The sequence below is a fragment of the Seinonella peptonophila genome, from assembly GCF_900129355.1.
In the GTDB taxonomy this organism is placed as follows: Bacteria; Bacillota; Bacilli; order Thermoactinomycetales; family Thermoactinomycetaceae; genus Seinonella; species Seinonella peptonophila.
In genome coordinates, this window is sequence record NZ_FQVL01000001.1 from 230,687 (window position 1) to 461,372 (window position 230,686).

The 230,686-nt window shown below is 38.3% G+C and carries 211 protein-coding genes and 6 pseudogenes (2 of these 217 cut by a window edge); 55 read left to right on the forward strand and 162 right to left on the reverse strand.

Annotated elements, in window-relative coordinates; all coding sequences use genetic code 11:
* On the reverse strand, nt 1–839 hold the beginning of the coding sequence (locus tag BUB71_RS01115; RefSeq protein ID WP_073150609.1) for an ATP-binding cassette domain-containing protein. 1,438 nt of this gene lie to the left of the window's left edge; only the first 839 of its 2,277 coding nucleotides appear in the window; its start codon is at nt 837–839; its stop codon lies beyond the left edge, outside the window.
* Nucleotides 840–1,640: 801 nt separating this feature from the next.
* Complete coding sequence (ilvD, locus tag BUB71_RS01120) at nt 1,641–3,311, reverse strand: dihydroxy-acid dehydratase (RefSeq protein WP_073152623.1); 1,671 nt, start codon at nt 3,309–3,311, stop codon at nt 1,641–1,643.
* A gap of 326 nt (nt 3,312–3,637) precedes the next feature.
* Between ilvD and pepF the strand changes: the two genes are divergently transcribed.
* Nucleotides 3,638–5,479 (forward strand): oligoendopeptidase F, encoded by a 1,842-nt coding sequence (pepF, locus tag BUB71_RS01125; protein ID WP_073150613.1) that lies wholly within the window; start codon nt 3,638–3,640, stop codon nt 5,477–5,479.
* 24 nt (nt 5,480–5,503) lie between these two features.
* Here the strand turns inward: pepF and BUB71_RS01130 are convergent, their stop codons facing one another.
* Both BUB71_RS01130 and BUB71_RS01135 read right to left on the reverse strand, forming a co-directional pair.
* Nucleotides 5,504–7,045 (reverse strand): protein kinase domain-containing protein, encoded by a 1,542-nt coding sequence (locus BUB71_RS01130; protein WP_073150617.1) that lies wholly within the window; start codon nt 7,043–7,045, stop codon nt 5,504–5,506.
* 401 nt (nt 7,046–7,446) lie between these two features.
* Nucleotides 7,447–7,776, reverse strand: a complete 330-nt coding sequence (locus BUB71_RS01135) for a hypothetical protein (protein ID WP_073150622.1) — start codon at nt 7,774–7,776, stop codon at nt 7,447–7,449.
* 233 nt (nt 7,777–8,009) lie between these two features.
* Here BUB71_RS01135 and BUB71_RS20150 point away from each other — a divergent pair, with 233 nt between their 5' ends.
* Nucleotides 8,010–8,141 (forward strand): helix-turn-helix domain-containing protein, encoded by a 132-nt coding sequence (locus tag BUB71_RS20150; protein WP_281248154.1) that lies wholly within the window; start codon nt 8,010–8,012, stop codon nt 8,139–8,141.
* 582 nt (nt 8,142–8,723) lie between these two features.
* On the forward strand, nt 8,724–10,013 hold the full coding sequence (locus BUB71_RS01140; protein ID WP_175552240.1) for a tetratricopeptide repeat protein: 1,290 nt from the start codon (nt 8,724–8,726) through the stop codon (nt 10,011–10,013).
* Between the two features lie 162 nt (nt 10,014–10,175).
* Here BUB71_RS01140 and BUB71_RS01145 read toward each other — a convergent pair whose 3' ends face one another.
* The 4 genes from BUB71_RS01145 to BUB71_RS01160 form a co-directional block, all read right to left on the reverse strand.
* Nucleotides 10,176–10,496 carry a hypothetical protein gene (locus tag BUB71_RS01145; RefSeq protein ID WP_073150630.1) on the reverse strand — a complete coding sequence of 107 codons (321 nt, stop codon included), beginning with the start codon at nt 10,494–10,496 and terminating at the stop codon, nt 10,176–10,178.
* A gap of 160 nt (nt 10,497–10,656) precedes the next feature.
* Nucleotides 10,657–11,487: a phosphoenolpyruvate hydrolase family protein gene (locus tag BUB71_RS01150; RefSeq protein WP_073150634.1), complete on the reverse strand. Its 831-nt coding sequence runs from the start codon at nt 11,485–11,487 to the stop codon at nt 10,657–10,659.
* A 47-nt stretch (nt 11,488–11,534) separates the two neighbouring features.
* Complete coding sequence (locus tag BUB71_RS01155) at nt 11,535–12,743, reverse strand: Tm-1-like ATP-binding domain-containing protein (RefSeq protein ID WP_073150637.1); 1,209 nt, start codon at nt 12,741–12,743, stop codon at nt 11,535–11,537.
* A gap of 320 nt (nt 12,744–13,063) precedes the next feature.
* Complete coding sequence (locus BUB71_RS01160) at nt 13,064–13,777, reverse strand: hypothetical protein (protein ID WP_073150640.1); 714 nt, start codon at nt 13,775–13,777, stop codon at nt 13,064–13,066.
* Between the two features lie 199 nt (nt 13,778–13,976).
* On the opposite strand from BUB71_RS01160, the gene BUB71_RS01165 reads away from it, so the two are divergent.
* Complete coding sequence (locus tag BUB71_RS01165; protein WP_245815485.1) at nt 13,977–14,294, forward strand: magnetosome magnetite crystal formation protein family; 318 nt, start codon at nt 13,977–13,979, stop codon at nt 14,292–14,294.
* A gap of 34 nt (nt 14,295–14,328) precedes the next feature.
* On the opposite strand, the gene BUB71_RS01170 is transcribed toward BUB71_RS01165, so the two are convergent.
* Both BUB71_RS01170 and BUB71_RS01175 read right to left on the reverse strand, forming a co-directional pair.
* The gene (locus BUB71_RS01170) at nt 14,329–14,667 is read right to left on the reverse strand and encodes a metal-sensitive transcriptional regulator (protein WP_073150643.1); all 339 of its coding nucleotides are present in this window, start codon (nt 14,665–14,667) and stop codon (nt 14,329–14,331) included.
* 124 nt (nt 14,668–14,791) lie between these two features.
* On the reverse strand, nt 14,792–15,715 hold the full coding sequence (locus BUB71_RS01175) for a cation diffusion facilitator family transporter (protein ID WP_073150646.1): 924 nt from the start codon (nt 15,713–15,715) through the stop codon (nt 14,792–14,794).
* A 218-nt stretch (nt 15,716–15,933) separates the two neighbouring features.
* Between BUB71_RS01175 and trpS the strand changes: the two genes are divergently transcribed.
* On the forward strand, nt 15,934–16,917 hold the full coding sequence (trpS, locus tag BUB71_RS01180; RefSeq protein ID WP_073150651.1) for a tryptophan--tRNA ligase: 984 nt from the start codon (nt 15,934–15,936) through the stop codon (nt 16,915–16,917).
* On the opposite strand, the gene BUB71_RS01185 is transcribed toward trpS, so the two are convergent.
* On the reverse strand, nt 16,914–18,236 hold the full coding sequence (locus BUB71_RS01185) for a hemolysin family protein (protein ID WP_073150655.1): 1,323 nt from the start codon (nt 18,234–18,236) through the stop codon (nt 16,914–16,916). The genes trpS and BUB71_RS01185 overlap by 4 nt on opposite strands.
* Nucleotides 18,237–18,380: 144 nt before the next feature.
* Here BUB71_RS01185 and trhO point away from each other — a divergent pair, with 144 nt between their 5' ends.
* Together trhO and BUB71_RS01195 are read left to right on the forward strand one after the other, a co-directional pair.
* Complete coding sequence (gene trhO / locus BUB71_RS01190; RefSeq protein ID WP_073150660.1) at nt 18,381–19,286, forward strand: oxygen-dependent tRNA uridine(34) hydroxylase TrhO; 906 nt, start codon at nt 18,381–18,383, stop codon at nt 19,284–19,286.
* Complete coding sequence (locus BUB71_RS01195) at nt 19,287–20,372, forward strand: tyrosine-type recombinase/integrase (RefSeq protein ID WP_073150663.1); 1,086 nt, start codon at nt 19,287–19,289, stop codon at nt 20,370–20,372. It abuts the gene before it with no gap.
* 19 nt (nt 20,373–20,391) lie between these two features.
* On the opposite strand, the gene BUB71_RS01200 is transcribed toward BUB71_RS01195, so the two are convergent.
* The gene (locus BUB71_RS01200; RefSeq protein ID WP_084730896.1) at nt 20,392–21,432 is read right to left on the reverse strand and encodes a sugar phosphate nucleotidyltransferase; all 1,041 of its coding nucleotides are present in this window, start codon (nt 21,430–21,432) and stop codon (nt 20,392–20,394) included.
* 534 nt (nt 21,433–21,966) lie between these two features.
* On the opposite strand from BUB71_RS01200, the gene lexA reads away from it, so the two are divergent.
* Nucleotides 21,967–22,590 (forward strand): transcriptional repressor LexA, encoded by a 624-nt coding sequence (gene lexA, locus BUB71_RS01205; protein ID WP_073150666.1) that lies wholly within the window; start codon nt 21,967–21,969, stop codon nt 22,588–22,590.
* A gap of 95 nt (nt 22,591–22,685) precedes the next feature.
* On the opposite strand, the gene BUB71_RS01210 is transcribed toward lexA, so the two are convergent.
* The gene (locus BUB71_RS01210; RefSeq protein ID WP_073150669.1) at nt 22,686–23,636 is read right to left on the reverse strand and encodes a PIG-L family deacetylase; all 951 of its coding nucleotides are present in this window, start codon (nt 23,634–23,636) and stop codon (nt 22,686–22,688) included.
* Nucleotides 23,637–23,867: 231 nt separating this feature from the next.
* Here BUB71_RS01210 and BUB71_RS01215 point away from each other — a divergent pair, with 231 nt between their 5' ends.
* Nucleotides 23,868–24,059, forward strand: coding sequence for a hypothetical protein (locus BUB71_RS01215; protein ID WP_073150672.1), 192 nt, complete (start codon nt 23,868–23,870; stop codon nt 24,057–24,059).
* A gap of 102 nt (nt 24,060–24,161) precedes the next feature.
* Here the strand turns inward: BUB71_RS01215 and BUB71_RS01220 are convergent, their stop codons facing one another.
* From BUB71_RS01220 to BUB71_RS01230, 3 genes are all read right to left on the reverse strand, one after another.
* A complete protein-coding gene (locus tag BUB71_RS01220; RefSeq protein WP_073152635.1) occupies nt 24,162–25,424 on the reverse strand; it encodes an amidohydrolase in 1,263 nt (420 codons plus the stop codon).
* Nucleotides 25,425–25,523: 99 nt separating this feature from the next.
* On the reverse strand, nt 25,524–26,423 hold the full coding sequence (locus BUB71_RS01225) for a zeta toxin family protein (RefSeq protein ID WP_073150675.1): 900 nt from the start codon (nt 26,421–26,423) through the stop codon (nt 25,524–25,526).
* Nucleotides 26,423–26,707: a hypothetical protein gene (locus BUB71_RS01230; RefSeq protein WP_073150678.1), complete on the reverse strand. Its 285-nt coding sequence runs from the start codon at nt 26,705–26,707 to the stop codon at nt 26,423–26,425. The genes BUB71_RS01225 and BUB71_RS01230 overlap by 1 nt, the downstream gene beginning before the upstream one ends.
* A 255-nt stretch (nt 26,708–26,962) precedes the next feature.
* Between BUB71_RS01230 and BUB71_RS01235 the strand changes: the two genes are divergently transcribed.
* Complete coding sequence (locus BUB71_RS01235; RefSeq protein ID WP_073150682.1) at nt 26,963–27,781, forward strand: CPBP family intramembrane glutamic endopeptidase; 819 nt, start codon at nt 26,963–26,965, stop codon at nt 27,779–27,781.
* 22 nt (nt 27,782–27,803) lie between these two features.
* On the opposite strand, the gene BUB71_RS01240 is transcribed toward BUB71_RS01235, so the two are convergent.
* A complete protein-coding gene (locus tag BUB71_RS01240) occupies nt 27,804–28,769 on the reverse strand; it encodes a GAF domain-containing protein (protein WP_073150685.1) in 966 nt (321 codons plus the stop codon).
* A gap of 130 nt (nt 28,770–28,899) precedes the next feature.
* On the opposite strand from BUB71_RS01240, the gene BUB71_RS01245 reads away from it, so the two are divergent.
* Both BUB71_RS01245 and BUB71_RS01250 read left to right on the forward strand, forming a co-directional pair.
* Nucleotides 28,900–29,628, forward strand: coding sequence for a polysaccharide deacetylase family protein (locus BUB71_RS01245; RefSeq protein ID WP_175552241.1), 729 nt, complete (start codon nt 28,900–28,902; stop codon nt 29,626–29,628).
* Nucleotides 29,629–30,281: 653 nt separating this feature from the next.
* Nucleotides 30,282–30,485: a hypothetical protein gene (locus tag BUB71_RS01250; RefSeq protein WP_073150688.1), complete on the forward strand. Its 204-nt coding sequence runs from the start codon at nt 30,282–30,284 to the stop codon at nt 30,483–30,485.
* Nucleotides 30,486–30,571: 86 nt separating this feature from the next.
* On the opposite strand, the gene BUB71_RS01255 is transcribed toward BUB71_RS01250, so the two are convergent.
* The 3 genes from BUB71_RS01255 to BUB71_RS01265 form a co-directional block, all read right to left on the reverse strand.
* A complete protein-coding gene (locus BUB71_RS01255) occupies nt 30,572–31,834 on the reverse strand; it encodes an ammonium transporter (RefSeq protein ID WP_073150692.1) in 1,263 nt (420 codons plus the stop codon).
* A gap of 155 nt (nt 31,835–31,989) precedes the next feature.
* Nucleotides 31,990–32,694 (reverse strand): DnaD domain protein, encoded by a 705-nt coding sequence (locus BUB71_RS01260; protein ID WP_175552242.1) that lies wholly within the window; start codon nt 32,692–32,694, stop codon nt 31,990–31,992.
* Nucleotides 32,695–32,914: 220 nt separating this feature from the next.
* Nucleotides 32,915–33,961 carry a hypothetical protein gene (locus tag BUB71_RS01265; RefSeq protein ID WP_073150695.1) on the reverse strand — a complete coding sequence of 349 codons (1,047 nt, stop codon included), beginning with the start codon at nt 33,959–33,961 and terminating at the stop codon, nt 32,915–32,917.
* 170 nt (nt 33,962–34,131) lie between these two features.
* On the opposite strand from BUB71_RS01265, the gene BUB71_RS01270 reads away from it, so the two are divergent.
* The 3 genes from BUB71_RS01270 to BUB71_RS19335 all read left to right on the forward strand — a co-directional run bounded on the left by BUB71_RS01270 (nt 34,132) and on the right by BUB71_RS19335 (nt 36,943).
* Nucleotides 34,132–35,292: a CapA family protein gene (locus BUB71_RS01270; RefSeq protein ID WP_073150698.1), complete on the forward strand. Its 1,161-nt coding sequence runs from the start codon at nt 34,132–34,134 to the stop codon at nt 35,290–35,292.
* Nucleotides 35,293–35,358: 66 nt separating this feature from the next.
* Nucleotides 35,359–35,985, forward strand: a complete 627-nt coding sequence (locus tag BUB71_RS01275; RefSeq protein WP_073150701.1) for a class D sortase — start codon at nt 35,359–35,361, stop codon at nt 35,983–35,985.
* A gap of 94 nt (nt 35,986–36,079) precedes the next feature.
* A complete protein-coding gene (locus BUB71_RS19335) occupies nt 36,080–36,943 on the forward strand; it encodes a hypothetical protein (protein ID WP_245815486.1) in 864 nt (287 codons plus the stop codon).
* Between the two features lie 52 nt (nt 36,944–36,995).
* Here BUB71_RS19335 and BUB71_RS01290 read toward each other — a convergent pair whose 3' ends face one another.
* Nucleotides 36,996–37,346, reverse strand: a complete 351-nt coding sequence (locus tag BUB71_RS01290) for a hypothetical protein (RefSeq protein WP_073150711.1) — start codon at nt 37,344–37,346, stop codon at nt 36,996–36,998.
* A gap of 343 nt (nt 37,347–37,689) precedes the next feature.
* Here BUB71_RS01290 and BUB71_RS01295 point away from each other — a divergent pair, with 343 nt between their 5' ends.
* Nucleotides 37,690–38,100, forward strand: a complete 411-nt coding sequence (locus BUB71_RS01295; RefSeq protein WP_073150714.1) for a hypothetical protein — start codon at nt 37,690–37,692, stop codon at nt 38,098–38,100.
* Between the two features lie 194 nt (nt 38,101–38,294).
* On the opposite strand, the gene glnA is transcribed toward BUB71_RS01295, so the two are convergent.
* The 16 genes from glnA to BUB71_RS01375 all read right to left on the reverse strand — a co-directional run bounded on the left by glnA (nt 38,295) and on the right by BUB71_RS01375 (nt 57,652).
* Complete coding sequence (glnA, locus tag BUB71_RS01300; RefSeq protein WP_073150717.1) at nt 38,295–39,635, reverse strand: type I glutamate--ammonia ligase; 1,341 nt, start codon at nt 39,633–39,635, stop codon at nt 38,295–38,297.
* Nucleotides 39,636–39,687: 52 nt separating this feature from the next.
* Complete coding sequence (locus BUB71_RS01305; RefSeq protein WP_073150720.1) at nt 39,688–40,095, reverse strand: MerR family transcriptional regulator; 408 nt, start codon at nt 40,093–40,095, stop codon at nt 39,688–39,690.
* 64 nt (nt 40,096–40,159) lie between these two features.
* Nucleotides 40,160–41,446 (reverse strand): methionine gamma-lyase family protein, encoded by a 1,287-nt coding sequence (locus BUB71_RS01310; protein WP_073150724.1) that lies wholly within the window; start codon nt 41,444–41,446, stop codon nt 40,160–40,162.
* Nucleotide 41,447: 1 nt separating this feature from the next.
* Nucleotides 41,448–42,713 (reverse strand): GTPase HflX, encoded by a 1,266-nt coding sequence (gene hflX, locus BUB71_RS01315; protein WP_139278948.1) that lies wholly within the window; start codon nt 42,711–42,713, stop codon nt 41,448–41,450.
* A gap of 41 nt (nt 42,714–42,754) precedes the next feature.
* Nucleotides 42,755–43,681: an AAA family ATPase gene (locus tag BUB71_RS01320; RefSeq protein WP_073150731.1), complete on the reverse strand. Its 927-nt coding sequence runs from the start codon at nt 43,679–43,681 to the stop codon at nt 42,755–42,757.
* 792 nt (nt 43,682–44,473) lie between these two features.
* Nucleotides 44,474–45,133 carry an SDR family NAD(P)-dependent oxidoreductase gene (locus BUB71_RS01325; RefSeq protein WP_073150734.1) on the reverse strand — a complete coding sequence of 220 codons (660 nt, stop codon included), beginning with the start codon at nt 45,131–45,133 and terminating at the stop codon, nt 44,474–44,476.
* A 150-nt stretch (nt 45,134–45,283) separates the two neighbouring features.
* Nucleotides 45,284–45,529, reverse strand: coding sequence for an RNA chaperone Hfq (hfq, locus tag BUB71_RS01330; protein WP_073150737.1), 246 nt, complete (start codon nt 45,527–45,529; stop codon nt 45,284–45,286).
* Between the two features lie 38 nt (nt 45,530–45,567).
* Entirely contained in the window at nt 45,568–46,500 is a 933-nt protein-coding gene (gene miaA / locus BUB71_RS01335) for a tRNA (adenosine(37)-N6)-dimethylallyltransferase MiaA (RefSeq protein ID WP_073150741.1), read from the reverse strand.
* A 6-nt stretch (nt 46,501–46,506) separates the two neighbouring features.
* Nucleotides 46,507–47,277, reverse strand: coding sequence for a class I SAM-dependent methyltransferase (locus tag BUB71_RS01340; RefSeq protein ID WP_084730902.1), 771 nt, complete (start codon nt 47,275–47,277; stop codon nt 46,507–46,509).
* 8 nt (nt 47,278–47,285) lie between these two features.
* Nucleotides 47,286–49,172: a DNA mismatch repair endonuclease MutL gene (mutL, locus tag BUB71_RS01345; protein WP_073150746.1), complete on the reverse strand. Its 1,887-nt coding sequence runs from the start codon at nt 49,170–49,172 to the stop codon at nt 47,286–47,288.
* Nucleotides 49,173–49,191: 19 nt separating this feature from the next.
* Nucleotides 49,192–51,822 carry a DNA mismatch repair protein MutS gene (gene mutS, locus BUB71_RS01350; RefSeq protein WP_073150748.1) on the reverse strand — a complete coding sequence of 877 codons (2,631 nt, stop codon included), beginning with the start codon at nt 51,820–51,822 and terminating at the stop codon, nt 49,192–49,194.
* 63 nt (nt 51,823–51,885) lie between these two features.
* A complete protein-coding gene (locus BUB71_RS01355; protein ID WP_073150750.1) occupies nt 51,886–53,256 on the reverse strand; it encodes a putative amidoligase domain-containing protein in 1,371 nt (456 codons plus the stop codon).
* Nucleotides 53,257–53,352: 96 nt separating this feature from the next.
* Nucleotides 53,353–53,934 carry an outer spore coat protein CotE gene (gene cotE / locus BUB71_RS01360; protein ID WP_073150754.1) on the reverse strand — a complete coding sequence of 194 codons (582 nt, stop codon included), beginning with the start codon at nt 53,932–53,934 and terminating at the stop codon, nt 53,353–53,355.
* A gap of 111 nt (nt 53,935–54,045) precedes the next feature.
* Nucleotides 54,046–54,474: a YlbF family regulator gene (locus BUB71_RS01365; protein WP_073150758.1), complete on the reverse strand. Its 429-nt coding sequence runs from the start codon at nt 54,472–54,474 to the stop codon at nt 54,046–54,048.
* The gene (gene miaB, locus BUB71_RS01370) at nt 54,471–55,958 is read right to left on the reverse strand and encodes a tRNA (N6-isopentenyl adenosine(37)-C2)-methylthiotransferase MiaB (protein WP_073150761.1); all 1,488 of its coding nucleotides are present in this window, start codon (nt 55,956–55,958) and stop codon (nt 54,471–54,473) included. Before miaB ends, BUB71_RS01365 begins: the two co-directional genes overlap by 4 nt.
* Before the next feature lie 221 nt (nt 55,959–56,179).
* Complete coding sequence (locus BUB71_RS01375) at nt 56,180–57,652, reverse strand: UDP-N-acetylmuramoyl-L-alanyl-D-glutamate--2,6-diaminopimelate ligase (protein ID WP_073152646.1); 1,473 nt, start codon at nt 57,650–57,652, stop codon at nt 56,180–56,182.
* Nucleotides 57,653–57,865: 213 nt separating this feature from the next.
* Here BUB71_RS01375 and BUB71_RS01380 point away from each other — a divergent pair, with 213 nt between their 5' ends.
* The 4 genes and pseudogenes from BUB71_RS01380 (at nt 57,866) to BUB71_RS01395 (ending at nt 62,099) form a co-directional block, all read left to right on the forward strand.
* Nucleotides 57,866–58,258 (forward strand): RidA family protein, encoded by a 393-nt coding sequence (locus tag BUB71_RS01380; RefSeq protein WP_073150764.1) that lies wholly within the window; start codon nt 57,866–57,868, stop codon nt 58,256–58,258.
* A gap of 258 nt (nt 58,259–58,516) precedes the next feature.
* Nucleotides 58,517–58,918: an ArsR/SmtB family transcription factor gene (locus tag BUB71_RS01385; protein ID WP_073150767.1), complete on the forward strand. Its 402-nt coding sequence runs from the start codon at nt 58,517–58,519 to the stop codon at nt 58,916–58,918.
* Nucleotides 58,893–61,034, forward strand: a complete 2,142-nt coding sequence (locus BUB71_RS01390) for a heavy metal translocating P-type ATPase (RefSeq protein WP_073150770.1) — start codon at nt 58,893–58,895, stop codon at nt 61,032–61,034. The genes BUB71_RS01385 and BUB71_RS01390 overlap by 26 nt, the downstream gene beginning before the upstream one ends.
* 35 nt (nt 61,035–61,069) lie before the next feature.
* A pseudogene (locus BUB71_RS01395) lies at nt 61,070–62,099 on the forward strand (flavin-containing monooxygenase).
* 460 nt (nt 62,100–62,559) lie between these two features.
* Here BUB71_RS01395 and BUB71_RS01400 read toward each other — a convergent pair.
* The 25 genes from BUB71_RS01400 to BUB71_RS01520 form a co-directional block, all read right to left on the reverse strand.
* A complete protein-coding gene (locus tag BUB71_RS01400; protein ID WP_073150773.1) occupies nt 62,560–66,321 on the reverse strand; it encodes a non-ribosomal peptide synthetase in 3,762 nt (1,253 codons plus the stop codon).
* Between the two features lie 706 nt (nt 66,322–67,027).
* Entirely contained in the window at nt 67,028–67,930 is a 903-nt protein-coding gene (locus BUB71_RS01405; RefSeq protein ID WP_073150777.1) for a sugar phosphate isomerase/epimerase family protein, read from the reverse strand.
* Complete coding sequence (locus BUB71_RS01410) at nt 67,918–69,045, reverse strand: Gfo/Idh/MocA family protein (RefSeq protein WP_073150780.1); 1,128 nt, start codon at nt 69,043–69,045, stop codon at nt 67,918–67,920. Before BUB71_RS01410 ends, BUB71_RS01405 begins: the two co-directional genes overlap by 13 nt.
* 91 nt (nt 69,046–69,136) lie before the next feature.
* A complete protein-coding gene (gene gucD / locus BUB71_RS01415; protein ID WP_073150783.1) occupies nt 69,137–70,609 on the reverse strand; it encodes an alpha-ketoglutaric semialdehyde dehydrogenase GucD in 1,473 nt (490 codons plus the stop codon).
* A 57-nt stretch (nt 70,610–70,666) separates the two neighbouring features.
* On the reverse strand, nt 70,667–71,548 hold the full coding sequence (locus tag BUB71_RS01420; RefSeq protein ID WP_073150786.1) for a fumarylacetoacetate hydrolase family protein: 882 nt from the start codon (nt 71,546–71,548) through the stop codon (nt 70,667–70,669).
* 35 nt (nt 71,549–71,583) lie between these two features.
* Nucleotides 71,584–72,726, reverse strand: a complete 1,143-nt coding sequence (locus BUB71_RS01425) for an extracellular solute-binding protein (protein WP_073150789.1) — start codon at nt 72,724–72,726, stop codon at nt 71,584–71,586.
* 58 nt (nt 72,727–72,784) lie between these two features.
* Complete coding sequence (locus BUB71_RS01430) at nt 72,785–74,005, reverse strand: CaiB/BaiF CoA transferase family protein (protein WP_217653523.1); 1,221 nt, start codon at nt 74,003–74,005, stop codon at nt 72,785–72,787.
* Entirely contained in the window at nt 73,998–74,999 is a 1,002-nt protein-coding gene (locus BUB71_RS01435; RefSeq protein WP_073150797.1) for an aldose 1-epimerase, read from the reverse strand. The genes BUB71_RS01430 and BUB71_RS01435 overlap by 8 nt, the downstream gene beginning before the upstream one ends.
* Nucleotides 75,000–75,018: 19 nt before the next feature.
* A complete protein-coding gene (locus tag BUB71_RS01440) occupies nt 75,019–75,780 on the reverse strand; it encodes an SDR family NAD(P)-dependent oxidoreductase (RefSeq protein ID WP_073150801.1) in 762 nt (253 codons plus the stop codon).
* Nucleotides 75,781–75,796: 16 nt separating this feature from the next.
* Nucleotides 75,797–76,768, reverse strand: a complete 972-nt coding sequence (locus tag BUB71_RS01445) for an MBL fold metallo-hydrolase (RefSeq protein ID WP_073150805.1) — start codon at nt 76,766–76,768, stop codon at nt 75,797–75,799.
* A 20-nt stretch (nt 76,769–76,788) separates the two neighbouring features.
* Nucleotides 76,789–78,300, reverse strand: coding sequence for a sugar ABC transporter ATP-binding protein (locus BUB71_RS01450; RefSeq protein WP_073150809.1), 1,512 nt, complete (start codon nt 78,298–78,300; stop codon nt 76,789–76,791).
* Nucleotides 78,301–78,314: 14 nt separating this feature from the next.
* Complete coding sequence (locus tag BUB71_RS01455; protein ID WP_073150812.1) at nt 78,315–79,340, reverse strand: sugar ABC transporter substrate-binding protein; 1,026 nt, start codon at nt 79,338–79,340, stop codon at nt 78,315–78,317.
* Nucleotides 79,341–79,353: 13 nt separating this feature from the next.
* The gene (locus BUB71_RS01460) at nt 79,354–80,349 is read right to left on the reverse strand and encodes an ABC transporter permease (RefSeq protein WP_217653524.1); all 996 of its coding nucleotides are present in this window, start codon (nt 80,347–80,349) and stop codon (nt 79,354–79,356) included.
* A 29-nt stretch (nt 80,350–80,378) separates the two neighbouring features.
* Entirely contained in the window at nt 80,379–81,146 is a 768-nt protein-coding gene (locus BUB71_RS01465; RefSeq protein WP_073150815.1) for an enoyl-CoA hydratase/isomerase family protein, read from the reverse strand.
* Between the two features lie 49 nt (nt 81,147–81,195).
* Nucleotides 81,196–82,221 carry a LacI family DNA-binding transcriptional regulator gene (locus tag BUB71_RS01470; RefSeq protein ID WP_073150820.1) on the reverse strand — a complete coding sequence of 342 codons (1,026 nt, stop codon included), beginning with the start codon at nt 82,219–82,221 and terminating at the stop codon, nt 81,196–81,198.
* Between the two features lie 344 nt (nt 82,222–82,565).
* Nucleotides 82,566–83,675 carry an ABC transporter ATP-binding protein gene (locus BUB71_RS01475; protein WP_073150824.1) on the reverse strand — a complete coding sequence of 370 codons (1,110 nt, stop codon included), beginning with the start codon at nt 83,673–83,675 and terminating at the stop codon, nt 82,566–82,568.
* A gap of 18 nt (nt 83,676–83,693) precedes the next feature.
* Nucleotides 83,694–84,608, reverse strand: coding sequence for a ribokinase (gene rbsK, locus BUB71_RS01480; RefSeq protein ID WP_084730908.1), 915 nt, complete (start codon nt 84,606–84,608; stop codon nt 83,694–83,696).
* Entirely contained in the window at nt 84,605–85,219 is a 615-nt protein-coding gene (locus tag BUB71_RS01485) for a KpsF/GutQ family sugar-phosphate isomerase (protein ID WP_073150831.1), read from the reverse strand. Before BUB71_RS01485 ends, rbsK begins: the two co-directional genes overlap by 4 nt.
* An 18-nt stretch (nt 85,220–85,237) precedes the next feature.
* On the reverse strand, nt 85,238–86,329 hold the full coding sequence (locus BUB71_RS01490; RefSeq protein ID WP_073150835.1) for a glycoside hydrolase family 172 protein: 1,092 nt from the start codon (nt 86,327–86,329) through the stop codon (nt 85,238–85,240).
* A 27-nt stretch (nt 86,330–86,356) separates the two neighbouring features.
* Entirely contained in the window at nt 86,357–87,166 is an 810-nt protein-coding gene (locus BUB71_RS01495; RefSeq protein WP_217653525.1) for a carbohydrate ABC transporter permease, read from the reverse strand.
* An 18-nt stretch (nt 87,167–87,184) separates the two neighbouring features.
* Entirely contained in the window at nt 87,185–88,069 is an 885-nt protein-coding gene (locus BUB71_RS01500) for a carbohydrate ABC transporter permease (RefSeq protein ID WP_073150839.1), read from the reverse strand.
* A 44-nt stretch (nt 88,070–88,113) separates the two neighbouring features.
* Nucleotides 88,114–89,388 (reverse strand): ABC transporter substrate-binding protein, encoded by a 1,275-nt coding sequence (locus BUB71_RS01505; protein ID WP_073150843.1) that lies wholly within the window; start codon nt 89,386–89,388, stop codon nt 88,114–88,116.
* Nucleotides 89,389–89,470: 82 nt separating this feature from the next.
* Nucleotides 89,471–90,775 carry an ABC transporter substrate-binding protein gene (locus BUB71_RS01510; RefSeq protein ID WP_073150848.1) on the reverse strand — a complete coding sequence of 435 codons (1,305 nt, stop codon included), beginning with the start codon at nt 90,773–90,775 and terminating at the stop codon, nt 89,471–89,473.
* A gap of 2 nt (nt 90,776–90,777) precedes the next feature.
* Complete coding sequence (locus BUB71_RS01515) at nt 90,778–91,512, reverse strand: response regulator transcription factor (protein ID WP_073150853.1); 735 nt, start codon at nt 91,510–91,512, stop codon at nt 90,778–90,780.
* A complete protein-coding gene (locus tag BUB71_RS01520) occupies nt 91,490–93,292 on the reverse strand; it encodes a cache domain-containing sensor histidine kinase (protein WP_073150856.1) in 1,803 nt (600 codons plus the stop codon). Before BUB71_RS01520 ends, BUB71_RS01515 begins: the two co-directional genes overlap by 23 nt.
* A gap of 263 nt (nt 93,293–93,555) precedes the next feature.
* On the opposite strand from BUB71_RS01520, the gene BUB71_RS19340 reads away from it, so the two are divergent.
* Both BUB71_RS19340 and BUB71_RS01525 read left to right on the forward strand, forming a co-directional pair.
* Complete coding sequence (locus tag BUB71_RS19340) at nt 93,556–93,729, forward strand: hypothetical protein (RefSeq protein WP_175552245.1); 174 nt, start codon at nt 93,556–93,558, stop codon at nt 93,727–93,729.
* A 386-nt stretch (nt 93,730–94,115) separates the two neighbouring features.
* Nucleotides 94,116–94,712: a CAP domain-containing protein gene (locus BUB71_RS01525; protein ID WP_073150860.1), complete on the forward strand. Its 597-nt coding sequence runs from the start codon at nt 94,116–94,118 to the stop codon at nt 94,710–94,712.
* Between the two features lie 237 nt (nt 94,713–94,949).
* On the opposite strand, the gene BUB71_RS01530 is transcribed toward BUB71_RS01525, so the two are convergent.
* On the reverse strand, nt 94,950–96,308 hold the full coding sequence (locus BUB71_RS01530) for a TcaA 3rd/4th domain-containing protein (protein ID WP_422785127.1): 1,359 nt from the start codon (nt 96,306–96,308) through the stop codon (nt 94,950–94,952).
* A gap of 114 nt (nt 96,309–96,422) precedes the next feature.
* Here BUB71_RS01530 and BUB71_RS01535 point away from each other — a divergent pair, with 114 nt between their 5' ends.
* Nucleotides 96,423–97,016, forward strand: coding sequence for a TetR/AcrR family transcriptional regulator (locus tag BUB71_RS01535; RefSeq protein ID WP_073150867.1), 594 nt, complete (start codon nt 96,423–96,425; stop codon nt 97,014–97,016).
* A 2-nt stretch (nt 97,017–97,018) separates the two neighbouring features.
* On the opposite strand, the gene BUB71_RS01540 is transcribed toward BUB71_RS01535, so the two are convergent.
* From BUB71_RS01540 to BUB71_RS01550, 3 genes are all read right to left on the reverse strand, one after another.
* A complete protein-coding gene (locus BUB71_RS01540) occupies nt 97,019–97,348 on the reverse strand; it encodes a DMT family transporter (protein ID WP_073150872.1) in 330 nt (109 codons plus the stop codon).
* Nucleotides 97,349–97,468: 120 nt separating this feature from the next.
* Entirely contained in the window at nt 97,469–98,101 is a 633-nt protein-coding gene (locus BUB71_RS01545) for an O-methyltransferase (protein WP_073150875.1), read from the reverse strand.
* 353 nt (nt 98,102–98,454) lie between these two features.
* Nucleotides 98,455–99,213, reverse strand: coding sequence for a peptidoglycan recognition protein family protein (locus BUB71_RS01550; RefSeq protein WP_175552246.1), 759 nt, complete (start codon nt 99,211–99,213; stop codon nt 98,455–98,457).
* Between the two features lie 168 nt (nt 99,214–99,381).
* Between BUB71_RS01550 and BUB71_RS19010 the strand changes: the two genes are divergently transcribed.
* The 4 genes from BUB71_RS19010 (at nt 99,382) to BUB71_RS01565 (ending at nt 102,596) form a co-directional block, all read left to right on the forward strand.
* Entirely contained in the window at nt 99,382–99,540 is a 159-nt protein-coding gene (locus BUB71_RS19010) for a DUF4291 family protein (protein ID WP_139278949.1), read from the forward strand.
* A gap of 80 nt (nt 99,541–99,620) precedes the next feature.
* Nucleotides 99,621–100,415, forward strand: a complete 795-nt coding sequence (locus tag BUB71_RS01555; protein WP_073150883.1) for a hypothetical protein — start codon at nt 99,621–99,623, stop codon at nt 100,413–100,415.
* Between the two features lie 472 nt (nt 100,416–100,887).
* Nucleotides 100,888–101,169 carry a hypothetical protein gene (locus BUB71_RS01560; protein ID WP_073150888.1) on the forward strand — a complete coding sequence of 94 codons (282 nt, stop codon included), beginning with the start codon at nt 100,888–100,890 and terminating at the stop codon, nt 101,167–101,169.
* 179 nt (nt 101,170–101,348) lie between these two features.
* Complete coding sequence (locus tag BUB71_RS01565; protein WP_073150892.1) at nt 101,349–102,596, forward strand: MFS transporter; 1,248 nt, start codon at nt 101,349–101,351, stop codon at nt 102,594–102,596.
* 177 nt (nt 102,597–102,773) lie between these two features.
* On the opposite strand, the gene BUB71_RS01570 is transcribed toward BUB71_RS01565, so the two are convergent.
* The 4 genes from BUB71_RS01570 to BUB71_RS01580 form a co-directional block, all read right to left on the reverse strand.
* The gene (locus BUB71_RS01570) at nt 102,774–103,346 is read right to left on the reverse strand and encodes a hypothetical protein (protein ID WP_139278950.1); all 573 of its coding nucleotides are present in this window, start codon (nt 103,344–103,346) and stop codon (nt 102,774–102,776) included.
* 101 nt (nt 103,347–103,447) lie between these two features.
* Entirely contained in the window at nt 103,448–103,570 is a 123-nt protein-coding gene (locus BUB71_RS20155; protein ID WP_281248155.1) for a hypothetical protein, read from the reverse strand.
* 332 nt (nt 103,571–103,902) lie between these two features.
* Nucleotides 103,903–104,460 carry a DUF1259 domain-containing protein gene (locus BUB71_RS01575; RefSeq protein ID WP_084730916.1) on the reverse strand — a complete coding sequence of 186 codons (558 nt, stop codon included), beginning with the start codon at nt 104,458–104,460 and terminating at the stop codon, nt 103,903–103,905.
* A gap of 204 nt (nt 104,461–104,664) precedes the next feature.
* Nucleotides 104,665–105,144 carry an anthrone oxygenase family protein gene (locus BUB71_RS01580; protein ID WP_073152661.1) on the reverse strand — a complete coding sequence of 160 codons (480 nt, stop codon included), beginning with the start codon at nt 105,142–105,144 and terminating at the stop codon, nt 104,665–104,667.
* A 352-nt stretch (nt 105,145–105,496) separates the two neighbouring features.
* Between BUB71_RS01580 and BUB71_RS01585 the strand changes: the two genes are divergently transcribed.
* The gene (locus BUB71_RS01585) at nt 105,497–105,766 is read left to right on the forward strand and encodes a spore morphogenesis/germination protein YwcE (RefSeq protein ID WP_073150901.1); all 270 of its coding nucleotides are present in this window, start codon (nt 105,497–105,499) and stop codon (nt 105,764–105,766) included.
* A 71-nt stretch (nt 105,767–105,837) separates the two neighbouring features.
* On the opposite strand, the gene qoxD is transcribed toward BUB71_RS01585, so the two are convergent.
* From qoxD to BUB71_RS01610, 5 genes are all read right to left on the reverse strand, one after another.
* Nucleotides 105,838–106,158 carry a cytochrome aa3 quinol oxidase subunit IV gene (gene qoxD, locus BUB71_RS01590; protein WP_073150905.1) on the reverse strand — a complete coding sequence of 107 codons (321 nt, stop codon included), beginning with the start codon at nt 106,156–106,158 and terminating at the stop codon, nt 105,838–105,840.
* Nucleotides 106,151–106,777, reverse strand: a complete 627-nt coding sequence (qoxC, locus tag BUB71_RS01595; RefSeq protein WP_073150910.1) for a cytochrome aa3 quinol oxidase subunit III — start codon at nt 106,775–106,777, stop codon at nt 106,151–106,153. Before qoxC ends, qoxD begins: the two co-directional genes overlap by 8 nt.
* 2 nt (nt 106,778–106,779) lie before the next feature.
* On the reverse strand, nt 106,780–108,717 hold the full coding sequence (gene qoxB / locus BUB71_RS01600) for a cytochrome aa3 quinol oxidase subunit I (protein WP_073150913.1): 1,938 nt from the start codon (nt 108,715–108,717) through the stop codon (nt 106,780–106,782).
* Complete coding sequence (gene qoxA / locus BUB71_RS01605; protein ID WP_073150918.1) at nt 108,717–109,649, reverse strand: cytochrome aa3 quinol oxidase subunit II; 933 nt, start codon at nt 109,647–109,649, stop codon at nt 108,717–108,719. Before qoxA ends, qoxB begins: the two co-directional genes overlap by 1 nt.
* A 317-nt stretch (nt 109,650–109,966) precedes the next feature.
* Nucleotides 109,967–110,986, reverse strand: a complete 1,020-nt coding sequence (locus tag BUB71_RS01610; protein ID WP_073150921.1) for an NADP-dependent oxidoreductase — start codon at nt 110,984–110,986, stop codon at nt 109,967–109,969.
* A gap of 1,507 nt (nt 110,987–112,493) precedes the next feature.
* On the opposite strand from BUB71_RS01610, the gene BUB71_RS01615 reads away from it, so the two are divergent.
* From BUB71_RS01615 to BUB71_RS01625, 3 genes are read left to right on the forward strand one after another with little or no spacing between them, the layout of a single operon-like run.
* Nucleotides 112,494–112,967, forward strand: a complete 474-nt coding sequence (locus tag BUB71_RS01615; RefSeq protein WP_073150925.1) for a MerR family transcriptional regulator — start codon at nt 112,494–112,496, stop codon at nt 112,965–112,967.
* 14 nt (nt 112,968–112,981) lie between these two features.
* Nucleotides 112,982–113,437, forward strand: coding sequence for an SRPBCC family protein (locus BUB71_RS01620; protein ID WP_073150929.1), 456 nt, complete (start codon nt 112,982–112,984; stop codon nt 113,435–113,437).
* Nucleotides 113,434–115,020 carry an MFS transporter gene (locus tag BUB71_RS01625; protein WP_073150932.1) on the forward strand — a complete coding sequence of 529 codons (1,587 nt, stop codon included), beginning with the start codon at nt 113,434–113,436 and terminating at the stop codon, nt 115,018–115,020. Before BUB71_RS01620 ends, BUB71_RS01625 begins: the two co-directional genes overlap by 4 nt.
* Nucleotides 115,021–115,646: 626 nt before the next feature.
* Here the strand turns inward: BUB71_RS01625 and BUB71_RS01635 are convergent.
* The 5 genes and pseudogenes from BUB71_RS01635 to BUB71_RS19015 all read right to left on the reverse strand — a co-directional run.
* The gene (locus tag BUB71_RS01635; RefSeq protein ID WP_073150937.1) at nt 115,647–116,045 is read right to left on the reverse strand and encodes a DUF1801 domain-containing protein; all 399 of its coding nucleotides are present in this window, start codon (nt 116,043–116,045) and stop codon (nt 115,647–115,649) included.
* 458 nt (nt 116,046–116,503) lie between these two features.
* A pseudogene (locus BUB71_RS01640) lies at nt 116,504–116,847 on the reverse strand (VOC family protein).
* Nucleotides 116,848–117,003: 156 nt separating this feature from the next.
* Nucleotides 117,004–117,282 (reverse strand): ArsR/SmtB family transcription factor, encoded by a 279-nt coding sequence (locus BUB71_RS01645; RefSeq protein ID WP_073150940.1) that lies wholly within the window; start codon nt 117,280–117,282, stop codon nt 117,004–117,006.
* 170 nt (nt 117,283–117,452) lie between these two features.
* Nucleotides 117,453–117,602 (reverse strand): hypothetical protein, encoded by a 150-nt coding sequence (locus BUB71_RS19345; protein WP_175552247.1) that lies wholly within the window; start codon nt 117,600–117,602, stop codon nt 117,453–117,455.
* Between the two features lie 205 nt (nt 117,603–117,807).
* Nucleotides 117,808–117,984: pseudogene (locus tag BUB71_RS19015) on the reverse strand (manganese catalase family protein); the annotation flags it as partial.
* A 504-nt stretch (nt 117,985–118,488) separates the two neighbouring features.
* Here BUB71_RS19015 and BUB71_RS18785 point away from each other — a divergent pair.
* Both BUB71_RS18785 and BUB71_RS01660 read left to right on the forward strand, forming a co-directional pair.
* Nucleotides 118,489–118,638, forward strand: coding sequence for a MarR family transcriptional regulator (locus BUB71_RS18785; RefSeq protein ID WP_084730920.1), 150 nt, complete (start codon nt 118,489–118,491; stop codon nt 118,636–118,638).
* Between the two features lie 431 nt (nt 118,639–119,069).
* Nucleotides 119,070–119,489: a hypothetical protein gene (locus BUB71_RS01660; protein ID WP_073150946.1), complete on the forward strand. Its 420-nt coding sequence runs from the start codon at nt 119,070–119,072 to the stop codon at nt 119,487–119,489.
* Nucleotides 119,490–119,802: 313 nt separating this feature from the next.
* Here BUB71_RS01660 and BUB71_RS19350 read toward each other — a convergent pair whose 3' ends face one another.
* On the reverse strand, nt 119,803–119,976 hold the full coding sequence (locus BUB71_RS19350) for a hypothetical protein (protein ID WP_175552248.1): 174 nt from the start codon (nt 119,974–119,976) through the stop codon (nt 119,803–119,805).
* 1,166 nt (nt 119,977–121,142) lie between these two features.
* Between BUB71_RS19350 and BUB71_RS01665 the strand changes: the two genes are divergently transcribed.
* Complete coding sequence (locus BUB71_RS01665; protein WP_073150951.1) at nt 121,143–122,345, forward strand: hypothetical protein; 1,203 nt, start codon at nt 121,143–121,145, stop codon at nt 122,343–122,345.
* A 580-nt stretch (nt 122,346–122,925) separates the two neighbouring features.
* Here BUB71_RS01665 and BUB71_RS01670 read toward each other — a convergent pair.
* From BUB71_RS01670 to BUB71_RS01685, 4 genes and pseudogenes are all read right to left on the reverse strand, one after another.
* Nucleotides 122,926–123,291 (reverse strand): annotated as a pseudogene (locus BUB71_RS01670) (manganese catalase family protein); the annotation flags it as partial.
* 921 nt (nt 123,292–124,212) lie between these two features.
* Entirely contained in the window at nt 124,213–125,133 is a 921-nt protein-coding gene (locus BUB71_RS01680) for a DUF7638 domain-containing protein (RefSeq protein ID WP_073150957.1), read from the reverse strand.
* 783 nt (nt 125,134–125,916) lie between these two features.
* Nucleotides 125,917–126,069: a hypothetical protein gene (locus BUB71_RS19355; protein WP_175552249.1), complete on the reverse strand. Its 153-nt coding sequence runs from the start codon at nt 126,067–126,069 to the stop codon at nt 125,917–125,919.
* A 710-nt stretch (nt 126,070–126,779) separates the two neighbouring features.
* Nucleotides 126,780–127,100 (reverse strand): hypothetical protein, encoded by a 321-nt coding sequence (locus BUB71_RS01685; RefSeq protein ID WP_073150960.1) that lies wholly within the window; start codon nt 127,098–127,100, stop codon nt 126,780–126,782.
* Nucleotides 127,101–127,773: 673 nt separating this feature from the next.
* On the opposite strand from BUB71_RS01685, the gene BUB71_RS01695 reads away from it, so the two are divergent.
* Nucleotides 127,774–128,163, forward strand: coding sequence for a GntR family transcriptional regulator (locus tag BUB71_RS01695; protein WP_073150968.1), 390 nt, complete (start codon nt 127,774–127,776; stop codon nt 128,161–128,163).
* A gap of 8 nt (nt 128,164–128,171) precedes the next feature.
* A complete protein-coding gene (locus tag BUB71_RS01700) occupies nt 128,172–128,489 on the forward strand; it encodes a UTRA domain-containing protein (protein WP_175552250.1) in 318 nt (105 codons plus the stop codon).
* 380 nt (nt 128,490–128,869) lie between these two features.
* Here the strand turns inward: BUB71_RS01700 and BUB71_RS01705 are convergent, their stop codons facing one another.
* On the reverse strand, nt 128,870–129,073 hold the full coding sequence (locus tag BUB71_RS01705) for a hypothetical protein (protein WP_073150977.1): 204 nt from the start codon (nt 129,071–129,073) through the stop codon (nt 128,870–128,872).
* 48 nt (nt 129,074–129,121) lie between these two features.
* Between BUB71_RS01705 and BUB71_RS01710 the strand changes: the two genes are divergently transcribed.
* Nucleotides 129,122–130,690, forward strand: a complete 1,569-nt coding sequence (locus BUB71_RS01710; protein ID WP_073150981.1) for a recombinase family protein — start codon at nt 129,122–129,124, stop codon at nt 130,688–130,690.
* Between the two features lie 632 nt (nt 130,691–131,322).
* Here the strand turns inward: BUB71_RS01710 and BUB71_RS01715 are convergent.
* Nucleotides 131,323–131,913: a GNAT family N-acetyltransferase gene (locus BUB71_RS01715; protein WP_073150984.1), complete on the reverse strand. Its 591-nt coding sequence runs from the start codon at nt 131,911–131,913 to the stop codon at nt 131,323–131,325.
* An 860-nt stretch (nt 131,914–132,773) separates the two neighbouring features.
* Between BUB71_RS01715 and BUB71_RS01720 the strand changes: the two genes are divergently transcribed.
* The gene (locus BUB71_RS01720) at nt 132,774–133,523 is read left to right on the forward strand and encodes a TerD family protein (RefSeq protein WP_073150987.1); all 750 of its coding nucleotides are present in this window, start codon (nt 132,774–132,776) and stop codon (nt 133,521–133,523) included.
* 560 nt (nt 133,524–134,083) lie between these two features.
* On the opposite strand, the gene BUB71_RS01725 is transcribed toward BUB71_RS01720, so the two are convergent.
* Nucleotides 134,084–134,665 (reverse strand): hypothetical protein, encoded by a 582-nt coding sequence (locus BUB71_RS01725; protein WP_073150990.1) that lies wholly within the window; start codon nt 134,663–134,665, stop codon nt 134,084–134,086.
* A 555-nt stretch (nt 134,666–135,220) separates the two neighbouring features.
* Here BUB71_RS01725 and BUB71_RS01730 point away from each other — a divergent pair.
* A complete protein-coding gene (locus BUB71_RS01730; RefSeq protein WP_073150993.1) occupies nt 135,221–138,172 on the forward strand; it encodes a Tn3 family transposase in 2,952 nt (983 codons plus the stop codon).
* 326 nt (nt 138,173–138,498) lie between these two features.
* Here the strand turns inward: BUB71_RS01730 and BUB71_RS01735 are convergent, their stop codons facing one another.
* The 7 genes from BUB71_RS01735 to BUB71_RS01770 all read right to left on the reverse strand — a co-directional run bounded on the left by BUB71_RS01735 (nt 138,499) and on the right by BUB71_RS01770 (nt 145,532).
* Nucleotides 138,499–140,841 carry a PEP/pyruvate-binding domain-containing protein gene (locus BUB71_RS01735; RefSeq protein WP_073150997.1) on the reverse strand — a complete coding sequence of 781 codons (2,343 nt, stop codon included), beginning with the start codon at nt 140,839–140,841 and terminating at the stop codon, nt 138,499–138,501.
* Between the two features lie 92 nt (nt 140,842–140,933).
* Entirely contained in the window at nt 140,934–141,731 is a 798-nt protein-coding gene (locus tag BUB71_RS01740; RefSeq protein ID WP_073151000.1) for an ABC transporter permease subunit, read from the reverse strand.
* 17 nt (nt 141,732–141,748) lie between these two features.
* Nucleotides 141,749–142,555: an ABC transporter permease subunit gene (locus tag BUB71_RS01745; RefSeq protein WP_073151003.1), complete on the reverse strand. Its 807-nt coding sequence runs from the start codon at nt 142,553–142,555 to the stop codon at nt 141,749–141,751.
* 11 nt (nt 142,556–142,566) lie between these two features.
* Nucleotides 142,567–143,448 (reverse strand): ABC transporter ATP-binding protein, encoded by an 882-nt coding sequence (locus BUB71_RS01750; protein WP_073151006.1) that lies wholly within the window; start codon nt 143,446–143,448, stop codon nt 142,567–142,569.
* Between the two features lie 921 nt (nt 143,449–144,369).
* Nucleotides 144,370–144,546 carry a carboxymuconolactone decarboxylase family protein gene (locus BUB71_RS20325; RefSeq protein ID WP_175552251.1) on the reverse strand — a complete coding sequence of 59 codons (177 nt, stop codon included), beginning with the start codon at nt 144,544–144,546 and terminating at the stop codon, nt 144,370–144,372.
* Nucleotides 144,506–144,730 (reverse strand): hypothetical protein, encoded by a 225-nt coding sequence (locus BUB71_RS19360; protein ID WP_073151013.1) that lies wholly within the window; start codon nt 144,728–144,730, stop codon nt 144,506–144,508. Before BUB71_RS19360 ends, BUB71_RS20325 begins: the two co-directional genes overlap by 41 nt.
* Nucleotides 144,731–144,812: 82 nt before the next feature.
* Nucleotides 144,813–145,532: a TetR/AcrR family transcriptional regulator gene (locus BUB71_RS01770; protein WP_139278952.1), complete on the reverse strand. Its 720-nt coding sequence runs from the start codon at nt 145,530–145,532 to the stop codon at nt 144,813–144,815.
* 362 nt (nt 145,533–145,894) lie between these two features.
* Here BUB71_RS01770 and BUB71_RS01775 point away from each other — a divergent pair, with 362 nt between their 5' ends.
* Nucleotides 145,895–146,926 (forward strand): alpha/beta fold hydrolase, encoded by a 1,032-nt coding sequence (locus BUB71_RS01775; protein ID WP_245815487.1) that lies wholly within the window; start codon nt 145,895–145,897, stop codon nt 146,924–146,926.
* Between the two features lie 76 nt (nt 146,927–147,002).
* Here the strand turns inward: BUB71_RS01775 and BUB71_RS01780 are convergent, their stop codons facing one another.
* The 3 genes and pseudogenes from BUB71_RS01780 to BUB71_RS01790 form a co-directional block, all read right to left on the reverse strand.
* The gene (locus BUB71_RS01780) at nt 147,003–147,800 is read right to left on the reverse strand and encodes an IS5 family transposase (protein ID WP_073151018.1); all 798 of its coding nucleotides are present in this window, start codon (nt 147,798–147,800) and stop codon (nt 147,003–147,005) included.
* A gap of 152 nt (nt 147,801–147,952) precedes the next feature.
* Nucleotides 147,953–148,270 (reverse strand): annotated as a pseudogene (locus BUB71_RS20330) (DUF4158 domain-containing protein); the annotation flags it as partial.
* Between the two features lie 300 nt (nt 148,271–148,570).
* The gene (locus BUB71_RS01790) at nt 148,571–149,302 is read right to left on the reverse strand and encodes a hypothetical protein (RefSeq protein ID WP_073151024.1); all 732 of its coding nucleotides are present in this window, start codon (nt 149,300–149,302) and stop codon (nt 148,571–148,573) included.
* Nucleotides 149,303–149,678: 376 nt separating this feature from the next.
* On the opposite strand from BUB71_RS01790, the gene BUB71_RS01795 reads away from it, so the two are divergent.
* On the forward strand, nt 149,679–150,806 hold the full coding sequence (locus tag BUB71_RS01795) for a hypothetical protein (protein WP_073151028.1): 1,128 nt from the start codon (nt 149,679–149,681) through the stop codon (nt 150,804–150,806).
* 194 nt (nt 150,807–151,000) lie between these two features.
* On the opposite strand, the pseudogene cotJC reads toward BUB71_RS01795, so the two are convergent.
* From cotJC to BUB71_RS01810, 3 genes and pseudogenes are all read right to left on the reverse strand, one after another.
* A pseudogene (cotJC, locus tag BUB71_RS01800) lies at nt 151,001–151,237 on the reverse strand (spore coat protein CotJC); the annotation flags it as partial.
* Nucleotides 151,238–151,267: 30 nt separating this feature from the next.
* A complete protein-coding gene (locus BUB71_RS01805) occupies nt 151,268–151,519 on the reverse strand; it encodes a spore coat protein CotJB (protein ID WP_073151031.1) in 252 nt (83 codons plus the stop codon).
* Complete coding sequence (locus BUB71_RS01810) at nt 151,516–151,746, reverse strand: spore coat associated protein CotJA (RefSeq protein ID WP_073151034.1); 231 nt, start codon at nt 151,744–151,746, stop codon at nt 151,516–151,518. The genes BUB71_RS01805 and BUB71_RS01810 overlap by 4 nt, the downstream gene beginning before the upstream one ends.
* Before the next feature lie 167 nt (nt 151,747–151,913).
* Here BUB71_RS01810 and ligD (BUB71_RS01815) point away from each other — a divergent pair, with 167 nt between their 5' ends.
* Complete coding sequence (gene ligD, locus BUB71_RS01815; protein ID WP_073151037.1) at nt 151,914–152,849, forward strand: non-homologous end-joining DNA ligase; 936 nt, start codon at nt 151,914–151,916, stop codon at nt 152,847–152,849.
* Nucleotides 152,846–153,748, forward strand: a complete 903-nt coding sequence (gene ligD, locus BUB71_RS01820) for a non-homologous end-joining DNA ligase (RefSeq protein WP_245815488.1) — start codon at nt 152,846–152,848, stop codon at nt 153,746–153,748. The genes ligD (BUB71_RS01815) and ligD (BUB71_RS01820) overlap by 4 nt, the downstream gene beginning before the upstream one ends.
* Here the strand turns inward: ligD (BUB71_RS01820) and ku are convergent.
* Entirely contained in the window at nt 153,729–154,595 is an 867-nt protein-coding gene (gene ku / locus BUB71_RS01825; RefSeq protein ID WP_073151043.1) for a non-homologous end joining protein Ku, read from the reverse strand. The genes ligD (BUB71_RS01820) and ku overlap by 20 nt on opposite strands.
* A 178-nt stretch (nt 154,596–154,773) precedes the next feature.
* Between ku and BUB71_RS01830 the strand changes: the two genes are divergently transcribed.
* Nucleotides 154,774–155,358 (forward strand): hypothetical protein, encoded by a 585-nt coding sequence (locus BUB71_RS01830; RefSeq protein ID WP_073151046.1) that lies wholly within the window; start codon nt 154,774–154,776, stop codon nt 155,356–155,358.
* 61 nt (nt 155,359–155,419) lie between these two features.
* Here BUB71_RS01830 and BUB71_RS01835 read toward each other — a convergent pair whose 3' ends face one another.
* The 30 genes from BUB71_RS01835 to yfmF form a co-directional block, all read right to left on the reverse strand.
* Nucleotides 155,420–156,136 carry an ABC transporter ATP-binding protein gene (locus BUB71_RS01835; RefSeq protein ID WP_073151049.1) on the reverse strand — a complete coding sequence of 239 codons (717 nt, stop codon included), beginning with the start codon at nt 156,134–156,136 and terminating at the stop codon, nt 155,420–155,422.
* Complete coding sequence (locus tag BUB71_RS01840) at nt 156,133–157,218, reverse strand: ABC transporter permease (protein WP_073151052.1); 1,086 nt, start codon at nt 157,216–157,218, stop codon at nt 156,133–156,135. The genes BUB71_RS01835 and BUB71_RS01840 overlap by 4 nt, the downstream gene beginning before the upstream one ends.
* Before the next feature lie 82 nt (nt 157,219–157,300).
* On the reverse strand, nt 157,301–158,683 hold the full coding sequence (locus BUB71_RS01845; protein ID WP_073151056.1) for a sensor histidine kinase: 1,383 nt from the start codon (nt 158,681–158,683) through the stop codon (nt 157,301–157,303).
* Nucleotides 158,680–159,357 (reverse strand): response regulator transcription factor, encoded by a 678-nt coding sequence (locus BUB71_RS01850; RefSeq protein ID WP_073151059.1) that lies wholly within the window; start codon nt 159,355–159,357, stop codon nt 158,680–158,682. The genes BUB71_RS01845 and BUB71_RS01850 overlap by 4 nt, the downstream gene beginning before the upstream one ends.
* Nucleotides 159,358–159,452: 95 nt before the next feature.
* Nucleotides 159,453–160,628 (reverse strand): glycine C-acetyltransferase, encoded by a 1,176-nt coding sequence (locus BUB71_RS01855; RefSeq protein WP_073151062.1) that lies wholly within the window; start codon nt 160,626–160,628, stop codon nt 159,453–159,455.
* A 14-nt stretch (nt 160,629–160,642) separates the two neighbouring features.
* Complete coding sequence (tdh, locus tag BUB71_RS01860; RefSeq protein WP_073151065.1) at nt 160,643–161,698, reverse strand: L-threonine 3-dehydrogenase; 1,056 nt, start codon at nt 161,696–161,698, stop codon at nt 160,643–160,645.
* 126 nt (nt 161,699–161,824) lie between these two features.
* Nucleotides 161,825–162,691, reverse strand: coding sequence for a 2-oxoacid:ferredoxin oxidoreductase subunit beta (locus BUB71_RS01865; RefSeq protein WP_073151068.1), 867 nt, complete (start codon nt 162,689–162,691; stop codon nt 161,825–161,827).
* Nucleotides 162,678–164,438 carry a 2-oxoacid:acceptor oxidoreductase subunit alpha gene (locus tag BUB71_RS01870; RefSeq protein ID WP_073151072.1) on the reverse strand — a complete coding sequence of 587 codons (1,761 nt, stop codon included), beginning with the start codon at nt 164,436–164,438 and terminating at the stop codon, nt 162,678–162,680. Before BUB71_RS01870 ends, BUB71_RS01865 begins: the two co-directional genes overlap by 14 nt.
* A gap of 172 nt (nt 164,439–164,610) precedes the next feature.
* Nucleotides 164,611–165,552 carry a dipeptidase gene (locus BUB71_RS01875; RefSeq protein WP_073151075.1) on the reverse strand — a complete coding sequence of 314 codons (942 nt, stop codon included), beginning with the start codon at nt 165,550–165,552 and terminating at the stop codon, nt 164,611–164,613.
* Nucleotides 165,553–165,649: 97 nt separating this feature from the next.
* Complete coding sequence (locus tag BUB71_RS01880) at nt 165,650–165,910, reverse strand: stage V sporulation protein S (RefSeq protein ID WP_073151078.1); 261 nt, start codon at nt 165,908–165,910, stop codon at nt 165,650–165,652.
* Between the two features lie 117 nt (nt 165,911–166,027).
* Nucleotides 166,028–166,822 (reverse strand): TIGR00282 family metallophosphoesterase, encoded by a 795-nt coding sequence (locus tag BUB71_RS01885; protein ID WP_073151082.1) that lies wholly within the window; start codon nt 166,820–166,822, stop codon nt 166,028–166,030.
* Nucleotides 166,823–166,886: 64 nt separating this feature from the next.
* Nucleotides 166,887–168,410, reverse strand: a complete 1,524-nt coding sequence (rny, locus tag BUB71_RS01890) for a ribonuclease Y (protein ID WP_073152669.1) — start codon at nt 168,408–168,410, stop codon at nt 166,887–166,889.
* A gap of 213 nt (nt 168,411–168,623) precedes the next feature.
* Nucleotides 168,624–169,304 (reverse strand): ATPase, encoded by a 681-nt coding sequence (locus tag BUB71_RS01895; RefSeq protein ID WP_073151085.1) that lies wholly within the window; start codon nt 169,302–169,304, stop codon nt 168,624–168,626.
* Nucleotides 169,304–169,552 (reverse strand): hypothetical protein, encoded by a 249-nt coding sequence (locus BUB71_RS01900; RefSeq protein WP_245815489.1) that lies wholly within the window; start codon nt 169,550–169,552, stop codon nt 169,304–169,306. Before BUB71_RS01900 ends, BUB71_RS01895 begins: the two co-directional genes overlap by 1 nt.
* 19 nt (nt 169,553–169,571) lie before the next feature.
* Nucleotides 169,572–170,999 (reverse strand): AAA family ATPase, encoded by a 1,428-nt coding sequence (locus BUB71_RS01905; RefSeq protein ID WP_073151093.1) that lies wholly within the window; start codon nt 170,997–170,999, stop codon nt 169,572–169,574.
* Nucleotides 170,996–171,991, reverse strand: coding sequence for a metallophosphoesterase family protein (locus BUB71_RS01910; protein WP_073152672.1), 996 nt, complete (start codon nt 171,989–171,991; stop codon nt 170,996–170,998). The genes BUB71_RS01905 and BUB71_RS01910 overlap by 4 nt, the downstream gene beginning before the upstream one ends.
* An 8-nt stretch (nt 171,992–171,999) precedes the next feature.
* Nucleotides 172,000–172,650 (reverse strand): regulatory protein RecX, encoded by a 651-nt coding sequence (locus BUB71_RS01915; protein WP_073151097.1) that lies wholly within the window; start codon nt 172,648–172,650, stop codon nt 172,000–172,002.
* Between the two features lie 10 nt (nt 172,651–172,660).
* Complete coding sequence (gene recA / locus BUB71_RS01920) at nt 172,661–173,734, reverse strand: recombinase RecA (RefSeq protein WP_073151100.1); 1,074 nt, start codon at nt 173,732–173,734, stop codon at nt 172,661–172,663.
* Between the two features lie 157 nt (nt 173,735–173,891).
* On the reverse strand, nt 173,892–175,475 hold the full coding sequence (locus BUB71_RS01925) for a DEAD/DEAH box helicase (RefSeq protein ID WP_073151104.1): 1,584 nt from the start codon (nt 175,473–175,475) through the stop codon (nt 173,892–173,894).
* A 9-nt stretch (nt 175,476–175,484) separates the two neighbouring features.
* The gene (locus tag BUB71_RS01930; protein ID WP_073151108.1) at nt 175,485–176,726 is read right to left on the reverse strand and encodes a competence/damage-inducible protein A; all 1,242 of its coding nucleotides are present in this window, start codon (nt 176,724–176,726) and stop codon (nt 175,485–175,487) included.
* A 13-nt stretch (nt 176,727–176,739) separates the two neighbouring features.
* The gene (pgsA, locus tag BUB71_RS01935; protein ID WP_073152676.1) at nt 176,740–177,327 is read right to left on the reverse strand and encodes a CDP-diacylglycerol--glycerol-3-phosphate 3-phosphatidyltransferase; all 588 of its coding nucleotides are present in this window, start codon (nt 177,325–177,327) and stop codon (nt 176,740–176,742) included.
* A gap of 354 nt (nt 177,328–177,681) precedes the next feature.
* Nucleotides 177,682–178,332 (reverse strand): DUF4115 domain-containing protein, encoded by a 651-nt coding sequence (locus BUB71_RS01940; protein ID WP_073151112.1) that lies wholly within the window; start codon nt 178,330–178,332, stop codon nt 177,682–177,684.
* A 107-nt stretch (nt 178,333–178,439) separates the two neighbouring features.
* Nucleotides 178,440–179,762 (reverse strand): helix-turn-helix domain-containing protein, encoded by a 1,323-nt coding sequence (locus BUB71_RS01945; RefSeq protein ID WP_073151116.1) that lies wholly within the window; start codon nt 179,760–179,762, stop codon nt 178,440–178,442.
* Between the two features lie 206 nt (nt 179,763–179,968).
* A complete protein-coding gene (locus BUB71_RS01950; protein ID WP_073151119.1) occupies nt 179,969–180,769 on the reverse strand; it encodes a helix-turn-helix domain-containing protein in 801 nt (266 codons plus the stop codon).
* Nucleotides 180,770–180,883: 114 nt separating this feature from the next.
* Nucleotides 180,884–181,390: a helix-turn-helix domain-containing protein gene (locus BUB71_RS01955; RefSeq protein WP_073151122.1), complete on the reverse strand. Its 507-nt coding sequence runs from the start codon at nt 181,388–181,390 to the stop codon at nt 180,884–180,886.
* A 44-nt stretch (nt 181,391–181,434) separates the two neighbouring features.
* On the reverse strand, nt 181,435–182,202 hold the full coding sequence (locus BUB71_RS01960; protein WP_073151125.1) for a DUF3388 domain-containing protein: 768 nt from the start codon (nt 182,200–182,202) through the stop codon (nt 181,435–181,437).
* A gap of 207 nt (nt 182,203–182,409) precedes the next feature.
* Complete coding sequence (locus tag BUB71_RS01965; protein WP_073151128.1) at nt 182,410–182,667, reverse strand: DUF3243 domain-containing protein; 258 nt, start codon at nt 182,665–182,667, stop codon at nt 182,410–182,412.
* 81 nt (nt 182,668–182,748) lie between these two features.
* The gene (gene ymfI / locus BUB71_RS01970) at nt 182,749–183,465 is read right to left on the reverse strand and encodes an elongation factor P 5-aminopentanone reductase (protein WP_073151132.1); all 717 of its coding nucleotides are present in this window, start codon (nt 183,463–183,465) and stop codon (nt 182,749–182,751) included.
* Between the two features lie 3 nt (nt 183,466–183,468).
* Complete coding sequence (yfmH, locus tag BUB71_RS01975; RefSeq protein WP_073152679.1) at nt 183,469–184,776, reverse strand: EF-P 5-aminopentanol modification-associated protein YfmH; 1,308 nt, start codon at nt 184,774–184,776, stop codon at nt 183,469–183,471.
* Nucleotides 184,769–186,064: an EF-P 5-aminopentanol modification-associated protein YfmF gene (yfmF, locus tag BUB71_RS01980; RefSeq protein ID WP_073151137.1), complete on the reverse strand. Its 1,296-nt coding sequence runs from the start codon at nt 186,062–186,064 to the stop codon at nt 184,769–184,771. Before yfmF ends, yfmH begins: the two co-directional genes overlap by 8 nt.
* Nucleotides 186,065–186,256: 192 nt before the next feature.
* Here yfmF and BUB71_RS01985 point away from each other — a divergent pair, with 192 nt between their 5' ends.
* Nucleotides 186,257–189,013 (forward strand): coiled-coil domain-containing protein, encoded by a 2,757-nt coding sequence (locus tag BUB71_RS01985; RefSeq protein ID WP_073151141.1) that lies wholly within the window; start codon nt 186,257–186,259, stop codon nt 189,011–189,013.
* Nucleotides 189,014–189,063: 50 nt separating this feature from the next.
* On the opposite strand, the gene BUB71_RS01990 is transcribed toward BUB71_RS01985, so the two are convergent.
* From BUB71_RS01990 to BUB71_RS02005, 4 genes are all read right to left on the reverse strand, one after another.
* Nucleotides 189,064–191,376 carry an FtsK/SpoIIIE family DNA translocase gene (locus BUB71_RS01990; RefSeq protein WP_073151146.1) on the reverse strand — a complete coding sequence of 771 codons (2,313 nt, stop codon included), beginning with the start codon at nt 191,374–191,376 and terminating at the stop codon, nt 189,064–189,066.
* Between the two features lie 66 nt (nt 191,377–191,442).
* The gene (locus BUB71_RS01995; protein WP_073151149.1) at nt 191,443–191,664 is read right to left on the reverse strand and encodes a YlzJ-like family protein; all 222 of its coding nucleotides are present in this window, start codon (nt 191,662–191,664) and stop codon (nt 191,443–191,445) included.
* The gene (locus BUB71_RS02000) at nt 191,661–192,374 is read right to left on the reverse strand and encodes a ClpP family protease (protein WP_139278954.1); all 714 of its coding nucleotides are present in this window, start codon (nt 192,372–192,374) and stop codon (nt 191,661–191,663) included. Before BUB71_RS02000 ends, BUB71_RS01995 begins: the two co-directional genes overlap by 4 nt.
* Before the next feature lie 403 nt (nt 192,375–192,777).
* Entirely contained in the window at nt 192,778–193,401 is a 624-nt protein-coding gene (locus tag BUB71_RS02005) for an FMN-dependent NADH-azoreductase (protein WP_073152682.1), read from the reverse strand.
* A 147-nt stretch (nt 193,402–193,548) separates the two neighbouring features.
* On the opposite strand from BUB71_RS02005, the gene BUB71_RS02010 reads away from it, so the two are divergent.
* Nucleotides 193,549–193,869: a winged helix-turn-helix transcriptional regulator gene (locus BUB71_RS02010; protein WP_073151159.1), complete on the forward strand. Its 321-nt coding sequence runs from the start codon at nt 193,549–193,551 to the stop codon at nt 193,867–193,869.
* 715 nt (nt 193,870–194,584) lie between these two features.
* Here the strand turns inward: BUB71_RS02010 and hemQ are convergent.
* Together hemQ and BUB71_RS02020 are read right to left on the reverse strand one after the other, a co-directional pair.
* Nucleotides 194,585–195,331 (reverse strand): hydrogen peroxide-dependent heme synthase, encoded by a 747-nt coding sequence (gene hemQ, locus BUB71_RS02015; protein WP_073151162.1) that lies wholly within the window; start codon nt 195,329–195,331, stop codon nt 194,585–194,587.
* 78 nt (nt 195,332–195,409) lie between these two features.
* Entirely contained in the window at nt 195,410–196,234 is an 825-nt protein-coding gene (locus tag BUB71_RS02020; protein WP_073151166.1) for a Cof-type HAD-IIB family hydrolase, read from the reverse strand.
* A 152-nt stretch (nt 196,235–196,386) separates the two neighbouring features.
* Between BUB71_RS02020 and BUB71_RS02025 the strand changes: the two genes are divergently transcribed.
* Nucleotides 196,387–196,839 (forward strand): NADAR family protein, encoded by a 453-nt coding sequence (locus BUB71_RS02025; protein ID WP_073151169.1) that lies wholly within the window; start codon nt 196,387–196,389, stop codon nt 196,837–196,839.
* A gap of 17 nt (nt 196,840–196,856) precedes the next feature.
* Here BUB71_RS02025 and BUB71_RS02030 read toward each other — a convergent pair whose 3' ends face one another.
* Entirely contained in the window at nt 196,857–198,149 is a 1,293-nt protein-coding gene (locus BUB71_RS02030; RefSeq protein WP_073151172.1) for a dicarboxylate/amino acid:cation symporter, read from the reverse strand.
* Nucleotides 198,150–198,242: 93 nt separating this feature from the next.
* Between BUB71_RS02030 and anmK the strand changes: the two genes are divergently transcribed.
* From anmK to BUB71_RS02045, 3 genes are all read left to right on the forward strand, one after another.
* A complete protein-coding gene (anmK, locus tag BUB71_RS02035) occupies nt 198,243–199,412 on the forward strand; it encodes an anhydro-N-acetylmuramic acid kinase AnmK (protein WP_175552282.1) in 1,170 nt (389 codons plus the stop codon).
* Between the two features lie 125 nt (nt 199,413–199,537).
* A complete protein-coding gene (locus BUB71_RS02040; RefSeq protein ID WP_073151179.1) occupies nt 199,538–199,849 on the forward strand; it encodes a PTS sugar transporter subunit IIB in 312 nt (103 codons plus the stop codon).
* Between the two features lie 14 nt (nt 199,850–199,863).
* A complete protein-coding gene (locus tag BUB71_RS02045) occupies nt 199,864–201,135 on the forward strand; it encodes a PTS sugar transporter subunit IIC (RefSeq protein ID WP_073151182.1) in 1,272 nt (423 codons plus the stop codon).
* Here the strand turns inward: BUB71_RS02045 and BUB71_RS02050 are convergent.
* Together BUB71_RS02050 and nfsA are read right to left on the reverse strand one after the other, a co-directional pair.
* Nucleotides 201,125–202,780 carry an FMN-binding glutamate synthase family protein gene (locus tag BUB71_RS02050; RefSeq protein ID WP_073151185.1) on the reverse strand — a complete coding sequence of 552 codons (1,656 nt, stop codon included), beginning with the start codon at nt 202,778–202,780 and terminating at the stop codon, nt 201,125–201,127. The two genes, BUB71_RS02045 and BUB71_RS02050, sit on opposite strands and share 11 nt — an antisense overlap.
* A gap of 88 nt (nt 202,781–202,868) precedes the next feature.
* Nucleotides 202,869–203,621 (reverse strand): oxygen-insensitive NADPH nitroreductase, encoded by a 753-nt coding sequence (gene nfsA, locus BUB71_RS02055; RefSeq protein WP_073151188.1) that lies wholly within the window; start codon nt 203,619–203,621, stop codon nt 202,869–202,871.
* A 432-nt stretch (nt 203,622–204,053) separates the two neighbouring features.
* Between nfsA and BUB71_RS02060 the strand changes: the two genes are divergently transcribed.
* On the forward strand, nt 204,054–204,869 hold the full coding sequence (locus BUB71_RS02060; protein ID WP_422785128.1) for a putative protein N(5)-glutamine methyltransferase: 816 nt from the start codon (nt 204,054–204,056) through the stop codon (nt 204,867–204,869).
* A gap of 27 nt (nt 204,870–204,896) precedes the next feature.
* Here the strand turns inward: BUB71_RS02060 and prpB are convergent, their stop codons facing one another.
* The 4 genes from prpB to BUB71_RS02080 are packed head-to-tail and all read right to left on the reverse strand — an operon-like array spanning nt 204,897 to nt 209,186.
* Nucleotides 204,897–205,808, reverse strand: coding sequence for a methylisocitrate lyase (prpB, locus tag BUB71_RS02065; RefSeq protein ID WP_073151192.1), 912 nt, complete (start codon nt 205,806–205,808; stop codon nt 204,897–204,899).
* 18 nt (nt 205,809–205,826) lie between these two features.
* On the reverse strand, nt 205,827–207,233 hold the full coding sequence (locus BUB71_RS02070) for a bifunctional 2-methylcitrate dehydratase/aconitate hydratase (protein WP_073151195.1): 1,407 nt from the start codon (nt 207,231–207,233) through the stop codon (nt 205,827–205,829).
* 16 nt (nt 207,234–207,249) lie between these two features.
* On the reverse strand, nt 207,250–207,954 hold the full coding sequence (locus BUB71_RS02075) for a GH25 family lysozyme (protein WP_084730937.1): 705 nt from the start codon (nt 207,952–207,954) through the stop codon (nt 207,250–207,252).
* 56 nt (nt 207,955–208,010) lie between these two features.
* A complete protein-coding gene (locus BUB71_RS02080) occupies nt 208,011–209,186 on the reverse strand; it encodes a MalY/PatB family protein (RefSeq protein WP_073151198.1) in 1,176 nt (391 codons plus the stop codon).
* 388 nt (nt 209,187–209,574) lie between these two features.
* On the opposite strand from BUB71_RS02080, the gene BUB71_RS02085 reads away from it, so the two are divergent.
* Genes BUB71_RS02085 through BUB71_RS02095 form a run of 3 tightly spaced genes read left to right on the forward strand, consistent with a single transcriptional unit; the run spans nt 209,575 to nt 213,618 of the window.
* Nucleotides 209,575–210,024 carry a MarR family winged helix-turn-helix transcriptional regulator gene (locus BUB71_RS02085; protein ID WP_175552253.1) on the forward strand — a complete coding sequence of 150 codons (450 nt, stop codon included), beginning with the start codon at nt 209,575–209,577 and terminating at the stop codon, nt 210,022–210,024.
* A gap of 7 nt (nt 210,025–210,031) precedes the next feature.
* Nucleotides 210,032–211,759: an ABC transporter ATP-binding protein gene (locus tag BUB71_RS02090; protein ID WP_073151201.1), complete on the forward strand. Its 1,728-nt coding sequence runs from the start codon at nt 210,032–210,034 to the stop codon at nt 211,757–211,759.
* On the forward strand, nt 211,756–213,618 hold the full coding sequence (locus BUB71_RS02095) for an ABC transporter ATP-binding protein (RefSeq protein ID WP_073151205.1): 1,863 nt from the start codon (nt 211,756–211,758) through the stop codon (nt 213,616–213,618). Before BUB71_RS02090 ends, BUB71_RS02095 begins: the two co-directional genes overlap by 4 nt.
* Before the next feature lie 41 nt (nt 213,619–213,659).
* Here the strand turns inward: BUB71_RS02095 and BUB71_RS02100 are convergent, their stop codons facing one another.
* Complete coding sequence (locus tag BUB71_RS02100) at nt 213,660–214,691, reverse strand: SAM-dependent methyltransferase (RefSeq protein ID WP_175552254.1); 1,032 nt, start codon at nt 214,689–214,691, stop codon at nt 213,660–213,662.
* 2,292 nt (nt 214,692–216,983) lie between these two features.
* Between BUB71_RS02100 and BUB71_RS02110 the strand changes: the two genes are divergently transcribed.
* On the forward strand, nt 216,984–217,238 hold the full coding sequence (locus BUB71_RS02110; protein ID WP_073151214.1) for a hypothetical protein: 255 nt from the start codon (nt 216,984–216,986) through the stop codon (nt 217,236–217,238).
* Here BUB71_RS02110 and mmgD read toward each other — a convergent pair.
* From mmgD to trpC, 16 genes are all read right to left on the reverse strand, one after another.
* On the reverse strand, nt 217,222–218,313 hold the full coding sequence (gene mmgD / locus BUB71_RS02115; RefSeq protein ID WP_073151219.1) for a citrate synthase: 1,092 nt from the start codon (nt 218,311–218,313) through the stop codon (nt 217,222–217,224). The two genes, BUB71_RS02110 and mmgD, sit on opposite strands and share 17 nt — an antisense overlap.
* A 484-nt stretch (nt 218,314–218,797) precedes the next feature.
* A complete protein-coding gene (locus BUB71_RS02120; protein ID WP_073151222.1) occupies nt 218,798–219,586 on the reverse strand; it encodes a sporulation protein YpjB in 789 nt (262 codons plus the stop codon).
* Between the two features lie 149 nt (nt 219,587–219,735).
* Nucleotides 219,736–220,362, reverse strand: coding sequence for a DUF1405 domain-containing protein (locus BUB71_RS02125; RefSeq protein WP_245815491.1), 627 nt, complete (start codon nt 220,360–220,362; stop codon nt 219,736–219,738).
* A gap of 63 nt (nt 220,363–220,425) precedes the next feature.
* Entirely contained in the window at nt 220,426–221,214 is a 789-nt protein-coding gene (locus BUB71_RS02130; RefSeq protein ID WP_073151226.1) for a menaquinol-cytochrome c reductase cytochrome b/c subunit, read from the reverse strand.
* A 23-nt stretch (nt 221,215–221,237) separates the two neighbouring features.
* Nucleotides 221,238–221,909 carry a menaquinol-cytochrome c reductase cytochrome b subunit gene (qcrB, locus tag BUB71_RS02135; protein ID WP_073151230.1) on the reverse strand — a complete coding sequence of 224 codons (672 nt, stop codon included), beginning with the start codon at nt 221,907–221,909 and terminating at the stop codon, nt 221,238–221,240.
* 29 nt (nt 221,910–221,938) lie between these two features.
* A complete protein-coding gene (locus tag BUB71_RS02140; RefSeq protein ID WP_073151234.1) occupies nt 221,939–222,439 on the reverse strand; it encodes a QcrA and Rieske domain-containing protein in 501 nt (166 codons plus the stop codon).
* Nucleotides 222,440–222,619: 180 nt separating this feature from the next.
* The gene (locus BUB71_RS02145; protein WP_073151237.1) at nt 222,620–223,066 is read right to left on the reverse strand and encodes a DUF2487 family protein; all 447 of its coding nucleotides are present in this window, start codon (nt 223,064–223,066) and stop codon (nt 222,620–222,622) included.
* Nucleotides 223,067–223,130: 64 nt separating this feature from the next.
* The gene (locus BUB71_RS02150) at nt 223,131–223,673 is read right to left on the reverse strand and encodes a ReoY family proteolytic degradation factor (protein WP_073151240.1); all 543 of its coding nucleotides are present in this window, start codon (nt 223,671–223,673) and stop codon (nt 223,131–223,133) included.
* 51 nt (nt 223,674–223,724) lie between these two features.
* Entirely contained in the window at nt 223,725–224,858 is a 1,134-nt protein-coding gene (locus tag BUB71_RS02155; protein WP_073151243.1) for a hypothetical protein, read from the reverse strand.
* 73 nt (nt 224,859–224,931) lie between these two features.
* Entirely contained in the window at nt 224,932–225,393 is a 462-nt protein-coding gene (locus BUB71_RS02160) for a hypothetical protein (protein WP_073151247.1), read from the reverse strand.
* A 360-nt stretch (nt 225,394–225,753) separates the two neighbouring features.
* Nucleotides 225,754–226,869: a prephenate dehydrogenase gene (locus BUB71_RS02165; RefSeq protein ID WP_073151250.1), complete on the reverse strand. Its 1,116-nt coding sequence runs from the start codon at nt 226,867–226,869 to the stop codon at nt 225,754–225,756.
* A 5-nt stretch (nt 226,870–226,874) separates the two neighbouring features.
* Nucleotides 226,875–227,969, reverse strand: a complete 1,095-nt coding sequence (gene hisC / locus BUB71_RS02170) for a histidinol-phosphate transaminase (protein WP_073152701.1) — start codon at nt 227,967–227,969, stop codon at nt 226,875–226,877.
* Nucleotides 227,970–227,996: 27 nt separating this feature from the next.
* The gene (gene trpA, locus BUB71_RS02175; protein ID WP_073151253.1) at nt 227,997–228,800 is read right to left on the reverse strand and encodes a tryptophan synthase subunit alpha; all 804 of its coding nucleotides are present in this window, start codon (nt 228,798–228,800) and stop codon (nt 227,997–227,999) included.
* The gene (trpB, locus tag BUB71_RS02180; protein WP_073151257.1) at nt 228,797–229,987 is read right to left on the reverse strand and encodes a tryptophan synthase subunit beta; all 1,191 of its coding nucleotides are present in this window, start codon (nt 229,985–229,987) and stop codon (nt 228,797–228,799) included. Before trpB ends, trpA begins: the two co-directional genes overlap by 4 nt.
* Nucleotides 229,974–230,627 (reverse strand): phosphoribosylanthranilate isomerase, encoded by a 654-nt coding sequence (locus BUB71_RS02185; RefSeq protein ID WP_175552255.1) that lies wholly within the window; start codon nt 230,625–230,627, stop codon nt 229,974–229,976. Before BUB71_RS02185 ends, trpB begins: the two co-directional genes overlap by 14 nt.
* Before the next feature lie 5 nt (nt 230,628–230,632).
* Nucleotides 230,633–230,686, reverse strand: the 3' portion of a protein-coding gene (trpC, locus tag BUB71_RS02190; protein ID WP_073151263.1) for an indole-3-glycerol phosphate synthase TrpC. 717 nt of this gene lie beyond the right edge of the window; the window shows 54 of its 771 coding nt (coding positions 718–771); the start codon falls outside the window, past its right edge; the stop codon is at nt 230,633–230,635.

Genomic DNA, 230,686 nt, shown 5'->3' on the forward strand with positions numbered 1-230,686 from the left:
TTACAGCTGAGCACAGTCTGATTGAGCCTCGCACCATTACAACTGGAGCAAGTATCTTCTGTAATGAACGGTGCAACTGTTCTTTGTGTACGCTCCGACTTCGTCTTTAAATCCTGTTTTATATATTTATTGGTGAATTTCTCAAGGACACCTTCCACTGTGATATTGGTTGCCTTACCGGCAAAATCCATCTTCACTTTCTTCGCCTTAGCATATAACAATTGCTTCAGTTCTTCATCCGAATAATCGTTCAGCTTTTTGTCGAGGTCAAAGTTCCCCGATTGGACCACCATATTCCATTCCCATCCATTCACTGAATAATCAGGTAGCATAATGGCTCCTTCATTTAACGACTTTGACATGTCCAATGCCTTACGCATGTCTACACTTAAACTGCGACCGATACCATTACATTCGGGACACATGCCTTGCGGATTATTAAAGGAAAACATATGTGCCGGTCCTACATAAGGCTGACCCATTCTAGAAAAGAGCAAACGAAGAATAGGAGAAATATCCGTAATCGTGCCCATCGTGGAGTGGGAACCGCCACCCAATCTTTTTTGATCGACAATAATTGCCATGCTCAAATTCTCAATTGCATCTATATCTGGCTGTGGATAGCGTGGTAAAAATTGGCGCACAAACATACTGAAATTCTCATTCAACAATCGAGTAGATTCCGCCGCAATCGTATCGAAAACAATCGATGACTTTCCAGATCCAGATACCCCTGTAAAAATGGTGATCTTCCGTTTAGGAATCCGCAAGGATACATTTTTAAGATTGTTCTCTCGCGCACCTGTAATAATGATATACTCCTGATCCAATTTGCTCATATACTTAACTTCCTTTCGATTGTTAATTTATCTTGTAATCACTCCATACACTCATCGTGTCAATTTCAATTGATCCTAACAGATGTTGCTATGTAATATCTCTTTTCACAAAAATGCCCCTCACGTGCTCAATTCATTAATCAATCCAATGATAATATGAAATCATCCAAGAGCTTTATAAAGGAAACCTTTTCTACTGTTGTTATTATTATAATAAAGAATTGGATTAAATGCGATCAAACATTCGCTTTTCCAAGACAACCTAAGTCTGTAAAAGAAGTAAAAAACAGTGCTAAATAATAAGAATTGAAAACGGGCAGTTTCATGGCTAACTCAGCTGTTCGAAAGATATTTTTTCGTAAACTTGCTTTTTTAAAATTGCATGCCTCTATCTAAAAAACCAGCCATTTCTTTATGGCTGGTTCTATCCAAATTCGTCCAAGAGTACTCCCGCTTCTACAAGCGGTGAGGTGAATGGGACGTGGTTCGGTATCCCTTTTGCGGGGATACTTAGAACCACCTTTTTTGTTAGAATAGTTGTAGCTCTTTGAAAACTGGAGATATGGGGTTGTTGCTGGAAAGGGTCAGTAACGTAAAACCTTCAACCACCCAGTTCACCGAAGTTGCGAAAACCAAGCGAAAGTAGGGAGCATAGCAGAGCATACTTTGTTTTCACCGCTGGGACGGCGGGTAGAGCCTGCTAAGATAACTGGACGTTGGTCTGGTGTTCGCAGGAATCTACCACCTCTGTAGGTGGTAGTAGTTCAACAGAATCGCTAAAATCCCATTTAAAATTCCCGGTTAAACGTCTCGTAAAACAGCGCCTGTATTTGCTGAAGTAACTAAATGTTGATATCGACGCAAAAATGCTCCTGAGACCTCTTTTTTCACAGGTTGCAGACTTTCTTGCCGCTGAGCTAGTTCTTCCTCAGAAACCAATAAGTCCAATCGCCCCTCTAGCAAATCGATTTCAATCTTGTCCCCATTTTCAATCAGGGCAATTGAACCGCCTTCAGCTGCTTCAGGTGACACATGACCAATACAAATCCCTCTTGTAGCACCGGAAAAACGCCCATCAGTAATTAAGGCCACATCTTTACCTAGTCCCATACCAACAATTGCCGAGGTTGGGGAAAGCATTTCAGGCATTCCTGGTCCGCCTTTTGGTCCTTCATAGCGGATCACAACAACGTCACCTGCTTTGACTTTGCCTAGCGCTATACCAGCCAACGCTGAATCCTGTGATTCAAAAACAATTGCACTACCTACAAATTTTTTCACTTCTGGGTCCACAGCTCCAGTTTTAATTACCGCGCCATCAGCCGCTATATTTCCATAGAGAATTTGAATTCCACCTGTTTCACTGTAGGCGTTTTCTAGCGAATGTATAACTTCAGGATCACGAATTTCTGCATCTGCTATATTTTCTCCTAATGTTTTCCCGGTAACAGTGATCACATCTTCATGGATCAGCCCTTCACGACGGCTAAGCTCATGTAAGATTGCGCTAATGCCGCCTGCACGATCAATATCCTCCATATGCCATTTCCCAGCAGGACTCACTTTGCATAGATTTGGCACACGCTTAGATAGTTCATTGATCCGAGCCATCGAATAATCGACACCTGCTTCATGGGCCAATGCCATCGTATGCAAAATGGTATTGGTTGAACCACCCATCGCCATATCAAGGGTAAAAGCATTATCTAATGATTGCTTGTTTACAATATCGCGCGGTTTTATATCCATTTCAACCAAGTGTATAATCTGCTCTGCTGCTCGTTTGGCCAACTCTTCACGTGCTGGGGTATCCGCGAGAATGCTTCCATTACCCGGTAACGCTAGTCCCATAGCTTCAGCCAAGCAGTTCATCGAATTAGCGGTAAACATCCCTGAACAAGAACCACAACTAGGGCAACTAAACTTTTCAATATCATATAGCTCTTCATCGGTAATTTTTCCTGCTTGATGTGCACCAACTCCCTCAAACACTGAAGAGAGATCTGCCGCTTCTCCATTAGGCAGTCTTCCTGCTGCCATTGGGCCACCACTAATAAAAATGGTTGGAATATTAACACGCAATGCACCCATCATCATTCCTGGTGTAATTTTATCGCAGTTTGGAATGCAAACCAGTCCATCAAACCAATGTGCAAGAGCCACTGTTTCCACAGAATCAGCTATAATTTCACGACTGGGCAAGGAATATCTCATTCCAATATGTCCCATTGCAATTCCATCATCAACCCCAATGGTGTTAAATTCAAAAGGTACACCACCTGCAGCCCGAATCGCATCTTTAATTACTTCTGCAAAACGATTGAGATGGATATGACCAGGCACAATCTCTACAAATGAGTTACATACACCGATAAATGGTTTATTAAAATCGTCTTCTTGCACTCCAGCTGCTCTGAGCAAACTGCGATGCGGAGCACGATCAATACCTTTTTTAATCTTATCGCTTCTCAATTTCATCGTCTCCATCTCGTATTTTTTTGTATCAGTGTATAATAAAATCCTATAGTTGTCCAAAAAACACCCTCTCCTATTTTTTGAATCTGATGAATCAAATAAGGTCAGAACAGTCAAACTCATATCTTTTTATAAGGTTGACAGACATACATATGATTGGTAATATCTAGATATTGATAGTATAAAATCGGTTATTCTTTACTACTATTTTGACAGGTTGTTTCCACTCTTTTACCCTTACAATGGAGTAGATTATGATAACAAGTTAAAGCGTGGTTTTTTAAGCCACGCCATTCTTATGTTTTGCATATAGGAGGATGACAATGGATCATATTACGCAAACAGAAAAAAAATTACCTGAACGACATGAGATCCCTCTCTCGTTTACATGGCGTTTAGAAGATATATTTGCGACTGATGAGAAGTGGGAGCAAGTTTTTAAAAAGATGAAATTATCCCTACCTCAGCTAGCAGAATTTAAAGGAAAGTTGCATGAATCTGCCAATACCTTGCTTAAAGCATTACAATTACGCGATCAATATCTTGAAACTGTAAAGCAACTATATACATATGCACATATGCGCCATGACCAAGATGTTACAAACTCTTTCTACCAAGCGATGAATGAACGTGCGATATCACTATATATGGAAACAGTTCGCTTCATCTCCTTTTTCGATCCAGAAATTTTAGCGATGAAGCAGCAAAAAATAGAATCCTTCTTAGAATCAAACCCAGAATTGCAATTATATAAACATGAATTAGCTAAGTTAAATCGACGTCGACCCCATGTTTTAAGTGAAAAAGAAGAATCTTTACTTGTGCAAGCTTCAGAAGTGATGATGGCCCCCGGCAATATCTATGGATCATTAAATAATGCAGATTTAAAGTTTCCTACAATTGTTGATGAAGATGGCGATCAAGTTGAAATAACACATGGGCGTTACCTTCATTTTATGGAAAGCCGTGATCCCCGCGTTAGAAAAGATGCTTTTCATGCTGTTTATAACACCTATAAACAGTTTCGTAATACTTTTGCCAATACTTTAAATGGCGCTGTAAAGAAGAATAACTTTATCGCTCGGGCTCGAAACTATGACTCTGCCAGACAAGCAGCACTATCTGGAAACGATATTCCAGAAACTGTTTATGACCAGCTCATCGAGACAGTAAACCGTCACATTCCACTCCTCCAACGATATATCAAACTTAAAAAGCAGGTACTCAATCAAGAAGAACTTCATATGTATGATATTTATGCGCCATTGATCGATGCTGGAAAAATCTCTATGACTTATCCTACAGCACAAGAGAAACTCCGGGAGGCTTTACGTCCGTTAGGAGACGAGTACCTACAAATTCTGGAGAAAGCTTTTAACGAGAGATGGATCGACGTATATGAAAATAAAGGAAAACGAAGTGGTGCCTATTCCTCTGGGGTATATGGAACCAACCCTTATATACTCTTAAACTGGCAAGGTGATGTGATTGATTTGTTTACCCTTGCACATGAATTCGGACATTCTGCGCATAGTTACTACTCTCGGACAAATCAACCATTTACCTATGGAGATTATACGATATTTGTTGCTGAGGTAGCTTCTACTTGTAATGAGGCTCTTTTACTCCATTATCTACTTCAAACAACCGATGATCCAAAGCTTCGCCTTTATTTGATTAATCATAGTTTGGAAGGTTTCCGGGCAACCGTATTTCGTCAAACCATGTTTGCTGAATTTGAATATGCTATTCATCAAATGGCGCAAAATGGAGAAGCACTAACACCAGATCAACTTACCAACAATTATCACGAACTAAACAATAAGTATTTTGGTAAAGAAGTGATTGTCGATCCTTTGATTGGGTATGAGTGGGCTCGCATTCCTCATTTTTATTACAACTTTTATGTATATCAATATGCCACGGGCTATAGTGCAGCTGCAGCACTATCACAACAGATAATTGATGAGGGCAAACCTGCAGTAAAACGCTATCTTGATTTTCTAAAAGCCGGTAGTTCTGACTATCCAATTGAAGTCTTGAAAAAAGCAGGCGTTGATATGACTTCTTCTTCCCCCATTGAGCAAGCATTTCAAATCTTTTCCAGAAATCTTAACGAAATGGAACGATTGTTAATCGTAAATACGAAAAACGAAGGATATTAATATCCTTCGTTTTTATTTATACGACTATTTGTTAGCTTTATCAGGCGGTTCTCCCCATTGCTCTAGCATATTATCTGTTGGATCTTTCTTTTTTCGTTTTTCATCGTAACGAAATATCTCAATCTTTAACAATCCAACATGTGGGAGCAGTTGCTTTGGTATTTTCACCTTAAACTTAACAGAAGTATCACCAAACTGATTTGGAGCTGGGTTAAAATTTACTTCTTTCCCATCTAAAATTTTCCTTGAGCTAAAACTATCTACGACATAAATATTGTAATGAAAACGAGTTGCTTTTTTGGGGAGCGGAGCTACTTGAAGTGAAACTTTATAAACTCCAGCTTTTCCATCAACTTGAATCGAATGGAATATTTTATTTTCTAGATAATTAGGTTTTGGAAACTCTCTCCACCATGGATAACTTCCCTCAAATGTTTTTTCAGGTAAATTCTTTTTTTTGTCCACTACTTGTTTTTGGACTTTCTTTTGCTTCTCAACATTTTTCTTGGGAACAGGCGGTTTTGTTTCTTCAGCAAATAGATTCCAACCATAAACAAACATTGCAAGTAAGACACCGATAGATAGAAGCCCTCCACCCCACAATTTCCAGCGAACCCCTCCCTTTTCTTGTTGATGAACTTCTTGACGTGGTGGTAAATCATATGTAGTGGTTTCAAATCGATATGAATCTGTTGAAGGGACGCTCTCCGTTTCTTTACTAAGATATATCATCTCTGTGGGCTGTTTTTGAATCTCTTCAATTGCTTGTTTTACCTCAATAGCGGTTTGAAAGCGAGTTGTAGGGTCTTTTTCGAGTAATTTATTTAAAACCGAAACAAACGACTCAGAAATATTTGGATTAACTTGTCTAGGGTCTGGAACGGGTGCTTGAATATGCATCAATGCAATTGAAACTGAATTTTCCGAGTCAAAAGGAAATTGATCTGTGAGTAATTTAAATAAAAGAACCCCAAGTGAGTATAAATCGGACGGATAACTTACTTTTCCACCAGACGCTTGTTCAGGAGAAAAATAATGTGCCGAACCCATAACAGTACCTGTTTGGGTTAAGTTGGTATTTACATGTGAGAAAAAAGAGATCCCAAAATCGGCTACCTTATATCGATTATCTTTGGCCCGCATTATATTTTGTAATTTTATATCACGGTGTACAATACCATTTTGATGTGCATGATTTAGCCCTTCGCAAACCTGAAGCGCAATCTCCATAACCTCATCTACTAATAATGGTCCTTTTTCTTCTAGATATTCAGCCAGCGTCCCCCCTTCTACATACTCCATAACCATATAGTATATGGATTCTTCTTGCCCAATATCATAAACATTCACTACATTTGGATGTGATAACCTTCCCGCTGCCTTCGCTTCTCTTATAAACCGTTTAATAAATTCATCTTGGTGACGTAACGACTCATTCATCACCTTAATCGCTACCCATCGGTCCAATGCGTGATCGTAAGCCTGGTAGACAGAGGCCATGCCACCTCCACCGATGAAATGAATAATCTCGTAACGCCCCGCGAGTCGCGTTCCATTACTCAGCATTTTAAACTCCTTATAGTAAATAAAAGTATAAATTAAGTGCGCAAAATATATAGACATTATAGCATGATTCAGACTCATCTCTCACGGATGAAGAAGGAAAAAATGATTTGTTATTAAATTCATGCAAATTTCCCACGAGGATCTTCCCTTTTTACAAGTCATGAAATGAATAGGGCATTACTTGGAAGTCCTTTTAGGGGATGCTTAAAACTACCATTTTTGTTAGAATAGTTTAAGATCACTGAGAAATATAGCTAGGAATATTGGAAGACAAATCATTTGAGCTCGGGGAACATTCAGAAACAAAATGAAAGTATGATCGCTTCCGTGTATTCATTTCATTATCCACGAGTAGCCATTCAAATGTGGTTGTTTAATAAAAAAACCCCCTATAAAGGGGTTTAAAGTTTTACAATCGTTGGAGGTGAAAAGATATCATAAGATTTGCCAATGATTGAAATATTTCCACTAGAAACTTCTATTTTTAATGAACTGTCGTTGAGTAATTCAATCGGAACTTTTTGACCATCTTTTGTTTCCAAATGAACGGTTACAACTGGAGATTCACGCTGCTGACACAATTGAAAATCAGCTCCAATCATTTTTAACCCCCTACTTCTTTTACCTTCTTCTGCCAATAGTCGATGTACCTCAAAACGTTTGTCGGTAAGGAAGTCATTTATAAATCGATTTAACTCGCCAGTACAACCCATTACAATTAACTTTAGCAATGGTATTACACCCCTTAGAACAATTAATCCAATTATCATTATATTAATTGAATATAAATTTATCAAATATTCTAAATTCCAAACTTTACTATAAGAAATGATTGGAATATGATTCTAATTAAGGGTTTATTCGAAAAATAGCACACGAATTTTGAGTACTTTTTTGGCAAATAGCGGTAAACAGAATCACAAATGTACATGAAAGCAAAAAAATTTTTTTTGGAGGTTTCAAAATGTACAAATGGACACCCGAATTTGGAGCAATTTTAAGAAAGAAACGAAAGGAACAAGGTATAAAAATGGAAGATCTTGCTGATGAGCAAATCTCCACTTCAACCATCAGCAACAGTGCGACACGTTTCTAGATAAGCAATCATTTGCGAAACTAGACATGCTTTCTATTTTGAAGGCAGAGAACTGGTTTACTGAAAGAGGGAATGAAAGCCGTCATGTTGAGCTTAAACCTCTTCTCTAATCCTCCTGCATGCGCTGACAAGTGGTAGCTTCGAAGTGTATGAAGCCAGGTGAAGTCGGCTGAATTTATCTATATATCGGATAAAGATAGGCCGGGAGGCTGAAAAACGGTCTACGGTGAGAATGTCTATTTTGACTGACGAAGTGGCGAATGAAAGGGTCTATAGATGGGATGAAATGCTACATATGTAAGGTAAGTAACCGTTGAGTACGAATTGTTGCTAGGAAAAACGGGATAGCGAACAACGACGCTATATACTTACAGGCTCAAAGTCACCACCTAAGGATCTGTATGGATAGCTAGGTACAACCGGAACGTGGAAAGCAAGAAACTTCCATAACGTCTACCAGCGGGGAGGTTCATGGTAACATGATTTATTCTTGTGAGAGTAGGGTCAAAGTACTGATGAAACATCTAATCAATGTGGAGGGATCGGCCCAAGTCTAGCATTTTATGTTAGATGGAACGCCGTATGAGGGGAAACTCTCACGTACGGTGTGGGACGGGGGAAAAACAGGAGATTGTATCAAATGTTTACCTATCGTCATTTGAAAAAGGATTCGACATAGTTAGTGAAGAAAAGATAGAGTACCTATGTTCAAAGCTCCATATTGAACGATTACAACTTCCCCAATTACTGCAAATGGAAAAACAGTTAGCAGCGAATCAATTGAGCAAATTACTGTTTATTGAAAATATGATTGACTTAGGAAATGTAAAACGAGGACTCCAATTGCTAAGACAGTTAAATGTAGATGTTCCACATCTTCAAGCAACTGTAGAATATTTAAAGGGACGAGCATTAATTAATAAAAACCATTCTACTACCGCCCAATCTCATTTTCTAAAAGCGATCAAATTATCAAACCAACAATCATTGGTCATTACAAATATTGGTGCTGCCTGCTACAACCAACTTGCTAAGATCGCATATTATGAGAACGACTTTGAATTAGCTCTAGACCTTACAGATAAAGGTATTGGTATATTCGCAGATGATGGAGATCGACAACAATTAATCTACTCTCTTTTAGTGAACAAGGCGATCTATCTTGAAAAGCTAGACTTGCTTGATCGAGCATCAACAATACTTCAAGAGCTGTGGTCCAAAATAACAGAAATTCGCCATGTGGAAGTAATTATTAATATGTATGACGTTCAAGCAACAATATACAAAAAGTTTAAACTCTTTAAAAAAGCAATCTCGTACGCGCAAGAAGGTTTTGAAATCGCTCATATAAACAAGAATAGCCATCGATCTGTTGAGCTCTTAACCAATCTAGGCAGCACTTATCTTGAGACACAACAGTATGATCAAGCAGAAACTTGTTTCTCCACTGCATTATCATTAAAAAGTAAAGTGAAACCAAAGTATCTGTTTCTGCCGATCTATTCAAGATTAGGCCAAATTTACATAGAACTCAATAAATTCGATCAAGCAGAAAAAATATTAGAAACAGCAATCAGAGATAAAACAAATCAAAAAAATATACTTCGATATACAGAAGCCCTCATCACACTGGGAGATTGTTTTTTTAAACAAAAAGAGTATATCAAAGCGACTCAACCATACTTAAAAGCGCGAAACCTTGCTTCTAAGCATGGTTTGATCACACAAGAACACAGAATTCTACGAAATCTCTGTCTTTGTTGGCGAGAAACGAACCAACAAAAATACCAAGAAGGTCTTCATCGATTCTTTGAACTAGATGTCCAAATATGTAAAGGAGGTGATAATTTACTGAATGAAGCGAACAAATGAGAAGGAGGTGAGTATCTGCTACTCAAATAAGATAGTTTTTGTAGCAGATAAATTCTATGAAGCATAAAGTTTCAGCTGATGAGCCCGTTGATTAAATATATAACCCTAATAATGATGAGGCTGCCCCAACTAGCAGCCTCAAAGTATCCGGGACATCATCAACTATCCATACATATAAAGGGATAAATTCGATGGGGCAAAAACAATAAAAAATGCATGTCCAAGTTCTTTTTTTATTCTTTCTGTTAACTCATTCCCCCATTGATTATGACGAGTTTCCAATTCAAAGTACTCTTCTGTAGATTTGAATTTATAATCTACTAACCAAACCGAAAATGCCCGATTCCATTCTTGTAATTCCTGTATTAATTCTTGCTTTATAGGTATATCATCGATAGGAATATTTGATTTACATACACTACACCAAATGGGCTCCGATGCAAAGGCAGCTTCAATCTTAATCTTACGGCCGCAACATAGCATTCATTCGTACCCCCATTTCTGTAACAATGTTGAGCTATATTAAATTATTCGGTATACACCCTATTTTTTGTGTCTATTTTGGCTTTAAAGTAAAAAATTTTTTACACTAAAAAAACAAAAATCAAAAAAAAGAGACTCGTTCTATGAGTCTCTTGAGAATTCAGTCAAGGGTTGATTTAAATTTTTCAACCTGCTTAGTGATCGCAACTTCTGTGGCTAACCTTTCAATGCTTGAGGCGCCAAAAAAGCCGGCCACTCCGTCAGTTAGCTCAAGAATTTTCCTTACATCTCCTGGTTCAGCGATCGGTCCGCCGTGGCAAAGTACAATGATATCTGGATTTACCGATTTTGCACGATCATGCATCTCCTGAACAAGTTTTGCTGATTCTTCTAAAGTTAATGCCGTTTCTGCTCCAATTGATCCTTTTGTTGTTAAGCCCATATGCGGTACAATCACATCAGCTCCTGCTTTGGCCATTGCACCAGCTTGATCCACATCAAATACATAAGGACAGGTTAATAAATCTAGTTCCCTAGCTTGACGAACAAGTTCAACTTCTAGCTGAAATCCCATGCCTGTTTCCTCTAGATTCTGACGAAATGTTCCATCGATCAATCCTACAGTTGGGAAATTTTGAATTCCATCAAAGCCCATTTCTTTCAATTGCTTCAAAAAATGATTCATCTGACGAAAAGGATCGGTTCCACAAACACCAGCAAGTACTGGCGTATCTCTAACAATTGGCAATACTTCAGATGCCATTTCAACCACAATTTGATTTGCATCACCATATGGCATTAACCCAGCTAACGAGCCGCGTCCAGCCATTCGATAACGACCAGAATTATATATAATGATTAAGTCTGCTCCACCTTGTTCTGCGAACTTTGCCGAAATTCCGGTACCAGCACCACAACCAATAATCGGTTTGCCTTCCTCAACAACATTTTTCAATCTTGTTAAAGAGTCTTCACGAGTAATCCAAGGCATTTATCTATCCTGTTACCTAAAAAGCAACAGGAATCCACCTCCCTCATTTATAATGGCATTAATTCAAGTAAGGTCTTGGTAACTGATTGAGCAAATAGCTCATCATTAATATTACAATCTAGTTCAAATACAGGAACTCCACTATCTAAGTTCTTCTTCAATGAATCAAACAACGCTTCATCAGCTTCAGGCCACCAAAACTCTTTCCCAACAGCATCAAGTTCAGAAACTCCACGCAGTGGAATATAGACAGCAACAGGCCCTTTACATCGATTTACTTTCTCAGCTAAAATTTGTCCCAACCGTTTATTTTCTTCTACATTTGTTCGCATAAGCGTTACATTGGCATTCCATTGGTATAATAATCGATTGCTCAACTCCTTTGGAACCGTCTCGATTCCCCAAAAATTAACCATATCTAAACACCCAGGTGCTATCACTTGTGGTATTCCCCATTTTGCAGCAGCATCCATTCTTTGTGGTCCTGCTGTTAAAACACCGCCAACCAATTCATCAGCCAATTCAGTTGTCGTCATTTCAAGTACTGCAGATATGTATCCCTTTTCAATTAATGAGTCCATCGTTTTCCCACCTGTACCTGTAGCGTGGAAAACTAACATCTCATATCCTCGATCTTCGATCAAATCTTTACATCGATTGACCAAGTTTGTGGTATTACCAAACATCGTAGCCGTTATAAGAGGTTTTCCCTGAAATTGAGGCACTTCAGTTTCAACCATTCCCACTATTGTTCCAACTGCATTTGCATATATTTGAGCGCTGATACGATTTAATCCCGAAACATCTAATACTGAAGGAATCATCACAATATCACTAATCCCGACATAAGGTTGAGTATCGCCTGAAGCGACAGTACTTACCATTACCTTGGGAACACCAATGGGTAATGATCGCAATCCAGATGTTCCGATCATGGTTCCATTACTACCACCCATAGAAAAACCTGCATCTATTTTACCTTGTTCATATAATTGCTTCACTACAATTGCTACGCCTTTTGTCATGATTTCCATCGCGTACGACTTATCCATCCGAGTACGCAGCTCATCTAAAGTAGAACCCCCGGCAATTGCCACTTGGTCTGCGGTTACATCTGCTGGGAAAAATGGTTCTCCCAATACTCCGGTATTGATTAGTAACACACGGTGACCACGCATTTCAATTTGTTGTTTGACAAAAGCATAATCACTGCCCTTTGTATCCAATGCGCCAATTACAGCAATTGTTTTCGTCATTGGTTATCCCCTCGAAAGTTAATTATTTAGAGAGATGTGAAAGACTCGATTAAAAATCTGATGTGACTCACTCCTAATCATTAATCTTCCATCGAGTCCCTCTACATCTTCTCTTTTGATTCTTCAAGTTATTCTACCAATACAATGTCCATTTTAACATTTTCAAAGAAGAAAGCTACTACTTGCAAATTAATTAATATATTAAATTTAGACATAAATAATTGACAAATTATTGTCGTAATTTGTCGTATAACATTCGTAAAAAAAAGAGACATAGAGTTTATACCCTATCTCTTCAACAAAATAACTTCTGTTTCTCGTTACGTTGTTTTTCTTCGTTTCCTTAGGGCACAACCCAATAAAACGAATGAGATTCCTTGCAAAACATAAGCCCAGGAATTGGTCGCCGTCTTTGGTAGTTTAGCACCATTTTCCGTTGTGTTTAAAACCTTATTCAGTTGATCATTCGAATTTGCTTCTTTATTTACTTCTGGAGAATGAGTGGTTTGCTGTTCAACTTTATCTTGATCCTCAGCGTGTTGATTTTCTTTAGACTGATTCTCCATGGTACTTGATTCTTCGTATTGTACTGATGGGTAGGCTTGGTCCGCTTCTGATAGATCTTGAGTAGGTTGCTTCGTTGCTTGTGTATCAGAATTTGTAGTCTCGCTCTGATCATATGATTGTTCAGTGTCATTTCTTTTAGTTTCTACATGATTCGTCGCTTCTTCTGCTACAACCCCTAGCTGCTTCCTATGTAAGGGTACATTTGGTAAATCAGGCTTCACGTCAGGAACAAAGTGCTCTTTTGGCGGCTCCAAATGAAACGGCTCCGCAAATACAGAAGGAAAACTAGCTAAAAAAAGAATCGCTCCAGCAGAGAAGCAAAAGACTTGTCTAAATACATATGATTTAGGGAATTCTGCTAATTCTACTGATTTGCAGTTGGTACGAAACGAATTAATCGATCTACACTTCTTAATATGTTTCGTGTCCCATTGATCGAGTAGAACTTTTTTGTCAATACTCCTCAATTTTCGACCTCCTATCGTATAAATTTACATTTTTTTACTTCTCAACTGTATTTACATATTACTCAAATCAGATAACCAAAACAAGAGTATTTTGTAAATTATTCGAAAAATGTGCGTAAAATCTATTTGCATACAACAAAACAATGTTTTATTATATAGATAAGGATAACTTGATACACCCAATGAGTGAGGTGAAAATATGAACATCGATCCCCGAGGATGGAAAGTTCTTGTCCATGCCAGCACTTGGTTTGCACCATTTATTGTTCCGATATTAGTTTATGCTTTTATCCGCGACCGTGAAGTACGAAGCATTTCTATACAAGCCTTTGTTTTTCACCTAGCTATGAGTATTTTAATCAGCATCTCTATATTCTTCTCAATAATATTAATAGGAATCCCCTTTTTACTATTCTTTGGATTAGTTGGGTTCATAGTCCCCTTGATCGGAATTCTATATGCAATTAGAGATATGCCTTTTCATTATCCGTTACTTGGATCTATTGTTGAGAAATAAAAAAGCATCCTCCAAATTTTTGGGGGTGCTTTTTTTACTTCATTAGTTTTTTGATTGTAACTAACATCTCATCGATAACCTCGTGTTCACCTTGCTCTATTCGCTCAATCACACAACTTTTCATATGATTTTCAAGCAGTAATCGCCCAACGCTGTTTAAGGCTGATTGAACAGCAGCAATTTGATTTAAAACGTCATCACAGTACGTATCTTTTTCAATCATACCCTTTACGCCTCGAATCTGACCTTCGATCCGATTCAGACGTGTTATTAAATTTTTTTTCTCTTTCTCACTATGATGACTCTGTCTATCACTGTGTTCAATCCCGCTATGGTGGTCTGAATGGATGGATTGCTCTCCGCTCTCTTTCATTATCGACTGCAATCCCCTTTCTGCTGAATTCCCTTATCATAAACTTGCATATTTGCATAACTGCCTAAATATTACCAGATGAACACTTGGTTGTAAAGGTTTTCTGAAAGATTAGTCGAATCTTCTAATACTGACATTTTGTATGCGTAACTTCATTTTTTTCAACTTGAATTGTTGCATGCTCAAGTGCAAAATTAGATTTCATCTTCTCGAGTGCTTGCTTTAAGATTGATTGGCTACACTCTTCATCTCCGATGAGCAGATGACAACTTAATGAGTGAAGACCAGAGGTAATTGTCCATATGTGTAAATCATGCACATCAACAACACCAGGAATACTTTGTAATACCTTTTTCACTTCATTTGTATCAATCGTTTCTGGGGTTCCTTCCATTAGGATGTGTGTTGAATGCTGTAATACGCCCCAACCACTTTTAATGATTAATAATGCAATTACTAGACTAATGAGCGGATCAGCCCAATCCCAAGCAAAAAAACGAATCAATAAAGCTGCCACAATAGCGCCGATTGAACCGAGGGCATCACTTAATACATGCAAATAGGCACTCCGTAAATTAATATTTTCTTTTACGTCCCCTTTTCGTGTAAGAATCCAAGCACTAAGTAAGTTGCAAAGTAGACCAATAACTGCGATGATCAACATTCCACTACTATGAACAGTAGGAGGCATCTGAAACCTCTCGATCGCCTCTTTTATAATAATTAAAGAAACGATAAGCAAAGCTGCTCCATTAATAAATGCAGCAATTATTTCAAATCGATGATACCCATAACTTTTTCTCTGGCTTGCCTCTGCATGAAGTGCAAGCTGTACAGCAATTAAACTTAACAATAATGAAGCAGCATCACTGAACATATGTCCAGCATCAGATAGTAGCGCAAGACTATTTGTCATCCATCCCCCAATTAACTCTAGTAATAAGATTGCACTTGTAATGATCAATGCCATCATAAGTCCAGCTCTATTTTGTTTATTTTGATTTGAATGATCATGGTGACTATGATCATGTCCGTGATGATGATGCATATTCTCCCAACTCCTTTATATGAATATATGTTCATATATTCATGAGTCATTGTCAACCCTTGTGCTTGATTTTTGCTAAAATGTATGCTAAAACAAATCCAACAATGAAATATCTTCATACATATCTTGAACTAGAAATTTGAATAGAAGGGTAGTCTCGCAGGCCAAATCTCCCTTTTTAGGATGGTACTGCGTTTTTATTTTAATGAGGTGAGTTTATGTCAATTGTTTTTTCAGGTATCCAACCAAGTGGAACGATAACGTTAGGAAATTATATTGGTGCAATTAAGCAATTTATTTCTCTTCAAAATCAACATACATGCTATTTTTGCATTGTTAATCAACATGCAATCACAGTTCCGCAAGATCCTGATCAGTTACGAAGGAACAGTCGTAAGTTAGCAGCCTTATATTTAGCGGCTGGACTCGATCCTGAGAAAGTAACACTTTTCATTCAATCAGAAGTTCCTGCCCATGCCCAACTGGGTTGGATTATGCAAACAATCTCCTATGTAGGTGAATTGGAAAGAATGACACAGTTTAAAGATAAATCAAAATCACAAGGAAAATCGATCCCTGCGGGACTTTTAACATATCCTCCATTAATGGCCGCTGATGTTCTCCTTTATAACACTGAGATAGTTCCAGTAGGAGATGATCAAGCACAACATATGGAGATTACTCGCGATCTGGCTCACCGATTTAATCAACGATTTGGTACTTTGTTTACAATCCCTAAAACCCAATTACCACCAACAGGTTCTAGAGTCATGTCATTACAAAATCCTGAGAAAAAGATGAGTAAATCTGATCCAAATCAAAACGCTTATATCTCATTACTTGATTCCCCGAAGCAAATCGAAAAAAAGATTAAAAAATCTACTACAGATTCTGGGAATGAAATTAGATACGATCCACAAAACAAAAAAGGAATCTCCAATCTAATGGCGCTATATGCTTCATTTACAGGTGAAACATTTGATCAGATCGAACAAAAATACTTAGAAAAAGGATATGGTCAATTTAAATTAGATGTAGCTGATGTTTTGATTGAAGGTTTAAAACCACTCCAAGATCGTTATTATCAGCTAATCGAAAGTAGTCACCTTGACCAAATCCTCTCAGATGGTGCTGAAAAAGCAAACGAAGTAGCCACCAAAACGTTAACAAAAGTTGAAAAAGCAATCGGCTTATCCCGTTAAGTACTTTCATCCATAAGATTCGATTCTTCTTCAGGAAGATGAGTAACAAGTATACGCTTTATTTGTAATTGATCCACTTCTTCCACAGTAAATTCATAACTCATATAGTGAACATGGTCACCAAGATCAGGTACTTTTTCTAATTGAGAGAACAACCAGCCTCCAATTGTATCATTGTCAGGATCATCAATAGATAGCTGAAAATAATCATTTACATCGTCGATTAAAAGACGGGCATCAATGGACGTTTGTAACCCTTTCTTTTGAAAGAAAGGGGTTTGATGCTCATCAAATTCATCCTGGATCTCCCCAAATATCTCTTCAATAATATCTTCTGTTGTGACCAAACCTGAAGTACCACCATATTCATCGACTACAATCGCCATTCCCGTCTTATTCTTCTGTAATGTTAGTAGAATATCTTTTAATTCCATTGTCTCCGGAACAACCACTGTAGGACGTACTAAATCTTCGATTTCAAAAGGATCACCTGATATTACGCGTTCATAAACATCTCGAATATGTACAATACCTCGAATATCATCTTTATCTTGCCCACACAATGGTAAGCGGGTATGCGTACTTTCTCGGATCATCATGAGATTCTCTTCAAATTCACGATCTAAATAGACACAATCAATATTCACTCTTGGCACCATGATTTCTCGGGCTACGCGATCAGTAAATTCAAACACGTTATCCAATAACATCATCTCAGTCTGATCAAACACACCACTCTTATGTGATTGTGAAAGTAGCATTCGAATCTCTTCTTCAGTGTGAACTTGTTGGGTATTTTGATGGTCAAACCCCATCCACTCAATCACTTTGTTGGCAACTGAGTTAAGGATGTAAATAAACGGCAAAAATAATCGATAAAAACCGATCAACGGAGTTGCAGTCCAAAGTGTTACTTGTTCAGCTTTACGAATTGCCAATGACTTTGGCACAACCTCACCCAAAACAATGTGTAAAATCGTGATGATTAAAAAAGCAACAACAAAACTAAATGGATGGAGTAACCAAGCTGGCATGCCTAAATATTGAAAGAGGGGGTGAATAAAGCGAGCTAAGGTAGGCTCACCGACCCAACCTAATCCAAGTGAGGCAAGTGTTATCCCCAATTGTGTTGCTGACAAGAAATTATCAAGGTTTGCTACGACCTGTTGTGCCCTACGGCCACGTTCTGTCGTAAGTTGAGCTAGTTGGGTGGCTCTTACTTTTACAATCGCAAATTCAGCAGCTACAAAAAAACCATTAAGGAAAACAAGTAAAAGTACGACAAATAAATTCCATATAATAGATAGGGTCAACTCCAATTTCTCTTTGCCTCCAATATAAATTCTTTTTATTATTTCACCGTAAAACCTTATCCTTATGCGGAGATATTATGCGTTGAGTAATCGGGTCGAATATGGCATAGTGATAGTTGGACTTACAATAAGTAAAAGGAGCGCTGACAAATGACAAACCAAGATTATCAAATACTCTTATATTATAAATTTATTCATGTTCAAGACCCGGAGACCGAGGCGAAAGTTCATCTTGATTTATGCAAGCAACTAGACTTACGCGGACGAGTTTTAATTGCTCCTGAAGGGATTAATGGTACTGTTTCTGGGACAATTGCGCAAACCAATGCTTATATGGATTATATGAATCAACATCCACTTTTTAATGATATTGTTTACAAAATCGATCCATATCATCAACATGCATTTAAAAAAATGTTTGTACGATCTAAGAAAGAATTGGTCACTTTTCGAGTCGAACATGAACTAGATCCAAGCAAAAAAACAGGTCAATATTTATCTCCAAAAAAATTCTACGAGCTATTAAAAGACGATGATGTCATCGTGATTGATGGACGCAATGATTATGAATATGATCTAGGTCATTTTCGTAATGCAGTTCGTCCAGATGTGTCCAGTTTTCGAGAATTTCCCGAATGGATTGAGAAAAATTTAAGCCAATTTAAAGGTCGTAAGATTTTAACCTATTGCACAGGTGGTATTCGCTGTGAAAAATTAACAGCTTATATGCTTGAAGAAGGATTTGACGATGTTTATCAACTAGACGGTGGTATTGTATCATATGGAAGAGACCCTGAAGTCAAGGGAGAATTTTTTGATGGAAAATGCTATGTTTTTGATGAGAGAATTTCCGTACCGATTAATAGAGTAGAAGAAAAAATCGTTGGAACATGTATTCATTGTGGAAATCAGACTGAACAGTATATAAACTGTAGAGTCACAACCTGCAATCTGCAGCATCTCTGTTGTGAGGATTGCAATGAAACGTTTAATGGCTTTTGTTCGCATGAATGCAAGGAAAAAACAGATGCTGTTTATTTGGAAGAGGTGAGGTGATTGCCCTTCTTTTCCCGCCGTATTCCCGAAAATATTAATCAAATCATTAATCGTTTCCCAGAAGAGGTTCAAGAGTTTTTTTTAGAAATGATCAGCGCTGATCGATCCGCCCAAACCATTGCTAATTATGCTTATGATTTCAATCTTTTCTTTGATTTTCTCGCACAAAAAAATATTCGATTAGAACAGATAAATGCACAAATCATAAAGCGTTTTTTTCGACACATTGAAAACGGCTATGAACGAACTGTATATGTGAAACAAAAAAAAGTCAATTCAATTACTGGAGAACTGGATATCAATTGGATTGAACGTAAGCACTATCGAGAAAACTCAAAATACGGGAAACAACGAAAGCGTGCTTCTCTTCGAACTTTGTTTCGATTTCTCGTTAAAATTCATTTGTTTGAGCGCGATCCAATGGAAGAATATGAAGATACTACATTACGTAGTCGGTCACAAAAAAAAGTGCCTGTTTTTCTTACCAAAGAAGAAGCCCTTCGTTTAATTAAAGCGATTGATATTTATCACAAACAAAAAAAGAGCCGCTCAGGGCCAAATCAATGGTTACGAATTCGTGATAAAGCAATCTTATACCTATTGCTAAACACAGGTATGCGGGTTTCCGAATTAATACAGCTCAATGATAATAGTATCCAAAATGACCAAGAGACTTGGCACGTCATGATTATTGGTAAGGGCGGAAAAGAACGGATGTTGAAATTAAATTCACGTGCTGTCCACGCTTTACAGGAATACTTAAAAGTCCGCCCTGCTGATGCGAAAAATCAAGTTCAAATATGTCCTCTATTTTTAAACCGTCAGTATCAACGAATGAGCCGAAAAGCAGTATCCGATATCCTTAAAAAATATGTTCGCGCGGCCAATTTACCTCCAAAAGCTGCTACCATTTCTCCACATAAACTAAGGCATACATTGGCGACATTATTACTTTCTAATGGGGAAAATTTGCGTGTAGTTCAAGAAATACTGGGACATTCCAGTATTCAAACTACACAAATATATACACATGTGATTAATACAGAAAAAGATGAAGCTCTTGATAATCTAGGCAATCTCTTTTAACCTATGATGATTGCCTAGGTTATATCACTATTGTATTTTTATTCGAAATAATTAGATTAACTTCTTCTGCTCTTTTTTTGATATGGACTTCTTCGCCGATAATGCTATTGGTGATTATCGAGTCTATATCAGAAATACTACTATTTTCCATAATAATACTATTGCGAATTTGGGTATTCGTCAGCGTTGTATATGCTCCTATCGTTGTATATGGTCCTATCACTGAATTTTTAATTACAGATCCTTCTCCAATTAAAACAGGCCCTTCGATTCTGCAATTATCCAGCACAACATCATCATTTTCTAAGATAATGTTGCTATCTGATGTCTCTAACATTTCATCGATAATCATCCGATTAGCTTCTAGAAGTCGCCCAGGATTTCCAGCATCAATCCACCAACTATCTAAAGAATGAGCTTTGATGATTCCTTGATTGGCAAATATTTTATCAAACACAGAAGTAATTTCATATTCTCCACGTGTTGACAAAGGAATTTCCCGAAAAAATGGAATTGTAGAAGCGCTAAATAAAAAAATCCCTGTTAAAGCCAAATTCGAGCGAGGCTGCTTTGGTTTTTCCACAATATTCGTTATATGACCATGCCTCAACTCAACTACACCATAATCTTGTGGATTCGCAACTTCTTTCGTAACAACCATAGCGTCAATATTATCTTGCTTTTGAAAAGATGAAACTAAATCATGCAGATTTTTTCCAATAATATTATCTCCTAAATAGACAATAACTGAATCACCATTAATAAACGGAAGGGCAGTTTGCACCGCATGACCTGTTCCAAGGGCTTGTTGTTGAACGATATAAGTAATCGAAACTCCCCATTTCGATCCATCACCCAATAAATCTCGAATCTCTTCAGCACCCTCACGAACTACTAAACCGATTTCATCAATACCCGCATCAATTAAGGTTTCGACAGCACGTTGCACCATCGCTTTGTTTCCAATGGGGATTAATGTTTTGGTTATACTATATGTTAAAGGTTCTAAACGTGAACCTTTTCCAGCACAGAGAACAAGACCTTTGATTTTCTTATTCATCTTTTCGCCACATTCCCTTCAGATTTATTCCATTTGTTGAATAACATTTGCTATTATACACTTGAAACAAAATCATGCCTACCCATCGATAAGTTGATTTAAAATTGAACCCAATCCTCCCTTTTCCCCACCAAATGATTTCACTTTCATTCACATGCAATTAGAATTTTTTGCAATGGAACCTAGTTCATTATTTTAATGAACGACTGTTGAACTTGTGCATTTGCTTAACTTGAATAAAAATTATCTTTGTTTAACCGCTCTCTTCTCTTACTTTCCCTGTTTTTTCAGATAATCACACAAATAGAAATTTTTCTTTACAAGAATTAGTTAACTATCACTTATTTTCTATCGTTTTAATCCCCGAATCATATAATAGACGTGCGTTTATGTTTCCATTTATAAACGCTATTTATAATAATCTTATTTTATAAGATAATAATTTCATCCAAACATCTGTTTGCAAAATTTGGATAAGTTTTGTATACTAATACAAAGACTTCGTTTCGCATACATTTAAAGGAGGAGACATATATGAGTAAATTGTCATCTCGACAACAAGCTATTTTGGACTATATTTTACGTAATGTTCGCGAAAAAGGATATCCGCCCTCAGTACGTGAAATTGGAGAGGCTGTCGGTCTAGCATCGAGTTCTACAGTACATGGCCATCTATCTCGTCTTGAGCAAAAAGGGTACATCAGACGTGACCCCACCAAACCTCGTGCGATTGAAGTTCTCAAAACTGGCAATCAACATCCACAAAAAATCCCAAATAGTGTTCTTGTGCCATTAGTAGGAAAAGTAACTGCTGGTGAACCTATTACTGCAGTTGAAAACATTGAAGATTACTATCCACTCCCTCAGAAGTTAGCTAACAACGAAAGCAATCTTTTCATTCTTTCTATTCAAGGCGAAAGCATGGTAAATGCAGGGATTTTTGATGGAGATTATGTTGTAGTCCGTCAACAACGCTCTGCTGACAATGGAGATATTGTCGTAGCAATGACACCAGAGGGCGAAGCAACAGTTAAGCGTTTTTTCAAAGAGAAGTCTCATATTCGTCTCCAACCCGAAAACGATCGCATGCACCCTATTATCCTCCCAGATGTTACAATACTTGGAAAAGTAGTTAGCCTCATTCGTGAAACCATTTAAAATTACATAGTTATCTACAAAATGGCTCAACTGTTTAAGTTGAGCCATTTTCATACAAAAGGCATATTTAACGATGTGATCCTTTTAAAGAGCAATTATTCCGCAGTCTCTATCACATTCATTTTATTTTCTAAAGAGTGGAACTGTTCTGGTACTGAGTGGAATCCTAATGCAAATGAATGCTTAGCAGGGTTCCATCTTTCATAGACATGAATTGCTTTTCTGATTTTGTGTCGATCTTGACGATTTTTTAGTGTTATGAGTGTGTGCTTTTTAAACTTTACTTTTTTGCTATTTCGAGTTGCTACAGATACATAATGGATCGCATTTTTCATTTGATGTTCATGATAAAGATCTCCCATTACCCTACCTAGGATAGCATGATCCACATGGATATCCTTCTTTGACATTGTTTTATAGGTTGCATTTGGAAATAAACTAACCCAGTCTTTCATCATCATCTTTATTTCAGGATATCTAAATTTTCCGTTGGGAAACGTGTAATAAAATAGATGATTTTTGGGTACTCCTAAAGATATACTTGAACGGAAAAACTCATGGATCCTTTCACGCCCAAATGCTTTTTTTGTTAAGGGTTTGTATCCTTCTAGTGAAGGAACATGGAAGCGTTTATGCATTTTACACCATTGGGGTTGACCTTTTTTTTCAGGATGAAAAGATTCATCATCAAATCGACCATTCACTACATCTCTTGCAATAGAGTCTTCCCCAGGGGAAATCAGAACCACATAAACCTCTTTATTCGCTCTTAAATCATTGCGAATCGGGACTCCAAAGGTTAACACTTCGTCGTCAGCATGTGGATTAAAATAGACCACGATATTTTTGCTTAAATTGGGTCGTAACTGTTCAATTCGCGGTGTTACGGATAAAGGGTTAGATTTTACAGGTAAAGATTTATTATTTTTTGCCTCTATTTGATTTCCCATAACACATCCAGCAGAAAACATCAAAATTAGAAAAACTGAAGCCATTTTAAATCCAAGAAATAGCCATTTTTCGCGGAATTTTTTCATTATTCGCATTTTTACTCACCATTCCAAATACAATATTAGAAAAAGTGAATGGTTTGATGTGAAAAAACAAGTCTATCTTAGGTTAACGAAAGTAGTCAATAAACACAATAGGTGGATATAAATTCTGTTTGAAAAATGTCACAATCGGCTGTGAAAAATATACAAAAAGAAAAAAGTGCTACTCATATCTCCGTTAGCTTCGGTGATACTAAATTTAACGCCTAAGGGAGGTGAGAGCACTTGAATTCTGTAGGCCATGACTGGATTTATGACTACTTAAAAACACAGTTACCACCACATCAATTAGATCAAGCGAAGCAATTTCTTCGATCTGACTCATGGATCTCTCCGTCTGCTCGAAAACGACTTTTGCAATCTAACCCCGAAGAGATACCATTACGTTTTCGTTTAGATATTGATGTAAGTGATTAGTATTTGGTTTCAACATTTTATTAATCTTATTCTTAACTTTTTGCTTCCCGTCTATGCAATCGCCAATCATTTCCACTGCCCCTATTAGCGGGCTTTTTTTCATTACAGTAATTGTTGTATAGCTTCGTTTGCTTCATAAATAATCTTTTCTTCATCCATCACAACACATTTGCGTTCCTTCAATAGAGCTTTTCCATCAACATATACATCGGAGATATCTTCTGAGGTTGCAGCAAATACAACATTTGAAATATGATTATGCGTAGGTTGCATGTTTGGTCTTGAAGTATCAATGGTGATAAAGTCTGCTTGTTTCCCTATTTCTAAGGTTCCAATCTTCTTTTCTAAGAATACAGACTCTGCACCATATACTGTACCCATTTGAAGTGCTTGGTAGGCTGAAATAGCCTCAGACTCTTGTAAATAACCTTTATGGATCAGAGCCACTAGCTGTATTTCATCAAGCATATTTAGTCGATTATTACTCGATGCACCATCAGTTGCTAGACCAGGCCGTATTCCAGCTTTCATCATTTGCATGATTGGGGCAATCCCACTTCCTAATTTCAAGTTACTTCGAGGGTTATGAGCTATCTTTACCTGATGGTTGGCTAAAATTTGGATTTCTTCATCTGTTAAATGCACTGCGTGTGCGACGATGCATGGAAAATCAAAAAAGCTTAATGACTCAAGATGCTTTACAGGTCTTTCTCCATACATCTGTACATTTTGCTCTACTTCTCTAGCTGTTTCCGATAAGTGAGTATGCAAAGGTATCGAAAACTCGGCTGCTCGATCGATAAATTGAGTAATCAGTTTTGGAGAGCAAGTGTATGCTGAATGAGGTGCTAACATTGTAGTGATTCGCTTATCAGCAGCATTGTTCCATGTACGAGCAAAGGTTACCGCATCTTGTAGCTTTGCTCTTTGCACTTCCTCAGAATCAAACCCAATTACACCACGAGATAAAACTGCACGAATCCCTGATTTTTCAACTTCTTGTGCCACTGCATCCATATGATCATACATATCTAAAAAACAGGTTGTGCCTGAACGAATCATTTCTACAATCGCAAGCGCTGTTCCCGCCGCTACGTGCTCATCTGTAAATCGCGCTTCCATTGGCCACACTTTATCTTCAAGCCATTCTTGTAAAGGCAAATTATCACCATAACCGCGCAAAAGGGTCATTGCTGCATGTCCATGTGTATTTATAAATCCAGGCAGAATGATCTTCCCTTTCACATCTACTACTTCATCATATTTCGCCAACTCTTCTGGGCTTGGTTTTTTACCTGTATAAATAATTTGATCCTCTTCAATTCCCAAGGCTCCAGATTCTATTACTTCATCCGTATGTACCATTGGAATCAAAGTAGCATTAATAAAAATAGTTTTCAAAACAATTCCTCCTTACATTCCATCAAAACTAAATTGAGATGGATATGAATCCCATCTCAATTTTCAGTTTACTTCTCTCAATAACTTTGCTGATCCTCCTTTTAATCTAAGCAACTCTTTGGAAATACGCTCCTTTTGCAATCGGTATACATGAATTACCTCGTAAGGGTCCGCACCTCGATTATCCATCTTTTTCAATACTTTATCGAAGGAATTTATATATTGGATCGTTTCTTCTAATGTCCAAAGCCGATCACGCTCATGAACAAGAACCATTACTCCTCTTGGTTCATTAAAAAGTTGATGGTTGCTACATTTATTGTGATAAATTTTCTTAAAATGCCTGTTGAATAATTCTATTTCGTGAAACAAACATTCAGACTCAATACGGTGAAGACTTTTAATCAATCCGACATATGAAAGATCGTGTTTTTTCCGATTCACTGATTGTCCAAATCCTGAAATCTCTAGCTGATATTCATATCGCTCACGAATCCCTAAAAGACTAACACTTTCATTCACAGCCATGATCCGAATAATTACACGGTAGCCAGCATCTATGAGTGAAGGAATCATTTGAAAACTGATATCATTCTCAGTTAACGTATCTTCGATTACAACATTTACTTTTTGCTGAATTGCTTTTGTGATCAAGTCTTGCTTCCATTGATTAATATTTTGTTCTATAAATGATGACATATCTTCTTGATCAACGGATATCGCTTGAAATCTTTTGCTGTGTATTCTTCTGAGCTCATCTTCATTAATTACTAAAACCGAAGAGAAATCGTTAAAATCCTGTTTTGATAGATTCATCAAATTTGAGCGACCGGAGCCCCACTGACCGCCAATTAGAATTGCGACAGGCTCCGTTTGAGATTCTAATGGTAGAATAAATTCTTGTACAAACAACGCTGACATTTCATTATATTCTGATTCAGTTAAAAGGTTTGTTTCATCCATTAAAAATCACCTTGAAACTTTCTTCTTAACTCTTTACTATACCGGGTAATAATTTTAAAAATAATTTTTTCATCACCAAAATGCATTTGTATTCTTTCCCTTTTTAAGCGCTCTTTTTCTCCTTCTAGCTCTTTAATTTCATTGATGTACTCATCCATCTGCCCTTTGATCCGATAAATTTCTCGACCTTTGTCTGCTATTAGTTCTGTCATTATTTCCATAGCTAAGTCTTTTTGTATACTTTTCGGAATCATTTGGAGTTCAGATTTTAAACGACTTTTCATAAACTCCTCCCCTGACCTTCTTCATTAAAATCACTCTCTTCACATTTTAACACGTACATGTTGTTGAAACTATTTTTATTTCAAGCAGCCACTTGGATAAGCAGATCAAAATGAGTTTATAAATAGTTATTTTTTAAATAAATTTATGTTTTATTCAAAAAACTGTCTTGAAACAACCCTTTCATTATTCTTGAACTACGACAATCAATTAACTTAAAATATAGCTATTAATAGAGTTAGAGAGGTTTAAATGACATGACAAAAACATCACACGCAAATAATATTTACCAGATTTTATTGCAATTAGTTATCACCATTTGTGGTATTCTTCTACTTTCCATGATTGCTTTTTTTATTCCAATTCCAAAACAATATATCAATTTTTTCCCGATTTTGCTTTTTGCAACCATTGGTCTTTATTTTTTATTTGAGCATAAACACGGAGGATCTCTTGGGTTTAGAGATGGAAAATGGTTGAAAAATGTATCTATTGGCTTAATCTTCGGAATGGTTTCTATTACCATTATCTTTTTGATTCTATTCAGCATAGAGCAAATCGCTGTAACCAAAGTCCAACTTAATACTTGGCCATATTTTTTTCTCTACCTATTCTTATTCTCAATCGTTGCTATTCAAGAGGAATTATTTATCCGAGGATACATAATGAGTATGTTTAATCGTTATTACAACAATAGTTGGGTTGCTATAATAGTCAGCTCGTTATGCTTTGCCTTTTTACATTCACAAAATCCTGGAATTTTCACTTCCCCTTTTCCAATGATTAATATTTTTCTTGCCGGGATATTACTAGGTGTTATGCGTTCATATTCAAAAAGTATTTGGATGGCAGTTGGATTTCATTTAACTTGGAATCACTTTCAAGGTGTGGTTTATGGATTTCATGTTTCTGGTACTCCAATTCCTTCTATTTTGGTTTCAAAAGAAAAAGGTCATATCATGCTGAATGGAGGTTCTTTTGGTATAGAAGGCAGTGCAGTTACAACCCTACTCTTTATGGTTAGTATCTGCTTAGTTGTATTTACCTATCGAAAACAAAAAACTCCTACTGAATAGATTTGAAAGAATCACCCAAACGTTAGGAGTCAATCGCATTGTTCTTTTGTCTTTTGTTTTCCTTTAACTCTAGCCAGACAAGTGGATAAATCAAGTGTACAAATAAGATAACAGTTTCAATATCTTTATCTGTATAAGCATCCATAGTGTAACCTGTCACTGATAAAACACCAATTTTTGTCTCATCATCATTACCAATCGATAAAGGTACACAAAGAACGGTTCGATAGTGCCTTCTTGATTGACTTTTTCTTTGATAATCATATGAGTCATCATTTACATCTGGTACATAATAAACTTGATTTTCTCTCCAAGAATATCCAGCAGCACTACCATGTTTAAGAGGCTCAAATTGTTTAACTCGATGCGTATGGCTGCTTGAATGGGCAAAATGAATAAACCGATCCTCATATTTCGGATGCTCAACATGTAGCACAATACGAGGATCTTTTTTACGAAAATCCTTCATTGTGCTGATCATATAATCCAAAATATTAACATATATGTCATCCCTGTTCTTTAAAAAATTAGACCAATTTGCGATCGCTGCAGCTATTTCATCAACAGCACCCATAATTTGTAGAAAAACATACATCTCATTGTCAATTTCTTTTTTTAATGTTTCATTTGACTTTTTTACAAGCCGTAATGTTTGTTCTAATTCTTTATTTTTGGATTGCTGATCTTTATAGTGCCTATTCACATTTACCAATTCTGTCGTTAATTCTTTCCGTTCTCTTTCTAATAGAACAACCTTCTCTTCCAATTCATCTTTGATTCTTTGTAATGTTTCAATCCGATAAATAGAAGCAGGAGTTTCATCCCCATCTTGCGGTCGTCCCATGACATCAGTTTTACCCGTAGCGTATTGATAGGCAAATAATATAAATAATGTAACAAGCGCAATGGAGACAAAGTACTTAAAGAATTCTGCAAACCAACTGCCATCTTGAAACAAAATGTTAAATACTCGGAAAATCTCCTCCATTCATTTCATCCCCCTCCAACCCTTTGGGGCGATGGTGTATTTATATATTTATTCAAAAATAAAAGAATTGACACTCCCTTCAGTAAGCACATATCCCTATGTTGACACATATCTTTATCAAATAGGGGGGATGATGATGTTTTACTTTTATCCATTCACATGGACTCATCATGCTTATTATCAACAAGCATATGAATCAGAAGTTCGTACACCGCAAATTCAACAAATTGATTGGCATAAACGCTACCCTTCAGAAGTTATTTTAAAAGGTCCTAGCTCTGTTCGAAGTGTTGCTCTCACTTTTGACGATGGACCAGATCAAACATGGACACCGCAAATTGCAAATATATTAGGTAAGTTTAAGGTTCAAGCTACTTTCTTTGTACTAGGCTCCCAAGTTAAAGCAAATCCAAGTATATTACGGCATCTTGACCAACAAGGACATGAGATTGGTAACCATACATGGGATCATCCACTTCTTACTAAAATTTCAACAGCAGAAGTGAAAAGACAAATACAACAGACAGATCAAATTATTCATCAAGTGATCGGGAAGCAAACTCGTTTATTTAGACCACCTTATGGCGCATTATCTAATTCAATTATCCATACTGTAAAGCAATTAAATCATAAAATCATACTTTGGAATGTAGATAGTTTAGATTGGAAAGGAGTCTCAACAAATACGATGGTACAAAATGTTTTATCTCACACTTCACCTGGATCGATTCTTTTATTTCACTCAGCCTATGGAAGATCGGGCCTGGGAAATACTGTTGCAGCACTACCACAAATTATTCAAAGACTTCGGAGCAACAATTTTTCCTTTCGCACTGTCTCTTCCCTCATAAATTTGTAAATATTTAAAAGTACAACTAAACCTTGAGAAAACTTATGATATGATAATGAATAATAACACTTTGAAAGGCTGAATTGAGATCGTGAAAGTTGATAAAAGAGAAAAGACCCTATGGATGTCTACTATTGAGGGATCAATTGTTGTTATTCTTGCAACAGTACTCTTTTTAATGTTGATCTTCGAGTTGATTCGATGCAATTCTTCAGTAAACCTTTTCATCATCATAATTGCACCTATCTTATTTTTTTGCCTATTAACAATCACAATTTTTGTTAGATTTCTATTGCGTGTTTATTTTTCATTTCCCCAGAGCATTGTTTGGCAAATTTCTATATTAAGTAAAATGATCACTTCTATTCTCCTCTACTTTTTCTTTTTAAATTTAGGTAAATTAATTTTTATTAATAGTTGTTCGTGATGTGGGATTATTTAGATTATTTTTAATTATCCCGCCGATTATACATATCGTCGAATTATCAAATATTTTGTCGAACCCTTCTGCTATTTAAAGATTTTCTTTGCTATTTGTCGTAGAATTGATTATATTAAAGATATATCAAATACTCTCCTCTCAATCTAGTCTTGCAACTGAGTTTTCTAAATTATATAAATTCATTGTGCCTGAATCCAATCAGAAAGCGGGAGATCATAAGATGAACCAAGATGTGTCTGAAAAGAAATACATATCATCAACTATGGAAGCGTTACCTTCGAATAAAGCGAATGGTCCATCTGAAACCTCTAAGACCTTGTGGTCTTCGTCGCCGCCACCACGGCGAGATCGAGTTCGCTTGCGTCATCGTCGAAATCAATTAAAAGTCTTTCAACAAAGTGTAGAATCGGAATCACTCTCTTAATGTGATAAGAGCAGGAAATATTTATAAAAACATCTCCTGCTCTATTTCTCTGCTTTCAATCTCTGCTAATCCCTGCTTATTCAAATTTAACTTACTTCTTTCTTTTGTCGACTTACTTTCATAACAAAATGCTCTGCATACCCATACACACCATGCTCACTAACATCTAACCCTTGTTGCTCATTTTCCTTTGAAACGCGAATTCCAATGGTTTTCTTCAATGCCCATAAGATCAGAAATGAGGCAATGGTTACATAACTAATTGTTACAACAATCCCAAGTGTTTGTACACCTAGCTGTTGAAAACCTCCACCATAAAGTAATCCACTTTTGCCAACCCCGACTTTCCTTACTAAATCAGGGGCAGCAAATAATCCAGTGGATAAGGTCCCCCAAATCCCCGCAATTCCATGCACTGAAGCTGCGCTAATGGGATCATCAATCCGTCTCTTCTCAATCCACCATCCTGTGTAAATTGCTACAACCCCAGCAATAAAACCAATCAATACAGCTGCCCAAGGTTTTACAAAAGCACAAGAAGCAGTGATCGCTACTAGCGCAGCCAAAACACCATTTAAAATAGAACCAAAAGAAATTTTCCCTGTTAAGATCCGACTCATACCCATTGCCCCGAAAATCCCAGCAGCAGCAGCTAAATGAGTGGTTAAAGCCACATAAGTATAAAAACCATCTTTTACTGTTAATGTACTACCAGCATTAAAACCAAACCAGCCAATCCAAATAATTAGTACACCCAGTACTGAGTAAACTTGGTTATGACCCAATAGTGAGTTAGCAGAACCATCAGAATTAAACTTTCCAAGCCTCGGTTTTAATAAAATGGTTGCAACAAATGCAGCGATTGCCCCTTGTAAATGAACAACAGTAGAACCAGCAAAATCTTGCTTTCCTAAATCGTGTAGCCACCCTCCTCCCCACACCCAATGACCAACAACGGGATAAATAACAACACAATATAGAAGTCCAAAAATCAAATAGACACTTAATTTAGCGCGTTCAGCAAATCCTCCCCAAACAATCGCTAATGATACTGCTAAAAAGGAAAATTGAAAAAAGAACGATACCTCATTTTTTAAATCTCCTGATTGTGCAAGGTTTAAAAACCATCCATTCGTTCCAATCCATTTCCCTTCTCCAAATGTCAACCCATACCCACACACCCAAAAGGCGATTAATGCGATACCAATCGTTAAGATCTGCTTAGAAGCTACATGTCCTGCATTTTTCATTCGTGTAGAACCTGCTTCTAATAGTGCAAATCCAGCTTGCATCATAATGACTAAAATCGCAGAAAACAATACCCAAAGATTATCGATAACAATTTGCATCGTCTTTCTAACCGCCTCCTTATGTAAACTTTTATTACATGATTTGATTTTAACAGACTAAAATGCAGAAATCAATCTTATATGTAATGTTTTATTACACTAACAGTAAACAAATATTACATAAAAACCCCAAAAAAAAGACGTCTATGACGTCATCATTTTACCCAATTATAAAAAGAGAACTTTTTTGGCGCTTCCCCTTCATTTGACTGATACAATACTCCTTTTTTACGAAATCGTCTAGCATATTCAATCGCTTGATCAACTGTTTTAATCTCATTTCTTTTCCATTCTAAAAGAATACGATCAATATACCGGAAATTCACTTTACTACAAAAGACAGCTTCTTGCAGCGCAGCTTCGATTAATTCAGGTGAATGCTCATCTTGATCCAGCCATTGAGCAATCATCTCATATTCATACGGAGAAAGCGGGCGACCAAATTCTTGTTCAAATTGATGAAAGATCTGATCCGTTAAAGACGATTGAGATATATTCGTTTGTGATTCAACCTCAAATTCTTCAGCTATTTTTAGCCATAATGGAGTAAGTGAATAAGATTCCTCTAACAATCCCGTATCGTTATTTTCATCTATCTGTATATATCCTTCTTCTAAAAGTTTCCTCAACATTTTTGCAATTTGATCGTTTGAAAGCGACATCCGTTGTGATATCTCTTCAACAGAAGGGAGTAAACGATGCTCTTTTTCTTGAAACACCATAATCTGCATAAGCAACAGAATTTCTTGTTCAGAAAGACCTATTTGATGATATCTTGTTAACAAGAAAACTGGGAAAGCAATTGAACCACTTTGAAGAAGATGAACCATTTCCATATAATTCGATTTAGCACTCCCCATGTTCATCACCCCATTTTTACGAAACAACTTTACTATATCATGTCAATCTGATGAAAAATAGACTTGAAATGCTGTTTTAAGTAAGCTGTTACGGTAACGAACTCTTTTATCGCTATTAACATGGGAATGGCATAAATGAATCAGGAATTTTCTTTTATCCTGAATTTGCCCTTCTTTGCATCTCCTTTATATAATCAAGCAGAAAACACCTTATTGATTCTTATGCAAGGACACGTTGATAGCTTTCCCTAATTTCTTGATTGTTTTTCTCTTCAAATCGCATTGCAGATTTTAAAACTGGTTTCTCTAATAAATCGTATAAACTATCAAAACTTGGATCAGGCATTCGTTGTTTCATTTCTAGTAAGTCTTTCCGGCGCGGGGAAATAAGCTTACAATCACGATCTTGATCAATTCGTTCAACTAACTTTTTTTTGACTTTATTTTTAGCTTTTTTCAACAGAGAAGGTTCCTCTTTCGTATTATTTGGTTTTGTCCAGGTCTTCATCACATTATAGATGACCATATCATACAGATCAGGACCTAAATTAGACTCCTCACAAATCTTCTTCACTTGGTTTAATGAAACTTCCTCTTCTAATAAATACTGAGCTCGTCGTTTTGGTTTCTTCTTCTCTTGTTCGACTTTTTGATCACGTTCATTCATCGTGCGAACCAAACTGCGAATTTTGCTCATTTCTTTTCGAAGATGTAATATTTGTTTTTCAGTCAGCTCCCCTTTTTCTAATTTAGAATGACCTTTAGATAAAGCTTCTATTTTTTTTATGTCTCGAAACATTTCAATTTTTGTTAATGCCTCTAACAAAAAATCTTCTGCCCTACGCTGTGTTTGAAAAGTCTTATTTCCTTGAAAGAAATAAGTTAATCGAACCAGTAAGGTAGATAAGCCTAAGCCCGAGCTAAAACCTAGAACAGGTCCGACCAAAGTGCTCTGTGGTCCTAATTTTGCAGCAACACATAAAGAGAGTAAACCAACTCCAACTACGGATTTGACAATCGTATGATGATGATTATCATACCAATCATAGAATCTACGTGTGCGATCTCTCTTATTTTCTGTTTTTAATAAATGTTTAATATTATTTACAATGCGCATAAATTCTTCTGCCTGGGTATTCGATGGTAATCTTTTTTTTATGTTAATTTTTGTAGATGATACGGCTGTGTCAATTTTTAACATGGCAACTTGACAAGGAACTTTAGAAAGATCTCTTTTTGATCTTAAATGATTCATTAAGTATGACAAAAGAATCCCCTCTTTGGTCGAAATTGTAATTTCACAGTTATTATAGCAGCATCGATCTTCTAAAAATGCCAATTTTACAATTGCTTAACCAGATCTTTGCATCAAGCTATCAAACATTGATCATTGAGGGATTTACTAGTATCATTATTTGTTAGTTTAATAATTATGAGGTGGTCACAACGAAAAAATTTTTATATGTCTTAATATTAGGGATCATAATTGCAGGAGTTGGATATTTTAGCTATTCTTTCTTTTTCCAAAAAGATAAGGTAGTATCAACTGATCATGAAAAAATCAAGAAAATAGAAGAACCAGAAGTTACTTTTGCTGCTTTTGGAGATACGATGATGCATGAGCCTCAAATCAAGGATGGAAAGACCGCCACAGGATATAACTTCAATCATGTATTTAAAGAGGTAAAGTCCTATCTCTCCAAACCGGACATTGCAATTGGGAACTTTGAAATGACACTTGCAGGACCATCAAAGCCGTATAATGGCTATCCACTATTTAATGCTCCAGATCAGATTGTTGATGCATTGTTAAATAGTGGTGTGGATGTGATGAGTACAGCAAATAATCATGCTATTGACACCGGCGCTGCAGGATTAAAACGAACTTATCAACAACTAAGTAAAAAAGGATTACTCCCTGTTGGGACAGCTTCTAAGCAGGAAGAACAAAAGCCTACTATTGTTGAAAAAAATAATATTAAGATTGGTTTTTTAGCATATACCGAACACACGAATGGAAATCCTGTTCCTCAAAAGTTTCTGGTAAATAAAATCCAATCACAGCAAATTGCAAAAGATATTAAACAAGCGAAAACTATGGGAGCTAAGTTTGTAGTCGTTTCTTTACACTTTGGAGTTGAATATCAACGTCAACCCAATGAATTTCAACAAAAAGTAGCCCATCAAGCATTAAAGGATGGTGCTGATGTAATTCTCGGCAGTCATCCTCACGTTCTTCAACCAATGGAAAAAGTAATGGTCAATGGAAAACAAAAATTGATTATCTACTCAATGGGTAACTTCATATCTAATCAATCTGATACCCATACTGATGAAGGGATTATTCTATTTTTCAAAGCTAAAAAAGATGCAAAACGTGGTATCTTATTACAAGATATCAGTTACCTCCCTACTATGGCTTATAAATATACAAAAGGTGGAAAAAAACGTTACGTTGTGATCCCAGAAGATTCACCAGAACCTAAGCAATTAGGCTATCCTGGTTTACAGTCAGCAAAATGGAAAAGTGTTTGGAACAATACCACCAAATTAATGAAACAAAAAGGCGATTTTCCAACCTTTGCACCTCAGCCTTAACTAAAAATGACTTGAGTACCTTGTGGTCTACTCAAGTCATTTTCAAATAAGCGAAGGAGTGAAAAGATGAAATTAGGTCGTTGGATATCTCTAATTCTGTTTATATGTGGATGTATTCTCGTCGTATATAGTGGCTACCAGTGGTGGGGACAATTAAATATAGCGTTAGAAGATCCTAAATTAGCCCAGAAAATCGCAAAAAATTGGAACGACCAAACACCAAAACAGTCGATCCATTCAGTGCCACCTTCTTCAAATCAATCAGAAAAAAACCTACATGGCAGTAAAGTTGGTGAGCTGATCATCCCCAGAATCGGGGCCATATTGCCTATAATAGAAGGAACTGATCCAGATTCGCTTGAGCATGGTGTTGGAAAATTTGTTGGTCCACAAACAGTCTCTCCTGATCAGACAGGCCATGTCGTCTTATCTGGCCACCGTGATACAGTATTCCGTAAAGTAGGGAAGCTACAAATAGGTGATCGTTTATTTGTTCGTTACCAAGGTAAAATATATACTTACCAAATTCGAAAAACGTGGGTCACAAATGCAGAAGACCTCACTGTCATCGTCCCTCAAAAGGTGCCTATTCTCACTTTGACTACTTGTTACCCATTTAATTATGTAGGATCTGCACCTGATCGATATATTATTCGTTCCGAACTAATTGAAATCAATATAGATAAAAAATAATTTTAATAAAACAGGGCTTTCAATCATTAATTTTATATAAATTTACGAATAATATTTTGAAAGATAATAAATGATATTTTAGGAGGTACACAAGTTGAAAAAAATTAGTCTTACCTTGCTTTTATTTGCTTTTATTTTTATGTTGAATTTAAATTCCACATTTGCTACTGAAATAATCAAACAAGATTTGGGGAAAACAGATATTAAGATAAACAAGCTCCCAATCGAAGTTGAAAAAACAGTACCGCCAAAAGAGGAAAAACCTAAAGAAGAGAAGCCTAAGGAAGAAATGCCTAAAGAGGAAAAACCTAAAGAAGAGAAGCCTAAGGAAGAAATGCCCAAAGAGGAAAAACCTAAAGAAGAGAAGCCTAAGGAAGAAATGCCCAAAGAGGAAAAGCCTAAAGAAGAGAAACCTAAGGAAGAAAAGCCTTGTGCAATTCCTAAAGAAGCTGATTACCACCATCTCAGTATTAACTTGCATCAAAAGACAGCAGGCAAATTAACCATTAATGCTAAACTAAAAGCAAGCAGCGCAACAGGTACGTGGTATCTTGCAGTAGGACCCGAAGATCGTCCAGCTCCAATCATCGAAAAAAAGTTTCATAATATTAACGGAACAACTTTTACTTATATACTTAATTTAGATAAGTTACCTGATGGAGATAATACGATTTTTATTGGATTTGAAGGGACAATTGATGGTAAAAAATGCTCATATGGTGTTGGATATGATTCCTTTGTTCTTGAGCCAGATCATACTACAAAGCCAAACAAACCAAATAACCCTGATAAACCCGAAAAAAATACACCTAGTAAAGGAAAAGCAGATTTAGACAAATTAAAAGGTGGTAAAATGCCAAAAACAGCGACTTCCTATCCTTCTACCTTATTAATTGGTTTTGCATTCATTCTACTAAGTGCAGCCACATTATGGATTCGTCGTCGTAATGTAAGCTAGGAATCTAAATCATCCACTTCATATGAAGCGGATGATTTTTTATTGAGATCATTTATCTTTTTAAGTTGAAGGCTTTACCAAAAGACGAATTAAAAAAACCTGGAAATTGCGATTGATAATAATCTTGAAATTCACGAAGATGTGATAAAAAGATTTCGATTTGTTGATGAGAAGGTTGCTGATTTGCTGGAACAGAGGATAAGCGATGCGCGTTGCTTAACAAAATTCCTTGTAGATTTGTAATTTGTTGTAAGAAGTTTAGTAGCTCATCAGTATCCAATGCTGAATGTTTTATCATTTCTGTTAGCCAACTATTTGTTGCTAATAAATCAATCGCGGGAACGGGAAGATTTGCACCCATTGAAGCAATTGTAAATAAAGCACGATCCCTTTGTTCAGACATTTTGCTCACCTTCTTATGTAGAGTTATGATGATATTCCCTGTTTTTTATAAATAAAAACTGCGCTGGAAACTCCATTTATTCTAAATCCAATAAAATATCGGGGTAATTCATTAGTTTTCTCCGATTAAAGCGAGATGTTTTTCATCTTTAAATTATTATATAAAAAATAATTTTACATTAGTAGAGATAGTTTCATCAGTTTATTGAATCACCTAAAATCTGTACTTTTGATATACTTTTACTATAAAATAATATCAATATAATTTGCAAAGACCTTACCTAAAGCCCTATCTATCCAATCCATCTGTAAGAAGGCATTGAGCTTAGGCAAGGATTCCATGAATGCCACTGGATTATAAAATCCAGATCTCGAGAGAAGGAAACATGTACGATTACGAGCCGATCATTCGAATCACCCTCCAGCTTCCGAATCCGATGAGCGGAGAAAAGATCATCACCCTCGTCAAAAAGGTGGCTGAAAACTACTATGAGGAGAAGCACTATATCGACGGTCGATGCTATCAGATCGGAACCGCAGATTACACTGGTCTTCTTCTCGTCGTCCCCTCAAAGGAGAATCCCTTCGTCCGACCCAAGAACGCATACAATGGGGTGACGATCATGAGAAAGCCTCTTCCCGAGGATGCTCCTGGGGATGTTCCTGGGGGCACCAGCTACGAGGAGATGGAGGAAACCGCTCTCCGATTCACGGAAGCACTGAGATCGGAGCTCGAAAATTTCTTTGACCAATAAACGGTCAACACACACTTAGAGACCGCACAGGATCTCAGTGTGTGCGAGCTATTTATTCGGAATATTTTATAAATAAGGAACTCATCTTGACTGTAGTGATATTGGGTATTACCTCTCTGTCCATTAAAGAAGACTTAAACTGCTTTTATCGCAATTTAAGTCTTCTTTCGTCAATTGTGCACTTCTCTTATACATTAATATAATTGCATATATTGTTCTCTTTCCCATTCATGAACAGTTGTGCGGAACATATCCCACTCAATTTCTTTTGCTTCAATAAAATGAGCTAAAGCATGTTCACCCAATGCACTTACGATTACAGGATTATTCTTTAATTCATGTAGTGCTTCTAATAAGTTTGCGGGTAAACTTTCAATGCCTGCATCACGGCGCTCTGCTTCATCCATGATATAGATATTTCGATCAGTATGACGTGGAAGAGCAAGTTTATTTTTAATACCATCCAAACCTGCTTTTAGCATTACAGCAAGGGCTAGATATGGATTTGCTGCTGGATCAGGACTGCGAACTTCAATTCGTGTACTTAGTCCACGTGATGCTGGGACACGTACCAATGGACTCCGGTTCTTAGGTGACCAAGCAACATAGCAAGGTGCTTCATAACCAGGTACTAACCGTTTATAGGAGTTAATCAATGGATTGGTGATCGCTGTAAATGAACGTGCATGTTTTAAAACACCTGCTAAGAAATAACGAGCGGTTTCGCTGAGACCCAATTCATCACTCTCATCATAAAATGCATTCTCTTTCCCACGGAACAAAGACATATGACAATGCATACCTGAACCGTTCACACCAAATAATGGCTTAGGCATAAAAGTGGCATGTAAACCGTATTCACGAGCAATATTCTTTACAACCAATTTAAATGTTTGAATGTTATCAGCAGCTGTTACTGCATTTGTATATTTAAAATCAATTTCATGTTGTCCAGGAGCAACTTCATGATGAGATGCTTCAACTTCAAAACCCATCTTATCAAGGGTAAGAACTATGTCACGACGGCAATTTTCACCTAGATCGAGAGGCGCTAGATCGAAGTATCCCCCTTGGTCATTAAGATCAAGTGTAGGATTTCCTTTTTCATCTGTTTTAAATAGGAAAAACTCGGGTTCAGGCCCTACATTCATTGCAGTAAAACCAAGCTCAGCAGCTTCTGCGAGGACGCGTTTTAATATTCCACGTGGGTCACCATCAAAAGGTTTACCATCAGGATTATAGATATCACAAGTCATTCCTGCTACTTTGTCCTCACCTGTTGACCAAGGATAAATGACCCACGAATTGAGATCGGGATAGAGATACATATCTGACTCTTCAATCCGAACAAATCCTTCAATTGAAGAACCATCAAACATCATTTGATTATTTAGCGCCTTTTCTAATTGACTACGTGGCACCTCAACGTTTTTGATGGTTCCTAACAAATCGGTAAATTGTAGTCGGATATAAGCAACGCCTTCTTGATCTGCAATTCGTAAAATGTCCTCTTTTGTATACTTCGATTTAGCCATCTAACCATCGTTCTCCCTTCAACATAAATATATTTGATCTAAAAACAAAGATTTAGTGGCGAAAAAAACGGGTTAATTCACCATAAGTGAGATGAGTCTCCCCTACCCGTCTAGTAGGGCCTGCTGTTAACTGACGTTTCAGTAGCTTCCGTAGTTCTCGCTCAGACAGCTCTTTTGTCGCCTTTTTCGTCTGATCTTTCTTTGTTTCTAGAACTTGCTGTGCTTCACCGAGCATTTGTCGAACGCCCGCAATATTTAATCCTTTTTCTAACCATGACTTGATTTTGAGCAATAAATCTACATCATTAAAAGAGAACAACCGTTGTCTACCATCTGTGCGCGCTGGATTGACTAAGCCTTGCTGTTCATAGTAACGAATTTGCCGAGGGGTTAACTCTGTCAACTTCGTTACGATTCGCATCGGAAGCAATGGCATATTTCGTCTTATATCATCCCTCATAAATAGCGCCTTCTTTCCATTGTTGTTCCTCTTGATGCCATTGTATGATATGTAAGCATTTTTGTCAATACGTGTTAGAAATGTTGACACAAGAGTTTTTCATAACTGCTTTTAACTGTTGGATCGCTGAGCAAATTGCAATTTTTACATGGGAATACGTTAACCCACCTTGTAAATAGGCGATATATGGAGAACGCATTGGACCATCTGCAGATAACTCAATACTTGCACCAGAAACAAAAGTGCCTGCTGCCATAACAACTGGGTCATCATAACCAGGCATTTGTGTTGGCTCCAATTTAAGATAACTATCAACAGGCGATGCAGATTGGATTCCTTGACAAAAAGCAATTAACCATTCTGGTTTCTGCAATATAACTTGTTGGACAATATCAGTCCGATTCTCATCCCAGCTTGGAGAAGTTTCAAATCCCTCCATCTCTAAAGCAGCAGCAGCAAAAACAATTCCCTTTAACGCTTCACCTACAGTATGTGGGGCAAGAAAAAGTCCCTGAAAGAAATCACGTAAACCATCACCTGTTGCTCCCATTTCTAGACCTAATTGTGGGGCAATCAGCCGATCCGCTGCTCGAAGAATCCATTCCTTTTTTCCAGCTAAATATCCACCTGTTTTAGCTAATCCACCTCCAGGATTTTTAATCAGCGAACCTGCAATTAAATCAGCTCCTACATGTGTTGGTTCTTCCAGCTCCACAAACTCCCCATAACAATTATCTACAAATATTAAAACATCAGAGGCTAATGAGCGGATATAACGAATTGCGTCTGCTATTTCCGAGATTGTAAAGGAAGGTCTTGAAGAGTATCCACGAGAACGCTGAATCGCAATTACTTTTGTTTTCTCTGTTAACATCTCTTTTAAACGCTCTTTGTCCAATTTTAAAGAAGAAGTTAACGGGACTTCTCGATAACGAATTCCATAATCAGCGAGTGACCCAGTTCCATCTCTTCCCTTTCCTATAATTGGGAGCAATGTATCATAGGGTTGTCCACTTAAATAGAGAAGCTCATCCCCTGGCCGTAATATAGAAAACAGCGCAAGACTGATCGCATGTGTACCTGAAACAATTTGCGGTCTGACCAATGCTGCTTCCGATGAAAAAACATCAGCAAAAACAGCCTCTAAAGTCTCTCGCCCCACATCATGATAACCATAACCCACTGTTCCATAAAAATGATATTCACTTACTCGATGGGAGCGAAATGCCTCAAGCACACATGCTTGCCATATATCTGTTCGTTGATCAATCCAACGCAATTTAGCAGCAATCTTTTGCTCGATTGCTGCAGCCCATTGAGGATAATCCCAATCAGTCATCCAATTGCTCATACTAGTCCTCCGTCTTTTCAACAACATAATCCTTTAATTCCTGTGGCATTTGGCTCCATTTACGCAATTCGGTTGTAAACCATAAAATATGCTCATCATCGTTCGTTTTGGATTGATTCACCTGAGCAAATCGATAGAATTCAGCTAAAAATTCCCCTTTAGATAGTGGGATAACAGCTTTTCCATTGATTTGACCACTTGGTAAGGTTAAATCAATTCTATCCCTTAAACGAATAAGGTCTTCATCAGAAAAAGCAGAGATATGAATAGAATTAGGCTGTTTCTCTTCCCACAGTTCTTGTTCTAATAGATCTGACTTATTAAAAACAGTTAAGATGGGAATATGAGAAGCGCCTAGCTCTTCTAAGACTTGTTCAACTGCTAATATCTGCTCATTTACCTCTGGATCACTTGCATCTACAACATGGAGCAATAAATCAGCTTCCTTTGTTTGTGTTAATGTAGAACGAAAGGCAGCTACAATGGAGTGAGGCAAATGACGGATAAACCCAACTGTATCAGTCAAATATACATGTCGTTTTGAAGGTAACTCAAGATAACGAGTCGTTGGATCTAATGTGGCAAACAGACGATCTTCTGCTAATACATCTGCCTCAGTCAATCGATTTAACAGTGTAGATTTACCAGCATTCGTATATCCTACCAAAGCAATTTGGGGGGTTTCAGATTTTTTACGTTGTCTTGATAATAATTGGCGATGTCTTTCCACTTCTTCTAATTGTTTCTTACATTCTTTAATACGACGACGAATATGACGGCGGTCCGTTTCTAATTTCGTTTCTCCAGGCCCACGTGTCCCAATGCCCGCTCCAAGCCTGGAAAGGCTGCTACCTAATCCAACTAACCTTGGTAACATATATTCTAGCTGAGCTAACTCAACCTGCAATCGACCCTCTTTTGTTTGAGCATGTTTAGCAAAAATATCTAAAATCAATTGAGTACGATCGATTACTTTACAAGGAAAACGTTGTTCTAGATATTGAACTTGGGAAGGAGATAGCTCCCGATCAAAAATGATTAAATCTGCCTCTTTTTCCTCAGCTAATCGTACCAATTCTTCTACTTTTCCCTTTCCAATTACTGAGCTTGCATCTAAGCGATCTCGATATTGGATCGACTCTCCAACAACCTCAGCATTGGCTGTCTCAGCAAGTTTACTCAATTCTTCTAACGAAGATAGCAGCTGTGCGCGTTCTAAGTTTGAACCACAACCTACTAGAATTGCTTTTTCTAATTGAACTTCCAAATTAATAAAACATCATTCCTTTCTGCTATGTTTAGTATAGCTCATTCATTCTGCAAAACAAGGTCAACAGCACGAATCGACATTAACTCTTCTCGACTTGGATTTAACTGGTCAAACAAACGTACTGCTTGCTTTCGTATGGAACGTTCTAAAAGATTACGAACATAGCGTGCATTCCCAAAAGCCGTTTGATGTTTTTGTTTACAATCCAATAAATGCAATTCTAACTTTTCTTTTGCAACAGGTGTAAGCAGATACTGTCTTTCCTCCAACATCTGCTCAGCTATTTGCATTAGTTGGGTTAACGTAAAATCAGGGAAATGAAGCTGAATTGGAAATCGTGAAGGCAATCCGGGATTTGATGAAAGAAAATGATTCATTTCAATTGAATATCCAGCAAGGATCAGAATAAAATCATTCTTGAAATCCTCCATCGATTTCACTAAAGTATCAATTGCTTCCTTTCCAAAATCTTTATCCCCACCACGTGCCAGAGAATAGGCTTCATCGATAAATAAAATTCCGCCCAATGCACGTTTTACTTGCTCTCTTGTTCTTTGTGCTGTATGACCTATATATTCACCTACTAAGTCTGCACGCTCTACTTCTACAAGATGCCCTTTTGATAATATCCCCATTTTTTGCAATAATTGTGCCATAATCCTTGCTACAGTCGTCTTCCCTGTACCCGGATTTCCTGTAAAAACCATGTGAAGAACTTGTTGCTCTGTTAATAGTCCAGCTTCAGTTCTTCTTCGCCCAATTTCTAACCACGCATATATCTCATGAATAAAACGCTTTACCTTCTCGAGTCCAATTAAACGTTCTAAATCTGTAGTAGGGTACTCCTTCCATGTATTCTTTGTCTGTGTATCCTCTATAAAAGCAACCTCATCTGATGTTGATGAATCAAAAAGAATTTGAATTCGATGTTTTGTTTCTTTCTCCGACATCACAACCCGACTCATGTTCTGCCTCCTATGCGCTTTGCTTATTACTCAGTATCATACGCACCTGCCTAGAAAGTGTGAAACAGGTGACTTAATGTTAGCTTCAAAGATAAAAAAAAGACTTCTGTAATCTCAGATGTCAAAATGTAAAAAAATCTCTTCTTTAGTAGGAGCAGAACCAGCAACTGAACGGTGAAGTGCAATTTACCAAAAAGGGGAATGTTTTCTGAGTTCCAAAAAGAAAAACGCGGATTTAATATGTTAGGATCTAAGAATTTCATATCAAAGAGATACATATAATGATCCTAAACCCTGTTTCTGAAAGAGTTGATTGTTTTCCAATTATGTACAATATCTATTATCAAGTGATCTTTTCATGATTGCGAGCGACTTTGATTCGTGTCTGATGCCAATTTCCCCCATCTTCGGTGCATCTGGGCAGGGTTCGCTGTTGATTTGGCTAATCGTTTCTCATACTTTCTATATTACTTGGGAGCCTTTTCTTTTTCAGCATTGGAAAGAATAGCACAATCCTTCAAGCCTAAGTCAATGCCAACTGCCTTGTCTGGTGAACCGGAACGTGGAGAGAGAAATCTACTTCACAAAGCACAGAAACAAAATATTTTCCAGTTGGGTTCCGACGGATCGTAGCAGAAAGAATATGCCCCTCTACTTCACGAGACTTCTCAAACTTCATCATAGTTAAAGCTAGGGGTTGCACGCTCGCAAGATATAAAAATATTAATTTTCCTTTTCTTTATCACATGGCGACAAAATCGCCGGATCCCGCCTCTCTCCTTTTAGCATTAGTTAGGATTCTTTAAAAATAATTTCTTTCTGATTCCTATTTATATAAGCATCCCAATAAACATCCGCAATACGATCTGGATCGTAATAAGTTCCTCGTTTTACATGATCAGCAATCAAAATCTGTCCTACATAGATTCCATATGGAGATAAGGTATCAGCTAACGAAAGAGCCAATGAACGAATTCCAGATTTACCTATTGATAATGAGGCATATTCTGGATTTGGCTCAAGAGAAATAGTTCCTCCAGTGAAAAAAAGAGTTCCCTGTTTACGTTCGATCATTTCAGGAATTACTTGTTGAGCACTCGTTAATGCACCTACAGTATTTACTTTAAAGTCATCTAATAATTGTTGTTCTGTTAATGAAAGTGCATTGCCTGGAACAATATTTGCTACATTATATACAAGAACATCAGGTATTCCATATGATAACTTGATTTGTTGCATGGCTTTTTTCAGTAAATCTGTATCAGCAGCATTAGCGGAAACACCATAGGATTCAATATTTTGTTCATGTAGTTCTTTTGTGTTACGTTCCAGAGATTCTTGAGTTCTAGAAACAAGAACAACTCGAAATCCCTGTGTACCAAATTTCTTTGCTATACTTAAGCTTATTCCCGGTCCTGAACCAATGATGACAAGCAATGGTCTGTTGTCCATTATTCAATCTCCTTTTGGTATCCGTATCAGATTACCTTCTTTGATTCTATTATTACAACATGCTTCTCTCAAAAATTCCCCTTACAATGTACAAAAGCACCTCTGATCAATTTTCAGAAGTGCTTTTAAGCAGGATCAATAGAAATGATGCTACCCTTCTTTATTATTTTCTTCAGAAGACATCAAGGATACTGCCCGAGCTGGAGTAAATGTCGATATTGCATGTTTATATACCATCTGTTGTTTACCATCACTGTCAATGATAATCGTAAAATTATCAAATCCTCGAATCACTCCACGCAATTGAAAACCATTAACCAAGTAAATGGTTACCGGAACCGATTCTTTACGAATCTGGTTAAGAAAAGTATCTTGAATATTAATGGATGGCTTCAAAGCTCCGTACCTCCTATGTAATTTAACGCTAGTTTATTTTATTCTCTGCCTGTATTAAATTCTCCTGCCGTCCAGTGTTGAATTTCTTTTAAAGCATTTGCTTGTGTCATATCAAACCATTTAATCATTGAAATACGCCGAAACCAGGTGAGTTGTCTTTTCGCGTATTTGCGAGTTTGTTGCTTGATCTTGTGGATCGCTTCTTCTAACGTAAGTTTATGGTCTAATACTTGAAATAACTCGCGATACCCAATCGCTTTTTCAGCAGTCTCAGAAAGATGATAACCTTTTTTTCGTAATTTGGCTACTTCCTCTAACCAACCCATATCCATCATTTCATCTACTCGATGATTAATCCGATCATAAAGTAATTCACGGGGCATTGTGACTCCGATCCATACAACAGGATGATAATTGGGTTTTTTCTTTAATTTTTGCGATGAAAAGGGGACTCCTGTTTGCTGAAAAACTTCCAAAGCACGGATAACACGTCTTCGATTATTCGGATGAATCCGTAATGCTGCAATTGGATCTACAGCTTCTAAACGTTGATGAAGAGCGATATTTCCATTTAGCTCTGCCCACCGCTCCAACTCCATACGGTAGGTGGGGTTTTCTGGTGTTTCAGGCATCAGATATCCAAAAACAACGGATTCAATATAGAGCCCTGTCCCCCCCACCAAGATTGGAACAGCTTCACGCTGATGAATATCTGAAATAGCTTGATCGGCTATTTGCTTATAATCATCAACAGAAAAAAGTTTATCTGGTCGACAGACATCGATTAAGTGATGTGGAATGCCCGCTTGCTCCTTTTTTGAAACTTTTGCTGTACCAATATCCATTTCCTGATAAACTTGCATTGAATCTCCTGAAACGATTTCTCCTCTAAATTGCTTCGCAATGCTAAGGCTCACACTTGTTTTTCCAGCAGCAGTAGGTCCAACAATCACGATTAACCCTTTGTTCATAACCGATTATTCTTCCTTTCGCTTTACTCCCCATGCATACTGAGAAGAAGGGAACAACTCATGAAACCCTAATAATTGAAATTGTTCGCTCTTCAATCTTTCTTTGAGGAGAACAGCTTTACGTGCTACTCGCCATGCTTCTTGTACAGACGCTTGATCTAGTGGATGAGGATTGGCTAGTTGTTTTAATTGTTGCATGGATTGTGATGCATGAATCGTTTCTCGAAACATAGGATCAAAAATCACATAATCAAATGATGCTGATTTACAACTCTTTAGATACTCACGATAATCAATCTGCATCACTTTTACTCTTTGCATTGCATCTTTTAAAACTTTACGATCTGTCTGAAATGTGGCTAATCCATGTCGAACCAAATGAGCAATGATGGGCTGACTCTCCAGTGCCAAAACTTCACCTTCTTCACCTACAAGAAATGAAGCTACGATCGCATCAGCACCCATACCCAAAGTACAATCTAAAACTGTATCTCCTTGTTCTATTTTTGCTGCTCTTTGTAATGAATCAATCCCACCCAATTGTAATTGTTTAATTCTAAGTGCTGACATACTCGGATGAAATTGAAAACAATACCCATCCTTTCTTTCATAACGCCAAGTTATACGTGAGACGATAATCGCTTCTTTTTGCTCAAGCTCTATAAACATTTTACGAAGCGTTCTTTTCTCTCTTGGAACATATGGAATCTGTAATGATTCTGCTAGTTTATATGCGTCTTTCACATCAAATTCTTTAGATTTGATTGATGTTGTCACAAAAATAGTTACATCACTCGCTTAAACATTTTCTTTAGATCATAACTTGAAAAATGAACGAAAATAGGGCGTCCATGTGGACAGGTAAATGGTTGGTCACACATAGCCAAATCTTGTAGCAATGCCTCCATTTCCTCTCTTTTCAAATGACGGTTGGCTTTTATCGCAGCCTTACAAGCCATCATCTTTGCACTCGTATCTCTTAACCGACTCCAATCAATATCGCGTTGATCTTGTAACCATTCAAGCAGCTCATGAATCAATGGTTCAAGTTCATCTGATGGAAAATCAATCGGATAAGATCGAACTAAAAACGTGTTACCACCAAAATGCTCTACTTCAATCCCCCATTTTTGGAAATCTTGTAGATGACGTAATAGAAGTTGTGCGTTTGCTGGAGATAACTCTAATGATAGTGGAATCAGTAATAACTGCTGTTTTCGGCTAACCTGATCAAAACGCTTCGAAAAAACTTCATAATATATTCTTTCATGTGCAGCATGTTGATCAAGTAAATAAAATCCATCATCCGACTGTGCCACAATATAAGTACCGTGTATTTGAGTCAAAGGATTCATGATCGGAAATGGGGACTGAGGCTGCTCTTGAGGTATTTCATCTAAAGCTTCAACCACAACTTGTTCCAATACTTGAGCTAATTCTTTATGGTCCTTTTTATCCAGCGCTTTAGGTTGATCAACACTAGATGTATCTAGCTCTGGGCGCTCTACACTCCTCTTATTATTCTCCTTCGATGTTTCCTGTGAATTTTGAATAGGAGGCTGTTTTACTTGAGGCTCACGGACAATCCATGATCCTTTTTCTTGATTCGTTGATCGTAAATGATCAAATGATTGCTGCTCTGTACGATGAGGTGTAGAGCGTTGTATATTTACTTTAGGGATTAACGTTTCTTTTGCAAATGCTTGACGGATGACATCCTGAACGAGTCGACAACACTCTTTTTCTTTACTTAACCGAATCTCTAATTTGGACGGATGAACATTTACATCTACTAATTTTGGGTCCATCTCAAGATGAAGTGCAGCGATCGGATAACGACCGATAGGCAATAAAGTATCATATGCTCTAAGCAATGTTTGTGTTAGCGGTAGCGATCGTACAAAGCGACCATTTAGAATCCAAGTAATATATGAGCGGCTTGCCCGAGTCACTTCTGGTTTTGCAATCAATCCGTAAATGCGAAAATCTAAGTCTTCCGCCTCAATGGGAGTCAATTGTCGAGCAACCTGTTTTCCATATAGTGCATGCATAACATGTAAAAGTTTTCCATCTCCAGGAGTGCGGAAAAGTTCTTTTTTATTATGAAGAAGTGTGAAAGAGATAGCAGGATGTGCAAGTGCCATACGCCCTACAACATCTGCTACATGGCTTACCTCAGTGGTAACCATTTTTAGATATTTTAATCGTGCTGGTGTGTTATAAAAAAGGCGATCAACATGAACATCTGTACCTTGACCACGAGAACACTCTGAGATATTGACTAGATCGCCTCCTGCCATTTGTACACGAATCGCCAAGCCCGATGTTGCAGAAGTAGTAAGAGATACTTCTGCAACTGAAGCAATGCTTGGCAAAGCTTCTCCCCGAAAACCAAGACTTCGAATTGCAAACAAGTCACGACTATAACGAATCTTGCTTGTAGCATGCCGTGAAAAGGCTAAAACAGCATCTTCTCGATCCATCCCCAGTCCATTGTCCGAAACACGAATCGAGCTAGTACCCCCATCCACAATTGTGACCACAATCTTGGTCGCCTTGGCATCAATGGAGTTTTCTAGTAGCTCTTTCACTACAGAAGCAGGCCGTTCTACTACTTCGCCAGCAGCAATTTGATTAGCTAATTGCGAGTCTAGAACTTGAATCTTCCCCATCCTATGATCCCCCTTGAGACTACTTTGTTGTTAATCTTTTTTGTAAAATCTGTTTCCACTTCACCACTTGTTGCATGGTTTCTAGAGGGGTCTGATTCATTACCTCCCAACGTTCAATTTGTTCTAGTACTTCTCTTTCCACAGAAGAAATCGGTGCTTCACGTACCTGTTCTTGTTCAAACAATTTTGTTTGAAAGAGACTGATTTGATCAGGCAATGATACGTCGGCACTTGTTGTGGCGGCAACTTCAGTTTGACCTTCTAATTCTTGAAGCAACAACTTTGCTCGCTTTACTACCGGAGCTGGTAGACCTGCTAACTCTGCCACATGAATTCCATAACTTTGGTCAGCACCTCCAGGAAGCATTCTATGTAAAAAGACCACTTTTCCATCTTGTTCTGCACATTCAGCGTGAATATTAAACAATCGAGGTAAAGTCTCCTCTAATGCTGTTAATTCATGATAGTGGGTTGAAAAAAGTGTTTTTGCACGAACATGATCATGTATGTATTCAACTATTGCATGCGCTAGCGCCATTCCATCATATGTCGAAGTACCTCTTCCTACTTCATCCAAAAGGATAAGACTTCTAGGGGTTGCTTCTTTTAAAGCACGACATGTTTCAGCCATTTCAACCATAAAAGTACTTCGTCCACCTACTAGATCATCCGCAGCACCAATACGAGTAAAAATTCGATCGACTATACTTAACGTAGCTTTTTCAGCGGGGACAAAACTGCCGATTTGAGCCATGATGTTAATTAAAGCCACCTGACGCATATATGTGCTTTTTCCTGCCATATTGGGTCCAGTAATCAATAAAATTTGGCGATCGTGCGGATTTAATTCAATATCATTTGCAACAAATTCATATTGATCTACTACTGCTTCTACAACCGGATGACGTCCTGTTTGAATCAGCATGTCGTTGCCTTCTGTGACTGTAGGACAAACGTAATGCTGTTGATGGGCAACTGTAGCAAGTGATTGGAAACAATCAAGCGCTGCCATTCTTTCTGCAAGATGTTGTAGCTGGTGAACTTGTTGTCCTATTTCATCTCGAATTGAGGTAAAAATCTCATATTCCATTTCAACAGATCGTTCAGAGGCGTTTAAAATCATTTGTTCCTGTTCTTTAAGTTCTGGTGTAATAAAACGTTCGGCGTTAGCTAGTGTCTGTTTTCGAATATAGCGTCCTTCTGGGAGATGACGTAAATTTGATTTTGTTACTTCGATATAGTATCCAAATACTCGATTATAGCCTACCTTGAGCGATTTGATCCCTGTAAGTTCTCGCTCTTGTTGTTGCAACTGGGCAATCCAGTCTTTACCATTCTTCTGAATGTTACGCAATTGATCGAGTTCGGCATGATATCCTTGTTGTATAATATCGCCTTCTTTTACAGACAAAGGGGGATCATCAACAATTGCATTTGTAATCAGCTTATATATCTCTTCACATGGATCAATCATATGTCCAAGTTGCTGCACCATGGAAGCTGGATGATCTAAAAGCATCTGTTTAAGTTTAGGAATGCGTTCCAAAGAACGACTAATTGCAGCTAAATCCCTTGCCGTAGCACTACCGTAAGCCACCCTAGCTGCTAATCGTTCTAAGTCGTAGATTTCTTTTAATGAAGAAGTTATTTCATCGAGAAATATAATATCATCTACGAAAGCAGCAACAATCGACAATCTAGTTTGGATTTTCTCAAGTGATAGCAATGGACGCTCAAGCCATCTCTTTAACATTCGACTCCCCATTGCGGTCGATGTCCGATCTAGCAACCAAAGTAATGAGCCCTTTTTTTTGCCTTCATGAAGTGTTCGTTGTAATTCTAGATTTCTTTTCGCAGATTCGTCTATGACCATATGTTGCCTGCGATCATAACGGCTTAACCTACCTAAATGGTTTAAGAATCGTTTTTGTGTTTGCTGTAAATATCCATATAAAAGTTGTAGAACTTCTTGCAACGGTCGAGTATTACAAATTTCTTGATATCGAGGAAATTGAGTTGCAAGTAACTGATGGTCAATATCTATATAAGAGACAGGGGTAATTAAACATCCTACATGTGTGCGCAATGCTTCAATAACTGGATGTTTAGCTTCAAGTGTGTCATATATCACAACTTCTTTTGGATGGAAGGATTCTATCTCATCAATTAAAGTAGCAATATCAAATTGAGTTTCAGTAACATGTAGTTCACCTGTTGATAAATCAACCGATGCGACAGCAGCCCGATTTGGCTGAGTAAATAAGGCTACTAGAAAGTTATTTTCACTTTCTTCCAACATCTGCTCATCCATTACGGTACCAGGTGTAATAATCCGCACGATTTCGCGCTTTACAACACCTTTTGCTGTTGCAGGATTTTCAACCTGCTCACAGATCGCCACCTTATATCCGCGTTCAATTAACCTTTGGACGTAGCTTTCTGCAGAATGGTAAGGAACACCACACATAGGGATACGATCGTTTCCTCCACCTTCACGACTGGTTAAAGTAATTTCAAGCTCTTGAGCAGCTAATTTTGCATCATCGAAAAACATTTCATAAAAATCACCTAGTCGAAAGAACAAAAAGGCATCAGGTACCTGAGCCTTAATCTCTAAGTATTGTTGAATCATCGGAGTATACTTTGCCACTTCTTTTGCCTCCGCTTATATTTTATTTGAATTGTATCACATGAAAAAAATGGGAACAAGTTTTCACCTGTTCCCAGAATGAAATGGAGGAATACGCCAAGCCTTTCTAATATCAATCGATTCATTCCATTTTTTCCCGTTTTGCAAATATCGAAAAAAGTCATCCAGATATTTAGAATACTGCTGATAATCCTTTAATGATGTAATGTCTGACCACAAAAGGTTAATCCAAGGGTGAATTTTTTGTTTATCACCTTGATAGTAAGCCATTTGTACTTCCGGGTCTGCAAGCGGATTATATTGAAGCTGTTGATAATTACAGACAATACATTTCGCTAATGCAAGTGCTCCTTTTGTAAGAATGGGCGAAATCAACCAACTAGGCGGCGTTCGATATTCAAACCCTCCATGAGGCTGTTTCCGAAAATCACCCAAAAAGCCATATTTCGGTCTTCTTTTACTACCACGTTCATCCTCAATGACAACAAAAGGTAAGGTTAAATAGTTATCTAATGCACGTAGCATCTCAAAATTTGGCTTGATACCACTAAAATGTATATGACCACCGAGTGGAAAGCCCTTCACTGGCATATTACCAGCTAACCATTTGCCCGATACATGATTCACTTTCTTAGCCACATGTAATAGTCCTTCGTAGATTCTCAATGCTACAGTTCTTGGGTTTAGACTAGGTTCGGGTCTGATCTCAATCAAGGGCTTATCTTTTCGATTTTGGCCAATCCATATTGCATCACATCCAACTTTCCCTTTTAAAGGAAAGTAATTTGAAGCTATTAATAAAGAACCTTGTTTCGTTTGAACAACAAATTCGGGATCGGCTCCTAATTTTACTTCAGTTGATAATGAAGAAGATGATATTTCACGCATATAACGAATAAATTCATTAATAAAAGCCTTCTGTAGATCAGCTTCCAGTTTCGGGCGAACATTGATTTGTATAATAATTGATCGTTTTCCAGGACCAACTCCACAGGTGACAAAACCATAATCAAGTCCTAGTGCATAGATTGTTCGAATGGCGATTTCGTGCATACGTTGAATTTCTTTTGTCTTTGCTCTAACCCGATAAAAATCACGTGCTTGACGACGTTGCCCTACAATCAATGCTTTTCGTTCTCGAGTCGCATAAGTTCCCAATACATTTGTCTGAAAAACCAAAATTTTATATTCGCGAAGTGGTGTCGTTTTGTGAACCCAATGTAATCCGTGTAATGAAAGCTGGCGGCGTAATCTGTTTGGATCAGAAAGACGTTGTAAATGCGCGGGATCATTTAAAACAGAAATAGTTTGTGTGCCAGACCAAGTTGACATTTGTAATTGAGCCGTCGCAACGATACGTTGATCAGGATCAATGATTTGTTGACGTATTTGAATTTCATCGATTTCATCTCTTGTAAGGGTAATGGTTTCCATTTACCCTTCCCCTTTCGTTCTACCCATTGTTATCATCATGTTATGTTTGGGGTAAACAAAAGGTTAGTAAAAAAGAAGGCTCCTTATCGCCTTCTTTTAATCATTGAGATCATCAATTATGAGTTCAGGATCCAAGTCATCATACTGGTCACTATGTACCCCTGATTCACTTTCATTATAAACACCTTTATCATCTACATCAGAATATTCATCAGGGTATACAGCAACACATATCTTTGTTTCACCAAATAATTCAGCAACAAACTCCTTCTCAACTCGGATCACAACGATATCTTCTGAGCCTGATAAAGTTGCTTCAACACAGCTTGGAGTTTGTGTAACAGAAACATTGACTTCTAATGTAGAATCCTGTAACGACTCATCGAAAACAATCAATGGGATTTGTTCTTCATAATTGACAGTTTCTTTTACTACATCCGTTTTGGTATTACCTTTAGTAGAGTACCAAATATTAATGTCATAACTCCCGCTAACTTCTACGCTTTCATCTTTTTTGATGGCTGTATAGGAATGATTGATCACCCACGCCCCTAAAATGGCATTAATATTGTCAGGTGCAGGTACATGATGTACTTCTTGACAAAATTTACGTCCTCTCCCACATAATGCTTTGGTAATAATCTGACGATATTCATGTGGACGTTCTCTATTTGACACCTAACTCCCTCCTTAAAACCAATCTTCTTAATCAAGTCTATGCAAAGAAATGGATGCAAGAACAAAAAAACCCATGAAAAGTATTTTTTCATGGGTTTTATGATCTATTTTCTACTTTTTGCTTTTACAGCCACACGCTCCGCCACTGCCACAACCAGATGGTTCAGCAATTCCTCCTTCGACTGAAAGATAACAATCCACACTATTTAACAATGTTCTCTTAATCATTTGCAGAAGATCATTTACATAGACTTGACTTTGCTGATATTCTCGAACAATTGGAAGGTGATCTAATTGTTCATGTAGTTGATCCAGTTCACGTTCTAGTTGACGGGTATAACCACTTTTCTGGTAATGTTTTGCATGAACTAATTCCTTTTGTTTCTGCTTAATTGTTTGGATATAATATTGTACTGCTTCACTTTTATTTACCTGTTCTTCAGCAAGCCGATATCGCTTTACTTCTTCCATCTGTTGTAAACGAACCGCTACTCGTTGTGCTGCTTCTAATACAGGATGAGTAAGTTGAGTTACCGTCATGATGACACACCAGAAACCATGACTTTTTGATCTTCTACCCATACACCATTCAAAGTCCAAGTTTGTGGCTGATCAATTTTCACATAAACCATTTGCCCAATCAAATGTTTCGGACCACTGAAATTGACCAATTTGTTTGAACGCGTACGTCCTGAAAGTATTTCAGGATTCTTTTTGCTCTCACCTTCTACCAATACCTCAACAATTTCTCCACGTAACTTTTCATTCTTTTGACGAGCAATTTCGTTTACTACTTCATTTAAACGGTGTAGGCGTTCACGCTTTACCTCCAAAGGTACATTATCCTGCATCTTCGCAGCAGGTGTACCATCACGAGGAGAGTATATAAAAGTATAGGCGGAATCATACTCTACTTCGCGGACTAGAGATAATGTTTCAGCAAACTGTTCCTCCGTTTCATTTGGAAAACCAACAATAATATCCGTTGTGAGTACGACATCAGGAATTGCTGCTTTAATTTTACGGACTAACTCTAAATATGTTGCACGATCATATTTACGTGCCATCATTTTTAAAATTTCACTGCTACCTGATTGCACTGGAAGATGAATATGCTCGACAAGGTTACCACCTTTGGCTAAGACTTCGATGAGATGGTCGTCAAAATCTTGAGGATGACTTGTCGTAAAGCGTATGCGTGGAATCCCAATTTTTCTTGCATCATCCATCAGATCACCAAAACGGTAATCTAGGTCTTCGAAATCCTTACCGTATGCATTTACATTTTGTCCAAGCAATGTAACTTCTTGATAGCCTTTTCTAGCTAGTTCACGAAGTTCACCTAAAACATCTTCTGGTCGTCGACTCCGTTCTTTTCCTCTTGTATAAGGGACAATACAATACGTACAGAATTTATCACATCCATACATGATATTAACCCATGCACGGAGGCCATCTTCACGTACTTTTGGAAGATTTTCAATGATATCTCCTTCTTTAGACCAAACCTCTACGACCATTTCTTTACTATATAACGCATTTTGCAATAACTGCGGTAGACGATGGATATTATGAGTTCCAAATATCAAGTCTACATGCTGATAACTCTTTAGAATTCGATTTACAACCGACTCTTCTTGGGACATGCAACCACAGACACCTAAAATTAAATCTGGCTTTTCTAATTTATACTGTTTAAAACGCCCTAATGTACCGAAGACTCGATCTTCTGCATTTTCTCGAATCGCACAAGTGTTAAGCAAAATAAGATCCGCTTCTTTTTCATCCTCTGTACTTGAATAACCCATCATCTCTAAAAGACCAGCAATTGTTTCACTATCATGAACATTCATCTGACAACCATAAGTTTGCAGCAAATATTTTTTCCCCGCTCCCAGTGAGCGCAGTTCTTTGGGAAGTTGCTCAAATTGAACAATCTGAACTTCTTCTTTTCCTCTGCGCTTTGCCTGTAACAGATCAGGCGCGATAAAATATTTACTATAGTCTTTGGTTTGTCCGCTCATTCTTTACACCTCTCTCCCTCTTGTTGAATGATCTATATGAAGGACTGCTCTTAATATCATCGTAACCCCAAAATTATACCCTATGTTTGTTGATAGTTCAATTTGCGTGTTTTATTAGCGAGGTTTGTGTTTGTTTCGCAAACATGTTTATTTGAAAATTATCTTTTTTGCTTAACGCATAATGACTTACAATTAACCCTGACGACAACTCTGATCATCCATTAGTCTACATTTTCTTGTTGCTTCACCCAGTTTTTCACTTCTTCCACATCATCAAAATGCATCTTTTCCCCATTTACTTCCTGATAATCCTCATGTCCTTTACCTGCTATTAGTACTACATCTCCCTCTTTTGCCATTTGGAGTCCTCGACCAATCGCTTTTCGCCGATCTACTTCACTCACATATTGGCACTGGGTTTCTTTGATGCCAACTTCAATATGATTCAAAATGGTTTCAGGTTCTTCCGTTCTGGGATTATCTGACGTAAGTATACATAGATCAGACAGTTCACCTGCGATTTTCCCCATCAAAGGTCGTTTACTAGGATCACGATCTCCACCACATCCAAAAATGGTAATCACACGCCCTTTTACAAAATCACGAATCGTATGCAAAACATTTTCCAAAGCATCAGGACTATGTGCATAGTCAACAATTACATGAAATTCAGATGGAATCGGCACATTTTCAAACCGACCTCGTACTCCCTCTACCGCAGCTAGACCTTTCGCGATCTCTTCTAGTGAAAGTCCTAACGGGATACAAGCAGCAGCCGCAGCTAAAGCGTTATAAACGCTAAACTTACCGGGAATTGCAATAGCAGCTTCGACCTTCTCTCCTTGATATTCCATTGTAAACCTTACACCCTCAGCATTGATCGCAATATGAGTCGCTTTCAAATCAACCTCTTCATGTTCAATCCCATAAGTAAGAATGGACCCTGTTGCCATTGCTAAAATTTCTTCAGCCACCTTGTCATCTCGATTAATAACATGGTACTCGCAACGGTTAAACAGCTTCATTTTCGCACGTTTATAATTTTCCATTGTTCCATGGTCATCAAGATGATCTGGTGACAAATTGGTAAATACTCCAACTTTAAATCGGCAACCATCTACACGCCCTTGCTCCAATGCGATCGATGAAACCTCCATCACAATATCTTCTGCACCCTCTCGCACCATCATTTTGAAAAGGCGTTGTAAATCAGATGATTCAGGAGTAGTAGGTGTAGTCGTATGAAAAGGAATCACCTTTTCACCTACTTGCTTACGTATTGTTCCAGCTAAGCCTACAGTTCTTCCTGCTGTTGATAAAATCTTAGATATTAAGAAGGAAACTGATGTCTTTCCATTCGTACCTGTAATACCAATTAAATTTACTTTTTCAGTGGGTCGTCCATAGAAAAGATGGCTTAATTGTGGTAGTGCTTGACGAGCATGATCAACCTGTATCACCGTAATATGCTCAGGAATATCAGATACATCTTTTTCTACTACTAGTGCAGATGCGCCTTTCTCTACAGCTTGTGAAATAAAATCATGACCATCAACCTGAAAACCCGGAATGCAGACAAATAAAGCTCCACTTTTTACCTTTCGAGAATCAAACGCAATATCAGTAATCTCGATATCTAGATTTCCTTGTAATATTTTATAAGAACTGTTTAACAGTAGCTTTTTCAGCTTCATGCATAAACCCCCATAATAATCTGAATCAAATTGTTTCAAGGATATCATCCTTCCTATAATCGGTCAATGAAATGACTTCTTATTTAGACCATTGTTTGAATCGCAAACTTGTTTAATTTATAAAAAATAATAGTCTGTTTGTGATGAAGCAACACCTCATCTATAATAAATGGATCATCCATTTAATTTAAAAATGAATCGAGGTGTAATGAAGTGAAAATCAATCATCTAAATCCTGAAACATTACACAACAATCCAGCATTTACACAAGTCATTACTGTAGAAGGGTCGCATCAAACCATTTATATAGGTGGTCAGAATGCAGTGAATATCACAGGTGAGATCGTTGGTGATGATCTTGCTACTCAATCTGAACAAGCCTTAAACAATGTAGTTGCTGCCTTAGCAGCAGCAGGTGTAACAAAGGAAAATACTGTAAAGCTAACGATCTATATTGTTCATGGTCAACCTTTACAGGAAGCCTTTGCAGCTGCACAAAAGGTATGGGGAAATCAACCCACAACTATCACTGTCCTTCAAGTAGCAGGTTTAGCAAATCCACAATATTTAGTAGAAATAGATGCTATTGCTGTTAAAGAAGCATAAAAAATGACCAATGTGTTTAACATTGGTCTCCTTCTAATGGTAAGTATTAATGTTTTTTGATAATCGGTATTAGCAATTTCCCTAATCCTGTGTTCACTTTAACATTCCTTCCTTGACAACTATCTTCTATTCAGTTGAGTTAATTCCTCCGCAACACATTAATCATTAGTATAGTCAAATGAATATTTGACTATACTAATGATATTACACTATAATTCAATAAAACAATCATTTGATTATTATATCGAGGTGATTCATTTGAGCTTAGAAGAAAAAGGAACAAGGAATCAATGTGAGGTCTTTTGTTTTGATGAAGCAAAAGTGAAACGTGTTCAACAATCCTTTGAAACTGTAGATATCCAAAATGCTTCGCGATTGCTAAAAGCTCTGGCTGATCCCAATCGATTAAAAGTGGCTTTTGCGTTAATCCAAGAAGATGAAGTCTGTGTTTGTGATATCGCCAACATCTTAGGTTCAACCATGGCAACTGCTTCCCATCATTTACGCTTACTTCGCAATATGGGGTTAGCGAAACAACGAAAGGAAGGAAAGCTTGTCTTTTATTCTCTCGACAATGATCACTTTCGAGACATTATTTATATGGCTTTGATTCGTCCAAGGGAGATGTTTATAGATGGCTCAATCAACACAGTTACCTGATAAAAAGGTATATCGAGTCCAAGGTTTTTCATGTGCCAATTGTGCAGGTAAATTTGAAAAAAATGTAAAGCAAATTCCTGGAGTCTCGGATGCTCAAGTAAATTTTGGAGCATCTAAATTAGCTGTTTATGGAACCGAGCCATCAATTGAAGCATTAGAAAAAGCAGGAGCCTTTGAGAATTTGAAAGTGTTTCCCGAAAACCAAAAAGACAGGTTGAAACATATTCCTTTTTGGAAAAGCACTGAAAATATCCCGTTACTTCTGTCTTTGATTCTTCTATCTATTGCTTGGGTAGCCAGTCAATCGGTTGGTGAAGAGGGTTTGCCTACTATCCTTCTGTATGCTGCATCGATCCTCATTGGTGGATACCGTCTCTTCAACAAAGGGATTAAGGGATTATTCAGTCTCCAATTTGATATGGGAACGTTGATGATCATTGCCATCATTGGAGCAGCAGCCATCGGTGAATGGGGAGAAGGGGCAACCGTTGTTATTTTATTTGCAATCAGTGAAGCACTTGAACGATATTCCATGGATCAAGCCCGTCAATCGATTCACTCTTTAATGAATATTGCCCCCAAACAAGCGCTGATCCGACGCGGAAATAAAGAATTGACGATATCTGTTGATGACATTCAAATCGGTGATATCATGATCGTGAAACCAGGACAAAAGTTGGCAATGGACGGAACTGTAGTAAAAGGCGCCTCTTCCGTTAATCAAGCAGCAATTACAGGCGAGTCAATTCCAGTCCATAAAACAGTCGATGATGAAGTTTTTGCAGGCACACTCAATGATGAAGGATTATTAGAAGTTAAAGTAACCAAACGTGTCGAGGATACCACTATTGCCAAGATCATTCATTTGGTAGAAGAGGCACAAGCGGAACGTGTGCCTTCTCAAGCATTTGTGGATCGATTTGCGAAAATCTATACACCTGCCATCTTGATCATTGGAATCCTGCTTGCCATTGTTCCTCCCTTATTTTTCGAAGGGACTTGGAATGATTGGATTTATCGAGGACTCGCATTATTGGTTGTAGGATGCCCTTGTGCTTTAGTCATTTCAACACCTGTCTCCATTGTAACTGCCATCGGGAATGCCGCTCGAAATGGCGTTCTCATCAAAGGTGGAATCCATTTAGAAGAAACAGGAGCGTTATCAGCCATCGCTTTCGATAAAACAGGAACCTTATCCAAAGGCGTTCCTAAAGTCACAGACATTTTGTCTTTTGTTAAAGAGAAGGAAGATGAATACCTAACCATTGCTTCCATCATTGAAAAAAACTCCCAACACCCTCTCGCCTCTGCCCTGATTCGAAAAGCAGAGGAAAAAGAATTAGACATTCAACGATTACCAGTTGAAGAATTTCACTCGCTTACTGGAAAAGGGGTTCAAGCGAAAGTCCAAGGAACACTCTACTATATAGGCAGTCCCATTTTATTCCATGAACTTCTACCAAACGGCTTATCTGAAAAACAGTTAGATCAAATAGAGCTTCTTCAAAAGCAAGGTAAAACGGTGATGATCTTAGGAACCGAAATTGAGGCTCTCGCTCTTATCGCTGTAGCTGATGAAGTTCGTGAAAGTAGTAAAGATGTTATTGAAAGACTTCACCAGTTAGGGATCAAAAAAACAGTGATGTTAACAGGAGATAATCAATCAACTGCTGATGCAATAGGTAAACGCTTAGGGATTGGAGAGATTCAAGCGGAGCTTCTTCCAGAAGAGAAATTAGCGTTCATTAAACAGTTTCGCTCCAGAGGTTTCAACGTTGCCATGATTGGGGATGGAGTCAATGATGCACCTGCACTTGCTTCAGCTAATGTAGGAATCGCGATGGGTGGAGCAGGGATCGATTCTACATTAGAAACAGCCGATATTGCATTGATGGGTGACGATCTACAAAAACTTCCTTTTACGATCAAACTTAGTCGAAAGACCCTACGTATTATTAAACAAAATATAACGTTTTCTCTTGTGATTAAAGCCATTGCTTTATTACTCATTATTCCAGGATGGTTAACACTTTGGATGGCTATTTTGGCCGATATGGGAGCCACCTTGATTGTAACATTAAATGGTTTACGACTAATGAACGCCAAAGATGAATGACGGGATTTTGATTTAAAATAGATAGAGGGATCAAAATGGAGAAATTTGAGGTTGTGATTATCGGTGCAGGTCAAGCTGGACTTGCGATGGGGTATTTTTTAAAACAAGAAAATATATCCTTCGTTTTACTGGATGCCCAAAAAAGTGTCGGAGAAAGTTGGCGGAATCGGTATGATTCATTAGTTCTATTTACGCCCAAAAGATACAGTGGATTGCCTGGATTTCCATTCCCAGGTGACCCAAATTCATTTCCTACAAAAGATGAAACAACGGACTATTTGGAGAGTTACGCAAATCATTTTTTGATTCCTATTCATCTAAGCAAGAAAGTAACTTCACTAACAAAAAAGAACAACCACTTTCTTATTTCTACCGATCAAGATACTTATCAAGCAAATAAGGTTATCGTGGCAGCGGGACCGTTTCAGAAACCCTTGATACCTGCAATGGCACAAAAACTCTCCCCACATATTAAACAGATTCATTCATCGAATTATCGGAATGTACAACAACTGATGGAAGGCAATGTATTAGTGGTCGGTGGTGGAAATTCAGGCGCACAAATAGCAGTTGAATTAGCCCATCACAAACAAACTTTCCACTCAGTTAGCTACCCGATTGAATTTATGCCTTTACAATTCTTAGGAAAAAGCATCTTTTGGTACTATGAAAAACTAGGACTGTTGCAAGCAGACAATTCAACGATAAAAGGAAAATGGATACAACAACAAAAAGAGAAGGTATATGGTTTCGAGTTGAAAAAATTACTCAAGAATGGTGACATCATACGAAAACCAAGATTAATATCTATCACACAAGGTTCCCGTGCTGTTTTTGCTGATCAGACCTCAATTGAGATCCAGAACATCCTTTGGGCAACTGGGTTTTCGTTGGATTCATATTAATGAGGCATTAAATAAACAGAAACAACCTCTTCATAAAAGAGGTATAAGTAATGTTGAAAATTTATTTTTCCTTTGATTACCATGGTTGTCTTGCAGGGGTTCAGCATTATTAGGATGGGTAGGTGCAGATGCTAAAAGATTGGTTTCATATGTATCTTAGACCCGAAATGAAATCGCTATCTGTACAACTACATTAATCTCGGTTAATTTAGAAATCGATTTAGAGTTCATATTGTTAAACTGGCTGTTCTATCTTTTCAGTACAACTTTACCAATTTTCCATAATATTGGACAATTTTTGTATCAATCCTTACTTTTGAAGCAGCTTCTAGATCAAGGTAGTTCTTCCACAACCATTGGAAACACTCAGTCATGTCATCAATATGACAGATAAACCTTAACTCCGCATAACAGATTGATACTTGATATTAAAAAAATATTTTATAGTTCCTCTTTTTGGATCCAGAATGATTTAACGAGAATATTGTTTCTCTAAGCACCCCTAAAAAAGGGGTACTAGGAAACACGACATTCCTCTATGCCTTTGAAAAGGCAAGCCTCCAGGTGGTAATTATCATATTAGACTTGATAAAAAGCACCCGAGTAACTCGCTATGTTGTCTAATTGTGAAGAATATCACGGATGATTTCTGCATTCTGTTCGAAATAAGGTGTAATCAGCATATCCATATGATTACCAGCACCTTGATAGCGATAAAATCGGGAGGTCATATTGCGCCAAATTTCTCTCTCTGGTAATTCATCTGTTGAAGTGATCAAATGAATCGGTGCTTGCACTCTTCCACTATTGAGCAATCGATTGAGATACATATGGTAACATTTCACTCGCTCCACAAAATCTTGCTTAGTGTACTGTGAAAAATATGTATCTAGGTGGTATTGAACGTACCACATCTCCACCTCTTCAGCAGCCTGCTGCTGGACGTTATCCTCAGACACCCATCGCTTTTCCGTTCTCGGTAATCCATCCACCATAATCAAACTAGAAATCTCATATCCTTGGCTTTCCATCCTTTTAGCTAACTCAAAGATGAGTGTACATCCTGCCGAATAGCCAAGTAGTGTGTATGGTCCTTTTGGCTGGATCTCTACCATTTGATCGATATATTTCTGTAAAAGATCTTTATCATCGATAAAGTCGAAACCATACAAGCTATGTGTCTTGATCAACTGAGCCATCCCTGAAAAAATGGTGCCAAAACCAATAATCGACGGAAAACAGAATAAAGAGGAATCCGTTTTCTGATTGAACAAAGTTAACCCTGTTGGATTGTTGGATTGAGTCTCTGTGTGATTCAGATAGATAGCCAGTTGGCGAATCCGCGGATATTGAAAAATGGTCGAAAGATTGATCTGCACATTGAGCACTTCATCAATTTTACTGGTCAGTGCAATTGCCTTGAGAGAGTGTCCACCACGTTCAAAGAAATGATCGGTCACACCAATCCGATCGATTCCGAGTACTTCTTCCCATATGGCGACTAATTGTTCTTCCAGCTCCGTAATTGGGGGAACATATTCTGGTTGAAATTCTGAACTTGGCTCTGGCAACGCGTTGCGATCCACTTTTCCATTGGACGTCAAGGGAATCTGTTCCATTGCCACGAAGAATGAGGGAATCATATATTCAGGTAGCTTTTGTCTCAGATGCTCTCGCAGTTCCGTCACTGCGATCGGTTGGCTGGATACCACATAAGCACAGAGAAAACAGTCGTCCCCTGCCTCCGTCTGCCAATCACGCACCGTCACATCCATCACCTGTGCATGTTCCAACAACGCGGACTCAATCTCACCCGGTTCAATCCGATAACCACGCACTTTGACCTGCTGATCAATCCTTCCCATATACACAAGGTCACCATTTTCCAGCCAATAGGCCAGATCACCTGTCCGATACATTCGCTCTCCAGTTACAAAGGGACTTTCTATAAATCTTTCCTTTGTTAATTCACGTTGATTCAAATACCCCCGTGCCACGCCTTCTCCACTTATATAAAGCTCACCCGTTACGCCGATTGGAACCAGGTTTTTATTGTGATCCAGTACCATTGTCTGTAAGGTTGGAATCGGTTTTCCAATATTACTGACATTCGATTCAATCTCCAATTCCGTGATTTCCTTATAGGTAGCATGAACGGTAATCTCCGTAATCCCATACATGTTAATCAGTTGTGTGTGCGGATATTTCCTTTTCCAATGGCTTAATTTTCGTGGTGAAAGGGCTTCTCCGCCAAAGATCACTTTGCGCACCATCAGGTCAGATTCCTCATGATTCATCTCCTGCTGAGCTAAGTGATCAAAAGCAGAGGGCGTTTGGTTTAAGATCGTTACCTTCTCTCTTCTCAGTAGTTCAAGAAACTGTTTGGGCTCTTTGGTCACTTGTGAGGGAACAATCACGAGTTTTCCACCATAGAGTAGTGCTCCATACATCTCCCATACAGAAAAATCAAAGCAATAGGAATGGAACAACGTCCAAATATCGTTTTGATCAAAGTCAAAGAGCGATGCATCATTCAACAGTAGACGGACGACATTGCGATGCTCTACCATGACCCCTTTGGGTTGCCCCGTCGTTCCGGAAGTGTAGATGACATAGGCCAAATCGGTTGACTGATTGATGCTTGAAAGATTGAAGGCTTCCATTCCTTCCGTACTTGTCACCTCTAGCCACTGGACCGACTCACCGCCTACTGATTGTAATCTTTCCATGATCGAAGCTTGGCTGAGTACAAGGCGAGCGCCACTATCGCTGAGCATGAACTGGATTCGTTCCACTGGATACTCCGGATCAATCGGTACATAAGCTCCACCTGCTTTCAGAATGGCAAGTATCCCCACAATAACCTCAAGCGAACGTTCCATCATTAACCCGACCCGATCATCCGGTTTGACCCCTCGTTGTCGAAGGACACGAGCGAGACGATTTGCCTGTTCATTCAGCTCCATAAAAGTAAGCTGTTCCTCCTGGAATACCACTGCAATGTTATGAGGTGTTAGATCTACTTGTTCTTCAAACAACGCATGGAGGGTCTTTTCTTTTGGATATTCTGCTTGGGTGCTATTAAACTCCACTAACATTTGTTGTTTCTCTTGTTCTGAACATATTTCTAAACGAGCTACCAATTGATCGGGAGATTGAATCATATCGATTACCAGTTTGATGATGCGTTCTACTAACTGATCAACCTCAGATTGGCTGAACATCTCTTGCCGATAATCAATACTTAACACCAATCGATCTGTCATGGTATATTTTTTGATATGCAAACTCAGTTCATTAAAATCATAGCCGTTAAAAATGGGATCTCCTTCCACTCCCACTTCCTGGTAGTCCATACCAACAGTAAAAAGCTGTTTAATATCTTGACCATGTTGTCTCATTTCTTGAATCAACCGATTATAGGGATATTTCTGATGCCGGAGAATTCTCATCTGTTTCCGTTGGGTTTCACGAATCCATTCTAGTACTGGCTGTTCTTCGTTCACTTCCATCCGAACAGGCACTGTACTGACAAACATCCCCAATGCTGTTCGGTCCTTAGCCTTACGGTTGGAAAAATACGATCCCAGCACCACTTCTCTCTCGTTGTAAATCCGCGAAAAATAAATAAATAATGCAGACAGCATAAGCGTGTTAAGGCTTACATGATATGCCTGACAAAACGCCTCCAGCTTTCGTTTGACTTTCTCCGAAATGGGATATACTATTCGATTCGCTGTGAGACTTCGTTCATATAACGCATCTACACGAGCCGATAACGATTCGGAAATCGTCGCAAACTCATGTTGCCAAAACTGTTGATCCTGTTGAAACCGCTTGGATTGTAGATACTCAGATTCAGCAGCAAGATAGCGTTGAAACGGAACGGGAACGATCGGTTCAACGATTTCTCTGTCTATCAATTGTTTATAAATCGTTTCAATCTTTTGCGCTACAAGCACAATCGAGATCCCATCCACTAAAATATGATGACAGCGAATCAATAAATCCACTTTTCCCCCTCGCTTTACAAGGGTAAAGTCATAAAGATCCGCATCATATAACGCAAAGGATTGCTTGGCTTGTTTCTCAAACCACTGAGCCAACTCCTCCTCCTTCATTTCACCTAAATCAACTACTTTCACAGTCACCATTGGATCATTGACTACATACTGAGCAGGTTCCAGTCCATTTTGTTCGCTCAGTCTAACACGCATGAGCTCATATGCCTCCACAAAAAACTGAATCGCCTTTTTCATTAATGGGAAATTTAACGAATCAAAAGTTTTGCGTACAACAACATTTGAAACACTTGTGTCAGGAAAAAGGGATTCAGTATACCATATCCTTTTCTGTGAATCCGTTAATTTGTATAGGATCATGTAATATATCAATCCTTTTATCTAAAAATATATAATAATAAACTCTAAGGACATATATGACTATTGTCAATGATTTTATATTTATTAACCACGAATATAAGGGGATTTTCAAATATAAAAAAATCTATACAAACGAAAAAATATAGTCAATATGTTTAAATTTTAAATGTTAATTAATGAATAATTCAAATAATAATCAAGTTAACAATCATGAATCTCTTATTTCACCAGCTCGATTCAATACAAAAAAGCCATCCAATGGGATGGCTTATGGACCATTTCGTTGTGAAGAAGTCTTTTTATTTACTTCTATCTTCCATCGTGTCTGCTCTCACAATCGGAATGATGTATCCTTATACCTTGACTATCATACTTCCTATCGTTGAAATGACGTTTCTCCTCCTTTCTAGTAGTTTATATTTTTATAGAAGAATTTGAGTTAACCCTGTAAAAAAACCGAACAGCAGTGTATTCCAGGAAAGAATTGTCATCTAATGTTCAGTTGTTCTCACTTCTTACAGTCAATCCTCAAATCATCTAGAGACCGGGATTATATCCTCATCTCTTAGTGTTACCTCAAGTGTGCGTGATTAATGTGATAAGGTAAAGATTCATTTTAGACTCGTCCAAAGTTAAGGACGTTTATAATGAACGTGTGCAGTAGAATAAAAACTCTCAGGAAAGAAATTACTAAAAACTTGAAGATCTAACATCCATTTTGCTTTAATTTCCCATCGAGGAATCGCTTTGCTCGTGGAATATCTTCCTCGTCGAGATGCTCAATAATAATAGGAATATTGGGATGTATCTGCGCTAATCTTTGTAAATACAAATCATAATTGAGTATACCTAAACCAGGTGCTGGTAGTTCAACTGCTCCTGCCCCACGAAATGTATGCGATTCAACTGCATCAATATCAGCATGTTTTTCAGCAGTATCCTCAGCTCGTTTACAATCCTTTGCATGTGCAATCTTGATTCGATCGCCAAGCGCATCCATCATTTTATTGATTTCTTGATCAACCTTGTCAATATTATGATCGGTAAAATAGTTTGTTGGATCCATGAGTAGGCCTAATGAAGGGTGATTGATGTCAGCAAATAAACGTAATACTTCTTTGACAGAACCAATGACGTTATTGACATAGTTCTCCACCAAAAAAACAGAACCATGTTCATGAGCGAACTTCACTAAATCCTCTATTGTTTTACATACTTCTTCATACGCCTCTTCTGAACTGTTTTTTGGATCATAGACCCAATCACTTTCTTGGTTATAGGTACCTGTTTCACTGATAACGTATGGTGTTCCTAAATCACGCGCAAACTTTAAGAGTGTTTTAAGCCCTTGCACATTCTCTTTCCGTATCTCTTCATTAGGATGAATGATATTGGTATATCCAGAAATCGCAACGATAGGGAGGTTTGCTTCACGAAATGCGTCGCGAATAAAATGGCACTTTCTCTGATCTAATGTATCAAATGAGAGATCCATATCTTTGAAAGAGAGATCTAATTGTACACAACTAAATCCATCTGCTTTTATTTTTTTGATCGATTCTTCCAATGAATAAGGATAGTATCCGTTAAATATGCCTACCGATAGCATGATTCATCCCCCTCTGTAGTAACCTCTGAAAATTTAACTGTCCGTTTTTCATCAATCGACCGATAACAAGCGTCAATGGCTGCCATTGTGCTCAGATTATCTTTCCCACTAATTTCAGGTTCTGTATCCGTTTCCACTGCTCGTAACAGCTGCGCCATTGTACCCTGAAAAGCATCAGGAAACCACACTCGATCCCATGTAGGGCGAATCCAGCGATCTGGAAACCGTTTTGATGTAAACGCAAGGGTACTCGGACATCGTTCAGGAAATTTTGGCCATCCAAATGTCCCTTGAGCCATCCCATCTAATCCTTCAACTCGCCATTTAATGTAAATATCCTCTTCTGTTCCTTCCCCCGGCCAGGCCCACACGTCATCCAAGCTCGTCGCCATCAGGTCATTCTCGTACTGAAATGTATACTGAGAGATCCCATCGATATGATCAAATGAAGTTCGTGGATCTTTCCTAGTAACTGCTGTTATGCGTTCGGGGTTTCCAAAAAGGTACCGGAATACATCAATGTGATGGATGCCCATATTTAAAATCTCGATATGTTTGTATTGATGTAAAAAATCTTGCCAATGAGGAATTGCCCGCATTTCAATCGTAGCCAAGACAGCATCACCCAAAACATTTTGATCTAATAGTGATTTTAGTGCTCGCATTGCCGGATCATAACGCATATTGGAATTGACTGCTAGCTTAATCCCCGCCTCTTCACATAACTTCACGATCTCGTATGCCTCGTCTAAATTCATCGCCAATGGCTTTTGACAAAGAATACCCCGAATATGTTTGTGCTTCACCGCTTTTTGAACCACTGATAACTGTTGATCGGGTGGTATAGCGATATCCAAAATCTCAATCTCTTCATCTTCAATCAATTCATCCCAAGTCGGATAAACTTTCTGGATTCCACGAAGCTCAGCGGTAGATTTGGCAGTTTCAAATGTTCGGGAAGCAATTGCATATGGATTAAAGCCTGCTTCCTTGTATGCAATGAGATGACAATCCCGCATAATAAATCCGGCACCAATACAACCTATCCGAAAAGATTTATTTTTTGGCATTTCAGGATCAATTACCAAGTCTAACTCAACTGGTTGATTTCCCATTGGTTTACCACCTACCTTTTTTATCGATCCAGAGAATCTTACGCCAACATTAATACGAGAACGAGCATCACCCCCCCTTAAGTGAAACTTTTTACCCTTTTACAAAAATCGTCTTGATCGATGTGAAAAATTCTTTCGCTGCTTCTCCCTGTTCACGTGAATGAGAGCTGGATTGTTTCATTCCCCCAAAGGGTGCTTGCAATTCAACACCTGCGGTTTCAGCATTAATCCGTATCATGCCCGCCTCAACTTCCCGAATCACATTCAACATATTTGAAATATCTTTCGTAAAGATCGAAGCACTCAAACCAAATTCGACATCGTTTGCCAGATGAATCGCTTCTTCCATTGAATCGAATTTCATCAGGGCCAACACAGGACCGAAAATCTCTTCTTTTGCAATCGTCATCGTTGAGATGACATCGTCAAATACCGTTGGTTCAACAAAAAACCCCTCTCTTAACGCTGGATCATCAGGTGTACTTCCGCCAAATAGCAGTGTGGCCCCTTCTTTTTTTGCAGTTTCGATATAGGACATCACCGTCTGCCACTGATTTTTACTCGCACATGGACCCATCCAGGTCTTTTCGTCCAAACCATTACCTACTTGCAACTTACGCACCTTTTCCAAGAGCTTTTGTTTAAATTCATCATAAATCGATTGATGGACAATTACGCGGCTCGTTGCTGTACATTTCTGACCAGTCGAACGCAGTCCACCGCTAATCGTTGCTTCAACTGCTTGCTCCAAATCAGCATCTGCGGCAATAATGACTGGATTTTTCCCTCCCATTTCTAACTGATACTTTGCACCACGCTCAATAGCTCCTTTAGCCACTATCCTCCCAACGCGGTTTGAACCCGTAAACGTAATCCCATTCACTTTTTGATTCTCAATCAACCGTGTACCTACAGTTGATCCTTTGCCCATCACCAAGTTTATTACTCCAGCAGGCAATTGCGCCTCGTGAAAACAATCGATCAATTGAGCAGCAGTTATCGTGCTTTCTTGAGCAGGCTTCAATATGACTGTATTTCCATAGATCAAAGCTGGAGCAATCTTCCAAACAGGGATCGCGATCGGAAAATTCCAAGGAGAAATCACACCAACAACGCCGAGCGGAACTCTTGTGGTAAACATAAGACCTTCCCGATCCGTGGAGGGAATGACATCCCCATTCTTTCTCAATCCTTCACCTGCATAGTAGCGCAGAATAGCAACACCTCTTGCAGCTTCTCCTTTGGCTTCGAACAAGGTTTTTCCCATTTCTCGGGTCATTGTTTCGGCAATCATATCAATCTTTTGTTCAAATATATCCGCCACTCGATAAAGGTAATCTCCCCGTTCTGCGCCTGTTAAATTTCGCCAAGCAATCTGAGATCGCTCAGCTGCATCAATTGCTTGATCAACCTCTGCAATTATCGATTCATGAACATAACCAATAATTTCCTGCTGATTCGCTGGGTTACGAATAGCATTTAGGGTTTCATCTTCGAAATCATCCAAAACCCATTTTCCGTTTACATAGTTACCGTATTTTTTTGCATTCACAAAAGTAGTCACGATATGAATAGCCTCCCTTATCTTCACTCATTCAGCATAAATAATTTTCCGGTGACTTTAGGACAGATTGCTACCTACTATATTTGTCAAAATTCCTATTTCAGGGATTTCGATCTCGATTCGATCCTTGGGCAAAAGTGTAAAATCTTCAGGAGGAACGATGCATGTACCTGTTAGTAAAACCGTACCATCAAAAAGAATATTATCTTGCGCCAAATAAGAGACTAATTCATCAAAACGCCTTTTCAGTTGATTGGTGTTTGCTGTATCTTCAAAAACAATCACGTCATTGCGGAATATACGACAGCTAATCTGTAATTCATAGGGGTTCTTTACTGATTCGATCAATCGAATCGCTGGACCAATCGAACAAGAATTACGCCATATCTTAGCCTGTGGTAAATAGAGAGGGTTCTCTCCTTCAATATCTCGACAACTCATATCATTTCCGATGGTGTAACCGAGGATATCTCCTTTACGGCTTAATACCAACCCTAATTCCGATTCAGGTACCTGCCAATCGGAGTCACTTCGAATATAGACTGTATCATTTGTTCCGACTGTACGAGCAGCCGTTGATTTAAAAAAGATTTCTGGTCGATCCGCCGCATATACTTTGTCATAAAAAGTATGAACATCCATCTTCCCATCTGTCGCTTCAAAATTTCTAGCTTCTCTACTTCGTTGATAAGTCACACCCGCAGCCCATACTTCAGGAGCTTTTACAGGTACGAGCAGCTTAAGTTCTTCCACTGCTGATGGAAGCGGAGTCTGTTTTTGCACAATTTCACTCACCCACTCAAAAATCGAAACGTTTTTATTTTCTGCTTGAATAATTAAATCAGTGAAATCTTGCCCTTCTAAGCGATATAGTTCATGATCGTCTGTAATAGCTGCCATAACAGTATTTTCCCGATCTCTAAAACGAATGATCCGCATCATAATGCTCCTTTCATTTTACGAAACGTTTCGCATTACTTTGTTAAAATGGCATCGAATAACTGGCAAATGGATTGAGCTGTATCAAGACAAGTTTGCTGCCCGCTTAAAAAACGATGGATCGATTGACCGGCTTGTTCTTGTAGATGAATTGATCCTGCGGCTCTAGGGCGCATCGAAGCTCCTTCCATCGTGTGAATGGTTCTCGCAAAAAAGTGATTCGACAACTCATTAATGCGTGTATTACTCCAAGCCTGAAGATGGCCTGGTTGACCTCCACTCGTAAAATATGTTCCCTGTTGCGATTGTACATTTGAAACAAACTCAGCATACTGACAAGCTGCTTCTATATGCTTAGAGTGAGCAGAAATTGCTAAGCCCACACCACCTAGTACACCTCCAATCGGTGTTTGTTGTTTTGACGGAATATCCGCAAAATGAATGGGAAAGGTTCGGAAATTTGCTTGTGAATAATTACAATAACCAAAAATAATTGGTACATATGCGATGTCATTTGTAGACGACATCCGATCCAAGACTTGAATCGGATTGGAATAACGAAGCTCTGCATGCGTTTGATTGGAGAGAAATTGCAATAGATCCAAAACTTCCATGGCTAATTGCGTTTCAATGCTATCGACGGAATTACTGTTATTAAAATTGGAGTAAATGGTTAGAAAACTACAAAATGCGTGTGTTGAATTCAATGGAATAGCCATTTTAATGGTTTTCGGTAATTTCGACACTAAGTTTAATACTTCATCCCAAGTTGTTGGAACAGAAAGATCCATTCGATTTAATAAATCGGATCGGTACGCTGAAACCTGAGCTGCCGCATCAATGGCAAACGCCCATTGATGCCCCTCCCAGTGATAACTTTGATAACTTGGTCCCACACTATTTTGTGCTTGCTCTTCTAAAACAGATGAGGAAATCCACTCATCTAATGGAACAATCACTCCTTTTTTAACATTTTCTCCGATACTGGGGTGGTCAAGTAGAATCAAATCGTATGTCTCAGCTAAAATCTCAACAGGAAAATCTTCAAAGTCTTTTAACGAATGTTTATCCCATATAATAGATAGTTCAGAGTTTCTTTGTTGAAATTCCTTCGATGTTGCTACTAAAGGAGCAAATCCTCGAACATGATCCCAGGCAATACCTCGTAATTTAATCATTTCAGCTCTCCCTCTGGACAATCATCAACTAACAATATATCTCTACATATTCAGTGATTTATTTTTTCTCTGGAAAGTTCTCTGTTTCATCGTAGACAACACCAGACTCCTTCATCTGTGCAATCTCATCCTGGGAATAGCCAATCGATTGTAAAATCTCTACCGTATGCTCTCCTACTAATGGTGGCTGAAGACGAATCGTGCCTGGTGAATTCGAAAAAAGAATCGGGATTCCAAGTAACTTTAGTTTTCCTTCTGTTGTATGATCCATTTCAACAATCATTTCGTTATGTTTTACTTGCGGATCATGAATTAAATCTTCATAATCATAAACGGGTCCACACCAAAAATTATATTGATCAAGAATCTCAATCCATTCTTTCGTTGTCTTTGTCGGAAGAATACTAGCAACAATACGATAGATTTCATCTCGATGAACCATTCCATCGTTCCATTCAGTAAATGAACGTAAACGATCATTATCAAGAGCTTCTCCTAACACATGGATTGGACCAATCGCCAGTGTGAGATAGTCATCCTTCGTTTTATAAATTCCGTATGGAGCAGTTAATAAAGTGTGAGCCAATGGTTCTTCCGTTCTCTCTGGTTTGATTCCTGCAGTCAGATAGACTGTTAACTCCTGCACTTGCATATCCATTATTGCATTCAGCATATTCACTTCTACCTTCTGCCCCTTACCTGTTCGCTCTCGATAAAACAACGCTGCTAATATCCCTTCAAAAGCGTGATGAGCTGCTGTGGCATCACAGACAAACATCGCGATGGGATGGGGTGGATCTCCCTTTTTTCCTGTATTCCATAAGGCCCCGCTATATCCCTGAAGAACCAAATCCTGACCAGGTCGTTTGACATAGGGACCTGTTTCACCATAACCCGAAATGCTACAATAGATAAGTCTATCATTTATATCTTTTATCTGCTCATAATCAATCCCCAGTCGCTTAGCGACTCCAGGTCGAAAGTTTTGCAACACAACGTCTGCCTCTTTAATCAATTGGTGAACTATCTGTTGTCCCTTGTCACTTTTTAAATCAATCGATAAACTTTGCTTATTTCGATTAAACGAGATAAATGAAGAGTTTAGCCGATTTACCCAAGCGTTGGCAGCAGGAGCAGATCGATGCCACTCGCCTTTCCCTGTCGGCTCAATCTTAATCACATCAGCACCCATATCTCCTAATTTTTGTGCTGCAAATGGACCCGCCATAGCTAATGAAAAATCTAAAATTTTAATTCCGTCTAATGGACCCTTAATCACTCGTTCTCCCCCCTGATGACTTCTCCAACCACATTTGTGTCTGAAAGGTAAACTCTTGTCCAGTAGTTAGCCCACGAACTCCTGTTAACTCATCGTGCCAAGGTAAATTAAAGGCGTCCGTTACATACGTATACGGTTCGAAGGATACTGCTGAAGACCAATCTGGTCGAAATAAAATAAGATATGGAAAAGATGTATCAACCTGATAATGTAGAGAAGCTTGTAAGCGCGAATCATGTATAATACACGGATACGGATCACCTTTCAATCGGAACAACCAACAAGATCCAGCTGGAAATTCCACAAGTGGAACTCCATTATTTAAACGTCCACCTAACTGAGTTGATTTTGGTAAACCTGTGACAAAAGCTTCTTGTGTGACAGGCCATTCTTCTGCAACAGGTATGATGATCTTTGTATCATCTTGGTTCATCATCGATAGATCAAAGTAGGGATGAAGCCCAAAAGCAAATGGAGCCTCCTGTTCTCCTTCATTTATAATCTTCCCGGATAAATACAGACATCCTTGATACAAACGGTAGCTTAGTGTGAATACCAGTGGATGCGGAAAATAGGCCAAAATACTAGGGTGATCACGATAGTCAAATTGAGCTGTCACAAATGCACCCGTTTCATCTGAATGACCAAAATCGATCACTTTCCATGGACGGTAACATATTTCTCCATGTAGATGGTTTGTCGTTTCATTTAATGGCAGTTGATATTGTCGCCCATGATATGAAAATGAACCTTTTTTGATCCGATTGGGAGGAAAGAGAATCGGTGTTCCAAATTTAAAATGAGCATCCTTTTCTTCTCTTAGCATTTCAAGCGCAGGAGGTTCCAGGATCATTGAAATTCCAGACGTTACGAATCTTACTAAATTAAAACCGATTCCAGGTACAACCTCTGCTTCACCTTCATATACTTCATCAGATAAAATATAGGTTTGTTCTCCCCCTCGCTGACGTTTTTCAATTGTATACTTGCTCATTGGCTCACCTCCTGCTTCATTAACTGACAGCCCAACCTCCATCAACTAACAATGATTGCCCTGTGATAAAAGAGCTTAAATCGCTTGCAAAAAACAAGACTGTATTTGCAATATCATCAGGGGTTCCTCGTCGTTTTAAGCATTGCGAATCTAAAATTTTTTGGTTATATGCGTCACGATCCTCATGTATCTCTTCTGCCTTCGTAGGAAATGCGCCAGGAGCAATGCTATTAACAGTAATCCCAGCTGCACCCAATTCATTTGCCAAGGCCCGAGTAAATCCAATGGCGGCTCCCTTCGTTGACACATAATGAATCAGGTTGGAAAAAGGAACAAAATATGTGATGGATGATATATTTATGATCCTCCCCCAATTCTTTTCTCTCATATGCGGAATGGCTGCTTTGGCACACAAGAAATATCCACGAGAATTCACGGCAAAAACTTGATCCCACTCTTCTACTGTTACCTCCTCAACTGGCTTCGATGGGTAAATCGCTGCATTATTTACCAAAATATCGATTCCATCTAGTTCTTTCTGTATTTGATTAGCCATTTGTGAGACACTGTCCGGTTGTGATACATCCGTTTCAATCGCCAGAACCTCTCCACCGCTTTGCCGAATCACTTCAGCCGTTTCTTCAATTGAAGGAACATCATTGGAAGCAAGAATGACCTGTGCACCTGCCTCAGCCAATCGAATTGCAGTGTGTTGACCTAATCCGGTCCCTCCTCCAGTAACCAATGCCGTTTTTCCGCTTAAATTAATTGTGAGTGACATCGAAATCCCCCTTTTTCTATGCAAACCAATGAGGAAGTGTATGTTTCATTGTTCGATTTATAATTCTCTTCTTCTCGAGCTCAAGCAAATGTGCATATACAGGTCCTATCAACTCAACCGCCATGGAGGTATAAGGACCGACTTGTTGATCTGTTTGATCTAATACTTCCTTTAGTGACAAAGGTTGTTTCGAACGACGAACTACAGTTTCCACAACAGAGGAAACTTGATTAACAAAATTTCGGCTTTCATGGAGAAACTGGTAGGCTTCCATATTGTGTAAAATATTAAAATGCCCTGTTAATAAAACATCAAAATCTCGTTGTAGAATAGTGTCAATCGAATCGATATAGGGTTGGATCGAATAATAAGGAGGTGGACTGATAATTCTCCCGTTCATATCGTATAAGCCTTTATGAAGTACCGCATCAATCACGATCATTGCGCGATTTTTTGCATCATAAATCGCTAAATGACCGGGTGAATGTCCAGGAACATGAATCACTTCTAAAACACGATCTTTGCCAATCTTCAACTTCTCCCCGCCTTTTAGATGTACATGAACATCTGTTGACTGGAGATGATCAATAAACCATTGTTTTGTATCTTCATCGTGATTGATCCCCAACGATTCATATGCAAAATAACGCTCTCGTTGGATACGTTCGACTGATTCAATCCAAGGAACATCCCATTCATGTGCCATGATTAACGCCCGTGAACAAACATTACGCAGACTTGACACCCCACTAAAATGATCAACATCCCCATGTGAAATCAAAATGGCTAACAAATCATCTGGCTGAAATTCAATTTCTTTAAAAAAAGGTAAGATCGCCTCTGTTGGTGTATTTGGCATTCCTGCATCAATTAATATAGCTCCATGCTCGTCCCAAAGTAAATATTGATAAACATAACGAGGTCCGAGGACGCTTCCAATTTGATAAAGACCAGGTTTCACTTCGATTGTACGGTATTGTTTGTTCATCTAGAAGCATTCCTCCTTGATCAAGTACCTATGTTACTAACCTGATTCGTTGCTAACGCCATAATTTTCTCTTGGGTTGCTTCCTTCCGTGTAAGTTCTCCCTTTATCTCACCCTCATGCATAACCAAGATTCGATCTGCTAATAAGAGTACTTCAGGGAGTTCAGATGAAATCAAGATAATCCCTACACCTGATTTTGCTAAATCATCAATAATTTGATAGATTTCCATTTTGGCACCCACATCAACCCCATGGGTTGGTTCATCCAAAAACAGTACCTTCGGTTGATTAAGTAGCCAACGAGCAAGAATCGCTTTTTGTTGATTTCCCCCACTTAAAAATTTTATCGGGCGCTCCATATCTACCGTCTTAATATTTAATTTCTGAATGAACTTTTGTGTCTGTTTTTCTTCTGTTCGTTGCTTAATAAACATTTTACTCGTCAATTGCGGCAAATGCGCGATTGTCATATTCTCTTTAACTGACAAATCTTGGTAAATCCCTTGGATTTTTCGTCCCTCAGGTACTAAACCGAACCCCGCTTTAATCGCCTTTTTTGGTTCAGTGATATTTACTTCCTGTCCATTTAGCTCAATCGTACCTGTAGCAGGAGATACTCCAAACAGAGCTTCAACAACTTCTGTACGTCCCGCACCTACTAATCCTGTAATTGCGATCATTTCACCAACATATAGAGAAAAATCAACATTTTTCACTTTATTCGTTGTGAGATTTTTAACTTGCATTAATGGCAACTCTTGTTGAACCACTTTTCGTGGTTGTCGTTGGAATGTTTGGCTCAATTTTCTACCAACCATCAAAGAGACTACCTCTTGAACCGATGTATGGTTTGTAGCTAGCGTCCCAATATACTTTCCATCACGCAAAACAGTGATTCGATCAGAAACCGCAAAAATCTCTTCCATTCTGTGCGAGATATATAAGATAGAAACACCTTGTTTTTTTAGCTTCCGTATAATTTCTAGCAATAACTTCGTTTCTGTATGGGTTAAGGAAGCGGTCGGCTCATCCATAATAATCAATTGAGCTTTCAACGAAAGTGCTTTCGCAATCTCAACCAATTGCATATGGGACATATTGAGATCGCCAACTAACTGTTTTGGAGAGATATGCGAGATCCCAACGCTTTCGAGAGCCTCTTTCGCCATTTGCTCTAATTTCGTAAATTGGATAAAGCCAAATCTGTTTTTTACCAAACGACCAACAAAAATATTTTCCATTACACTCATATTCGTTGCCAGTGATAACTCCTGGTGAATCATAGTGATACCAAGTTCTTGTGCATGTCGTGGTTCTTTTAACTTTACCTCGGACCCGTTAAAAACCAGACTTCCTTTATCGGGTGGATAGACACCCGATAAAATGTTCATCAATGTTGACTTACCTGCGCCATTTTCACCTAAAATTGCATGTATTTCTCCCTTATTCACATCAAAGGATATCTTCTGCAGTGCTTGAACACCCGGAAAGCCTTTTGAAATGTTATCTATCTTTAATAACGGATTGTTCACGTAACCACCCCAGTCTATTTCGGAAATAGCTGATCTACATTTTCAGGTGTTAACACATCCAGTTTTACTGGGAAAAATGTTTTCTCTGGTTTTTGTTTCGTAACCACATGATTATAGAGTCGTACAAGCGAATCAAAGCCTTGACCAAATGGATCTTGCGCAATAGCTGCTGCAATCTCACCGCTACGGACATACTTCACATTTTCAGGGATATGGTCAAAACAAACAACTTTCACTTTCCCTGTCAGCCCCATATCTTTTATCGCTTTCGCTGCTCCGAATGGTCCACCCGCGGTCACATAAACTGCCTTTAGATCAGGGTGAGCGGTTAACATATTTTTTGTTAGTGTGTAAGCTGTCTCTGCTTGATCCTTGTTTTCATACTTACCGACTACCTGTACACCTGGAACATTAGCTTTTAGATAATCAAGCGCTCCATTCATTCGCTGCTCATGCTGAGTCGCTCCAAAAACACCCGTAATAACGCCTACTTTCCCTTTTCCTGACGTTATTTTCTCTATCTCTTGCCCGGCAAGTTTCCCAGCATTTTTGGCATCTTGACCAATGAAAGCCATACGCTTGCTCGGCTTTGAGCCTTCGGCAACCAATGTAACAACAGGAATATTAGAACTGACAGCTTTATTAATAACTCCTTCTGTACCATCAAAAATCGGTACAACTGCAATTGCATCATATTGTTTTGTAATTGCTGTTTCCATCGCTGAAACCACTTTATCTGAAGTCAAATCATCTCCCATTACAATATAATCTACTTCTGTATTAAAGTTTTTTAGATATTTCTTGGCTGCCAGTGCTCCATCTCGAACAGGAAACCAAAAAGGATTATTTTGAAAGGAAAGAAAGGCGATTCTCAATGGTTGTTCTGGTAATTTTTTGACAGCTTCCACATGTCCACCTTTAGGAACTTTTACATTTGGAACTGCTTTATTCGTGACACTTCCATCATTACTTTGTGCACATCCCGCAACAATCAATGCAATCGTTAGCATAAAACCTAACAATAATCGAACCCTTTTCACATATTTCACCTCTCTAGGTTTGCTTTCTATTTTTGATACTGTCAAGCGCAACTGCTGCAATAATCACAAGCCCAATTGTTACAACTTGCCAATAAGCAGATATTTCCAGAAGAACAAACCCATTTCGAAGCACTCCCATAATGGCTGCACCTAAAATCACACCAATAATAGAGCCTTGCCCGCCTGCTAAACTAGCCCCACCAATTACGACCGCAGCGATCACATCCAATTCATAGCCCGTTCCAGCTGCTGGCTCTGCAGTACTTAAATTCCCAGACAAAATAATTCCTGATAAAGCACACAAAGCACCCATAATAACAAAGACCATGATCTTCACCTGATCTACGCGAATCCCTGACAATTTTGCAGCTCGTTCGTTATTACCAACAGCATAAATATTACGACCATAAAGTGTCCTTGTTGCAAAAATATGCCCAGCCAATACAACAAGGAACATAATAATTACCGAAACAGGTACTGCGCTAATGTAACCGCTTCCTAAAAAGGTAATGGCATTTTCAATCGAGATTGGCAATCCGCCAGTAATAAGTAACGAAACACCCTTGGCAATACTTAACATACCTAACGTTACGATAAACGGATTGATTCTTACTTTTGTCACTAGGAGACCGTTAATAGAACCTGCAATACATCCTGCTAAAAGAACTCCAATAAAGATAACCCAAGCAGGCAAACCCATTCCTGCAAGAAGAGCGGTACATATGCCCATCAATCCAACGAGGGAACCAACTGAAAGATCAATACCTCCCGTAATAATAATCAGGGCTTGTCCTACTGCTAGGATCGCAATTACAGAAAACTGTCTTAACACATTAAAAATATTTTTTGAGGTTAGAAAAAATTCACTTGAAAAAGAAAGGACCACACATAACACCAACAGAGCGATCAAAACCGGCATCTCTTTCTGTTTCATTAATCTTGAAAAAAAATGATTTGATTGTGTTAAATCTACTTCCATGGTCGAACTCGATGGTTTAAATGATCCCACACCCATTCCCCCTTTCATTATCCAATAGACTAGCGACCTTGGAATTTAGGTGCACGTTTTTCTTTAAAGGCCTGAATACCTTCTTCTTTGTCTTCTGTATAAAAACTAATTGTTTGCATATCGCGTTCATACATGATCCCTACATCGAGAGGGGTACTTAGCGCAATCTTGCAACCGTGCTTAGCGGTTTGTAAAGCAACCGGGGAGTACGAAGCAATTTTATGAGCAAATTCATACGTATAGTTACGAAGTTGATCATCAGGTACCAATGCCTCTAAAATCCCCATTTCGTTCGCTTCTTGTGCTGAAATAATCTCTCCTGAGAGGATCATTTTCATCGCTTTACCATAACCAATTAAATGGGTGAGCAACTGGGTTACACCTCCACCACCGATCCAACCCAATTTAATTTCTGTAGCTCCAAATTTTGCAGATTCAGCGGCAAAACGAAGATCCGCACACAATGCCAATTCAAATCCACCACCGACAGCATATCCCCCAATCATAGCGATTAGTGGCTTTTTCATCCCTCGAAGCAGATCACAATATTCCAACCGATTTCGGAAATGCCAATTCGTACCATATTCATCCAAGAGGGTTACATCACTACCAACCGAAAACGACTTTTCACCGACTCCGGTAAGGATGACTACACGTAACTCATCATCTTGATTTACTTCATAAACGATCTCAAAGAGCTGCTTGGTCATCTCCTTTGTTAATGCATTTAACTTTTCTGGTCGATTGAGTTGAATTGTTGCTACATGCCCATCCCTTAGCAAATCTACCGAAGCCATGTACATCCTCCTATACGAAACGTTTCTGAAAATAATTATTTAAAGTGACTTAACGACGAATGGATCTGACAGACCCTCTCACTCTCAGTTCAGGCTGTAAAACAATCTTGTCTGGTAACTCATCACCTCCTTCAAGTTCACCAATGATCTTCAACGCGGCCAGCTTACCGATTTCTGCAACTGGATTAGCGATCGTTGTTAAAGGAATACGTAATAAGTGTAGGTTGGGGATATTATCACATCCAATCAAGGAAATATCCTCTGGAACACGAAGTCCTTCATATTGTAAAGCTTCCATTGCACCTAATGCCATTAAATCATTTGCTGTAAAAATGGCAGTGGGTCGATGTGATGCACGACTGAGTAATTGTTTCACCCCCGTAAATCCCGATTCTTGATAATAATCACCATGGATCACCAGTGAATTATCTCTGTCAATACCAGCTTCCTTCAAAGCCTGAAAATAACCATTCAACCGATCTTCAGCCATACTTACTTTAGGAAGTGAACCAATAAACCCAATATTGTAATGGCCCATCTCGATTAAATATTTTGTAGCAAGATAACCACACTGTCGGTTATCTACAGAAACCGCAAAAACATCCGCACTTGTAATCCCTCTTATCACAACCAATGAAGGTGTGTTCATTCTTTTCAATAGCTTGGAAAGCTCTTCGTCTTCTTGCCTTGAGCCAATCAGAATTAATGCATCTGAAGCACGACTCTGCACGATCTTAGGAATCATGTCAAACTCTTCATTGCTACTAACAATATTTAATAACGCATGGTAGCCCTTCTCATTTAAAGTTGCTGTTATGGTTCGGACTACTTCAACAAACACAGGGTTCGTAAAAACATTAAAAGAAGAGGGTCCAGAAAGAATCATACTTATATTTCGCGTACTACTTGTAACCAATCCTTTGGCAATTGGATTTGGTACAAAATTTAATTGACTTGCTGCTTCCAAAACTTTTTTTCTAGTTTTGGGGTTCACCCCATATTTATTATTTAATGCATTTGAAGCTGTCGAGATAGCCACACCTGCTAGCTTCGCAACATCTTTAATTGTGACCACATGTATCCTCCCACATCAACTTTTTCAGAAACGTTTTTTATGGATATAGTATACATCTGAACAAAAAAAGAGTCAACCAATATAGATTCAAATTGATCTATATGAACCAGATAAAACCTATACTATAAGCAAAAATAGATATACAAAGATATCTTTTATCTACTTGAACATCCAAACCAAACCATTTTATTGAAAGCGATTTCTAAAAAACGTTTTTAATTAATTACCTACAACTTCCTGATCCAGGATTGGTGGTGTTACATCGATATTTAAAGCAGATCATAATTTTATATAAAAACGACTTGAGCTATTGTTTACTCAAGTCGTTTCGTATTCAAATCATATTAAACAAGACAAATATCACTCTTTCGATCAAAAAAATGAGCCTTATTCATATCAATTGCTAATTTTACATTATCTCCTATCTGATAATGATGTCGTGCATTGACACGTGCAGTAAGCGACGATTGATCGTTAACTCGAACATAAAGATAATATTCAGCTCCCATATGCTCAACCATTTCAACCTCTGCTAAAAACGTTTGCTTCGGTGTAGCTTCAATAACAGCTAAATCATCATAAATTGCCTCAGGTCGGATACCTAAAGTAATTTCTTTTCCGTTCAGACTTTGCTCTAATAACTGCTTCGCTTTGCCAGTAGGAATAGGAAAGCTAATATACCCCGCGTTAAAATAAAGTTGCTTTCCCTGCGTCACTAGTTGACCAGCGATAAAATTAATGGCTGGGGAACCAATAAAACTAGCGACAAAACGGTTAGTCGGATTGTGGTAAATCTCAACAGGCGTACCCACTTGCTGAACAACTCCATCCTTCATAACCACTATTCGATCTCCCATTGTTAACGCTTCCGTCTGATCATGTGTTACATAGATAACTGTCGCACCTAACTGCTTATGCAATCGACTTATTTCTGTCCTCATCTGAACGCGTAATTTAGCATCCAAATTCGATAAAGGCTCATCCATTAAAAATACTTTGGGTTTACGAACAATCGCTCTTCCTAAAGCCACTCGTTGTTTTTGTCCTCCTGATAAGGCATTGGGCTTCCGGTCAAGAAATGGCTCCAGGTCAAGCACACTGGCTGCTGCACGAACTTTTTGGTCTATCTCAGTCTTCGGATATTTTCGTAGTCGCAATCCAAATGACATATTTTCATAGACTGTCATATGTGGATAAAGAGCATAACTTTGAAATACCATGGCTATATCTCGCGCTTTTGGTGAAACATCATTCACACGTACTTGGTCAATATATAGATCTCCTGAAGAAATTTCTTCTAATCCTGCTATCATTCGTAAAGTAGTCGATTTACCACATCCAGAAGGACCCACCAATACCAAAAATTCTTGATCGTGAATCTCCAAATGAAAGTCCTTAACCGCATTGATTTGGTCATATTTTTTATAAACATGATTCAATGTAACGTTGGACACAAGAAGATCCCCTTTCTCTCATTGTAGATCTAAAAAACTCGACACTGCTTCTAATGTAGGTAATGATGGAATCGCACCGGATTTAGTCGTCGCTAATGCTCCAGCTGCTTGAGCAAATTGAACAGCTGCTTCCAATGATTTACCATGTATTAAAGCTACTGCCAAAGCACCATTAAATGCATCTCCTGCTGCGACAGTATCCACTGATTGAACACCATAACCGGACAGATGGCGAATTTCCGATCTGTTACCAATGATCACTCCTTTTTCTCCGAGTGTCATTACAACCTGTGAAACTCCTTGATCCAATAATCGAGCAACTGCCATTTCCGCCCCGGTAATATCCTCAGTTGATATACCTGTCAATAATTCAGCTTCTGTTTCATTTGGAGTAAGCAGAGTTATCTTTTTTAACAAATCGATAGATAGAGATTGAGCAGGTGCTGGATTTAACAATATAGGAACTTGGGCACTTTTCGCGTATTCGACACATGTCTCAACAGTGGATATATTGATCTCTAACTGGAGTATCAAAAGATCTGCTGCTCGAATTAACTCCTCTAAAGTCTTTATATTCTTAGGAGAGAATTCTAAATTGGCACCTGGAACAACAATAATTTGATTGTCTCCGTTCTCATCTATCGTAATCAAACCTGCTCCAGTAGCAGCAGTTTTGCTTTTTGATATATATTTGGTACAAATACCTTCCTGTTCTAAAATTGCAATCATTTCGTTTCCAAAAGAATCATTACCGACTGTGCCAACCATTGTCACATCTCCACCCAACCGCGCTGCAGCGACAGCTTGATTAGCACCTTTCCCACCTGGGTAACGAGCAAAATGATTACCAATGACTGTCTCACCACGTTTAGGTACACGAGATGTTCGAGCAACAAAATCCATCATAAAACTACCAATCACTAGAATACTCATGATTGTTGTTCCTTTTTCTCCTGCTGTGTAGCTAAATAGTTACCCAAACTTCCTCCTGGATGGTAGAGATGAAACTTTTCCTTGGTAAACTTTTTCTCGATCGAAAGAGCAATCGATAATGCATCACCAATAACCAACATTATTGTTGAACTGATGGTAGGCGCTAAATTGAGAGGATCTGCCTCATGATCATACTGATATACAAGTACAGCTTCACAAACCTGAGCCAGAGAAGATTCTCGCTTTGACGTCAAAGCAATTTTTTGGCAACCGATCTGCTTCAATGAAGGAAGCAACTGCAATACTTCCTCTGACTCACCGCTGTTTGAAAGCAATAAAACGACATCCTGTTCTTGCACCATTCCTAAATCACCATGAAGACCCTCTGTTGCATGGACAAAAAAGGCGGAGGTGCCAGTACTCGACAACGAGGCGGCAATTTTTTTACCTACATGGCCTGATTTTCCAACACCCGTTACGATTACTTTTCCTTGACAATTTTTTAACATCATGACGGATCGTTCATAATCCACATTCACTTGTTCTGTTAATTTTTCAATTGCCTTGTATTCATCTTCAATTACGCTTTTTAAATGATTGCGTATGGACATGATGGCTCCCTCGCTTATTTAGTAATTAAAATGTTCTGCCATTTCCTCTTCCTCAAATGATAAAATATCTGGGAGTGGTAACCGATGTTTTACAGTCAGTATTTCATCATGTATTTGATGGGGCTCATCTTGATACCAATAGGCAGTACTTGAATAGTCATCGCTTCGATGGTTATTGTGACCGTGCTCAATTGTTACCTTTATTGAACGTTCAAACATGATTGGATCTTCAATATGATAACGATAGGTTGAAATCTTTCCAGACCAATTCGGTCCTCCGCCTAATAAGATTCCGTGATAAGGAGACTGATACTCTTGTTGGGGACACCAAGCGGTATTGAAATAGTCCTCCATTCCTGTTCCGTGAAGAGAGGGAGGCCATTTCTCTCCATCAATAAAAATCATGTCATCTCCTTCTCCATACCAATTCCATTCCCGTGTCATGCGTAAGTTATGAATATTAATGTTGCAACCAACATAATGCCCTTTTCCTACTGCATCGAGTAGAACATAGTTCTGGTCGCCTCTCTGGTTCTTTCCACCAAATTGATAAAAGGCATTCGATGGATGTTCTTTTATTCCCTTTGTCATCTCCCGTTTCCAAAGAGCATGGAACCGTAAAGAACTATCTATCTCAGATCCATATTGTTCATAATCAATGTAAAAATAAAACTTGATGGGCTTCGCTGCGTTCGACTCAATTTCAATCCTAGCCTCTTGTCCAAATGGCATCGAAAAAAATGAATTTAATGCTCTTCCATCTTCTGGACTCATGGCCAGCGGAAGTGACACAAAATTACGTGTAATCCCATGACCCATTCCAAAAAAATCCCCAATAGGAGCTTGCACACTTGGGTTCTCTTCACCATCCCAATACATACGTAAAACAATCTTCCGATGCAAATATTCTTCCAAGCTATCGTCCAACGGAGCCATTGTCATCCATATATGTGTAATACATCCAGTTGCATGGATATCACATAAATCGACTCGATCACCTGGAAACACTCGAACAAAATCACGATTTCCTCCTGTCCGGTCATAGCTGGATATCCTTTTTCGTTTACCAGATCGTTCTCGATACAAATCACGTAACGATGTGCCTAACATCCTCTCATCCACTCCTTTGTGAATCTATTACTTGATACCAGACATTTTAATTCCATCAACAATCTGTCGTTGCAAAAGGAAAAATAGTAACATAGTTGGTAAAGCAGCGATAACAGAAGCTGCTAGCACAAAGTTCCAGGGAATGGTATATCCGCCTCCGATCGCATTGGCAAGGGCAACTTGAACCACCCATAACTGTTCTTTTTGATTGATGATCAGGGGCCAGAGATATGCGTTCCAGTTAGCTAAAAAGAAACCAACAGTTAGCGGGATGATCACAGATTTCGATAGTGGAAGTACAATGCGAAAAAAGGTACCTGCAATGGAACTACCTTCCATATAAGCTGCCTCTTCCAACTCTTTTGGAAAGTTCAAATAGAACTGGCGGAAAAGGAATACTCCATAAGCATTAAAAATAGAAGGAACGATCAAACCTACATAAGAGTTGGCCATACCAAGATTTTTAGTAATCATAAATAGTGGAATCATAATAACAGCCAACGGAATCATCAATGTACTTAACATCCAAGCAAAGATATACTTTCTTCCAGGAAAGTTTAACCGGGCAAGTGCATACCCTGACATTGCATGAAAGAGCATAGCAATCACGGTAACGGCAGCCGAGATAAACAAGGAATTACCAACGGAGCGAAGAAAGCCACTAGCAACTACTTCCTGATAGTTAGATAATTGAAATTGGGTTGGTAACAAGGTAATATCAAAAACATGTTCCGCAGAACGCAATGAACCCAGTACCATCATATAAATCGGGATGACCATGATGATCCCCAAAACTAGAGCAAAAATAGTGATCCATCGGTTGTTGTAACTCTGCAAGATTCCTCCTCCCTCCTTCTAATTGCTCGAAAATTTACGGAGAAAAATGGTCGAAAAAATAAAGATGATTAGAAATAACACAAAAGCCAATGCAGATGCATATCCCATATTTAACTGCTTAAAGGCTTCTTCAAAGATATAGAGAACACTCACCTCTGTCGCACTGGATGGTCCACCTTTGGTCATCACCTGTATAATGTCAAATACTTGAAAAGAGCCAATGATATTGACAATAAAAATAAAGGTACTTGTTTCTCGAAGCAGTGGGAAAGTAATGTGAATAAAGGTCTGCCATCGATTTGCTCCTTCTATTCGTGATGCTTCATAATAGTCTGCTGGAATATCCTTAATCGCTCCTAAAAAAATAATCATGTTATAACCAACATTCATCCACAACATCACCACTACCACACACAACATTGCCTGTGATGTAGAGCCCAAAAATTGCTGTTGTTCCATACCAATAGCAGACAACATTTGATTCAAAAAACCATTTCGAGGATCATAGAAAAACATCCAAATTACAGCAGCAATAATGGAAGAGATAGCAAATGGCAGTAAATACAATGTTTGGATTACATTTTTGATACGACCTGTAATCGAATGAAGGATTACTGCAAGAAAGAGCGAACAGATAAACAGACTTGGAACATAAAGTAATGAAAACTGCAATGTTTTTAAGAGTGATTGCCACCATTGTTTATCCTGGGCTAACTTAATATAGTTATCAAAACCAACAAATACTTTTGAGCTTAGTAGATTCCAATCATGTAAACTTACATAAAAAGAGTAGAGAATAGGAAGAAAGACAAATACTGCTAACCCAATCATATTCGGCAGTAGAAAACCATAAGCAGTGATTCTTTCATCTCTTTTTTGTTGACTAAATAAATTGGAAACCACATGATCCCTCCCTTTAGTTCGAGGAGAATGCTCTCCTCGAACTACTACTCTTTACTCAGTGTTTCATTGATTTTCTTATGTCCCTCTAGGGCTGCATTACTACCAGTAATATTTTCAAACATCACTTTTTGTAACGCATCGCCGATCGGCTCAGTTACACCAGGTGCATATCGAGGTTCAGGAATCGCACTGTTATATATTTGCTCTGTGAAAACTTTGCGCATCCCCTTCGTATAGATATCCTTTCCTTTTTCAACAACTGATTTTCGGGGGGAGTAAGCAAACTTTGTTTTCGTACACCATTCCAATGGTCTACTTTGATCAGATGCAAATGCCCACATAATGAATTTAGCCGCTTCTGCTGTATTTTTCCCTTTGGCATTGACCGCCATTTTCCAACCACCAGCGTCAGTTGCCGCTTTTCCTTTAGCAGGAATCGGTAATGGTGCAACATCGATTGGTACATTAGGAAATTTCGTTTCTGCAGCTGTGATTGCCCAAGTTCCAACCACTTGCATGGCTGCTGATTTGTTTCCTAGGTGGTCAATATCCGTTGGAGGAATCTGTAATGTTTTTGGTGCCAGTCCTTCTTTAAAAAAACTGCCCCAAAAATCTAATGCTTGAGCAACTTGTGGAGAATCAAAAGTGGATTTGTTTCCACCATTACTCAATACATTTCCACCAAGTTGCCATAGGAAAGGGTACCAGACAAAGTTAAGATAGGGACCCTTTTCATATGGAAGAATTAACCCTGAAACTTTATCATTTTTTAACTTCTTAGCAGCAGAACGCAATTCATCCCAAGTTTTTGGTACCTGTATATTGGCTTTTTTGAGCATTTCTTTATTATAAAAAAGGCCTAGTAGCTCTAACTCATAAGGTAAAGCATAGATTTTATTATCTAACGTAACCGCTTCCAAAGATGTGGGTACAAAATCCTCCTTTGTGCCTTTTGGAAAGTAAGGAGTTAAGTCTGCCATCGTACCGGCTTTTGCAAATTTCATAAAGTCACCGGGACTAACCATAAAAATATCGGGGCCCTCACCATTCGCAAAAGCTGTTGGCAACTTGGCAGTCGTATAATCCACTTGATTGAAAGTAGAATATTCAATAAAAACCTTTTCCTGTGATTTGTTATATTGATCCACTAACTTCTTAAAAAATTCCTGCTCTTTTTGCGCATGCATATCCCAGAAAGTGAGCTTGATTCTTTCTTTCCCATTGATAGAGACCGTATCATCACTTCCTGACGAACATGCGGTCTGAATAATCAGAAGTATTGCTAGACCAGACATAACAAAAAATCTCGTCCATTTCATCTTGGCACCTCCTTATCTCGTATGACTTCATTATAGGGAGGTTGATGGGACGAGAAAATCTGAAATACTTTAGAAAGGTGGACTATTTTTGGATTTGCTTTAGTTTTTTACTTGCCAACATCGATGCGGTTGGGCCATCCATGTTCTTTATCAATACATTTTGTAATGATTCAGCAAGTATACGGTTTATATTTTCAGGAAGACGGGGTTCTGGTCGTGCAGTGGCTAAAATTTTTTCTGTAAATTCCTTTCGAAAACCTTTGTTAAACATGCTCTGACCTGCCTTCATAACAGACTTCCTTGGCGAATATGCAAACTTCGCTTTGGTACACCACTCCAAAGGCCGCTTCGGATCATCTGCAAATGCCCACATAGCAAACTGGCTCGCAAGTTTTGATTCTTCTCCAAGTTGATTGACAACCAATTTCCAACCACCAGCAATGGTAACCTCTTCCCCTCCAAGCGGTACGGGTAAAGGAACCACACCCATAGGTATTTCCTTATAGTTTTCCTCGATCGAATTGATATTCCAGGTTCCTGTAACTTGCATTGCCGTCTCACCATTGGCCAAAATACCAATATCTGTTGCAGATCGTGAAGGATGACGATTTAATAATCCTAGATCACTTAATTGCTTAAAAAAAGAATATGTGGCAGCTACTTCTGGTTTCTTGAACGAGTCACTTGTAAATTCATTCACCCGATTCTGCCAGAAAAAAGGAATCCAGGAGAAATTCTGATAAATGGTTCCATCCATTTCAATCGTCAATCCGGATACTGTTTCCGTCTTTAGTACGCTTGCAGATTGTATAAGCTCTTGCCAAGTTCGTGGAGGATGTAGACCATGTTCTGAAAACATCTGTTTATTGTAATAGAGTGCTAATAGCTCAATTTCAAATGGAATACCATAAATTTGCTGATTAAATGTTACATCTTTCAATGATTCAGGAGTAAAGTCAGAGCGAAGGGCTGGCGTGAATTCATTCGTAAATGGTCTTAGGATTTTTGCCTGAACATATTTTTGAATGGTACTTGAAGAAACAAAAAACAGATCAGGACCTTCACCTGATGCAATAGCCGTTAATAACTTATTACCTGCAAAATACTCATTTGATGGAATATATTCTACCTTCACCTCGATATTCGGGTTCTTCTTTTGGTATTCTTGACCAAGTGATTGAAAATAATCAAATTCGTTACCCGTATGAAAAGTCCATAGACGTAATATTTTCTTTTGTTGATTCGACTTTGTCCGCATATTTTTCTGACTTAACTCTTGAGCAAGGATACCTGTCTCATTAGGAATATTATCTAAAAACGTACAAGATGTAGTTGTGAACAAAACAACATGAAGTAATATGAAAATTAACCATCTGATGCGCCTCACAATTATCGCTCCCCTCTGTTTGAAAAAGAACGATATCCACTTGGTGTAACCCCAACAATTCGCTTAAAAATGCGAGAAAAATACTTATGATCACTATAACCAACCTGTTGTGATATTTCATATAAATGCTGGTTTGTAGATTCCATCAATTCTTTTGCTTTTTCTATACGAAGATGTGTTAAATAATCAATAAAATTAACACCCATCTCCTGTTTAAAAACATAACTAAAGTAACTAGGATTCATTTGAATACTTGCAGCACAATCTTCTAACGAAAGATCTTGCTTATAGTATTCGTGTATATATTCCAGAGCAATCTGAACCTTACTTTCTTGATGAGTAGACTTTAACCAATCGATAGGCTGTGGGTTTTGTTGCGTTTTTTTCACACGGGAAAGCACCTCAAAAATTTCTTGTGGCTTTGTCGGTTTTAACAAATAATCGATGGCTGCTAACTTTAACGCAGCTTGCGCATACTCAAATTGACCATAGCCAGTCAAGATCACAACTTGCAGTGGATAAGTTTGCAGAGCATGTAGTAAATCCAAACCATCCATCATGGGCATACGGATATCTGTAAATACTAAATGCGGTCGCAACTGCTCAATTTGTTTTAACCCTTCTACTCCATTTTCCGCTTCTCCAACTACCTCCCATTCTTCATCAAGTTGTGGGATCAGTTTCGATAATCCTTTCCGAACTTTCGGTTCATCATCAATAACGAATGCTTGATACATTATCCTCACCTCGATCAATTTCAAGATATGGAATAGTAATCGTAATGTTCGTTCCTTTTCCCCATTCTGACTTTATCTCGACTCCATACTCAGTACCAAATTCAATCTGTAATCGATCATGGATATTGCGAATCCCTATGCCAACATTATTCCGTTGTTTTATCTGGAGCATTGTTTCAGGCCGTATCCCCTGACCATTGTCATTAATTTGAACAAACAGCTGTTTTTTTGATGAATCAGTAAAAGCTCGAATTTCAATCTTTCCCCCTCCCTCTCGATCTTCCATACCGTGAATAATCGCGTTTTCAATAAATGGTTGAAATAAAAGATGGGGTATAAGACAGGAAAGACAAAGCTCTTCTAACTCGATATTGACTTGAAACCGATCCTCAAAACGAGTCTTCTGGATATAAACATATTTTTGAACCCATTCTATTTCCTCTGCTAAGGACACCCATTTATTTCCTTGATTGATCGTATAACGCATAATATCGCCTAAAGAAGTTATCATTTGGCTAATTTCCCATTCATTATTTTCTATCGCCATCCAATTGGTCGTATCAAGCGTGTTATAAATAAAATGAGGGTTAAGTTGAGCTTGTAATGCTCTGAGCTCAGCCTCTTTTTCCTTTGATGAAATCGTTTGAACTTCAGTAACAAGTTGACGAATTCGCCCTCCTAATTGATTAAATGCTTCATGCAACTCACCAATTTCATCTTTTGAATTCGTTATTAACTGTTGTGGGAGATGAGTGGGATCAAATTTATTCATTGCTAACAATAATTTTCTAAGCGGTTGCGTAATAAAAAAAGCTAGCATCCACGCAAGTAATGAAAAAATGGAGATTATGATGAGGAGAATGATCAATGTATACTTTTTAATATCTTTGGTTTTATCCTCAATATCACCTGTGGGGATAAAGGAAAGATATTGCCATTGGTTATATTTGGATTGAATCATCCCCACACGATAAACAATCCCATTCAGTTTCTGATACGCAAAAGCTTGATTTTTTTTGGATAGCTTTTTGAAAGCTTCTAAATGAGCAATGTTTTCCCCAATGATGGATGTGTTACGGTGCCAAATGATATTACCCATTGGATCAACTAATAAGATAAAACCATTTTTACTTACTTCGATATCATTCATAATCTGATCAAACGCCTCTGTTCGAACATTGAATAAAATTGTGCCTAGTGGTTCAAGAGCATTCGAGATATTTTTGATTTGAAATCCGCCTAAAAAATAATAATTATTTTTTGAATGATAACGATTGGGCGGACTTCGATACGTTTTTATCCACACGATCTTCCCGTTGCTCTTTGTGATACTTTTTTGCCATTCGGGATGGTTCTTCCACTGATGTATAAAATAATTAGAACCTTTATAGTCCCAAAAAAATAATTGGTTAAATCGTGAAGGGAAAAGATAGATCGATTCAATCGATTCGTTATCACGAATAAATTTACGTAGAAAAAGATAGATCTCTTCATTTCCTTTCTTTATGTCTGTTTTATTCGCTTGGAGCTGACGTATAATTTCTTCATTTTGATAAATTGATTTGATTTGGGTCTCATAGTTTTGTAAAAGTAAATCGGTATTTTCTTTTACAAGTGTTACTGTTTGACTGGTGTCTTGATCAATTTGGTTTGACACATAACGTTGCGCGTTTACATTATAAAAAATACCGATGATAGTAATTGGTGCAAAAATAAAAAGAACAAGTATGATCGCCAACTTCTTTTGCAAATTCATCTGCTGGAAAAATAATGTACGCATCCTTATCCCTTCTTTAAAACACCAGTGATTTATGCAAACGCTTTCAACAAAGACCATTTGTATGCAAAGAATTGTTATCTATTATCCTAACTTTATCCGTTCTGTACAAGTATTTAAATTATACCAATCACTATATTTTATTTTCGATATTATTTGATCCCTAAGTAGTTGGCTTTATAGTATTCTCATTTCTCATTTAATTTGTTCATGGTATAGATATAAAGTAATATGTCATACTACAAAAAAGTGAGGAGTTGGATAGTGTGCAGCAAAAGCAAGAGGAAGACCATCGAAAACTAGCGGAAGTGAAAAAAAGAGAAGATCAACCGATTTCTCAAATGATATTAGAAGCACATGAGCAAATTGAATTGAAAACCAACGTATCAATAAACAAACATCAATATGATTTAGAAAAATCCGAAAACAATCAAGAATAGACATAAAGTATTTGTAAGAGGAGAAAACCATTTCCTCCTCTTTTACTTGATGCTCGCCTGCATTTCATATTCAAATTCGTTAGAATTTTACCCCTATATTCCAGAATATTCTACCTTTTATATCATCTCTCTGGATGTATTTTTATAATCCTGATAAAAATGGATATTGCCTAATCCGTTCAATCTCATCAATGTCCATTTGGATCTAGCAATTTCCTTATACTACCATGCAGTTTTTTCGAATTTGACTAGTATAGTCAAGTAAACAACATCAGCCAATAAATCTCAAATTGCGGAAATATTAACCAGTCATGCGAATAGATGAGTCATGTATCATAAACACAGGAAATATCTATCTCAATTAGAAAAATTAAGGAGATGAATCTATGCGCTTGCTGTTGTTAGTTATTACATTAATGTTTATTTTGCCGGCTAGTACATTTGCACAAAGCTGTTTCTCTACTCTTGAAAAATCAAATATTAACCTACATAGCATTGTTACAAAAATTGGACAAGCTTCTACGCAAAAAGTCCAGCCACAACCCTCTACACAACAAAATGATCAAATAAATCCTTCTTCATCAGAAAACAACCAATTAGCTCAATACGAAAAGGATGTTATTACTTTAGTTAATGAAGAAAGGAAAAAACAAGGGTTAAAGCCTTTGCAACTTCATGCCAAACTATCGGATCTTGCTCATAAAAAATCAGAGGACATGAAAACTAAAAGATACTTTAACCATCAATCTCCCACTTATGGTTCACCTTGTAATATGGTTTCAAATCATCAAATTTCCTATCGGAGTTGTGGAGAAAATATCGCTGCAGGTTATCAATCACCGAAAAAAGTAGTAGCTGGTTGGATGAATAGTAAGGGACATCGAGAAAATATTTTGAACCCCAATTTTACTCATATTGGCGTGGGATACGTTAAAGGCGGTAGTTATGGTACTTATTGGACACAATTATTTATCCAAGAATAAAATAAAAACTAACGATATATAATGTTTTATTCAAAACGACCCTTTAACGCAGACTATCGGCTTTTTCAAACAGATCAGAACCCGAAAAATTCACAGCAGTATGTTGGCGATCCCTCGCGGCATCGATTTTTCATCATTTAAAGGATCGTACATGGTCAATATGAATTTCCCTGAAAACAAAAAGCCTCAAACCCCCTATTTGTCAAGGTTTTGAGGCTTTCCAACAACAGAGGAGAATTAATATTTCTTCATAATACTTTGTTGTTGGTCAAAGTTTAATGGGTATCCAGCTAATTCATTGACGTGGTTTACTTGCCAGCTTTTGTTTGCATATTTTAGTCTCACTTCATAAAATTCATGCCCTTCAATAGTCAAACCTTCTGTTTTCATTTCATCAAAAGTAAGGCGAACCGGTATGATTAATTGATATCCTGGGTCCAACTTTGGAAGGCGCAAAATCTCAATTCCTTTTAAACGAACTCCAGCTATTGAATGGGAAGAAGCTACTCCTTTAATATGAGTCAATAGCGTTTTGTTTTGCTCAAAAATATTATAAGTTGTAAATTGAACTTGATTTATGTGCTCTACTGGTTGTTTATTAAATGCATGTTCTACTTCTTTAGAAAAATTTTCAATCGCTTGAACCATTGATCTTTCGATCTGTCCATTAATCAGTGGATTAATGCTTAATTCATAAGTACTCTGTGAATTTTTCTTTGAAACAATTACCTCATTTGACTTAGCATTTCCCCAAGGCAACTTGAGTTCACCATATACTTTTTGTTGTTGCTCAGTTATTGGATAGAATGATACACTTGCTGAATTGTTACTTCCTTCTGAAGTGAGTGATGTATTTTTTCCATTACTATATAAATGAACACCTGGGAATTTAGTATTAATTTCCACAGTATCACCGGTGATTTGTTCGTTTGATGAGACAGTCTGCTCGTTACCAGTTAGCAAATCAATCTCCCATTTTTTCTGAATAGATATACTGGCATAAGGAAATTGTGCTTTTCCTTCCGCATGATAGATACTCGGGAAGAAAGGGCCCACTTTTTGAGGCTTTTTTCTGCTTATATGTATTACTTTGTCTCCAATTTTCACAGTTGCGTCTTCATTTTCAACATTCAGCTGGATATATTTGGTTCGAGCTACTATATGATATGAAGTGCCAAACAGCGTTTTGTCTTTTTTTAGATAAAAATCTCCTTCTTGCTCCACTTCTTCTTTTGTTTTGTTAGCCAGTACTTGCGATTGATTATCCAATTGCTGTGTATAAAGAGCATATTGTGCGTACAAATGATCAATCAAATTAGATAAATAATTTGGATGATTTTTGCAGTAAATAATCAATTGCTTTAAATTTTCATCATTGACTTGCATTTGGTCATCTTCAACCTCAATCATTTCTTTTAACGATGGTATATCTTCCATTAAGATGGACTTTTCAAAGGATGAGATCATTTTTATTTGCTCTTCATCATCAGGTGATTTAAAAATAAAATATAAAATAACAGTAAGCAGTACCAATCCAATCACAATGAAAATTTTGATATTATCCCTTAGTTGCTGTTTAATAGAATGAAGATTCACTTCCAAGTTTATCACTCTCCCATAGCTAACTAGAGGTCTATACAGACCAGTCGGTATTTATTATACATTATTCATTTGATTTCCAATAGACTTTTTTAAATCTGAGGTGCCATCATGAACCAAAAGCAAAAATCATTAAGCACGATTTCAAAATTGATTGATACTGGATATCGCTTATTCGCTTTAAAAGGTTTCACCCAAACGAGCATAAATGATATCGTTCAAGAAGCTGGTTATTCGAAAGGTGCATTCTATGCACATTTTTCAAGTAAAGAAGAATTTCTGATTCAAGTAATCTCAGAAAGAGTACAAGGCTACTTTAAAAAATTAGAAAGCATTCTCTACAAGGAAGAACGAGAAATGGTTGAATTATTCGCAATTTATTCAGCGGAATTAGCAACACAAGCATATAAAGAATCGTTATCTGCAATCCTATTTGAGCTTGTTGTTACTACAAATCAATATCCTCATGCTAAAAAGATGTTAATCGACCTATTCGAAAACTGGCGAGCATCATTAGCTTATCTCTTGCAACAATTCCAGCAGAAAAAATTAATCAGAAACAAAATGGATGCCCGCATTCTTGCTAATACAGCTATTTCAGTATTTCATGGATTTCTATTGCAAAATTATCTCGATGAAAGAGTGGCTTATCTAGATTTTGTACCCGCCTTTTTACAATTAATTGATCCGATAGACTCCATATAAAATCAAGCATTTGTACCTTTTTTAAAAACATTTAACAAGATGACACCAACAATTATCAATAAAATACCTAACAACTGCGGCCACCGAAGAGACTCTTTCCACATAATAAAACCGATAATTGCTGTTAAAGCAGTACCCAACCCAGCCCAAATCGCATAAGTCATGCCTAGCGGAAAATGTTTAAGCGAAAGAGATAGAGAGTAAAAAGAAATCCCATATCCTAATATCACAAGTATGCTTGGAAGCATTTTAGAAAATCCTTCTGTTGCTTTTAAAGCTGTTGTTCCAACTAACTCACCAATAATCGCCAATGCTAAATAAACATATGCCATTGATTACCGCCTCCTATTCTTAGATATTCCCATTTACTCATATAGAATCATAAAAAACCATTCTTTTTTAAAAAAGAACGGTTTGCATAAAGTGGGTATTCTTTTAAATATTCTTCCGATTTATTTTAACCGAGCAATAACTAACCCATCTCCAATCGTGAGTAGCATTGTTTCTAAGCGTGAATCATTGGCGATTTTTTCATTAAATGATCGAATTCCTATAGTCGCTTCACTTTGATCATTTTCATCTAAAACTCGATAATCCCATAATGCATTATCAGCAATAATCAAAGCATTTGGCTGTGCGATTTTGATTACAGCATCCAAATAGTTAGTATAATTTTCTTTATCTGCATCGATAAAAATCAGATCAAAAGTTTCTTGCTCTTCCCTCAACTGTTGTAATGACTCTAATGCATGACCTACTCGTATATTGATTTGTGAACCCACTCCTGCTGTTTCCGCATTTGATTGAGCGAATTGAGCTAATTCTGGATCAATCTCAAGTGATGTTACACTTCCTACTCCATCTAATGCTTTAGCAAAATTTATTGTACTAAAACCACCCAGTGTACCAACCTCTAATATCTTCTTTGCTCCAGCTATTTTAACTAACAATCGTAATGTTTTGGCTACTTCTAATGAGATGGATTTAGGAGTAATATTTCGTTCCTGCAAAACCTTAGATATTGAGGTATGTAAAGCATCTTCTCCAATAAACAAACGCTCAACATATTCTTTTACATTCATCATATCCCTCCTTATTATTATTATGATATTACCAATAAACCGGCAAATATTCGAACAATTGCTCAATAAATCTGAATTTATATTTTGCTTTCATTATATCTCAGATAAAAGGATTTTTCTCAAAAATAGATCATGCAACAAAAAAAGCCAGATTGCAGGAGAAATCAATCATCTCCCTTACCTGGGCAACCCTTTAGCTCCATAGCCGAATCAAGCATTTCTTTATCTCATGACTATTAATATTTCTGGTTTTAAAGCTGCTATTGAACTGCAATCCGCGCCAACTGATTTATCCATATCATCTAATCCATCTCATGTAATGGTCATCACATTAAATGGAGCGGATTTTATCTAATTTAACGAAATAATGCTTTCCAAGTCTTTGGACCCACAATCCCATCAACCACTAAGCCTTTCCCTGATTTCGCCACATTTCCTTGTTCATCGTGCACTCTTTGCCAATCTTTAACATCTTGTTTAGTCTTGAGACCATAGATTCCATCAATTTGTTTTGACTGTAACCTTTTTTGTACTCGTTTCACATCTTCTCCTTGCAACATAGGAGATATAACCTTTAGCAATCGATGATAGTCTGCATTCTTATCATATATAGGCGGGCTTGAGTCTCTAGCCCCAACGCTCTTTATAAGCTCAACAAAGTGATCCCAACCTTCTCCCCGAATGTTGTGCGGACAATCTTTACCACTCCAATGATGATGCTGGACAACAGCAGAAATAGAAATATTATGTTTATTCATTAGATCATTTACCAACCATGCTGCATTTTCTTTCGCTTTGGTAAAATCTCCATCACTATTTACACATATCTCTACCCCTATGCTATAATGATTTCCTGTTCCATTTGACCCATCACCTGCATGCCAAGCTACTTCATCGTCAGGTACACTTTGATAGATACTGCTTTCATCAACAGTGTAGTGCCATGATGCTACTCGTTCGCTATTTCCATTATAAAGGAGGTTAGCATGGACAGAAGCTGTTGCTCCTTTATCTGTATTATCAGTCTCATGAATGGTAATATATTTAGGTGTCCTTTTTGTTCCAGGACGAATTCGCTTATATTTCATTGGGATTAACTTTTCAATGATATTCATAACCATCATCTCCTCTATTTTCCTAATTACCCATTATTAGCAGATTCGAATCTTCTAAATAATTATATTCTGACATGTGAATTTTGCTAATTACCTGAATGTTTTAGTTAACAAGTAGTAAATTGAGTCGCTCAATTGATAATTACTTCCATTTATGGGAGGGAAATAATGAATATCCAAACAGAACTTTATGATCAATATCAAATGCGTTGTCCAAAAGTAGGAAAACATATATTAGCCACATTTGATGAACAATCAATCTGGGTTTATCAAGCATATAATGAGTCAATCGGAAATTTCGCTGTTCAGCTTGAAATAAGCAATTAAAAACTCATATTGGTATCGATGAATAAATAACTAGCTTTTTTAGTCTATTTATTTATATAAAATTGGAGGAATGAAACATCATGAAACAAAATCAAAATTCCTTTCACACACTCACATTCTATCAATTAATTACACAATCACTCACATACTATCGTCGCACTTTTTTTCTCCTATTTATCATTAGTTTGCTTTTTACATTGCCTAGCTACTTATTAGAAATCACTTTATTAGATACGCAAAATCCACCTCTTGATTACTCCATAAGTCAAATCTGGATTGCTTTAAGTTTTTTACTATTTGATATGTTGCTCACCTTTCCTCTTCTATCTTTACTCTGCACTGGCAATGTTCTTAAAGAAACAATCTCTACTCTCTCATCAAACTGGTTTCGAAAAAGCTGGTCACATATATTGTTCTTAAATTTTTTAACACTGATTGTGTTTATTCCAAGTTTCAGTTTATTTTTTCTTTACTTGATAATGTATCAAGCGTTATTACAGTTGCTCACATTCTTAATCGGTTTTTTGTTACTAATCCCAACAATTTATCTTCTTATTCGGTGGACATTCATCTTTCAAGTATCGATCGATGATCCCTCAAAAAATTATCAACAAATTTTTGCACATAGTTGGAAATTGACCTCTAAAAATGTACTAGCAATATTTATCCTAGTTGTATTTGCTATGATTATCTTGTTACTCCCTAGCATACTTTTTGATGAAATAGCATCTCAATTCCAGCAATGGAAACAGATATTTTTACTCCTAAGCTATTTTGTAGATGCTTTGTGTAATCCAATCTTGTCCATTTTTATATCGCTTCTATATTTAAAATATAAAAATATCTATTATCAATCAGAAAAACTAACATCCTAATAAGCAAAAGAGTTGTTCTCAATCTACTTTAAGAACAACTCTTTTATAGCAATGAACTTGACTTCTGCGTTAAAACAAAAATAAAGGTCAGTAAGTATACAATTCCTATTTCTAACCAACTTAATCTTACTATTATCGTCAAAGGATCCATACCCCAACTACATATCCAATTAATGATCAAACCAATTTCTTCAAATGGCAACTTCTTTTGGCAAGTTTTTTGTGGAGCGACTACTTGGCAAATCTCTAACGATACTCAAAGTAGTAGCATCATGAATATTCATCTAATACTCATCTTCTAAAAAGGGATAATACAATAGCCTTCTAGACCAATATTTAGGTAACAATTCAGATAAGAATATGTCTTTGAAATCAAACGGAAGAATAATATACTATATTTAATTAGATACATTATCAATCTATTGACAGATTAATTCGTTCAAAATAAGTTGTCGTGATAAGAGGGGATATTATGAAAAAACCTGAACATCATTCTAAATACTGGAAGATGAGCGAGCAAGTGAATGCTGATCATAGCACGCAAAACCAAAAAATTTTTGTCCATATTTCAGTTGGGAAATATTTACGTGCTTTTAAAAATCAACCAGATAAAATTGATGAAACTCTTCAGAAAGCCTCTAATAACTTAGATCAACTAGCCGCAAACGGACTGATTGACGAAAGCACAGCAACCCATATCAAATCATTTTTGCACAAAAAATCAATTGAACGGAAATCAGCAAATAATAGATAGATTTTTATCAATTCATATTCCTAATATTCCATTCAGCTTTTATCATTATTGGGTTAGGTTATTAGAACCATTAGTTTGAAAATACGAATTATTCCAATATTTATGCATATACAAAATCCTTAGTATATGAAATGAAAAGCTTTATAAGTAACTATTCATCTAAGAGAGGCATAATTCATATGAAGAACAAAGTACTTTTAGCCATTTCTAAAATTACAAATTACCATCATCTTAATCGTTCCGCACAGTTGATAATTTTACTACATTTTTTTTTCTGTTTTGCTGAAGGGATTTCAAGTATTTTTGTGAGTATATATATTTGGGAAATCCAACACAATTTGTTTGATATTGCTTCCTTTTATCTTTATCAATCTATTACATTTTTCCTATGTGTTCCTATTGTTGGTAAGTTATTGAAGCATCAATCTTCTACATTTAGCATTGGAATTGGGGCTTTACTGTTAGCGATTTTTTATCTATTATTACTCCAAAATCATTCAGCTCATTACATAGCACTGATGGGTTTATTACAAGGCTCTGGTTATATTTTTTATTGGACAGGTTTTCATTACTTATCAGTTTCTCTCACTAAAACTTCTGAACGTAGCTTATTTAATAGTTACAATGAAATTTCAGGGGCACTTTCTAGTCTTATCTCACCAGCAATCGCAGGAGGATTCATTGTTTTGATGCCAGGAAAGATCGGATATATCTACATTTTCTCTACTTCGCTTTTGCTCTATTTAACCACTACAATCCTTTCCATCTTTACTAAGATTCCACCTTCTTCTACAAAACATTTTGCTCTCCCTTTGATCTTAAAAATTTCACTAAATCCAAATAAAAAATGGTTTTGGGGTATGCAAATGATTTTTATTCATGGTTTTTGCGAAGGAATATTTCTATTTTTACCAAGTGTTATTTACTTTTTATATTTCCATAACGAATGGAATTTAGGATTACTAACCAGTATGCTAGCTTGTTTAGCTCTTTTAAGTAACTTTCTTGTTGGGAGATTTCTTCCAAACGCTAATCGCAATCATGCAATTTTCTGGGGAGTTTTTATACATAGCTTGTTAACACTTTCTTTTGCTATCTATCCCACTTGGATTACTGTATTACTATTTGGCTTAGGCATTTCACTTGCTAAACCGTGGTATAATGTACCGCAACTTACCATTGTGTTTGATTTTATCCATCAACAACCAGCAAAAAAAGAACATTATATTGAGTATTTAGCAGCACGTGAAATTTCCCTTGGTTTGGGACGTATGGTTAGTTTTGTTCTTCTCATAGCACTTATTACGCAATTTCACAAAGCAGAAGAATCTCTATCATGGTATGCTTTGATATTAACTTTTGGATTACCTTATTTTTGGATCACAGCTCTCAAATTTAGCCGCAATCAAAAAAAGATATTTCTATAGATTCGACGAAACAAACTAACCAGATGGAATGATCACTGCCTATATAGTGGAACTCAATAAATTTATAGTAGAAACGCACTGAGTGGTAGATCCAACGGCAACACGCGCCAACGTACCTACCACTCAATTCTTGTTCACTAACTCAGTTGCCGCTTGAGCCTTCATCGAGTAGTAGGTTCACCGCGTTTTACTATCCTCTATTTTGTAAAATCCAAACGATTGTTCACAAGCACCAGGACCTTCTTTTTGTACAAGGGTGGTTAACCTTTCTTCCGGCTTTTCAGTTGGATTGTTGGTATACACGTGGACACCGTCAATCCTTTGTATCTGAAGTGGGTTTGCTGGGAAAACATGAGTGTCAAAGTGTCCGCTCATTCCATCTAAGATGCCAGTATGAATATTAATAGATTCTTTTCCATCGGTCTCTAAAGAATAGTTAATAATCGGATTTTCTTTACTTGGTCTAATTCCTGCATTTATCGCTTTATCTACACAATAAAAATGTGCGACCATTTGCCTTGGCTTTTCTTTTTTTGGCATATTGTAAATCAATTTCCAACATTCAGCTGACCCTAACCGCGAAGCTTGTTGTTGCAATGATATAATCTCTGATTTATCTCCTATAAAATGAACGCTTCTTCCATCGGGTTCACGAAAACGTATATTAGGATTCGTCTGTGATTTTTCATGATCCTCTTGCCAAATAACCCCTTCAGCCATCATCGATTCATTCATTTCATTTGGTTTCACTTGATTCAAGCTATTTTGAGCAAGATATATTTGGCCAGAATCACTTTGCGTTATAGAACGAATGAATGTAGAACCATCTTGTTTATTAACAAGATTGTCATTTACTTTTGTGTCCTCTGTTTTGCAATCATAAGTGACTGCACTTTATCTGATGGATGTGTTGTATCTTGAAGAATGGTTTGTGTTTCCTTTGGTTTTTCTAGGTTGTTGTAAGTTACGACCAAATGTATATCCTCCTGCTAATCCCAAAGTTATACCAGTAGCTAACATGAGGGCGCCTACCTAAATCATCTTATTTTGTCTCCATAAAGCAAACTGTGCTAAAATTTCGTTTTTTGGGGTGCTGGTTTTCATAGAATCAGCCATATTTCCCTCCTTTTGGTTTTTTATTTGGTTTAAAATAATTATAAGGTAGTATCTATTAGAATGGAATATGATTGATTCAAATAAACATGGCATGTATATTTTTCGGTTAGTAAATATATTTCTTCGTTTTCATCCGCTGACTAAGAGATTAAAAAGCTGCTTCTAACCCTATCTTCATAATGTTTATATCTTACCTATTGGAAAATCTAGTAGCGTTCACTGCCTGACGAACACCAGCCGCCAAGTCAGCAGGATTACCCGATCCTTGAAAATGAAGATATAGAATCCTCGGTTTCTCAAAAATCCAATGATTATGAAGAGCACTTACTAATAAGCCTGCTTGACGTACTCGATCGATCACAGGATTTACTTCATCCTGAAGTAACGCAAATTCAGCTGTTAAATAAGCTATATGATTTATTTCGGCAATATCTGCTGATAACATTAATGAAAGCATCTCTCCAGGAAGTTTTACTCCTTTTTGTAGAACTGTTAAGTCCTCACGATGAATGCTAATTTGACAAACCCCTTTACTCTCTTTAACAGGTAGACCAGAGGCTTCTTTCACTATTTTGCATAAACTTTTGTTAGCGTTTAATTTTATATCTTGCTGATTAGATGTTACCCGCATCTGAGCTGGTAATGGTGATGATACAACATTTTGCGGTAACCGATAAAAATAATGATGAGGCCAACCATAATATGTATAAAAGTTCTGTCTCCAGCTTTCCAAGTTCCAATCGTACATACACAGATCACCCCAGGAATATTTCTCAAGATCAATTTATGTGCATCAACAAAGATGTGTGATAACAAAATAGAGCGTATTGCTTATTTCTTCGGGCAGTCTAATGAATTAGTTATACATAAAAAAGGTACTGCTTAGTACCTTTTAACCAATGAAGGAATGACCCTTACATCTGCATACAACTAGAATAAATATCCTTTGTAGCTATTCTTCAATTTTCTCTATCAATTTTACTTTTCTTAAAGAGAACATTGCAATAATAGACAACACAAAACTAATAATCGACAAAACTGTTCGTACAAGGTGCCAGCGATTCCATGCATCAGCATAACTTGTTCTCATCGCTCCAATTTGATGAATAGATGAAGATTTAATGGAAAAACCTGCTAATTGATCGTTTAAAGGAACATTCAAAGCAGTAGTTACTCCAAACACGCCCACAATATAAAGAATCGATGCCGTGATCAACCATTTAAAAGTATGTTTAGATTGCTTCTTATACATAAAGGCAGCAACAGGTAAAAAAACGACGGCTCCGATAAAACTAATAAAAAAGATTGGATTTAAAATTGCAGTATTAATGGCCTGCATAGCATGAATATACTCAATATCTGATAATTGATAAAACCCTGGGTTAACAGAAACAGCAAACCCATAAAAAAGACCAGAGACTAGTCCAGTCATTGTCACTGCCAACGTTAATATTATTTTATTTAATATTAGAAAACACCCTCTCTAATTCAGCTTATAAAACGATTAATACAACATAACAATAATTACAGTGTTGAAACAGAACAGGCTAAATATAACATTAGAGAATTAATTTATATATGAGTATATCTTTCTTTTATATCTATATGCAAACAATCATCTTAACCTCCCATTCATGGAAATGCCAATCAGCCTGAATATAAATTTAATTGACTCGATTAGTGACAAATTCATGACACCCTTGTATACTATACGTAACACAACGTTCACAAAACATTTGAATTCCTGACATATAATATCCGAGATCACAGAAAGGGGCGAGGGCATGAGTATATTTATGATCTATCTGTTTGTAGCCACCGCGACACCATTATTTTTATGGATTGAAAAAAGAAAGATAGCTTTATGGCATCTACCCTTTCTAGTTTTAATGTGGGTTTATTTTATCTTATATATTAGCGATCAGTTAGGTTCAGTTGGTCAATTTATCTTTTTCACTCTCTTTATTGGAAATGTTATCTTTGCCCATATTGCCGCTTTTTTGCTATATGCTTCACCACTCTTAGCAAGCAGAAATCATAAAACACAACCATAACACAAGCGGGATGTTCTGAAAGATATCAGAACATCCCGCTCTCCTCTTTTCCATGATCATTACTAAAGATTTTAATGTGCTGCATGTCCTGCTGACATAACCCAAATCGAACCCGCAACGATCGTAATGGCGATAAAAGCTGCATACAGCATCGTTCCTGTCTGTATCTTGCTATTTCTCTCTGTGATGTGCATAAACATGAGCAGTTGCAAAACAGCTTGGAGAATAGCTAGCACAATGATTATTGCAAAGATAATACTTAATGAAAATCCTGATGAAAAAGTTATCCATAGTGCCATGAGCGTAAGCACAACTGATAATAGATATCCAACAAAATGCTTCCACGGAAAACGATTGTCTACCAAAGACGAATTTTGTTTTTGATTATCCATGGTGCATCACCATCCCTATTAAGTACACACCTGTAAATATGAAAATCCAAACCACATCTAAAAAATGCCAATACAAGCTAGAAATAAACACCTTGCTTGTTGTCGTCGGTGTCAATCCACGTTGTTTTAACTGAATCATGATCAATATGATCCAGCCAAGACCTAATGTCACATGAAGACCATGTGTACCTGTTAGAACAAAGAATGCTGACCAATAAGCACTTGTTGATAAAGTTACACCTTCATGTGTGTACTCAATAAATTCTTTGATTTCAAATCCTAAAAAACCAGCCCCCAATAAAAGAGTTACGACCAGCCAAATAATAACCCCTTTTAAATTGGAACGTCTCATTTCATGTATAGCTAATCCACATGTAAAACTACTCGTCAATAGTAGAAATGTCATGATTAACACACTCGGAACCTGAAAGAGCTCACTTGATACAGGACCGTTAGCTGTTCGGTGCATAAGCACAAAATAGGTGGCAAATAATGTGGAGAACAGAGCAACTTCTGCTCCTAAAAAAACCCAGAATCCAAGAATATTTAACCTACCTTGTCCAGACTGATACTCTAAGTGCGCATTTGTATTCGTGTGTTGTTGATATCCGTGATCCAATTTTATACCTCCTTATATACGGATTCTGTTTTTTGAATCTCTTCAACATTTACATAGTAACCATCATCATAATCAAAGGAGCGAAGAACCATACAGATCAACGTACCGATGGCGCCAAGAATTGCAATCGCCCACCATTCAAAAACAAGACCAAAACCACTGATAAAAAGGAAAGCCGACATGACAAACGGTCGCCCTGAATAGCTTGGCATATGAATCGGCTTATACTCTACATTCTCAGTCTCTTTCTCTTGCTTGCTTCTCCAGAACCCATCTAAACCTGTTACTTCAGGGATTTTTGCAAAATTGTAATGTGGAGGAATCGCCGATGTGGTTGACCATTCCAGTGTTCGCCCATCCCATGCATCTCCTGTTTGCTCACGTTTTGCATAGCGAAAACTATAATAAACGTTATACACGAGAAGAATAAAACCAATTCCCATCATAAAAGCACCAATTGTAGCTACTATATTTAACTCTGTCCAACCATCGGATGCATTGTAAGTATAAATTCGGCGCGGCATCCCATCTAAACCGAGAATATACATAGGAAAGAAGCAAATATTAAAGCCAATTGTGAAGATCCAGAAACACCATTTCCCGATCCTTTCATTAAGCTTGTAACCGACCATTTTTGGATACCAAAAATGCAAACCAGCAAAACAACCAAAGACTGTCCCTGCAATCAAGACATAATGAAAGTGGGAAATTAAGAAATACGTATTATGATACTGATAATCGGCTGCGCCCATTGCTAACATAACCCCTGTCACGCCTCCGATAACAAAGTTCACAATAAACCCAAGCGACCAAAGCATCGGCGTAGTAACACTAATCTTTCCTTTATACATCGTAAACAGCCAATTAAATATTTTAACCCCTGTTGGAATCCCAATAGCCATTGTCGTTATTGAAAAAAAGGAATTAACAGCTGCTCCCGATCCCATTGTAAAGAAATGATGAACCCACACAACAAAACTAAGCCCGGCAATGACAAGCATCGAATAGACCATCGCTTTGTATCCGAACAGTGTTTTCCGAGAAAACGTGCTGATAATTTCGGAGAACATACCAAACGCTGGCAAGATCACAATATATACTTCTGGATGACCCCAAAGCCAGAATAAATTTGCCCACAACATATCCATTCCTCCACTGGCTAAGGTAAAGAAGTGGCTGCCGAATAGGCGATCAAAGGTCATTAATGCTAAAGCAACGGTTAAAATCGGGAAAGCAAATATAATAATCACGCAAGTAATCAAAGTAGACCAAGTAAACATTGGCATTCGTAGTAAGGTCATGCCTTTAGCGCGCATTTTTAAAATCGTAACCAAAAAGTTAATCCCCGTGAGCAAGGTTCCAATTCCGGATATTTGTAGTCCGAGTAGATAATAGTTTTGTCCAGGCCCTGGGCTTAATTCATTACCAGCTAGTGGCATATAGCTCGTCCAACCAGCAGACGGGGAGCCACCAATCACAAAGGAAATGTTAAACAAACAAGCACCGAAAAAGAAGGTCCAAAAACTGACTGCATTTAAATATGGATAAGCGACATCCCGAGCCCCAATTTGCAATGGGATTACGACATTAATTAACCCGATTAAAAAGGGCATCGCCATAAAAAGAATCATAATTGTTCCATGAGTGGTAAAAATCTCATTGTAGTGTTGGGCATCTAAAAAATGCGCATTTGGCACAGCAAGTTGCGTCCTCATCATTAAAGCATCGACGCCCCCGCGGAACAGCATCAAAATAGCGAAAAGGATATACATGATTCCTATTTTTTTATGGTCAACCGTTGTCAGCCACTCATTCCACAACCATTTCCATTTCTTCAAATAAGTCAGTACAAAAATAATTCCCAATCCTGTTAAGAGAATGGATATACCTGCCCCGACAATCAATGGTTCATCTGTTATAAAGAACTGATCCCACTTCATTATTCCATTCCCCCTTTTTCATGCATATGGTGTTCTTTATGAGGTTTTTTCTCTGAAGATATGGAGGGTTTTTCCAACTTATTTCGCACTTTTAATGCATACTCTGAATCCTTCGCATGATCAACCCAATCTAAATGCGTGGATGAAAAACTCATAACCTTTGCCAAACCTTCCTGCATCAGTTGATCATATTGAGCTTTCGTTAGCTTTGGTGCTTTGATCTGCGTTTTTTTGACCCACTGTTGAAACCCAACTTCGGTCAATACTTCTGTCTTAAATTTTTGCTGAGCAAAATCTTTTCCTGTAAAATTCGAGTTTCGACCTTCAAACACTCCGATATGATCCGCTTGCAAATAAAGCTCTGTTTGCATACCCGCCATCGCATACTTTTGTCCACCCAATGAAGGAATCCAAAAAGAGGACATCGCATCAGCTGAGGTTAACTTAAACAAAACTGGTCGATCTTCGGGCATTGTCAGGTAATTAACGGTTTCAATATGTTGTTCAGGGTAACTAAAAATCCATTTCCAATTGACTGAGGTTACATGAATCACCAAAGGTTTTTTATGAGCTGTTTCTGTTGGTGGCTTTTCCAAAGAATAGATCGTCTTCACTGTTGGAACAGCTAGAGCAATCACAATCAAGATAGGAATGAAAGTCCATACTATCTCCAACCATTTACTCCCTTCATGGTGAGAAGCATATCCTTTATGACCTTCACGATTACGATATTTCAACAGAATCCATATAAATAATATGTAAACTACAGCAATAATCAGCAGCATAAATACTATTGACCAAAGAATTAAATCTTTTTGTTGTTCCGCTACAGGACCTTGGGGATCAAGTACTGTTAATTGACTACATCCCCCTATTAAAAAGGTAAACAGTATAAATCCCATAGTGATCAACATTCGGGAATGTTTAAGCATTGATTTCACCTTCTCAGCTATATCGAAATAATATCCTATAATTTCTTCATCACTATAATAAGGGTTCAGAAGAACAGTTTGTAACGTGTTAAAAGGTGTTCATCAAATGCTTATAAGTTCATCACAAATTATTCTTAAAAACGGAACATAATCTCCATTGTTTTTAAAGATTCAAGTATAAAAGTCGCCATTGAATTTATTCATTAAAAGAGGTTATCAAAAAAACCGACTCTAATGGAGTCGGTTCGATGTTTTATGAGCATACAGGTAGAGAAATAATTGTAATATCAATAGTAAACACTATTCGCCCGATTCAACTATAAATCTGCTACTTGAACCAGAGATTTACCTATTTTTTGACCATTAAACAGTTTCCCATATGCTTCCAAAGTGTTTTCTAATCCTTGTGTTACATCAAATCTCATCTTCAATTTTCCAGCTTCATACCAAGATTTTAGGATTCGATTAACATCAGGACCTCGATGATAAAAGTCAGGCGAGAAAAAGCCAGTAAATTGCAAACGTTTCATCAATATTTGGTCAAATTTATAAGGCCCAGGAACAGGAGTCTCTTTGTCATAATGAACGAGCAGACCACAAACTGCCACTCGACCAAATAATGCCATATTTTCTAAAGCAGCATCCAAAATAGTGCCACCAACATTATCAAAATAAACATTGATCCCCTCAGGACACAACTCACGTAAACGCATAGCCACATCTTCTTGACGGTGATCTATTGTAGCGTCAAAGCCTAACTCCTCTTTCAACCATGCCTCTTTTTGTGTTGAACCTGTGATACCAATCACACGGCAGCCAAGCTGTGCAGCAACCTGTCCTGCTAAAGCACCTGTAACACCAGAAGCAGCCGATACGACAAACGTATCACCTGGCTTAGTTTGACCATATTCAACTACACCCAAATAAGCTGTCCAGCCATTTGGACCAAACACTGCCAAATGCTGGAGCAAATCATCTAATTGCCAGCTAACTCGCTCTACATACGTTTCATCGGGTCGAGAGATTGAAAAGTCAGACCATTGACCATATGCTCGAACCAAATCACCAGAACGAAAATCGGGATGTCGGGACTCTACTACTCTCCCTAGTACCATGCCAATGATAGGAGAATGAAGCGGGGTAGGAGGGGAATAAGAATCTTCACGCGGACTCATCCACATGCGGGTACCTGCATCAAGGGAAAAATAGGCATTCTGAATTAACACATCACCATCAACAAGAGTTTCTAACTCGTGTTCTACAAGCTCTAGCGCAGATGCAAAATCATTGCCAACAGGCCGTCTAGCTAACTTCCAATAACGATTCAATTTTGCCATGTTTGATCGCCTCGTCTTAGATTGTTTTTGTAGTATGTAGTCTACTGATCTTATAATTATTTTTAGCCTTTTGGGTCAATCGATAATATGTTTTTATGTTTATTTTAATTAATTGCTTGTCAATATAGCATTAATCAAAATGCTCTGTCAAGGTAAAACCGACTAAGTCAATGTCATGCGTCCTATCAGAGTGGTTGCTCTAAAAGCTAATTCCTTTTCTGGTGATCTTGTATTCCGCTTTTAAGCAACTTAACCCATAGTTACCTTGACCAACGTATAATGATACAATTATATTATTGAAATTAAAAATTTTTTCTGTATGATTAATTAGACAATGTTTCTACTGGGTAATGGAGGTTCATCACCCTGATCCAAGATCCTTAATATGAATGCATCTAGTAGTTACTAGAACCTAAGAGATAAAGTTGGCTTTGGTTAAGGCTCTGAAGCGATTTTCCCGAATACACAGAGTCATTGAATCGATGCAGATAGCTGCTGTCCCTGTTAGTTCATAAACTGCCCAGCAGGACGAGTAGCTTGTCGGAAAGCAGGATGCACTTGCTGCTGGTACAATAATTAAAGGATACGAGCAGTCTGAAAAAACCTAAGAATTACCAGCTAAAAGAATGCTGGTGAGATCTAAAACCTCAGTGACCACGAACCCCACTGTGGTCATCTAATGCAAAGTAACGGAATATTACCAATTTATAAATTTCAGATTCTATCCTATTCGAGTGCCACAGAAACGAATAAACTTTACACCTCATTGGATCAGGTAACTAGAATCATTTGGCCAATTTCCTTCTCATAACCACTCCTCTATCAAAAGATCAATTCTTGAAGTATTTGTGATTCCACTACTTTTGTTCCTTTTTCTAAACTATTTTTGCTGAATATATCAAATGTATTCGCCTGTTTCAGTTTTTAGGAATATTGATGTCACCTCTAATTTAATGTTATTTATCGGTTTGCTTCAGATTGAGTTAAAATATAATCGACAAGATAAATGTTACATAAGGAGCCTAATTTACAATGACAATATCATTATTGATACTATTTTCTTTCTTATTAGGCATTATTATTTTGCTTATAGGATTTGTAACAAAAAAGAAGTTTGTAATCATTACAAGCCTTCCGTTATTACTTTTCTCAATTGCAACAGCTATTGTTATTTTTTTATCGCTTAAACACATGTAATCTGTTAAATCATTCTGACTGCAGATTGATCAAGATCCATTGGATATATTGAATAGTCATTTTACCATTTCTATTACACACAAACAGCTTTCCAATCAACATCATGAACTGAATCAATAAACTCGTCGTTGTCTGGAAATTTACCAGACAACTTTCTTTTGATAAGCGAAGGAATTCTGTCAATATCGAGAATAGATTTCCTGTAATTTGGGAAATGCTTTTTTTATATTTCACTTGAACCTTACGTAACGTAATGCCTTATAGTAAAAACACGTAAGAGAAACTTATATTACATAAAAGGAGCTGATGTATGGAGCTACAATGGAAAGTCGGCGAACTCGCAAGACTAACAGGTTTAACAATTCGGACTTTGCGCTATTACGATCAGATTGGTTTATTTTCACCTTCAGATTATACGGAAGCTGGACACCGACTTTATAACCAAGCAGATCTCTCACGATTACAACAGATTTTATCATTAAAAGAATTGGGCCTATCTCTTGAAGAAATAAGATCAGCATTGTCAGGAACCTTTTATGATCCGTCACGCGTCATTTCCTTACAAATTGCTCGTCTTAAAGAGAGTATTCAATTGCAACAGACAATGTTACAAGAGTTGGAACATGTGTGGAAAATGATGCAACAGAACAGACCATTAACATTAGATGACTTTATACGGTTATTAGACGTGATGAAAAAGAAAAATGAGAAGTATTTTATTAGCTGGGAACACAGTCTAGATATGCTAGGTGACTATCTTAGCGAAAAATCAACTGAAGATTAAAGGAGGACTATAGAATGACAAAACGATTTGTCAAACATGATAAATTTGTAATCGAACGAGAATATCAAGCAACACCAAAACGGGTTTTTCATGCTTGGTCAGATTTGGAACAGAAGGCACATTGGTTTCCGAAAGCAGAGAAATTCGAGTTTGCTGTTGGTGGTCGTGAATGGAATCAAGGAGGTCCTTCAGGAGGTCCAACGTTTACGTATGATGCTTACTATCAAGAAATTGTTCAAGATCAGCGAATTGTCTATACGTACACGTTAGATATGGATCAGGTTCGTATCTCGGCTTCTGTTGTAACAGTTGAACTAAGTCCAAGCGATAAAGGTACGCGATTGATTTTCACGGAACAAGTTGCTATGTTTGATGGTCATGATCGTGTCGAATACCGTCAGCAAGGAACTAAAGAGGCTTTGGACAAGCTAGAGGTTTTTTTTCAAACGGATACTGAGGTGAAAGAATGAACCAAATAGAAAAAAAGGCAGGTATGCGAGAATGGTTGGGACTGACGATTCTCGCTCTTCCTGCTCTGCTCACGTCGATCGATGTTTCGGTCATGATTCTCGCCCTCCCACATATCACAACACAATTGGGAGCCGATAGTGTTGAACAACTCTGGATTATGGATATCTATGGTTTTCTACTCGCTGGATTTTTGATTACGATGGGGACAATCAGTGAACGAATAGGGCTTCGTAAGCTATTGTTAATCGGCGGAACCACATTTGGTTTTGCTTCGTTACTGGCAGCTTTTTCACAAAGCGTAGAGATGTTAATTGTAGCTCGGGCGATCTTGGGAATTGCAGGTGCTACATTGTTTCCTACTACATTTGCTCTGGTAAGTCATCTATTCCAAGATCAAAAACAGCGTTCTTTTGCACTTGGGATCTATATGACCTTTTTAATGGGAGGAATGGCATTAGGACCACTTGTAGGCGGAGCAATACTAGAATACTACTGGTGGGGAGCCATTTTCTTACCCGCTGTTCCTGTCATGGTCCTCCTTCTGATAACAGCCCCTTTTTTATTGCCTGAAGTGCGTAACCCAAAAGCAAGACAAATTGACTTACTTAGTGTGCTCCTATCATTAGTCACTATTTTGCCAGTAATCTATGGATTAAAAGAAATCGCAAAAGATGGCTTTCAGCCTGGTTCTATCATTGCTGTTATCGTTGGAATTGTACTTGGTACACTGTTTATAAGAAGACAGAAACAATTAACTAATCCATTATTAGATTTGCGTCTATTTTCAAATATAGGTTTCCGAGTTTCTTTAGGGGGAATGTTTGGTATCACGCTTACTGGTGCATTTATGTTATTTATATCGCAATATTTACAATATGTACAAAATTTATCGCCACTTCAAGCAGGACTATGGACACTTCCGAGCGTAATTGCTTCGATGTTAGGATCATTTTTCGCGCCATTGATCGCTCGCCGGATCAGACCTGCTTACCTTATCGCCTTTGGGATGATTATTTCAATTACAGGTATGTTCTTCGTACTCCAATTAACCGTAACTTCTGGACTCGCAATTGTTGTGATCGCATACATTCTATTTAATTTAGGAGCATCACCCTTACCAAGTCTCTCGTCTGGACTCATTGCCAATTCTGTTCCTCCCGAAAAAGCTGGCGCTGCAGGTTCCTTGTTACAAACTAGCGGCGAATTGGCTTTTGCTGTAGGCATTGCTACGATCGGAAGTTTAGGTACTGCTGTTTATCGTCACCAAATCACTCATTCTATACCTACTCACTTACCTCCAAAAGAAACTCAATCTATTCAAGAAAGCATTGCTGGTGCTGTGAACGTTGCCGAACGTTTTCCAAACTCTATCGGTTCAGACTTTTTAAATCATGCTTACCATGCTTTTATCAATGGAATGATCACTGTCTCGCTTATCTGTGGGCTTATCTATCTGATCGTTGCATTTATTTTTTTAAATTATATGCGTCATATTCCTCCAATTGGAACATCGCAAGATTCAAAGAATCAGCCTACAACAGTACCCCATAACATAGATAAAGTAAATGAAATTCAGATCTGAGGGGAATGTTAAGCAATTTTGCACCAATCTCTCTAAAAATTAGACAACGACTTGAGATACATATGTAACTCAAGTCGTTCAGATGTTCAGATGAAATATCTGGATTCAGACGATTGACAATATTAATGTCGGAACTATTCTTTCATCATTAACAATCCTATTCATCATACCAAGGGATTGAGGTCTAGAATTAATTTAACTACCGTTCGCATATTAGGTCTCATTCGCTCAGTATCATTAGCCTCTATGTTCTTTCTACCTTTTGAGACCCTAAAAGGAACAAGATTCGAATCTACATTCTTGATACTTGGCCTATGCATAGCGCTAGTCCCACTAGGCGTCAAAGTATTGTTCGACGGCCCATTGCCATCACGCAAAGCAATAATCTGGTCCATAGCATTCGTAGTGGGGGAAATTGTATTTATAGTTCTATCTATTCTCTTTCCGGAAATTATGCGTCATTAATGAATTGCGTCCAGTTAATATATCGACCATAGAGCCGTAAATCAGCGAGCATAATGAAAGACGAGATACATTACATTTCCCGTCTGTGTCTGCCTTATATAGTTCAACCCGTCATCCTTTTATCCATGTTGCTTTAACCATAGTATTAGAAATTTATGTATTTAATATGTTACATCTATCCATCTACTGATCACTGCTTTTAGTTGCGCGCTCTTTGCTTCGACATCTTGTATATCGGTAAATTTTATCGTAGCTCGATCATTAGTTACCCACTCCATAAGTCCCTGCACATCTTCAAAATAAGGCTTCAAGTTTACGCTTTCTTTTGCTTTGGATCCTCGATGAAGTACAAGTCTAAAAAAACCGTTACCATGAAGGTTGAATGTTACTCTATCGTCATTATGATAACAGAAACTTGGAGCATTCCATTTCACATGTTCGGAAATCTCCATATCAATACCTAAAATAATTCTACGAACTTCCCTGATTTCTCTTTTTAATGGATGTTCAAGTTTCTGAAGGTATTCTTCGACCTGTTGTTGACCAGAAAGTTTCGCCATTTTTTTTCCTCCTGTTTGACATGGACTTCTCCTTTTGATTAAAGGAACTCCATCATAATATGTTCGTTTTGTCCTTACCTACCGTTTGATCGGTTATGTATTAAAACATCAAAATTGACCCCTCGTTTCTCAAAAAGGAATATCGACAGAAAAATGGGAATTTACAACACGATGACTATGTTCATGACGACCCCCTATTTTTAACGATAGGTCTTAAAGAATGTAAAGAAACCATTTTCTCCAAATTAAAATGGTATTCTCATAATAAATTTAATATGTTCCTAGCCTAAAGGTGACATATGGGACAATAATTTTCATTAAAACTACCTGTCCGTTTTTAATATGGTTCCTCTTCTATTAAAGGGCCTATTCTTGTTTCATAAATGCCCCACCCAAAGAATAGGACAGGGTTAACATAAAGTTGTTCTAATTGTTGATAAAAACACTTCACCAAGTTCTTAAAACTTTACATCTGCAATATCTTGAATCAGATTGCCGCATGTATCGTCGAAAACAGCTATTGTGACTTCACCCATTTCTGTCGACTTCATAGTAAACTTCACGCCTTTTTCCACTAATCGTTCATACTCTTTATGAATATTTGAAACACCAAACATAGTTGCTGGCACGCCATCAACAAATAGTTACTGTTGATACTCTTTGGCAACCGGATGGTCATTCGGTTCAAGTAAGAGCTCAGTTCCGCCTTGATCATCAGGAGAAAACAAGGGTTATCCACCTATATTCTCCAGAAGGAACATCATGTTTTTATAAACCCTATCTTTTCTGAATAAAACACCAATACCTTGTCTTAGTCTTGTACGAATATACTGGTAACAACAATTTTCATTCTGTTGTTGACTCCCTTTATATTTATGATGTATAGCTACAGTGCGAAACAATCTGTTTGAAATGAAAATGACTCACATATTTGTCAGATAATTGTTCTGATATAGAGTTATTTTATCCATCTTTTCAATAAGTTTTTAAGTGGCGCCTTGTTAAACATAAGTACTCTATATTTCCCCTTTCGTTTTGATATTACGAGCCCTGCGTCTTCCAATGTAGTAAGATGTTTAGCGATCGCTTGTCGCGAAATGGCAAGGTTGTGCTTCATAATAAGACGTGCCGTAAGTTCATACAATGTCAGCTCATCTCGTTCAGATAGCTCATCTAATATGAGCCGTCTTGTCGAATCGGCAAGCGCTTTAAATATTGTGTCTTTGTTCCAATTCATATATCAATTATAAGCAACTTTTTAGTTGCTATAAAGATAATGGAACTAAATAGTTGCGTAAAAACCTCGCTGCATTTAGAGATTAATTCGAGATGAATTTAAAAATCTCTTCAAACTATTCTATAGACACTAAATACCTTTGACGCAAAGTTTACAATTCATTGCTCTAGTTACGGTTTATCTTTTAAACGATTTTCTTGCTGCTCTAGTTTTTCGATTCTTAAAAGTAATTCTCTTTTGGTTTTGTGGATCAACCATGAATTTAGTGCAATTGCGATCCCCAACAAGCCAATAAGTATAGATATTGAAGATAGTGTCATGATGTATCAAATCCCTTCTTTGGTTAAAAAGCACTTTTATTTAGATCAGTGTAACAGGTAAAAGACAAACAACGTACAATTTATTACAAAAAAAGAGACTGTCTCCTCAAAATAGATTGTAAGTCATCGTCTGATAATATCGATTGATTGACCCTGATTCCTTCTAGTCTAGTTTCTCGATCAGTTGATCCAATCGAACAATATTTCATATATTTCTAGTAACCGCTTGCCGAAAACGTTGGGAATGGACAACCCCTTTTCTCTTAAAAAAGCAAGGGCATCATTCAAATCTGGATTATCTGACATATCAATCAACCACTGATGTGGCATGTGCTTTCTCCTCTGTGGTGAAATCTTCAAACAGATTAGCATGAGGATTTCCTTAAAAAAAACACTTGCATTTAATAATAAGAGTGCATACAAAAAGGGGAGTGAGTTTTACATGACAGAATTTTCATTCCAAACAATCATACAAGCGAATCCTGAGAAAATTTGGGAACAGAAATTCCTGGTACAAAAATAGCTTTATGCTTTAGGCATCACTTAACCAAAATCGACGATTATACATTACTCAAGCATTCTACCGGAATAGAAAAAAGTGATGGGATCATTACAGAAGAAGATATCCAGTTTCTGTCCCAAGTTTTTGAGGATACCTCTAGCAGTACTTGCGATTAAAAAGATCGTGGAAGCACAATGATGTTTCCTTCTAAGTTTAAAAATGATTCATCCCAAAGTCCTGGGTTCCCGTTTATTCGTGCTTATAATAATTGGCAAGCACAGGTCAAAAAAGCGTTGCATCCGATCGGGCTCACCTATCCAATAATTTATTATTCTCACTGTGACAGCCTACCTACAGAGCAAAGAAAAGTATGTGACCCAAGTGATGATGGCAAACCATGCAGAGATAGACGTTATGACTACTTCACAAATCCTTAAATTACTAGAAAAAAAGCAATGGATCGAACGTAAGCAACATCCAATTGATTCACCAGCCAAAATCATTTATCTAACTATGGAGGGAGAGGTAAAATAGCTCAATCACTCCCCATCATTGAAGAAATTGACGATACATTTTTCGGTGCGATAAACACCGATCAACCCTACTTTATCAATTTATTGAAAAAGCTAATTGCATTTGATTTTAAAAGCTAATTTTATTAAGTTAATCATGTTCACTATCTAGTAATTTCAAATATTCAACCCTTAGAACCAACTTACATGCCAGTAATAAATTATTTACTGGCATTATTACACTGATATACTGCCAGTAACACAAGATAATCACACCGTTTTTGATATGATTTCTCTTTCAATAGGGGGAATTAAAACGGAATCATACTTCGAAATAAAACAGGATATTTTATGTTAATGTTGTTATAAAGAAATGTATATCTTAAATTGTCTCTTATTTATAATAATTTTATGATTATTTGTTGAAAAAATGGATTAAAGGGAGCTTGAATTATGGAACATGAAAATAATACAAAACCCGAATACAATAACTTAAAAATAATCTGCACTGACGATTGTGGAAATGCACCAAAAAAGTATTTTCTTAAAGAATTTACCATTGCTTTTGCTAAAAACGATATGGTTTTTATTATTGATAATATAACGGACAATTTCCAATGGAATATTATCGGTAAAAAAATTATTAAGGGAAAAGAGAATTTTGTCGAAACACTAAAAAAAATGTGTAACAGTAAAGTTACTGAACTGCACATTAAAAGTATTATTTCCCATGGCTATGATGGTTCTTTAAACGGTACTTTAATATTCGATAACAAAAAAAGTTATGCTTTCAGCAATGTGTTCAAATTTACTAGTTCACGTAATAATTCAAAAATAAGAGAATGTACTTCTTATGTAATTGATTTATTATAATTTGCACTGAGTGATCTTCAGCAATTGGGAGCTTTAATGGAGTAATGGAAAAGCCTAATTTCTCACTTAAGACTAAGAAATTAAGCTTTTTTTCATATTGGAGTTATATTAACGTTGCTAATCCGCACATTTTACTGACGCTACCCCTTTAAGATCGAACTTGGATATATTCGCTCAAGACCAACATAAAAAACCTTCATTCATTTCACCCCTATAAAAGGGAGAGACTGACGTCCATCTTAATACTTAAAATGGCTTTCATTTGATGTGATCTTCTTACTATTACCGTTAACACAGGTTTTTTTAGTAAGCCTTAATCTTCGATTCCAGGCTCTCGGTCTTCTTCTGACACCCCTTTTTCTAAAATCTCTCCTAAATCCCACAAGGCGCTAGCATCTTTTATGTTTCCTTCTAACATCTTTCTTAAAGAAGCATTCTTTACTTGATTTGCTAACGGATCTTTTATACTAGTATCTTCTTCAGACATACTCTCCCCCCTATTCAAGATCCAAAAGATAACAATCATAAGGTTTCATTCAAGAAAATTGATTGATTTAATTATACACTGACTCTATTTGTAAAGAATCATATAGACACGAAAAGCAACGTTTTTACTTTTCGATTAATGTTCAACTGCGTCAATCTTATATATATCATCTACCAAATATCGAAAGGGAGAGTAAAATACTTGGTAATTAACTGAAATCTCTTCTTTCAGTCGAAAACAGCATCATCAATCATCTGCGTTTCAGTTTTAGACTCAGTGAAACATACATAAAACGTGATTTCATCATGAAAATCACTGAATTAATTAGAGAAGTCTAGTTACCTCTGTTCCAAATCGTGCAACCAGAAGACGAATCTGAAACCATGCTTAAATGCGTGAAATCTGGACTTGGATATACTTTTATGCCAGAAGACGCACTCCAAGATGTCGATGGGATTAATATCCATCCCGATCCAGAAATATCAGTTTACAACAACACACTTTGCTCGTCGATCTGAAAGATATTTATCCATAGCATTTACTGGATTCTCAGATTGCCTTCGCTCAGTGGGTTTTTAACTTACTTGTTCTTTTGGATTAAGGCATTTGCGATACGCAGGAGCCCATCTTTTAATATCTCTACAGCTTACCGAAAACAGGGAATGATCTCCCTTGTGATGCGTTATCGCAATTTTGGAGTAGTTTTAGGCTTCACTTGTGACCAACTGTCACCACTTGATCATCCTGTGGAAGGATCTCCACAATGAATCCCTTCGTGGCACAGACCACAGCTGTAACCACATGCATTGTCGTGAAGGGTGATTCGAATCTTGCGCTTGATCCATTCAATCAGAGTTTCTTCTCACTTGGTCTCAGGGAACCCTGTTGCATCTTCGACCCCCGCTGTTAGCTCATGGTATTTTTGCGGTCAGCGACCCTAAAGATCTATCGGAAGCAGTTATCCAAATTCGAAATTTCCATTAAGTAACTATGAAGTTACTCTATTGGCAAAAAGACAACTCAACAATATAATTGTTGTAAGTACCCATTCGTGTTCATTGTCCTAGAAGGGAAGAGATACAGATCTAGGCAATTTCAACAGACAGAAGCATTCGGAGGAAACCGAACGCCTAAACATAGGCCAACCGCTCACTTAAGGAGCATTCTTGAAAATAAAGGTCCCAAAAATCCCGTGGTGGCTGAAAAGCCGACACATGGGCTTTCTGGTAATCGTAATCATCCTGTTCGCGCCACACGGTCAGCTATTCTGGCCAGGTTTATCCCTGTTACTATATGAACAGGGAATACTCTCCGCTCTGGGGACGATCCTAGCAATTGCTTCTCTATCCCAGCTTGTAGGAAGCCTATGTGTTAGGCACCTGATCAAGCGCTGGATCAAAAGAGGAGGAGCCAAAAGGGCCGTACAAACACTATTGGTAGGAGCCGTGGTTCCAGATATCCTACTAGTAGTAGCTGTCCAGAACGCGAACATCTATCTCTACTACCTCTCCTTGGGACTCTCCCCAGGGATTACGATCGCCTGCTCGTCAATCTTACAAAATATGCTGCGCGAGCAGCTAGCAGAAGATCAAATGACCGGGTCCGCAAAAGTTAAGTTCATCACGAAACTAATCGCCGTCGGTTACACCTGGCTCTGCTTTCAGGTGGAGTCGCTCGTGTGGACTTACCTGTTCGTGTTCCTAAAGATAAGCATCTTCTGCATCATGAGCTTCGTCAAGCCTGATGCGGCTGAACCGCAGGAACAACAATCCCTTCGAGAGATGTGGTCAGATCCGGCGTCACGAATAGTAGCGGGAGGATTCTGCACACTGTTTGTGTTTTACTGCTTTGGTATTTTGCTACCCCTTGCTGGAGTAGTAGATAAAAAGCAAGTCGGCACGCTTCTGCTCGTGACAATGCTGCTTACAGCCTTGATTTCAGTCAAGTTGAGCACGATTGTCAATAGACGTCGATCGACAAGCAGCAGCTGGCTCATCATGATCTGCCGCACAGCCCTGTTCACTGGTCTTGGCCTAATGCTGGTCCTTGATGGTAGTTGGACTGTCATCGGGGCCATCTTCTGGGGCTTTGGCGTTTGCGGTAATGATCTAACTGAGCACTGTAGCTACAACAACGCCAAGGATAGAGTGCGAGGAACAAGCGCCTACATGGTGGCCTGGAATTTAGCCTGTGTCATCGGAGGAATTTACGTCTGGTTCATGAACAAGATCGGCGTGAGTCCTCGAACCGCAATGGAATGGCTTCTGTTGCCAGCGATTGCTTCCGTGATCTTCGCCTTTTTCCAGTGGAAAGATCATCGGCTTCCTCCCAAGGAGGCTAAACTTGCAGAAGGCGAGTCAGGTGAGTAAGTCCATCTACCCAATGCTGACGCCGTAGGAGGCATCACACGCCTCAAACGGCGTCAGCAGAGAGGATTCATCCAGACGGACTCTCCAACCTAGACCTCATGGCTCAGAAGGAGTAGTTAAAATCACATATCCTCCATTACAATCTGATGTTTGTGAATTCATCACAATCGTATTGGCGGATTTTTTCTTAATTTCGAATTCCAATTAAAAAACCACCCCTGTCTTGGGTTGGTTCTTTACATTTCTCCCGCTTTTTTCTCCAGTACATGTCATCTATTTCCTTTATAATGCCCTTTCTTAACTCTTACATAATATCACAATAAAAACCCTGCTCTTCTTTTTCCACAACATCAAATCGTTCGTTTGCCTGTATAGCTATACGATCCGATTTTACTCGAATCTCTAACTTGAGTACCCCTTTAGCTCTTCTTTGTCTGTTGCTCCCTTTTTATTTGATTATTACTTTCCTCTTAACTTAAGGTATAACTATGCTATTTGTCTCCTACGTCTACATAAATTAAAACAAGTCGATTTTCATAAAAGAACCGACTTGTTTAACTCAATTGTTATATACATCAAGTTAAAAATACTTTTTCTTCCCCTGTTCCTCTTTCAAAATCTCTACCGCTTCCCGGAAACGCTGTGAATGAACTACTTCTCTCTCTCGTAAGAAAGCCAATGCATCATTGAGATCTGGATCATCAGACAAATCAATCAACCATTGGTAGGTAGCTCTTGCCTTCTCTTCAGCAGCAATGTCTTCATATAGATCAGCAATCGGATCTCCTTTTGCTTGGATATATGTAACAGTAAATGGGTTTCCAGCAGCATCATTATAAAATAATGCTTTATCGTGACTAGCAAAATGATCTCCCAACCCCGCTTTTTTCATCTCTTCTGGCGAGGCATCCTTGGTGAGTTTATAAACCATTTCATTATACATATCATTATAACTAATCCAATTACTTAAAAAAGATAGCGGGTTGTGCATCTTTTTTACTGTTCTATTGAAGACTTTGGTTCAATCCTTTTTATTAAGGGCTTTTCGTTGTTACAAAGCAACAGGCGGAGGTTATCCCATTCCCTGATGAGTTTCAATCCTTTTGACAAAGGGCTTTCCATTGTTGCGTTTTGATCTTGATCATTATAAAAGACAAAAACAAGTTTCAATCCTTTTAACAAAGGTTTTTTCGTTGTCACCGCACGTTTCTACATCCCTTGCTATTCCCCGTTTTCAACACTACAAAACGCGAACCCCTTTTTCTCATCTCTTTCTTCTCCTTTCATTTGATCAAAAATTAAAGGAAACCCTTATTTCTTCTGTGGTGCGAACCTCCTAGGATTTTGCCAGAGCTTATGGTTCGCGTATTTGCGATTGGGTCAATAGCAATAAAAAAATCCATCCTTCACTTTTAAAGCTAATATGAGCTACATGATTGCAATTCATTTGTTAATCCATGAGATATCTCAAATGCTTTTACAAAGATCTTTTCGTTGTTACCTGGTTCAAGTGGGGGCACAATTCGGCGTTAATTTGTTTCAATCCTTTTTGCAAAGGGCTTTTCGTTGTTACAACTTTTATTGGACAAATTACCAGTGGATATCGAAGTTTCAATCCTTTTACTAAGATCCTTTCGTTGTTACATCTGATGCACGCTTTCTGACACTATTGGCTGGTTCTTCTCCTTATTCCTAATGATCTTCGAAATCGTCGTGTTCGTGCGCTTGATGATCGGTGTCTTTTCTTCCACCTTCTCGACGATCCACGTCGACAAGACCAAGGTCATCACTTTCCAGGACGGACTGAAGGTAGAACTCAACCTCACCTTCTCCATGGTATGGTGGTTTCAAGGTGACCGAATAATCTTTAAACCTCTCTTTTTCGCTCAGGATGGTAGATAATTCTAATGTAATCTGTATCCTGACTATCAATATCCCCAAGATATATTCGTTCATGCTCCGGAATTAATTCATATAATTCTTTTAACCTAGCTCTTGCGGGCTCGGAAGGATATTCAAGATAGTCGTAATAAGCCTCTCTGCATTTCTCTAACGACGTTTCACTTCCGTTTAACTTTTGATAAGTATCGATTAGCTGTTTATACTTTTCATTTGAGTCGATGCTATCCACTACTTCGCCAAACGTAATTTTGCCCAGATCTTCAAAAACTACAGTGGTTGGATTAGTAAAGCTAGTAAATAAGGTTCCGTTTTGAAAGTATTCTTCAATATCATCTACTTCAAAATTCAATTCAAATTTCGTCGTATAACAAGTTACACGCCCATCCTTATAAATAACTAAGTTAGCCATATAGTTCTTATCCTGATGCTTAAGAAAGATGGTGAACGATTCACCTTCAGTGGTTTGATAACCTATTTCATTTTTTACATAAAACTCACTTGCTTGTGGGGAATATATTACTCTTCTGCTTTTTTGAAGTTGTATTTCATCCTCCGAGATTGTATACATGTTCTCCATTTCTGGATTTAAACGTTTGACAGTATCTCTTATATGCCTTAAATAACCTGCTTTATTATATTTCCATTTAGCCGATTGTACTTTGTAAGTCCCTAGTCCATATATCGAAATGTTTTTATTGTCTGGAACCTGTGAAACTATCCAATTATGCTTCATTTTTTGCTCTAAACCAGCCAGATCCACCAATTTCCAGCAGTTTACCATTCCATCTTCATATACATCTATATTGACGTAGTGGTACTGCACATTATTAATGATTCCAGGTACTCTGGTTCCTTCTATTCTTTTTTGTCTACTGATTTTTTGCATGTTCTCCATCGCCTTTTAGTCTATGATTTTTAACCTGTAGATAGCAGTTCCGTTTTTCCTTGCTCTTATTATAATTTATTTCCCTTACTTTTCTAAGTCCCAGTGAAGAGTTTCTACCATAAATCGCAAAGTAGCATCATAAATTCCAGCTTATCCAATTTGGTAGCTGGCTTCTCTATGTTAACTTGTTTTGCAAAATTTCTTTTTCCACATCATTCATTTGGCATACCGGTTTGAAGGCTAAGGATTCATTCTTAGCGTAGAGAAAATCCTTATGCCGTCTGTGGTGCGAATCTTCTAAGGTTTTGCCAGAGCATATGGTCCGCGTTTTTTATTTACGATTGGGTCAATAGCAATAAAAAACTCCAACTGTCCTTTATGACTAGTAGGAGCTACATAGCTGCTATTCTTTTTTAATTCATGAGACGTCTCAATCCTTTTACAAGGGTCTTTTCGTTGTTCCGCACGCTTCTACACCTCTTGCTATTCCCCGCTTACATGAACTCCATCACAGACTAATTTTCAGGGTAGCTTAATCCTCCTCCCTAGTAGATATAAAACGGGGAACTGATGCCTATGTTTTCTGCCCAGAGGGAGCAAATCACGATTATCTTTATACTTATCATTTTGTACAAGAGAGAACTTAATACGAATATCATATTGCTTCTATATCCCGCTATAAATACTAACTATTATCAATAATCTGTCTTTATCTTTTAGATGACCGCGGCAAGGTCGCGGTCACTGAGGGAATTCCCTCTGGTAGCCCTGCTACCATTGGAATCAGTCGGAGTCAGTCCCGGTGATCTCCCTCATGGTTTCGGTGAATTCCTTGGTCGCCTCCTGCACAGCTTCGAGATCTTCCTGCTTGCCGGTTTGCAGGTACTTGTCCCTCGCTTCCTTCACCTTCTGCTCTGATTTCTCACGCCTTCCCATGCGCTTCCCTTTTCTTCATCCCACAAACTTCGTGGGATCCCACTGCTGGGTTATAGCAGCAGGAAATTCCAACAGGTTCTTTAATTATACTCTAACTAATGAGTATATTCAAATATATAGGAGTATTATATCCATTCTTTTGCGTTAAGATCGTTAGCAATAAAAAAACTCCAACTGTCATCTTTATGACTAGACAGGAGCTACATAGCTGCAATTCTTTTTTTAATCTATCCAAATTCGTCCAAGAGTACTCCCGCTTCTACAAGTGGTGAGATGAATGGGACGTGGTTCGGTATCCCTTTTGCGGGGATGCTTAGAACCACTTTTTTTTGTTAGAATAGCAGATGATACCAGAATCGATGTCCGCTCCCTATTGGCTTTGTCTGGTCTTTCCATGTTACCAGACGTGCAGCTAGTAGAATCCCTTGGAATGGTGGAGTTTCAATCCTTTGTACAAAGGTTTTTTCGTTGTCACAGCACGTTTCTACATCCCTTGCTATTCCTCGTTTTCAACCCTACAAAACGCGAAAACCTTTTTTTCACCCCTTTCTTCTCCTTTCATTTGATCAAAAAATAAGGAAACCCTTATGCCTTCTGTGGTGCGAACCTTCTAGTGTTTTGCCAGAACATATGGTTCGCGGTTTTTATATGCGATTGGATCAATAGCAATAAAAAAACTCCAACTGTCATCTTTAATGACTAAGCAGGAGCTACATAGCTGCTATTCTTTTTTGTAGTTTGTTTATTTCCTCTTGTAACTGATTTAAGCGTTGTTGAAGGACTTCTTTATCAGTCAATAGCTTTGTGGCAACATCGCTCATGTCTCTACCGTATTCTTCTTTTAAAAATTGTAGATCTTCTTTGACTAGCCTAATATCTACTTGCAGATGATCAAGTTTGTTATTCGTTTTTGTGATCTGAATTTTTAAATCGGATTTATCTTTTGCCATTTGAGTAAGTATCCGATTTTCAGTTTGTGCTAATCCACTTATTAAGGTGTTTTGTAGTTGTTGTAAATGTTTTTGATCCATCAGAATCCACCTCATCTATATTTGTCTTCAAATGTATCACATTAGAGTAAATGTTGACAAATCTGTTTTTTGGCTCTTTGATAAAGCTCATACACTTGAAAATATGAACGAAGTCATTTTATTTTCCAAATCCATTTAAGATTAGTTAGGCGATTTCTGATTTTATAACGGTAAGGAATAACAACTAGACATAAATGCTAAGGGCGAGTATCAAAGCTATCAACATCATTAAATCAGCGAGCATAATGAAAGACGGGATACATTACAACACCCATCTGTGTCTGTCTTATATCGTTACAATCCATCATACATTTTCCATGTTTCTTGAACCCTTGTATAAAAAGTACCAACTTGATTACCTTAGAACGTATTTGGAGCCTCACGATTACTGATGTGATCTCGTATTTCTTCGTTCCACTCGCCTTCTGAACAACGCTCTCCTTCCCCATATTCGCAATCATGTCGATGACAATAATGTGGATGGTCACTGTATTCCATTATTTAAGCATTTCCTTCTTAATTAAGATACAAAAGCTCACATTCATTTTGTAAATTTTATCTAAACACTCAATGATATCCTATATTCCAACTAATCCAAATTTAAACTTTAGGTTTACTCCTCTGAAAAAATTGGCTAGAATAAATTTAACCTGATAAAAAGGGGACATACAGAATGGCCTTTAAACAAACCAAGTGGCGAACTGTGTACGAAACGCTTAAAAAACGTATCATAGATGGTACATATCCATCAAAATCAGAATTCCCCACTAATAAAGAAATTGGGGAAGAATTTAATTTGCACACTGTCTCAGTTCAAACAGCAGTTACGGAGTTAATTAGGGAAGGGTTAGTTACCCCTGCCCAAAATCGCGCAACCAGAAGGCGAGTCAGATCTATACCAACCAGATCTAAACGATCAATTTTCTTCTCAGAAGTTCATGATCAAAAAGCAAGCAAAAACGCATTGGCTCTAAATATCGTAGATGCAGCTACCATTCCAGACACAATTCGGAACAGCGTTCATCACAAACAATGCTTTATTACCACAAAGAACAGTTTTTAGATAATATTTTGCATGCAGTATCACGTTCATATATACCTGATCAAATACCATTAGAGGAATTGCTCAAGCTGTTAAAAGAACCTGGAGCTTCATTGTATAAAACCTTAGAAAAGTTGGAACATACACCTACGACTTGTCAGGAGTCATTAATTGCTGATGTTCCATCAAAACAAGAAAATAAAGAATTGCATCTGGTAGAAAATTCGAACATACCTGTGATCAAAATTGAACGAAAAGTATTTGATCAAAAACAACAATTGATTGAGGTATATCATCTGATTTGCAGAGCCGATTGTTACCAATTCGAATATAAATTCCATTTATAGAAGGAGAGCAAAATAAATAATCAACAAGACGACCTAAATACATAAAGAAGACCTAAAAAATTTTCCTACAGTTAGTAGAACATCAACAAAAGAATTAACATCTTGACCACTCCCCATGCCTAAAAGCAGTAGGGACTCTTAGGAATTCCCATCTCATAATAAGATATTGAATAAATTTAGGCCTCAAGCCCTGCGGCGTTAAGTGTCCACCCATTTCTCCTCTGCTTTTCACGTAACCAAATTAACAAAATATTTAAATAACCATTACAAATTGAGTTTAAATTTAAATTCATAAATATGCAACACACTCTTCCTTTATTTTTATAAATATCTAGAGTAAATTATGGCGACATTTTCTAATATCGTTAATTATGCACAAACTATTTCCCATTATGATAATTAACCGAACTAACACTATTTGGTTCCAGCTCTTCCTCTCTTTTAGTTTTATCAATATTTTTTCTCTCATAAGACTTAATATATAATTGTGCAGCTAATTTCCTAATTCTGACTAATCTTTGAACTCTCTCTTCATCTGAAATCATTGCCGGTATAATGACTACACTCGCTTTACTCGTTGTCATCTTAACCACCTCAATAAATTATATGAGGTTGTAAAGGAGTTATTAACTTTGGACAAGGTAGCAATTTATTTAAGAAAGTCCCGAGCTGATCTGGATGCTGAAGCACGCGGTGAGGGTGAAACATTAGAAAAGCATCGAAAAATCCTAAATGAACTTGCAAAGGAACGAGGCTATAATATTGTCGTGACTTTTGAGGAAATTGCATCTGGTGAAAGTATTCATCATCGGCCAGAAATGTTAAAACTTTTAAACAACGTAGAGAACGGTTTATATGATGCTATCTTAGTCATGGATATTGATCGCCTTGGAAGAGGCAACATGCAAGATCAAGGCTTGATACTAGATACATTCAAAGAGTCTAATACTAAAATCATAACTCCACGTAAAATATATGATCTCGATAACGAATTCGACGAAGAATACTCAGAATTTGAGGCATTCATGGCTAGAAAAGAGTTTAAAATCATCAAACGTCGTTTGCATCAAGGTAGACTCCGATCTGTTAAAGATGGTAATTACGTAGGTGCCAGACCACCATATGGGTATACCAAAGTAAAAGTCGATGGAAATCACACCTTAGAACCAGAACCAGAGCAAGCTAAAATTGTGAATCTCATTTTTGAATGGTATACCTCGGATAATCCGAATGTAAGATCAGGAACAACCAATATAGCAAAACGTCTAAATGAAATGGGTGTCCCATCGTACTATGGTGGTAAGTGGTCAAATAATGTCATCTTGCAAATCGTAAGAAATCCTGTATACATAGGAAAAATTAGTTGGGGAAGAGTAGAGAGAAAAAAATCAAAAGCTCCCCATAAAGGTGTTGAAGCCCGCATACGTCCAGTTAGTGAACAGATTTTGGTTGATGGAAATCATCCTGCAATTGTCAGTGAAAAACTATTCTACAAGGCACAAGATATTAGAACTAAAAAATCGCACCCTAGATATAAGCCAAATCAATCACTTCAAAATCCATTAGCTGGTCTAATCGTTTGTAGTATTTGTGGAGGGAATTTGAAAATGTTTCGGCAGTGGGGGCGAAAAAATCGCCATCGGCATCTTCGGTGTGATCATAAAGGGCGCGGTGGACATTGCAATAGAACCGTGAGACTACGATATGTTGAGAATCGGATCATCAAAGAGTTAGAACATTGGATTCATCAATATGAAGAACAAATTACTTTTACTGATGATGATTTCCATAGACAAGAACCGGCACATAATCATCTTGAAATTTATGAAATCACGATTAAGTCCCTTACAGAGGAGATTGAACAACTTCAATCACAAAAGGATCGATTACATGACTTTCTTGAGCGTGGTATTTATGACGAAGATACTTTTCTAAGTCGTTCCATTCGTTTAAAAGAGCGGATTGAAGAAAATCAACTAAAATTAGATTCTGTTATAGCTGAACAACAGCAAGAGCTAAAAAGACAAGAAACCAAATTGCAATTTATCCCTAAAGTAAAACAAATCCTTGATGTATATGAGGAATTGGACGTCGAAGAAAGAAATATTCTACTAAAGGAAATCATCGACAAGTGTGTCTATTTAAAGGAGCAGCATCAAAAAAATGATGAGTTCTCACTCACCATTCATGTGAAGATTTGATAAGAGGAATTTCTACCAACATACATTTTGTTCAAATGGAGTCAACGGAAGGTGTTAATAAACTCGCAAAAGCCGACAGACTAGAAGTAGTATTTACTCTCTTCACCCATTCGGATGTCATTCGAAAAGTGATGATGAACATTAGGTACGTTTAGTGCGTACATGATACTTTTGGCAATGAAAGCCCTCACACAACCATCATCCAGAAACGGCAAATCATCATGAGTGTAGCACGACTAACATTAGGAAATCATACCTCTTTCCCAACTTTTTTCTCCTGTCGAGGGCGACCTCGACGGTTTAGTGACGCTCAAATCATCAAATGCTTGGTTTACCAAGTGTATTACCGGATTCGTAGTTTTCGAGAACTTGAATGGAAGTTGAAACAGGATTTATGAGCACTACGCGCTATGGAAATCTCAGTAATATCGGATCATTCCACCTTTTGTCGGCGAGTGAAGGCGATCGAAGAAGACTTCTATGCGATAGCCCAATCCACGAATAGTTTTTATACTAAATGAATGTTTCTATCAGAAAGTCGTTGATTGAGAACTTCCATCTACTTAAGTACAAAATAGCTGCTTCACGAATATCTACACCAATACTACTCGTAGTAATGTATTTGATCAAATTTACCGCATTTTAATTTTCATATAGAACCTTTCATTAAAACCAGCAAGCTTAGAAAAACGTTGTTTTTTCTTTTCAAAAATAGAGAAGCCTAATTTTTCGTAGAGGCGAATGGCATTGGTATTGTTATCAACAACTTCTAATATCGCCTCATCAAATTCAAGGTTATCCATCAGATGACGAATTAGGGTAGTGGCAACACCTTTGCCACGTGCAGAAGGGGAAGTTGCAATCGATTCAAAATTACATTGATTATCTTCAATAAGTAGAGGTTTTTGAAATTCAGAGCTGAGGAGCTTATAACAAATCCAACCTTTAATACTACCTAGTTCTTGCTTAAAAATATTTAGGTCAAAAGAATGTGCACGTTGTTTATTGGTGGAATATCCAATTAACCCTAATACCTGATTATCCAACATTGCAATATAAAAATGATCTTTACCAAATGAATGCATAAGAGTTCGTACAAGAGTGGGCTGATCCTTTGAAATGAGTGAAAACATTTCAGGATAACTCTCTACAAAGACTTGAGCTGTCTGTTCTACAAACTGTTCATCAACTTCTGATAATCTTTTAATCGATAAATTGTCCATACTACCTCCGATTTCTATTGGCCTAGTAAGAGTGAATACTAGATCTGGGATCATTTATCCATGAAATAGAAAAAGACACAACTGTACCTAACATGATCCAAAAATCCCACCATTCATTTGATGAGCGAATCGCCTTCAAATTGAAATTTGTCAGTTCCAACCATATATAAGTTCTAACGATGTGCGCTCACTGTGTGTTTTTTCTAAAACATGAAATAACGTGACAATCACGCCTATTGAAACAATTTAATAATTATATTTAAATTGTAATGTTATTTTATCGTATTCAATGTTTTTTATAAAGTCTGATGTAAAATCTATCAACAAGGCATATTTTTCGGCATATCCATCTAGGCTACGCCTGTCTGAAATAAAATATCCCATTCAATACTTTACTTCATGGGGATGGTGGTTGCCTATGTGTGTTTTTTACTGGCTATTCATGTCAAAGTTTAATAAGCATATGATGGCTCTATCCTTTTATAAAGAGATCAAACATAACGCCGCATGTTGGGCGTTTATTCTTTCATAAAAGTTGTTCATTACCTACAAAATCAGCCCTTGATAACCTCTTCTATCGACTCGAAAGACTTAAAAAGTTATTTTACATCAAGATGTATTTAACAAAATAAATATATCTGATATAAAATAGATGCACGAACATCGTCATCTTCCGTCTCGACCCGCCTTTAGGGTGTCAAGCACAACGGAAGGGATTGTGTTCACCCCAAAGGAAATCACGGACTGGACGGCATTTGGCTCTGCCGAAGCAATCACGTCAAAGTGAAATCCACTGGGATCATCCAAACCGGTTGAATCTCGCACATTCGATCGGTTCGCCACTACGCAAGGAGTTTTGCGTGCCCACGGACAAGTTCACCAAGGGCGACACGAAGCTGACGGAACCGGTCAGCTTCGTCAAGCCTGTCAAGCTCACCAAGGGCGGCGAGGGGTCGATCCCCTTCTCTCCCGACATGAAGTTGACCGCGACGCTGGAATGGCAGGGGCGGGGGCTTCGCCTCGGCCTCTTCGGACTCGCGCTGGGGGCGATCATCGGCCTTCTCGTCGGTGAATTCATCGTCACCATCATCCTGGGTCTGCTCTTCGGCTCCGCAGGTTTCCTCATCGGCCATTTCTTGTCAGACCTGGAGCTGGTCGCCCTCAGGATCCCGTCGGGCGGACCAATGATCGCCGACGAGATCTACTGGGACAACCTCGGCAACGACACCCGACACCCGTTCGTCAAGCACCACGGCGACTCGAAGACGCCCGGTCGCGAGATCATCACCATCCACAATCCGGGTTCACACCGGCACATCGCGTTCGCCGTGTACTCCGCGTTCCGCAACGGCCCAGGCTCGCTGTTCTCCTACCGCGCTCGGGTGGTCGTGAGCGATGGGATCAACCCGCCCGTGATGGTGCCTCTGTACAATCGGAAGCAGTCATACTGGTGCACGATCGCCCTCATCACCATCAAGAACGGCGAGGTCGTGATCAAGCAGATCGAGCAGTACAACCGGATCGGTGACGAGCACTTCCCACAGCTGACCGCCGATGGCCAGATCGTGCCGGGTGGCGGCCCGGCGAGGACCTACAAGCGTCGCACATGAGAACTGTCTGAACCTATCACGCTGTCACCACGCACAATCGAAGGTGCAGCAGTGAGTAACCTGGGTCACTCTGTTGTGAGGGATGAGCGTCGAACAACGCCTCTTCCCGTGAAACGAGTGATTCTGGACTAGGTCAAACAACGACCAACAACAATCCCGACGCTCCCACAAGGATGTGTCGGGATTGTTGTTTTAACAGAGGATCGACAATAATAGATCCATTATTATGATAGTTAGCCTTCAGTCATCATTTCAAAGTCTAATCGATCCGCACCCAGTCCAAGACCCAGGCACCAGGAACCCCACTTTCCTGATTTCGCGTTAACAATTTTGATAACTACTATGATCTTCATGATCCTCTCAGGGAATAACGGTCAAATCAATCCATTAGACGTATCATCGAATGCTGTTGATGTACTCAGCCTAGACCCCGTAGAGATGGGATTTAAATCCTTGGTGCGGTACGCGCAATGCAACGGTATTCGAGACCTGTGCCAGGAGAATTTTTAAGTTCTTGCGATTATACTTAGCCTTATTTTTTGTTTCTCCAGAGCGCACCTTTAGAGACAAAAATTTTCCTTGATCCAAGACATTGTTTGCTGGGCCTCGATTTTAGATGGAAGCTTTCCTGTTAAAACTAATGGAATACTGAATTTCCAACCAACCACAGAGTACTTACTATGGGAATGAGGAAAGCGCAATACCCATCTTCCGACTCGAAGCGCGTGCTCATGGTCCATCATCATCCCTTGACCCATCGCTTCATAGTCATACCCCCAGATATTGTTATAGACCGTTTCACATTCATAACATTTTCTTATTTGACTTCCCAGTTCGTTTGAACAAACTTTACAATACAAATGACTCAGTGCACTATCAACGATCGTCCAAGGATGTTGATCCATTTCTCCCCAAATAACTTCAGCTAACAATTTTTCAAATTTACTTCCAATCTCGATATCTTCTTTTTCCAAAAGAGAATACCAATCTTGGAGCCATATATTCTCAATTGCATGATAACAAGCTCTACAACTTATATAGTTTATTCCTAGTGGTTCGTTACAATCAATACATTGCTCAACATAGCGTGGACGTGAAACAAGTCGTCCTCCTGAGGGGCGAGTGTAATTATCTAGTCCCAAATCTAATTCCCCCTTTAAAAAATGAACTCCTTAAACCATAATAAAACAAAAGGGCGAACAACGCTCATGTCATTAATAATAGAACTTGCTAACAAGACGAAAGTGAGCGTTGGACGAGAGCAAGTTAACCTGTTCTCGTCCAACGCTCACTTGTCAGGACTCGTAGCTGATCGTGTCACAGCATCAAAAAAATGATGAGTCCTCACTCAGCATTCATGTGAAAATTTGATACGAAAAATTTTTGTAAGCATAACTCTGCTCAAATGGAGTCAGCGGAAAAGGCTAATAAACCCGTGCAGCCTCTCCGAATAGAGAGGCTGTCGGCATGGTTGGACATCGATCTTAGATGGGAATCCCCCATATGGTGCACAGGTTGTGCTCCAACAGTCCCGATGCGTAGAATCCACCTACTTGGGGTAGTACCAGCGAACATGTCATTACCCGCAAAGTAAATTCCATTTATTGTAACCTCTAAAAAACAGAGGTTTTTTTGTTTCTTCTCCTTCTGTAGGATGATGTTATCAACATGAATACTTACAGAAGGGTATGAAAATATTGAAAAGAAACTGGACATTGGATGAGCTGATTGATCAATTTACTTTTCTTCCACAAGAACTTACGCTACTGGGAAATAAATCAGGAGAAACACGTATTGGCTTTGCTGTACTCTATAAATTTTTTCAAAACGAAGCTAGATTTCCATACAAGAAAACAGAGGTTCCAAAGTCAGTTGTGGAATTTATAGCTAAACAAATTGATATTGATCCTATCTTATTTGATCAATATCAATGGGATAATCGTTCGGCAACCTATCACAGGAAACAAATAAGGGAATACTTTGAATTTCGTCCATTCGAGCAAGAGGAATTGGAGCAACTCATTGACTGGATTCAAGAAGAACTATTGTCTGAAAATATCGATTTAGATTGGGTGAAAGAACAAGTACTCGTTAAGCTAAGAGCCATACAAATGGAACCACCAACCCCTGATCGATTGATCCGTTTTCTTCGCTCCATCATTCATCAATTTGAAGAGAAGTTCTTTGAATCTACCTATTCTCAACTGAGTATAATGAGTATTAATCGCATGAATCATTTGATTCATCTTTGGACAGAAACGAATGATGACGTAGTTTCAGATGAAGAAGCTCTCACATTCCGTGAATTAATATCAGATCCAGGTCGAGTGGGTGTAGATACTCTCATGCAAGAGATTCAGAAACTTCGTTCCATTCAACAATTAGAGATACCACTTGATCTTTTTAAAGATGTATCGCCTAAAATCCTGAAAAAATATCGACAACGTGCTATTTCAGAAGACATTCGCGAGCTAAGAAGACATCCAGAACCCATTCGTTATACCCTGCTTTCCATCTTTCTATGGTGTCGCAGTAGAGAAATTATTGATAATCTCGTGGAACTGTTAACTCAAATCATCCATAAAATTGGAGCTAGAGCAGAGAAGAAAGTGGAAAAAGAAATGTTACAGGATTTGAAAAAGGTGAATGGAAAACATGCTTTACTTTTTCGGATGGCAGAAAAAGCATTGGAATATCCAGAAGGAATTGTTCGAGAAGTTCTTTATCCAGTCGTGAATGAGCAAACTTTGGAAGATCTAGTGAAAGAAATGAAGCATTCTGGGCCCGTATTCCGTCAAAAAGTGTATACGATGATGCGTTCCTCGTATAGCAGTCATTATCGCAAAATGGTCCCAGCAATTCTGAAAGCCATTGAATTTCGGTCCAACAATGATCTTCATCAACCTGTGATTGAAGCGCTGGAACTACTTAAGAAATATGCAGGAACCTCTTATCGTTTTTATGAGGGGACTGAAAATATCCCTATACTAGGGGTTGTAAAAAATGCGTTGATGGATACCGTTTTGGATAAAGAAGAAAATCGAATCAATCGGATTAATTATGAAATCTGCGTTTTGCAAACTTTGCGAGATAAATTACGCTGTAAAGAAGTTTGGATTGTGGGAGCAGATCGTTATCGGAATCCAGAGGAAGACCTTCCTTCTGATTTCGATACTCGGAGACAAGAACATTATCAAGCATTGAAGCAGCCTCTGGATGCAGAAGAATTTGTAAATACACTGAGAAAACGCATGACGAAAGCACTGGCTCAATTAGATAGTGGATTATCGAGCAACTCCAAAGTAAAAATACTAACCAAAGGATCTGGATGGATTTCTCTTTCTCCTTTAGAACCTCAAACAGAACCTCGTCATCTTTCGCTTATTAAGAATGAAATCATCAAACGATGGCCTATGACGAGTCTCTTAGATATGTTAAAAGAGGCTGACCTACAAGTTGGTTTCACGAATCTTTTTAAAACAGTAGGCACTAGAGAAACGTTGGATCGAGAGACAATTCAAAAACGACTTATTCTTTGCTTGTATGGTTTGGGAACCAATGCAGGGTTGAAACGCTTATCCGCTGGAGATCATGGGGTTAATTATAAGGATCTCCTTTATATACGTCGAAAGTTCATACATAAAGAAAATTTGCGATTGGCCATCTCTCAAGTGGTAAATGCAATTCTTCAGCATCGAATTCAGGATATTTGGGGAGAAGGAACTACCTCTTGTGCTTCCGATAGTAAAAAGTTTGGAGCTTGGGATCAGAATTTAATGACTGAATGGCATATCCGATATCGTGGTAGAGGTGTAATGATTTACTGGCATGTGGAAAAAAATTCAACATGTGTATATTCACAGTTAAAATCTTGTTCCTCTTCTGAAGTAGCCGCTATGATGGATGGGCTATTAAAACACATGACAGATATGACCATTGAGAAGAATTACGTCGATACACATGGACAGAGTGAAATTGCTTTTGCTTTTTGTCATCTTCTAAACTTTCAATTGATGCCACGCTTTAAAGGTATTCATAAAAAGAAGTTATACCGACCTGATATAGGGATGAAAGACGCCTTCTCCAATCTGACTCCTATCCTTACTCGACCAATTCAATGGGAATTAATCAAACAACAATACGATCAAATGGTCAAATATGCAACTGCCTTACGACTGGGAACTGCTGAAACCGAAGCAATCTTAAAACGCTTTACCAAAAACAATAGCCACCCAACCTATCGAGCATTAGCCGAATTAGGAAAAGCCATTAAAACCATTTTTTTATGTGAATATCTTCATTCAGAAGAGATACGGCGAGAAATTCAGGAGGGGTTAAATGTAGTAGAGAATTGGAACTCAGCTAACAGCTTTATTTTCTATGGAAAAGGAGGAGAGATCCAAACCAATCAGTTAGAGGATCAAGAAATTGCGGTCCTGTCCTTACATCTACTCCAAAATAGCTTGGTTCTGATTAATACACTTATGATTCAAGAGGTTCTATTGGAAAACAATAAACAATTGCTTCAGAAATTAGAGCCTGAAGATTATCGAGCATTGACTCCTTTAATTTATAGTCATGTAAATCCCTACGGAACATTTCAATTAAACATGAATCAGAGACTGCCTTTAAGAAATATCACAGCTTAAATGAAAATTTGCATCTTGATGAGGTTGTAACATCAAGATGCAAATTTTTTATATTTATCTTTCTTCTGTAGTTCTAGAACGATTTACTGCATCCGGTTTACTTCGGAAGGAAATAGCACCATACTCGGACTCATCGTCGGTGTTCTTATCGGGGGACTGCTCATTATCATCCATCAGTTCGCCGAGTTCGAATCGATGATCTTCCGCCAGATCGAACGAACAATGTACTTAGATCCTCTGGGTTTACCGTATACCCTTCCTTTCTTAACTGTCGTATTACTTCCGTCAAATCCACAACATTTTGATGAGATACTACCCCTAAAATGTTAGCCGAAGATGTGTACCGTTCCATGACCACCATCAACGAGCACTCTGTCTCCTGTCTTAAGTCTTGTAGTTGCGTTGCCGCAACCAACAACAGCAGGTATACCCATTTCTCTGGCTACGATAGTAGCATGGGACAACGGTGCACCGACATCGGTAATGATGGCTGCAACTTTTGGAAAAAGAGGTGTCCAACCGACATTGGTAGTGGTAGCAACTAAAATTTCCCCTAACTGAAGTTTTTCTCCTTCCTCAGGATTGTTAACAATACGAACAATTCCTTCTACCCTACCTGCTGATCCAGCACAACCTTTTAATATTTGAATGTCAAACGAATTTTCAATAGGCATCGTTGAATCATAATAATCACCCCTACGATTGGGATCTTTAACCCATTCAAATGGATTAAAATTCCCCCTAATAACAGAAGGATATCTGGGCAGAGACTTATATTTATTGTAATTTTCTTTTCTAACAGAAATGTATTTTACTGCTGGAGTTCCTCCAGAAAGAAGTTTCTCTACTTCATCTATATAGAGGAAAAATACGTCATTTCCTATACCCGTAAGTTCCCCTGCTTTAAGAGCAAAGGCACGAATTACTCTTAATACCCTTACAAACTCTGAACGTGTGGCTTCCCGAATCTGAGCGGCATTAGATACTATTGCTATTTGTTTCTCAAGCCATTTAACCTTATGAGGAAAACAATCACTAAACTTTCTGAATGCATGCTCATATTGTACTTGTTGCTTTTGGAGAAGTTCTTCCACATCTGTATTCGACTTTTTAAATTCAGCAATTCGTCTTTCTAACCAATCTTTATCCTCTGCAGGATGTTGTATCGATAATTCTAACTCATGTGGCCCTCGATGACCATATTTTAACAAATACTCCTCACGGCTCATTTCTCCTTGTACTACCTTTGCAATCCCGATAACTGGCCCTAAACTTGCAAGCTCGGTGCTTCCCCTCAAGTTAGACAGAAGTACATTGGCGTCCTGTTTACCTACCAACTTTGTTAAAATATGACTCAATTTATTGGAAACTGTCACCATTCTCATAGCACCAGCAATCGAAATCCACAAAGCTCTAGAATTATATGGTTTATACTCTTCTTTCCATAACGATAACAACTCCTTATCTGTTTTTATATTTCTAATACGTTCTGTAATTTTTCTACACCAATTGGGATTATTTCGAAGATGATACAGAATATCCTTAGAAGCCTTTTTCCTGTTTTTTATGTTTCTTATGAATTTTGGTATCATTTCTTTTATGAAATTTAATCTCGAAAAGGGATAAATAGGAATATCTATTCCTTCAGGTATCATTCCATATATTTCACTTATTTTCCCTTCAGCACGTTTGTTTCCAAACATTGATCCTACTACTAACAATTGACTGATGTTTGAATACATTCTTCCGCAAATATTCCCCCACAAAAAAAATCCTGGCACTACACTTTGTTCTTCATCTGAGTCTTCAAGTATAGACCAAGTGAAAGGTGTAACAACATCACTTATGGCTTCTCCCACATTGACATTGCTCCACAAATAATCTCCCATAAAAGAATAGTTCCATTCATAGGTATCTGGATTACCTGGACTCAAAGTGGTAATAGGTCTTGTCTGTAGAATATACAATTTCCCCTTTGCCACAGCCCATTCAATATCTTGTGGACTTCCAAATTCCTTCTCAATCTTTACTGCATATCGATACAGTTTCTTAGCATATTTTTTAAACTCATTAGGACCATCATATTTCCCATTTGGTCTTTTTAATTTGAAGTCATAGGCATTTGTTTCTCCTGATACAAGCTGTTCTCCCACGTCATACACGTAATTACCTATCATATTCACAAAGCTTCCTGTAATTGGATCAGCAGTAAACAATACACCCGATATTTCGGAGGGTATCATCAACTGAACTATCACTGCTATATCATGAGATTGGTCTATCCCCTGAACAGAACTGTATACTTTTACTCTTTCTGATTGTCTTGACCTAAAAACAGTATCAATTGCTTCAAACACCTCTTCATCCGTTTCTATATGGAGAACCGTTTCAAATTCTCCTGCAAAAGACGCTAGGTTGGAATCTTCGCTTAGAGCAGACGATCTTACAGCAAATAACGCGCTTTTGTTCTTTCTTCTTATTAAATCTAAAAAAGACTTAATCTTGCTTCGAGCTTCATTATTTAGTTTTTCTTTTTGAAAGGCAGACGGTAAAATTACAAATCCTTCCGGTACTGGATATCCGTCCTGAAACATTTTAGCCAGCTTACCACCTTTTCCTCCTGCTAAATTTTGGTACTCAAAAGTCAATTCTTTAAAATTTTTCACCATAGTTGACAATGAAATCAGCCCTTTTCTCTATTTACTCCACTCAGTTTTCCTCTCTGGCAAGTTGAAGTTATAAATAATCGGGAAACACATTTCTAACAGTATAGATCTCTCTTTTCATACTTTTTATAAGTAACCCCTATCGATAGAAATATAATAAGTACTGCAAACAAAAAGTAGAAAAGGTTAAAACCATTACTTACTAAACCTGGAGCGTTAAAATACCAAGATGGTGATAAGAAAGTAAGCCCATATATTCCCGTATATTCAATAAAAACAGATATCACATAAGAAAGAATAACAACCAAAATCGAACAACGTAGAGCAGTTGTGCCTTTTTGAAAAATCGCCGAGAACATTAACCCAAAAGCCATAAACATCAGTTGTGTAAGAAACATGCCTATCATGATCAACGATATTTCTCCATTGATACTTGTGTCCTTCACCTGAAAAACCATGGTAAATATGGAAATAATCCATGTTATTAGAGTCATAACAGCCACATTCAAAACAGCTACCCCTATTTTTGCGCTTATTACTTTACTACGAGGAAAGGGTTTCGTAAAAATAAATTCCACCGTTTTGTTTCCTTCTTCTTTCGAAATAATACTAGCACCCACAATTGCAGCATGAGCAAAGGCAACCATGGTATACCATAAAAACATGCACATTATATATCCAATGGGTGTTGCAAGAGGAAACCTATCATATACACCAAACATAACTCTAGCAATCTTTGGCAGAGCAGCTAAGCTTGTTTCAAGGGTGTCTACCGAACTCATCACCACTGGATATTCGGCTCCCCCAAAAAGCCCCAACAATAGCATAATAGCCGACCACAAAATAAGAGGTTTACGGTTGAATTTCAATTCTTTGAAAAAGATAGTCTTCATTTTTCTACCTCCTTTTCTTAAGAAACAGTTTTAATATCTTTTTTGATGAAAATAATAAAGCTTGCGACAATAAATAAAGCCATAAGTCCAAAGAAAAGCAATGCATAACTCAAATTATAGGTAGAATGCGCCATAACATAAGCACTACCGAAATATTTATATGGTGACAAAAGCATGATAATATCATTATCAACCACGCCAGAGTAAGCACCACAAATGTACGTAACAAAAGCTACACCCATGGAGATCACAACTGGCATTCTAATAAGTGGTTGTATTACAGCAATAAACATACCCAGTGTCATGAAAAATAACTGTATAAATATGGTGCTCAATGCAATTAACAAAAGTTGAATGAACTCAAATTCCCCTTTTGCGCTTATCTGCATAATCGAAATAGATGCTACCACATATGCTAAGCCAACAATTAAACAGCATAGTGTTGCGGCAGAGAGTTTAGACAAAAGTACTTTTGCTCTACTGTACGGCTTTGTCATCAAAAAATCGGCGGTTTTTTGAACATAATCCTTTGAAATCATGGTAAGTCCAAGGTACATTCCATAAACCGCAAATGCCATCATGGCAAAGGATGTAACAAAAGAGTACGCACCCAAAGGGCTGAAAAGATCATCTATACTCCCTCCTGTTCCTGCAAAGATAGGATTTGTACTCGTTGCTTCCTTCATTTCGTCGGTTAGCATGGTGCTATCTGTCATAAGGTTTATATACATTGGCATCATCAAAAAAACCAAGATTGCCAATGATAGTGCCCAAATAATAGTGGTTTTGCGATTCTGCTTCATTTCATATCTAAATATGGCCACAAGAATCCCTCCTAATTATAATAGTGCATAAAAATATCTTCTAAGGCTGGTTCTTCAATGGATACATCACTAACTTGCAACCGCCATATTTTTTCCAATATGTTGCCTACTTCACCTTTATACATAAAAGAGGCACGATTTGCGTCTTGTTTATAATCCATAATACCTACTAGATTAAAATAGTTATTTGGGATTTCGACTTTTGCAATTAATTCTATTTTTTTATATCCATTTTCGTTAAGTTCATGTATCTTTTGAAGGTTGATTATTTTACCTTCCTTAATGATGGCAACTCTGTCACAGATTTTTTGAACCTCACTTAGCACATGTGAAGAAAAGAATATAGTGGTACCTTTTTTGTTTTCTTCCTGCAAAATCTCAAAAAAAGTATGCTGGACCAATGGATCAAGGCCGTTAGTTGGTTCATCCAAAATAAGAAGACGAGGAGAATGCAATAGTGCTTGAACGATACCAACCTTCTTTTTGTTCCCTAATGAAAGTTCACTTATTTTTCGTTTTAAGTCAAGCTGTAACCTTTTTGAAAGCTCCGTAATTCTATCTTTGCAATCCTTGTCGTAAAGAGCAGCAGCATAATCTAACAACTCTTCCACGGTCATTTGTTCATAGTACGAGGTCTCAGAAGGCAGATAACCTATATCTTTGGCTATCGCTGGGGCTTCCCTAATACAGTCTTTGGAAAAGATGCTGGCACTACCAGATGTGGGATGCATCAAGGCCAGTAAAGTACGAATAGTTGTCGATTTACCTGCTCCATTTGGACCAATAAATCCAAAAATTTCGCCCTTCTTCACAGAAAATGAAATGTCTTCAATGCCCCTACGTTTACCATAAGTCTTTGTTAAACTGTTTATTTCAATAATATTTTCACTCATGAAAAAAACACTCCTTTATTTATAAAAAACGTAGTCTCGAAGTATACAACCCAAATGAACTTCGTTAATTACTTCATTTCAAACATTTCTTTAGTCTAGCTGGATGGATAGTGTGTGACCCATTATAAACACACCACCTAGGATTTCAACACTACTACCGCTTTGTAGATGATTTTTCCAAAACAGCCCATATCCAATATGTTTTGATATTGACACTAAAAAGTACCACATCTCTGTATCTAAGTTGTTCAAAAGGCTTGACAAACTGCTTGGCTTCCAATCAGTTGACACACTTTTGGCGTCTGGTATTGACTTGTAACTGGAGATTTATACAATGATTTAACAAGACCAAAAAAATCAATCCTCGAAAGGTTAATTTTTGGGTCTTTGATACTTTTAATCCCTAGCCTTAGTAGCAATGTTTTCTGTCGGAACTCCTATTCAACTCGTTCGCCATCAAATGGAAATGAGGCAGCGCCGCTGATTGTGGCTGTACCAGTGAGGAAATCGTTGTCAATCGTCCCCTCCCACATCATGGTTATGGGATACGGTTCCGTCATAACAGTTGTAAATGATATCTGATTCTCCTGTACCTTCCCCGATGAGATCGGTACAGTGACGTCCAATAGCTTATTGATGAGCGAGCCGGACAGTACACCCTCCCTTGCCATGAGGACGAGCTGGAGTTCCTGTGTTGCGGCGGGGTGGTAATATTTCAGATGCCACGTCCCATCAGGTTTCGCCGCTGATCGTACTTCATTTGAAGAGTTGTTGATCGAATTTTGTGGAGACATGGGTGCTTTGTAGGACATACCTTGTCCGAGTCGGGAGTGCCCAGGTTCAGCCTGAACACCTAGCGAATTCAAGAATCCGGCGTTCATTCGGTAAAAGCCAATCAGCATCAGACCACGAGCTTGCGACTTATACCTGTACAAGGGGGGCAATCTCATCAGCGGTCATGCCGGCGCGAACGTGATTGGCCCACTCGTACTCACACGAAGAGTGAAGAGCGATTCGTAAAATCAGAAGTTCGCGTGTTCGTATAGATACTCTCCCTCTAGCTGTCAGGTGTTTTCCAAACTCCAACCAAGCCTCCATCAAATCTCCATGGTGTGCAAGTATTTGATGCTCCAATACCCGCTGCGGTGCGATGAACTTTCGACAGCTTGGATACATCCATCATCGGAATTCGAACCTCCGTTGGCCGCTTAATCGCTTTTCGCCCTTGCCAGACATTTACTTGTGTCGCATCATTTTTTCTGCTCTTCTTATCATTTTTCATTAGGTCTTTCCTCCTTTAAATAAACCATTGTTCTATTTATTTATTGGCTACTATAAGCCATTAACAAAATTCTTTAATTGAATTAGTTCGATGCATCATCTTTTATTACTTTCACCCATACTTCGACCATATCTGCGCTAATACGATATAAGGAATTTAAAGGTGCTCCCAACACACGTTCAATGGCATCCATATAGGCAGCATGAATTGAAATAATGCGTTCGATACATCGCTGCTCATCTTGCTCCTGAGCTAACGAAAGCAATAACTTGGCATGGGTCGTTCCCATTCCCTGCAAGAGAAACAAGATAGCTTCCCCAATCTGATCGGGATAGGGTGATGTGAAGATGCCTTCCTGAATGCCCTGCTGAATAATCACATTCAGCAAGGGCACACGCTGCTTAAGAACAGCTTCTTCTACTTTCTGACGAACGATAGCGTTGCTATCGGCGTACCAAACATGCCCCAGCTTAACCACATCCGTCTTGCGCGCAATTCTCAAATTGTCGAGAGTGTTAAAGAAGCCTTGAAGTTTTTCTAGGGCGGACAGATGGGGATCATGGAGGATAGGAAGAAGCGGTGTTTCCACTTCTTCTTTTATCCGTTCAATGAGTCCTTCCAGCACCGCGGGCTTTGAGTCAAAATAATGATAGAATGCCCCACTGGAAATCTGTAAATCAGCCAAAATGTCTCCAATAGTCATACGTTCATAACCTTTGGTATAGATGAACCGCTGTGCAGCATCGAGAATTTCATTGCGCTTCTTCTTGTATTCATGTTCTTTTACAATTCGAGCCATCATGCGCCTCCTTTAATAAACAGATTCTCTCTCTATTAATTAGATTATGCTACAATATGTCTTAATGTCAAGGAATTTTTCTTAGATCTAGTAGGGGTATGTGAACATTCGGAGAAGCGATTTGAAAAGTAGCTTTTAGGCCCAGTGACAGGGTTCCTACCAGGGGTAGTGAGACGGTTCGTGCTCTAGTCCGTCAGATAGTTTACATATTATGTAAAACAAAGAACCAAGCACTCGTTAAATCGGGTTATAGATCTTCTACATAACTGGGTAAACCTATTTAGTTGTATAGCGTTTCTCAGTAATAACTCATTCGAGTTACTTTGATTAGAGTAGAAAAAGAATATGAAGGAAGAGGATATCAATTGAAAGCGACGATATTAGTAGTTGTAATTGTACTAGTTTTATTAGTTTTATCATATTTTTATACCAATATAACTTATATACGGAAGCCTTTAGATAAAATGTACAAAGCAGGATTTGTAGAAAAGAAAATAAAGTTGAAGGACGGAACAGTATTAAGCTATGGAGAAGGACCGAATAATGGAAAAACACCACTATTATTGATTCATGGTCGAGGAGTAACCTGGGAGGATTATGCGAAAATATTGCCTGGGTTATCTAAGTATTATCATGTTTATGCTGTAGATGTCCATGGACACGGAGAATCAGATAGGAATCCCAAGAAATATACAGCAAAAGCAATCAGCGAAGATCTTACTGAATTTATAAAAGTTGTAATAGATGGAAAAACGGTTATTTCTGGCCATTCATCGGGCGGTATGATTGCAGCATGGATAGCAGCGCATTCACCAGATCTTGTACTTGGGACAGTTATTGAAGATTCTCCTTTCGTCTCAACGAAACTAGGTAGAAGGGAAAACACCTATGCATGGGTATACAGCTTTCAATTATATGAAAATTTTAAAAGGCAAAAGAAAGAAAGAGATTACTTTTCTTATGAGTTAAAACTTAGCTACTGGAAGAAGATATTTGGTGATTTTCTTTGGAAGAAATTTTCGAAAGATGCAATTGCATTTAGAAAAAAATATCCGAATAAACCAGTGCACTTATTTTATTTACCACCGAATATCAATCGAATGTTTGAATCGGTAACATATCCATATGATAGAAAATTTGGAGAAGCATTTTATGATAACTCTTGGTTTCAAGACTATAATCAAGAAGAGGTGTTATCCAAAATTAAAAGTCCAACCATTTTCATAAAAGCAACTACTAGATATGATGGGGAGTTATTATTAGCAGCACTATCTGATCAAGATGCTGATAAAGTAGTTAATCTATTAGAAAATGGAAAAAAGATCAATATTGAAGCTGGGCACGATATACATTATGAAAAACCTCAAAAATTCCATAAGATTATGATGAATTTTTGAGGATCGATTTCGAAATAGATACTAGAAGCTGTTTCAAAACTCATAATCACGCATAGAATCGCATGAATATACAATGTTAATCGATCAGTCGATTGAGACATAAAAGGGTTAGCGCAAGAAAGCAAAATGCTTTATAATGCTGGATGTAACGTTCATATCGGACAACGAGTCTTCGACAGTTGTCCATCCAAGCAAAGCAACGCTCCACTTTCCAGCGTTCTTTGTACCCGTCGCCCACTGCCATTGGGCGACGTTTTCCTTTTTTTGAGTTTTTTCGGTGAGGGATCACAGGTTTCATTCCGAGCTTTCGTAGAAAGCTTCGAAAAGAAGCACTATGGTAAGCTCGATCAGCTACCATCTCTTTAAAACGTCTCTTTGGTGATCCTCGTCTACTAGGCACTCGAACGGATTGGATTGTTTTTTCTGCCAAACGAATTTCATGAGGTTGAGCACTCTCAACATGTAGTCCGACTGGCAAACCATTTCTCTCTGTTACCACCATCACTTTTGATCCTTTTCCTACCTTTGTTTTTCCAATGAAATCCCCGCCTCTTTTGGCAGCTACAAAGCTGCCATCAAGAAAACCTTTTGTAAAATCAAGTTGTTCTTTTTCTCGTAACTGTTTCAGCAACTTTCTCCAAATGCGTTCCCAGACACCCTGTTTCTGCCATTGTTTCAGTCTTCTCCAACAGGTGACAGATGAACCGTATTTCTTTGGCATATCTCGCCATGCACATCCAGTTTTCAATACAAAGATGATTCCATTGAGCACCCTGTGAGGGTCGACCTCCGGTCGGTCGACTCTTTTGATTCTCTTTGGTAGTAAAGGTTGAATTTGTTCCCATTGGTGTTTAGTTAATTCGTGTCTGCTCATAATATCTGTATATTAATTCACATTTATCTATTTTGAAACAGCTTCTAGTCTTGGATTAATCAGGCCCAGTGACAGAGTTGCTGCTCTCGTCCGCAGGATTATTTCCATTTGTTGGTCAAATTAGGGTTTGTCGTTTGGTTGCTGGTTCTGCCCCAATGAGCGAGTTCTCTATATTCTTTAGAAGTGAAGGTTCGATATCCAAACTGATTTCTAATTTTTCGTAAATGTTCTCGTCTTGTTTCTCCACCTCTGGAACCGGCGTAATTCTTTAGGGAATCCGGAGAGATTCCAATCTGTTTGGAAATATAATGAAGAATCGATTCTGGTACCGATTCAGTAGATGCTAATGGGCGTCCTGGAAAGCGAAGATAACAAATTTGAACTGCATATCCTAGACGATTGGAGGCACCACGTTGTTGGTGAATCACAGATTTCTCTTCGGGTGTAATGGTGTAATATCGAGCCAATTCTGGGATATGTGAACGATTCGGGGAATGAGGGGCCACATCTGAAAATTTTTCCAATTTAGGGATGAATCTATCATGAAAAAGATAGGTTTTTCTTTTATGATCAAAAAGATTGTGAAAATCAGAAATAAAGATGTAGCAAGGAAGGGAACGGAATTGCCTAGTATTAATCAGCTCATCCAATGTCCAGTTTCTTTTCAATATTTTCATACCCTTCTGTAAGTATTCATGTTGATAACATCATCCTACAGAAGGAGAAGAAACAAAAAAACTCTGTTTTTTAGAGGTTACAATAAATGGAATCTACTTTGCGGGTAATGACATGTTCGCTGGTACTACCCCTACTTGGATGTCATCCCAAGGGTGAGGAACATCAGGAGCGAGCAGTGCGTACATGACCAGCGCACTAACTCCTATCTTCCCACAGGAATGCATGACACTCGCCAGATCATCTTCTTTGAGTCTGAGTTCGACGGTTGCGGCGAGTTCCATCTCCAGAGTGAGAGTAACCAGCTCACGGAGGTTTTCCAGGGTGATAGTGCCTTCGAAGAGAGGCAGGGAGTTTGCGTTGAGATTCTTCCGAATCTCAGCCATTGTTCGATATTGTCGCAGGGGGTTATTCTGCCTGTCCTCGATTTGCCACATGACGCGTAGAGCGTGCATCATCCGGGTCACTGTTTCCGAGTTCCAGTGATGCTGATGTGTGTGGAGTGGATACAGGACCAGTGCAGTAAGCGAGATTTTGGCCACCCAGTGAAGCATTTCCTCTTGCTTCTCCAGCGCTTCGTTGACGTGTTGAAGATAGGTCTCCACTCTCCGGTAGTTTATGTTGTGCTGATTGCGCTTGGTACTCAGCTCTTCACGGAGACTGATTAGTTCCACATGCTCGTCACGCAGAACCCAGTCCAACTCTCCAGCACGCAGCGACAGAGCCTGAATATTTTCGAGCGTGATCGTTCCACTATAGAACGGACGGAAGTTCTCGTCGATCTCTCGCTCAAGACTCTTTACTACGTCAGACAGCTCCATGGCCATGGGAAAACCTTTCGATGAGAGCGATGTCAAACCATTTTCAATTGTTTATCCTACTGGACTACACGTAGTGTCTGCTCCCTTCTCAGGATTCTGACTAAGTCTTGAACCTTGGAACTATTACTCAACAGAGGTTAGAGCTCTAGACAGATATAACATTTGAAACACATACATATTACCATAGCGTACCAATCCTCGATAATTGTTCATCTCCTCAAAAAATAGTGGGTTTTGGTCCACCATCATATCAAAATTTGATTAGAATAAGATCGTAATATTGACGAATTATAGAGAATATGTCCTTATCTATATATTACAATGGTTATGAAATATGAAATTAATAGTATGTTCAAAACAATAGATATGGTGGTGTAATAAATTGATTCAACCATCTAATAATTTGACTCGATTATTCGATATTTCTAGTTTAGATGAATTAGAAAACGGTGCTCTCTTTTCTCAGTCAGCCCTAAACCGACCGGATCGATTTAAATCAGAGGAGATTTCACAGGGGATTGACTATCTAAAAAGAAAAATTGGATTATTACAGACTTTAAAAGATTCTAATATGGACCACGAAGAAGTAAAAAATTTTCTCGAAACTTACCAAATGATTCTAGAGAATTTAGGTTCTAGACCTAGCACCAAACCTATCGGAGATTTTCTAGAAACGCGACGAGACTCAAAATTCCCACATTCATCAGCTGATTATTATACTTGGGCACAAGAGCTCCAAGAAGTATATAAGGAAACACTTTCAACCTTATTTGATCATCAAGATATTAATCGATATAAAACTACTGGACAAATCCCTAGACTAAAATTTAATACATTGGATCCTTTTCAAAACAATGCGCTGAATGAACTGGTCAGAGATTTATTTATGCATCAGGGTTTTCAAAATTATGCGCTCTCACAAGAAATAAAAGAACATCAAGGAAAAGTCAATATTGATGGAAACGAAATTGTTTTGCCCGATCATAGTTATGAATACCATTTTATAGGGAAATTTTTCAAAGGCTATTACACAGATACAATTCCTAATGGTGGTAAGAAGAATGGGCATTTTGAAAAAATGCCTCTTGACGACATTGATGATTGTTTGGATTATTTTGAGCAAAAAGTATTGCCCTCTCTACCTTATACTAATCATGATTTGATAAGTCGCTCACTTGGTGCTGTATTAAAAAGTATTGAAACCGAAGTGAATCATGTTTTTGGCTATGGCCACATATACCATGCGGGTCCAACAAAAAATCAGGCTCAGGATTTAAGACCTCGACAAATAAGAATTAAAACCATTGAAAAAGCATTTCAAGAAGCATGGGCAGAAAACACCCATCCGGAACTCGACGAATTGTTAGGAAGTTTCACGGAACAATTTGCGGATTTAAATGCTGAAATGACTCGATCTATCCGAAGAGCAAGTAATCGAGATTTTGCAATAACACCTATCATTCAACCAAAAGGCTTATCTCAAGAAGGGCAGGAAAAATCGGAAATGTAATGTTTCTCAGAAAATCCGAACAGAACTTAAAAACAAGGGCCTTTGTGCCCTTTTACATTTTTATCTATAGTATGTGGTTACCTAGAACCTCTAGAGTCTACAGCAATAAAAATTGGATAAAACGTTGTTTTAAAAGTAAAACATCAAAAGTTCTCACTGATCTTTCGAGCAAAATTTGATATGTATAATGGCATTGTCAATTTATAAATCATTGTAGCGATCATTTCTAAATGCGCAAACTCTTCCGTTCCGATATCGGTCAAAAGGCCTTTCACTTTATCTGGTATTGTATATCTTTGATTTAGGTAACGAAGCGCTGCTGCTAGCTCTCCATCAGCTCCTCCGTATTGTTCGACTAGAAACTTGGCTAACATTGGGTTACATGTACTTACTTTCACTGGATATTGTAGTTTTTTCTCATAAATCCACAAAAACATCTCCACCTTTATTTTCTCGTTTATCTAAACTTCCCAAGGCCAAGGCCCTTTGCTCCATTCTTTTGAGATAGTCATCGGGCTATGACCAAAGTTGGTCAGGGGACCATAATATTCTTCATATTTCTCTGCTATCTTTCTTCTTTCTTTCGCATAATGGTTATATTGATCTATTGCATTTTGGTCAAAGGGATGTGTATCTAAATATAAATTTAATTCCACTAAGACAAAATCAACCTCTTGTAATGCTAATAAAATTTTTTTTCGATTTTCACTCATTCAGTAAACCCTCCATCTCTAAAAGGAGGATATGGGCTATAAAAGATTGGCCATAATGTACCTTTGCGCAATGCTTCAGATGGTGAAAATTGCGGAAGATCCGGTGGTTGAAAACCAACAAAAAGCTGTGGAGGTACCGAATAAAATTTTTCACGTATGGGTGGGCAAGGATCATCTGGACTTACATAGGGGTACCAGACTCGAAACTGTTTCTGTCGTTTTTTCATATCTATTGTGCCAGCTTACAGCACATCACTCACCTGCCTTTTCGTAACTCTCATTCAAAATATGCATAATATGCTTGGCAAATGAACGAAACCTCTCTAATAGCTCCATCATAATTATGAACAGAAAAGGAAATACTAATTAAAAAGAGGTAGGTATGTACTGAAGTATGAGAAAACTCTTTCCACTGATGCAACCTATTGCGACTCATCGTCTACCAACTCAAAAAGAATGGATTCATCAAATAAAATATGATGGAATCCGCCTGCTTTGTGTAGTGCAAGATTCTAAGGTTCAACTTTGGACTCGAAAGCAAAATAATAGAAATACCCAATACCCAGAGCTACTGCAAATTTCAAACTTTATTTCAGCAAAGTCGTTTATCCTCGATGGCGAAGTCATTGTTCGTTCGAAAGAAAACAAACCTACTTTCTCTTTGATATTAAAAAGAGATCGAAATATAAATCCTATTCAAATTCATAACTTGATAGATACACATCCATTGGAATATCATCTTTTCGATATTTTGATGAAAGATGGACAAGATTTAAGAAATCATCCTTTAGAAGATCGCTTACAGATCCTAAGTAATATCATCATGCCAAATGAGCAATTTTTCCTTGTTCAAAGTCACAGTAACGGACAATTGCTGTGGGAACAAATCAAAAAAAACGGTTGGGAGGGGGTAGTTTCGAAAAAATTAGGGTCAAGCTATATGTATGGCAAAAAGCATCAAGCATGGTATAAAAGCAAAGTCAAACAAGAACGGCTATGTGTAGTAGGGGGTATTCAATACAAAGCAAATTATCCAAATTCACTTCTATTAGGAAACTATTTGCATGATCAACTTCTTTATATTGGAAAAGCATCCACTGGTCTTTCATCGCATGACTTCCAATTATTACATCAATATGTTCCACAATTAGAGCAGCAATTAAGCCCATTTGTGAATCCGCCTCTTCAACAGCTACCGATCAAATGGATTCAACCGCTATTAACCATCCAAGTTCAATACACTGAAAAAACAGATGATGGGCTCATGCGACACCCCATTATTCTTGGATTTACTTCATCTCCTGCAAACGAGGCGAGGTGGGAAATATGACACAAAACTTCCAATTAGAAGTGGAAGGTCGTTTTATTCAAATAACCAATCCTAAAAAACCATTATGGCCTGAGATCCCTATCGAAAAAATAGATTATTTAACTTACCTAATCAATATTTCCTCATATCTTTTACCCCACTTACAGAATCGATTATTGACAACCATTCGATTCCCTCATGGTATACATGAAACGTCATTTTTCCAAAAAAATTGCCCTTCATATGCCCCAGATTGGATTCAGACATACACTTGGCGAAAAACTCGTTATATTTTAGTAAATGATCTACCAACATTGATCTGGTTAGGAAATCAGGCTTGTCTCGAGTTCCACATTCCATTCCAAAAATATAATCAAACATCGCCATCCGAAATTGCCTTTGACCTAGATCCAATGGATCTTGAAAATTTCGATTTAGTATTAGAGTGTGCGATCCTTGTTAAAGATATATTATCTTCCTTAGGAATTACAGCATATCCTAAAACATCAGGAGCATCAGGTTTACAGATTTTTGTACCTATTGAGGAAAAATATTCATATGATGATACCCATCAGTTCAACCAATTTATTGCTCAATATATGGTTGATAAATACCCTCGATTTATCACCATTGAAAGATTTGTGAAAAATCGAGGAAAAAAACTATATTTCGATTATCTCCAACATGGTGAAGGAAGAACATTGCCTGCGCCCTATTCGATTCGAGCGAATGCACTGGGTTCCATCTCTACACCTGTTACATGGGAGGAAATAAACAAAGGATTCTTACCATCAGATTTTTCCATACACACGGTTAAAGATAGGGTAAATCAAGTTGGTGACCTTTTTAAACCGATTCTTCAAGTACAAACAAAGCAAAATATTGATGAAATCCTTACGTTTATAAATCGTTCGCTTTAGCCTTCTTTTTTGTCGTTCTTTTTCGTCTTGTCGTTGGAACCGACTCTTCAACAGCTCCAACTGCCTTAGACCTATTTTTTGTCTGTTTTAAACTCTGTTGGAGCGCTTCCATCAAATCTACGACTTTTTCATTTTTCATTTCTGCTTCAGGTTGGGCAATCTCCTTATTCTGAACTTTAACTTCAATAAGCTCTTTCAAAGCTTCTTCATAATTACTTTGATAATCATCTTTAAATGAACTACTAATTTCTTCGATCAATCGATTCGCCATTGACAATTCCGCATCACTTACTTCGATCCCTCTTATATCTTCAATTCCTGGAACGCCCTCAATTGATCGAACTTCCGCAGGATAGTGAATAATATTCATCATCAAACATTGTTCATGCAAGCGGATCAAAGATAAATGCTCACTTGTTCGAAAAGCTACTTTTGCCACTGCAACTTTATGAGTTTCTTCCATTGCACGTAAAAGTAATTTGTAAGGTTTCGCACCATATTCACCGGGACCTAGATAATAAGACTTATCATAATAGATGGGATCAATACTACCCTGATCAGTAAAATGTAAGATTTCTATCGTTTTCATTGTTGGTAAAGGTAATCCCTTTAAATCATCGTCAGAGACAATTACATAACTGCTAGAAGCATATTCATAACCACGTACAGTCTCTTTTGGTTGCACCTCTCGATCACATACTGAGCACCACTTCTTATATTGGATCGGATGCTTACATTCATCATGTAAAGTTCGAAATCTTGTTTTTTGATCATCTGTCGCTTTATATAAACTAATGGGTATATTTACCAAACCGAAACTTATGATTCCTTTCCACATTGAGCGCATTGTGAAAACTCCTTTTATTACTATACTCCCCCAATTTTTTGGTTTTCATTATTGAAATCTTCATTTTGATTTCAAAGGAAATTTTGTTTAAGTTGATGATAATAAATTGTCGATATATGATATAATTCCTTGATGAAAAGTAGTTTTTTGTTATTTTAAAATGGAGGTTACTCATCGTATGAAAAAAGTATCCATAGGTCTCTTACTACTCTTATTTTCACTTATTTTCAGTGGCTGCGGCCTCTTCAAAATGGCAGGCTTAATTGATGATAATGGAAATGGTGGAAATGGTGGTAACGGTACTAATAACAACCAATTAGTACCAAATAATAACCAGACGCAGAATAACCAAAACAACCAAACAACAAATAACCAGACACCATCAACAACACAAGGTGGTAGTACTTTATCAATCCCTGACTCACCTGATATTAAAAAAATGTCCTTTGGTACTTATTCTCAGTTCGCTGAGTTCTCAAATGTACGCTCTACATTCCATACTGGCGAACAGTTTGGTTTTATCTACCATTTAGATACTGGGAAAACATTGAATGTAACAAAGGTGAAAATTAAAATTTATAATTCTGAAACAAAAACTCAAGTCTATTCTGACTATATTGATGTGAAACCAGAATGGAAAGGGCTACAGGGAGATGTATTCCGTAATGCGACCGAGAATAATCTTCTACCAGGTCGTTATACAGCTACGATTACCACTGTTGATGATAATATGTTGGCTTACGGAGAATTTATTATCAATTAATTAATATAAACAGAGGGAGATTTGGTTAAAATCTCCCTCTGTTTTTTGTCTAGACTACACTTTAATCATTTTTGTCTGTTGTGCAAACTTGTTTATATGATAATTGAGTCAATTGACCATCTTTTATTTCCAATACACGATCACATAAATCTAAAACACGTTCATCATGTGTAACCATTATGGCCGCTTTTTCCCTTAATCTCACTTCATCTGCCAACATTTCTACAACATCCCGACCTCTTTTAGAATCTAAACTGGCTGTAGGTTCATCCGCAAGAATCAATTCAGGATCATTCATCCAAGCCCTTGCAATCGCAACGCGTTGGCGTTCACCGCCAGATAGCTGGTCAGGATATACTTCTTGCCGATGGGTTAATCCTAATCGATCGAGTAGTCGCTTAGCTTGTTGATCAGCTTGATCGGTTCTGTTCTTCGCCAATTCAGCTACAAATAGCAATTGATCACGAACAGTTAAATATGGGATCAAATTTGATGATTGAAAAACAAAACCTATTTTATTCAATCGGACTCGACTCATTTCTTTAGATGAAAGATCATTTACTTCTAATTGATCTAAAATAACCCTTCCTTTTGAAGGTGAGAGTAAAAGACCAGCAATGGACAGCAAAGTACTCTTTCCTGAACCAGAAGGCCCCACTATTGCTACGAATTCACCAGTATGAACCTGAAAAGAAATATGATTCAAAGCAGTAACAGCTTGATCTGTCTCACCATAGTATTTACTTACTTGATCAAAAATCAGCTTTGCATCCATCATTCTATCCTCCCAATCGCCTCTAAAGCATCAACTTTTGCAATCTGATATAAAGATAAAAGCGAACCGATTAAGGAAACACCTAAGAATAAGGCAGAAAATTGGATATCTGTATCTATGTTAAGCTGAAAAGGAATATTTGAAGGGAGTAACATCTGAGTGAGATATGAAAAAACAAGACTGCATAAAATCGCAATAATAGTGAGCAAACCCACTTGAGTTATTAAACTTCTTGCAAGATAAGAAGTATTAGCTCCTATCGCTTTTAACACACCAAACTGATGTGTCTTTTGAAGTGTCATCACATAAAAAAATACCGCTTGTACAAAAGAAGCAATGACAAATAAAAATGTAATCATCATCGTTAGCGAACCTTGTTCCTCTTTAAATCCAGGTATATTTTGCAAAAGCTGGTCTTTATTAATAATCGTTACATCTTTCACTTTGCCAGTGATAGATGAAGGATCAATTTGATTTACTTGAAGCGCTATCGCATTATAATAGAGGTTTTTCGTTAAACGATTCCAGTCATTTAGATTAATAAAGATCACAGGTGCATGACTATAAGATTGTCCATTAGCAAAACCGACTACCTTCCATTTTTGATCTGTCTCAAAATCCTGAATGAAATCACCAAGTTGAATGCCGGCTTCTTTCAATGACTGATTAACCACCACTTCGCCTTTGGTTGTATTTGTTAATGATTTTCCTTCTAATACTTTTGGTGCCAAGCTGCTAGCAGCGTCAATGGCAAACAACGCAACATCTTGCTTGTGAGCCGTCCCATTTTTTGAAACGGAGAGCATTTTTTGTCCAAATGGGGTCGCCGCATTTTTAGGCACTAGTGCAGAAACATTTTGCCATTGTTTTGGTGTAATAACCGACCGATTTAGCTTTTGTTCAGCATCTGATTGAATCAGAAAACGATCAACCTTCATTTTATCTATTGCTGCTGCATTATCAGCTGCTAAACCTTGTGCGAGTCCTGAGATAATAAAGACAAGCCAAGCGATTAAGATCATAATACAACCGATTAAAAAGTAGCGTAATTTTGAATAACGAAACTCTCTAAGCGTCAGAAACAACTGATTCACTTCCCTTCATTCATGAATCTTTTATCTGACACTGAGTATAGAGGCTGATTATGAATATCAGATGAACAAAAGTTTACATCTGAGGCAAAGACACGATAAAGGTCGTACCATCCCCCTGTTCGCTGAACACTTCAATCGAACCATTATGTAAGGATAGAATTTTTTTGGTAATTGATAGACCTAAACCACTTCCTGATTGAGATCGTTTGCGTGCTTGATCTACCTTATAAAAACGCTCAAAAATATGGGGCAAATCCTCTTTCGCTATGCCAATCCCTGTATCTTGAAACCGAACTTGTAGCTGTTTTTTTCCGATTTGTCGAATTTGAACGCTGATTGTGCCTCCTGGCTTTGTAAATTTCACACTATTTGTCAAAAGGTTAATCCAAACTTGATGCAATAATTTTGCATCAGCAAAAATCATAGTACTGGGAAGCTCCAATTCCAGCGTTAAATCCTTATCTCGCCATTGCCATTCCAACATAAAGACTACCTCTTTAATCTGCTGCGCTAAATCAAACTTAGTTAATTCTAATGGATTCACTTGATTCTCAAGCAATGTAAGTGTTAATAATTGCTTTACTAAACGCGAAAGTCGACTCGTTTCTTGTTCGATAATCTCTAGATACTTTCTTTGTTGTAGTGGAGATAGTCGACTTTCATGAAGTGTTTTTGAAAATCCTTTGATTGAAGCTAATGGTGACTGAATTTCATGAGACACATTCGATACAAATTCTTGGCGCATCTCCTCTAATCGCTCTAAGCTCTTAGTCATCGATTTGAAATGTCTGGCTAACTGCCCTAGTTCATCTTTTCGCTGTTCATTTAGCTGTATATGATAGTCTCCATGTGCGATTTTCTTCGTAGCAGCAGTTAAGGAACGAATAGGTTTTACAATATAATAAGCACCAAACAGAACCAGTACTATGCTAATTACAATCATTAACAAGACAAGTACTGCAAAGAATATTCGCATCTCTCCAAACTGGTATTCGATGTCAGGACGTAGAAATAAAGCTTCTTTTTTTCCATTCACGTTAATTGGAACTCCTACTGTATTCCTTGATTCATCGTCGAAAAACCCCGTTACAAAAGCTTTTTCCGGAAAATTTTTAACTCCATGGTAAATATTACCTTTTAAAACATTATCAATTGAACCATCGCTCAAGTTATCATGAAGGAATGGTTTCCCATAATAAAGTCTCCTACCCTTATCGTCAATTCTTACCATTTGGAAGCCCAATTTTCCGACACGTTGGAAAATAGTAGCTGGATTCAAATGAGTGTTATCTCTACTAAACGAAGCAATATTCAGTGCCATTTCTGTAATTTTATGATCATTAAATGGTTTAAGTTTTATTTGATAAAATATATTTCCAAACAAAAATGAAATCAGACCACTACAAAACATAATTAAAATGGTGATCATGGCAAAACGTGTGTAAAGTGTCTTCAATGTTCCATAACCTCCAATTTATAACCAACACCACGTACAGTTTGAATAATAAAGTCATCTGTCACTTTATTAAATCGCTCTCTTAATCGTTTAATATGTACATCAACCGTTCTTTCATCACCTTCAAAATCAGCCCCCCAAATAAGCTGTATCAGCTCTTGCCTTGTAAATACCCGATTTGGATGACTAGCTAGTTGCGAAAATAATTCAAACTCTTTAAAGGGTAAGATGATGGTTTGATCTAAACGGCGAACTTCATAGCTTTTTCGATCAATAACTGTCTGATGTAAACGAATTTGCTCGACATTGATCATTTGAAAACGGCGTAACAGAGCTTTAATGCGAAAGAGAAGTTCTTTTGGCTCAAATGGCTTAACTAAATAATCATCGGCTCCTCTTTTAAAACCTTCTTCTTTATCCACCAATTGATCTTTTGCTGTAAGTAATATGATGGGAATATCATATTCAAGACGAATCTTTTCACAAAGCTCATATCCATTTAATCTTGGCATCATTAGATCAACTATTGCGAGATGAACTTTCTCTTCTTTTAAAATCCGCATCGCATCTAAGCCATCAATAGCTCTTTGCACCACATAACCTGAATGGTTCAGATGAAAATAGACAAGCTCGCGGATATGCTCGTCATCATCAACGATCATGATATGATACATTCTGAACCTCCCTTTTTCTAGACACTTATCAAACATTATAATGGACCAGCATTAAAATACAAAAAAACATCCTTAAATAAAGGATGTACCATACATCAGATTATCTCTAATTCTTTACCTACTTTCGCAAACATTTCAATACCCTTCTCCAATTCTTCAATGGAATGCTGAGCAGTTACAATCGTACGAATGCGGGCATTTCCTCTAGAAACAGTTGGGTAAACAATTGCTTTCGCATATACCCCCTCTTTAAACAAGCGTGCTGACATTTGAACAGCTAATGCTTCATTCCCTATCATAATCGGCGTGATCGGTGTTTTGCTTACCCCAATATCAAAACCTAACTGGAGAAGTCCCTGCTTAAAAAATGCTGTGTTTTCCCAGAGTTTTTCGATATGATGTTCTTCAGTTTGTAATAATTGTATCGCCTTCAAGCACGAAGCCGTTACAGATGGTGGATGTGAAGTACTAAATAAAAATGGCCTTGCACGATGAATTAAATACTCTCTTAAATGTTGTGATCCTGCCACATATCCGCCCAATACGCCTATCGCTTTTGAAAGTGTGCCAACTTGAATTGCCACACGCCCATGTAAGCCAAAATGATCAACTGTACCACGCCCTTGTCGCCCAAGTACTCCACTTGCATGAGCGTCATCTACCATTATAATTGCACCATACTTCTCGCATTGTTCAACAATTTCAGGCAAAGGGGCTATATCTCCATCCATACTAAAAACGCCATCCGTTACAACTAAACGAATTCTTGCTTGTTGATTCTCTTGAAGCGCTCTTTCCAAATCTCCTAAATCAACATGACGGTAGATTCGTTTTGCTGCTTTGGTCAAACGAATCCCATCAATAATCGAAGCATGATTTAGTTCATCACTAATCACTACATCCCGTTCATCAAGAATAGATGCTAATACTCCAACATTTGCAGTAAACCCAGACTGAAAAACCAAAGCCGCTTCTGTTTGTTTAAAAGAGGCCAATTCATGTTCCAATTGTTCATGAAGAGAGAAAGTACCAGCGATTGTTCGTACTGAACCTGTACCAACCCCCCACTCTTCGATTGCTTCAATTGCCGCCTGTTTCATAGCAGGATGGCTGGTTAATCCAAGATAATTATTAGACGATAGCTGAATGGATGGTTGATTGCCTATTTCTACCTGACTTCCTTGCTCTGAATTTAAAATCGTTAATGATTGATATGTGCCAGCATTTCTCCAGTTTTCAAGTTCTTGTGCTAAATGAACCAAATCACGCATAGAGCTCCTCCTAACTATTCATCAATATACAAAACAATCTTGCCACAATCCCCACGATTCATGAGTGAAAAAGCGCTTTCATATTCTGACAGAGGGAATTGATGTGTAATCAATGTAGATAAATCTACTGCATTTGCTTCTAATAGTCCGGTCGTCTGCTCCCATGTGGTAAACATTCTTCTACCCACTATGCCATGTACGGTGATACCTTTAAAAACAAGCTGATTGGTAATATCTAATTCAACAGGTTGGGTTGGTAGCCCTAGCATGGATAGACATCCCCCTGGTGTCACCATGGCCAATGCTTGCTGAATCGCTTGCGGATTTCCAGACATCTCAACAACCACATCAGCCCCTCTCCCAGCTGTCCATTCGATTACCGCTTCTAAAGGGTCCTGCTTATTTGAGTCAATCTGATAGGTTGCTCCCATCTTTCCAGCTAAATGAAGCCGATACTTATTTACATCTAAGGCAATAATCTGACTCGCACCTGCCGCTTTTGCAACAGATACAGCTAGTAAACCAACTGGACCACAGCCAACCACTGCAACCACTTTTCCAGCGACTGATGTAGACAGAACAGTGTGAACTGCATTTCCCATCGGTTCCATAATAGAAGCAAACTCAAAGGGAATATTTTCGCCAATCTTCCAAATATTCGCGGCAGGAATCGCGATATATTGAGCAAAACAGCCATCAAGGTCAATACCAATAATCTTTGTTTGTAAACATACATGTGGGTGACCTCGGCGACATGATATACATGATCCACAAACAATATGAGTCTCAGCCGTTACATGATCGCCCACTTGAACCGCCTCAACTCGACTACCAACTTTAACAACCACTCCGGCAAATTCGTGCCCAAATATATAAGGAGTATTTACTCGATTCTGAGCCCATTGATCCCAATTATAAATATGCAAATCTGTCCCGCAGATACTTGTTGTTTTTACTTGAATTAAAACTTCCTCTTCAGAAATCTCTGGAATCGGCATTTCTTTTAATTCTGCACCTTTTTTCGCCTCATGCTTTACCAATGCAAGCATATGTCCGTTCACTAAGGACATCATCCTCTCAATGAATAAATGAAAAATATAATATTCCTATTCCATTATACTCTGAATTTCCTGAAAAAAGAAGAAAAAAAGTCCGCTATATGCGGACAATGATTAAGAAAAACTTTTTTAGTTAAATTAAGCAAACTCTTTTAGAAGTTGGTCAAACTGCTCTTCATTCAACTGAAGATCTTGGTCTGTTAATGGTTGCTCTTTAAATCCTGGTACTAATTCTTCGTATGAAGGACGCTCTTTATTTTGATAAATAATACCTGTAACCAATCCATTATGTTCCATTAGCTTCTGCATAGCTTGGGAACGATTGCTTGGATCATAGTTTTCATCATCAGCTAAACTAACCAAATTCTCTTTAAACCAGTCATAGGTATTAATTTTATTATAGGTAACGCAAGGACTATAAACATTGATCAAAGAAAAACCTTTGTGTTTAATTCCCTCTTCGATAATATGCGTTAACCCTTTGAGATCACTAGAAACAGATTGCGCTACAAATCCAGCCCCAACTGTAAGAGCCATTTCCATTGGAGCAATGGCAGCTTCAATGGAGCCTGCTGGCGTACTTTTTGTTTTAAAACCCATTTCACTACGAGGTGAAGTTTGTCCTTTTGTCAAGCCATAAACTTGGTTATCCATTACAATGTAGGTGATATCAACATTACGGCGAATCGCATGAATTGTATGAGCCATACCAATCGCAAATCCATCACCGTCACCACCAGAAGCGACAACTGTCAGATCGCGATTTGCCAATTTTAGTCCTTGAGCGATTGGCAACGAACGACCATGTACACCATGGAAACCATATGCATTTACATAACCAGAAATCCGACCTGAACATCCAATTCCGGAGACAATTGCTACATCTTCAGGTTCTTTTCCGAGATTTGCAAATGCCCGTTGCATAGCTGCCAAAACAGAAAAGTCGCCACATCCCGGACACCAGTTTGGTTTTACTTTATTTCGAAACTCTTTAAACGTGGCCATGAACCAACAGCTCCTTACATTGTAGATAGATTTCAGATGGCTTAAATGGGTCTCCATCATATTTACCAAAATGAACCACTTTATCTGCCATCCCAACATTCATCTTAATGAGTGATGCAAGCTGTCCTGTTGCATTATTCTCAACAACAAGTACTCGTTTTGCCTTTTCCATTTCTCTTTTCATCTCTTCAGCTGGGAAAGGTAGTAATTGACGAATATGTGCATGGTTCACTTTTAATCCATCATTCTCTAAACGCTGCTTTGCTTCTTGAATCGTACCACGTGTTGAATTAAATCCAACAATTAATATATCAGCTTCATCATATTTTGAATCTGTAAAAACTGGTTCAGCAAAATCAATACCATTTGCTAATTTACGCAGACGTTTATCCATCATCTGCTTACGGTTGGTCGCAACTTCTGAAGGACGTCCTGTCTGATCATGCTCAACACCTGTTACATGATGTAAACCATTTTTCTTACCTGGTAGTACACGCGGAGAAACGCCATCCTCGGTCAATTCATAGCGCTTGAACAACTCAGAGTTCTCTAATGATGGCAATTCAGCATTTGAATCTACTAATTTACCACGATCAATTTGAACACGGTCATAAGAAAGAGGCTCGACTGTCTGTTTTCCTAGAGATAGAGCCAAGTCAGATAAGACGATAACCGGACACTGATATTTTTCAGCTAGATTAAACGCTGCGATCGTATCATAGAAACATTCTTCCACAGTACTAGGTGCAATTACGATCTTTGGAATTTCACCATGCGTACTATAAAGCATTGCTAAAACGTCACTTTGCTCCTGCTTTGTCGGCAATCCAGTAGAAGGTCCACCACGTTGCGTATCAATAATGACAGCTGGCGTTTCTGTCATTCCAGCCAAACCGATTGCTTCTGTCATCAATGATAATCCAGGTCCTGCTGAAGCAGTAAAGGAGCGAACTCCTCCATAGTTTGCACCAATCACCATCGTAATCGCTGCAATTTCATCCTCAGTCTGCACCACAGTTCCACCAAATTGTGGTAGTTTTTTAATCAGGTATTCCATGATCTCAGAAGATGGTGTAATTGGATAAGCTGCCATCAATCGGACACCTGCTGCTAGCGCACCTAGAGCGATCGCATGGTTTCCAATCATATAGAGGCGCTTTTTACCATCAGATGAAGCAAGCTTATAATCTGGAAAATCTTGATCCATTAACTCTTGAACAAACTGATATCCTCTAGCAATTGCTTCCATGTTCTTCTCAACGATTTTTTGTCCTTTACGCAAAAAACGCTCTTCAATCACTTCGCGAAATGCTTCTATATCAAGGCCTAATAGAGCACCGGACCCACCAACTGCAACCATATTTTTCATTTGCGCCAATCCCACTTCTTGAGCAATTTTCGTAAATGGAACGGCAATTAGGCGAGCGGTGATCCCCTCCCCTACTTTTGGCTTAAACTTCTCATCTGCTAAGATGATACCTGTTTGTACTAACTCGTGAGCATTTAGATCAATGGTCTCTTGATCAAATGCTACTAAAATATCCAATTCGTCAGAAATTGAGCGGGTTGGTTCTGTACTGATTCGAATCTTTGTGTTAGAATGACCACCTTTGATCCGTGAAGAAAAATGACGGTAACCGAATAGATGATAACCTTTTCGATTCAATGCTGATGAGAGAATCTCTCCAGCACTATCAATACCTTCACCCTGCTGTCCGCCCACTTTCCACGAAAGTTGCTTAATCACTAAACTCATCTCCTTTAAACACCCAGACCAGCTCACACTTTGGTTATAGTTTCACATCTGTCAACTATGATGTTGACGGTTCATATCCTACCTCATTCTATTCCTCAAACCCAAAAATAGCAACCTATTTCTAGAAGTGATTTCAAAACTCTATTTAGAACTTCTTGATTTCTTATTTTAAATATCGATCATAAAAGCGTACAGCATTTCCCCAGAGCCAGTTCTGAACCCAGTTATGAGGATATCTTTTCAACATTAACTGAACCAATTGATTCCATTTACCCATATGTTCTAACCCTTTTAGCTTCTTAGACGACCCATCAAAGTCAGAGCCAAAATAAATTTGATCTTGCCCTCCTAAGCTGCAAATATGATCAATATGTGTGATAAGGTCATGGATTGAGGCATTTTCAGTTGATCGATTTAAAAAAAACGGAACAAAATTAAGTCCGATAAGTCCCTTTTTCTTAATTATAGCAGTTATTTGCTCATCATTTAAATTGCGTCGATGTGGACAGATTCTCTGACAATTTGAGTGTGACGCCACAACCGGAATATGCATCTTGACAACCTCCCAAAAGCCTTGAACAGAAAGATGGGAAACATCTAGAATCATGTTTAGTCGGGCCAACTCAGCTACCAACGCACGTCCCCAATTCGTCAATCCACCACCGCGTTGTTCATCAATCCCATCGGCAGCCTCATTTGCATGATTCCATGTTAAACCTACTTGCCGAACACCCAATCGATGTAGTAACCTTACATTCTTCAGTTCTCCTTCTAATCCATCCACACCCTCTAAATGTAAAAAAGCAGCACATTGTTCAGGTTGCAGTTGTGCTACTTCTTTCATTGAAGAGATGGAAACCATCTTTTGTTTATTTCCGATGATATGAAGATAAAACAGATCGATTTGTTTTAATATCTCTTTTAGACGTTGTCCCGCTGGTACGTCCGGTGGAATAAATAACGCGAACCATTCAACTCTAACCTTTGCTTTTTGTAGGCGAGAGTAAGTCACGTCATATGAATCTTCAGAATAAAAAGAGGCCGGTTCTCCCTTCTGCTCCCACATTCTCCAAAGTACATCACAATGACCATCCATACTTAGCATATGTACCCCTCCCACTCACTACAAACTTCCTAAATATAAAAAAGAAAACCTGTTAGATGAACAGGCTTCTTTCTGTTAGGCATGATTGAACCCCAATTTAACGGGGTTCTACGATAATCTTGATCGCAGTACGCTCTTCACCATCGATGATGATGTCGGTAAAGGCTGGAATGCAAATGAGGTCGATCCCACTGGGAGCAACAAATCCTCTTGCGATCGCAACAGCTTTAATAGCTTGATTAAGTGCGCCTGCACCAATTGCCTGCATTTCGGCTTGACCACGCTCTCGAAGAACGCCAGCAAGTGCACCTGCAACACTGTTCGGGTTAGATTTTGCTGAAACCTTTAATACTTCCATGAAAGTACCTCCTCGATGGTTGGAGTGAGTCCACTTTTATAATATTCGACCATCTCATAAAAATTCCTTCTAATATTTAAAGAACCAAAAGAAAAATTATAAATAAATTTTTAAATTCTAGTAGAGAAAAGGATTATCATCATCGATTCTTATTCTTGTTAATTGACGTGTTTTTTTTGCCTGAGGATCTAATTCAATAAAGAGAGCATTTAATTGTGATCGGCCTTCTGCCACCTCAAACCTTACAGGTAATTGTGTTACAAATCCCCTGATGACGGCACTTCTTTCCATGCCAATCACACCATCATAAGCACCTACCATACCAAGGTCACTAATATAGCCCGTTCCTTGAGGTAAGATTCTTTCATCAGCTGTCTGTACATGTGTATGCGTACCAACAATGACTGATACCTTACCATCGAGATGCCATGCAAGAGCTTGTTTTTCCGAAGTCGTCTCTGCATGAATATCAACAAAGATAGCCGCGTTAGAAGGAATTTTTTCTAAACATTGTTCAATTATTTGAAAAGGAGAATCTAAAGGTTGCATAAACGTTCTTCCCATTACACTAATCACTGCTAGTTTTCCTTTGGGAGTGGTCAAAAGTGTCCATCCTTTACCTGGCGTTCCAATTGGATAATTGCATGGTCGTACTAATCGTTTTTCTTGATCAATAAAATCAAAAATCTCTCTTTGGCGCCAAGTATGATTACCCAATGTAATACAATCCACCCCAAAATGAAATAGTTTTTCTGCAATTTTACGCGTAATGCCTCTTCCATTGACCGCTGCATTCTCTCCGTTTGCTATCACCACATCAGGTTGATAACGCTCTTTCAATCTCGGCAAATACTCTTTTAATATATTTATACCAATATCTCCAACGACATCACCGATTGATAAAATTTTCATTCATTGGCCTCCATCTTTAGATTCAAAAAAATAACCCAGCACTCCAATCCTGGAGTGCCGGGTGCTACTTAGCATACTCTACAGCACGTGTCTCACGGATCACTGTCACTTTAATATGACCTGGATAATCAAGTTTACTCTCGATCTGCTTAGTGATCTCTCTTGCAAGCCGAATCGCTTCAGCATCATCGACTTCTTCAGGGCGTACAATGATACGACACTCTCGACCAGCTTGTATTGCATAAGACTTCTCAACACCATCAAACGATTCACAGATCTCTTCCAGTTTCTCTAGACGTTTAATATATGCTTCTAGAGTCTCTCGACGAGCACCAGGCCTTGCGGCAGACAATGCATCTGCCGCACGAACCAATACAGCGATTACACTTGTCGCTTCAGCATCGCCATGGTGTGAGGCAATACTATTGATGACAACTGGATGTTCATTATACTTTTTTGCTAACTCGACTCCGATCTCAACATGCGATCCTTCAATTTCGTGATCAATCGCTTTCCCAATATCATGTAACAGGCCTGCTCGCTTGGCTATATGAACATCTTCACCCAGCTCAGCTGCTAACAAACCTGCTAGATGAGCAACTTCCATGGAATGCTTTAAAACATTTTGCCCATAACTTGTCCGAAATTTTAAACGACCAACAATTTTGATCAAATCGGGATGTAATCCATGTACACCTGTTTCAAATGTAGCTTGTTCCCCATATTCTCGAATTCTTTCGTCTACATCACGTCGTGACTTATCGACCATCTCTTCAATTCTTGCTGGATGAATTCGCCCATCAGCTACAAGTTTTTCCAACGCTACACGAGCCACTTCTCGACGGATTGGATCAAATCCAGAAAGAATCACCGCTTCAGGTGTATCGTCAATTATCAAATCTATGCCCGTCAATGTTTCGAGTGCGCGGATATTTCTTCCTTCCCTTCCGATAATACGACCCTTCATCTCATCGCTAGGCAGTGTAACAACAGAGACAGTCGTTTCTGCAACGTGATCAGCCGCACATCTTTGAATCGCTAAAGATAGGATGTTACGCGCTCTTTTATCGCCTTCTTCAATCGCTTGTTGTTCCATTTCCTTGATAATCTGAGACGTTTCATGACGCATCTCACCTTCGACTTTAGCAATAATTAACTTTTTCGCTTCCTCAGTAGATAAATTTGAAATTCGTTCCATTTCTCTTAATTGATCTTGATATAACTGTTCGATTTTCTGTTCTTTCTCCGACAAACGCTGTTCTTGCTCTCCTACTGTGATCTCTCTTTCTTCAACATTTTGCTGCTTTTTATCCAACATCTCCTCTTTTTGGCCCAATCTTCGTTCAATGCGCTGTAATTCGTTTCGTTGCTCCCGAATCTCCTTTTCTACATCTTGCCTCATTAAATGTAGCTCGTCTCTTGCTTCAATCATCTTTTCCTTTTTAAGCCCTTCTGCTTCTTTTTCCGCTTGTTCTATGATGTGCACAGCTTCTTTCTCTGCGCTTCCTATGCGAGCTTCAGCCGTCGATCTGCGAAACCAATAGCCTACAAACAAACCGATGACTAACGAAATAAATAGCAGAGCGATGTGAGCTAATTCAAAGACCAAAAGCTCACCTCCCTTATTTACAATGAAAAAACAAGACCGATCGATTTCGGTCTTCACGCTTGTCACACTCAATTGTGTTATACCGGTAAGATCGGTTTTTCAACCATCCATTATTCGAAACATTATATTTCATTCAAATTTGAAGCCAAGAGTGTACTGTTTACGAAAACAGACACAGTGCAATTTTATTATTTAGGTGTTCTGATTGTCAAGGAGAGGCAATCTCATCACCTCTGAACGACCTTTGCCCATTCGCACAGTAAAAGCAGCATCAGCTGATTCGCTTAAATGGACATTGTGCGTAACGAGTACAATCTGACGACCAAACATTTCGCTGATCGACCGTAAAAACTCAATAAAAAGAGGAACATAATCTTCACTTACATGCTTTCCAGGCTCATCTAATAATAAGGGGCCCTGCAAACCCAAATGTTTGTTCTCTAATAGGGCGCTCCTTAACGCTAAGGAGAGTAAATCTACTACTCCTCCCCCTCTTGCATCTTGGGGACGATTGCGAATCACCGAACCTTCCCATTCTGATACTACATAAAACTCCGCATGTGGATTGCCACCATGTTCATCCAATTTTATTTCAAAACGAAACATCGGACCAAATACATATTGTAATGCATTACTTACAAGCATCTCTAGTTGATCTTTTGCTTGATTTCGAGCATGTTCAGCTGATTGCTGTAATAATATCTTTACCTTATCTAATCGATCTCGTACTTCTTCTGTTTTCTTACGTTTTGTTTGAAGCTCTTTTCGCTCTGTTATCAACAAATTGTAGGTGGTCTTTCTGCGAATCAATTCATCTTTAGCAAATAATAGCTTTGCTTCTATTTCTTTCCAATTCTGATCCTCTTCATTCATTATTCAGCCAACTCCGTAGGAACCAACTTTGAAATTTCCTGTAATTCCTCGGCCAATTCCCGCTCTAGCCGTTCAATTTCTCTATCTAATTGATCAGGCTCAACTCCTAATGTTTGACATTCCTGCAACAATTTCTTCTCTTCTTGTTCTAACTGATCGAGTCTTGCTTCAGCTCGAATCCGTTCATTTTTTGCCTTTTCTAGATTTTGTTTAATCTGACGCATCTGTTCTTCTACATGTTGCATCATCTTACCTTCCTCTCTTTGATTATCCTAATACATGTTCAATCGATGCTTCATGAACTGCTGCTCCACATGTAGGACAACGTCCAATCTGTTCAAGTAAATCCATATACTGAGTAGTAAAAAGTTCCAATTCTACTTGCTTATCATGGATAAACTTTTTGCCTAAAATCAATCGATTTTGATTGTCATGATATGCTGACGTAATTTTACGCAATGTGAGTAATTGTTGATATTTAACCTCACACGCTTGAAATCGCTGGTTCCAATGATCACTTTCTTTCGTTTGTTGTAACCGTGATTCTATACTTGCTCGATTGTGTCGGTATGACTTTGAACGAGCAGCTAAAGCTTGCAATTCGATTAAACGTTCGTGTTTATGTACCAAATGTTGTAACTTACTGTCTGCCTCTCCAATCTGTGCTGTATGCTCTTGCACACCCATATATTGAAATTTCTCCTGAGAAAACTGCGACCACTGTTGATAAAGGCGATTCAGCTTTGCAAGAGTGGAAAATATCCCTTCCACATATTGTACTCTTTTTTCCGCGGTTGGTATATTTGCTGTTTGATCGATTTTTGATCGATATTTTTGTTGATCCTCTCTCAATTGCTGATATCGCAAATAGATTTGTTTCCATTGTATCAATCGCCAATGTTGTTGTTCACAATAAAAGACCCTCTGCTCTAGATCAGGCAATTGATGAAATCGATCCAGCAATTGTAATATTTGTTGTTTCTCCTTCTTCATTTGTTTATATTTCTTATTCAACTCTTGTAATTTATGTAGACGCTTTCTTTTATTCCCCAGTGTTAAGAAACGCTCAGATGCACTGGTAAGTTGATCTTCTAATTTTGTTAAATTCTCATATGGAAGTAACTTATCTTGAATTTCAGCTTCTTGTTGCTCTAATTGGCGCAAAGTAGTACGCAGAGAATTCTGTTTCTGTTTCATTTTTTTCAAAGCTAAGTCAATCCAATGTGCACCACTGATTCGCCCAATTAAGTTTGCTTTCTTGCCGCCTGACTCCGCTAATAGAAAAGGAGGATCAAGCTGCGAGCCTATTTGAACATATGTATCTCCATCCAATGAATACATTCCATGTGCCTGTAAAATGAGTGGGTGAGGGCCTGTACCTAAGCTTTCAAGAACTTGTTCAGGTTGCCCTGGTCGCCTTAGAATATACCGATTCAGAGCTTTCTTTTGCCCGCGAATGCGGATTATTTCAGTCCCATCGAATAGGGTTAAACTAACTCGACATTGCTGAGCTCCTTCGCGAATAAAATCACTTCCTCTAGGTTGGTTAAAGAGTACCCAACGGAGCGCCCTAAGAACTGAACTCTTTCCACTATCTGAAGGACCTACTAAGACATTGAGACCCTCCACAAAGTGAAGCTCTGTATATTCATGTGACTGAAAATTTTCGAGAACCAACCTTTGAAAATAACTCATGTTGACTCTACTCCCTCTCTTTCTTGCTCTTCTTCCTGCACTTTAGCAATCCACTCTAACGCTTCTTTCTTCACATCTGAATCAATCTCAGTTAATCTTGATATCTCTTCAATAATATCAGTTATGTCCATCATCTGAAACTGTCCTGCTTCCTGAACCTGTTGTACAAATGAATTTAGCTTCTCCTGTCGATAAGCTGCTTGTTCTAATTGACTGCGATCTAAAACCTCATTTCCCTGTGCAGCCGCTTTAAGAGGGACTAACTGTACAGTTAGTTTTTGATTACAATCGATTAGGGCGATCTGCGGTTGGCGCTTCATTTCTGAAGGATGACTATTGATACGACTGATAGCCCCTGGATTCAAAATCGTCTGTCCATTTTTCTGCTGCAAAGGGAATCCAGCATGATAGTGTCCAGAAAGCCAAAGATCAACATCACTTCCCCAAATTTGTTCCGTCAACGTATAAGCAACCCCTTCAGGTAATGGTCGATGGACAAGCATTCCATGAACGATATGAATGCAGAAATCCGCTGATATCTGATTTTCAATATGATAATCAAGCTTAAAATCGCGTTTATCCAATTCATAGTGAAACGGCTGACCAGTTAACTGAACAACACAACCTTCTTTTTCAAGCTTCACATATTTTCCTTCCCTTAATAACTGAATAGCTCCAAATCCTTCTAACAAACCTAGCATTGTTCGTTCTATTGTATCGGGATTATGTCCATAAATATCATGATTGCCTGGAACGGTATAGATGGGCACTGGTATGCGTCGAAAAAGCTGTGAAAACTCACGTACAACGGCTGGAGAAAGTGTGGGGCGATCAAATAAATCGCCCCCATGCAAAACATAATCTACTTGCTCACGCTCTACGATTTCAATCACTTCTTCTAGCTTTCGTCGCAGCGTTTGTGGAAAATCATCAATTCGGTGACGAGGCGAATTTCCACGTATATGTGTATCTGTTAAAAAAAGCAGACGCATTTTTAGAATCATCCTCCTCGATGTCGATTACGCAATTCGCTAAGAATGGGATAGACAATCTGCGTACTATATCCCCTACGGATCAAGTAAGAGCCAATTCTTCGTTCGATCTTATCCCAACGTTCATGACATATACGAAGATAGCGCCGTTCGGCAATGGTCATTGCCTGTTGGCGCTCTTGGTCTTCGTCGATGTGAAGTAGTGCTTCTTCAATCCAATGAAGAGCAACTCCTTTTTGAATTAGTTCTTGCCGTAACCGCTTCATTCCAATTCCTTTGTTCTGTTGGCGTTGTCTTACCCATTCAACCGCATATGCTCGATCATCAATATATCTGCTTGAGCTAAGTTCTTCAACCACTTGCTCAACCAATCCTTCTTGCCATTCATGTTTGCATAAATACTGTGTGACTTCAGCTGATGTACGAGGTCGATAGCTAAGGTAACGATAAGCAGTTTGACGAATCTTAACACGCTCATCTTCTTCCAACCAATGCTGCCACTGGTCAGTTTCAATTGTCATTCCTTTATGTAAACCAAAGGCAACCAAAACATCTTCATGAATAGAGATGACCCTTCCCGTTGAGAGCTCAATATCATACCGTCTACTTTGAGGAGAATCCTTAAAAATACGGACGATACTCTGTTGTGATTTCTCCATCTTACCTCACTTAACTTTCTTTAACTGCTTGAGTCTTTCTCTTCTTCGTAGTAGGTTCCTCTTGTTCCTCAGTGGCTGCAACCTCAGTAGCCGCAAGCAAAGGAAGTTCATAATGTTGACGAACTTTATTTTCAATCGTCAAGAAGAGCTGTGGATGATCTTTTAAAAATTGCTTCGAATTTTCACGCCCTTGTCCAAGCCTCTCTCCTTCGTAAGAATACCAGGCACCACTCTTGTTAATAATCTCCAAATCCGTCGCAATGTCTAGCGCGCTACCTTCACGTGAGATTCCCTCACCAAACATAATATCAACTTCAGCTTGTTTAAATGGAGGAGCGACTTTATTCTTTACAACCTTAATCCTCGTCCGATTTCCAACCATATCATTTCCCTGCTTAATCGTCTCTGCACGTCGAACTTCTAATCGTACACTTGAATAGAATTTAAGCGCACGACCGCCTGGAGTCGTTTCAGGATTACCAAACATGATTCCCACTTTTTCACGAATCTGATTAATAAATAACGCAATGGTTTGGGATTTGTTAATAGCTCCAGATAACTTACGAAGCGCTTGTGACATCAAACGTGCTTGTAGACCCACATGTGAATCTCCCATATCTCCCTCAATTTCCGCTTTGGGAACCAATGCAGCAACAGAGTCAATAACAACGATATCCACTGCTCCACTGCGTACAAGTGCTTCAGCAATCTCTAATGCTTGTTCACCTGTGTCAGGTTGCGACAAAAGCAATTCGGAAATATCAACACCTAATTTTTGGGCGTAAACTGGATCAAGTGCATGTTCAGCATCGATAAATGCTGCCTGCCCGCCTGCTTTTTGCACTTCAGCGATGGAATGAAGCGCGACTGTTGTCTTACCGGAAGATTCTGGCCCATACACTTCAATCACTCTACCACGAGGGAAACCACCCGTTCCTAATGCAATATCTAATGCTAATGCACCTGTGGAAATAGTATCCACTTGGGTTATCGCCTGTTCACCGAGCTTCATGATTGAACCTTTTCCAAATTGCTTTTCAATTTGACGCAATGCCATTTCTAATGCTTGACGACGATCTGACATCCACAAGTTCCCCCTCTAAAATCAATGATCACAATATTAATCATACCTTTTTTTACTGCTGCTGCCAAGAGAAAAACGAACATTTATTCGAGACCAAAAATAGAGTCATCAGACCTTAATCCTTTCCTGATGACTCTATTTCTATGGTTACTTATATTTAACTGCGAGTTCGTGGGCGAGCGGGTTCCATGTTTACACGGGCACCATTAATCTTCGACTGACGCAGAGCTTCATAGACAAAAGGCGCGACATCTTCAGGCACCTCTACAAAGGAGAATCGATCATAAATATTGATTCGACCAACTGCTCTCAAGGAAATCCCAGCATGTTCAGCAATTGCTTTTGCTAACTCCTGTGGACGCATGTTTACATTACGACCCACATTGATAAAGAAGCGAACCATCCCAGGAGAAGCACCTGTCTCCCCAAAGTTATAAGTAGCATCTACATTACGTGAAAAGCGTTCTGAAAAAGCCAGATGTAAAGCTGCAACAGCTACCTTTTCTGCTGAAAAACGTTGTCCTAATTCATCAACCATATCTTCAAACAAGGAAAGATCTACCCCTGACTGAATTGTTTCCTCGATTTGCGCCATCCAGGATTGCTGCTGCTTTGCTGCAACTTCCTCTAAAGTGGGTAGTTCACGGGCACGAAGGCGTGATCCAATTTCCTTTTCGATTAAACGTAGTTGTTTCATTTCACGTGGGGTAACGAGTGTAAGTGCAACCCCTTCGCGTCCTGCACGACCAGTACGACCAATCCGATGGACATAGCTTTCGACATCTTGAGGAATATCAAAATTAATAACATGCGAAACACTACCCACATCAATACCTCTTGCAGCCACATCCGTTGCGATCAAGAGTTCAATCTCACTTTGTCGAAAAGCATTCATGACTCGATCACGTTGCTGTTGAGCAAGATCACCATGAAGTCCGCCTGCTAAATAGCCTCTGGCCTGTAATGATTCCGTTAATTCATCAACACCCTTTTTTGTTCGGCAAAAAATGATCGATAATTCGCCTTCTTCACTATCAAGTATTCGACATAGTGCGTCTACTTTAAAATTCTCCAACACTCGATAATAAACCTGCTGGATAATAGGCGCAGTCACCTCACCATGACTAACTGTGATATATTTTGGCGAACGCATATATTTGTTCGCTAAATTCCGAATTGCAGGTGGCATTGTTGCAGAGAAGAGAAGCATTTGTTGGCGATTCGGCAGAAAGTTCATCACGGCTTCAATATCATCAATAAAGCCCATGTCAAGCATTTCGTCTGCTTCATCAAGAACAATCGTGCGTACACGATCAACCTGTAGAGTTCCCCGGCGCAAATGATCCAACAGACGCCCTGGGGTGCCAACTACCACATGCACGCCCTGCTGTAACGCTTTCACTTGTCGTCCAATTGCCTGACCACCATAAATAGAAAGGGTACGCACTCTCTTGGATCGTCCAATACGGCGTAGTTCTTCAGACACTTGGATCGCTAACTCACGAGTAGGAGCTAAGATTAAGCTCTGGACAAAGTTTTTATCCGTATCAATATTCTCAAGGATCGGAATGCCAAAAGCGGCAGTTTTCCCCGGCCCTGTTTGTGCCTGTCCGATTACATCATCACCAACTAATACAGGTGGAATACATCTAACTTGAATCGGGGAAGGCTCCTCAAATCCTAAACTATGAATTCCCCGTAAAATTTCGGGGCTTAACTGAAACTGATCAAAACGGTTCATGATGTTCTTTCACCTTTCCTTCATACGTTGCTGTAAGTTAAATAAGGCATGCTTCGCAGCCATCAGTTGAATATGCTGTCTCATTCCCTGAAGTTTTAGCTGGTATACCTGTGTATGATCATCTTGACTCGCCAAGCCAACATAAACGAGCCCGACTGGTTTATCCTCGGATTTCTCCGGACCTGCTACCCCAGTTACACTTAATGCATAATCAGAATGAAATTGGTCGCGCGCCTCTTCTGCAAGTCGTTTTGCTGTCGAATAGCTAACAGCACCCTCTTTTGCCAACCAATCGGGAGTCACATGTAAAAAAGCTTCCTTCGCTTGATAAGTGTATAAAACAAAACCACCTTGTAGTACAGCACTACTTCCAGGAACTGAGCTAATCAAATGAGCAAGTAAACCACCAGTACAACTCTCCGCAAAAGCTACTGTTTTTCCGTTCATCTTCAGAGCATTTACAACAACCTCTTCAAGACGGTTTTTTCCCTCACTAAAACAGTATTCCCCTAAATGGCTAAGAATCGTTAATTTTGTTTGTTCTAGTTGCGACTGTGCCTGTTCTTTTTCTTTCGCATGACTGATTAAACGCAAAGTAACCTCAGCGTCAGATACATAGGTAGCAGCGACTAGTTTTTCATTTTGATTGATCAGTCTTTGCACTTCGGCTTCCAACTTCGATTCACCAATTCCAAAAAAGCAAAGATCTTGACTTTCAATCACTTCATTGGGAACAAATCTCTGTTTTAAATAGGGAAAAACAGCATCCTCAAACATGGGTAGCAGTTCACGCGGTGGACCCGGCAATAGGATATAAGTCGTCCCATCTTGTTCGACTAGATGTCCAGGTGCAGTTCCATTTGGATTAGGGAATATGGTTCCATTTGGAAAAACATAGGTTTGACGGTAATTATTCTCAGTTAGTTCTATTTGACGTGCAGCAAAACGTCTTTCTAACAACACCACCAATCCAGAATCTTGAACAAGCGTATAACCCAAGCTTTCAGCTAATACTTCTTTTGACATATCATCCCATGTTGGGCCTAATCCGCCACAGATTATCACTAAATCTGAACGACTTGCAGCAAGGCGAAAAGTGGATAACATTTCTTCTCGTTGATCTCCAACTGTAGTATGATACATTACCGGAATGTTTAATTGTCTACACTGCTTAGATAGATAAGAGGAATGAGTATCAAGCACTTGTCCCGTCACAAGTTCAGTGCCTACGGTAATAATCTCAGCTTTCATTACAGATCTCCTTCTATGATGGCTTTGTATAATTGACTAACTTCCGATTTTTATAGAAATAATCAATCCCAGAGATAATGGTCAATAAGACAGCTACTCTTGTTGCCCACCAATCGAAAGGAAAAGAGATCGTAGAGAAAGGAATGTTGTTTAACATTAAGGAAATGATCGCAACAATTTGTGTAATTGTTTTTGCTTTTCCCCATGTACTTGCTGCGATTACATGTCCTTCAGCAACAGCGATCAAACGTAAACCTGTAACAGCAAATTCTCGACTAATGATAACAATCGCAATCCAAGCTTCGAGACGCTGCATCTCTACAAGCGATATTAACGCAGCAGTGATTAACAATTTATCAGCTAAAGGATCTAAAAATTTCCCCAGATTGGTCACTATTTTTTTTCTTCGAGCTATATAACCATCTAAACCATCGGTTACTGCAGCCACAATAAAGACGAGTGTTGCAATAATTTCACTTACCGTAAGGGTGACAGGACCTACATGAACCTGACCAATATCAAATCGCAGCACCAACAAAAATATCATGATGATTGGAACAAGAAAAATTCGCGCTAACGTAATTTTATTGGCCAAATTCAACTCCATCTACCCCCCAGAGATACGAAAAACTGATGATCGTGAAGCGGAGGTTCACCCTCACTTTTGAAACAAGTTTTGCAAATCGTTCATACACCCCTCACATATTTATGAGGATATTTTGCAATTCCTAAGTAGAAAAATACTCATTCTTAACATGTATATGAATGAGTTTATACTTTCTCTACATACTCTCCCAAGGATACCGTCTTGTTGAAGTTTAACACAGATTCGCTTCACTTGCGAGATAGCAAAAGCGAATCAAAGAAAGTACGTATCGTAATGATGATGTTGTTGAATTAAACGTGTCAAAAGAGCAGAGATCACATCATCTCTATCTCTACTCTTTTGAAAAGTTTATTCACTTGATGCCAAACGAAACTGATAGACGCCATTTTTTGAAGTCTGAATCGTGACTCCATTAACCGATAATGTAACTTGCTCTGGGTTATTAATCTTTACGTATAGACCCTTATCATTAGTTTGCTCTAATTTTTGACCTTTATTTAGTGTCTTACTAGCTAACACACTTCCTGAACGATCCACGGAACGAACTTCAATTTGTGTGGTTTTTTTTGCTTCTAATAGAACATCAACCTGTTTTGCATTACTCACTTCATAAATATCTAGTTTTTCATTCGCTTCAACAGGGTCGATCAAACTAACTTGGGCTCGATCTTCTTTTGATGGAACTGTAAAAGAAGTCGTCTCTTCTTCTTGTGAAATCGAATTATTAGGAGTAGTAGTCAGGTTCGTTTTAGAATGAGCAGCAGAAGTTTTTGCATTTTCTCCGCTTCCTAACCACCACCAAACCCCTCCACCAGCAGCAATCAAAATCAGGATCAAACTCAACCATATGTACCATTTACTCCATAAAGCATGTTTTGTTTGATTCCGCTGACGTCGCATCATTTCTGACCGAGATAAAACCTCAGTATCTGTATCTAGTTCCTGATAGGATGCAAACGAAGAGAAACCTGTTTGATCTTTTGAGGTTGAACTCTTCATCGAATTCACCCCTTTATAAAAACTTTAAGCACTTGTTCAGTATAGCTTACTCTTTTGAAAAAAGTCAAAAAGAAAGCCTTATTTCTCATTTAAGGCTTTCTTTTTACTCATTGTTGGCTGATACGAATCGTTTTTGTTGATTTTAAGGGTTTTCCATTCGCCGTTACTTTTACTGACTGTGGATTTGCTAAAGTAATCCAAATATCTTTTCCTTTTGAAAAAGAATGGGAGTAATGATCCCTGTCCCCCGTTTTTAAAATCGCCTCATCTAAAAAGCCTGTTTTCTGTACGGCCTGCTGTTTACGAACTTGTATCCATGACTCCCCAGTCGCTTGAAAATCCAGCTTCACTTTATCCGAACCAATGATCTCATAATGTCCTTTATTCTTTTCAACTACCTGTTCTTGGTCATTTTGTTCCTGTGAATCTGTCAAATTTGATTGATTTTGTTCATTTTGATTCTGCGGTGAAGAATCTATTGATGTACTTTGATTCTGTTTCTGCTGGGGTTGCTCAGTAGATGCTTTTGGTTTTTCATCGCCGCCTGACATTGCATTAACTGTTACCCATAAAAGGGGAATCAAAAGAATAGCGCTAGCAATAATAATTTGAGTTGATCGTTTACCAGGCAGCTTGAAACCAGAAGAGCTCTTTTTATCGGAACGCCGACGCATCATCGCGCTACGGCTAAGACTTGGCATCTGAGAAACACTTTGCGTCACTTCAGTAACAGGTTCTGATTTTTCCACTCGCTTAGGGGGAATGGTCGACTCTTGATCAGATACGCGACGGCTCTTTCTTGACAAGGATTGATACGAATCCGTACTTGTTTTAGAAAATCGACTTGTGCTTGAACGATGGACATTTTCTTCTGGTTCTTGTGCTCGGTAACGTGGAGGCATGGTTTGTTGCCTTGAAACCATCGTTGCCGATTTAGCACTGCGTTGTCGTCGATCAAGTAATGGATCAGTCCGCTGTTGCCGATAGTTCTTTTGTGTAGGCGACGTCTTGGCAATTGTGAGTGCGGTATGAGCGCTAGTCCGAGAATTGCGTGGCTGAGCTTTATTCCCAATCATAGTAGAGCTGAGTGACGGTTGAGTACCTGTTGCCATTGTGGGGATTGCCCCTGTGAGCTGTGCTTGCATCTGAGGAGTAATTGCTTGATGTACCCCAGTCAAGCCTCGTTCAGCTTGTTCAGCTTTCCGATATTGACGCAAAATATGATGTGGTTCGATTTTTACACTTGATGCATAATTACGTAAGTAGCTTCGAACAAAAAAGGGACTTGGTAACTTATTAAATTCACCATTTTCAATCGCTACTAAAAAAGATCGTTGTACTTTTGTCTTCTCTTGCAACTCGTCGAGGGAGAGTCCTTCTGACTCACGGGCTTGTCGAAGAATAAGACCAATCTCTTTCTCGACAGACACCCCAGCCACCTCCTGAAAGGTCGTAACAACAGTATTATTTGCTGTCCAACTGCGTATTTACAAACTAAATATGTATGATGTCTGACCCATAACAGCCAGCTTGAACCAAATGTTCATTAACAGCATATCATGAGCTTTCAAACGTGTCAAAAAATCTTCAGATATCTATCAATGGAATAAAAACTATTATAGAACACATTACAAACCTAATGAAGGGGCAGACCTGGTACACTGGTCCACTTTAAATAAAGAAATGCACAAAATGCCAAAATCAAGCAAATACCGCCAAAGATAAGGATGCCATTATAAATTTTGGCAAAACGGCTAGGCTGTTTTTTTCTACTACGTCGTAATCCTTCTTCTTCTAACTCCTCTTCTTCCAACTCCTCTTCTTCATCTTCATATTCTTCTTCGTAATCTTCTTCATACTCCTCTTCTAATTCATCTTCCACTTCATCTTCTTCAATTTCTTCATCATAATGCTCCTCGACCTCTTCACCAGTCACTTGCTGCTTAAATCCATTTTTTCGTTTAGTTCGGCTCACTATCTCTGATAGTTCTTGCTTCGTGATTAAGCGATGATACTCCTCCTGATCTAATAAATCTGAACGAGGACGAATATTTTGTGTATCATAGCGACTACTTTGATAGGACTGGTTTTGTGATTGTTCTTGGCGTCTATTTAATTGATCTGAATAACGCTGTTGTTGCTGGGACGTCTGTTGCGTTGACTGATAAGGTGAGGATTGAGGTCTTGAACGAACGTTGCGTGAACGTGTAGTTTGCTGCGAAGTTACACTTGAGAAGCGAACTCTTTCGCCTACAAGATCTGCGTATGCCTTCACATAAGCACGTGCATAAATCATATTAGGCAAAAATTCAAATTGTCCTTTTTCAATAGCTATCAAATATTTTAATTCAATATTTGTTTCTCTTGAAACATAAGCTAAAGAATATCCTAATCTTTCACGTGCTTGACGTAACCGCATACCGATTTCAATAGACAAAAAAACACCTCCCTTTTTCAATTACTCATAAACGATTTAGAGATTTTCAGAAATTACTGTGTCATAACTAGACTTAGTTTATACCATTAGCAATGGTCAAACAAGTCAATCTGATCATAGAAATAGGCCAAAATACTTAAAGTACCATAGCCCCATAAATAGTATTACTAATAAAACCAATCCACCAATCCAATATAGACTTGTGTGACTTTTTTTCTGTTTCTGTTTTTTCGCAGCAAAAACAACCCGCCGAGGAGGTAATTGATTCATTTCTTCTGCGGGAAACGCAGGTTTTTGTTTTAATTTTGGTCTGCGAAGCAAACTAGTTTTTTTATGTTTTACCGTTACACCATGCTTATTAGATGTATCCATCCTCTTTGGTTGGCGCTTCATTACATGAATTTCATATTGCTCTAGAAGCTGTTGAGGATTTAATCTAAGGCTGCGTGCATATGCTCGTAAAAAACCTCTTGCATAAAAAGGGCTTGGTAACTTCCGAAAATCTTCTTCTTCTAATGCTTTTAAATAAGAAACCTGTATATTTGTTTTTCTGTGCATTTCATCAAGGGAAAATCCATGTTTTAGGCGGGCTTGTAGCAATACCCGACCGATACCAATCATAGCCCCACCTCTTTTTCAAACTTATTTTTTCAACTTCTTAGACATCAAAAAGTCTCATTCATTGGATCTGTATCATACACAATCTCTTCATCTGCATCATTCCGTAATTCAATAATATAATCAAAGTCATCCAAAGTCATATCCGTCATCTGAACAAATATATCAGGATGTTCAATTACTTTCGTTGCTTCTAAACGTAAAATTTCTTGAACTAACAGGCGATGATCATCACTGGCACGACGTGTAGAAACAATCCCATCAATGATAAAAATATGTTCAGGTGAAAACTCATCAAAACAAAGTTGATTTCTAACTGTTTGCCTAAGTAAAGTAGAGGAGAGAAAAGTCCATCGTTTATTTGCGCACACACTGGATGCAACGACAGATTCAGTCTTTCCTACTCGTGGCATCCCTCGTACTCCAATTAACTGATGACCCTCTTTTTTAAACAATTCCCCCATAAAATCCACTAGTAGACCTATTTCATCCCGTGTAAAACGATAAGTACGTTTTTCTTCAAGATAGCGTTCCAAATAGCGCCCATGACGAACAGCCAACCGATCAACTAATTTCGGTCGACGTAAAGCGGTGATCGTGATGTTGTCCATCTGGTCTAAAATTTGCTTTAAAACCTCTATTTTTTGTGGATTATTGGCACGAATCAACATTCCACGACGACGGTTTTCGACCCCGTTAATCGTCACAATGTTGATCGATAACATTCCCATTAATGATGCCACACCACCAAGTAACCCAGGGCGATTTGAATTTTTACGAATCTCATACTCGAGATACCATTCGAAATTTTCCATTCTATCTATTCACCCATTTCCAATCTTAGGGTTTAGATTTTAGTATAACATACTAAAAAAGGGTAAAAAACTACAGGTACAAATAAATATGTAGCTTTCATTTCATAAAGTCATGTAGATTGCAACATTTCATGTTAACAAAAACATATGAAATAGCGAAGCATGAATTGCTTCGCTACTTCATACTATTTAACACTTTCCTATCACTTAATGTTCAGTTTCTGACTTGACCAATTTTACCATTAAACTAGCAATCATATGTTGCTCATCAGAATCTGCAACATCCCATAACTCTTTAAGCACACGTTGTTGGTGATTGCGTGGGTCGATTCCTTCATTCAGATAATCGCCAATTTGATAAGCAAGATCACTGATTGTCTCTTCACTCATCCCTATACCTTCAGCTTGTTTTACTCGATTGCCTAAAAACTCTTTCCATTCTCCAAAATTATCAAGAACAGACATCGTTTCAGCCTCCTTTTCCACTAATATGGACAATAAGAAGACTTTTATACCAAACCTAAACATGGCAAAATTCGTCAAAAGCTATATCCAACCACCATCAATTCTCAGTACTTGCCCAGTAATATAAGATGCTTCAGGACGACAAAGATATTCTACTAAAGACGCTATTTCTGAAGGATGAGCCATTCTGCCCAGTGGAATTTCCTCTTTTAACGCTTCTTGTTCATCTGTTGAAAGCTGATTTTGTAACATTTGTCCCTCAACTGCGCCAGGCGCAATTGCGTTTACTGTGATCTTTGAAGGAGCAACTTCTTTAGCAAGTGCTTTAGTAAAGCCATTTATTGCCCCTTTAGCAGCAGAATACAACACCTCACCTGCTCCACCCACTTCTGCCCAAATGGAAGATAACAGGATAACCCTTCCATACCGATTACGAATCATTGCAGGAAGGCTCATACGCACCATACGAAACGCTCCACCCATATGTACATCCATCATTTGTTGGTAAGTGGTTTCATCTTCATCCTGTAATAGCGCTGTATGGGCATGACCAGCTGCATGTATACAGATCGATGGCTCCCTCCATCGCCAACAGATCTCTCGATAACATGCATGAATTTGTTCACCATCTCGTATATCAATGGGCAAGATTATCAGACGATCATTTCCTGCTAACTTTTCGAGATGAGTTGCATGCTGATAATATAGTGCAGCAACATGATAACCAGAAACTAATAATCGTTTAGTAATGGCTAAGCCTATATCTCCACTCGCCCCAGATACCCAAGCTACTTGCATCTATTACTCCTTGCTCACCTGTGCAGAAGGCTTGATGACAGATGTTGCAAATTGCTCAAAATCAACGTGTTCCCGCATTCTCTCATTTACTTGATCTACGGTTAATTCTTCTAATAACGGAATCATTCGGAATAAATCAGTACCAGCAAACTGATAACGTGTATATTGATTTGCAATCCATTCTGGAGAATTCAGCAATCGCAGTGTTGAACCAATCCGCTTTTTTCTCAATCGATCAAAGGTTGTCTGATCCAGTCCACGTTGCACAAATCCGGGAACTTCTTTCTCTACACGGGCTAGTAACCGTTCGGGATCAGAAGAATCCCCACCAGCCATCGAGAAAGCAAATCCATCTTCCAACGAATAATCATAGCCAAATTGTTCATCAATTAACCCGTCATCATACAGAGACTGATAAAAATCTGAACCTTGACCAAACAGATACTCTAGGAACAGAAAAGTACTTAATTCTTGACGTAGAAAATCATCACCCTTCTGTCCTACAAAAGATGCCCTTTCTTTAAAACCAAACATACACTTTGGAACACCAACTGCTAACTGCACATCGTTTCTCCGTGTACGTACTTGGTCAGGCTCTTGCTCAAAGAAACGTTTAATTTCAGCTTGATTGGTAAAATTTTTCTTGGCTTGGTTTTCAGCAACCAACTGAATAATCTGCTCTGGCTGGACAGAACCAACAATAACCAAAACCATATTACTGGGATGATAAAATGTTTCATAACATTGATAAAGATGCTCCTTCGTTATTTCATAAATCGATTCAACAGTTCCAGCAATATCAATTTTAACTGGATGCTGTTGATAAAAGGCCTGAATTAAGCCAAAATAGAGTCGCCAATCTGGCGTATCATCATACATCCGAATCTCTTGTGCAATGATCCCTTTCTCTTTTTCCACATTTTCATCTGTAAAATAAGGCTCCTGCACAAAATCAAGCAATGTAGTCAAATTTTTTTCCACGTTTTCAGTACAGGAGTAGAGATAAGCTGTACGCGTAAAAGAAGTATAAGCATTAGCTGCTGCTCCTTGCAAGGCAAATTGCTGAAAGACATCTTCACCTGAGCGTTGTTCGAACATTTTATGCTCCAAAAAGTGAGCAATCCCATCAGGAACGCGAATACGCTGCTTACCTGGTGGTTGAAAATCGTGATCAATCGCACCATAACGAGTTGTAAAAATTGCATATGTCTTTTGAAAGCCTTGTTTTGGAACAACAAAGACATTTAGACCGTTTGGTAACTTCTCTTGATATAACGTCTCTTTTAATTGCGCATGTTCAATTTTATTCACCATCAATACCTCCTTGATCACGTAGAAAATAAATCGTATCAAGCTCCACTTGTTGAGCCACCTCTTGAATCTGTTGTGGAGTTACATCTGCGATCTCCTGTAACAACTGCTCTACTTCACGCTTTCTTGTAGGTTGTTGGGTATGATGAGCAAAATCGATCAATCCATAAGCTGAATCAAGTCGCTCCCGAATTTGATTCGTTAAAGTAGCTTTCGTCTGACTAATTTCTTGCTCACTAATATTGCCTTGACGCATTTCCTCAAGCTGCTCTTTCATAATCGAGACAGCCTGATCATAATTGGCAATCTCAATTCCCGATTGGATGGCTACCTGACCGAGATAGCTATCAATTCTAGATGAACAATAGTAAGCTAAGCTTGCCTTTTCACGAACATTCATAAACAGCTTTGAGTGAGCAAATCCTCCTAAAATCCCGTTATACATCATCAACGCAGGATACAGATCATCTTCTATCGTAACATGTGTCCGACAGCCAAGATTTAATTTACCTTGTTGTACCTCTAATCTTTCCACTATCTCATTTACCTGCTCTACCTTCTGATCATTGCGCAAGGCTTCTACAGAAGGTCTTTCCTGCCGACCAATATGGGCCCCTAGCTGAGTTTCAAATAAAGCTTTGACTTCTTCAGGGTGAACATCACCAACACAATAAATATCAATAGGACAAGATTGAATAACTTCTTGGTAATATGTATAGAGTGAACGCTCATCAATAGCATCTAATGAACGGAGTTGACCATAGTTATAAAGCGCATGAGGTTCTCCTTTATACATCTCTTCATTTAGCCTTTGAGCAGCATAGCGTATTTTATCATCTTTTAAACTTTCAATTCGTTGTCGAAGATTCTTTTTCTCCGCATTTACAAAAGATGAAGAGAAACCATCATTTGAAGTAACCGGTTTAAATAAAACCTCTTGCAAAAATTGAAGTCCTTCTGTCAATAAAGCTGGACGTTCACTTAAATAATCACCATTCGCCACGTCTAAACCAAATTGCAGGAAATGACGACCCCCACGTTTAAAAACATCACCAAATAGATTGGCACCATAGAGTTGATCACATTTTTGTTTTACCTGTACTGTGGTTGGATAACTTTGCGTCCCCCGTTGCAGCACATTAGGCAACAATGCCGATTGCGTCACTTTTTCTTCTGAAAGCTCTTGTTCAAACAGTACAACAACAGTAGTGGTTTTAAATTTTTTACTATTTAAAACATGTAGACGAGCTGACCCGACTGAGGTCGTTGAAAAATGTATATCTGTCAACCTGATCTCTCCTTTGCTAATCCATATCCTTATTATATCATGTTTTGAGAAGACTCTGATCAAAACTACATTTCCTCTAGTATATGAAAAAAAAGCTGGTTCCAACCTTTGGTTGAAATATAGACAATATTAATGACAAAGCAAATATTTCTATTCTATAATTAAACAAACTGGAGAAAGGAGGAGATTTTAATGGCAGAAGGAAATCAAACTAAAATTCAGAAAGAACTCGCTCTATCCTTTTTAAAAGACGATATACCACTTGAAAACGGTAAAATATCACTAACACCTCAGCAACTTCAAACTCTGTTAAATGAAACAAATGATCAAGATAAAATCGCACTCATCGAAGCTGCAATAGAGCATCATCTAGATGATCCCTCGAATATTCCTGCACCAAATGAATTAATTCAAGCATTTAAACTAGATCAAAACAAATCTCCCATTGTTGAAGCAGCGTTAAATAACGCTCTACCATCTTTAACAGAACAATTAAGAAGCAACCCTTCCAACATTACATTCTTCCCCGTAACACAAATTGAGCGAGATTATTCAGATGTGAAAAACAAACTTTTATCTGAACTGGGTAGTCCAGGGGATAAAACTTATGACGTGGTAGCAGAGCAATTGGAATATGCTGGCATAATCGACCAATTTCGTAAAGCGGATTATTCAGTTGATCAACACGCAGTGGATCGGTTCGGAAGTGTACTCGTCATGTCACCAGATGGCCCTGGAAATCCTGAGAAACTGGCCTCTATCGTACAACATGACCTCGATGTAGCCAATTTGCTTTATCAAAATGTTATATTTAGAACTGGTCCAACTCAAATTACCCCAGGTGGAAAAAATGAGCAAATTCGAGCAACGCTAACAAACCACTTCTTTGAAACAATGCAAAAAAAACCGGAAGCTGTTGCAGCTCGTATCAATGGGAATGAACAGTTTCTTCAATCTCCCTTGATGGATGCATTTTTAAAAGAAACGAAAAATCATGCGGCGGTCAAAGTAATTGAAGAACAGCTTGATGAAAAGGCAAAGCCTATTCTCCAAGCGCAATTAGAGGCAATTATGGAACAAGAAGATAGGGAACTGAAAGAATCGGCTGAACGATTAGAAAATCGTTTAAGAGAGACAGAACGAGCGAGTCTAAGTGATCAAGAATTAGATGAAAACTTAGAGGATGCAATCAATCAATTAGCTAGACATTTCCCAGAGCTTGATCAACAACCTTCCGTTCAGGAAAACAAAGCCCAACAATCTCCAACTGAAAAAACAGTTGAAAGGGGTGATGATTCAATGGCTCCAACACAACAACAAGAATCCACTGATTGGGAACCACAAATCGATTTTATAGTTGAATCATTAAATGAAATGCATCAAAATGATGTATTTCAAGAATTTACTCTTAATTCGATGGAGAAGTATAGAAAAAATCTTCTAGATAATCCAGAGTTACTTGCAAAACTAGAAAAAGCAATACAACAATTACCTAATAATGAGATAAAAGCATCATTGACATCAAAGTATGAAAATATGTTTAAGTCAAAAGAATCGTCCAGAAATGAACAGGAACAACAAGCAACTTTTATTCAATTAGAAACAAAAACGCTTGAAGATGCTATGAATGCACTGATCCAAGCTAATGATGTAAAAGAAATTCATCATGCAATTCTGCAACTACCACCTTGGCTACAACAAATATTTGATGCTTATGACAGAGCGATGGGTAAAGAAGATTCAAAAACACAACAAACTTTGCAGCAAGCAATTGATCAGATCAAGCAGTTACAAGATCAACTAAAAGCTCAACCGGAGGCCATACAAGATCCTTTGCCAGGTATGAGTGATCAGGAATTAGCAGATCTAAATGATCGTTCTAACCCATCACAAGAAGCTCTATTTAGTCCTGAAGAATTAGCAGATTTACTTGCAAAACGAGACGAACAAGCTGCATTGGCCCAAGAAGAGGCGAAAAATGAACAATCAGCTGCTATTCAAGCCACACCAAAGCGTGACGAACAAACTGGACAGCAACAAAACCAACCTGATCAACTCGTTTATGCTCCTGAGTCACAGCGTGACCAACAAGAGCCACCCACTGCTCAGCCAGTTCGCGTCTCTAGAAGAATGGCAGCTAGATCAGAAGAACTCACTCCATCACCTTTTCTTCGCCTATCTGAAGTAATTGCAGAAGCCAAGGTCATGCAAAACCTAAGTCCTAAAAGAAGTAAGCTGAAAGAATCAATTCCTATTGTTTCTTGGTTTGCAAAGAGAAAATTAAATAAGGCGAATGGGCGGATTCAGGAAAAAAGTGATGCATTATTTGAACAAGCAGACCAAGTGTATCTCGATCAAATCAAAGATCCAGATGTATTAGAAAACGTGAGGCTCGATTCCATAGAGAAATGGTATAATCCAGATAATGAACTTTCACTACATGAAATTATGGTGGAGACACACTATAACAATTTAGACAAGTATGCTCAGCCTCAAGAAGTAGCAAACTTTAAACAGCTCTATACGGATCGTAACTTTGCTCAAGTTAAGGTCAAAGAATCAAGAGATCAATCAATAGAAGCAAATAGATGGAAACCAAATTCTAAGTTCCGATCAGTTGCAAAGCCAGTAGCTGTTTATGCTGCCACTGCTGCCATTGGAGGACCTGCTGCGCCAGTTGTGCTTATGTATGTTGGTGCTAAAGGTCTCTATAAAGGAATCCAAAAACTTCGTCAACCCGAAACAAAAGTTGCGTTTGCAGATCGTCTAGATACATTCTCAAGTAAATTACGAGAACCTGTGCCACAAAGAAGCGAACAACAACCTGACCAGGAACGTCGTTCATTTAGAAGTCGGTTAAGTAATCGTCTAAATGCTGGAAAACGGCAAGACGATGCATTCAGTCCCATTGTTCCAGAACAAGCTGCTCAAGTACGAGCTGGTAGATAAGAAAATGGCAAAAACCCAGCACTCCTATGGAGGAGGACTGGGTTTTTTGTTTAATTTACCTCTTGTTTTTGTTGCTCTACATACTGTTCTTGGGTAATTAAGACTTCACGTGGCTTGCTGCCCTCATAAGGCCCCACTATTTGATTGGCTTCCATTAAATCAATCAAACGAGCAGCGCGCGTATAACCCACACGCAAGCGACGCTGGATCAAAGAAACAGAAGCAGTCTGAGCTTCGACCACCAATTGTACGGCTTGTGGATAGAGTTCATCTTGAATTTCTTGTACGGTTGAAGTTTCTTCATTTGCTTTTGGAATCATTTCTTCGTCATATTCAGGCTCTTGTTGTGTCTTAGCAAAGCGAACAACCGCCTCCACTTCAGTATCTGTAACAAAAGTACCCTGAACACGCAAAGGCTTAGACGCACCAATCGGTAAATACAACATATCTCCTCGACCTAGTAACTTCTCTGCTCCACCCATATCCAGAATCGTGCGTGAATCGGCCGAAGATGAAACAGCAAAAGCAATCCGTGAGGGGATATTGGCTTTAATCAATCCAGTGATCACATCAACCGAAGGTCGCTGAGTTGCAATAATAAGATGAATGCCCGCCGCACGCGCCATTTGTGCTAATCGACAGATGGCATCCTCTACATCTGCTGGGGCCACCATCATCAAATCAGCTAACTCGTCTACGATCACAACAATTTGCGGTAACCGCTCGATGGTCTCATCTTCTTCTGCTAATTTATTATAACGCTCCATATCTCGTGCTCCATGTTTCGCAAACAGCTCATAGCGTTTTTCCATCTCAGCAACAACGCGTTTCAATGCAATAGCTGCCTTACGCGGTTCGGTCACTACTGGAGCAAGTAAATGTGGGATACCATTATAAATATTTAATTCTACCATTTTGGGGTCAATCATCATTAATTTTACTTCATCAGGCTTTGCATTAAAGAGCAAACTAATAATGATCCCATTGATACAAACACTCTTCCCAGCCCCTGTCGCCCCAGCGACAAGTAGATGAGGCATCTTAGCTAAGTCAGCAACAATCGGCAATCCTGAGATATCACGCCCTAGACCAATACTTAATTTAGATTCAGCATTTTGATATGTATCATCTTCTAGTACATCACGTAAAGCGACAATGGAGACTTCTGAGTTAGGAACTTCAATCCCAATCGCTGACTTCCCAGGGATGGGTGCTTCCATACGAATATCTTTTGCTGCAAGTGCTAAAGCAAGATCATCCGTCAAATTGACAATCTTACTAACCTTCACCCCTACTTCAGGTTGAATCTCATATCGAGTAACGGCTGGTCCACGACTTACTTCTGTAACCCGTACACGGACACCAAAGCTCTCTAATGTTTGTGCTAATTTTTTCGCATTTGCATTAATCGACTCTTTATCGCGGGCAGAGCTTTTCTTCTGCCACTTGAGCAATTGAAGACCAGGCAAACGATAATCGACTGCCTTTTTCTTCTTTGTTGAAAAATCGACCTTGATCTCCTGCTCCACTATTTTTTCCTTCTCTGAAGCAGGTTCTTGCTCTGGTTTCTTTTGATGTTCTTGAATTCGCAAACGAAGCTGGGCACCCGTTTTCTCTGGTACAATCACTTGGTCTTCAAAATCATGAATAATGGGAGGTTGACTTACTTCTTTGGAAATCTCAGCCTCGCCTGCCATTTGCAACTGTGGAGCAGGAAGACTTTTTCTTCGTCTCCGTTCACGGTCACGACGATCATAATAAGCCCGAACAAATGCTATTAATTGTCTACGCCAATCCTTTTGCTGCTTTGACCAATTTTTGCGAAAACGTTTTGCAAAATGAACATACGAAAATCCAGTGATTAAAAGAATACCAGTTAAAATCACTGCTCCAAGCGTAAAGATTGTCCCAATATCATCGAACAAGTAGTGACAGATTGCATAGACAAAAGCTCCAACCATTCCTCCGCCTACATCAGTCGGATGGGGAGAATAGCGCTCGTTTAACAGTAAATTCCATGTCGTATCCACAATTCCAAAATTCGAATTCACTTTCAATCCATGAAAAGTAAGTAAGTGAAGGTAACCCAAAAGCGCCAGCACAACTAAGAGAACTCCTGTCATACGTGGAGTCCAATTTTGTGGCCAACGTCGTTTCACCATGACATAAAATCCAAGTCCAATCCCAAGTAGAGGAATGGTAAAATCCCATGTACCCACAACAAAACGAGAAAGATACGTAAGATTTCGTCCCAAAGCACCTACACTAGCAATTGCAATCACCGAGATGGTTAAAATTGAGATCCCATATATTTCAAATAATAATTCTTTTTTTATCTGTTTTTGTTTCTTTTTCTTTGGCATCGCAAACCACCTTTTCATCCGTTCAGACCATTACCATCTATTATAACACGGACGAAAAAGTGATGGCTAAATTTTCGGAATGAGTCTAATTGGTGTACCAGGTTGAAAACGTGGATTTAAGTAATCCTGAGGATTCGGGCTAAGCAATTGTACAATTGCTGCTTGATCACCTCTGTGCTGTTCCACCAACATAGGCACACCATCGATCTGAATTACCACACGCTCTGCCGTTTGCTGACGAGGGTCATAAAAAATAAGCTCTTCTGGTAGAATCGTATAATGAATCATGATTCTTCTCTCCCCTTTTTTTCAGCAATCAAACGATCTAATTCCTGCAAAGCATCGGCAATTCCACCTACTCGATCGATAATCCCTTGTTCAACTGCATCCATTCCAATTACATTTGTGCCAATATCACGAGCTAATTCTCCTGTTCGAAACATCAGCTGGCGTATACCTGCTTCTGAAATACGTGAATGATTTGCGATAAATCTTATCACACGATCTTGCATTCGCTCTAAGTACTCAAATGTCTGTGGGACACCGATTACCATCCCATTCATGCGAATAGGATGAATCGTCATAGTTGCCGTCTCCACAATAAAACTTGTACGTGCTGCTACTGCAATCGGTACACCAATGCTATGACCTCCTCCTAATACAATGGAAACTGTCGGCTTTCTCATCGTTGCAATCATTTCAGCAATTGCAAGACCTGCTTCTACGTCTCCTCCTACTGTGTTGAGGATGAGTAGGACTCCTTGAATTTTTGGATTTTGTTCTGCTGCAACAATTTGTGGAATGATATGTTCATACTTCGTTGTTTTATTTTGAGGAGGCATCACTAAATGACCTTCTACTTGACCAATAATGGGTATACAGTATTGATTTGTTTCAAATTGAGGTACTTGATTCGTTCCTAATTGTTGAATCGCTTGCAAAACAGCACCTTTCTTCTTATCTTGCTCTTCTTCTGGATTCTCAACATCTGAATACACCCTGTTCACCTCACATTCAATTAAACTTAGTATGTTCCTTATTTCATAATAAAAAACAACCGATATTTATCATCGGTTGTCACAGAGTGTATACAAAGTCAGGATACCCTTATTTTAGGAATTCATGGTTACGCATTTCGCCTCCAATTCAGGCTACGAAGATATGTATGCAAGGCGCCATGTCTGTTCGCTCAGAGCGGTATCAACTCGGCTACCGCCTCAGACAGTACTACCAACTATTCTTCGCTACACAGACGTGGCTTTATTGCGCCTGAAAGTCGGCTACATTGCGAACCATTTCCTCCAAGAACTTTGTTCCATATTTTCATCATCGAAGGTTCTTGTTTGGTCTAAAACAATCGATATTTACCATCGGTTGCCGTTATATGTTTATTACATTCATTTAGAATGTAGATGCTGTTTTTACGACTTCTTGTAAACCTTCCTCTATGATCTCAGCGCTACGGTCAGGATATTGATTATGACCTTCGATCAATACTACAGTTGGATCTTTTACACCAAACAAATGAAACACATTTTTCATAAAACTAATCGAGTGTTCACTTCCTGCTGGAGCTGTTGAATATTCTCCACCAGTAGCATTCAGGAATGCGACTTTTTTATCTGGAATAAGACCTACCGGACCATTCTCAGTATAACGGAAGGTTTTCCCTGCTTGACTGAGATAGTCGATATATGTGTGCAGTACTGCTGGAACTGAAAAATTCCATAACGGAAAAGCAAACACAACTTTATCTGCAGCGAGAAACTGTTCAAGTCGCTCGTCAATAATGGATATGATTTTTTGTTCTTCTTCAGTTAGCTCAAGCTGATTACCTCGTTTGAATAGTCCACTCAGCGCCAAAGCACCAAAGTAAGGTAATTCAACTTGATAGAGATCAAGTTCTTCAATTTGGTCTGTTGGATGAGTTTCACGATAAGTATGGACAAAAGCATCATACATTTTTACACTTACTGATTGATCGGCTGGTCGATCATTCGCTTTCACGATTAAAACTTTAGACAACATATTCTCCCCCTGGCACATTCATTTATTTATATACTTACTTTATGTAATGAATATAATTCAATCACTTACTTTTGTCAAGTGATGGAGGAAAAGTTTGTTTAACGATTTTAATTATGATACATTGGTACTACAGAGGTGATTTTCATGAATGAATATAACCTGTGTCCAAAATTAGAATATGCATTTCAATTACTTGGGAAACGTTGGAACGGTTTGATCATCGCCACCTTACTCTCTGGTCCTAAACGATTTAAAGATATTTCTAATACCATCTTGCCCATGAGCGATAAAATGTTAGCAGAGCGTATGCGGGAGCTTGAAGCTGAACAGATTGTAAAACGAAATGTCTATCCTGAGAAACCGGTTAGGATTGAGTACGAATTAACAGAGAAAGGCGCTGACCTTGCTCCCGTATTGGATGCAATGGAAACGTGGGCAGAAACTTGGAATATATGTAAAAATTAATCTATAAAAGACCCAGCTTTCATAGAAGGCTGGGTCTTTTATATGGACTACTCAAGCTCAATCTCTTTTATACTCCAAAAGTTTAATCTAGTATCTAATTGCTTTAAACTATCAAAAATGGAATTGATAAGACTTGATTCAGATTCATAAGCTCCAAGATTTTATCAACAAACGTTGTAACTTTTTGTAGCTCTCTTACTTGCCAGAGATAATAGTAAGGAAAGTATTTAATTTCCTCATAAAAATGATCTAATCCCAAATCGGAAGAAATCGTAGCTAATTCAAAACAATGTGGGATCTCTACAATTGCAATGTATCCGATTCACTCATTGGAATAAGTTGATGTCAAAATCCCTTCATGCTGTCGACATATTTTAAAAAATTGTTGCTGATTCATACATTTATGTCATCCTGTGACTCTGTTATTGTTTAATCTCACTACAAAAGGGTATTTCTTTTACGATATAAAGGAGTGTTTGCAATGAAAGTAGAGGATTATCTTACAATTGCATTTATCTGTCTAGTTATTATAGCTCTCTACTTTTGGCTTTAAATGATAATCATAGGATAAAACAGACAAACATATCTGATGCACCAAAATATGGAGTCATCATCGTTTGACTAGAGATATCTTAATCTCGGGATAATATTGCCAACCTGTGCTGAGCAAAAGCTAGAAAAAACTACAATCATCTTACGATTGTAGTTTTATTTTCTAGATTGCAAACCAATCACGAAACTGTTCTTGAGAAAGTCGACAACCTGTATAAAATGCCCCAAACTCTCCAAAGCGGGCGCTTACCTCATCGAACCGCATTTCTTGAACAATCTTTTTAAATTGCAAGGGATCATCAGCAAAAAGCGAAACACCCCATTCCCAATCGTCAAGTCCAATTGATCCAGTGATAATCTGTTTTACTTTCCCCGCATAAGAACGTCCGATTAAACCATGACTCTTCATCATCTCTCTTCGCTCTTCCATACTCAACATATACCAATTATCGTTTCCTGTACGACGCTTATCCATCGGATAAAAACTCATATATTCCGTGTTTGGTAACTCTGGTTTTAAGCGAGCCTGAACCCTAGGATCTGTTGTGGGGTCAGTTCCTGGGCGCACCTGATAAGCACTTAATTCTACTACCGAAGTATATGAGTAAGGGGTATTTGTATAATCTGCTAAGCGTGTTTTTTGGATCTGTTGTTTAATCTCATCAAGTTCTTTTACTGTTGGACGAAGATGAATAAGCAGCCAATCCGCCTTATGTCCTAAAATAGAATATTGTGCAAAACTTCCTTTACGCTGTTGGTCAATTGCAACAAAATGACTCGTCAAATCGATCCATTCATCTAAAATTACATTTCTCTCTTTTTCGGACAGCTTCCGCCATGCTGCCCAGTCTATGGTACGAAAATCATGTGTTGCATACCATCCATCATATGTAGTTACAGCGTCACCCATCTTGTCACTTCCCTTATCCTTGATACAAATATTATAGCAAAGGCTTAGCAACATTTCGTTTGTCAGCATTTTGTCAATCTAGTCTCTGACCACCCATTTCTTCAATGCGTATGCAACACCAGATTCAAGATTTGAACGAGTAACATAATCAACATGCTCTTGAATTTCAGGTGCTGCATTCGCTGGCGCAACCGAAAAACCAGCTACCTGAAACATACTTAGATCATTTTCATTATCGCCAAATGCAATTACCTCTTTTAGATCAATATTAAATTGATCTGCAAGAATAGTAAGCGCGTTTCCTTTTGAAACTCCTTTAGACATAATGTCTAGCAGCTGCCTCCCAGACCTCACTGAAGTTAACTTATTTTTCCATTCAATAGGAAAACTGTTTGCAAATGCTTGAAGCTCTTCCCAGTTTGAACCAACTACTAAAATTTTCAATACATTTAATTGATCAAGATGCTCTGATAACTGAGGATCAATACAAATCGGAATCTTTTCATCACGCTCACGAAATCGTTTTGTAAGACTGTTTTCCTGATTGGTGTAAATACTTGTAGTTGAATAAATCAAGTATTCAAAAGATCTTTCTTCAATCCATTTCATCACCTGCTTAGCTACCTTGATTGGTAAAGCTTGCACATGAAGAATTTCATCTGTTATAGCATTTCGAATCAATCCTCCGTTACATGAAATGACAGGTGTTGTCAACTTGAGCTGTTTAATAAATGGACGAACTGTCAGATCGGATCGACCCGTTGCAAGCAAAACATCGACTCCTTGCTTTTGAATTTGTTGTAGAACGCGTATATTTTCTTCGGAAATTTGATTTTTGTTATTTAATAATGTGCCATCCAAATCACAAACGCACCATCGAAACGAACCTTTGGATTGCTTCATGGATTGACCCCCATAAATAATGGTTTTGATACAACTACCATTATACTTCAACTTACTTGAAACCTCTTTTTAAACACTATTTCTAATAACAATCTATAAATTATGGTAAAATTCATTTCAATAAAATATTTCCACAGAAAGGACTAAACATCATGACCATTTTTTTCTATGGAGTCAATGATCCTTATTACTGTTTTTCTAACTTTTCACCATATGGCTTTCGACTAAACGATAAATGGTGGCCAACGAATGAACATTTTTTTCAAGCACAAAAATTTGCTGGAACTTTTTATGCAGAAGAAATTCGGTTAGCGAAAACCCCAAAACAAGCAGCAAATATGGGACGAGATCGAAATCTCCCTTTGCGACCTGATTGGGATATCAGCAGAAATGAGGTTATGCATTTAGGAGTCTATCAAAAATTTAAACATAACTCTGAAATTCGTGAGGTTTTACTCTCAACTGGAAATCAATTAATTGTTGAAAATGCGCCAAGCGATTACTATTGGGGTTGTGGGGCAGATGGCAGCGGTGCGAATCATTTGGGTAGAATCTTGATGGAGGTAAGAACCCAATTGAGGAAAGAAGCGCTTAAAAAAAATTAAAGCGGCATAGCCGCTTTTCAGTACAAACGATATTTTGATTGAGATTGAGTTGAAAATATCGTTTCAAACCATCTCGCAGTATCAAACTGACGTTCCCATTTCGCAATAACTATTGTAGCGAGTGAATTCCCAACAACATTTACGAGTGTTCGAATCATATCCAAAATCCGATCAATTCCTACAATAAATGCTAAACCTTCAGCAGGAATGCCTAATGCACTCAATGTAGCTATCAAAACCACAAAGGAAGCCCCAGGTACTCCAACAATTCCTTTCGAAGTAATCATTAGCACAATAAAAAGTGTCATTTGTCTCCCTGGGGTCATATTGATTCCATACATTTGTGCAATAAAGAGAATAGTCATTGCTTGAAATAAAGTAGATCCAGCAAGATTTAAAGTATTACCCATTGGTAAGACAAAAGAGATCACTGAACGGGAGCAACCGAAGTCTTCAAGTTTTACAAAGAGGCGTGGTAAGACTGAATCAGAGCTAGCAGTTGTAAACGACAATAATATTTCTGGTCTTAATAACCGGTAAAATTGGAATGGATCGATTTTCACCAAATGGGCGATTAATCCGAATACAACAAATAGGAAAATAAACATTGCCACATAGACCGAAATAACTAATTTTCCTAAAGGCCATAAGGAACCAATTCCAAATTGTGAAATAGTAACAGCTATTAAGGAGAAGACCCCAATTGGAGCTATTTTCATCACAAGATCTGTAACCCAAAACATCGCTTCTAAAACAGCTTTAAAAAAATCAACAATAATTTTCCCTCGTTCACCTATAGCAGCCGTCGCTAATCCAAAGAGAATCGAAAAGAAAATAATCGCTAACAAATCTCCTTTGGCAATCGATTGAACAATATTTTTGGGGACTACTTGTACAAAAAGATTGATGATCATTTCCGGAAAATTGTGTGTTTGTTGTTCCGCAGTTTGCTCATATTTTTGAATACTTATCTTCTGAATATGACTCCGTTCGACACTAGCACCAGGTTGAACAATTGTTGCAATTAACAGACCAAGTATAATCGCAATCATCGTAATAAATTCAAAGTAAATAATCGTTTTGCCACCTATTTTTCCTAATTTTTTGATATTATCAATGCTCGCAACGCCAATAATTAAGGATGCAATTACGATCGGAATTACGATCATCTGAATAAGATTTATAAAAACATTTCCAATAGGGAGCAGATATCGGGTCATTGACTGAGAATGTCCGTTGAACAGCAGCCCAAAGATAACGCCCAGTATTAAAGCAATTAAAATTTGGGTAGATAATCTAGTCTTTTTCATTCATATCCCTCAAGTTTATAAATATATATACAATCATATATAAAATTGTAAACAAACACAAATATTTTATTATTTACTAAGGTAGTGATGGACTTGTATGCAGTAGGCTTGATGTCTGGTACTTCGCTTGATGGAGTCGATGCTGCACTCATAAAGATCGAGCGACATCAACAGAAACCCCAAGTAGAAATGATAGATTTTATTACAATTCCCTTTTCTCCATCTCTAGAAGAAGAAATTAGAGAATGCTTATCACTTCATGAATCAAATGTACAAAAGATTTGTAGTCTCAACTATAAACTTGGTTTATTTTATGCAGATGCAGTGAAAAAAATATGCAAACAAAACCAACTTTCACTCTCCAATCTCTCCTTTATTGGCTCTCATGGACAAACGCTTTTCCACCAACCACAAAAAAATGCAAACTATGCTCCCTCCACTATGCAAATTGGTGAAGCAGCTGTGATCGCTTACGAAACTCAGACAACTGTTGTCTCCAATTTTCGAGCAATGGATCTGGCTGCTGGTGGACAAGGTGCTCCCTTGGTTCCCTATGTTGATTGGCTTCTCTATCAAAACAAAGAAACATCGCGACTTCTTCAAAACATCGGTGGTATTAGCAATGTAACCGCCTTACCTGCTGATGGAACAATTGATCACATCAGAGCATTCGACACAGGGCCAGGGAATCTTATCATTGATGAAATTTGCCGACTATTATTCCATACTTCTTTTGATCAAAGTGGAGCTTTAGCAGCCAAAGGAACAATTGATGAAGTTTTACTTCGACACTGCATGCAAATTCCATACATATCTAAAAAGCCTCCAAAATCGACTGGGCATGAACTTTTTGGGAAGGAATTTACCATTCGACTCATTCAAGCATATGACCATCTCTCGAAATATGATCTATTAGCAACACTCACTGCTTTTACAGCGCATTCAATCGTAGAAAATTATCGCTTATTCTTATTTTCCACTCACAATTATGATGAGGTAATTGTCTCAGGAGGAGGAAGTTTTAATCAAACTTTATTAAGGATGATGGAACAATTACTTCATCCATATGGAATTCGCACTATTACACTTGAAGAAATCGGTCATGTCTCAGCAGCGAAAGAGGCTATCGCATTTGCCATATTGGCATATGAAACGCTTCAACATAAACCTAGTAATATACCAAGTGCAACAGGTGCAAAAGAATCCGTTATGCTCGGTAATATCACATTTCCCAACAAGTCCGCGATGGCAAATATCACTTAATACTCTGGGTGTGTCTGATCTACCATTTGGACAAAATCCATTTCTACTACAAAACTGAATTTTTCACCCAATGAAATATCATATATTTATTATTATTCTGTATAATTAGAGAAGGAGGTGATGTTATGAAAGTATTATTCGTCTGTTCGGGTGGACTATCAAGCGGAATTATCCTGCAAACTCTGCAAGAGGAAGCAACTAAACAAGGTGTACAGATGAAAATTAAGTCAGTCGGTACTGAACAATTTGAAACAGAAATACTAAATGGTTGGGATATTGCCATGGTTGCTCCACAAGTAAGACATCGATATCAACAGTTTAAAGCTGCTGCTGATCTAGTTCAAGTTCCTTGTGAAATCATACCTCTCCAAGCATATAGTCCATTGGGTGGTTCCATGCTACTGGAAACAATCAAGCGCTGCTTAGGCATTGATTAAGGAGGGCGAAAATCATGGAAAAATGGACTTATTGGCTTGAGCATAAACTGGCCTCACCTATGACAAAATTGTCTGAACAGAGGCACTTACGGGCAATTCGTGATGGAGTCATCTCAGCTCTACCCTTTATCATTATTGGCTCATTTTTTTTAATCTTAGCTTTCCCCCCTGTTCCTGAGCAAACATGGATCGCTCAGTGGGCTCAGCAACATCGATCAGAGATTTTGATTCCATATCGACTCACAATGTTTATTATGTCACTTTACATTTCTTGTGGCATCGGCTATCACTTAGCCAAAAGCTACCGTCTTCATCCTTTGGCCGGTGCCCAATTAGCAATCGCAGGCTTACTCCTTACCATTGTTCCTACAATCATAAATGGAAACACATTCGTCTTACCAATGGTGAATTTAGGAGGACATGGATTATTTGTAGCAATTTTGGTCTCGATTATTGCTGTTGAAATACTTCGTATTTGTCAAACTCATCGCCTTACTATCACGATGCCCAAACAAGTTCCCACTTCTGTCGCCCGATCATTTGAAGCATTGATTCCTGTTGCAATCTTAATTGGTTTGATGACGCTATTCACGGTCATATTAAAACTCGATTTACATGCAATTGTTAGTTACGCAGTTACTCCCTTCGTCCGCGCAGGTGATTCACTGCTTGGTGTATTAGTCCCCGTCTTTCTGATTACCTTTTTTTGGTCGTTTGGAATCCATGGTGTCTCTGTAGTCGGAACCATTGTCCGTCCAGTCTGGGAAGTCTATTTAGCTAAAAATGCCGAAGCTGTGGCCGCTGGTCATCCAATTCCTTACATCTCACCTGAGACATTTTATCAATGGTTTATTTGGATTGGTGGCTCTGGTGCTACAATTGGCCTAGCATTTGCAATGCTTTTCTGTGCCAAATCAAAAGTATCAAAAACACTTGGTAGAACAACGATTATCCCCAGTCTGTTTAACATTAACGAACCAATCATATTTGGAGCGCCGATCGTACTAAATCCTATCCTGATCATACCATTCATTATTTGTCCGATTTTAACTGCCACACTCTCCTACATCGTTACCTATATCGGCTGGGTTCATCCCACGTATATCATGGTACCTTGGACATTACCAGCTCCAATTGGTGCTTATCTCGCTACTGGTGGGGATTGGCGGGCAATCATCCTAGTATTGACCAATATTCTCATTTCTTTCTTGATCTATCTACCATTCTTCAAAATGCATGATCGAAAACTTCATCGGCTCGAAAAAAATAATCAAACTAACTTTTGACCTTTTCTCTTCTCATAACCCGAATCTTTTTATGAAACTGTGCACTCTCTGGCAATGTAGGATGAACCATCGCTTGGTAAATTTCATCTAGCCCATATACGACACCTTTATCATCTTTATAAGTAATATGCTTTCGTTGAAATTCAGTTGGAGAATCGATCCCAACTGCCGCAGCTAACCGGAAAAGCCCTTCTCGTAGTGTAACCATATAATTTACAACGCGATACTTCTTTTCATCTATGACCAAAGCTCTTTGTAGATTAGGATCGGTCGTAGCGACTCCAACTGGGCATGCATTTGAATGGCATTTTAACGCTTGAATACAGCCTACAGAAATCATAAGACCTCTGGCAATATTTACAAAATCAGCACCCATTGCTAACGCAACGGCTATTCGATCAGGTGTAAAGAGTTTTCCAGAGGCAAAGATTTTTACAGTTTCTCGAACCCCAGCTGCCCTTAACGCTGCGTCAAGTAGTGGTAAAGCTGAATGAATCGGCAAGCCAACAGCATCTGCCAACTCTTGATAAGTTGCACCCGTTCCTCCTTCTCCACCATCGATCGTAATAAAATCTGGGCTTTGACCCGTCTGTTTGATATAGTGAGCTAATTCTTCTGCCTCTTCATAACTACCTATTACAATCTTGATCCCAACAGGTTTCTCCACCACTGCTCGTATTTGTTCGACGAATGCAAATAAACTGGGAAGATCATGAAATTGTTGAAATCGATTTGGACTATCAATCGAATGATAAGGTTTAACCAATCGAATTTTTGCAATCTCTGGTGTTACTTTCTCCGCATCAACATGCCCTCCGCGCAATTTGGCTCCCTGTGCAAGTTTTAATTCAAAAGCTTTAATTTGAGGTATTTGGCTTTTCTTCTTTAATTCCTCCCAATTAAACTCACCTTCTGGCGTACGCACACCAAAAAGACCAGGCCCAATTTGCATAATGATATCGGCTCCACCTTGTAGATGATAAGGGGAAAGCCCCCCTTCACCTGTGTTCATCCAGGTTCCTTTCGCAAGGTGTAACCCTTCCGATAATGCAGTAATAGCATGACTTCCCAACGCTCCAAAACTCATTGCTGACATTCCAATCAAGCTACGAACTTTCCAGGGGTTCTTTGTCTTTTCACCTACTATTTTTGTATCTTCTTCTGAAAGCAAGTAGGCCTGCGTAGAATCATCAATCAATCTCTCATCTCTCTGCGCAAAGAGCAATTCTTTGCGCAGAATATATTTCTTAGTTTTAACTTGCGTCTCTCGATCCATCCGGAGCTCTTCCATTTGCCTAGGAAACATTGCATTTCGAACATAATACCCTGATTTACGAAAATCCCGTTTCGAACCAAATCCAATCACATTACGCTGATACTTTGCGCTTTTTACAATATGATCATAGTCATCGCGGGAAAATGGACGACCTTCTCGATCATTATTATAGAAATATTGTCGAAGCTCTGGACCCATATTTTCGAGATAATAACGCATCCGACCTAATAAGGGGAAATTCCGCAAAATTGAATGTGTCGGTTGAAATCGATCAAAAAGATATAATCCAATTAAAATAGATACCATCACAATAAAAGCAACAATCAATATCGCAAAAAGTAGGGTAATCATATAATCTACTAAAGTCATCTACATAACCCCCGCATATATGAACATGTAATTCTACTTAGTATGGAATCGTATATGAAGGTTTATGCGATTTAATCAAAAACCCTCATTATTTTCTGTTAAACCCTAATTTCCGAACAAACTCATTCATAAAGAGTCGTTTTGGATGTGCTAACATATTGGCGATCTGTGCAGTCCAGGTATCCATTCTTTTTCCATTGGTTCTCTTACGATAGTAGTCCTGAATGATTTGATCATATTCCTGCATTTTTTCTTGAAAAATTTTTTGATCTAGTTGATACACTTCTTCATGATAGATATGTTCAATAGGTAGCCTTGGCTTTTGACTTGATTGATGGAGAGGATAACCTAATGTCATTCCAAATAAAGGAATAACATAGTCAGGTGTTTGAAGGATTTCTGTCACCTCTTTCAATTGATTGCGCAGCCCCCCAATATAACAAATCCCTAAACCCATTGACTCTGCGGCGATTGCCGCATTTTGAGCTGCTATTGATGCATCAATTAAAGCAACCATAAATTTCTCAGTACTTTCCAAAGAGGTTGAGATATCAATCGCTTTTTGCTTGCCAATCTGTTGATGTCGATATAAATCCGCACAGAAGATCAGTAAATGTCCATTTTTTTCAACATATGGCTGATTTCCAGCTAACTCTGCTAATTTTTTCTTCCTTGTATGATCTTTGACCCCAATAATGGAGTATGCTTGAATATTGCTAGATGTAGAAGCCGCTTGAGCAGCTTGAATGATTATTCGGATTTGCTGATCAGATAACTGACGATCTTCATACCTACGAATCGAACGATGTTCTAGAATTGTTTCGATGACTCGATTTAACAATTGAATAGACCTCCTTAAATAAACCTATTCTGCTCATCATTATAAGAAAGATTTTCTAATCATCCATTGATTTGGCTATATGTCAACGATCCTATTTAAAAAGGTAAAATCGATAAACGATAACATCTTTTATATACTGTACCACTAACTTTACTACGTTTATGCGGTTATATTAGGAGCTTGGATAAATTTATTTAAATAAAAAATAGCCCACTCATATTAAGCAGGCTGTATTTGTGATGGTTAAATTATAGTCATCTGTTTAACGTGGAAATGCGAAAGTCTGAGACATAGCTCTATGATCGAAATAAATTGACTTGCCTTCACAGACATGATAATTTTAACTGCATTGAAAACCTTATCAAATATTACGTTAAAGAGACTATGGTAAGGAAATGCGTTAACGGAAGATTAAATACGATCGTGGGGGTTATAATCGTCGAGAAAATCAATCGTGATGAGAAAGATGCCGCTTTTGCTAACATTGTAAACAGACTTCGCAATGCTGGTTGTGTTTTCGCCGAAGATGAAACTCGATTGCTCATTTCTTCTGCTCAGACATTGGTCGACCTAATCAGCATGGTAGAGAAACGAGAATCTGGTTTACCACTTGAACATGTGATTGGTTGGACAGATTTCTGCGGTCTGCGGATAGCAGTAGACTCAGGTGTCTTCGTACCTCGTCGACGCACTGAATTTCTTGTCCAACAGGCTGCTATTCTCGCCCGACCCAAATCCATCGTGGTTGACCTTTGCTGTGGATCAGGTGCCATAGGAGCTGTGCTGATTACATGGCTAGATCAGATCAAGTTGTACGCAGTTGATATTGACCCCATTGCAGTAAAGTGCGCACAGCGTAATCTTCCCAATGGGCAAGTATTTAGAGGCGATCTATTCAAACCGTTACCAGATGCATTAAAAGGTCACGTTGATGTCTTAGTTGCCAATGTGCCATATGTACCCACTGAATCGATCAATCTACTGCCCTCAGAAGCCCGTATCCACGAGGCACTGGTAGCACTCGATGGGGGTAAGGATGGGCTTAATATCCAACGGCGGGTGGCAGCATCTGCACCACACTGGTTATCACCAAACGGCCATCTGTTAATTGAAACAAGTGAACAACAAGCGCCACAGACGGTTGAAATCTTCGCTGCTAATGGATTGATCCCAAAAGTCGCCAGTTTTAACGAACTAGATGCCACTGTTGTCATTGGGACTAGGCCTACTCTCAAGAGGAATGACTAAAAGATGATACATTATATTCATCGCAATTTAACTTGATTTATCTTCCATTTCTTGATCACCTTGAATGGATTCAATCTGTTCATAATTATGATAACGGATGGTTTGATATAACTCATGGCGTGTTTGCATGACAGGCAAGGCTGATTGTTGTGTACCATTGGTTAATATCTCTTGAAAGACAGCTTGACACGCCTTAGCAGCAACACGTAGAGCTGTAACGGGATAAATAACGACTTGATAACCCCAATCTTGAAATTGTTTTGATGTAAAGTAAGGTGTTTTTCCGAATTCTGTCATATTCGCTAATAATGGTGCATTCACTTTCTGTCGAACATAACGAAATTCTTCCTCACTCTCTAGTGCCTCAGGAAAAAATAGATCAGCGCCGGCTGACAGATAAGCGTTCGCCCGCTCCACCATTTTTTTGATTCCTTCCACTTCTTTGGCATCAGAACGAGCTACGACAATGAGAGATGGTGCCACTTCTTTTATGATCTTTACTTTTGCTTGCATCTCCTCAATGGGCACAAGCTCTTTACCGCCCAAATGCCCACATTTTTTGGGCATTACTTGATCCTCAATCTGAACTGCCGCAACCCTAGCTTCAACCATCTCCTTTGCAGCACGAGCTACCTGCAAAGCACCACCATATCCTGTATCAATATCAACCAAAATAGGTAAGCTAGTTGCACGATTTAACTCTCTCGCTCGTTCAGCTACTTCCTGAGAGTGAATCAATCCTAAATCAGGCAATGATCGACTAGCTGTATAGGCAGCACCTGAAAGATAGAGAGCGGAAAACCCTACTTCTTTAGCGATACGCGCTGTCATCCCATCATAGGTACCAGGCAATTGTAAAATCGTCTCATCTTTAATCAACTGTCGAAAGAGCTCAGCTAATTGCTTTTGCTCTGGCTGCTCTTCTACCAACCACGTCATTGATTCAACTCCCTTTGATCAAATGGTATAAAGGTTCAGATATTCGCTGATCGTCATCGAAGCCAATTTTTCTTGATCAAGTGATATGTTTAAAATTTGCTCCACACGACGTTGAGGGAACCGGGTCTGAAGATTCTTCATAAACTTCTCTATCACTTTTGGTAATCCTTCTTTTCTACGTTTCCGATGACCAATCGGATATTCACATACAACCTTCTCTGTTTGCGTACCATCTGTGAAATGAATTTGAATAGCATTTGCAATAGAACGCTTTGTAGGATCAAGATAGTCTTTTGTATATATTGGATCTTCTTGTACAACCATTTTTGCACGCAAGTTATCGATTCTTGGGTCTTGAGCAATTTGTTCTTCATAATGTTTTGCAGTAAGCTGACCGAAAATCAAAGCGATTGCGACCATGTACTGTAAACAATGATCTCGATCAGCTGGATTGGTCAGCGGACCTGTTTTATCGATTATTCGAATGGCAGATTCATGTGTAAATATGGTCACTTGTTTAATTTTATCTAATCGATTTTTGATGATTGGATGAAGCTGAAAGCCACACTCTACGGCTGTTTGGGCATGAAACTCAGCAGGAAAAGAGATTTTGAACAAAATATTCTCCATTACATATGAACCAAATGGCTGACTTAGTTGTAACTCGGTTCCTCGAAAGAGTACATCTTGAAAACCCCATTCCTTTGCACTCAAAGCTGTAGGATAGCCCATTTCACCTTGCAATGAAATATAGGCTAATCGAACCGCTCGACTTGTTGCGTCTCCTGCTGCCCATGACTTCCGTGAGCCAGTGTTCGGATAGTGACGATAAGTACGAAGCGAACCTCCATCAATCCAGGCTTGTGAGAGTGCATTTACGATCTCTGCTTTATTTCCTCCTAATAATGCAGTCGCAACAGCAGTTGAAGCTACTTTTACAAATAAAACATGATCCAATCCAACACGGTTCAAGCTATTTTGCAATGCTAATACACCTTGCAATTCATGGGCTTTAATCATCGCTTTCCATACATCTTGTAGTGTAAAGGTTTTCTGTCTAGATCTTGTTAAGTAATCGGTAATTGCAAGGATCGCTCCAAGATTATCAGATGGATGTCCCCATTCGGCAGCCAACCATGTGTCATTATAATCAAGCCAGCGAACCAATGTACTGATATTGAAAGCACCATGTACTGGATCAAGCTCATACCTTGTTCCGGGTACACGGCAACCCGATGAAATAGTCATTCCCGGAACAAGTGGACCAATATGCTTTAAACATTCTGGGAAACGAAGGGCTAAGATTGCACAGCCCAAAGAATCAAGTAACACATAGTGTGCCATTTCATATGCTTCATTGCTAAAAGTCGGTGGTTCCAGAACATAATCCGCCATTTCTGTGAGCAGAGTATCTGCTTTTGCCATTTTTATTTCCCACCTTTTATCTTCGCAAATCAAATAATTCCTTTTCTGTCCCTCGAAAAACATTTAAATCAACATACTTTTGAATGCCTGAGATATGTCCACGATTTGAAAATTGCCAAAACAGCCACTTTCTATTTTCCAAAGTTGGAAATTTCACGATATCCCGAATCCATAGCGGATATTTATTATATTTTCCTTTTATGTAGCGATTATATGTTTTATACGTTACATAGAGAAGTGGTCGTTGTTGATAATATTTTTCTAACTGGTCAAGCAGGGTCTGTAATTGCTGATCCACTTTTTTTTGATCATGTTTCAAATGGATTTCTATATCAACCACAGGAGGTAAACTGCGATTTATCTTGGGCACTGTTTGTATAAAATGAGCTGCCTGCGCTTGTCCTGTACTTTGCATGGAAAAGAAATGATAAGCACCCACTGCTAATCCTGAATGATGAGCCAACTGCCAGTTTTTATAAAATTGGCGATCCGTAAAATCTGCTCCTTCTGTAGCTTTTATATACACGAAATGCAAATCTTTTTCCTTCTTTAACTGGCTCCAATCAATCGTAGCTTGATGATTTGAAATATCTAATCCTTTTACTTCATAAAAACTTGCGAACAGGCTATTATGCCAAATGAGTCCATAATATTCTAAGATCACACATATTAGCAGCACAATGAACCCTATCATCCACTTCTGCCATTGTTTACTCTTCATGAAAACACCCCTGCAAAAAACGGCGCCATGAATTGGTCACCGTTACTCACCTTACTCTATTTCTCTTTATATGCTTTAAACAATTGATTCAACGCTTTTTCTAATGTCGATCGAGGACAAGCAATATTCAGTCGTTGATAACCGGAACCTTGCCGTCCAAAAATAAACCCATCATTCAAACCTAGTTTTGCTTTCTGAATCATAAAATCCTTTAATTGTTGATTCGTTAAATGAAATTCACGAAAATCTAACCAAGCAAAGTAAGTTGCCTCAGGCAAATGAAACTTTACTTCTGGTATATGCTTAGACAAAAAATCACTTAAATATCTCGCATTATCTTCAATATATCGTATAACCTCAGTTAGCCATTCTTCCCCTTTTTGATAGGCAGCAATAGTCGCTTCAATACCAAAAATATTAATATGGTTGCTCGATGATTTTTGTACAACATCTACATATCGCTGATATAGCTTAGGATCAGGAATAACTGCTAAAGATGTAAACAGCCCTGGGAGATTAAAACTTTTACTTGTAGCAAAAAAAGTTAAACTACGTTTGCTCCACTCTTCTGGCAATGTATAGTATGGTGTAATCGTATGGTTTGCATAAACCAGATCAGAGTGTACTTCATCTGAAACAACAATTAATTTATGCTCTGTAGCAATTTGAGCAATGGAGAGTAATTCTTGCTGACTCCAAACACGACCAACAGGGTTATGTGGGTTACATAAAATGATCATGCGTGTTTTTTTCGTAATTTTTCGTTGCAAATCATCTAAATCAACTCTATAAGAACCATCTGCAAGTTGAACCAATGGATTTTCTACAATTTTTCGTCCACGGTTAGGTCCTACGTGAAAGAAAGGATGATAAACAGGGGGTTGAATTATTATTTCATCATCAGGTTCTGTAAAAGCATCGACAGCCAAATGAATACCTGTCATTACGCCAGGGACAAAAGTTATCCTTTTTCGATCCAATTGAAATTGATAGCGGCGAAAAACCCAATCAATCGCAGCATCATAAAACTTAGCAGGGGTTCCAGGATATCCATAGACGGGATGAGCAGCACGTTCTTGAATCGCTTTCACCACCTCTGGCGGAGAAGCAAAGTCCATATCACCAACCCAAAGTGGCAATACATCCTCACGACCAAAAATAGCTTGGTTATAATCCCATTTGATTGAATTTGTATTCTGGCGATTAATCACTTGATCAAAATCAAACTTCATTCCCTACACATCCCTTCCTATAATTATAGTAACAATGAATCCTTTTCGATATCAACTTGAGATTAAAAATCTTATTATAATATATCTACCCTCTTCAACATATAAATGTTTTATTCGAATAAACGGAGTATGCAAGATAATGAATCCCATAAAGAACAGGGATTTCCCCAAAGCAATCCGCTATAAAGAATAAAGTAACCTGCAAGCAACTCAAATCCTTATCTAGGGATCGTAACAGCGAATATGAGAATGACTAAATATCTGCATCGTACTCATTTTTTATATCAAATAGTTATTTATACATTGACATGCGCATGGGTCTGCTTTTATAATTAGTTTGGTTAATAAATAGGTAGCCTAACTAATTAATCGAAAGCAGATGATTCAAATGGAAAAAATAGACCAAGCATTCCTTAAATCCTTTATGAAGGCTTGGATTCAATTTCATCGTGCGCCACATCAACTGAAAAAAAGAGCTGATGATTGTCTAAAACCAAGTGCTTTTATCCTTTTAAGCATTTTACATGGTGAAGAAGAACCGAAAATGCTCAGTGTATCGGAACTCAGCAAAATTTTGCAAGTAACCTCACCTACTGTTACCCAATTGGTTACCCAGTTAGAAAATAATAACTTAGTCGAACGAAAAATAAACCCCAGTGATCGACGAGCAATTCTGGTAAAACTGACTGAGCAAGGAATTCAACTTGTTGATCAGCAAAGAAACAAGTTCTTAGACAGTATGAAAGGATTAATTGAATATCTTGGTGTAGATGAAAGTAAGAAATTAACAGAATTAATGAACAGAACTGTTCAATATTTCCAACAGCAACGGAGTTGATAACAGGATGAAACGACTGATACGATTTATCTCCCCATACCGAAGTTTAACTTATCTAGTAATGGGATTTCTATTTTTACAAGTCCTTTCTGATCTATTCTTACCTACTTTGATGTCAACCATTGTTGACACAGGTGTAGCAAAAGGAGATATTCCATTTATTTTAAAAACAGGGGCTATCATGTTGCTAGTGGCAATCCTTGGTATTAGTTGTTCCATTACGGCTGGCTTTTTTTCATCAAAGATTGCGGGTCGATTTGGCAAAACAATGCGGGAACGTCTATTTTCACATATTGAGCATTTTTCACTGCAAGAATTTGATCAGATGGGCACTGCAACACTCATCACACGCACAACGAACGATATTACACAAATTCAACAAGTGTTGATGATTATGCTCCGAATCATGGTCATGGCACCTTTAATGTGTATTGGTGGTATTATTATGGCTGTTTTTCAGGATACGAAGCTCTCAATGGTTTTCATTGTCATCATCCCAGTCTTGATTCTGATTATTTTTGCTGTCATTCGTAAGGCAACCCCATTGTTCCAAGCCATTCAAAAGAAAGTGGATCAACTCAACCTTGTTTTAAGAGAAGGATTAACAGGAATTCGAGTGATTCGTGCATTCAATCGTGTTAAAAAAGAACAAAATCGCTTTGAATCAGCAAATAATGACCTAATGCAAACATCGATCAAAGTGAATCGAATAATGGGCTCTATGTACCCATTGATGATGTTGATCATGAACCTTTCATCGATCTCAATCATCTGGTTTGGTGGATTACGAATTGATGCTGGACATATGCAAGTAGGCTCTCTGATGGCATTCTTACAATATGCCATGATGATCATGTTCTCACTGATGATGGCAACGATGATGTTTGTATTTATACCACGGGCTACTGCTTCAGCAAAACGGATTGATGAAGTTTTACAATTAACGCCAGTTATACATGATCCAGAAGAATTTCAAGCTCCAGAAACAAAAAAAGGAGTCATTGAATTTGATCAAGTTACTTTCCATTATCCTGGAGCAGAAAAACCGGCTATCTCGAATCTGACCTTTACAGCAGAACCAGGGAAAGTAACTGCCATCATCGGTGGCACAGGTGCAGGCAAAACAAGTCTACTCAATTTAATCCCTCGATTCTATGACCCAGACAAAGGTGAAATTCGCATCGATGGAATCCCTATTCAAAATATGACTCAGGAGGAATTGAGATCATATATTGGTCTTGTTCCACAAAAATCTGTTCTATTTACAGGTACAGCCACCGATAATATACGTTATGGAAAAGAAGATGCCTCAGAAGATGAAGTAAAGCATGCTGCAATCATTGCCCAGGCGGCTGAGTTTATTGAGGAAATGCCGGAAAAATATAATTCGATGCTTTCCCAAGGCGGCTCTAATCTTTCAGGAGGACAAAAGCAACGTCTCGCTATTGCAAGAGCATTAGTTCGGAATGCTTTGATTTATCTATTTGATGATAGCTTTTCAGCACTTGATTTTAAAACGGATGCGAAATTACGAGCAGCGTTAAGAGCAGAAACTACAAATTCAACCGTATTTATTGTTGCACAGCGGGTAACCACCGTACTAGATGCGGATCAAATTATTGTCTTAAACGAAGGTGAAATCAGTGGAATTGGTACACATCATGAACTAATGGAGAGTTGTGAGGTTTATCGTGAGATTGTCTCATCTCAACTTTCAGAGGAGGAGATTGCATGAGTCAGAATCAAACAAGATCAAAGCCCTCCTTTGGCGGTCACCGTGGACCCGTAATGGGTATGCCCACAGAAAAAGCGAAAGATTTCAAAGGAACACTATTGCGATTGATCAGTTATTTAAAACCACAGCAAGGACGTTTATTTGTCGTCCTGTTTACGGCCCTGCTCAGTACTCTCTTTACTATTGTGGGTCCAAAAATAATGGGGAAAGCTACAACAAAGATTTTTGAAGGTGTCAAGCTAAAATGGCAGGGAGTAGCAGGAGCAGCAATCGATTTTGAATATGTCGGGAACATTTTGTTACTCCTTCTGTTTCTATACTTGATCAGCTCCTTATTTAATTATCTGCAACAATATTTAATGGCTGGAGTAGCCCAACGAACTGTCTTTCAACTGCGACAAGAAGTAAACCAAAAGCTAGATCGTTTGCCGCTTTCATTTTTTGATCGTCATGCACATGGTGAGATTTTAAGCCGGGCAGTAAACGATGTAGACAATATCAGTAATACACTTCAGCAAAGTTTAACCCAATTTATTACTTCTGCTGTAACTTTGCTCGGTGTGATCGTGATGATGTTAACAATCAGTCCCATTATGACATTAATTGTATTGTTAACACTACCACTCAGCCTCTTTGTAACAAAAGGTATCGCATCTCGTTCACAGCGATATTATATCAATCAACAAAGTTCCTTAGGTAAACTAAATGGTCATGTCGAAGAAATGTTTACAGGGCATCAAATCGTCAAAGCGTTTGGACATGAGAACAAATCGATACAGCAATTTAATGAGATTAACGAACAGTTATATCACTCAAGCTGGAAAGCTCAATTTGTGACTGGGATTATTATGCCCTTGATGAGTTTTATTGGAAATATTGGCTTCATCTTAGTAAGTATTGTTGGTGGTGTACTTGTTACCAAACAATCGATTGCTATTGGAGATATCCAAGCTTTTATCCAATATTCAGGACAGTTTACCCAACCCATTACTTCGCTAGCAAATATCACCAACATTATTCAGTCGACGATTGCTTCAGCTGAACGAGTGTTTGAGTTATTGGATGAAACTGAACAACAACCAGAGAAAGTAGATGCAACGCAACTCACCCAACCAAGAGGGAAAGTTGAATTTAAAGATGTTTCATTTCGCTATAAACCAGAGACCTCTCTAATCAAGAATATGAACATTCAAATCAATCCTGGACAAACAGTAGCAATTGTTGGACCGACTGGAGCGGGCAAAACGACGCTTATCAACCTACTGATGCGTTTTTATGAGCTTGACCATGGCAAAATTACCATCGATGGAGTCGATATTACTGAATTGAACCGAGCTGATCTTCGCCAATTATTTGGGATGGTACTACAAGATACTTGGCTCTTTCACGGCACCATTCGAGATAATATTGCTTATGGGCGTGAAGATGCAACAGATGAAGAAATCTATGCAGCAGCACGTGCAGCATCTGCTGATAGCTTTATTCGATCGCTGCCAGAAGGCTACGATACAATTCTGAACGAAGAGGCTTCTAATATTTCCCAAGGACAAAAGCAATTACTTACCATCGCTAGGGCTATTTTGGCTGATCCAGCAATTTTAATCCTCGATGAAGCAACTAGTAGTGTTGATACTCGAACAGAGATTATGATTCAGCAAGCAATGAATCGATTAATGGAAGGTCGCACCAGTTTTGTCATTGCACATAGACTTTCTACAATTCGAGATGCTGATTTGATCCTGGTGATGAATCATGGACAAGTAATTGAACAAGGGAATCATAATCAATTACTTGAACAAAATGGATTCTATGCTGATTTGTATAACAGCCAATTCACGGGAAAAACAATAGCTGTATAAACTTAACACCCTCAAACTCTATATTTGGGGGTGTCTTCATATTACTTATCTTTTTTTCCTAATACTACTGTTACTTCAGAGCGATTATGAAACAACTGTCTTGCTCCTATGATCTTGTACCAACTTGCTAACCTTTTTATCGCTTGGTTGGTCACTTTCTGCAATTGCTTTTTTTGTAATTTTAAAGTCATAATTGCTATCCCGTCTGATTGAAGCAATCGATGCATTTTTCCCATTAAACGAATGGATTCATTCACATCCATCTTCATATCATTTACAATCAGATCGAATAGAGGGAGTTTTTTTTGTTTTAGAAAATCTTGTGCCGTTTGACGGAAATGGGTGAATTGTTTTACTTCTTGTAGTGAAGGATCTAAAAGAGCAGGATCAACCGCATAGACGCGACAACCTTTTTTTAGTAAAATTCGTGTCCATCCACCAGGAGCAGCTCCTAGATCAAGCGCCATAGAATCTGGTTGAATTTCGATCTGAAAAACGTCTAGCGCTTCTAGTAACTTAAATTCCGCTCTAGAAATCTGTCCTTTTTCCGTGGCAAATCGATGTTGCCCACCTGCCCAATCACTAAGATTTTGTTCAGCCATTGATACACCTAGATAAGCTACATCCTCTGCAATCACAATGGAAATAATTTGCTCTGGTCTTGAAACATTAAGCTCCCATCCTAGGTTTTTAATCATCTCAGCAATCGCTTGATTTACTTCAAAACGTTTATACGATCTGTTACCCTTTCCAAGCATACGAGTTTGGACTGAGAATGACTTCTCCTTAACGAATCGTGTCTGTAGTTGCTGACATTGACCAAGTAATACTTCTATATCTTCTTGCTTCCCTTTAATTGCGACTCTCTGTTGAACAGGACAGATGTGTTGTATAAATACAGGAGGATGATCTTGAAAGTAGCGAGCAACCTGATTAAATTCCTTATTCAATTGTATAAGACCTACTTCTTGATCCAACCAATATTTTAATTTACATGCCTCATCTGCTCTCAAACATTCATTTAGCCCCGCACTTATTGAGTCGTGTTTTAATGTAATGATCAGCTCTGACAATATCTTCATCCTCTCGAAAATCAGCTATCCATTCCTATATTCAATCATCGATCAAAGCCAACAGTCAAATCAAGCAACTTCTTAGGCTATTAAAATAACTTGAGATTCCTCACAACGTGAGAAATGAAAATCCAGATTCACACAATCTATTCAAGCGCTCACAAACCCTAGATGTGAGGATCACAATCGAGAGTGCTTTCCCTCTATTTTCGCACACAAAACAGATAGGTGGGGTCGCTGAACAACGATCCACACCTACCTGTTTTGTAAATCCGTAAGTTCGAGCGTCAGCAATCGCGTCCAACGAAGAATCCGATGAAGGCGCCAATGGAGCCACCAATGATGGCACCGATGACTCCCCCAGTGATAGCACCGTTCATCGTGGTAAAGTCAACACAGTACATCCCAACGACAGAACCAATACTACCCATGCCTACCAACATTAAGAATCCCCACGCAATGATCCAGTAGATACACTCGGTCAATTTACACCTCTCAGAGGTTCAGGCACCATCAAAAAATGAAGTGCATGTGGACAATATCTTTCTAAGTCGAGTATAGCAAAAATTTCATTTGAAACCACAAAAGGCGTTTTAGTCATATAACGCTTGGGTAGAGATTAATGCACCTTTAACCAAGCTAATAAACTTATCCCAATCCTCAGCCCGAATATGGCGAGGACTTTAAAACAGGAACATTTCTACCATCTTTCTATATTAGACATAGCTTATATAATTATTCGAGAATTGATTCATCGAAATAATAGCAACCATGATCATTCATATAATAGGTTGCTATTTTTCGTTAATGAACCATTTCTAGGAGATATACAAAAACACCCTACATCAATCGTAGGATTATACATTATCAAGTGATATGTAGGGGTGATGTACCGTTTGATTATAGTAGTATAAAAATTAGCGCCTCTCACTCACGAGTGAATGAGGGGCGCTGGATTGGAGCTCTAATACACTAACCATTGTTAGTGTATTAGAGCTCCACTTGCTCGCAGTAGAATATACGCTGCTTGCAAATCATCCATTCCAGCTCGCAACTACTGCAAGACCTTTAGTTGGCATCATCGCAACGCTTACAGATATAGCCACCACCTGAGGGGATCATGGTAGCGCCGCAGATGCTGCACTTAGGAGCGGAACCTCCGATGATGGTCAGGGTTCGTTCCATTGCGGGTGTAGTAGGTCGAGTACGGGTATTCTGTGCGATGCTACTTAAGATTCTCCTATTGATTGGTAAGTCAGTTAACTCCAGTGCCTTGATGGTATCACTGTAGCAGTTGTTTGCCCACCAGAAGAGGCGACCGGGACAGATCATCGATCCTCCAGAATCACTTGTCTATCGGACTTCATTGATCGAAGTATACGACTTGGATTTTTAGTCAAGTAGGTTTAGTTGATAAACTCCAATCAATTAGTTAACAGATCGGTGGCACGTCTACTGAGGGAAAGATCCTTTTGTTCTTTCAGACTCCTCAAAAGACTATATTCAGTTATTACTCTTTTTATAGAAAGCCATTTGCTATAGAATTAGTCAATACAAAAAGATAACATTGAAAGTCAATATTCACCCATACAATATCCGATAAGTTATTTTATCGAATATGCGAAAAATGCTTAACATGAAAGAGATTTCTAGTTTATCCCATTCGAAACTTATATTTCACAACTATCTCGGACTTAATCATGATCAGACCTACGATAGTGTACATTCCGGAAGTAACAAGAAAAGCCCTCGGCTCAAAGTGCGGTGCGACGACCGTTATGGCGACCGCACATCGATCTGAATCCTTTCTTTACTATAAGAGTCGGAATGTTTTACAATAACGTGTGAAACGACTCCTAAAACTGGCTGGATTTATACATCATTAACTCCACACAATTTATGCCATACCTACATGATCCTCTCAGCAGAAGCAGGCGCCGTCCTTGACGAAATCATATATCGATTAGGAAAAAAAATGATGCAATCACCCGAAATATTTATTTGCATATCACCGAAACCCGAAAAAAGGAACCGACCAAATTTCCAAACACTTCATGAATCTGGGGTTGAAATATATCAACGTAGACAAAATATTGGTAAATAAAACTTCAAAACATATAGGAGGGATCAATAATCACTACAATACGAACCGCTTTTTTAATCTTAGCTATTTATTTTACTTCTTCTGGTTTTGCCAAATGGTTTATATCTCATCTACTCTATGAAAAAAGCGATATTGAAAAGACCCCTCATTTATTAATCAAAATCTTAATCTTCGCGACGGTCTTTCAAATGATTCAATATTCTTATCAGCATCACCAAGCGAATAACCATTTTCAAATCCGCCCCTTACGACTATTTCTTTATCTGGCTGTTTACGCGTTTATATTTCTAATTATTGATCTATCATTGATTAAAGTTATTCCACAACCAGCCACATTTCACTTTCCGATTCAGTTTATGATGATGTTTGGCATATTATTTACAGGAATCACATGGCTAATCGATTTTATTAGATTTCAATCTAAGATCAATCGATTAAAGTAGACCCTATATAGCGGACACGAGGTCGAAACAATCTGTTTTTTTGTTGCTGTTCGATTACATGGGCGCAGAGTCCAGCAGTACGACTGGCAAAGAAAATAGGAGTAAAGAGCGGTGTGGGGAGACCAAGCAGATGAAAAATGGGAGCTGCATAATAATCAAGGTTTGGATAAAGGTTCTTTTCTTGTTTCATGATCTGTTCACCGTATATACAAAGGTCATATAAATCTTTTCGCTTCTTTTCTTTACTTAGTTCTGCTAAAGATTGCTTCAATAAGACTGCACGAGGGTCTGCCTTTCGCATATATACTCGGTGTCCAAAGCCCATCACACGCTCCCTACGCATCAACTTTGCAATGATCAGCTCTTTCAATTCCTCCTTATTCTGAACTGCTTGCAACATTTGCATGACCGCTTCATTTGCACCCCCATGTAATGGACCTTTTAGCGATGCCACCGCTCCAGTCAATGCGCCGTATAAATCAGTCAGGGTAGATGCAATGACCCGTGCTGAAAAAGTAGAATTCGGTAACTCATGTTCACTATATAAAATAAGAGTTTGGTCAAAAATCCTTTCAGCTAATGGTGTTGGTCTACTCCCGACCATTGCATAGAGAAAACGTCCAGCATAAGTTAAATCTGAAGGTAACTCGATAATATTTCGATGATGAATGAGACTGATTAACATCGGAATCTGCCCTAATAAAATAAAGGCACGATGTATATTTTTCTCTGTCGATTGATCATCTAGTGAATCATCATAACCAGCCAAAGCAGAAATTCCCGTCCTTAAAGCATCCATTGGGTGAATTGTCTTCGGCAATTGTTTAACGATTTGAATGAGAGAATCAGGTAACGCAGATTGCTTAGTAATCTCCTGCTCCAACTTAACCCGTTCTTCAGTGTTGGGTAACTGACCCGTTAATAACAATGGAATAATATCCATGTATATTTTTTTCTTAGCTAAATCGATCAAATCATATCCACGTACAACAATCTTCTCATTAACAACATCTAAAAAAGAGATCTCCGTTTCCACAGCTACCACTTTTTCTAATCCAGGCACATATTCGGACACATGAAACGCCCCCTCTTTGCCTTATAATTAAATATTATATTATTCAACAAATACAAACCAGTGCTATATAAAAGCACTGGTCAGACTGAAGAAAAACCAATATTTTGGTTAAAAATCATGGAAAATAAAGCATGTTTAAAGGAGGAAATGGTTTGCAATGTAGCCCGACTTTCAGGCGCTACCAAGCCACGACTGTGTAGCGAAGAATAGGTGGTAGTACTGTCTGAGGCGATAGCCGAGTTGATATCACCCTGAGCGAGCAGTCGTGGCGCCTTGAATACTTCAATGCAGCCTGAACTGGAGGCGAAATGCAAAGCTTGACTCACAGAAATGAAGGCGACTTATACTTTGTCTACAAGCTTACCAGTACTATATAAAAGCACTGGTAAGTGGTATTTCATCAATATTACAAATTTTCCATTTGAAGCAGTCTTCGCAAAAGTATGGTAGGTACCACGGAATATTGACTCCATGATTTCTTCTTTTATGCTACATGCTTTCTTCTTCCTTGATATTTCCGCCAACTCACATAAGTAAGCACAAGCAACATAAACAAACAGATTACGATTATCATTAATTCTAGTGAGAATGCTTCAATAGGGTCAACTACTGCTAATACATCTTTTTCTGAACCAAAGAAAAGTGGTCGAATCAAAGTAAAGAGTTGATCAATACCGCCTGATCGATCTTTTATATTGGGTGTTTTTTCTATAGCATTGATTAAGCTATCTATTTTTGCAACTGTATATGGACTTTTGGAAAGAACAAGCCCTGGTCGAATCAGTTGAAAATCACGTTTGATCTCTTTCCAAAGTTGATTCATCTTCTCCTTATCACCTTGGCGATTTGCCTCTTGATAATGACTTAATTTAGATACAAGAGGTTGATACATCTGCTGCCACAGTGGTTGATGCGGATGGGAAATAGCATCAAAAGCCAATTGTAGCTGTTTGGCAGCAAATTGAATCGATTCTTTATCTGGGGATACCTGATTTAATTTGCGGTCTAATTGCAAGATCACCGAAGAGAGGAGCTGGATCTCTTGAACATCCCAATCTTTCTTTGCCAGATCCGACTGTGAAAATTCTTTTGCGAGTTTCGCCAATTGTTCTTTCGCTTCTAACCATTTTTCCTGTTCCACCCATTCTACGATCTGCGTCGCCTGCATTGACCAATTTTCACTTAATTGTTCAATTGAACTCTCCGCATATACAATCGATGCTGGGATGAATGTTGAAAATAGAAAGAGAAAACCAATCAAACGCGCTATCATCACTTTAACACCTTCCATTATCAATCTACTTGATCATAGCTTATTCGATTGGCTTCATGAAAATATCTAAAGTAAATGAATTCCCATTATGAAAAATTAAGAGCTCTGCTCAGCTAAATGATAGAACCACTTGAAAAAACTCATTAGAGTTATGGATGAAGAAGGTTTTGTTCAACTTCTCTTTGTTGTTGAAAACGCGTTGTTATCGTAAATATCGTGATGGTAATCAAACTGAGAAATAATGTAAAACTTCCTACCACTTGCGGAATTTGCTCCAACTGAGCTGTTAACCAAGGGTGTATATTGATCGTATAATCAAGAAAATCATTTAATAAAGTCCAAATACTAACACCCACTATCTCTCGATTCGTAAAACGATAGAAAGGGATATAGAGTAAAGCCTGAACTGACATGCCCAGATGAGATACGATTAACATGTATTGTTCCCAAACCAAAGCATCTGTGAATGGTCGAGGATCAAGAATGCCCCCCCATATAATCATCACAACAGCCCAAATCCCATATTTAAATAGTGTAATGGCAGCAAATGCTTCTAGCCATTTATGATGACGTCCCATTATGAAAAGCCACAACACCACTGTGAAAAAAGCACTAGCTGTAGGACTATCTGGTACAAAAATAAGCCATTGCGGCGGTGTTACCGCTAGTTGATTTTTATACCAGTAAAATCCATAGATTGTTCCAAGAAAATTAACGATGAAAAGGGTAATCAAAAACCAACGCTGCATCAATATTTTTTTTATAAATAAAAACACATTCCCACTCCTTAAACCAAAAACCTGGCACCCAAGTCAATGAGTGTCAGGTTTAGAAACTACTTATTTCTGTTTTTGTTTGACTAACCAATCAGCTAAGATTTTCTGTTCTTGGGGCGAACCTTGGAACATACCTGCGGGCATAGCTCCTTTCCCCTCGTTCATATATTTGATGATCTCATCAGTAGTCCGTTTTTTTCCAACCCCTAGTAGACTTGGGCCGTTTAGCCCTTGAAGCTGGTCTCCATGACACTTAATACAGGCGTTCTTTTCATAAATTTGATATCCTGCTTCATTTTGACCAATCACTTTCTTATTTGCCGGTGCTTGAGAAGGGGCTGACTCTAGTTGCTTCACATGCTCATCTTCTGCCGCCCAGGTAAGTGCCACAGTAGCGATTAACGCGATTGACATTAAGCCTGTAGCAATGGGTCGTTTTAAAGGACGACGTTCCTTACTTCGATCAAGCCAAGGAACAACTGCTAATGCACCAAAGAGTATGGCAGGGAGGATGATTGTCCCAATTACAATAAATTTACCTGCTGCCCATTTATATTTTAACCACTGGTAGATAAATAAAAAGTACCAGTCAGGGACGGGTAAAAAGCTTGTGTTAGTAGGGTCAGCAATCTCCCCTAAAGGCGGATCTTCTGCCATGACAAGTGTCATAAAACCTACTAGAAAGACAGCAGCTACCATCCATTCTTTCAAAAGAAAATCGGGCCAAAAAGCTTCATTATTACCTGGAAACTCCGAATAGTCCGGGGGATACTTTTTTGTACGATTCGCACGAACACGCGAGTCTCCCACATAGTGGACTTGTTTATGGTTTCCGTCTTGATTATGTGACAAGTGGACTCCTCCTCACGTGAACTTTATAGCGGACCTGAAATGCCTTGACGGCGAATCAGCACAAAGTGCGCTCCAAGCAGCCCCAGTAACGCTGCCGGTAAAAAGAATACATGTAGGGCAAAGAATCGAGCAAGCGTCTGTGCTCCTACAATATCTCCACCTTGTAAGAATGTCTTAATATAAGCTCCAAGGAAAGGAACAGATGAGGCAATCTCAAGTCCTACCTTGGTCGCAAAATATGCTTTATTATCCCAAGGTAAGAGGTAGCCAGTAAATCCAAGCCCTAACATAACAAAAAAGATAGAGATACCAACTACCCAGTTAAATTCTCGGGGGTGTTTGTAGGAACCAGTAAAGAAAACTCTCAGAGTATGTAAGAATAACATAACAATGGCTACACTAGCGCCCCAATGGTGCATTCCTCGGACAATTGCCCCCATCGCTAATTCATTCTGCAGATAAGCGACACTAGCATTAGCATTCACAATATCAGGCACAAAATACATCGCTAGAAACATACCTGATAATATCTGAATCACAACTACAAAGAAAGTTAATCCTCCAAAGCAGTAGATAAATGCAGAAAAATGATGTGCTGGATTCACATGTTCAGGAACTTCATGATCTGCTACATCTCGCCAGATTGGATTAATATCGAGTCGCTCATCAATCCATTCATACATCGCCTTTAACATATTATTCCACCTCCGTTCTCATGTTCGCTTTATGATTCAACTGGACCAATTAAAAGTCGACCATTCGCAATTTTGGTTTTATATTTATCCAGTGGTTTCGTTGGTGGTGTACCTGGAACGTTGGTACCATCTTTTTCATAGCGACCAAAATGGCATGGACAGAAAAACTGGTTTTTATACTGCGGATTACTATTCCAGTTAACTGTACATCCCAAATGTTTACAAACTGGCGATAATGCCCTTACATTTCCTGATTCGTCTTTCATTACCCAAGCTGTTAGGGACTCACCATTCTCCGGCTCATACCACCCATCTTTCCGATGAATAACAAACTGAACCGCTTTTGGTTCTTGCGTAATTTGCGAGATTGGCAAGTTTACATCTACATACTTAGCGCTGCCTCCCTTTTTAAGCACGGGGTCAACAGCAAACCGTACCATTGGAAAGAGCATACCTGACGCCAAAAAACCAGCCGTACTGCCTAACGTATACGTTAAAAACTGCCGGCGGGAAACTTTTTTACCCACAATGAGTCTAACCTCCCTTTTATTCAGCTATCACCGTCCATTTTGGAAACGGAACCCTCTCCTTGCTAGGATATATTACATTTTTACTAGGACAAGTAACATCATAGCGAATGCTTTTTATAAAAGTCAAGAAAACACATGTGACCAACAGCCGACAATTAAACTTGCTACTATCTTTTCCATTTATGCATTTTTTAGCCAAAGTTGAAGAACTTCTTGATAGAGTTCTTTTGATTCTTCATCAATTTGTTCAACATCTTGTATATCATCTGTTTTTAAAACATATGGAAGAATTTGCAATGGTTCTACCTCAGGAAACTGAAATGAATAATCTTGGTCCATTACTACTACGACAAACTGAAACCCACTATTTTGCCAATTATTCAAGATACTTGTAAGAAAAGGAGTAAACTCCCCTTCATAGTCACCGAAAAAAGGAATAGACGGTAATAATAGCATTCTTCCTGCTAACTGCTTTTCTAATGAATCGACTAAAAACTCAATCATCTTCCCCCGACTCAATTCAAGTTTCTCTTTTGTTATCTCTAGAGAATAAATGGGCAAACAAAGGGTATCAACAAATGGCGCAATCTCTCTCCAAGAATCGAGGGACATCGTTGAAAAGCGCATTTAACCTTCTCCTCAAGTAAAAAATACCCAGCATATGCTGAGCATTATATCGTAATTCCTGAATTTATTCTATTAATTTTCTCCATTGTTCGCTGAGTTGTAAAAATGCCGTTCGATCTTTTTGGGCTAAAGCTTGGTCGATTTGAATATATAACTGTTTCCGGCGAAAATCTAGTACCGCGTTATCAAGGAACATCTCCGCAAAAAGACCTAGCATATTATTTTTAACCAAGTCCTGTTTTTCCATCGGATTCCCCTCCAAAACGGCGGCATACTCTGGACAAGTCTCCCTATCTCTGAAATATAAGCTAATATAAAGTTCCTCCTTTGGATAGGAGCGAATATCATAAAAGGCTGTTTCTACATCGGCACCCACACGTTTGTATTTTACGTATTTGAATGGGGTTAGAGAAGTACACTTTGTTGATAAAATCATCGATTTTGGCAGATAGCGTACATTCTCTACAAAGTGAACTTTTTTTAGTAGCTGATCATCTGAAGACAGGTAACTGAGTAACCAGGCAGCCTCTTTTTTTTGCAATTCATACCGATTTAAGAACCAGCCAATAAACTGACGTTTCACTAAAACAGTAACTGAATGTTTCAAATCACCTATACACCCACCTAAACGAAAACTAGCAAAGTTTAATACAATTAACTAATGCAGATACTTTGCTCCCCTACGAGTAAACTCTTCTTCAATCACCTTGAGTTGAAAAAGAGAGTCATGTTTTAACCAAGCTCTACCTGAAGAGGTAAGGGATAAATATTGTTTTTCGTTTTCCATGCCTAATCGTATCATTCCAAGATGCAACATCATTTGAAGAGTTTTTTGATATAAATTCTCTTTTGTTTCATAATAGTATGGAGAGAACCAGCTTTGAACAGCTTGATAAAGTACGGCCGTGTCTACCCAACCAGCTTCACTAATCATAGCAATCCATCTTACTATAATCGGCAACTGTGGGATGGGGCGTCGATAGAGACGAAGCCAAAATCGATACAAAGCCTCTCCATCTGAGATTTCTCTGTTTCTTACTTTCCCTAATCCATATTCTGTTAAACGTATTGAATCCGACTGATCTTCAATAAAATAACCTTGATATAATGCATAATCGTACACTAATGAGAATCGATCAGGATAGAGATGGTAACTGCGCCCAAAGCCAAAACGAGGGCCACTCCTATTCAGAGGCTCTTCTGGAATCACAAAAGACTGAAATAACTTCTTTTGTTGTTGCTTATATATGGAACCTTCATTGGTTAATTTTACTACTTCACGCTGGAGAAATCTTAGAAAGATCAGCAAATCATTTACAAGTTGGTTTTCTTCATCTCGATATGTTTGTGGGGGACGCAATAATGGTTCTTGAAAATAAGGGATAACAAGATTTGCAATCATTTGCTGCTTTAAATCACTGGGAATAAAATACAGACCTTGTGTTTTCGCAGTATATCCTGGAAATATCCACCCTTTACTCAGAGCTTGTATCACAAGAGATCGAGGGTTTTTATCCGCACCACGTATTGCTACTCTTCCTTTTCCCAATAATTCTTCCATTGTAAAAGAAGGAGCAGGGTCAAGAAACAGCAGCTCGAGAAAAGCGCGTTCATGCTCACTACATTGAGAAACTAGTGCCCCCTGTTTTTCCGCATTATCTAATTGCGATATAATTGTTCGAATCAAGGAATATTTAGAATGAGGATCACTTTCACTTGTTGGGCAATAAAATGAACGTAATCTCTTTAAGTGTTCAATACTTGAATATGTTAGCCATTCAGCAATTTTCATCGACACCACCCTTTTAACCCACTCACTTTCATTGTGGTCAATTGGGCGATACATTAGTCGAGAATATAAGAAATTATGCACGAAGTCGTTGCTTCTGATGCTGTAATTTCTGTTGTGCCTCTTTCACTTCTAACTTTCTTCCAAATAGAAAACAGCAGAAATACATTCCAATTAATTCCCAAATCCCCCCAATGATTGAGGGTGAATATAAGATAAATGCATCTGAGAGTAAATGTGACCAAACGTGTACGAAAGGTACCATGCATAATATGATTAAATGGAGCAATACAAAAAGGGCAATGGCTTCTAATGTATTAAATTGGTATTGATACTTAGTTAACGAACCAAAACCTATATAGAATAATAGCGAAAATAATCCTGTCATAATATCAATACTTTCCAATAATGTACTGGAAAGATCATCGGTGGGAAACCACAGATAGATCATCAAAGGAAAGAACCACATTTTCATCATGATCATAATGGATAACATAAAATAGAATTCCTTTGAGAATTTCATATATTGTTTATACATACCCATCCCCCTTTCTCTATCAATCTTATCTTACTCATCGCCCTAAAAAAAAAGAACCGCCCACATTGAAGGGCGGTTTGCACAAGTCGCATAATTGGATAGGAGTGGAGAGAAACCATACTATATAAGTATTATAATCGTTGATGAAAAATGGGTCAAGACTCTATTTGAAATTTTCAGAGCTCATACTCCTATCAATCGATTCAATTTATTTCCTTTAGATTTTCACGCTTTGTCCGAAATTAGCAGTATTCCCCGATTACCATAGTAGATTGATATCATTCCAAAACCACTTAAAATTATATAAAAATATCATAACAAAACCACTTAACTTGACTCTAGTTAAGTGGTTGTTCAAGTCTAGATATGAGATAAAGCTTCATCATAAACAGGATACCCAGCATCACTTAAACACCGAATGGCCTGCCGCAAATGCTCTTCTTCTTTAAAACTAAGTCGCAATACACCCAACGCTTCCTCTCGATTTTCCATCACAGCTAAATTGCTTAAATTAATCCCATGTTCACCTAGTAATAAAGCAACTTGTCCAATTGCTCCTGGATGATCTGGAACATCTACGTAGCATTCAAAAATTTGCGGGATCAGATGCGTATTGCGATCTGGTAGCGTTTCTCGTAGCTTCTTTGAAGTAGCAAAAGTCTCTTCAATCCAATTTGCGTCTTGATTCTCTAACGCATGACGAAAACTTCTCATTTGTTCTTCCCAATCATACAGCAATTGAACTACTTCATTTCGATTACTCATCAGAATATCACGCCACATTTGAGGATGGCTAGCTCCAATCCGGGTCAGATCTCGAAATCCTCCCGCAGCTAATCGATGGAACCATTCATTTTGATCATTATATTGCCCTACTTGAACGACCAATCCAGCAGCGATAATATGTGGTAGATGACTTACGGCACCTACGATTCGATCATGAAATAGAGCATCCATAATAACCAATTGTGCATGTGTAGCCTTTTCTAAGAGATGGCTCAAACGTTGCACATCGGCTAAAGGAATCTGAGTAGGGGGTGTTAAGATATAATAAGCATTCTCAAACAGCAAAGAATCAGCAGCCTGCATCCCTGAGCGATGTGAACCAGCCATCGGATGACCACCAATAAATGATACTCCTTGATCAATCAACTGTTGACCATATTGCATAATTTGCTGCTTTGTACTCCCCACATCCGTTACAATCGTGTGGGAAGCTAGTGAAAGTTGGGCAAGCTTTTCAATTGTCTCACAAATAAGGCTAACTGGTAATGCAATGACAATGATTGTAGCTTGCTCTACAGCCTCTTCCAACGACCTTGCGATCTGATCTATCGCGCCAATCCGTTTTGCATGATCTAAATTTTCGATTGCGATATCATAACCGATCACATAGTGATCTGTTCTCTCCTTTAATCCCAGTGCAATTGAGCCTCCGATAAGACCAACGCCTAAGATCGCAATTCGCTCGCTCATGAATATTAACTCCCTTTTTCTTCACGAAAAGCTGCATATGCTGTTAAAAAAGCTTCATTTTGCTCTTTGGTACCAATCGTAACACGCAAATGATTGGGACAGCCCAGTTTATCACCTGAGCGAGTAATAATACCTCTTTTTAGTAAGAACTGAAATACTTCATCACCGGAAAAACTCGTATTAAACAAAATAAAGTTTCCATGTGCAGGATAATAGGATATATTCCATTCATCAAGGTGTTGCATAATTTGTTTTCTACCTAATTTATTTTGATTTCTACAATAAGCAATAAAACTTTGATCTTGGAGAGCCGCTTTTGCAGCGACTTGAGCAAAATGATTCGTGTTAAACGGTTCGCGAACACGATTTAAATCTTGTACAATATCAGGGTGAGTCACACCATATCCAATGCGAAGCGAAGCAAGACCATAAATTTTTGAAAACGTACGAAGTACAATCAGTTGTGGGTGATAATCGACTAATGAGATCGAATCTGGATACTCAGTGTCTGTCACATATTCAGCATATGCTTCATCTAATACAACAAGTACATGCTCTGGAATGTGGTCTAGAAAATATTCAAGTTCTTCCTTCTTTACAATTGTACCTGTTGGATTATTTGGATTACAAATCCAGACTACCCGAGTTTTGTCAGTGATCGCCGCTGCCAGTCCATCTAAATCATGGGTTCCATTGATGAGTGGAACTTTCACAGGTGTCGCTCCTTCAATCAAGATACCAGCTTCATATCGAGAAAAAGTGACATCAGCAAGTACTGACTCATCACCAGCTCCTAGGTATGCCCGACTGATCAACTGTATGATTTCATCCGAACCATTTCCAAATATCAGCCGCCGCTCATCCACCTCTAAATGATCAGCAACTGCTTTTGAAAGTTGTGATGCACCGCCTTCAGGATAGTACTGCATCGAACCTCGTTCCTGCATTAATGCTTCCCATACACGCGGAGAACACCCAAAAGGATTTTCATTAGAAGCTAATTTGATTACTTGATCTAACCCATATTCATTCTTTACCTCATCAATTGGTTTTCCAGGTTGGTAAACTGGAATTTCTCGAATATTCTTTTTTGGTTCCATCCATTCTACACCTCTCTTTGGCTGCACTTATGCTTTCCTTAGTAACGAACGAACAAATGTTGCAATCTCCTCCATTGCTTCCTTGTTATGCTTAGGTTCAAGGAGCTGTTCACGTCGCTTTGCAATCTGCTTGACAAGTGCACTTCCTACGATTACTCCATCTGCATGTTGACTAAAGAAATTTACATGCTCTGGAGTTGAGATACCAAACCCTACAGCGATTGGGATTTGGCTCTTCTGTTTTACATTTGCTAAGAAATCGGTTATTTGCTCAGAGAAATGTGTTCTCATTCCAGTCGTTCCCGCTGAAGAAACACAATATACAAAGCCTTCTGCTCCATTAACAATCTGCTCTATACGCTGCTCTGAAGTAGGTGCGACAAGCTGGATTACTGGTAAACCAACGTTTTTAGCTGTATTACGGAACGATTCACTCTCATCAAAAGGTAAATCGGGAACTATGAACCCGGAGAATCCCGCCTCACGAGCATCTTTCGCAAGTATATCCAATCCATACTGCAATAATGGGTTAAAATATGAAAATAAAATCAGCGGAACTTTGCATCCTTGTTGACGGACTTTCTTACCTACTGTTAAGACATCTGATAGTGACACACCGTTCGCCAAAGCATAGCCGCCCGCATCTTGAATCACAGGACCATCTGCTTGTGGATCAGAAAATGGAACTCCTAACTCGATAGCTGTCACACCTTCACGCTCCATCATTTTGATGAGCTCAATCGTTACATCAAGTGAAGGGTCTCCTGACATAATAAACGGAATGAGACGAGTTTGCTTATTTTCATCAAATCTAAGTGGATAGTCGTTCATGCTGTCCCCTCCGAACTGATCACTTCTCGTATAGTCTCTACATCTTTATCTCCACGACCTGAAAGACAAATTAAGAGAATATCTTCTTGACTACGTTCTTTTGCCAATTTCATCGCTTGTGCAATCGCATGTGCAGATTCTAAAGCTGGTAGAATCCCCTCTAACGTGCAAAGAGCTTTAACAGCTGCAATTGCTTCTTCATCTGTCACAGCCGAATAATCGACACGCTTTTGATCTTTTAAAAAGGCATGCTCGGGGCCAACACCTGGATAATCAAGACCAGCAGAAATAGAATGTGCTGGTTGAATCTGCCCATGTTCATTTTGTAGAAAGTAGCTATATGAACCATGTAAAACGCCAGGTGTTCCTTTAGAGAGTGAAGCAGCATGTTCGTCTGTTTCCAAACCTCGCCCAGCAGCTTCTACACCATGAAGACGAACTTGCGAATCATCTAGAAATGCTGCGAACATACCAATTGCATTACTTCCTCCACCCACACATGCGATCACATCATCCGGCAGTCGACCTTCCATTTCTAGAATCTGTTGACGAGCTTCATCACTAATGATTCGTTGAAATTGTTTTACCATTTGCGGATATGGGTAAGGCCCCACAACAGACCCGATACAGTAAAATGTATCTTCAATTTGAGCAACCCATTGTCTCAAAGCTTCATTTGTTGCATCTTTCAATGTTCTCGTACCAGTATGAACAGGGATCACTTTTGCACCCAGTAGCTCCATGCGAAAAACATTGAGCTGCTGTCGTCGCACATCTTCTTCGCCCATATATACTGTACATTCCATGCCAAGTAATGCAGCAGTTGTCGCTGTAGCTACTCCATGTTGACCTGCTCCAGTTTCAGCAATCAATTTTTTCTTACCTAATTTACGTGCAAGTAACGCCTGACCCAATGTGTTGTTAATTTTATGTGCTCCAGTGTGGTTAAGATCCTCTCTTTTCAGATAGATCTTAGCTCCACCAAGCGACTCACTTAATCTCTTTGCATAGGTTATGGGGGTTGGACGTCCAGAATAATCCTTTAATAACTGTCGATATTCTGCTAGGAATTCTTCGTCCTGCATTGCCTCTTTAAAACCCGCTTCAATTTCCATCAAAGCATTCATTGTTGTTTCGGGAACATACTGACCTCCGTAAGCACCAAAACGCTTCTCAGCTTGACTCATAACGCTTAACCCTCCAAATCATTTCTCTAATTAGATCAGCATCTTTTCTATGTTCCCTTTCAATTCCGCTTGATACATCTACTCCTGCAATTGAATACTGATCTAGCAATAAAGACACATTGTTGACCTGAATGCCACCAGCAATCCATAGTGGCAATTGATATTGATCGCAAATCTTTTTAAAAGCTGGGATTTTTGACCAATCAAAATTTTGACCTGTTCCACCACGCTGTCCACGAACTGTCGAATCGAGTAATAACATATCGATATATGCAACGTAATCAATCACTTGTTTTGGTTCATTCTCCCCAACATGAAACACTTTTGTGATTTTCATATTAGGGAAATGAGCGGCAATTTCTTTACATTGTGCTGGAGACTCCGTCCCATGAAGTTGAATTCGATCAAATGAAGCAACCGCTAACCATGATTGAACTTCTTCGATTGTAGGATTGATTAACACCCCTACTCGTTCTATCGAAGATGGAACGATAGAGATTAAAGAATAGAAACTTTCCTTAGAAACCGACCGTTTTCGATTTTGCACAAGGATAAATCCTATGGCATCGAGTGGATATACAATTGCTTGCCGAACATCTTCTGGATTCTGAAAACCACAGCATTTTAGTTTTATACTCATGTTCATCAAACCTCTGATAATAATGCTTGAATTGCTTGTTCACGATTGGTTTGACGCAT

Excerpts from the sequence above, each read along its gene's own strand:
- BUB71_RS01490 (WP_073150835.1), bottom strand. The coding sequence starts at position 86,329 with ATGTTAGGCACATCGTTACGTGATTTGTATCGAGAACGATCTGGTAAA.
- BUB71_RS01420 (WP_073150786.1), bottom strand. The coding sequence starts at position 71,548 with ATGCGGATCATTCGTTTTAGAGATCGGGAAAATACTGTTATGGCAGCT.
- BUB71_RS01660 (WP_073150946.1), top strand. The coding sequence starts at position 119,070 with ATGGAACATGAAAATAATACAAAACCCGAATACAATAACTTAAAAATA.
- BUB71_RS01390 (WP_073150770.1), top strand. The coding sequence starts at position 58,893 with ATGGCTCAATCAACACAGTTACCTGATAAAAAGGTATATCGAGTCCAA.
- BUB71_RS01910 (WP_073152672.1), bottom strand. The coding sequence starts at position 171,991 with ATGCGTCTGCTTTTTTTAACAGATACACATATACGTGGAAATTCGCCT.
- BUB71_RS01355 (WP_073150750.1), bottom strand. The coding sequence starts at position 53,256 with ATGGAAACCATTACCCTTACAAGAGATGAAATCGATGAAATTCAAATA.
- tdh (WP_073151065.1), bottom strand. The coding sequence starts at position 161,698 with ATGTCCTTAGTGAACGGACATATGCTTGCATTGGTAAAGCATGAGGCG.
- BUB71_RS01505 (WP_073150843.1), bottom strand. The coding sequence starts at position 89,388 with ATGAAATGGACGAGATTTTTTGTTATGTCTGGTCTAGCAATACTTCTG.
- BUB71_RS01545 (WP_073150875.1), bottom strand. The coding sequence starts at position 98,101 with ATGATGAATGTAAAAGAATATGTTGAGCGTTTGTTTATTGGAGAAGAT.
- BUB71_RS01565 (WP_073150892.1), top strand. The coding sequence starts at position 101,349 with ATGAAGAACAAAGTACTTTTAGCCATTTCTAAAATTACAAATTACCAT.
- BUB71_RS01715 (WP_073150984.1), bottom strand. The coding sequence starts at position 131,913 with ATGGACAATTTATCGATTAAAAGATTATCAGAAGTTGATGAACAGTTT.
- BUB71_RS02185 (WP_175552255.1), bottom strand. The coding sequence starts at position 230,627 with ATGAGTATAAAACTAAAATGCTGTGGTTTTCAGAATCCAGAAGATGTT.
- BUB71_RS01155 (WP_073150637.1), bottom strand. The coding sequence starts at position 12,743 with ATGACGAAAACAATTGCTGTAATTGGCGCATTGGATACAAAGGGCAGT.
- BUB71_RS01925 (WP_073151104.1), bottom strand. The coding sequence starts at position 175,475 with ATGAACCGTTTTGATCAGTTTCAGTTAAGCCCCGAAATTTTACGGGGA.
- trpS (WP_073150651.1), top strand. The coding sequence starts at position 15,934 with ATGTCAATTGTTTTTTCAGGTATCCAACCAAGTGGAACGATAACGTTA.
- BUB71_RS02020 (WP_073151166.1), bottom strand. The coding sequence starts at position 196,234 with ATGAAGCAATCCAAAGGTTCGTTTCGATGGTGCGTTTGTGATTTGGAT.
- BUB71_RS01895 (WP_073151085.1), bottom strand. The coding sequence starts at position 169,304 with ATGAATGAAGAGGATCAGAATTGGAAAGAAATAGAAGCAAAGCTATTA.
- BUB71_RS01410 (WP_073150780.1), bottom strand. The coding sequence starts at position 69,045 with ATGGGAAATCAACCAGTTGAGTTAGACTTGGTAATTGATCCTGAAATG.
- BUB71_RS01865 (WP_073151068.1), bottom strand. The coding sequence starts at position 162,691 with ATGGCCACGTTTAAAGAGTTTCGAAATAAAGTAAAACCAAACTGGTGT.
- BUB71_RS01780 (WP_073151018.1), bottom strand. The coding sequence starts at position 147,800 with ATGAGCAGACACGAATTAACTAAACACCAATGGGAACAAATTCAACCT.
- BUB71_RS01685 (WP_073150960.1), bottom strand. The coding sequence starts at position 127,100 with ATGGATCAAAAACATTTACAACAACTACAAAACACCTTAATAAGTGGA.
- BUB71_RS01230 (WP_073150678.1), bottom strand. The coding sequence starts at position 26,707 with ATGAAAAGTCGTTTAAAATCTGAACTCCAAATGATTCCGAAAAGTATA.
- BUB71_RS01965 (WP_073151128.1), bottom strand. The coding sequence starts at position 182,667 with ATGTCTGTTCTTGATAATTTTGGAGAATGGAAAGAGTTTTTAGGCAAT.
- BUB71_RS01705 (WP_073150977.1), bottom strand. The coding sequence starts at position 129,073 with ATGACAACGAGTAAAGCGAGTGTAGTCATTATACCGGCAATGATTTCA.
- BUB71_RS01290 (WP_073150711.1), bottom strand. The coding sequence starts at position 37,346 with ATGTCTGAACAAAGGGATCGTGCTTTATTTACAATTGCTTCAATGGGT.
- BUB71_RS01805 (WP_073151031.1), bottom strand. The coding sequence starts at position 151,519 with ATGAGTGAAAATCGAAAAAAAATTTTATTAGCATTACAAGAGGTTGAT.
- miaA (WP_073150741.1), bottom strand. The coding sequence starts at position 46,500 with ATGAACAAAGGGTTAATCGTGATTGTTGGACCTACTGCTGCTGGAAAA.
- BUB71_RS01620 (WP_073150929.1), top strand. The coding sequence starts at position 112,982 with ATGACAAAACGATTTGTCAAACATGATAAATTTGTAATCGAACGAGAA.
- BUB71_RS01435 (WP_073150797.1), bottom strand. The coding sequence starts at position 74,999 with ATGAGCAAGTATACAATTGAAAAACGTCAGCGAGGGGGAGAACAAACC.
- BUB71_RS01485 (WP_073150831.1), bottom strand. The coding sequence starts at position 85,219 with ATGTCCATACGCAATCATTTAAAAAGCGTAATTGAAGATGAATACAAG.
- BUB71_RS01260 (WP_175552242.1), bottom strand. The coding sequence starts at position 32,694 with ATGGGGAGTGCTAAATCGAATTATATGGAAATGGTTCATCTTCTTCAA.
- BUB71_RS19360 (WP_073151013.1), bottom strand. The coding sequence starts at position 144,730 with ATGAAAAATGATAAGAAGAGCAGAAAAAATGATGCGACACAAGTAAAT.
- BUB71_RS18785 (WP_084730920.1), top strand. The coding sequence starts at position 118,489 with ATGATGGCAAACCATGCAGAGATAGACGTTATGACTACTTCACAAATC.
- BUB71_RS01535 (WP_073150867.1), top strand. The coding sequence starts at position 96,423 with ATGAACCAAAAGCAAAAATCATTAAGCACGATTTCAAAATTGATTGAT.
- BUB71_RS02040 (WP_073151179.1), top strand. The coding sequence starts at position 199,538 with ATGAAAGTATTATTCGTCTGTTCGGGTGGACTATCAAGCGGAATTATC.
- BUB71_RS01930 (WP_073151108.1), bottom strand. The coding sequence starts at position 176,726 with ATGAAAGCTGAGATTATTACCGTAGGCACTGAACTTGTGACGGGACAA.
- hemQ (WP_073151162.1), bottom strand. The coding sequence starts at position 195,331 with ATGGGTGACGCTGTAACTACATATGATGGATGGTATGCAACACATGAT.
- BUB71_RS01585 (WP_073150901.1), top strand. The coding sequence starts at position 105,497 with ATGAGTATATTTATGATCTATCTGTTTGTAGCCACCGCGACACCATTA.
- BUB71_RS01810 (WP_073151034.1), bottom strand. The coding sequence starts at position 151,746 with ATGAAAAAACGACAGAAACAGTTTCGAGTCTGGTACCCCTATGTAAGT.
- BUB71_RS01580 (WP_073152661.1), bottom strand. The coding sequence starts at position 105,144 with ATGACTGGACTAGTCTCTGGTCTTTTTTATGGGTTTGCTGTTTCTGTT.
- BUB71_RS01875 (WP_073151075.1), bottom strand. The coding sequence starts at position 165,552 with ATGCTAAGTATGGATGGTCATTGTGATGTACTTTGGAGAATGTGGGAG.
- prpB (WP_073151192.1), bottom strand. The coding sequence starts at position 205,808 with ATGACGTGGTTGGTAGAAGAGCAGCCAGAGCAAAAGCAATTAGCTGAG.
- BUB71_RS01905 (WP_073151093.1), bottom strand. The coding sequence starts at position 170,999 with ATGAGTTATTTTCAAAGGTTGGTTCTCGAAAATTTTCAGTCACATGAA.
- BUB71_RS01915 (WP_073151097.1), bottom strand. The coding sequence starts at position 172,650 with ATGGAGAAATCACAACAGAGTATCGTCCGTATTTTTAAGGATTCTCCT.
- BUB71_RS01770 (WP_139278952.1), bottom strand. The coding sequence starts at position 145,532 with ATGATGGCTCGAATTGTAAAAGAACATGAATACAAGAAGAAGCGCAAT.
- BUB71_RS01365 (WP_073150758.1), bottom strand. The coding sequence starts at position 54,474 with ATGACGGTAACTCAACTTACTCATCCTGTATTAGAAGCAGCACAACGA.
- BUB71_RS01200 (WP_084730896.1), bottom strand. The coding sequence starts at position 21,432 with ATGAATAAGAAAATCAAAGGTCTTGTTCTCTGTGCTGGAAAAGGTTCA.
- BUB71_RS01525 (WP_073150860.1), top strand. The coding sequence starts at position 94,116 with ATGCGCTTGCTGTTGTTAGTTATTACATTAATGTTTATTTTGCCGGCT.
- BUB71_RS19350 (WP_175552248.1), bottom strand. The coding sequence starts at position 119,976 with ATGTCTGAAGAAGATACTAGTATAAAAGATCCGTTAGCAAATCAAGTA.
- BUB71_RS01405 (WP_073150777.1), bottom strand. The coding sequence starts at position 67,930 with ATGCTATCGGTAGGCATATTTAACGGATACTATCCTTATTCATTGGAA.
- BUB71_RS01955 (WP_073151122.1), bottom strand. The coding sequence starts at position 181,390 with ATGATTGGTATCGGTCGGGTATTGCTACAAGCCCGCCTAAAACATGGA.
- BUB71_RS01645 (WP_073150940.1), bottom strand. The coding sequence starts at position 117,282 with ATGAATTGGAACAAAGACACAATATTTAAAGCGCTTGCCGATTCGACA.
- BUB71_RS02145 (WP_073151237.1), bottom strand. The coding sequence starts at position 223,066 with ATGCGCTTTTCAACGATGTCCCTCGATTCTTGGAGAGAGATTGCGCCA.
- BUB71_RS01695 (WP_073150968.1), top strand. The coding sequence starts at position 127,774 with ATGGCCTTTAAACAAACCAAGTGGCGAACTGTGTACGAAACGCTTAAA.
- BUB71_RS01750 (WP_073151006.1), bottom strand. The coding sequence starts at position 143,448 with ATGAGTGAAAATATTATTGAAATAAACAGTTTAACAAAGACTTATGGT.
- BUB71_RS01850 (WP_073151059.1), bottom strand. The coding sequence starts at position 159,357 with ATGTATCATATCATGATCGTTGATGATGACGAGCATATCCGCGAGCTT.
- BUB71_RS01375 (WP_073152646.1), bottom strand. The coding sequence starts at position 57,652 with ATGAAGCTGAAAAAGCTACTGTTAAACAGTTCTTATAAAATATTACAA.
- BUB71_RS01520 (WP_073150856.1), bottom strand. The coding sequence starts at position 93,292 with ATGCGTACATTATTTTTCCAGCAGATGAATTTGCAAAAGAAGTTGGCG.
- BUB71_RS01255 (WP_073150692.1), bottom strand. The coding sequence starts at position 31,834 with ATGCAAATTGTTATCGATAATCTTTGGGTATTGTTTTCTGCGATTTTA.
- BUB71_RS01245 (WP_175552241.1), top strand. The coding sequence starts at position 28,900 with ATGATGATGTTTTACTTTTATCCATTCACATGGACTCATCATGCTTAT.
- BUB71_RS01440 (WP_073150801.1), bottom strand. The coding sequence starts at position 75,780 with ATGTCACTCACAATTAATTTAAGCGGAAAAACGGCATTGGTTACTGGA.
- BUB71_RS01540 (WP_073150872.1), bottom strand. The coding sequence starts at position 97,348 with ATGGCATATGTTTATTTAGCATTGGCGATTATTGGTGAGTTAGTTGGA.
- trpA (WP_073151253.1), bottom strand. The coding sequence starts at position 228,800 with ATGAACGACTATCCACTTAGATTTGATGAAAATAAGCAAACTCGTCTC.
- ymfI (WP_073151132.1), bottom strand. The coding sequence starts at position 183,465 with ATGCAAGTAGCTTGGGTATCTGGGGCGAGTGGAGATATAGGCTTAGCC.
- BUB71_RS01140 (WP_175552240.1), top strand. The coding sequence starts at position 8,724 with ATGAGGGGAAACTCTCACGTACGGTGTGGGACGGGGGAAAAACAGGAG.
- miaB (WP_073150761.1), bottom strand. The coding sequence starts at position 55,958 with ATGAGCGGACAAACCAAAGACTATAGTAAATATTTTATCGCGCCTGAT.
- qoxB (WP_073150913.1), bottom strand. The coding sequence starts at position 108,717 with ATGAAGTGGGATCAGTTCTTTATAACAGATGAACCATTGATTGTCGGG.
- BUB71_RS01240 (WP_073150685.1), bottom strand. The coding sequence starts at position 28,769 with ATGGAGGAGATTTTCCGAGTATTTAACATTTTGTTTCAAGATGGCAGT.
- hisC (WP_073152701.1), bottom strand. The coding sequence starts at position 227,969 with ATGGAACCAAAAAAGAATATTCGAGAAATTCCAGTTTACCAACCTGGA.
- BUB71_RS01465 (WP_073150815.1), bottom strand. The coding sequence starts at position 81,146 with ATGGCTTCGGTAGATTTGCTAAGGGATGGGCATGTAGCAACAATTCAA.
- BUB71_RS02120 (WP_073151222.1), bottom strand. The coding sequence starts at position 219,586 with ATGATAGCGCGTTTGATTGGTTTTCTCTTTCTATTTTCAACATTCATC.
- glnA (WP_073150717.1), bottom strand. The coding sequence starts at position 39,635 with ATGGCTAAATCGAAGTATACAAAAGAGGACATTTTACGAATTGCAGAT.
- rbsK (WP_084730908.1), bottom strand. The coding sequence starts at position 84,608 with ATGAGTATTCTAGTGATTGGTAGTTTTATGATGGATTTTGTTGCTCGA.
- BUB71_RS19010 (WP_139278949.1), top strand. The coding sequence starts at position 99,382 with ATGAATATCCAAACAGAACTTTATGATCAATATCAAATGCGTTGTCCA.
- trhO (WP_073150660.1), top strand. The coding sequence starts at position 18,381 with ATGACAAACCAAGATTATCAAATACTCTTATATTATAAATTTATTCAT.
- BUB71_RS01625 (WP_073150932.1), top strand. The coding sequence starts at position 113,434 with ATGAACCAAATAGAAAAAAAGGCAGGTATGCGAGAATGGTTGGGACTG.
- BUB71_RS01835 (WP_073151049.1), bottom strand. The coding sequence starts at position 156,136 with ATGATGGATGCAAAGCTGATTTTTGATCAAGTAAGTAAATACTATGGT.
- BUB71_RS02155 (WP_073151243.1), bottom strand. The coding sequence starts at position 224,858 with ATGAAAATTGCTGAATGGCTAACATATTCAAGTATTGAACACTTAAAG.
- BUB71_RS20325 (WP_175552251.1), bottom strand. The coding sequence starts at position 144,546 with ATGGAGGCTTGGTTGGAGTTTGGAAAACACCTGACAGCTAGAGGGAGA.
- qoxA (WP_073150918.1), bottom strand. The coding sequence starts at position 109,649 with ATGCTTAAACATTCCCGAATGTTGATCACTATGGGATTTATACTGTTT.
- BUB71_RS01610 (WP_073150921.1), bottom strand. The coding sequence starts at position 110,986 with ATGGCAAAATTGAATCGTTATTGGAAGTTAGCTAGACGGCCTGTTGGC.
- BUB71_RS02090 (WP_073151201.1), top strand. The coding sequence starts at position 210,032 with ATGAAACGACTGATACGATTTATCTCCCCATACCGAAGTTTAACTTAT.
- BUB71_RS02080 (WP_073151198.1), bottom strand. The coding sequence starts at position 209,186 with ATGAAGTTTGATTTTGATCAAGTGATTAATCGCCAGAATACAAATTCA.
- BUB71_RS19355 (WP_175552249.1), bottom strand. The coding sequence starts at position 126,069 with ATGGGAAGGCGTGAGAAATCAGAGCAGAAGGTGAAGGAAGCGAGGGAC.
- BUB71_RS02030 (WP_073151172.1), bottom strand. The coding sequence starts at position 198,149 with ATGAAAAAGACTAGATTATCTACCCAAATTTTAATTGCTTTAATACTG.
- BUB71_RS01235 (WP_073150682.1), top strand. The coding sequence starts at position 26,963 with ATGACAAAAACATCACACGCAAATAATATTTACCAGATTTTATTGCAA.
- BUB71_RS01830 (WP_073151046.1), top strand. The coding sequence starts at position 154,774 with ATGAAAAAAGTATCCATAGGTCTCTTACTACTCTTATTTTCACTTATT.
- BUB71_RS02095 (WP_073151205.1), top strand. The coding sequence starts at position 211,756 with ATGAGTCAGAATCAAACAAGATCAAAGCCCTCCTTTGGCGGTCACCGT.
- BUB71_RS01325 (WP_073150734.1), bottom strand. The coding sequence starts at position 45,133 with ATGGACAACAGACCATTGCTTGTCATCATTGGTTCAGGACCGGGAATA.
- BUB71_RS01250 (WP_073150688.1), top strand. The coding sequence starts at position 30,282 with ATGAACCAAGATGTGTCTGAAAAGAAATACATATCATCAACTATGGAA.
- BUB71_RS01150 (WP_073150634.1), bottom strand. The coding sequence starts at position 11,487 with ATGCCTTGGATTACTCGTGAAGACTCTTTAACAAGATTGAAAAATGTT.
- BUB71_RS01425 (WP_073150789.1), bottom strand. The coding sequence starts at position 72,726 with ATGATTAAATTACGAGGTATTGCCTGGGATCATGTTCGAGGATTTGCT.
- BUB71_RS01295 (WP_073150714.1), top strand. The coding sequence starts at position 37,690 with ATGCCACTGGATTATAAAATCCAGATCTCGAGAGAAGGAAACATGTAC.
- BUB71_RS01305 (WP_073150720.1), bottom strand. The coding sequence starts at position 40,095 with ATGAGGGATGATATAAGACGAAATATGCCATTGCTTCCGATGCGAATC.
- BUB71_RS01680 (WP_073150957.1), bottom strand. The coding sequence starts at position 125,133 with ATGCAAAAAATCAGTAGACAAAAAAGAATAGAAGGAACCAGAGTACCT.
- BUB71_RS20150 (WP_281248154.1), top strand. The coding sequence starts at position 8,010 with ATGTACAAATGGACACCCGAATTTGGAGCAATTTTAAGAAAGAAACGA.
- qoxD (WP_073150905.1), bottom strand. The coding sequence starts at position 106,158 with ATGGATAATCAAAAACAAAATTCGTCTTTGGTAGACAATCGTTTTCCG.
- BUB71_RS01515 (WP_073150853.1), bottom strand. The coding sequence starts at position 91,512 with ATGTATCAAGCATTCGTTATTGATGATGAACCGAAAGTTCGGAAAGGA.
- BUB71_RS01220 (WP_073152635.1), bottom strand. The coding sequence starts at position 25,424 with ATGGTACATACGGATGAAGTAATAGAATCTGGAGCCTTGGGAATTGAA.
- BUB71_RS01165 (WP_245815485.1), top strand. The coding sequence starts at position 13,977 with ATGAACATCGATCCCCGAGGATGGAAAGTTCTTGTCCATGCCAGCACT.
- trpB (WP_073151257.1), bottom strand. The coding sequence starts at position 229,987 with ATGAGTCAAGCTGAGAAGCGTTTTGGTGCTTACGGAGGTCAGTATGTT.
- BUB71_RS01560 (WP_073150888.1), top strand. The coding sequence starts at position 100,888 with ATGAAAAAACCTGAACATCATTCTAAATACTGGAAGATGAGCGAGCAA.
- qcrB (WP_073151230.1), bottom strand. The coding sequence starts at position 221,909 with ATGTTAAAGGCGATGTATGAATGGATTGATGAGCGACTCGATATTAAT.
- mutL (WP_073150746.1), bottom strand. The coding sequence starts at position 49,172 with ATGGGGAAGATTCAAGTTCTAGACTCGCAATTAGCTAATCAAATTGCT.
- BUB71_RS01940 (WP_073151112.1), bottom strand. The coding sequence starts at position 178,332 with ATGAAGAGTTCAACCTCAAAAGATCAAACAGGTTTCTCTTCGTTTGCA.
- BUB71_RS01790 (WP_073151024.1), bottom strand. The coding sequence starts at position 149,302 with ATGGCCATGGAGCTGTCTGACGTAGTAAAGAGTCTTGAGCGAGAGATC.
- BUB71_RS01225 (WP_073150675.1), bottom strand. The coding sequence starts at position 26,423 with ATGGATGAAACAAACCTTTTAACTGAATCAGAATATAATGAAATGTCA.
- BUB71_RS01960 (WP_073151125.1), bottom strand. The coding sequence starts at position 182,202 with ATGGAAAATTTCGAATGGTATCTCGAGTATGAGATTCGTAAAAATTCA.
- BUB71_RS01615 (WP_073150925.1), top strand. The coding sequence starts at position 112,494 with ATGGAGCTACAATGGAAAGTCGGCGAACTCGCAAGACTAACAGGTTTA.
- BUB71_RS02050 (WP_073151185.1), bottom strand. The coding sequence starts at position 202,780 with ATGACTTTAGTAGATTATATGATTACCCTACTTTTTGCGATATTGATT.
- BUB71_RS02075 (WP_084730937.1), bottom strand. The coding sequence starts at position 207,954 with ATGAAGAGTAAACAATGGCAGAAGTGGATGATAGGGTTCATTGTGCTG.
- BUB71_RS01175 (WP_073150646.1), bottom strand. The coding sequence starts at position 15,715 with ATGCATCATCATCACGGACATGATCATAGTCACCATGATCATTCAAAT.
- BUB71_RS01145 (WP_073150630.1), bottom strand. The coding sequence starts at position 10,496 with ATGCTATGTTGCGGCCGTAAGATTAAGATTGAAGCTGCCTTTGCATCG.
- BUB71_RS02025 (WP_073151169.1), top strand. The coding sequence starts at position 196,387 with ATGACCATTTTTTTCTATGGAGTCAATGATCCTTATTACTGTTTTTCT.
- BUB71_RS01210 (WP_073150669.1), bottom strand. The coding sequence starts at position 23,636 with ATGCGAATAATGAAAAAATTCCGCGAAAAATGGCTATTTCTTGGATTT.
- BUB71_RS01170 (WP_073150643.1), bottom strand. The coding sequence starts at position 14,667 with ATGAAAGAGAGCGGAGAGCAATCCATCCATTCAGACCACCATAGCGGG.
- BUB71_RS01880 (WP_073151078.1), bottom strand. The coding sequence starts at position 165,910 with ATGGAAGTATTAAAGGTTTCAGCAAAATCTAACCCGAACAGTGTTGCA.
- BUB71_RS02110 (WP_073151214.1), top strand. The coding sequence starts at position 216,984 with ATGATTCAATATTCTTATCAGCATCACCAAGCGAATAACCATTTTCAA.
- BUB71_RS02045 (WP_073151182.1), top strand. The coding sequence starts at position 199,864 with ATGGAAAAATGGACTTATTGGCTTGAGCATAAACTGGCCTCACCTATG.
- ligD (WP_073151037.1), top strand. The coding sequence starts at position 151,914 with ATGAGAAAACTCTTTCCACTGATGCAACCTATTGCGACTCATCGTCTA.
- lexA (WP_073150666.1), top strand. The coding sequence starts at position 21,967 with ATGAGTAAATTGTCATCTCGACAACAAGCTATTTTGGACTATATTTTA.
- BUB71_RS01310 (WP_073150724.1), bottom strand. The coding sequence starts at position 41,446 with ATGAGCAATTGGATGACTGATTGGGATTATCCTCAATGGGCTGCAGCA.
- BUB71_RS01575 (WP_084730916.1), bottom strand. The coding sequence starts at position 104,460 with ATGTACGATTGGAACTTGGAAAGCTGGAGACAGAACTTTTATACATAT.
- BUB71_RS02165 (WP_073151250.1), bottom strand. The coding sequence starts at position 226,869 with ATGAGCGAGCGAATTGCGATCTTAGGCGTTGGTCTTATCGGAGGCTCA.
- BUB71_RS02085 (WP_175552253.1), top strand. The coding sequence starts at position 209,575 with ATGGAAAAAATAGACCAAGCATTCCTTAAATCCTTTATGAAGGCTTGG.
- BUB71_RS01400 (WP_073150773.1), bottom strand. The coding sequence starts at position 66,321 with ATGATCCTATACAAATTAACGGATTCACAGAAAAGGATATGGTATACT.
- recA (WP_073151100.1), bottom strand. The coding sequence starts at position 173,734 with ATGTCAGATCGTCGTCAAGCATTAGAAATGGCATTGCGTCAAATTGAA.
- pepF (WP_073150613.1), top strand. The coding sequence starts at position 3,638 with ATGGATCATATTACGCAAACAGAAAAAAAATTACCTGAACGACATGAG.
- BUB71_RS01320 (WP_073150731.1), bottom strand. The coding sequence starts at position 43,681 with ATGAGTCGGGTTGTGATGTCGGAGAAAGAAACAAAACATCGAATTCAA.
- BUB71_RS01735 (WP_073150997.1), bottom strand. The coding sequence starts at position 140,841 with ATGGTGAAAAATTTTAAAGAATTGACTTTTGAGTACCAAAATTTAGCA.
- BUB71_RS01885 (WP_073151082.1), bottom strand. The coding sequence starts at position 166,822 with ATGAAAATTTTATCAATCGGTGATGTCGTTGGAGATATTGGTATAAAT.
- ku (WP_073151043.1), bottom strand. The coding sequence starts at position 154,595 with ATGCGCTCAATGTGGAAAGGAATCATAAGTTTCGGTTTGGTAAATATA.
- BUB71_RS02160 (WP_073151247.1), bottom strand. The coding sequence starts at position 225,393 with ATGTATAAACAATATATGAAATTCTCAAAGGAATTCTATTTTATGTTA.
- BUB71_RS01985 (WP_073151141.1), top strand. The coding sequence starts at position 186,257 with ATGGCAGAAGGAAATCAAACTAAAATTCAGAAAGAACTCGCTCTATCC.
- BUB71_RS02070 (WP_073151195.1), bottom strand. The coding sequence starts at position 207,233 with ATGGCAAAAGCAGATACTCTGCTCACAGAAATGGCGGATTATGTTCTG.
- BUB71_RS01990 (WP_073151146.1), bottom strand. The coding sequence starts at position 191,376 with ATGCCAAAGAAAAAGAAACAAAAACAGATAAAAAAAGAATTATTATTT.
- BUB71_RS01555 (WP_073150883.1), top strand. The coding sequence starts at position 99,621 with ATGAAACAAAATCAAAATTCCTTTCACACACTCACATTCTATCAATTA.
- BUB71_RS02010 (WP_073151159.1), top strand. The coding sequence starts at position 193,549 with ATGAATGAATATAACCTGTGTCCAAAATTAGAATATGCATTTCAATTA.
- BUB71_RS01550 (WP_175552246.1), bottom strand. The coding sequence starts at position 99,213 with ATGAATATCATTGAAAAGTTAATCCCAATGAAATATAAGCGAATTCGT.
- BUB71_RS01740 (WP_073151000.1), bottom strand. The coding sequence starts at position 141,731 with ATGAAGACTATCTTTTTCAAAGAATTGAAATTCAACCGTAAACCTCTT.
- BUB71_RS01635 (WP_073150937.1), bottom strand. The coding sequence starts at position 116,045 with ATGGCGAAACTTTCTGGTCAACAACAGGTCGAAGAATACCTTCAGAAA.
- ligD (WP_245815488.1), top strand. The coding sequence starts at position 152,846 with ATGACACAAAACTTCCAATTAGAAGTGGAAGGTCGTTTTATTCAAATA.
- BUB71_RS01130 (WP_073150617.1), bottom strand. The coding sequence starts at position 7,045 with ATGCTGAGTAATGGAACGCGACTCGCGGGGCGTTACGAGATTATTCAT.
- BUB71_RS01995 (WP_073151149.1), bottom strand. The coding sequence starts at position 191,664 with ATGATTCATTATACGATTCTACCAGAAGAGCTTATTTTTTATGACCCT.
- BUB71_RS01275 (WP_073150701.1), top strand. The coding sequence starts at position 35,359 with ATGAAATTAGGTCGTTGGATATCTCTAATTCTGTTTATATGTGGATGT.
- BUB71_RS01900 (WP_245815489.1), bottom strand. The coding sequence starts at position 169,552 with ATGATGCAACATGTAGAAGAACAGATGCGTCAGATTAAACAAAATCTA.
- BUB71_RS01445 (WP_073150805.1), bottom strand. The coding sequence starts at position 76,768 with ATGAACAAACAATACCGTACAATCGAAGTGAAACCTGGTCTTTATCAA.
- BUB71_RS19345 (WP_175552247.1), bottom strand. The coding sequence starts at position 117,602 with ATGACACTATCTTCAATATCTATACTTATTGGCTTGTTGGGGATCGCA.
- BUB71_RS01855 (WP_073151062.1), bottom strand. The coding sequence starts at position 160,628 with ATGCGTGATTTGGTTCATTTAGCACAAGAACTTGAAAACTGGAGAAAT.